Origin of the sequence: Streptomyces sp. NBC_00247 (assembly GCF_036188265.1) — a bacterium.
Classification (GTDB): Bacteria; Actinomycetota; Actinomycetes; order Streptomycetales; family Streptomycetaceae; genus Streptomyces.
In genome coordinates this window covers 3,740,001-3,964,904 of the sequence record NZ_CP108093.1, presented here as the reverse complement: position 1 = coordinate 3,964,904, position 224,904 = coordinate 3,740,001, and the positions used below count along the sequence as shown (strand labels likewise).

220 protein-coding genes, 1 tRNA gene, 2 rRNA genes, 5 pseudogenes and 1 riboswitch (2 of these 229 running past the window's edge) are annotated in these 224,904 nt (G+C 71.5%); of the genes and pseudogenes, 110 read left to right on the top strand and 118 right to left on the bottom strand.

Annotation, left to right across the window (positions count from 1 at the left end):
• Positions 1–157, bottom strand: the beginning of a protein-coding gene (locus OHT52_RS17020; protein WP_328721068.1) for a DUF3027 domain-containing protein. Its footprint begins 773 nt before the window's first position; 157 of the gene's 930 nt are visible here — the first part of the coding sequence; the start codon lies at positions 155–157; its stop codon lies off the left edge, out of view.
• 470 nt (positions 158–627) lie between these two features.
• Between OHT52_RS17020 and OHT52_RS17015 the strand changes: the two genes are divergently transcribed.
• The 4 genes from OHT52_RS17015 to OHT52_RS17000 are packed head-to-tail and all read left to right on the top strand — an operon-like array spanning position 628 to position 4,222.
• Positions 628–2,097: an MFS transporter gene (locus tag OHT52_RS17015; RefSeq protein WP_328721067.1), complete on the top strand. Its 1,470-nt coding sequence runs from the start codon at positions 628–630 to the stop codon at positions 2,095–2,097.
• A gap of 27 nt (positions 2,098–2,124) precedes the next feature.
• A complete protein-coding gene (locus OHT52_RS17010; RefSeq protein WP_328721066.1) occupies positions 2,125–2,604 on the top strand; it encodes a DUF2771 domain-containing protein in 480 nt (159 codons plus the stop codon).
• A gap of 48 nt (positions 2,605–2,652) precedes the next feature.
• Positions 2,653–3,348: a futalosine hydrolase gene (locus OHT52_RS17005; protein ID WP_328721065.1), complete on the top strand. Its 696-nt coding sequence runs from the start codon at positions 2,653–2,655 to the stop codon at positions 3,346–3,348.
• Positions 3,332–4,222, top strand: a complete 891-nt coding sequence (locus OHT52_RS17000) for a 1,4-dihydroxy-6-naphthoate synthase (protein ID WP_328721064.1) — start codon at positions 3,332–3,334, stop codon at positions 4,220–4,222. Before OHT52_RS17005 ends, OHT52_RS17000 begins: the two co-directional genes overlap by 17 nt.
• 104 nt (positions 4,223–4,326) lie before the next feature.
• Here OHT52_RS17000 and OHT52_RS16995 read toward each other — a convergent pair whose 3' ends face one another.
• Positions 4,327–4,710 (bottom strand): cold-shock protein, encoded by a 384-nt coding sequence (locus tag OHT52_RS16995; protein WP_328721063.1) that lies wholly within the window; start codon positions 4,708–4,710, stop codon positions 4,327–4,329.
• 169 nt (positions 4,711–4,879) lie between these two features.
• Between OHT52_RS16995 and OHT52_RS16990 the strand changes: the two genes are divergently transcribed.
• Positions 4,880–5,119 carry a hypothetical protein gene (locus OHT52_RS16990; RefSeq protein WP_328721062.1) on the top strand — a complete coding sequence of 80 codons (240 nt, stop codon included), beginning with the start codon at positions 4,880–4,882 and terminating at the stop codon, positions 5,117–5,119.
• Positions 5,120–5,357: 238 nt separating this feature from the next.
• Here the strand turns inward: OHT52_RS16990 and OHT52_RS16985 are convergent, their stop codons facing one another.
• Both OHT52_RS16985 and OHT52_RS16980 read right to left on the bottom strand, forming a co-directional pair.
• Complete coding sequence (locus OHT52_RS16985) at positions 5,358–6,005, bottom strand: HAD family hydrolase (RefSeq protein ID WP_443046596.1); 648 nt, start codon at positions 6,003–6,005, stop codon at positions 5,358–5,360.
• A 66-nt stretch (positions 6,006–6,071) separates the two neighbouring features.
• Positions 6,072–7,370, bottom strand: coding sequence for a hypothetical protein (locus OHT52_RS16980; protein ID WP_328721060.1), 1,299 nt, complete (start codon positions 7,368–7,370; stop codon positions 6,072–6,074).
• Positions 7,371–7,442: 72 nt separating this feature from the next.
• Between OHT52_RS16980 and OHT52_RS16975 the strand changes: the two genes are divergently transcribed.
• The 5 genes and pseudogenes from OHT52_RS16975 to OHT52_RS16955 all read left to right on the top strand — a co-directional run bounded on the left by OHT52_RS16975 (position 7,443) and on the right by OHT52_RS16955 (position 13,200).
• On the top strand, positions 7,443–9,959 hold the full coding sequence (locus tag OHT52_RS16975) for a helicase C-terminal domain-containing protein (RefSeq protein WP_328721059.1): 2,517 nt from the start codon (positions 7,443–7,445) through the stop codon (positions 9,957–9,959).
• A 42-nt stretch (positions 9,960–10,001) separates the two neighbouring features.
• Positions 10,002–10,088 (top strand): annotated as a pseudogene (locus OHT52_RS16970) (DNA-binding protein); the annotation flags it as partial.
• A 227-nt stretch (positions 10,089–10,315) separates the two neighbouring features.
• A complete protein-coding gene (locus OHT52_RS16965) occupies positions 10,316–11,173 on the top strand; it encodes a hypothetical protein (RefSeq protein WP_328721058.1) in 858 nt (285 codons plus the stop codon).
• Positions 11,174–11,213: 40 nt separating this feature from the next.
• A pseudogene (locus tag OHT52_RS16960) lies at positions 11,214–11,387 on the top strand (XRE family transcriptional regulator); the annotation flags it as partial.
• A gap of 136 nt (positions 11,388–11,523) precedes the next feature.
• Positions 11,524–13,200, top strand: coding sequence for a DNA repair helicase XPB (locus OHT52_RS16955; RefSeq protein ID WP_328721057.1), 1,677 nt, complete (start codon positions 11,524–11,526; stop codon positions 13,198–13,200).
• A 195-nt stretch (positions 13,201–13,395) separates the two neighbouring features.
• On the opposite strand, the gene OHT52_RS16950 is transcribed toward OHT52_RS16955, so the two are convergent.
• The 3 genes from OHT52_RS16950 to OHT52_RS16940 all read right to left on the bottom strand — a co-directional run bounded on the left by OHT52_RS16950 (position 13,396) and on the right by OHT52_RS16940 (position 14,532).
• Positions 13,396–13,794, bottom strand: coding sequence for a hypothetical protein (locus OHT52_RS16950; protein WP_328721056.1), 399 nt, complete (start codon positions 13,792–13,794; stop codon positions 13,396–13,398).
• Positions 13,791–14,273 carry a hypothetical protein gene (locus OHT52_RS16945; protein ID WP_328721055.1) on the bottom strand — a complete coding sequence of 161 codons (483 nt, stop codon included), beginning with the start codon at positions 14,271–14,273 and terminating at the stop codon, positions 13,791–13,793. Before OHT52_RS16945 ends, OHT52_RS16950 begins: the two co-directional genes overlap by 4 nt.
• A 70-nt stretch (positions 14,274–14,343) precedes the next feature.
• On the bottom strand, positions 14,344–14,532 hold the full coding sequence (locus OHT52_RS16940; RefSeq protein WP_328721054.1) for a hypothetical protein: 189 nt from the start codon (positions 14,530–14,532) through the stop codon (positions 14,344–14,346).
• A gap of 395 nt (positions 14,533–14,927) precedes the next feature.
• Here OHT52_RS16940 and OHT52_RS16935 point away from each other — a divergent pair, with 395 nt between their 5' ends.
• A complete protein-coding gene (locus OHT52_RS16935) occupies positions 14,928–17,033 on the top strand; it encodes a HelD family protein (RefSeq protein ID WP_328721053.1) in 2,106 nt (701 codons plus the stop codon).
• A 60-nt stretch (positions 17,034–17,093) separates the two neighbouring features.
• On the opposite strand, the gene OHT52_RS16930 is transcribed toward OHT52_RS16935, so the two are convergent.
• The 5 genes from OHT52_RS16930 to OHT52_RS16910 form a co-directional block, all read right to left on the bottom strand.
• Positions 17,094–17,783 carry a copper homeostasis protein CutC gene (locus tag OHT52_RS16930; RefSeq protein ID WP_328721052.1) on the bottom strand — a complete coding sequence of 230 codons (690 nt, stop codon included), beginning with the start codon at positions 17,781–17,783 and terminating at the stop codon, positions 17,094–17,096.
• A gap of 155 nt (positions 17,784–17,938) precedes the next feature.
• Complete coding sequence (locus OHT52_RS16925) at positions 17,939–18,826, bottom strand: biotin-dependent carboxyltransferase family protein (protein ID WP_328721051.1); 888 nt, start codon at positions 18,824–18,826, stop codon at positions 17,939–17,941.
• Positions 18,823–19,539 carry a 5-oxoprolinase subunit B family protein gene (locus tag OHT52_RS16920; protein ID WP_328721050.1) on the bottom strand — a complete coding sequence of 239 codons (717 nt, stop codon included), beginning with the start codon at positions 19,537–19,539 and terminating at the stop codon, positions 18,823–18,825. Before OHT52_RS16920 ends, OHT52_RS16925 begins: the two co-directional genes overlap by 4 nt.
• On the bottom strand, positions 19,536–20,285 hold the full coding sequence (locus OHT52_RS16915; protein WP_328723773.1) for a LamB/YcsF family protein: 750 nt from the start codon (positions 20,283–20,285) through the stop codon (positions 19,536–19,538). Before OHT52_RS16915 ends, OHT52_RS16920 begins: the two co-directional genes overlap by 4 nt.
• Before the next feature lie 243 nt (positions 20,286–20,528).
• Complete coding sequence (locus OHT52_RS16910) at positions 20,529–21,785, bottom strand: S8 family peptidase (RefSeq protein WP_328721049.1); 1,257 nt, start codon at positions 21,783–21,785, stop codon at positions 20,529–20,531.
• Between the two features lie 190 nt (positions 21,786–21,975).
• On the opposite strand from OHT52_RS16910, the gene OHT52_RS16905 reads away from it, so the two are divergent.
• Positions 21,976–22,641 (top strand): HD domain-containing protein, encoded by a 666-nt coding sequence (locus OHT52_RS16905; RefSeq protein ID WP_328721048.1) that lies wholly within the window; start codon positions 21,976–21,978, stop codon positions 22,639–22,641.
• 82 nt (positions 22,642–22,723) lie between these two features.
• On the opposite strand, the gene OHT52_RS16900 is transcribed toward OHT52_RS16905, so the two are convergent.
• Positions 22,724–24,256, bottom strand: a complete 1,533-nt coding sequence (locus OHT52_RS16900; protein ID WP_443046797.1) for an MDR family MFS transporter — start codon at positions 24,254–24,256, stop codon at positions 22,724–22,726.
• A gap of 324 nt (positions 24,257–24,580) precedes the next feature.
• On the opposite strand from OHT52_RS16900, the gene OHT52_RS16895 reads away from it, so the two are divergent.
• Complete coding sequence (locus OHT52_RS16895; protein ID WP_328721046.1) at positions 24,581–25,174, top strand: TetR/AcrR family transcriptional regulator; 594 nt, start codon at positions 24,581–24,583, stop codon at positions 25,172–25,174.
• 286 nt (positions 25,175–25,460) lie between these two features.
• Positions 25,461–26,333, top strand: coding sequence for a scabin-related ADP-ribosyltransferase (locus tag OHT52_RS16890; RefSeq protein ID WP_328721045.1), 873 nt, complete (start codon positions 25,461–25,463; stop codon positions 26,331–26,333).
• 117 nt (positions 26,334–26,450) lie between these two features.
• On the opposite strand, the gene OHT52_RS16885 is transcribed toward OHT52_RS16890, so the two are convergent.
• The 6 genes and pseudogenes from OHT52_RS16885 to OHT52_RS16860 form a co-directional block, all read right to left on the bottom strand.
• The gene (locus OHT52_RS16885; RefSeq protein ID WP_328723772.1) at positions 26,451–26,624 is read right to left on the bottom strand and encodes a CsbD family protein; all 174 of its coding nucleotides are present in this window, start codon (positions 26,622–26,624) and stop codon (positions 26,451–26,453) included.
• A gap of 426 nt (positions 26,625–27,050) precedes the next feature.
• Positions 27,051–27,455, bottom strand: a pseudogene (locus tag OHT52_RS16880) (glycosyltransferase); the annotation flags it as partial.
• 20 nt (positions 27,456–27,475) lie between these two features.
• Positions 27,476–28,063, bottom strand: coding sequence for a class I SAM-dependent methyltransferase (locus OHT52_RS16875; RefSeq protein WP_328723771.1), 588 nt, complete (start codon positions 28,061–28,063; stop codon positions 27,476–27,478).
• Positions 28,064–28,128: 65 nt separating this feature from the next.
• Positions 28,129–28,998, bottom strand: a complete 870-nt coding sequence (locus OHT52_RS16870; protein ID WP_328721044.1) for a PIG-L deacetylase family protein — start codon at positions 28,996–28,998, stop codon at positions 28,129–28,131.
• The gene (locus tag OHT52_RS16865; RefSeq protein ID WP_328721043.1) at positions 28,995–30,059 is read right to left on the bottom strand and encodes an acyl-CoA dehydrogenase; all 1,065 of its coding nucleotides are present in this window, start codon (positions 30,057–30,059) and stop codon (positions 28,995–28,997) included. Before OHT52_RS16865 ends, OHT52_RS16870 begins: the two co-directional genes overlap by 4 nt.
• 310 nt (positions 30,060–30,369) lie before the next feature.
• Entirely contained in the window at positions 30,370–30,543 is a 174-nt protein-coding gene (locus OHT52_RS16860; RefSeq protein ID WP_328721042.1) for a CsbD family protein, read from the bottom strand.
• Between the two features lie 238 nt (positions 30,544–30,781).
• Here OHT52_RS16860 and OHT52_RS16855 point away from each other — a divergent pair, with 238 nt between their 5' ends.
• On the top strand, positions 30,782–32,041 hold the full coding sequence (locus OHT52_RS16855; protein ID WP_328721041.1) for a Cmx/CmrA family chloramphenicol efflux MFS transporter: 1,260 nt from the start codon (positions 30,782–30,784) through the stop codon (positions 32,039–32,041).
• A gap of 199 nt (positions 32,042–32,240) precedes the next feature.
• On the opposite strand, the gene OHT52_RS16850 is transcribed toward OHT52_RS16855, so the two are convergent.
• Positions 32,241–32,528 (bottom strand): DUF4031 domain-containing protein, encoded by a 288-nt coding sequence (locus OHT52_RS16850; RefSeq protein ID WP_328721040.1) that lies wholly within the window; start codon positions 32,526–32,528, stop codon positions 32,241–32,243.
• The gene (locus tag OHT52_RS16845) at positions 32,525–32,893 is read right to left on the bottom strand and encodes a hypothetical protein (protein WP_327176439.1); all 369 of its coding nucleotides are present in this window, start codon (positions 32,891–32,893) and stop codon (positions 32,525–32,527) included. The genes OHT52_RS16850 and OHT52_RS16845 overlap by 4 nt, the downstream gene beginning before the upstream one ends.
• A 249-nt stretch (positions 32,894–33,142) precedes the next feature.
• On the opposite strand from OHT52_RS16845, the gene OHT52_RS16840 reads away from it, so the two are divergent.
• From OHT52_RS16840 to OHT52_RS16820, 5 genes are all read left to right on the top strand, one after another.
• Complete coding sequence (locus OHT52_RS16840; protein WP_328721039.1) at positions 33,143–33,346, top strand: cold-shock protein; 204 nt, start codon at positions 33,143–33,145, stop codon at positions 33,344–33,346.
• 225 nt (positions 33,347–33,571) lie between these two features.
• On the top strand, positions 33,572–33,850 hold the full coding sequence (locus OHT52_RS16835; protein ID WP_328721038.1) for a GlsB/YeaQ/YmgE family stress response membrane protein: 279 nt from the start codon (positions 33,572–33,574) through the stop codon (positions 33,848–33,850).
• Positions 33,851–34,010: 160 nt separating this feature from the next.
• Positions 34,011–34,928: a MurR/RpiR family transcriptional regulator gene (locus OHT52_RS16830; protein ID WP_328721037.1), complete on the top strand. Its 918-nt coding sequence runs from the start codon at positions 34,011–34,013 to the stop codon at positions 34,926–34,928.
• 110 nt (positions 34,929–35,038) lie between these two features.
• On the top strand, positions 35,039–35,974 hold the full coding sequence (gene murQ / locus OHT52_RS16825) for an N-acetylmuramic acid 6-phosphate etherase (protein ID WP_328721036.1): 936 nt from the start codon (positions 35,039–35,041) through the stop codon (positions 35,972–35,974).
• A gap of 179 nt (positions 35,975–36,153) precedes the next feature.
• Positions 36,154–37,752, top strand: coding sequence for a PTS transporter subunit EIIC (locus OHT52_RS16820; RefSeq protein ID WP_328721035.1), 1,599 nt, complete (start codon positions 36,154–36,156; stop codon positions 37,750–37,752).
• Positions 37,753–37,859: 107 nt separating this feature from the next.
• Here the strand turns inward: OHT52_RS16820 and OHT52_RS16815 are convergent, their stop codons facing one another.
• Positions 37,860–38,315, bottom strand: a complete 456-nt coding sequence (locus tag OHT52_RS16815) for a DUF5707 domain-containing protein (RefSeq protein ID WP_328721034.1) — start codon at positions 38,313–38,315, stop codon at positions 37,860–37,862.
• 146 nt (positions 38,316–38,461) lie between these two features.
• A complete protein-coding gene (locus OHT52_RS16810) occupies positions 38,462–38,929 on the bottom strand; it encodes a GNAT family N-acetyltransferase (protein ID WP_328721033.1) in 468 nt (155 codons plus the stop codon).
• Positions 38,930–39,230: 301 nt separating this feature from the next.
• Between OHT52_RS16810 and OHT52_RS16805 the strand changes: the two genes are divergently transcribed.
• Together OHT52_RS16805 and OHT52_RS16800 are read left to right on the top strand one after the other, a co-directional pair.
• Positions 39,231–39,584: a PRC-barrel domain containing protein gene (locus tag OHT52_RS16805; protein ID WP_328721032.1), complete on the top strand. Its 354-nt coding sequence runs from the start codon at positions 39,231–39,233 to the stop codon at positions 39,582–39,584.
• A 335-nt stretch (positions 39,585–39,919) separates the two neighbouring features.
• Complete coding sequence (locus tag OHT52_RS16800; RefSeq protein WP_328721031.1) at positions 39,920–41,494, top strand: hypothetical protein; 1,575 nt, start codon at positions 39,920–39,922, stop codon at positions 41,492–41,494.
• Between the two features lie 161 nt (positions 41,495–41,655).
• On the opposite strand, the gene OHT52_RS16795 is transcribed toward OHT52_RS16800, so the two are convergent.
• Complete coding sequence (locus OHT52_RS16795) at positions 41,656–41,892, bottom strand: hypothetical protein (RefSeq protein WP_328721030.1); 237 nt, start codon at positions 41,890–41,892, stop codon at positions 41,656–41,658.
• 471 nt (positions 41,893–42,363) lie between these two features.
• On the opposite strand from OHT52_RS16795, the gene hemC reads away from it, so the two are divergent.
• Together hemC and aac(6') are read left to right on the top strand one after the other, a co-directional pair.
• The gene (gene hemC, locus OHT52_RS16790) at positions 42,364–43,299 is read left to right on the top strand and encodes a hydroxymethylbilane synthase (RefSeq protein WP_328721029.1); all 936 of its coding nucleotides are present in this window, start codon (positions 42,364–42,366) and stop codon (positions 43,297–43,299) included.
• 31 nt (positions 43,300–43,330) lie between these two features.
• Positions 43,331–43,807 carry an aminoglycoside 6'-N-acetyltransferase gene (gene aac(6') / locus OHT52_RS16785; RefSeq protein ID WP_328721028.1) on the top strand — a complete coding sequence of 159 codons (477 nt, stop codon included), beginning with the start codon at positions 43,331–43,333 and terminating at the stop codon, positions 43,805–43,807.
• A 27-nt stretch (positions 43,808–43,834) separates the two neighbouring features.
• Here the strand turns inward: aac(6') and OHT52_RS16780 are convergent, their stop codons facing one another.
• Entirely contained in the window at positions 43,835–44,413 is a 579-nt protein-coding gene (locus OHT52_RS16780; RefSeq protein ID WP_328721027.1) for a GNAT family N-acetyltransferase, read from the bottom strand.
• A 431-nt stretch (positions 44,414–44,844) separates the two neighbouring features.
• Between OHT52_RS16780 and OHT52_RS16775 the strand changes: the two genes are divergently transcribed.
• Entirely contained in the window at positions 44,845–45,591 is a 747-nt protein-coding gene (locus OHT52_RS16775; RefSeq protein WP_328721026.1) for an SDR family oxidoreductase, read from the top strand.
• A 1,275-nt stretch (positions 45,592–46,866) separates the two neighbouring features.
• On the top strand, positions 46,867–47,610 hold the full coding sequence (locus OHT52_RS16770; protein WP_328721025.1) for a hypothetical protein: 744 nt from the start codon (positions 46,867–46,869) through the stop codon (positions 47,608–47,610).
• Between the two features lie 95 nt (positions 47,611–47,705).
• Here the strand turns inward: OHT52_RS16770 and OHT52_RS16765 are convergent, their stop codons facing one another.
• Positions 47,706–48,389, bottom strand: coding sequence for a GNAT family N-acetyltransferase (locus tag OHT52_RS16765; RefSeq protein WP_328721024.1), 684 nt, complete (start codon positions 48,387–48,389; stop codon positions 47,706–47,708).
• 350 nt (positions 48,390–48,739) lie between these two features.
• Between OHT52_RS16765 and OHT52_RS16760 the strand changes: the two genes are divergently transcribed.
• Positions 48,740–49,123 (top strand): DUF6281 family protein, encoded by a 384-nt coding sequence (locus OHT52_RS16760; RefSeq protein WP_328721023.1) that lies wholly within the window; start codon positions 48,740–48,742, stop codon positions 49,121–49,123.
• Positions 49,124–49,714: 591 nt separating this feature from the next.
• Positions 49,715–50,605, top strand: coding sequence for a hypothetical protein (locus tag OHT52_RS16755; protein ID WP_328721022.1), 891 nt, complete (start codon positions 49,715–49,717; stop codon positions 50,603–50,605).
• Positions 50,606–50,619: 14 nt separating this feature from the next.
• Here OHT52_RS16755 and OHT52_RS16750 read toward each other — a convergent pair whose 3' ends face one another.
• The 3 genes from OHT52_RS16750 to OHT52_RS16740 all read right to left on the bottom strand — a co-directional run bounded on the left by OHT52_RS16750 (position 50,620) and on the right by OHT52_RS16740 (position 53,042).
• Complete coding sequence (locus tag OHT52_RS16750; RefSeq protein WP_328723770.1) at positions 50,620–51,777, bottom strand: RNA polymerase sigma factor; 1,158 nt, start codon at positions 51,775–51,777, stop codon at positions 50,620–50,622.
• Positions 51,778–51,785: 8 nt separating this feature from the next.
• Complete coding sequence (locus OHT52_RS16745) at positions 51,786–52,196, bottom strand: YciI family protein (protein WP_328721021.1); 411 nt, start codon at positions 52,194–52,196, stop codon at positions 51,786–51,788.
• Positions 52,197–52,442: 246 nt separating this feature from the next.
• Positions 52,443–53,042, bottom strand: coding sequence for a TetR/AcrR family transcriptional regulator (locus OHT52_RS16740; RefSeq protein ID WP_328721020.1), 600 nt, complete (start codon positions 53,040–53,042; stop codon positions 52,443–52,445).
• Positions 53,043–53,168: 126 nt separating this feature from the next.
• Between OHT52_RS16740 and OHT52_RS16735 the strand changes: the two genes are divergently transcribed.
• On the top strand, positions 53,169–54,119 hold the full coding sequence (locus tag OHT52_RS16735; RefSeq protein ID WP_328721019.1) for a beta-ketoacyl-ACP synthase III: 951 nt from the start codon (positions 53,169–53,171) through the stop codon (positions 54,117–54,119).
• A 266-nt stretch (positions 54,120–54,385) separates the two neighbouring features.
• On the opposite strand, the gene groL is transcribed toward OHT52_RS16735, so the two are convergent.
• From groL to thrC, 4 genes are all read right to left on the bottom strand, one after another.
• Positions 54,386–56,008, bottom strand: coding sequence for a chaperonin GroEL (groL, locus tag OHT52_RS16730; protein WP_328721018.1), 1,623 nt, complete (start codon positions 56,006–56,008; stop codon positions 54,386–54,388).
• A gap of 349 nt (positions 56,009–56,357) precedes the next feature.
• Positions 56,358–56,564 (bottom strand): cold-shock protein, encoded by a 207-nt coding sequence (locus tag OHT52_RS16725; protein WP_003967346.1) that lies wholly within the window; start codon positions 56,562–56,564, stop codon positions 56,358–56,360.
• A 428-nt stretch (positions 56,565–56,992) separates the two neighbouring features.
• The gene (locus tag OHT52_RS16720; protein WP_266705881.1) at positions 56,993–57,271 is read right to left on the bottom strand and encodes a MoaD/ThiS family protein; all 279 of its coding nucleotides are present in this window, start codon (positions 57,269–57,271) and stop codon (positions 56,993–56,995) included.
• A 29-nt stretch (positions 57,272–57,300) separates the two neighbouring features.
• Entirely contained in the window at positions 57,301–58,590 is a 1,290-nt protein-coding gene (thrC, locus tag OHT52_RS16715; RefSeq protein ID WP_328721017.1) for a threonine synthase, read from the bottom strand.
• Between the two features lie 18 nt (positions 58,591–58,608).
• Positions 58,609–58,736, bottom strand: a riboswitch (SAM riboswitch).
• A gap of 154 nt (positions 58,737–58,890) precedes the next feature.
• Here thrC and OHT52_RS16710 point away from each other — a divergent pair.
• Together OHT52_RS16710 and OHT52_RS16705 are read left to right on the top strand one after the other, a co-directional pair.
• Positions 58,891–59,859 carry a glucosyl-3-phosphoglycerate synthase gene (locus OHT52_RS16710; protein ID WP_328721016.1) on the top strand — a complete coding sequence of 323 codons (969 nt, stop codon included), beginning with the start codon at positions 58,891–58,893 and terminating at the stop codon, positions 59,857–59,859.
• A 48-nt stretch (positions 59,860–59,907) separates the two neighbouring features.
• On the top strand, positions 59,908–61,293 hold the full coding sequence (locus tag OHT52_RS16705) for an alpha,alpha-trehalose-phosphate synthase (UDP-forming) (protein WP_328721015.1): 1,386 nt from the start codon (positions 59,908–59,910) through the stop codon (positions 61,291–61,293).
• A 34-nt stretch (positions 61,294–61,327) separates the two neighbouring features.
• Here OHT52_RS16705 and otsB read toward each other — a convergent pair whose 3' ends face one another.
• Positions 61,328–62,179, bottom strand: a complete 852-nt coding sequence (otsB, locus tag OHT52_RS16700) for a trehalose-phosphatase (RefSeq protein WP_328721013.1) — start codon at positions 62,177–62,179, stop codon at positions 61,328–61,330.
• A gap of 127 nt (positions 62,180–62,306) precedes the next feature.
• On the opposite strand from otsB, the gene OHT52_RS16695 reads away from it, so the two are divergent.
• On the top strand, positions 62,307–62,762 hold the full coding sequence (locus tag OHT52_RS16695; RefSeq protein ID WP_328721011.1) for a MarR family winged helix-turn-helix transcriptional regulator: 456 nt from the start codon (positions 62,307–62,309) through the stop codon (positions 62,760–62,762).
• A 75-nt stretch (positions 62,763–62,837) separates the two neighbouring features.
• On the opposite strand, the gene OHT52_RS16690 is transcribed toward OHT52_RS16695, so the two are convergent.
• Entirely contained in the window at positions 62,838–63,095 is a 258-nt protein-coding gene (locus OHT52_RS16690; RefSeq protein WP_328723769.1) for a DUF3263 domain-containing protein, read from the bottom strand.
• A 299-nt stretch (positions 63,096–63,394) separates the two neighbouring features.
• Here OHT52_RS16690 and OHT52_RS16685 point away from each other — a divergent pair, with 299 nt between their 5' ends.
• The 4 genes from OHT52_RS16685 (at position 63,395) to OHT52_RS31500 (ending at position 66,337) form a co-directional block, all read left to right on the top strand.
• Entirely contained in the window at positions 63,395–64,327 is a 933-nt protein-coding gene (locus OHT52_RS16685; RefSeq protein ID WP_328721010.1) for an ROK family protein, read from the top strand.
• The gene (gene nagA, locus OHT52_RS16680; protein ID WP_328721008.1) at positions 64,327–65,481 is read left to right on the top strand and encodes an N-acetylglucosamine-6-phosphate deacetylase; all 1,155 of its coding nucleotides are present in this window, start codon (positions 64,327–64,329) and stop codon (positions 65,479–65,481) included. Before OHT52_RS16685 ends, nagA begins: the two co-directional genes overlap by 1 nt.
• Before the next feature lie 96 nt (positions 65,482–65,577).
• On the top strand, positions 65,578–66,066 hold the full coding sequence (locus tag OHT52_RS16675) for a GNAT family N-acetyltransferase (RefSeq protein WP_328721006.1): 489 nt from the start codon (positions 65,578–65,580) through the stop codon (positions 66,064–66,066).
• Positions 66,067–66,088: 22 nt separating this feature from the next.
• Positions 66,089–66,337 (top strand): hypothetical protein, encoded by a 249-nt coding sequence (locus tag OHT52_RS31500; protein ID WP_443046595.1) that lies wholly within the window; start codon positions 66,089–66,091, stop codon positions 66,335–66,337.
• A 75-nt stretch (positions 66,338–66,412) separates the two neighbouring features.
• On the opposite strand, the gene OHT52_RS16665 is transcribed toward OHT52_RS31500, so the two are convergent.
• Together OHT52_RS16665 and cdgB are read right to left on the bottom strand one after the other, a co-directional pair.
• Positions 66,413–67,444: a carbohydrate-binding protein gene (locus OHT52_RS16665; RefSeq protein ID WP_328721004.1), complete on the bottom strand. Its 1,032-nt coding sequence runs from the start codon at positions 67,442–67,444 to the stop codon at positions 66,413–66,415.
• A 142-nt stretch (positions 67,445–67,586) separates the two neighbouring features.
• The gene (gene cdgB / locus OHT52_RS16660) at positions 67,587–69,242 is read right to left on the bottom strand and encodes a diguanylate cyclase CdgB (RefSeq protein ID WP_328721002.1); all 1,656 of its coding nucleotides are present in this window, start codon (positions 69,240–69,242) and stop codon (positions 67,587–67,589) included.
• A gap of 534 nt (positions 69,243–69,776) precedes the next feature.
• Here cdgB and OHT52_RS16655 point away from each other — a divergent pair.
• The gene (locus tag OHT52_RS16655) at positions 69,777–70,286 is read left to right on the top strand and encodes a flavin reductase family protein (RefSeq protein WP_328721000.1); all 510 of its coding nucleotides are present in this window, start codon (positions 69,777–69,779) and stop codon (positions 70,284–70,286) included.
• Positions 70,287–70,373: 87 nt separating this feature from the next.
• On the opposite strand, the gene arfB is transcribed toward OHT52_RS16655, so the two are convergent.
• On the bottom strand, positions 70,374–70,799 hold the full coding sequence (gene arfB / locus OHT52_RS16650) for an alternative ribosome rescue aminoacyl-tRNA hydrolase ArfB (RefSeq protein ID WP_328720998.1): 426 nt from the start codon (positions 70,797–70,799) through the stop codon (positions 70,374–70,376).
• 242 nt (positions 70,800–71,041) lie between these two features.
• Here arfB and OHT52_RS16645 point away from each other — a divergent pair, with 242 nt between their 5' ends.
• Entirely contained in the window at positions 71,042–71,617 is a 576-nt protein-coding gene (locus tag OHT52_RS16645) for a TerD family protein (RefSeq protein ID WP_328720996.1), read from the top strand.
• A 134-nt stretch (positions 71,618–71,751) separates the two neighbouring features.
• On the opposite strand, the gene OHT52_RS16640 is transcribed toward OHT52_RS16645, so the two are convergent.
• Both OHT52_RS16640 and OHT52_RS16635 read right to left on the bottom strand, forming a co-directional pair.
• Positions 71,752–73,155 (bottom strand): M1 family metallopeptidase, encoded by a 1,404-nt coding sequence (locus tag OHT52_RS16640; RefSeq protein ID WP_328723768.1) that lies wholly within the window; start codon positions 73,153–73,155, stop codon positions 71,752–71,754.
• Positions 73,156–73,391: 236 nt separating this feature from the next.
• Entirely contained in the window at positions 73,392–73,991 is a 600-nt protein-coding gene (locus tag OHT52_RS16635) for a GlcG/HbpS family heme-binding protein (RefSeq protein ID WP_328720994.1), read from the bottom strand.
• 260 nt (positions 73,992–74,251) lie between these two features.
• Here OHT52_RS16635 and OHT52_RS16630 point away from each other — a divergent pair, with 260 nt between their 5' ends.
• The 3 genes from OHT52_RS16630 to OHT52_RS16620 all read left to right on the top strand — a co-directional run bounded on the left by OHT52_RS16630 (position 74,252) and on the right by OHT52_RS16620 (position 76,926).
• The gene (locus OHT52_RS16630; protein WP_443046594.1) at positions 74,252–75,640 is read left to right on the top strand and encodes a sensor histidine kinase; all 1,389 of its coding nucleotides are present in this window, start codon (positions 74,252–74,254) and stop codon (positions 75,638–75,640) included.
• Positions 75,637–76,299: a response regulator transcription factor gene (locus tag OHT52_RS16625; protein ID WP_328720990.1), complete on the top strand. Its 663-nt coding sequence runs from the start codon at positions 75,637–75,639 to the stop codon at positions 76,297–76,299. The genes OHT52_RS16630 and OHT52_RS16625 overlap by 4 nt, the downstream gene beginning before the upstream one ends.
• A 129-nt stretch (positions 76,300–76,428) precedes the next feature.
• Positions 76,429–76,926, top strand: a complete 498-nt coding sequence (locus tag OHT52_RS16620) for a hypothetical protein (protein WP_328720988.1) — start codon at positions 76,429–76,431, stop codon at positions 76,924–76,926.
• Between the two features lie 19 nt (positions 76,927–76,945).
• Here OHT52_RS16620 and OHT52_RS16615 read toward each other — a convergent pair whose 3' ends face one another.
• From OHT52_RS16615 to OHT52_RS16600, 4 genes are all read right to left on the bottom strand, one after another.
• Positions 76,946–77,593, bottom strand: coding sequence for a pentapeptide repeat-containing protein (locus OHT52_RS16615; protein WP_328723767.1), 648 nt, complete (start codon positions 77,591–77,593; stop codon positions 76,946–76,948).
• A 231-nt stretch (positions 77,594–77,824) separates the two neighbouring features.
• The gene (locus OHT52_RS16610) at positions 77,825–78,304 is read right to left on the bottom strand and encodes a GNAT family N-acetyltransferase (RefSeq protein WP_328720986.1); all 480 of its coding nucleotides are present in this window, start codon (positions 78,302–78,304) and stop codon (positions 77,825–77,827) included.
• 231 nt (positions 78,305–78,535) lie between these two features.
• Complete coding sequence (locus OHT52_RS16605; protein ID WP_443046796.1) at positions 78,536–81,793, bottom strand: TIM-barrel domain-containing protein; 3,258 nt, start codon at positions 81,791–81,793, stop codon at positions 78,536–78,538.
• 294 nt (positions 81,794–82,087) lie between these two features.
• Positions 82,088–83,131 carry an aminoglycoside phosphotransferase family protein gene (locus OHT52_RS16600; RefSeq protein ID WP_328720984.1) on the bottom strand — a complete coding sequence of 348 codons (1,044 nt, stop codon included), beginning with the start codon at positions 83,129–83,131 and terminating at the stop codon, positions 82,088–82,090.
• A 35-nt stretch (positions 83,132–83,166) separates the two neighbouring features.
• Between OHT52_RS16600 and OHT52_RS16595 the strand changes: the two genes are divergently transcribed.
• From OHT52_RS16595 to OHT52_RS16585, 3 genes are all read left to right on the top strand, one after another.
• Positions 83,167–83,862, top strand: coding sequence for a rhomboid-like protein (locus tag OHT52_RS16595; RefSeq protein WP_328720983.1), 696 nt, complete (start codon positions 83,167–83,169; stop codon positions 83,860–83,862).
• A gap of 168 nt (positions 83,863–84,030) precedes the next feature.
• Positions 84,031–85,452, top strand: coding sequence for an NAD(P)/FAD-dependent oxidoreductase (locus OHT52_RS16590; protein WP_328720981.1), 1,422 nt, complete (start codon positions 84,031–84,033; stop codon positions 85,450–85,452).
• A 73-nt stretch (positions 85,453–85,525) separates the two neighbouring features.
• On the top strand, positions 85,526–86,188 hold the full coding sequence (locus OHT52_RS16585) for an HAD-IA family hydrolase (protein ID WP_328720979.1): 663 nt from the start codon (positions 85,526–85,528) through the stop codon (positions 86,186–86,188).
• 38 nt (positions 86,189–86,226) lie between these two features.
• Here OHT52_RS16585 and OHT52_RS16580 read toward each other — a convergent pair whose 3' ends face one another.
• On the bottom strand, positions 86,227–86,955 hold the full coding sequence (locus OHT52_RS16580) for a chloramphenicol phosphotransferase CPT family protein (protein WP_328720977.1): 729 nt from the start codon (positions 86,953–86,955) through the stop codon (positions 86,227–86,229).
• 281 nt (positions 86,956–87,236) lie between these two features.
• Between OHT52_RS16580 and OHT52_RS16575 the strand changes: the two genes are divergently transcribed.
• The gene (locus OHT52_RS16575; protein ID WP_328720975.1) at positions 87,237–88,460 is read left to right on the top strand and encodes a cysteine desulfurase-like protein; all 1,224 of its coding nucleotides are present in this window, start codon (positions 87,237–87,239) and stop codon (positions 88,458–88,460) included.
• A gap of 46 nt (positions 88,461–88,506) precedes the next feature.
• Here OHT52_RS16575 and OHT52_RS16570 read toward each other — a convergent pair whose 3' ends face one another.
• The gene (locus OHT52_RS16570) at positions 88,507–88,914 is read right to left on the bottom strand and encodes a RidA family protein (RefSeq protein ID WP_328720973.1); all 408 of its coding nucleotides are present in this window, start codon (positions 88,912–88,914) and stop codon (positions 88,507–88,509) included.
• Between the two features lie 121 nt (positions 88,915–89,035).
• On the opposite strand from OHT52_RS16570, the gene OHT52_RS16565 reads away from it, so the two are divergent.
• The 3 genes from OHT52_RS16565 (at position 89,036) to OHT52_RS16555 (ending at position 91,775) form a co-directional block, all read left to right on the top strand.
• Positions 89,036–90,169: a hypothetical protein gene (locus OHT52_RS16565; protein ID WP_328720971.1), complete on the top strand. Its 1,134-nt coding sequence runs from the start codon at positions 89,036–89,038 to the stop codon at positions 90,167–90,169.
• 160 nt (positions 90,170–90,329) lie between these two features.
• A complete protein-coding gene (locus tag OHT52_RS16560; RefSeq protein ID WP_328720969.1) occupies positions 90,330–91,073 on the top strand; it encodes a class I SAM-dependent methyltransferase in 744 nt (247 codons plus the stop codon).
• A gap of 174 nt (positions 91,074–91,247) precedes the next feature.
• Positions 91,248–91,775, top strand: coding sequence for a hypothetical protein (locus OHT52_RS16555; protein ID WP_328720967.1), 528 nt, complete (start codon positions 91,248–91,250; stop codon positions 91,773–91,775).
• A 130-nt stretch (positions 91,776–91,905) separates the two neighbouring features.
• On the opposite strand, the gene OHT52_RS16550 is transcribed toward OHT52_RS16555, so the two are convergent.
• Positions 91,906–91,980: transfer RNA gene (locus OHT52_RS16550), tRNA-Thr, on the bottom strand.
• A 190-nt stretch (positions 91,981–92,170) separates the two neighbouring features.
• Here OHT52_RS16550 and OHT52_RS16545 point away from each other — a divergent pair.
• The 3 genes from OHT52_RS16545 (at position 92,171) to OHT52_RS16535 (ending at position 94,823) form a co-directional block, all read left to right on the top strand.
• On the top strand, positions 92,171–93,307 hold the full coding sequence (locus OHT52_RS16545) for an ABC transporter ATP-binding protein (protein ID WP_328720965.1): 1,137 nt from the start codon (positions 92,171–92,173) through the stop codon (positions 93,305–93,307).
• Between the two features lie 335 nt (positions 93,308–93,642).
• Positions 93,643–94,056 (top strand): hypothetical protein, encoded by a 414-nt coding sequence (locus OHT52_RS16540; protein ID WP_328720963.1) that lies wholly within the window; start codon positions 93,643–93,645, stop codon positions 94,054–94,056.
• Between the two features lie 50 nt (positions 94,057–94,106).
• A complete protein-coding gene (locus OHT52_RS16535; RefSeq protein WP_328723765.1) occupies positions 94,107–94,823 on the top strand; it encodes a nucleotidyltransferase family protein in 717 nt (238 codons plus the stop codon).
• A 200-nt stretch (positions 94,824–95,023) separates the two neighbouring features.
• Here the strand turns inward: OHT52_RS16535 and OHT52_RS16530 are convergent, their stop codons facing one another.
• Both OHT52_RS16530 and OHT52_RS16525 read right to left on the bottom strand, forming a co-directional pair.
• Entirely contained in the window at positions 95,024–96,676 is a 1,653-nt protein-coding gene (locus tag OHT52_RS16530) for a DoxX family membrane protein (RefSeq protein WP_328720961.1), read from the bottom strand.
• A 205-nt stretch (positions 96,677–96,881) separates the two neighbouring features.
• Positions 96,882–97,976, bottom strand: coding sequence for a dTDP-glucose 4,6-dehydratase (locus tag OHT52_RS16525; RefSeq protein ID WP_328720959.1), 1,095 nt, complete (start codon positions 97,974–97,976; stop codon positions 96,882–96,884).
• Between the two features lie 227 nt (positions 97,977–98,203).
• On the opposite strand from OHT52_RS16525, the gene OHT52_RS16520 reads away from it, so the two are divergent.
• From OHT52_RS16520 to OHT52_RS16490, 7 genes are all read left to right on the top strand, one after another.
• A complete protein-coding gene (locus OHT52_RS16520) occupies positions 98,204–98,980 on the top strand; it encodes a sulfotransferase family protein (protein ID WP_328720957.1) in 777 nt (258 codons plus the stop codon).
• Positions 98,974–99,567: an adenylyl-sulfate kinase gene (cysC, locus tag OHT52_RS16515; RefSeq protein ID WP_328720955.1), complete on the top strand. Its 594-nt coding sequence runs from the start codon at positions 98,974–98,976 to the stop codon at positions 99,565–99,567. Before OHT52_RS16520 ends, cysC begins: the two co-directional genes overlap by 7 nt.
• The gene (cysD, locus tag OHT52_RS16510) at positions 99,564–100,526 is read left to right on the top strand and encodes a sulfate adenylyltransferase subunit CysD (protein ID WP_328720953.1); all 963 of its coding nucleotides are present in this window, start codon (positions 99,564–99,566) and stop codon (positions 100,524–100,526) included. Before cysC ends, cysD begins: the two co-directional genes overlap by 4 nt.
• A complete protein-coding gene (locus tag OHT52_RS16505) occupies positions 100,527–101,768 on the top strand; it encodes a sulfate adenylyltransferase subunit 1 (RefSeq protein ID WP_328720951.1) in 1,242 nt (413 codons plus the stop codon). It abuts the gene before it with no gap.
• A 4-nt stretch (positions 101,769–101,772) separates the two neighbouring features.
• A complete protein-coding gene (locus tag OHT52_RS16500; RefSeq protein WP_443046591.1) occupies positions 101,773–102,510 on the top strand; it encodes an ABC transporter ATP-binding protein in 738 nt (245 codons plus the stop codon).
• Positions 102,494–103,399 carry an ABC transporter permease gene (locus OHT52_RS16495; RefSeq protein WP_328720949.1) on the top strand — a complete coding sequence of 302 codons (906 nt, stop codon included), beginning with the start codon at positions 102,494–102,496 and terminating at the stop codon, positions 103,397–103,399. The genes OHT52_RS16500 and OHT52_RS16495 overlap by 17 nt, the downstream gene beginning before the upstream one ends.
• A 97-nt stretch (positions 103,400–103,496) precedes the next feature.
• A complete protein-coding gene (locus OHT52_RS16490; RefSeq protein WP_328720947.1) occupies positions 103,497–105,044 on the top strand; it encodes a glycosyltransferase family 2 protein in 1,548 nt (515 codons plus the stop codon).
• A 221-nt stretch (positions 105,045–105,265) separates the two neighbouring features.
• Here the strand turns inward: OHT52_RS16490 and rlmB are convergent, their stop codons facing one another.
• The 6 genes from rlmB to OHT52_RS16460 all read right to left on the bottom strand — a co-directional run bounded on the left by rlmB (position 105,266) and on the right by OHT52_RS16460 (position 111,169).
• Positions 105,266–106,222, bottom strand: a complete 957-nt coding sequence (gene rlmB / locus OHT52_RS16485) for a 23S rRNA (guanosine(2251)-2'-O)-methyltransferase RlmB (protein ID WP_328720945.1) — start codon at positions 106,220–106,222, stop codon at positions 105,266–105,268.
• A 119-nt stretch (positions 106,223–106,341) separates the two neighbouring features.
• Complete coding sequence (cysS, locus tag OHT52_RS16480) at positions 106,342–107,742, bottom strand: cysteine--tRNA ligase (protein ID WP_328720943.1); 1,401 nt, start codon at positions 107,740–107,742, stop codon at positions 106,342–106,344.
• Positions 107,743–108,201: 459 nt separating this feature from the next.
• Positions 108,202–108,606: a PPOX class F420-dependent oxidoreductase gene (locus OHT52_RS16475; RefSeq protein ID WP_328720941.1), complete on the bottom strand. Its 405-nt coding sequence runs from the start codon at positions 108,604–108,606 to the stop codon at positions 108,202–108,204.
• Positions 108,607–108,811: 205 nt separating this feature from the next.
• A complete protein-coding gene (gene ispF, locus OHT52_RS16470) occupies positions 108,812–109,321 on the bottom strand; it encodes a 2-C-methyl-D-erythritol 2,4-cyclodiphosphate synthase (RefSeq protein WP_328720939.1) in 510 nt (169 codons plus the stop codon).
• Positions 109,311–110,120, bottom strand: a complete 810-nt coding sequence (ispD, locus tag OHT52_RS16465; protein ID WP_328720937.1) for a 2-C-methyl-D-erythritol 4-phosphate cytidylyltransferase — start codon at positions 110,118–110,120, stop codon at positions 109,311–109,313. The genes ispF and ispD overlap by 11 nt, the downstream gene beginning before the upstream one ends.
• 566 nt (positions 110,121–110,686) lie before the next feature.
• Positions 110,687–111,169 carry a CarD family transcriptional regulator gene (locus OHT52_RS16460; RefSeq protein WP_003953493.1) on the bottom strand — a complete coding sequence of 161 codons (483 nt, stop codon included), beginning with the start codon at positions 111,167–111,169 and terminating at the stop codon, positions 110,687–110,689.
• A gap of 719 nt (positions 111,170–111,888) precedes the next feature.
• Here OHT52_RS16460 and OHT52_RS16455 point away from each other — a divergent pair.
• Positions 111,889–112,530 carry a DUF461 domain-containing protein gene (locus OHT52_RS16455; protein WP_328720935.1) on the top strand — a complete coding sequence of 214 codons (642 nt, stop codon included), beginning with the start codon at positions 111,889–111,891 and terminating at the stop codon, positions 112,528–112,530.
• A gap of 99 nt (positions 112,531–112,629) precedes the next feature.
• Here OHT52_RS16455 and OHT52_RS16450 read toward each other — a convergent pair whose 3' ends face one another.
• Both OHT52_RS16450 and OHT52_RS16445 read right to left on the bottom strand, forming a co-directional pair.
• On the bottom strand, positions 112,630–113,310 hold the full coding sequence (locus tag OHT52_RS16450; RefSeq protein ID WP_275493488.1) for a response regulator transcription factor: 681 nt from the start codon (positions 113,308–113,310) through the stop codon (positions 112,630–112,632).
• Positions 113,307–114,566 carry a sensor histidine kinase gene (locus OHT52_RS16445; RefSeq protein ID WP_328720933.1) on the bottom strand — a complete coding sequence of 420 codons (1,260 nt, stop codon included), beginning with the start codon at positions 114,564–114,566 and terminating at the stop codon, positions 113,307–113,309. The genes OHT52_RS16450 and OHT52_RS16445 overlap by 4 nt, the downstream gene beginning before the upstream one ends.
• A gap of 196 nt (positions 114,567–114,762) precedes the next feature.
• On the opposite strand from OHT52_RS16445, the gene phoU reads away from it, so the two are divergent.
• Entirely contained in the window at positions 114,763–115,440 is a 678-nt protein-coding gene (gene phoU / locus OHT52_RS16440; protein ID WP_328720932.1) for a phosphate signaling complex protein PhoU, read from the top strand.
• A 500-nt stretch (positions 115,441–115,940) separates the two neighbouring features.
• On the opposite strand, the gene OHT52_RS16435 is transcribed toward phoU, so the two are convergent.
• Positions 115,941–116,312 (bottom strand): hypothetical protein, encoded by a 372-nt coding sequence (locus OHT52_RS16435; RefSeq protein WP_328720930.1) that lies wholly within the window; start codon positions 116,310–116,312, stop codon positions 115,941–115,943.
• Positions 116,313–116,350: 38 nt separating this feature from the next.
• The gene (locus OHT52_RS16430; protein ID WP_328720929.1) at positions 116,351–117,694 is read right to left on the bottom strand and encodes an MDR family MFS transporter; all 1,344 of its coding nucleotides are present in this window, start codon (positions 117,692–117,694) and stop codon (positions 116,351–116,353) included.
• 310 nt (positions 117,695–118,004) lie between these two features.
• Here OHT52_RS16430 and OHT52_RS16425 point away from each other — a divergent pair, with 310 nt between their 5' ends.
• From OHT52_RS16425 to OHT52_RS16400, 6 genes are all read left to right on the top strand, one after another.
• Positions 118,005–118,766: a phosphoglyceromutase gene (locus tag OHT52_RS16425; RefSeq protein WP_328720928.1), complete on the top strand. Its 762-nt coding sequence runs from the start codon at positions 118,005–118,007 to the stop codon at positions 118,764–118,766.
• 169 nt (positions 118,767–118,935) lie between these two features.
• Positions 118,936–119,280, top strand: coding sequence for a hypothetical protein (locus OHT52_RS16420; protein WP_328720926.1), 345 nt, complete (start codon positions 118,936–118,938; stop codon positions 119,278–119,280).
• A 132-nt stretch (positions 119,281–119,412) separates the two neighbouring features.
• Positions 119,413–120,678: a glycosyltransferase gene (locus tag OHT52_RS16415; protein ID WP_328720924.1), complete on the top strand. Its 1,266-nt coding sequence runs from the start codon at positions 119,413–119,415 to the stop codon at positions 120,676–120,678.
• Positions 120,675–121,580 carry a hypothetical protein gene (locus OHT52_RS16410; RefSeq protein WP_328720922.1) on the top strand — a complete coding sequence of 302 codons (906 nt, stop codon included), beginning with the start codon at positions 120,675–120,677 and terminating at the stop codon, positions 121,578–121,580. Before OHT52_RS16415 ends, OHT52_RS16410 begins: the two co-directional genes overlap by 4 nt.
• A gap of 179 nt (positions 121,581–121,759) precedes the next feature.
• Positions 121,760–122,008, top strand: a complete 249-nt coding sequence (locus OHT52_RS16405; RefSeq protein ID WP_328720920.1) for a hypothetical protein — start codon at positions 121,760–121,762, stop codon at positions 122,006–122,008.
• Positions 122,005–122,247, top strand: a complete 243-nt coding sequence (locus OHT52_RS16400; RefSeq protein WP_328720919.1) for a hypothetical protein — start codon at positions 122,005–122,007, stop codon at positions 122,245–122,247. Before OHT52_RS16405 ends, OHT52_RS16400 begins: the two co-directional genes overlap by 4 nt.
• Before the next feature lie 100 nt (positions 122,248–122,347).
• Here OHT52_RS16400 and OHT52_RS16395 read toward each other — a convergent pair whose 3' ends face one another.
• The 4 genes from OHT52_RS16395 to mshA form a co-directional block, all read right to left on the bottom strand.
• Positions 122,348–123,157 (bottom strand): hypothetical protein, encoded by an 810-nt coding sequence (locus OHT52_RS16395; RefSeq protein ID WP_328720918.1) that lies wholly within the window; start codon positions 123,155–123,157, stop codon positions 122,348–122,350.
• A 477-nt stretch (positions 123,158–123,634) separates the two neighbouring features.
• Complete coding sequence (locus OHT52_RS16390; protein WP_328720917.1) at positions 123,635–125,212, bottom strand: hypothetical protein; 1,578 nt, start codon at positions 125,210–125,212, stop codon at positions 123,635–123,637.
• 194 nt (positions 125,213–125,406) lie between these two features.
• Positions 125,407–125,919, bottom strand: coding sequence for a YbjN domain-containing protein (locus OHT52_RS16385; protein WP_328720915.1), 513 nt, complete (start codon positions 125,917–125,919; stop codon positions 125,407–125,409).
• A 94-nt stretch (positions 125,920–126,013) separates the two neighbouring features.
• On the bottom strand, positions 126,014–127,390 hold the full coding sequence (gene mshA / locus OHT52_RS16380) for a D-inositol-3-phosphate glycosyltransferase (RefSeq protein WP_328720913.1): 1,377 nt from the start codon (positions 127,388–127,390) through the stop codon (positions 126,014–126,016).
• 389 nt (positions 127,391–127,779) lie between these two features.
• Between mshA and OHT52_RS16375 the strand changes: the two genes are divergently transcribed.
• From OHT52_RS16375 to OHT52_RS16365, 3 genes are all read left to right on the top strand, one after another.
• Entirely contained in the window at positions 127,780–128,562 is a 783-nt protein-coding gene (locus OHT52_RS16375; protein WP_328720911.1) for a class I SAM-dependent methyltransferase, read from the top strand.
• Between the two features lie 297 nt (positions 128,563–128,859).
• A complete protein-coding gene (locus OHT52_RS16370; protein WP_328720909.1) occupies positions 128,860–129,918 on the top strand; it encodes a C40 family peptidase in 1,059 nt (352 codons plus the stop codon).
• A 343-nt stretch (positions 129,919–130,261) separates the two neighbouring features.
• Entirely contained in the window at positions 130,262–131,746 is a 1,485-nt protein-coding gene (locus OHT52_RS16365; RefSeq protein WP_328720907.1) for a PP2C family protein-serine/threonine phosphatase, read from the top strand.
• Here OHT52_RS16365 and OHT52_RS16360 read toward each other — a convergent pair.
• The 3 genes from OHT52_RS16360 to OHT52_RS16350 all read right to left on the bottom strand — a co-directional run bounded on the left by OHT52_RS16360 (position 131,728) and on the right by OHT52_RS16350 (position 133,393).
• Positions 131,728–132,063, bottom strand: a complete 336-nt coding sequence (locus OHT52_RS16360; RefSeq protein ID WP_328720905.1) for a DUF2516 family protein — start codon at positions 132,061–132,063, stop codon at positions 131,728–131,730. The genes OHT52_RS16365 and OHT52_RS16360 overlap by 19 nt on opposite strands.
• Positions 132,064–132,223: 160 nt before the next feature.
• Complete coding sequence (locus tag OHT52_RS16355) at positions 132,224–132,886, bottom strand: hypothetical protein (protein ID WP_328720903.1); 663 nt, start codon at positions 132,884–132,886, stop codon at positions 132,224–132,226.
• 18 nt (positions 132,887–132,904) lie between these two features.
• Positions 132,905–133,393, bottom strand: coding sequence for a helix-turn-helix domain-containing protein (locus tag OHT52_RS16350; protein ID WP_328720901.1), 489 nt, complete (start codon positions 133,391–133,393; stop codon positions 132,905–132,907).
• Between the two features lie 562 nt (positions 133,394–133,955).
• On the opposite strand from OHT52_RS16350, the gene OHT52_RS16345 reads away from it, so the two are divergent.
• The 3 genes from OHT52_RS16345 (at position 133,956) to OHT52_RS16335 (ending at position 136,414) form a co-directional block, all read left to right on the top strand.
• Positions 133,956–134,747 (top strand): hypothetical protein, encoded by a 792-nt coding sequence (locus tag OHT52_RS16345; protein WP_328720899.1) that lies wholly within the window; start codon positions 133,956–133,958, stop codon positions 134,745–134,747.
• A 149-nt stretch (positions 134,748–134,896) separates the two neighbouring features.
• On the top strand, positions 134,897–135,160 hold the full coding sequence (locus OHT52_RS16340; protein ID WP_328720897.1) for a hypothetical protein: 264 nt from the start codon (positions 134,897–134,899) through the stop codon (positions 135,158–135,160).
• Positions 135,161–135,334: 174 nt separating this feature from the next.
• Positions 135,335–136,414, top strand: a complete 1,080-nt coding sequence (locus tag OHT52_RS16335; protein ID WP_328720895.1) for a MerR family transcriptional regulator — start codon at positions 135,335–135,337, stop codon at positions 136,412–136,414.
• Between the two features lie 146 nt (positions 136,415–136,560).
• On the opposite strand, the gene rox is transcribed toward OHT52_RS16335, so the two are convergent.
• From rox to OHT52_RS16320, 3 genes are all read right to left on the bottom strand, one after another.
• Positions 136,561–137,988, bottom strand: a complete 1,428-nt coding sequence (rox, locus tag OHT52_RS16330) for a rifampin monooxygenase (RefSeq protein ID WP_328723763.1) — start codon at positions 137,986–137,988, stop codon at positions 136,561–136,563.
• A gap of 361 nt (positions 137,989–138,349) precedes the next feature.
• Positions 138,350–138,898: a hypothetical protein gene (locus OHT52_RS16325; protein ID WP_328720893.1), complete on the bottom strand. Its 549-nt coding sequence runs from the start codon at positions 138,896–138,898 to the stop codon at positions 138,350–138,352.
• 183 nt (positions 138,899–139,081) lie between these two features.
• A complete protein-coding gene (locus OHT52_RS16320) occupies positions 139,082–139,576 on the bottom strand; it encodes a MarR family winged helix-turn-helix transcriptional regulator (RefSeq protein WP_328720891.1) in 495 nt (164 codons plus the stop codon).
• 303 nt (positions 139,577–139,879) lie between these two features.
• Between OHT52_RS16320 and OHT52_RS16315 the strand changes: the two genes are divergently transcribed.
• Positions 139,880–141,406, top strand: coding sequence for an MFS transporter (locus OHT52_RS16315; RefSeq protein ID WP_328720889.1), 1,527 nt, complete (start codon positions 139,880–139,882; stop codon positions 141,404–141,406).
• 18 nt (positions 141,407–141,424) lie between these two features.
• On the opposite strand, the gene OHT52_RS16310 is transcribed toward OHT52_RS16315, so the two are convergent.
• Positions 141,425–142,681, bottom strand: a complete 1,257-nt coding sequence (locus OHT52_RS16310; RefSeq protein ID WP_328720888.1) for a GNAT family N-acetyltransferase — start codon at positions 142,679–142,681, stop codon at positions 141,425–141,427.
• A 166-nt stretch (positions 142,682–142,847) separates the two neighbouring features.
• Here OHT52_RS16310 and OHT52_RS16305 point away from each other — a divergent pair, with 166 nt between their 5' ends.
• Together OHT52_RS16305 and OHT52_RS16300 are read left to right on the top strand one after the other, a co-directional pair.
• Positions 142,848–143,354 (top strand): TetR/AcrR family transcriptional regulator, encoded by a 507-nt coding sequence (locus OHT52_RS16305; RefSeq protein ID WP_328720886.1) that lies wholly within the window; start codon positions 142,848–142,850, stop codon positions 143,352–143,354.
• A gap of 2 nt (positions 143,355–143,356) precedes the next feature.
• A complete protein-coding gene (locus OHT52_RS16300) occupies positions 143,357–143,722 on the top strand; it encodes a hypothetical protein (RefSeq protein ID WP_328720884.1) in 366 nt (121 codons plus the stop codon).
• Between the two features lie 88 nt (positions 143,723–143,810).
• Here OHT52_RS16300 and OHT52_RS16295 read toward each other — a convergent pair whose 3' ends face one another.
• Positions 143,811–144,800, bottom strand: a complete 990-nt coding sequence (locus tag OHT52_RS16295) for an asparaginase (protein WP_328720882.1) — start codon at positions 144,798–144,800, stop codon at positions 143,811–143,813.
• A gap of 42 nt (positions 144,801–144,842) precedes the next feature.
• Positions 144,843–145,541 (bottom strand): RsiG family protein, encoded by a 699-nt coding sequence (locus OHT52_RS16290; RefSeq protein WP_328720880.1) that lies wholly within the window; start codon positions 145,539–145,541, stop codon positions 144,843–144,845.
• Positions 145,542–145,656: 115 nt separating this feature from the next.
• Here OHT52_RS16290 and OHT52_RS16285 point away from each other — a divergent pair.
• Positions 145,657–145,914: pseudogene (locus OHT52_RS16285) on the top strand (D-aminoacyl-tRNA deacylase); the annotation flags it as partial.
• On the opposite strand, the gene OHT52_RS16280 reads toward OHT52_RS16285, so the two are convergent.
• Together OHT52_RS16280 and OHT52_RS16275 are read right to left on the bottom strand one after the other, a co-directional pair.
• Entirely contained in the window at positions 145,904–146,728 is an 825-nt protein-coding gene (locus tag OHT52_RS16280; RefSeq protein WP_328723762.1) for a tyrosine-type recombinase/integrase, read from the bottom strand. The pseudogene OHT52_RS16285 and the gene OHT52_RS16280 overlap by 11 nt on opposite strands.
• Before the next feature lie 442 nt (positions 146,729–147,170).
• A complete protein-coding gene (locus OHT52_RS16275) occupies positions 147,171–147,749 on the bottom strand; it encodes a hypothetical protein (RefSeq protein ID WP_328720878.1) in 579 nt (192 codons plus the stop codon).
• A gap of 156 nt (positions 147,750–147,905) precedes the next feature.
• On the opposite strand from OHT52_RS16275, the gene OHT52_RS16270 reads away from it, so the two are divergent.
• The 3 genes from OHT52_RS16270 to OHT52_RS16260 all read left to right on the top strand — a co-directional run bounded on the left by OHT52_RS16270 (position 147,906) and on the right by OHT52_RS16260 (position 150,933).
• Positions 147,906–148,085, top strand: coding sequence for a helix-turn-helix domain-containing protein (locus OHT52_RS16270; RefSeq protein ID WP_328720875.1), 180 nt, complete (start codon positions 147,906–147,908; stop codon positions 148,083–148,085).
• A gap of 1 nt (position 148,086) precedes the next feature.
• Positions 148,087–148,503 carry a hypothetical protein gene (locus OHT52_RS16265; RefSeq protein ID WP_328720873.1) on the top strand — a complete coding sequence of 139 codons (417 nt, stop codon included), beginning with the start codon at positions 148,087–148,089 and terminating at the stop codon, positions 148,501–148,503.
• Between the two features lie 1,197 nt (positions 148,504–149,700).
• The gene (locus tag OHT52_RS16260) at positions 149,701–150,933 is read left to right on the top strand and encodes a phage major capsid protein (protein ID WP_328720871.1); all 1,233 of its coding nucleotides are present in this window, start codon (positions 149,701–149,703) and stop codon (positions 150,931–150,933) included.
• A gap of 92 nt (positions 150,934–151,025) precedes the next feature.
• On the opposite strand, the gene OHT52_RS16255 is transcribed toward OHT52_RS16260, so the two are convergent.
• From OHT52_RS16255 to OHT52_RS16230, 6 genes are all read right to left on the bottom strand, one after another.
• Positions 151,026–151,442, bottom strand: a complete 417-nt coding sequence (locus tag OHT52_RS16255; protein WP_328720869.1) for a hypothetical protein — start codon at positions 151,440–151,442, stop codon at positions 151,026–151,028.
• Positions 151,443–151,689: 247 nt separating this feature from the next.
• Entirely contained in the window at positions 151,690–151,908 is a 219-nt protein-coding gene (locus OHT52_RS16250) for a DUF7848 domain-containing protein (RefSeq protein ID WP_328720868.1), read from the bottom strand.
• On the bottom strand, positions 151,908–152,150 hold the full coding sequence (locus tag OHT52_RS16245) for a hypothetical protein (RefSeq protein WP_328720866.1): 243 nt from the start codon (positions 152,148–152,150) through the stop codon (positions 151,908–151,910). Before OHT52_RS16245 ends, OHT52_RS16250 begins: the two co-directional genes overlap by 1 nt.
• Positions 152,151–152,530: 380 nt before the next feature.
• A complete protein-coding gene (locus tag OHT52_RS16240) occupies positions 152,531–153,364 on the bottom strand; it encodes a Scr1 family TA system antitoxin-like transcriptional regulator (RefSeq protein ID WP_328720864.1) in 834 nt (277 codons plus the stop codon).
• On the bottom strand, positions 153,361–153,873 hold the full coding sequence (locus OHT52_RS16235; protein ID WP_328720862.1) for a DUF6879 family protein: 513 nt from the start codon (positions 153,871–153,873) through the stop codon (positions 153,361–153,363). The genes OHT52_RS16240 and OHT52_RS16235 overlap by 4 nt, the downstream gene beginning before the upstream one ends.
• Positions 153,857–154,066, bottom strand: a complete 210-nt coding sequence (locus OHT52_RS16230) for a hypothetical protein (RefSeq protein WP_328720860.1) — start codon at positions 154,064–154,066, stop codon at positions 153,857–153,859. Before OHT52_RS16230 ends, OHT52_RS16235 begins: the two co-directional genes overlap by 17 nt.
• Positions 154,067–154,474: 408 nt before the next feature.
• Between OHT52_RS16230 and OHT52_RS16225 the strand changes: the two are divergent.
• A pseudogene (locus OHT52_RS16225) lies at positions 154,475–154,684 on the top strand (D-aminoacyl-tRNA deacylase); the annotation flags it as partial.
• Positions 154,685–154,727: 43 nt separating this feature from the next.
• On the opposite strand, the gene ygfZ reads toward OHT52_RS16225, so the two are convergent.
• From ygfZ to OHT52_RS16195, 6 genes are all read right to left on the bottom strand, one after another.
• On the bottom strand, positions 154,728–155,693 hold the full coding sequence (ygfZ, locus tag OHT52_RS16220; protein ID WP_328720858.1) for a CAF17-like 4Fe-4S cluster assembly/insertion protein YgfZ: 966 nt from the start codon (positions 155,691–155,693) through the stop codon (positions 154,728–154,730).
• A 124-nt stretch (positions 155,694–155,817) separates the two neighbouring features.
• Complete coding sequence (locus OHT52_RS16215) at positions 155,818–156,264, bottom strand: Fur family transcriptional regulator (protein ID WP_328720856.1); 447 nt, start codon at positions 156,262–156,264, stop codon at positions 155,818–155,820.
• A 170-nt stretch (positions 156,265–156,434) separates the two neighbouring features.
• Positions 156,435–157,007 carry an FABP family protein gene (locus OHT52_RS16210; protein WP_328720854.1) on the bottom strand — a complete coding sequence of 191 codons (573 nt, stop codon included), beginning with the start codon at positions 157,005–157,007 and terminating at the stop codon, positions 156,435–156,437.
• A gap of 280 nt (positions 157,008–157,287) precedes the next feature.
• On the bottom strand, positions 157,288–158,328 hold the full coding sequence (locus OHT52_RS16205) for a hypothetical protein (protein WP_328720853.1): 1,041 nt from the start codon (positions 158,326–158,328) through the stop codon (positions 157,288–157,290).
• A complete protein-coding gene (locus OHT52_RS16200) occupies positions 158,325–159,203 on the bottom strand; it encodes a hypothetical protein (RefSeq protein WP_328720851.1) in 879 nt (292 codons plus the stop codon). The genes OHT52_RS16205 and OHT52_RS16200 overlap by 4 nt, the downstream gene beginning before the upstream one ends.
• A complete protein-coding gene (locus tag OHT52_RS16195; RefSeq protein ID WP_328720850.1) occupies positions 159,200–160,009 on the bottom strand; it encodes a hypothetical protein in 810 nt (269 codons plus the stop codon). The genes OHT52_RS16200 and OHT52_RS16195 overlap by 4 nt, the downstream gene beginning before the upstream one ends.
• Before the next feature lie 257 nt (positions 160,010–160,266).
• Between OHT52_RS16195 and OHT52_RS16190 the strand changes: the two genes are divergently transcribed.
• Positions 160,267–160,629 (top strand): DsrE family protein, encoded by a 363-nt coding sequence (locus OHT52_RS16190; protein ID WP_327176566.1) that lies wholly within the window; start codon positions 160,267–160,269, stop codon positions 160,627–160,629.
• Positions 160,630–160,673: 44 nt separating this feature from the next.
• Here the strand turns inward: OHT52_RS16190 and OHT52_RS16185 are convergent, their stop codons facing one another.
• The 8 genes from OHT52_RS16185 to OHT52_RS16155 form a co-directional block, all read right to left on the bottom strand.
• The gene (locus OHT52_RS16185) at positions 160,674–160,937 is read right to left on the bottom strand and encodes a DUF3099 domain-containing protein (RefSeq protein ID WP_328720847.1); all 264 of its coding nucleotides are present in this window, start codon (positions 160,935–160,937) and stop codon (positions 160,674–160,676) included.
• Positions 160,938–161,083: 146 nt separating this feature from the next.
• Entirely contained in the window at positions 161,084–161,371 is a 288-nt protein-coding gene (locus tag OHT52_RS16180; protein ID WP_030590573.1) for a DUF1416 domain-containing protein, read from the bottom strand.
• Positions 161,372–161,407: 36 nt separating this feature from the next.
• A complete protein-coding gene (locus OHT52_RS16175) occupies positions 161,408–162,247 on the bottom strand; it encodes a sulfurtransferase (RefSeq protein WP_328720844.1) in 840 nt (279 codons plus the stop codon).
• A 163-nt stretch (positions 162,248–162,410) separates the two neighbouring features.
• Positions 162,411–162,491: a putative leader peptide gene (locus OHT52_RS31495; RefSeq protein ID WP_350310325.1), complete on the bottom strand. Its 81-nt coding sequence runs from the start codon at positions 162,489–162,491 to the stop codon at positions 162,411–162,413.
• A 247-nt stretch (positions 162,492–162,738) separates the two neighbouring features.
• On the bottom strand, positions 162,739–163,431 hold the full coding sequence (locus OHT52_RS16170) for an LmeA family phospholipid-binding protein (protein ID WP_328720843.1): 693 nt from the start codon (positions 163,429–163,431) through the stop codon (positions 162,739–162,741).
• Between the two features lie 115 nt (positions 163,432–163,546).
• Positions 163,547–165,004, bottom strand: coding sequence for a hypothetical protein (locus OHT52_RS16165; RefSeq protein ID WP_328723761.1), 1,458 nt, complete (start codon positions 165,002–165,004; stop codon positions 163,547–163,549).
• Positions 165,005–165,317: 313 nt separating this feature from the next.
• Positions 165,318–165,572: a MoaD/ThiS family protein gene (locus OHT52_RS16160; protein WP_328720841.1), complete on the bottom strand. Its 255-nt coding sequence runs from the start codon at positions 165,570–165,572 to the stop codon at positions 165,318–165,320.
• Positions 165,573–165,694: 122 nt separating this feature from the next.
• The gene (locus OHT52_RS16155; protein ID WP_328720839.1) at positions 165,695–166,657 is read right to left on the bottom strand and encodes an alpha/beta hydrolase; all 963 of its coding nucleotides are present in this window, start codon (positions 166,655–166,657) and stop codon (positions 165,695–165,697) included.
• A gap of 310 nt (positions 166,658–166,967) precedes the next feature.
• On the opposite strand from OHT52_RS16155, the gene OHT52_RS16150 reads away from it, so the two are divergent.
• Positions 166,968–167,780, top strand: coding sequence for a response regulator transcription factor (locus OHT52_RS16150; protein WP_328720837.1), 813 nt, complete (start codon positions 166,968–166,970; stop codon positions 167,778–167,780).
• Positions 167,781–167,804: 24 nt separating this feature from the next.
• The gene (locus tag OHT52_RS16145) at positions 167,805–168,848 is read left to right on the top strand and encodes a LacI family DNA-binding transcriptional regulator (RefSeq protein ID WP_328720836.1); all 1,044 of its coding nucleotides are present in this window, start codon (positions 167,805–167,807) and stop codon (positions 168,846–168,848) included.
• A 198-nt stretch (positions 168,849–169,046) separates the two neighbouring features.
• Here OHT52_RS16145 and OHT52_RS16140 read toward each other — a convergent pair whose 3' ends face one another.
• Positions 169,047–170,678: a serine/threonine-protein kinase gene (locus OHT52_RS16140; protein ID WP_328720835.1), complete on the bottom strand. Its 1,632-nt coding sequence runs from the start codon at positions 170,676–170,678 to the stop codon at positions 169,047–169,049.
• A 312-nt stretch (positions 170,679–170,990) separates the two neighbouring features.
• Between OHT52_RS16140 and OHT52_RS16135 the strand changes: the two genes are divergently transcribed.
• From OHT52_RS16135 to OHT52_RS16125, 3 genes are all read left to right on the top strand, one after another.
• A complete protein-coding gene (locus OHT52_RS16135) occupies positions 170,991–172,199 on the top strand; it encodes a S1C family serine protease (RefSeq protein ID WP_328720833.1) in 1,209 nt (402 codons plus the stop codon).
• 96 nt (positions 172,200–172,295) lie between these two features.
• A complete protein-coding gene (locus OHT52_RS16130) occupies positions 172,296–173,024 on the top strand; it encodes a response regulator transcription factor (protein ID WP_328720832.1) in 729 nt (242 codons plus the stop codon).
• A complete protein-coding gene (locus tag OHT52_RS16125; protein WP_328720831.1) occupies positions 173,021–174,430 on the top strand; it encodes a sensor histidine kinase in 1,410 nt (469 codons plus the stop codon). The genes OHT52_RS16130 and OHT52_RS16125 overlap by 4 nt, the downstream gene beginning before the upstream one ends.
• Before the next feature lie 142 nt (positions 174,431–174,572).
• On the opposite strand, the gene OHT52_RS16120 is transcribed toward OHT52_RS16125, so the two are convergent.
• The gene (locus OHT52_RS16120) at positions 174,573–175,445 is read right to left on the bottom strand and encodes a hypothetical protein (RefSeq protein ID WP_328720830.1); all 873 of its coding nucleotides are present in this window, start codon (positions 175,443–175,445) and stop codon (positions 174,573–174,575) included.
• Between the two features lie 356 nt (positions 175,446–175,801).
• Complete coding sequence (locus OHT52_RS16115) at positions 175,802–176,233, bottom strand: hypothetical protein (protein ID WP_328720829.1); 432 nt, start codon at positions 176,231–176,233, stop codon at positions 175,802–175,804.
• Between OHT52_RS16115 and OHT52_RS16110 the strand changes: the two genes are divergently transcribed.
• Positions 176,228–176,395: a hypothetical protein gene (locus tag OHT52_RS16110; protein ID WP_328720828.1), complete on the top strand. Its 168-nt coding sequence runs from the start codon at positions 176,228–176,230 to the stop codon at positions 176,393–176,395. The genes OHT52_RS16115 and OHT52_RS16110 overlap by 6 nt on opposite strands.
• A 138-nt stretch (positions 176,396–176,533) precedes the next feature.
• Here the strand turns inward: OHT52_RS16110 and OHT52_RS16105 are convergent, their stop codons facing one another.
• Positions 176,534–176,728: a DUF397 domain-containing protein gene (locus tag OHT52_RS16105; protein WP_328720827.1), complete on the bottom strand. Its 195-nt coding sequence runs from the start codon at positions 176,726–176,728 to the stop codon at positions 176,534–176,536.
• A gap of 13 nt (positions 176,729–176,741) precedes the next feature.
• Entirely contained in the window at positions 176,742–177,593 is an 852-nt protein-coding gene (locus tag OHT52_RS16100) for a DUF5753 domain-containing protein (RefSeq protein WP_328723760.1), read from the bottom strand.
• A 250-nt stretch (positions 177,594–177,843) separates the two neighbouring features.
• Here OHT52_RS16100 and OHT52_RS16095 point away from each other — a divergent pair, with 250 nt between their 5' ends.
• The gene (locus OHT52_RS16095) at positions 177,844–178,320 is read left to right on the top strand and encodes an ATP-binding protein (protein ID WP_328720826.1); all 477 of its coding nucleotides are present in this window, start codon (positions 177,844–177,846) and stop codon (positions 178,318–178,320) included.
• 146 nt (positions 178,321–178,466) lie between these two features.
• Here OHT52_RS16095 and OHT52_RS16090 read toward each other — a convergent pair whose 3' ends face one another.
• Positions 178,467–178,868 carry a hypothetical protein gene (locus tag OHT52_RS16090; protein WP_328720825.1) on the bottom strand — a complete coding sequence of 134 codons (402 nt, stop codon included), beginning with the start codon at positions 178,866–178,868 and terminating at the stop codon, positions 178,467–178,469.
• Positions 178,869–179,013: 145 nt separating this feature from the next.
• Between OHT52_RS16090 and OHT52_RS16085 the strand changes: the two genes are divergently transcribed.
• Positions 179,014–180,375 carry a CoA transferase gene (locus OHT52_RS16085; protein ID WP_328720824.1) on the top strand — a complete coding sequence of 454 codons (1,362 nt, stop codon included), beginning with the start codon at positions 179,014–179,016 and terminating at the stop codon, positions 180,373–180,375.
• Positions 180,376–180,562: 187 nt separating this feature from the next.
• On the opposite strand, the gene OHT52_RS16080 is transcribed toward OHT52_RS16085, so the two are convergent.
• Together OHT52_RS16080 and OHT52_RS16075 are read right to left on the bottom strand one after the other, a co-directional pair.
• Positions 180,563–182,395: a bifunctional metallophosphatase/5'-nucleotidase gene (locus OHT52_RS16080; RefSeq protein ID WP_328720823.1), complete on the bottom strand. Its 1,833-nt coding sequence runs from the start codon at positions 182,393–182,395 to the stop codon at positions 180,563–180,565.
• A gap of 127 nt (positions 182,396–182,522) precedes the next feature.
• Entirely contained in the window at positions 182,523–183,086 is a 564-nt protein-coding gene (locus OHT52_RS16075; protein WP_328720822.1) for a GNAT family N-acetyltransferase, read from the bottom strand.
• A 132-nt stretch (positions 183,087–183,218) separates the two neighbouring features.
• Between OHT52_RS16075 and mshD the strand changes: the two genes are divergently transcribed.
• Positions 183,219–184,142, top strand: coding sequence for a mycothiol synthase (mshD, locus tag OHT52_RS16070; protein WP_328720821.1), 924 nt, complete (start codon positions 183,219–183,221; stop codon positions 184,140–184,142).
• A 241-nt stretch (positions 184,143–184,383) separates the two neighbouring features.
• Here the strand turns inward: mshD and OHT52_RS16065 are convergent, their stop codons facing one another.
• On the bottom strand, positions 184,384–185,622 hold the full coding sequence (locus OHT52_RS16065; protein WP_328720820.1) for an IS4 family transposase: 1,239 nt from the start codon (positions 185,620–185,622) through the stop codon (positions 184,384–184,386).
• 336 nt (positions 185,623–185,958) lie between these two features.
• On the opposite strand from OHT52_RS16065, the gene OHT52_RS16060 reads away from it, so the two are divergent.
• From OHT52_RS16060 to pstB, 10 genes are all read left to right on the top strand, one after another.
• Positions 185,959–186,444 carry a GntR family transcriptional regulator gene (locus OHT52_RS16060; protein ID WP_328720819.1) on the top strand — a complete coding sequence of 162 codons (486 nt, stop codon included), beginning with the start codon at positions 185,959–185,961 and terminating at the stop codon, positions 186,442–186,444.
• The gene (locus OHT52_RS16055) at positions 186,441–187,358 is read left to right on the top strand and encodes an ABC transporter ATP-binding protein (protein ID WP_328720818.1); all 918 of its coding nucleotides are present in this window, start codon (positions 186,441–186,443) and stop codon (positions 187,356–187,358) included. Before OHT52_RS16060 ends, OHT52_RS16055 begins: the two co-directional genes overlap by 4 nt.
• Positions 187,355–188,374 (top strand): hypothetical protein, encoded by a 1,020-nt coding sequence (locus OHT52_RS16050; RefSeq protein WP_328720817.1) that lies wholly within the window; start codon positions 187,355–187,357, stop codon positions 188,372–188,374. Before OHT52_RS16055 ends, OHT52_RS16050 begins: the two co-directional genes overlap by 4 nt.
• Before the next feature lie 393 nt (positions 188,375–188,767).
• Positions 188,768–191,041 carry an RNA degradosome polyphosphate kinase gene (locus OHT52_RS16045; RefSeq protein ID WP_328720816.1) on the top strand — a complete coding sequence of 758 codons (2,274 nt, stop codon included), beginning with the start codon at positions 188,768–188,770 and terminating at the stop codon, positions 191,039–191,041.
• Positions 191,028–192,038: a CHAD domain-containing protein gene (locus OHT52_RS16040; RefSeq protein WP_443046589.1), complete on the top strand. Its 1,011-nt coding sequence runs from the start codon at positions 191,028–191,030 to the stop codon at positions 192,036–192,038. Before OHT52_RS16045 ends, OHT52_RS16040 begins: the two co-directional genes overlap by 14 nt.
• Positions 192,035–192,451 (top strand): NUDIX hydrolase, encoded by a 417-nt coding sequence (locus tag OHT52_RS16035; RefSeq protein ID WP_328720814.1) that lies wholly within the window; start codon positions 192,035–192,037, stop codon positions 192,449–192,451. Before OHT52_RS16040 ends, OHT52_RS16035 begins: the two co-directional genes overlap by 4 nt.
• A 327-nt stretch (positions 192,452–192,778) precedes the next feature.
• Positions 192,779–193,924, top strand: coding sequence for a phosphate ABC transporter substrate-binding protein PstS (pstS, locus tag OHT52_RS16030; protein ID WP_328720813.1), 1,146 nt, complete (start codon positions 192,779–192,781; stop codon positions 193,922–193,924).
• 300 nt (positions 193,925–194,224) lie between these two features.
• Positions 194,225–195,220: a phosphate ABC transporter permease subunit PstC gene (gene pstC, locus OHT52_RS16025; RefSeq protein WP_328720812.1), complete on the top strand. Its 996-nt coding sequence runs from the start codon at positions 194,225–194,227 to the stop codon at positions 195,218–195,220.
• Positions 195,217–196,287 (top strand): phosphate ABC transporter permease PstA, encoded by a 1,071-nt coding sequence (gene pstA, locus OHT52_RS16020; RefSeq protein WP_328720811.1) that lies wholly within the window; start codon positions 195,217–195,219, stop codon positions 196,285–196,287. Before pstC ends, pstA begins: the two co-directional genes overlap by 4 nt.
• A gap of 29 nt (positions 196,288–196,316) precedes the next feature.
• Entirely contained in the window at positions 196,317–197,093 is a 777-nt protein-coding gene (gene pstB / locus OHT52_RS16015; RefSeq protein WP_328720810.1) for a phosphate ABC transporter ATP-binding protein PstB, read from the top strand.
• Between the two features lie 256 nt (positions 197,094–197,349).
• On the opposite strand, the gene OHT52_RS16010 is transcribed toward pstB, so the two are convergent.
• Positions 197,350–198,348, bottom strand: a complete 999-nt coding sequence (locus tag OHT52_RS16010; RefSeq protein WP_328720809.1) for an inorganic phosphate transporter — start codon at positions 198,346–198,348, stop codon at positions 197,350–197,352.
• A gap of 5 nt (positions 198,349–198,353) precedes the next feature.
• Positions 198,354–198,974: a DUF47 domain-containing protein gene (locus OHT52_RS16005; protein ID WP_266706158.1), complete on the bottom strand. Its 621-nt coding sequence runs from the start codon at positions 198,972–198,974 to the stop codon at positions 198,354–198,356.
• 284 nt (positions 198,975–199,258) lie between these two features.
• Between OHT52_RS16005 and OHT52_RS16000 the strand changes: the two genes are divergently transcribed.
• Positions 199,259–199,633 (top strand): metal-sensitive transcriptional regulator, encoded by a 375-nt coding sequence (locus OHT52_RS16000; RefSeq protein WP_328720808.1) that lies wholly within the window; start codon positions 199,259–199,261, stop codon positions 199,631–199,633.
• A gap of 156 nt (positions 199,634–199,789) precedes the next feature.
• Here OHT52_RS16000 and OHT52_RS15995 read toward each other — a convergent pair whose 3' ends face one another.
• Positions 199,790–199,993 (bottom strand): hypothetical protein, encoded by a 204-nt coding sequence (locus tag OHT52_RS15995; RefSeq protein ID WP_328720807.1) that lies wholly within the window; start codon positions 199,991–199,993, stop codon positions 199,790–199,792.
• 309 nt (positions 199,994–200,302) lie between these two features.
• Positions 200,303–201,145, bottom strand: a complete 843-nt coding sequence (locus tag OHT52_RS15990; protein WP_328720806.1) for a hypothetical protein — start codon at positions 201,143–201,145, stop codon at positions 200,303–200,305.
• A 156-nt stretch (positions 201,146–201,301) separates the two neighbouring features.
• Between OHT52_RS15990 and OHT52_RS15985 the strand changes: the two genes are divergently transcribed.
• On the top strand, positions 201,302–201,532 hold the full coding sequence (locus tag OHT52_RS15985) for a hypothetical protein (RefSeq protein WP_328720805.1): 231 nt from the start codon (positions 201,302–201,304) through the stop codon (positions 201,530–201,532).
• 167 nt (positions 201,533–201,699) lie between these two features.
• The gene (locus OHT52_RS15980; protein WP_328720804.1) at positions 201,700–203,370 is read left to right on the top strand and encodes an FAD-binding oxidoreductase; all 1,671 of its coding nucleotides are present in this window, start codon (positions 201,700–201,702) and stop codon (positions 203,368–203,370) included.
• Between the two features lie 105 nt (positions 203,371–203,475).
• Here OHT52_RS15980 and OHT52_RS15975 read toward each other — a convergent pair whose 3' ends face one another.
• The 8 genes from OHT52_RS15975 to OHT52_RS15940 all read right to left on the bottom strand — a co-directional run bounded on the left by OHT52_RS15975 (position 203,476) and on the right by OHT52_RS15940 (position 212,566).
• On the bottom strand, positions 203,476–204,201 hold the full coding sequence (locus OHT52_RS15975) for a phosphatase PAP2 family protein (RefSeq protein ID WP_328720803.1): 726 nt from the start codon (positions 204,199–204,201) through the stop codon (positions 203,476–203,478).
• A 346-nt stretch (positions 204,202–204,547) separates the two neighbouring features.
• Positions 204,548–205,537, bottom strand: coding sequence for a C40 family peptidase (locus OHT52_RS15970; protein ID WP_387369235.1), 990 nt, complete (start codon positions 205,535–205,537; stop codon positions 204,548–204,550).
• A 105-nt stretch (positions 205,538–205,642) separates the two neighbouring features.
• Positions 205,643–206,302 carry a hypothetical protein gene (locus OHT52_RS15965; RefSeq protein WP_328720801.1) on the bottom strand — a complete coding sequence of 220 codons (660 nt, stop codon included), beginning with the start codon at positions 206,300–206,302 and terminating at the stop codon, positions 205,643–205,645.
• Positions 206,299–208,173: an alpha/beta hydrolase gene (locus tag OHT52_RS15960; protein WP_443046795.1), complete on the bottom strand. Its 1,875-nt coding sequence runs from the start codon at positions 208,171–208,173 to the stop codon at positions 206,299–206,301. Before OHT52_RS15960 ends, OHT52_RS15965 begins: the two co-directional genes overlap by 4 nt.
• Before the next feature lie 787 nt (positions 208,174–208,960).
• Positions 208,961–209,335: a hypothetical protein gene (locus OHT52_RS15955; RefSeq protein WP_328720799.1), complete on the bottom strand. Its 375-nt coding sequence runs from the start codon at positions 209,333–209,335 to the stop codon at positions 208,961–208,963.
• A 215-nt stretch (positions 209,336–209,550) separates the two neighbouring features.
• Complete coding sequence (locus OHT52_RS15950; protein ID WP_328720798.1) at positions 209,551–211,347, bottom strand: alpha/beta hydrolase; 1,797 nt, start codon at positions 211,345–211,347, stop codon at positions 209,551–209,553.
• A complete protein-coding gene (locus OHT52_RS15945; protein ID WP_328720797.1) occupies positions 211,344–211,766 on the bottom strand; it encodes a hypothetical protein in 423 nt (140 codons plus the stop codon). Before OHT52_RS15945 ends, OHT52_RS15950 begins: the two co-directional genes overlap by 4 nt.
• Before the next feature lie 332 nt (positions 211,767–212,098).
• On the bottom strand, positions 212,099–212,566 hold the full coding sequence (locus tag OHT52_RS15940) for an ATP-binding protein (protein ID WP_328720796.1): 468 nt from the start codon (positions 212,564–212,566) through the stop codon (positions 212,099–212,101).
• 191 nt (positions 212,567–212,757) lie between these two features.
• Between OHT52_RS15940 and OHT52_RS15935 the strand changes: the two genes are divergently transcribed.
• The 7 genes from OHT52_RS15935 (at position 212,758) to OHT52_RS15905 (ending at position 221,315) form a co-directional block, all read left to right on the top strand.
• Positions 212,758–213,612 carry a helix-turn-helix domain-containing protein gene (locus OHT52_RS15935; protein ID WP_328720795.1) on the top strand — a complete coding sequence of 285 codons (855 nt, stop codon included), beginning with the start codon at positions 212,758–212,760 and terminating at the stop codon, positions 213,610–213,612.
• 349 nt (positions 213,613–213,961) lie between these two features.
• Positions 213,962–214,270: a hypothetical protein gene (locus tag OHT52_RS15930; RefSeq protein ID WP_266706183.1), complete on the top strand. Its 309-nt coding sequence runs from the start codon at positions 213,962–213,964 to the stop codon at positions 214,268–214,270.
• 177 nt (positions 214,271–214,447) lie between these two features.
• A complete protein-coding gene (locus tag OHT52_RS15925) occupies positions 214,448–215,335 on the top strand; it encodes a hypothetical protein (protein WP_328720794.1) in 888 nt (295 codons plus the stop codon).
• Positions 215,325–216,647, top strand: a complete 1,323-nt coding sequence (locus OHT52_RS15920; RefSeq protein ID WP_328720793.1) for a hypothetical protein — start codon at positions 215,325–215,327, stop codon at positions 216,645–216,647. Before OHT52_RS15925 ends, OHT52_RS15920 begins: the two co-directional genes overlap by 11 nt.
• On the top strand, positions 216,644–218,194 hold the full coding sequence (locus OHT52_RS15915; RefSeq protein ID WP_328720792.1) for an SCO6880 family protein: 1,551 nt from the start codon (positions 216,644–216,646) through the stop codon (positions 218,192–218,194). The genes OHT52_RS15920 and OHT52_RS15915 overlap by 4 nt, the downstream gene beginning before the upstream one ends.
• 99 nt (positions 218,195–218,293) lie before the next feature.
• A complete protein-coding gene (locus OHT52_RS15910) occupies positions 218,294–219,730 on the top strand; it encodes an ATP-binding protein (RefSeq protein WP_328720791.1) in 1,437 nt (478 codons plus the stop codon).
• Position 219,731: 1 nt separating this feature from the next.
• Positions 219,732–221,315, top strand: a complete 1,584-nt coding sequence (locus OHT52_RS15905) for a type IV secretory system conjugative DNA transfer family protein (protein ID WP_328720790.1) — start codon at positions 219,732–219,734, stop codon at positions 221,313–221,315.
• A gap of 29 nt (positions 221,316–221,344) precedes the next feature.
• Here the strand turns inward: OHT52_RS15905 and OHT52_RS15900 are convergent, their stop codons facing one another.
• From OHT52_RS15900 to OHT52_RS15890, 3 genes are all read right to left on the bottom strand, one after another.
• Complete coding sequence (locus OHT52_RS15900; RefSeq protein WP_328720789.1) at positions 221,345–221,902, bottom strand: GNAT family N-acetyltransferase; 558 nt, start codon at positions 221,900–221,902, stop codon at positions 221,345–221,347.
• A 137-nt stretch (positions 221,903–222,039) separates the two neighbouring features.
• A 5S ribosomal RNA gene (gene rrf / locus OHT52_RS15895) occupies positions 222,040–222,156 on the bottom strand.
• A gap of 76 nt (positions 222,157–222,232) precedes the next feature.
• Positions 222,233–224,904 (bottom strand): 23S ribosomal RNA (locus OHT52_RS15890) (it continues 454 nt past the right edge of the window).

Below are 224,904 nucleotides of genomic sequence, written 5' to 3'. Positions count from 1 at the left end.
CCCGGTCCCCTTCGGCCACGACGGCCACGTGCTCGCCGACCTCGCCGGGTGCGGCGGCCTCCTCGGCCGCGGCGCGCGCGAGGTCTACCGCTTCGGCACAGAGCCGGTCGGGAACAGGGGTACGGGCCGTACGGCTTCGCGTCGTCGCAGCACTCACAGGTCTCGCTTCTCTCCTACGCAGTCTCACGAGCGCGCCGATGGCTCCATCGATGTCCGATTTCAGCCATGACGGCTGTGGGCGGAGCGGACCAGAGGACCGCGTCGACGTCCACACCCGTTGTTGCCTGCCTCGGGCGTGCTTCTCAGAACCCATTCTGCGGGATCGCGGAGAGGCGCGCGGCCAAGAACAACCGCCGGTGGCGCGTAACGCACGCTACCCTCTCCGCCGCCCCTCGCCCACCTGCCCGCCCCAAACGCGACCTTTCCGATGCGTGACGCGACGGATTCCACCGGCCCGACGCCGGGGAAATTCCCGCCGCCGCGTTCCTCGCGCCCCGGGGCGCGTTTCGAAAACGGCGCCGTCCACCCCGTACCGCCGTCCTCCCCGTACCGCCGTCCGCACCCTCGTGGGCCGATGCCCCGCGCTGTCGTCGGTTCGCCGGAGAAAGGTTGGGGCAGTATGACGAAGTGGCTTCCGTCCGGTCGCACGACGTCTCCGGCCCCTTCCGCAGAGCGGGCCGGTCGATGAGACGTGCGCTGCACTCGGGCTTCTTCGGCACCGGGCGGTCCATCCGCAAGGTGACGCACGCCCACGGCGCCGGTGAGTCCGGGCTCGGCAAGCTGATCGAGCTGCACGCCGTCAACGGAGCCGGCGACGTGATGATCACGGTGGCGCTGGCCTCCACGGTGTTCTTCTCCGTCCCGACCGACGAGGCCCGGGGCCGTGTCGCGCTCTACCTGGCGATCACCATGGCGCCGTTCACCCTGCTCGCCCCGGTGATCGGTCCGCTGCTCGACCGGCTGCCGCACGGTCGCCGGGCGGCGATGGCGGCCGCGATGCTGACCCGCGCGCTGCTCGCGATCGCCATGTCCGGCGCGGTCGCCACCGGCGGCCTGGAGCTGTACCCGGCGGCGCTCGGGGTGCTCGTCTGCTCGAAGGCGTACGGAGTGGTGCGCAGCGCTGTCGTGCCGCGGTTGCTGCCACCGAAATTCTCCTTGGTGAAGGCCAATTCGCGGGTCACCCTGGCGGGGCTGCTGGCGACCGGGATCGCCGCCCCGATCGGCGCGGGGCTCCAGATGGTCGGGTCGGCATGGCCGCTCTTCGGCGCCTGCGTGATCTTCCTGGGCGGCACCTTCCTCGCCTTCACCCTGCCGCCCACCGTGGACTCGGCCAAGGGCGAGCGCCGGGCCCGTCTCGCGGAGGAGCCGGGCGTGCCCGCCGTGCCCGCGCCCACCGCCCGTACTCACGGCTCCCGGACCGGCTCGACCCTGCTCTCCGTCAGGCGCGCCGGACGCCGGGAGGCGGCGGGGCGCCGCAAGGGGGAGAAGCGGGAACGTCCGCCGGGGCTGCGGTCGGTCGGCGGTTCGGTGCTGCACGGCCTCCAGGCCAACGCGGCGCACCGCGCGCTCTCCGGCTTCCTCATCTTCTTCCTGGCGTTCCTGCTGCGGAACGAGCCGCTGTCCGGGCAGAGCGCGGCCGTCTCGCTCGGCATCGTCGGTGTCGCGGCGGGCGTGGGGAACGCCTGCGGCACGGCGGTGGGCTCGCTGCTGCGGGCGCGCGGGCCGGAGGTGATCGTCGCGACGGTGCTGGGGATCGCGCTGGGCGCCGCGGTGCTGGCCGCGCTGTTCTTCTCGACGGTCTTCGTCGCCGTGCTCGGCGCGGTCGCCGGCTTCACCCAGGCGCTGTCGAAGCTCTCGCTGGACGCGATGATCCAGCGCGACGTGCCGGAGGAGGTGCGGACCTCCGCCTTCGCCCGCTCGGAGACGGTCCTTCAGATGGCGTGGGTGGTCGGCGGCGGCATCGGGATCGCGCTGCCGCTCAATGGAGTACTGGGCATGTCGGTCGCCGCCGGAATCCTCGCGCTGGGTGCCGCAACGTCCGTACGGGGTCTCCTGACCTCCGCGCGGCGCGGCTCACCGCACCCCCGCGTGGCGTGAAGCGGAGCGACCGATAGCCTTCGGCCCATGACCGTTGCGTTCTTCTCAGGTAAGAGCCGTCGAATCGGCGTCGCTCTTGGTGCCGTGTCCGCGGGACTCCTCGTCCTGTCCGCCTGCGACAAGCCGACGCCGCTCGCCACCGTGACGGTCGGTACGACCTCGGTGTCGACCGAGGCCGCCTGCTACAACGACGGCGATCCCATCAAGGAGTCGTTGATCCAGGGCTGCCTGAACAAGAAGGCCGACAAGTCGATCGACGTCGCCATGGACGACCGGGTCCGCTTCGGCGTCGACCCGGAGGTCGCCGACAACGGCTGGACGCTCTTCATCGACGGTCAGCAGGCCGAGCAGGAGCCGTACAAGCGGACCTACCGTTCGATCACCGGCAGCGCGTTCTTCTCCAGCCAGACCGGCGAGACGAGCAACGAAACCCAGGTCAGCGTGGTCGAGACCGACGGTTCGAAGCTCATCGGCATCTGGCACTTCAAGCTCAAGAAGAGCGACTGATCCGCGTTCCGTCCCCTTCCTCGTAGCTCGTCGGAGGAATCCTTTCCCGTGCGTGTGCTCGTCGTGACCGCTGTTCCCGCCGAACGGGACGCGGTCACACGCGCGTCCGGGGAGGCTCCCGAGGTGCGTACGGTGCCCGGTGCCGAGGTGCACCGCACCGGCCCGCTGGACGTGCTGGCGGGCGGGGTCGGCCCGGCCGCCGCCGCCGCGGCCACCGCGTTCGCCCTGGCCTCCGGCCCGTACGACCTCGTCGTGTCGGCCGGGATCGGCGGCGGGTTCGCGCCCGCCGCACCCGTCGGCTCCCTCGTCGTGGCGAGCGGCATCGTCGCCGCCGACCTGGGCGCCGACACGCCCGAGGGCTTCGTCCCCGTCACCGGACTCGGCTTCGGCCGGGTACTCCATGTGCCGCCCCGCTCCCTGGTGCGGGAGGCCGCCGCCGCGACCGGCGCGGCGACCGGCACCGTGCTGACCGTGTCCACCGTGACCGGCGGTGCGGAGCGCGCCGCCGCCCTGCTGGCCGCCCACCCCGGCGCCCTCGCCGAGGCGATGGAGGGGTTCGGGGTCGCCGAGGCGGCCGGCTCGCTCGGTCTGCCGGTGCTGGAGATCCGGGCCGTGTCGAACCCGGTCGGCCCGCGCGACCGGGACGCCTGGCGCATCGGCGACGCCCTGGCCGCGCTCACCGGAGCCTTCGGGAAGCTCATCCCCGTACTGGAAGGTTGGACCCACCATGACCGCAACGACTGACGGCGCCGCCGCTACCGGCACGGACGCCGCGCTGAAGATCTCCTTCTCCCCCTGCCCCAACGACACCTTCGTCTTCGAGGCGCTGGCGCACGGCCGGGTCCCCGGCGCCACCCCGATCGACGTCACCTTCGCGGACATCGACATCACCAACGGCCTCGCCGAGCGCGGCGAGGGCGACGTGCTGAAGGTCAGTTACGCGGTGCTGCCGTGGGTCTTGGAGGAGTACGCGCTGCTGCCGTGCGGCGGCGCGCTGGGGCGTGGCTGCGGCCCGCTCGTCCTGACCCGCGAGCCGGGCACCGACCTGACCGGCAAGACGGTCGCCGTACCGAGCGAGCGCTCCACCGCCTATCTGCTCTTCCGCCTCTGGGCCGCACAGACCCTGCCGGGCGGGGTCGGCGAGATCGTCGTCATGCCGTTCGACGAGATCATGCCCGCGGTGCGTGACGGGAAGGTGGACGGCGGACTCGTCATCCACGAGGCCCGTTTCACGTACCAGAACTACGGCCTGCACAACCTCGCCGACATGGGGCAGCACTGGGAGTCCACCACCGGGCTGCCGATCCCGCTGGGCGCGATCATCGCGAAGCGCTCGCTGGGCGCGGAGAAGCTGCACGCGCTCGCCGACGCCATCCGCACCTCGGTCCGCATGGCCTGGGACGACCCCGAGGTCTCCCGCGGTTACGTCCTCGCGCACGCCCAGGAGATGGACCCGGCCGTCGCCGACCAGCACATCGGGCTGTACGTCAACGAGTTCACCGCCGACCTCGGCGAGGACGGCTACGCGGCGATCCGGGGGCTGCTCACGCGCGCCGCGGCGGAAGGGCTGGTCCCGGCCCTCGCGCCGGACGCGCTGGCCTTCCCCGCGCAGCCGTAGCGGTTTTTGGCCAGACACGCGCCGACGGCGGCCCCGGGAAGGGGCCGCCGTCGGCGTGTCTGCGGGGGTACGGGCGGTGGGCCGCCGTACCGGATGGCGTTCGCTCACACGTCGAGCTGATCGGCGACCGCGCGCAGCAGGCCGGCGATCTTCGCGCCGGACGCCTTGTCCGGGTAGCGGCCCCGCTCCAGCAGCGGCGTGATGTTCTCCAGGACCGTCGTCAGGTCCTGGACGATCGACGCCAGCTCGTCCGGCTTGCGGCGCTGGGCCGCCGCGACGGACGGCGTCGGATCGAGGATCGTGACGGAAAGCGCCTGGTCACCGCGCTGTCCGGCCACCACACCGAACTCGACCCGCTGGCCCGGCTTGAGCCCCTCGACCCCGGCGGGCAGGACCGACGAGTGGACGAACACGTCCGCGCCGTCGTCACGGGAGAGGAAGCCGAAGCCCTTCTCGTTGTTGAACCACTTGACTTTGCCGGTGGGCACTTCGTCCTCGTCCTCGTCGCTCGTCGATGCGCGGGAAGCCGCCGGGAAACGGCTCCGTACAGCAGGAGAGCGGGTCGCGAGGACCCGCCGATCTTCAGGCTAGTGGCCCCTGGGCCCGGGACAAGACGTCGCCGGGCCAATGTCTCGCAGCGGGAACTACCCTTGCGGGGTGAGCACTACTCCTTCAGGCGCGGGCGACCAGCTGGTCCGGATCGGCGCGGTCGTCTTCTTCGTCGGCGCACTCGCCACGCTGGTCACGGTGGCCCCACTGTTCCTCGGAACCGACCCCTTCCCGTCGATCGCGTACGCGGTCTGCATGCTCATGGGGGTGGGTTTCCTGATCGCCGCCGCGGGCGTGGTCCGCTCGGTGTGGTCGAACTCGCCGAAGCGGGCCGCGAGCCGCTCGTAGCCGGGTCCCGACGGCCCTGGCCGTGGTGTGAACGGAGCGCTGTCCGCCCGGAGGGCGGGTCCGGCGGCGTCCGGTGCGTGCGATCGCGAGGCGGAGGGTCGCCCCGATACCGGATGCGTCGGGGCGACCCCGACCACGCGGCGAGCGTGCGTGCCGGGCGTCGCCGGACGGGCGGGACCTTCACGACACGGCCCAGCGGTCCCTGGGGTCCCGGGCGTGGAGCCCCGTACCCGGAACGTCAGGCCGTGCGCCGGGCCTCGTACTCCCGCAGCCAGGCCGGGAAGGACGTGAGGTCGGTCAGCACCACGTCGGCGCCCGCGGCGCGCAGCTCCTCGGCGTCGCACGGGCCCGTGGCCACGCCGACCGACACGGCCCCGGCGACCCGCGCCCCGCGTACGTCCCCGACGTGGTCGCCGACGTAGACCTGCGCGCCCTCGGCGAGCAGCGCCTTGCCCTTCTGCTCCGCCCAGAGGTCGCCGATGACCAGGTCCGGGGTGAGGCCGAGGTGGGTGCAGTGGAGTTCGGCGTTGGGCTGGAACTTCGCGGTGACGACGATCGCCCGGCCGCCCAGCGCCTGCACCGCTTCGATGGCCGCGCGGGCCCCGGGCATGGCGGTGGTCGGGACGATCGCGTGGCGCGGATAGGTCTCCCTGTACCGGTCGGCGACCACGGCCACCCGGTCGGCGCGGAACCAGTTCGTGAGCTCCTCGTCCACGGGCGGCCCCAGCCTGCTGACCACGAGATCGGCGTCGATGGGCACACCGGTCTCCGCCGAGAGGGCCAGGTAGTTGGCCTTGATGCCGGCCCGGGAGTCGATGAGCGTCATGTCGAGGTCGAATCCGACCGTCAGCGTGTGCGAAGAGATGTGCGAAGCCATGTCTGCCATTGTGCCGACCCGTCCGGACCCCGTGCCGGGGCGGGCGGGCGGCGGGCGGGCCCGGGCCCGCCGTGCTCAGCCGCGGGCCCGGCGCGCCCGCCACACCAGGTACACGGCGGAGGCCACCGCCGCCGTGCGGAGCGCCACCGGCCACAGACCCGTCAGGACGTCGCCCATCGCGCCCTCGGCGATCGGCTCGCCCCAGCGCCCGCGCATCCTGCCCCAGACCCACACCACGGCCCCCGCGGCGACCACCCCGGGCAGCCCCAGGGCGGCCCACTTCGCCTCGGCCCGGGAGAGCGTGCGGGAGCTGTAGGCGAGCAGCCAGCCACCGGCGAGGGCCAGCCACGAGCCGATCACCGCTCCGGCGACCAGCAGCGCGGCGGCGATCAGGAGCACCGGGCTCCCGAGCCGGCGCCCGGCCGGGGCGGCGGCGGGCGCGGCGGGCGCGGGCGCGGGCGCCGGGGCACGGCGGCGCAGTCGGGGCAGCGGAAGGCGCCGGCGTACGGGCTCCGGGGCGGCGGCCGGGGCACCACCCGGCGCGCCTTCGGCACCGTCCGCCTCATCCGTTCCGTCCGCCGTGTCCGGATCGCCTCCCGCGCCGTCCTCGCGAGGGCGGGGCGGCGGCTTCAGCAGGGCGGGGATCTCCACCCCGCCGGTGAACCCCGGTACCCGCACGCCGTCGCCGAACTCGCCGAACGGGCCCGGCTCGACCCGCCACCACTCGCGTTCGCCCACGGTGTCGCCGAGCCGGTCCAGGCCGATCACGTGCGGGGCGGACGGATCGGGCCAGTAGCCGGAGTCCCCGGTCTCCGCCGCCCAGTCGATCCCGCTCGGCCCGGCCGTCCCGCCCGGCCCGTGCGCCGCTTCCGCCGACTCCGCCGACTCCGTATCCCGGCCTCCGCCCCGGCCCTTGCGGAACGGCGACGCGCCCCACCGTGATCCCGCCTCGCCGCGCTCCGCGTCCGTGCCGCCCGCCCCGGAGAGCTCCTCGGCGGCGGGCCGGGGCCGGAACACCCCGCGCCGGGGCGCCGCCACGGGTCCTGCCGGGGCGTCGTCGGAGTCGTACGCCGTTTCCCTCGTGGGGGTTGCCGAACGCGGCGGCGGCAGCGGTGCCGAGGGCGGTACGGGTTCCCCGCCCTCCGCCGACTCGACGGCGGCGGCCACCAGTTCGCCCGGATCTCCGAGGCGTCCGATGATGCGCCGCACGGCGGCGGGCGAGTTCGCCCCGGTCTTCCCGCGCTGCTTCTCGATATCGTCGCGCACCTGCGCGACGAGCCTCATCCGGGCTCCTGAGGACAGCTGTTGTCGCTGCGCCAGGTCCCCGACACGGCTCAAGAACTCGTAGACGAGCTGGTCGCTCTCGATCCCCACGTGGCCCGTCCCCTCGGTTCCCTCCGGCTGACCTGCTCCGACCGTAGCGTTCCAGGGGCTACCGTGGGACGGATGGGGACGACCACACCACCGCGCACGCTCGCCGAAGCTCTGCGTGTCCGCGGCGACGAAGCGCTTGCCGGGCTGCTGCGCGCCCGTCCCGACCTGCTCACGCCGGTGCCGGGCGACATCACCCAGCTCGCCACCCGGGCGGGCACCCGGGCTTCCGTGGTGCGCGCGCTCGAACACCTCGACCGGTTCGCGCTGCAGACCGCCGAGGCCCTCGCGGTGGCCCCCGACCCGGCCCCGTACGACACACTGCTGCGGCTGCTGACCGGCGACGGTCAGGACGACGGCGCCCACCACGACAGCACCGGGGCCGCGATCACGGCGGCACTGCCGGGCGCCCTGGCGACCCTGCGCGAACAGGCCCTGGTCTGGGGCGAGGACGAGCGGCTGCACCTGGTGCGCACCGCCCGGGAGCTGCTCGCGCCGTCGCCGCAGCACCCCTCCCCCACCGGACTCGGGCCGACCGTCGCCGAGGCCACCGCCGGGATGTCGCCGGGCCGGCTCCAGGAGATCCTGACGGCCGCCGGACTCCACGCGACCCACGACCCGGTCTCCGCCGTCGCCGCGCTCACCGCCCTCTTCACCGACCGCACGCGCATGGCGGACCTGCTGGACTCCGCGCCCGTGGAGGCGCTGTCGGTGCTGGACCGGCTGGTGTGGGGGCCGCCGTACGGCGAGATCACGCCGAACCCGACCCCGCCCGTCCGCTGGCTGCGCGACCGCGGTCTGCTGCTCCCGGTGTCGGCGCGCACCGTCGTGCTGCCGCGCGAGGCGGCCCTGCATCTGCGGGCCGGGCGCGCCCACCGGGTACCGGAGCCGCTGCCACCGGTCGTCCAGTCGGTCGCCGACCGCGATCCACAGGCTGTGGACAGAGCCGCGGCCGGACAGGCGTTCCTCGCCCTGTCCACCGTCGAGGACCTGCTGAAGCTGTGGAACGGCGGCGGGCCCACCGTGCTGCGTTCCGGTGGGCTGAGCGTGCGCGAGCTCAAGCGGGTCGCGAGCGCCCTCGACACGACGGAGCCGGTCGCCGCGTTCTGGGTCGAACTCGCCTACGCCACCGGTCTGCTGGCCGCGGACGGCGAGAGCGACGAGCACTACGGCGCCACGCCCGCGTACGACGACTGGCTCGAACTCCCCGCCGCCCAGCGGTGGACACGTCTCGCGCTCGCCTGGCTGGCGGCCACCCGCACCGCCGGTCTGGTCGGCGGCCAGGACGCCAAGGGCCGTGCCCTGTCCGCGCTCGGCCCCGAACTCGACCGCTCCACCGCCCCCGACGTGCGCCGCCGGGTGCTCGCCCTCTTCGCCGCGCTGCCGCCGGGCACCGCTCCCGACCCCGCGACCCTGCTCACCCGGCTGCGCTGGGAGCGCCCGTTGCGCGGCGGCTCGCGCGGCGAGGTCCACCCCGCGCAGGAGAGCGCGAGCAACACCGCCGACCTGCGGTCGCGTATCGCGCTGTGGACGGTCAACGAGGCCGAACTCCTCGGCATCACCGGCCGCGGCGCCCTCTCCTCCCAGGCCCGCGCGCTGCTCCCGCCCGTGCCCGGGAGCACGGGCACCCCGGCGGACCGATCGGCGACCCCGGCCGAGGCCGCTGCCGCGCTGCTCGCCCCGCTGCTGCCGGAACCCCTCGACCACGTACTCCTCCAGGCCGACCTGACGGCCGTCGCCCCCGGGCCGCTGGAACGCCCGCTCGCCGACGTCCTGCACGTCCTCGCCGACGTCGAGTCGAAGGGCGGCGCGACGGTCTACCGCTTCACCCCCGGCTCGGTGCGCCGCGCGCTGGACGCCGGCCAGAGCGCCTCCGACCTGCACGCCTTCCTCGCCCGGCACAGCCGCACCCCGGTGCCGCAGCCGCTGACCTACCTGATCGACGACGTGGCCCGGCGCCACGGCCACCTCCGGATCGGCGCCGCGTCCTCGTACGTACGCTGCGACGACGAGTCCGTACTCAACGAGATCCTGGCCGACAAGCGCTCGGCCGTACTGCGGCTGCGCCGCCTCGCCCCGACCGTCCTCGCCTCGCAGACCGACCCCGCCTCGCTCCTCGACGGGCTGCGCGACCTCGGTTACGCGCCGGCCGCCGAGTCCGCCGAAGGCGACGTCCTGATCACCCGGGCCGGTGCCCGCCGCACCCCGCCGCGTACCGCCCCCGTGCCCGTACCCGAGGGCCCGCCGGTACCGGACGACACTCTGCTCGGCGCGGCGGTACGGGCCATCCGGGCCGGTGACACGGCCGCCACGGTGGTCCGCAAGGAGCCCGCCGCCGAGTCCGGCGCCCCGTCCGGCACTCTGCCGCGCACCTCCGCGGCGGACACCCTCGCGACCGTCCAGGCCGCAGCCATGACGGGGTCCACGCTCTGGATCGGCTACGTCAACGCGGAAGGCGCCGCCAGCCAGCGCGTGATCGCCCCGGTGCGGGTGGAGGGCGGCTTCGTCACCGCGTACGACCACACCGCCGACGAGGTCCGCACCTATCCGCTGCACCGGATCACGGGGGTCGCGGAGCTGGCGGAGGACTAGTTGGAGCCCTGCCGTGGCGTGCCCGCATCGCGTACGCGGTGCTCCCCCAGCCCCGCGATCGTGCTGACCTCCGACCGCGACGACTGGTCGAAGCTCTGCGGTGAGCGCGTCCTCATCAGAGGCGTGTGACGGCCTGCACCGCGACCTCGGCACCGGTGAATCCACGTGGGTGACGAAGGCGGCGGAGGATCAGGGGGCACTCGGGGTGGCCGGTTTCCTCACCGCCCTGTTCCCAGGGGGCCGCTTCCGGCGTTGACTCGCCCGGAAGGATGCCGGGTCCGCACCGGTCCCGGCGCCCGTGCGACCGCGCCGGAGGACGGCGCGGGGCCGCAGGGACGCTCGGGAAGGGACGCCTGATGAGTTCTGCACAGCCGGCCGACGCCATGACCCCGTTCGACGACACCTATGACCAGCCCGACCCGCGTGCGTTCTTCCGGGGGCTGGGGCCCTGGGGCTACCAGACGCCGCACCACGCCCAGAGCGTCTTCCGCCGCCTGCTCACCGCCCTCGGCCCCGGAGCACCTGCGGCGTCCGCCCCCACCGTGCTGGACCTCTGTTGCTCGTACGGCGTCAACGCCGCGCTGCTCAACCACCACCTCACCCTGAGCGACCTCTACACCCACTACACGTCCGAGGAGGCCGCCGCGCTGACCACCGCCGAGCTCGTCGAGCGGGACAGGGAGTTCTACGCCGCCCACCGGCGCCCCGACGCGGTCCGCGTCCTCGGCCTCGACGCCGCCCCGAGCGCCATCGCGTACGCCCGCGCCGTGGGCCTGCTGGACGACGGGTTCGCGGAGAACCTGGAGACCGCGCCGCCGAGCCCCGCCCTGCTGCGGGCCGCGCGGGACGTACGCCTGATCACCGTCACCGGCGGCGTCAGCTTCCTCTCCCCGCGCACCTTCGGACCGCTGCTGGCCGGGGCGGACGCCCCGGTGTGGGTCGCCGCGTTCGTCCTGCGTACCGGCAGCTACCGGCCGATCGCCGACTGCCTGGGCGTCCACGGCCTGACCACCGAGAAGCACACCGCGCAGACCTACCCGCAACGGCGCTTCACCGACGAACAGGAACAGCGGTACGCCGTCGCCGCCACCCTCGCCGCGGGCGCGGACCCGCAGGGCAAGGAGAGCGAGGGCTCCTTCCACACCGCGCTGTACGTCTCCCGCCCGGCAGCGGAGGTGGCCGGGAGCCCGCTGGGGACAGTGCTGCATCCGTAAGGTGATCCGGGGCATGGTCGGCACCATTCGACCAGGCCCCCGGTTCGACCACGACGCCCTCGTCACGCCCCACCTGGCGCGCCTCGTCGGGCACGACTCGCCGCTGCTGCATCTGCGCCGGCAGGGCGAAAGCGGGATGTTCGACCGGTTCGCGGAGCACGGCGAGGAGCTGTGGGAGCGGGGGACGGTGCGGGCCCCGGAATCCCGCGGCTGACCGGTGCCGTCCGCCTCCGGCGTCCGGGCCCACGCCCCACCTCACACCCACCGCCACCCCCACAAGGCGCGGTAATGCGGCACACTGGACGTTTGGCCGCATGCGCGGCCGTACCCCGGAGAAAGGGCCGCAGCGAGTGACCGGACCCCTCATCGTCCAGAGCGACAAGACGCTTCTGCTGGAAGTCGACCACGAGCTGGCGGACGCGTGCCGCAGGGTGATCGCGCCCTTCGCCGAGCTGGAGCGCGCACCCGAGCACATCCACACCTACCGCGTGACGCCGCTCGGGCTGTGGAACGCCCGCGCCGCCGGGCACGACGCCGAGCAGGTCGTCGACGCGCTGGTGGAGTACTCCCGCTACCCCGTGCCGCACGCGCTGCTGGTCGACATCGCCGAGACGATGGCGCGGTACGGCCGTCTCACCCTGTCCAAGCACCCGGTGCACGGTCTCGTACTGACCAGCACCGACCGGCCGGTCCTCGAAGAGGTGCTGCGGTCGAAGAAGATCACCCCGCTGGTCGGGGCGCGCCTCGACCCGGACACGGTCGCCGTGCACCCCTCGGAGCGCGGGCAGATCAAGCAGACGCTGCTGAAGCTCGGCTGGCCGGCGGAGGACCTCGCCGGGTACGTCGACGGCGAGGCGCACCCGATCGAGCTGGCCCAGGACGGCTGGTCGCTGCGGCCGTACCAGCGGCAGGCCGTCGACGGGTTCTGGCACGGCGGCTCCGGTGTCGTGGTGCTCCCCTGTGGTGCCGGAAAGACGCTGGTCGGAGCAGGTGCGATGGCGGAGGCGAAGGCCACCACGCTGATCCTGGTGACCAACACGGTCTCGGCCCGGCAGTGGAAGCACGAGCTGATCAAGCGCACCTCGCTCACCGAGGAGGAGATCGGCGAGTACAGCGGTACGCGCAAGGAGATCCGCCCGGTCACCATCGCCACGTACCAGGTGCTCACCACGCGCCGTAAGGGCGTGTACGCGCACCTGGAGCTCTTCGACTCCCGTGACTGGGGTCTGGTGATCTACGACGAGGTGCACCTGCTGCCCGCGCCGGTCTTCAAGTTCACCGCCGACCTCCAGGCCCGCCGCCGACTCGGTCTCACCGCCACGCTGGTCCGCGAGGACGGGCGGGAGTCGGACGTGTTCTCGCTCATCGGCCCGAAGCGGTTCGACGCCCCGTGGAAGGAGATCGAGGCGCAGGGCTACATCGCGCCCGCCGACTGCGTGGAGGTACGGGTCAACCTGACCGACCACGAGCGGCTCGCGTACGCCACGGCCGAGCCCGAGGAGAAGTACCGGTTCTGCGCGACCACCGTGACCAAGCGGAAGGTCACGGAGGCGCTGGTGCGCAAGCACGCGGGCGAGCAGACGCTCGTCATCGGGCAGTACATCGACCAGCTGGACGAGCTGGGCGAGCACCTGAACGCACCCGTCATCAAGGGTGAGACGCCGAACTCGCAGCGCGAGAAGCTCTTCGAGTCGTTCCGCCAGGGCGAGATCAGCGTGCTGGTCGTCTCGAAGGTCGCGAACTTCTCCATCGACCTGCCGGAAGCCACCGTCGCCATCCAGGTGTCGGGTACGTTCGGCTCCCGCCAGGAGGAGGCGCAGCGGCTCGGCCGGGTGCTGCGTCCGAAGGCGGACGGGCACGAGGCCCGCTTCTACTCGGTGGTCGCCCGCGACACCATCGACCAGGACTTCGCCGCACACCGGCAGCGGTTCCTGGCCGAGCAGGGGTACGCGTACCGGATCGTCGACGCGGACGAGCTGCTGACGGAGAACCCGGGCACGGAGAACGCCGGGACCACGGAGAACTGAGGACCGCGACGGGCGCCCGGAACGGGTGGCGCGGGCCCGGCCCGGGGAAGCCGGGACCGCCCCACGGATGCGCGGCGGCGACGCGCCCTGCCGCTTCCCCCCGCGGGGAAGAGGCAGGGCCCTCCTCGTCGAAAGCCGTGAAGGCCGCACAGCCCGTCGAAGGGCGCACGGCTCGCTGCACCGCCGTCGACGGAATCACGCGGGCCCGTCGCCTTCAGCGCTTCTCCCTGCTTCCTGCGCTTCGGCCCGCTTCAGGTCGCGCAGTGCCCGCTCGGCCCCTTCCCGTTGCCCGCCGAAGAGAGCCTCACTGAATTGGGCCAGTTCTCGGAGGAGGCGAACCTTCTCCTCGGCCGTGGATATCACCTGCGCGAGCGGCCCCTTTTTCGCTTGATGCGTCCACAGAGCGCTGAGCGCCGTGTTCAGCAGAGGGGCGTAGAAACCGAAATTCCGCACCGCCTGAACCCTCCGGATGGCCACCGCTTCCTGCAGACACGTCAGCGTTCGTGGGCGAGTTTCAGGTCCTTCGTTTTCAGACGGGCCCACGAGGTCGGTGAAGATATTGACTGCTCCGCGCGAGGCCGTGAGCGCGGTCAAGGCCGCGGCACGAACAGCAGCATGACGCCCAGGGTGATCATCGCCGGTGGTACGTACGCGAGCCCGGCGGCGATCCAGCGGGCCGCGGACCACGAGCGGCGGATCGCCAGCAGCCAGCAGAGGGCGAGCGCGGCCGGCGTCACGGTGAAGCTGAGGGAGTAGCCGAGGGTCACCACGTTCAGCGGGCCGCGCACGGCGGGCTCGCACGCCTCCCCGCAGTCGGCACCGGCGAGCAGGGCGACCCACATCAGGCCCGTCACCACGGGTACCAGGTGCGGGAGCAGGGCGGTGGCGACGGCGGGCACGGCCCAGCGCGGTGCGGGACCGGAACCGGTCAGGGCCGACCCGAGCCGGCGGACGGCGGGGACGCGGCGCGGGGCGCACGGGGCACCCCGGCCGGGCCGGAGCGCGACGGATCCAGGGGCGGCGGCGACGGCGGTACGGACAGCGGTACGGGGACGGCTGCGGCGGTAGGGCATACGCCCAGCCCACCGCAGAACCGGAGCCGATAACTCCGGGTCCGTACTCATCCCGGGGGCGCGCCCGTACTCACCGTGCGCGGCGGATGCCGGAGCCGACGGCGTACTCCCCCCGGACGGCGACGTCCAGGGCGGTGGTGACGTACACGCGGACGGCGCGCAGGGCGTCGCCGAGGGGGTGGGGCCGGAGGTGACCGGTGGCCGCGGTCGCGCCGTGCGCGGGGCCGGTCCTGCGGGGGTTCAGGATCGCGGTGCTCATGTCTTCCAGGGTGCTCCTGCCACCCGCGTACGGGCCAGGAGGCCGTCCGGGCCGCCCCCGGCCCGCAGCACCGCCTCCGTGCGGGCCCGAAAACGACCGACGCCTCCGTGCCGGCCCCGGAGAACCCATCCGGTTCGTCCGGGCCCCGGAGCGTGGATACAATCGCCGGTCTGCCCCGCCCTCCCGCACCGTGGTACCGGCCTCGACCGCCGGCAGCCGGGGGAGTGCCGCCGACCGGACGGAAACCGGCCGACTGCCGTGCGCGCCACCGCGTGCGCGGCCGGTACGCGCGCCACCGCGCGTACCGCTCGTGATCCGCCCACCGGGACCCGGCCGTGCGCCCCTCAGCGCCGTGCGGCCGTCGCCCTGCGTCGAACTGCCGGAGGCCATACCCCGTGTCCGCGCCGCACACCGCAGAAAGTGACTCCCCCACCGATCCCCCCGCCGATCCGCTGGCCCGCGAGCGGGGACACCTCGCCGCGTCCCGGACGGCCCTGCGCGTCATGCGCGAGGACGTCCAGGCCCTCGACATCCGCGACGTCACCGCCAACTGGGTGAACGCCGCCGTGCTCCAGGCGCAGATCGACGAGCGCATCAAGGCGCTCGCCGACCTCTCGCACACCCCGCTCTTCTTCGGCCGCCTCGACTTCGAGCACCCCGTCGGCGGCGAGCTCGCCGAGGGCGCGGAGGGCGAGCGGTTCTACATCGGCCGGCGGCACGTCCACGACGCCCACGGCGACCCGATGGTCATCGACTGGCGTGCGCCGGTCTCGCAGGCGTTCTACCAGGCGTCCCGCCTGGACCCGCAGGACGTGGGGCTGCGCCGCCGCTTCGGCTACACCGGCGGCGAACTGACCGCGTACGAGGACGAGGACCTGACCACGCCCGCCGAGGCGGCGGGCGCCGGGTCCGGCACCACCAGCAAGCTGCTCCAGGCCGAGATCGAACGGCCGCGCGTCGGTCCGATGCGGGACATCGTCGCGACGATCCAGCCGGAGCAGGACGAGATCGTCCGTAGTGAGCTGGGCGGCACGATCTGTGTGCAGGGTGGCCCCGGCACCGGAAAGACGGCGGTGGGCCTGCACCGTGTCGCGTACCTGCTGTACGCGCACCGGGACCGGCTGGCGCGCACCGGCACGCTCGTCATCGGGCCCAACCGGTCGTTCCTCCACTACATCGAGCAGGTGCTGCCCGCCCTCGGTGAGATGGAGGTGCAGCAGGCGACCGTGGAGGACCTGGTCACCAGGGACGTCGAGGTGCGCGGCACCGACGAGGCGTCCGCCGCCCTCGTGAAGGGCGACGCGCGGATGGCCGAGGTGCTGCGGCGGGCGATCCGCTCGCACGTCACCCCGCCCACCGAGGAGGTCGTGGTGGTGCGCGGTTCGCGCCGCTGGCGGGTCCCGGCGTACGAGGTGGAGGAGCTGGTCGATGAGCTGCTCGCCCGCGACATGCGGTACGGCGCCGCGCACGAGGCGCTGCCGCAGCGGATCGCGCACCGGGTGCTGGTCCGGATGGAGGAGGCAGGGGAGGCGCCGGACGACCGGGTGCAGAACGCGGTGGCCCGTACGCCCGCCGTGAAGGCGGCGGTCAAGGCGGTCTGGCCCGCCGTCGATCCGGCGAAGCTGGTGCTGCGGCTGCTCTCCGACCCGGAGTTCCTGGCCGCGCACGCGGAGGGGCTGCTCACCGAGGACGAGCGGAAGGCGGTGCTCTGGACGAAGCCGGCCCGCAGCGTGAAGTCGGCGAAGTGGTCGACGGCGGACGCGGTGCTGATCGACGAGGCCCGTGACCTGGTGGAGCGTACGCACTCGCTCGGCCATGTGGTGCTCGACGAGGCGCAGGACCTCTCCCCGATGCAGTACCGGGCGGTGGGGCGCCGCTGTTCGACGGGTTCGGCGACCGTCCTGGGCGACCTCGCGCAGGGCACCACGCCCTGGTCGACGCGGAGCTGGGCGGACGCGCTCGGTCACCTGGGCAAGCGGGACGCGCACGTGGAGGAGCTGACGGCGGGGTTCCGTGTGCCGCGCGAGGTGATCGCGTACGCCTCCCGGCTGCTGCCCTCGATCGCCCCCGGCCTCGCGCCGGTCGAGTCGGTGCGGGAGTCGCCCGGTTCGCTGGCGGTTCGTCCGGTGGGCGACGCCGGGGCACTGGTCGCGGCGGCGGTCGCCGCCTGCGAGGAGGCGCTGGAGCAGGAGGGTTCGATCGGGCTGATCGCCGCCGACGCCCGGGTCCCCGCGCTGGCCGAGGCGCTGGCGGCGGCCGGGCACGCCGTGCTGTCGCCGGGCGAGGAGACGAGCGCCGCGTCCCGGCTGACGCTGGTCCCGGCTTCGCTGGCGAAGGGCCTGGAGTACGACTACGTGGTGCTGGACGAACCGGCGGCCGTGGTCGACGGCGAGCCCGACGAGCGCACCGGACTGCGCCGGCTGTACGTGGCACTGACCCGCGCGGTGTCCGGCCTCACCGTCGTGCACGCGGCCCCGCTGCCCGGGGCGCTGGCCGCCTGAGGGACCGCGGGCGGTGTCCGCGCCGGGTCGCCCCCTCGCAGACACCGCCTGCCCGGGTGCCTACGCGTCGACGGCCTCGCGCCAGGTGCGTACGGCAGCCTCGTCCACCGGGCCGGTCCAGCCGTGCGGGCGGGCGGCGCCACCGATGTGGAAGGCGTCGAGTCCGGCGGCCCGCAGGCTCGGCAGGTGGTCGAGGCGGAGGCCGCCGCCGACGAGGATCTGCGGCTCGTAGCCGGGTTCGTCCGAGCGGGCGGCCTCGTCGAGCAGGGTCGGCACGCCGTCGTCGACACCGGTCGCCGCGCCCGCCGTCAGGTACGTGTCGAGGCCGGGCAGGTCCGCGAGCTGCTTACGCAGCGAACCCCGGTCGGTGGCCCGGTCGATCGCGCGGTGGAACGTCCACGGGCAGCCGTCCAGCTCGGCCACGATCCGTTCCACGGCGACGAGGTCGGCGTGGCCCTCCCGGTCCAGGAACCCGAAGACGAACTGGTCGGCGCCCGCTTCCCGCAGCTCGCCGAGCCGCCCGAGGAGGCGGTCGATGTCACCGGTGGCGAACCCGTCCTCCTGCCGGAGCATCACGCGCAGCGGGATGTCGACGGCCGCCCTGATGGCGGCGAAGGTCTCCCGGGCCGGGGTCAGGCCGTCGGCGGCCATGTCGGTGACCAGTTCGAGCCGGTCGGCTCCACCGGCCTGGGCCGCGACCGCGTCCTGGGCGTCGAGCGCGATCACCTCCAGGACTGCGCGGTTGCTCATGTGTCCCCACTTCTCGGGATGACGCCCGTCGGACCGGATCGGACCGGTCCGGATCGGCGTCAAGAGGTCTAGGCCAATATCCAAGCCTACGATCGATCGCGCGGGCGCGCAGCCCTCCGGGGTCCTTGCGGGTGACCGGGTCGCGCCTGGTCACCTCATACGCGTACGAACCGGATCGGGGTCCCCGGGACCGCCTGGGCCGCCGCCGCGAGGGCGTGGACCGGGACGACCCCGACGACCGGGTAGCCGCCGGTCGTCGGGTGGTCGTGCAGGAACACCACCGGCCGGCCGTCCGGCGGGACCTGGACCGCGCCGAGCACCATGCCCTCGCTGGGGAGTTCGCCGCCGGTGCCCCCACCGACGCCGGCGGCCCGTTCCAGCGCGGGGCCCTCGGTGCGCAGCCCGACGCGGTTGCTCGCGGAGGAGACGCGGTACGCGGCCGTGGTCAGGGTACGCAGGGCGCCTTCGGTGAACCAGTCGTGCCGGGGCCCCTGGCGGACCGGCAGCACGAGACCGCCGGGCGCGGCGGGTGCCGCCGCCCAGGGCGCGGCGTCCGGGAGCGCCGGGCCGCCGGCGGGCGGTTCGCCGAGCGGAAGGGTGTCCCCGTCGCGCAGCGGGGGCGGGCCGAGCCCGGAGAGCAGGTCGGCCGAACGGCTGCCGAGGACCGCGTCCGGCTCCAGGCCGCCCGCGAACGCCAGGTAGCCGCGGAGACCGCTGAGCGCGGGGCCCGCCTCCAGTACCGCCCCCGCCGGGACCCGCACGGGGGCGCCCCAGGCGGCCGGGCGTCCGTCGACCGTGACCCGGCAGACCGCGCCGCCGACCACCGCGACCACGGTCCGGTCGGGGCGGACGGCGCAGCCGGTGGCGGTGGTCTCCAGTACGGCGGCGGCGGGATCGTTGCCCACCAGCCGGTTGGCGAGCCGGTGCGCGGGCGCGTCGAGCGCCCCGGCCCTGGGGACGCCGAGGTGCGCCCAGCCGGTGCGCCCGGCGTCCTGGACGGTGGTCAGCGCCCCGGCCCGTACCACCCGCAACAGCCCGCTCACGCCCGCTCCTCCACGCTCGTGGGGGCGCTCGTGGGGTCCACCGGCACGAACCGCACCCACGCCCCCGGGACCAGCAGCGCGGCCGGGTCGCGGGCGGGGTCCCAGAGCCGGTCCGGGTCAGGCATCCGCCCGATGAGCCGCCAGCCGCCGGGCGAGGCGCGCGGGTAGACCCCGGTGTACGGACCGGCCAGCGCGAGCGCCCCGGCCGGGACCCGGGTGCGCGGGGTAGCCCGCCGGGGTACGTGCAGGTGCTCGGGGAGTCCGGTGAGGTAGCCGAAGCCGGGGGCGAACCCGCAGAACGCGACGCGGAACGCCGTACCGGAGTGGACGGCGGCCACCTCCCCGGGCGGTACGCCCCAGAGCGCGGCGACCTCGGCCAGGTCCGGGCCGTCGTAGACGACCGGGATCTGCACGGCGGGTCCGTCCGCGCGGCGCAGCGGCTGCACGGTCCAGCCGGCCAGCTCGCGCGCGAAGTGGTCGACTCCGGCTGTCCCGGCGGCCCGTCCGCCCGGTTCGCCGATCCCGTCGAGCAGGACCGTGCGCGCGCCGGGGACGATCTCGCGCACCGGCGGCAGTTCGCCCCGGTCGCGGCGGCGCAGCACCTCGGCGTGGAACGCCTCGGCGGCCTCCCCGGAGCCGAGTTCGACCAGCAGCGCGTCCCGCCCGACCGGCAGCACCCGCGGGGCGCCGACCCCGGGGGCGACGCCGCTCACGCGAACGCCCGGACGTCGACGCCCGCCTCCTCCAGCGCGGCCCGCACCCGCCGGGCGAGCGCCGCCGCGCCGGGGGTGTCGCCGTGCAGGCAGAGGGAGCGGGCGGCGACGGGGACGGTGCTGCCGTCGGCGGCGACGACCGTCCGGTCCACCGTCATCCGGACCGCGCGGCGCACCACCTCGTCCGGGTCCTCCACGACCGCGCCCGGCTCACCGCGCGGCACCAGGGTGCCCGCAGGGGTGTACGCGCGGTCGGCGAACGCCTCCTCCACGGCGGGTAGTCCGGCCTCGCGGGCGTGGGCGAGCAGCCGGGAACCGGGCAGCCCGAGGACCGGGAGGTCCCCGCCGGCCAGCAGTACCCCCTGGACCACCGCGTGCGCCTGCGCACCGTCGTGGACCGCCCGGTTGTAGAGCGCGCCGTGCGGTTTGACGTATGCGACGCGGGAGCCCGCCGCCTCGGCGAAGACCCGCAACGCGCCGATCTGGTAGGCGATCTCGGCGGTGAGTTCGGCCGCCGGGACGTCCATCGAGCGGCGTCCGAAGCCCGCCAGGTCGCGGTAGGACACCTGCGCGCCGATCGTCACGCCCCGGGCCGCCGCGCCCTCGCAGACGCGGCGCATCACCGCCGGGTCGCCCGCGTGGAAGCCGCAGGCCACGTTGGCGCTGGTCACGCAGGAGAGCAACGCGTCGTCGTCGGTGAGCGTCCAACGGCCGAAGCCTTCGCCGAGATCGGCGTTGAGGTCCATGGTCACGGGATCACGTTAAGGGCTGTCCGCGATGCGTGGTGATCCGTGCGGGGCGTCGGACGCGGTGCACCGCAAGGCGGAGGAGCGTCCGCACACCGGATGGGGCGGGACGTTCCGACAACGCGGCGGGGTGCCGTAGTTGTCGTCGCGCACCCGCCAGGAAGTGCGGGACAGTCCTCGGCGCGCCGCCGCCCCGGCACCGGGGTCTCGGGGCCGGGGCGGTCGGGACGCGGTTCCGGCGGTCTACAGGCCGTCGGTGAAGAGGAGGTGGTTGGGGGTGCCCGGGCTGACGTTCGTCAGGACGTCCCTGGTGGACACCTCGTCGATCCAGGCGGCGACGTCGGCGGAGGCCGCGTCGGGGTGGGCCTGCTTGTAGAGGGCGGCGAGGCCGGTGGCGTGGGGGGCCGCCATCGAGGTGCCGCTCATGGTGACCGAGCCGCCGCCGATCCGGGCCGAGAGGATGTCCTGGCCGGGGGCGTAGAGCTCGACGCACTCGCCCCGATTGGAGAAGGACGCCTGCTCGTCGTCCTCGGTGGAGGCCGCGACGGTCAGAGCTCCGTCGGCGGAGGCGGGCGAGACGTCGCAGGCGTTCCTGGAGTCGTTGCCCGCCGCGACGACGGACAGGATTCCTGCGGTGGACAGCGCGGTCGTGGCGCGGTTGACCGCCTGGGACTTGCCGCCGCCCAGCGAGCCGTTGAGGACCGCGGGCCGCACGGCGTTCTGGGCGACCCAGTCCAGGCCGGCGATCAGCCCGGAGCTGGAGCCCTGCCCGTTGCAGTTCAGGACGCGGACGCTGACCAGGCTCGCCGCGGGGGCGACACCGTACGTGCTGCCCCCCACGGTGCCCGCGACGTGCGTGCCGTGGCCGTAGCAGTCCGCGCCGCGACGGCCGTCGCCCACGGCGTCGAAGCCGAAGGAGGCACGGGTGCCGCCGGCCCCGCCGAACTCGGTGTGCTGGTAGTCGATGCCCGAGTCGAGGATGTAGGCGGTCACTCCGGCACCGTCGCCGCCGGTGGTGAACTCGCCGTCGAGCGGCAGGTTCCGCTGGTCGATGCGGTCGAGGCCCCAGGTGGAGGCCGGTGCGAGGCGGGCGGAGGCGGTCCTCGGCGTGGGGGCCGCCTTCCGGGCGGGGACCGGCTGGTACGCGGGGACCGATTCGGAGGAGGGCACGGAGTTGGTCGCGTCCTCCTCCACCGAGGTCACGCCGGGGGTGTTGCGGAGGGTCGTCAGCTGGGCCGGGGTGAGGGGGACGGCGAAGCCGTTGAGCGCCTTGCTGTACGTGAAGGTCGGTGCGAGGCCCAGCTTCTGCGCGGTCTTGGCCGCGTCCACGAGCGGGTCGAGGGTGACGACGTACCGGCCGGGGATGGGGTCCCCCGCACGGATCAGCGGCGCGGGTTCCGGGTCGGGCGGCGTGGGCGCGGAAGCCGCGCTGGTGGCGAGGGGGCCCACGAGGGCCAGGGCGAATGCGGACGCGAGTACGAGCGCGTGGCGAGTGTGCACGCGCCGAGACGATCATGTGAGAAGTCCCCGGCCAACGACCCCTCACGGAGGTTCGCCGCATACCGGAAGCACTTGCGCAGTGCGCTCCCCCGTTCGGACCCCGGACCGAAGGCATCCGGGAACGGCTCGAGGGCGTGTCCGACGGATCTCGACCGGTTCCGCGACGCCCGGCACACCTTAGAGTTCCCGCATGTCCGACGACACCGCGCACACCCCCGACCTCCGCATCCGCTGGCGGGAGGCGCTCGTGGCCGCCCGGGGCGGCGAGGCGGGCCCCGATCCGCTCCCGTACGCCGAGAACCTGCTGGAGCGGTGGGCCGAACCGCAGCGGAAGTACCACACCACCGCCCATCTGACGGCGGTCCTGGACGGGATCGACGTCCTCGCGGCGCACGCCGGGGCGCCGGAGCTCGTCCGGCTGGCCGCCTGGTTCCACGACGCGGTCTACCGGCCCGACCGCTCCGAGAACGAGGAGCGCTCCGCCGCCCTCGCCGAACGGGCGCTGCCCGAGGCGGGGGTTCCGGAAAGGGCGACCGCCGAGGTGGCGAGGCTGGTCCGGCTCACCGTGACGCACGACCCGGCGGAGGGCGACCGGGACGGCGAGGTGCTGTGCGACGCCGACCTGGCGATCCTGGCGGCGGGCCCCGAGGAGTACGCGCGCTACGCCGCCCAGGTCCGCGAGGAGTACGGCTTCGTGCCGGACGACCTCTTCCGCGAGGGCCGGTCCGGGGTGCTGCGGCAACTGCTGGGGCTGCCGGTGCTCTTCCGTACGCCGTACGGGGCGAAGGAATGGGAGGCCAGGGCGCGGCAGAACCTGACGACGGAGCTGAGGCTGCTGGAGGCCACGCTGCCGTGAGGGCCCCGGCTCGTGAAGGTGCCCTGTACGGAACGTCCGTACAGGGCACCTTCACGAGCCGGTGGGCTTGTGGGTCAGCAGGTCACTCGGCGACCGCCGGGACGGGTGCCGCCACCGCTTCCGCCTTCTTCTCCTCGCCGCCGGTGAAGCCGCGCAGCGGCACCTGGCGGACGAAGAGGGCGACGACGATGCCGATGGCCGCAGCGCCGGCGGCCCAGGCGAAAGCGGTGTCGACGCCGTCGCTGACCGCCTGGGCGAAGGCGTGCTGGACGGCGGCGGGCAGGGACCGCAGCGCTTCGGGGGTCATGCTGGAGACCGAGGAACCGGCGTCGGCGCCTCCCGCGGCCTGCGCACCGGCCGCGGTGAAGGAGTCGGTGAGCTTGCCGGCGTAGAGGGTGCCGAGCAGGGAGACGCCGAGCGAGCCGCCCATGTTGCGCAGGAAGGTGGCCGCGCCGGTGGCGGCGCCGATGTCGCGCAGCGGGGCGCTGTTCTGGGCGATGAGCATGGTGGTCTGCATCAGGCCGCCCATGCCGAGGCCGAGCACCACCATGTACAGCCCGGTGGTGAAGCGGGAGGTGTCGGGCCCCATGGTGGCGAAGAGGACGAGCCCGGCGGTCAGGAAGACCGTGCCCACGATGGGCAGCGGACGGTACTTGCCGGTCTTGCTGATGTAGGTGCCGCCGACGAGCGAGAGCACCATCGCGGCGAGCATCATCGGCATGAGGAGCAGACCGCTGTTGGTGGCGGAGGAGCCCTGGACGTACTGCTGGAACTGCGGCAGCAGGGTGATCCCGCCGAACATGGCGAAGCCGACGATGAAGCTGAGGGCACCGGCGAGGCTGAAGTTGCGGTCGGCGAAGACCGACAGCGGCATGATCGGCTCCACCGCCCGGCGCTCGACGAGGACGAACGCGACGAAGGCGATCACGGTGACCGCGATGAGGCCGAGGATCATGCCCGAGGCCCAGTCGTACTCGCTGCCGCCCCAGCTGGTGATCAGGACCAGGGTGGTGATCCAGACGCTCAGCAGCGCGGTGCCGGTCCAGTCGATGCGGACCTTGGCGGCGGACTTGCGCGGGAGCTTGGCGAGGACGAACCAGCAGACGAACAGGGCGATGACGCCCAGCGGCAGGTTGACGTAGAAGGCCCAGCGCCAGTTCAGGTTGTCGGTGATGAAGCCACCGGCGAGCGGGCCGCCGATCATGGCGACGGGCATGACCGCCATCATCACGCCCTGGTACTTGCTGCGGTCGCGGGGCGGCACGATCTCGGCCAGCACCGCCATCACGCCGACCATGAGGCCACCGGCGCCGAGGCCCTGGAGGGCGCGGAAGCCGATGAGTTCACCCATGTTCTGGGAGAGACCGCAGAGCGCGGAGCCGGCGAGGAAGATCACGATGGAGGTGATGAAGGTGCTCCGGCGGCCCAGCAGGTCACCGAGCTTGCCCCAGATCGGGGTGGCGACGGTGGAGGCGAGGATGTAACCGGTGGTCACCCAGGCGAGGTGCTTGAGGCCGCCGAGGTCTCCGACGATCGTGGGCAGCGCGGGCGCCACGATCATGTTGTCCAGCATCGCGAGCAGCATCGCGATGACCAGACCGCTCATCGTGACCATGATCTCGCGGTGGGTGAAGCGTGGTGGTTCCGGGGTCGCCCCGGCGTCGGCCGGTGCGGGGGAGGTCTGCGTCACGGCGCATGCCTTTCGGTCAAGGAAGGTGGGTCGCTCGACGGACCCGAAACTCTGGCGGCAGGGCCCCGGCGCGGGACGACAGCGGTGTCATCGGCTCGGCGGTAGGGCAAACTGATCCCGGAATCCACTTACCGGTCGGTCAGTAGATTACTTGCCGTACGGTAAGTTGGCAAAGAGGGACGCGGGGACCACGATCGACGCAGGGCGCTCCCGCGCGGAGACGCCCGGGGCGAAAGGAACCGCACAGCCATGACAGCCGCAGGACGCCGACGGGGCGTCGACACGCGGGCCGAGATCCGCAAGGTGGCCCTGGAACTCTTCACCGCGCAGGGATACGACGCGACCTCACTGCGGGAGATCGCCGAACGGCTGAACATCACCAAGGCTGCCCTTTACTACCACTTCAAGAGCAAGGAGGACATCGTCCTCTCGCTCTTCACCACCTACCTGGAGGCGGTCGACGCCCTGGTGGAGTGGGCCAGGGAACAGCCCGCAGGCCCGGATCTCGCCACCCGGATCGTGGACCGGATGGTCGACGTCTTCATCGCCGAGGGCATGCCCGCCATCCGGTTCGCCACCGCCAACCACCGCGTGATCCACGATCTGCGCCCCGACAAGGGCGGCGCCATCGAGAAGTTCGCCGAGCTGAGCGAGGTCATGGGCGGCCCCGACGCCACGGTGGAGGAGAAGCTGCGGCTGCGGTCCGCCCTCCTCAGCGTGAACCTCGCCCTGCTCGCCTCGCGGGGGCTGGAGGTCTCCGACGAGGAGATCGCCCGGGTGGCCCGCGATATCGCCCACCGGCTCGTGCCGCGACCCGACGCGGCGGAGGTCCGGAGCGCGTAAGGGACCCCGCGAGCCGGGGAGACCCCGGACGCGGCGGCCCGGGCGTCCGTCGCCCTCCCCCTCAAAAATCTCGCGCCGGCCTGCGCCGGGCGGGTGAACCCTGTGGTGCCGACGGGTGGCCGGCGCGGTCGCCCCGCGACCCACCGGTGCGTACGGGCTAGGCCGTTTCGGACAGGACCTGCGCCACGTCCTACACGACCTGCGCCACGTCCGACACGACCTGCGCCGCGTCTGACGGGCCCGGGGAACGTGGGCCGTACACACCGACCGAGGGGCTGCCCCGACCATGTTCAAGACCGCGCTGCGGATCGCCTCCGCCGCCACCTTCGTCGTCACCTCGCTGACCTTCGCCACCTCGGCGAGCGCCGACACCGACCCGTGGCCGGGGACCCCGGAACAGATCCGGGACACCGGCCCCTGCGGACCCACCGGCGGTTACCGGTCCTCGGACTGGGAGCGGACGACGACGAACCGCGCGCTGCGGGCCGACGTGGACACGGCCGCGATCAGCGAGGGCTGGTACTGGCGCCACGACGACAACACGCTCTGGCGCGGGGACACCCGCCCGGACCCCCGCGCGATCTTCCGGAGCGGCTTCACTCCGCTGGGAGCCGTACTGACCCCGCTCTCGCAGTGGATCATCGGCGGTGGCGGCCAGAACTCCGCGCACGTGAGCACCAGTTGCGACCGCTGGGTGGCGCAGGGCTTCGCCACCGGAGGCGGCAAGGACGGCTGGGTGTACGCCATCCAGGCGCCGGGCGGGATCGACGTCAACGCCACCGCGCGGATGACCGGCATCCAGTCGCAGTACCTGTGGAACAAGGAGATCGACTTCCCCGGCGGCATCCGGGGCAGGTTCGTCGAGGGAGCCTGCCAGTACCACTGGGCCGGCAAGAACCCGCAGACCAACGTGGACATCTACGAGAACCTGGGCTGCGTCACCAACCCGGACTTCCGTCCGGCCGACCGCACCCGGGAGCTCCCGGCGAACGCCGACGCCCCGGCGGCCTCCACCCCCGCGTCCACGAGCCCGGCGTCCACGGCCCCGGCGACCTCGACCGCACCCGCCCCCGCGACCTCCACGCCCGGCACCTCGCCGGTCCCGGCGGGCGCCGTCTCCCTGACGCCCACGGGCGCGCTGTCGCTGAGCGCTCGGTAGCGTCCGAGGCCCTCGACGGCACGGAAGAGGCCCGGGCCCCGGTGACAGCGAGGTGCTGTCACCGGGGCCCGGGCCTGTCCGCGAAGAGGACAGCCCTGAGGGTGTGTCCGGGGCCGCTCAGTGCTTGAAGGCGTCCTTCGTCTTCTCCTTGGCCTGACGGGCGTCGCCCTTGGCCTGGTCCGCGCGGCCCTCGGCGGTCATCCGCTCGTTGCCCACGGCGCGGCCGGCCGTCTCCTTGACCTTGCCCTTGGTCTGCTCCACCTTGGCCTGGGTCTTCTCATCGGCAGCCATGATCACTCCCACCTTGCTGTGCTCGACTTCAGGGTCATGGGTTCGTGTGACCGCGAAGTGCTCCTGCAAACCTCCCTCGCCCCTCGCGGCACTCGCGCCCCCGGTGGTCGCCCCGGCGCGGAGCGTGCGCAGGAACGCGCCGAACCCGTACGGGGCGCGGGGCGTCAGCCGGCCCGAGGTCTCGACGGCGCAGGCGTTGGTCCGCAGCACCCGCGCACCGCCGTCACCGAGGGCGCGGGCCAGCGCCCGGTCCTCGCCGAGCGGTACGGGCGGGAAGCCCCCGGCGCGCGCGTAGGCGTCCGCCCGGACGCCGAAGTTGGCGCCGTGGACGTGCGGATGAACCCAGTCGGGCCCGGTCCCGTCAGGCCCGGTCCCGTCCGGTCGCCCGGCGAAGTAGTACGTCCGGTGCAGGTCCCGTACGACCGCTTCCTCCAGCGAGCGGGCCGGGGCGAGGCGGACCGTGCCCAGCACGCAGTCCCAGCCGGCGCGGGCACAGGTCAGCTGGTGGGCGATCCAGTCGACGGGGACCCGGCTGTCGGCGTCGGTCGAGGCGATCCAGGTGTGCGCGGCGGGGGTGGCCGCACTCCGAAGGCCGTGCGCGACGGCCTCCGCCCGGGCCGCTCCGGCCGACCGGTGGCCGGTCCGCACCACCTCGGCGCCTGCCGTGCGGGCCACCGCCTCGGTCGCGTCGGTGCAGGCGTCGGCGGTGACCACCAGGGTCAGCGGCGGTACGTCCCGCAGCCGGGCGCGCGCGTGCCGCTCGGCGGCCCGGACGGCTCTCAGCGCGTGAGGCAGGGTGTCGGCCTCGTCGTGCGCCGGGACGGCGACCACCAGACCGTCGATGCGCCGCTTCACACCAGGCCCTCCGCGCGGGCCGGCGAGGGCGGCGGTGAGCCGTCGGCCAGGGGGCGGTGGTGGAGGCTGAGGACGAAGTCGGGGTCGTGGAACTCCGTCCCGGCCACCAGGCCGGGCATCTCCCGCAGCAGCGGCGCCAGTTGTGTTCCGGTCAGCCGGTGCTCGGGCACCGGGTGGTCCCAGTGCGTGGTCACCAGGGTGCCGCCGGGTTCCAGACTGCCGACCGTGCGGGCCATGATCTCGTGGAACGTCGTCTCGTCGAAGTAGTAGAGCAGCTCCGACAGGACGATCAGGTCGAAGGTGCCCTCCGGCCACTCCTCGGGGACGGTGAGTACGCGCGTCTCCACCTGCGGCAGGTCGCGGTTGCGCGCGGCGGCCCCGGCGACCGCGGCGGGGACCCGGTCGGTGGCGAGCACCGTGTCGCACCGCTCGGCGAGCAGCCGGGTCAGGACACCCGCCGAGCAGCCCGGTTCGAAGGCCCTGCGGTAGCGGCGGCGGGGCAGCGCGGCGAGGGTGAGCGCGTACTTGCGCTGTTCGTACCACCGTCCGGCGAGGTCCCAGGGGTCCGCCGTGCCGGAGTACATCCGGGAGAAGTACGAAGCCGGGGTGGAGGCCCCCCGCCCCCCGGCCGTCCCGGTCAGGTCGGAGCTCACAGCAGGATCACCTCGAAGGCGCGTCGGTGGTGGAGCAGTTCGGCCGGAGGAAGGATGACGGTGGGGTCGCCCGGGTCGTCCGCGAGGGGAGCGATCTGGGTACGGAAGCGGTTGACGGCGGCTCCCTTGCGGGCCTGCTCGGCCTCGGTGAGCGGCAGCCGCCGTACGGTCCCCCAGGGCACCCGGGGGTCGCCCGGCACGGCCCAGTGCCACATCCACACCGGGTAGTACCAGAGCGGCGTCCCGGTCACCCGCGCCGCCGTGCGCGCGGCCCGTCCCGCCGCCTCGTGGTCGGCGTGCAGATCGCCGGTCCACGGCGCCAGGCAGAGCCGTGCGCCGCTGCTCCGCACCACCTCCGCGAGGTGCCCGGCCACCTCGCTCTCGTACGCGTCCACCCGGGTGTCCGGCACCCCGAGGCGGGTCCGCCGACGGCGGTCGACCCCCAGGTCGTCCAGGGCGGCGGTCAGTTCGTCGGCGCGCAGCCGGGCGAGGGCGGCCGGGGACACCCGGCGGCTGCCCGGGTGGGACGCCTCCCCGTCGGTGACGGTGACCACGTGCACGTCGGTGCCCGACGCGGTGAGCCGGGCGAGGGTGCCGCCGACGCCCAGCACCTCGTCGTCGGGGTGGGCTGCGACCACGACCACCGGCCCGTCGATCCGGGGAGCGGCCCGTACCGCGTCCCAGCCCTCCCAGCGCGCCCACTCGGCCTCCGGGGTGCCGTCCGCCCGGATCGCGGCGGCGGCCCGCTCGCGGTCGGCCGCCGGGCCGGACCCGGGGTCCGCGGCTCCGGTGGCTCCGGGATTCGGTCCCGCGCCGGCCCCGGTGCTCAGCACTCTCCCGGTGTTCAGCACTCTCCCGGTGTTCATCGGCCGGCTCCCTCGGGCGGAGCCACCAGGGTGGTGCCGAGGGCCGCCAGATCGCGGTCCGCGTGGTGCTGACGGATGTAGACGGTGAGGTCGGCGACGAGACGGGCGTGCCGGGCGTCGTGGCAGAGCGGTCCGGCGCCCAGCGCGCGGCCGACGTGGTCCAGCACCAGCGTGGCGACCCGCTCCACGGCCGCGCGGGCCCGCATCGCCCGCAGCGCGGCGTCGCCGGTCAGGTCCTGCGGGTCGGCGTCGATCTCCGTGGCGGCGACCCGCAGCACGCACTCCGCACCGTGCAGCGCGACGTCCACCGCACCCAGGTGGGCGGCGGCGAGCTGGTCGGGGGCGCGGCGGGACGCGGAGGCGAACAGGGTGTCGGCGATCCCGCGCGCCCCGCCCAGCCAGCAGGCGGCCACCCCGATGCCCCCGTGCGCGAATCCGGGCCTGCGGACGTACGCGTCGACTCCGCCCACCGGCACGGCCGGCACCCCGGTGAACCGCACGTCCGGGGTGTCGCTGCCCGCCATGCCGATCGCTTGCCAGGTGCCGGGCACCGGGGCGTATCCGGGGACGTCCGTGGAGAGGGCGAACAGCCGTCGCCCCTCCTCCGTGTCGGCGGTGACCAGCGCGTGCGTACAGCTGTGGGCGCCCGAGCAGTACGGCTTCACCCCGTCCAGGAGCCAGCGGCCGTCCGCGCCGGGCCGCGCGGTGAGCCTGGCGCCGGGGGGCTGTGCGGCCCACACGCCCCAGCGCTCGCCCGCGGCGGGGGCGGGCGAGCCCAGCTCGGCGAGGATGGCCACCGCGTCCGCGTGCCCCTCGGCGAGCCGGGCCAGGGCCAGATCGTCCCGGCCCAGCCCGTGCAGCGCCTGGAACCTCTCCCAGGTGCGCCCGCCTCCCGGCAGCGGTACGTGCGGCGCGCCGTCGCGCACCCAGGACGCGAAACGGCCGGCCGCGACGGCGCGCAGCGCGGTGCCGTCCGGCGGCGCCGAGGGGTCCGGCGTCCCGGCTGCCGGCTCCTGACGTGTGGTGGCGGTGGTACCCACACCTGCTCCTTCGCTCGACATGCACGTCTCCTTCCCCCATGCCAGCACCCGCGGGGGGACCTCGCCCGGCGAGCACGCGTGTGGCCCGGCCGCATCGGCCGGGCCACACGGTGCGCCGCTCCTGAGGGGGAAGGCGGGCGGCACGGGAGGGCACTCGTATCGCTCTGTCTCCGCCGGACGCCCCCACGGCGTCCGGTCTCCGCCGGGCCGACGCGTCCACCCGGCGCCCGAGGGCACTCGGCGGGCGGGGGGCGCGACTCCCGGGGTCACTCTCCGTGCGTGAAGGCGTCCTTCAGCACGCGAAGGCATCCCTCGTGCGGGACAGCGTCCCTCAGTGCTTGAAGACGTCCTTCGTCTTCTCCTTGGCCTGACGGGCGTCGCCCTTGGCCTTCTCGGCGCGGCCCTCGGCGGTGAGGCGCTCGTTGCCGACGGTGCGGCCGGCCGCCTCCTTGACCTTGCCCTTGGCCTGCTCCGTCTTGGCCTGGCTCTTCTCATCGGCAGCCATGATCGCTCCCACCTCACTGTGCTCGACTTCAGGAACAGTGGTTCGTGTGACCGCAGTGCGCCGGCTCAAACCCCACGAGAACCCCACGAGCGTGGGACGGCACCTCGCGGCACACACTCCAGGGTCCGCCGTGAACGGCGTGATAACAAACGGGGATCAATCGCCGCGACCGGGAATGGGCGGATCTCCCGGCCGGTTGGGCACAGTCATGCCTGATACCGACACCGGTCGACTCCGTATGCCCTTGGCCGTGTACATCCTGGGCCTCTCGGTCTTCGCTCTCGGCACCAGCGAGTTCATGCTCTCCGGTCTGCTGCCGCCGATCGCCGACGACATGGGCGTATCGATTCCGCGCGCCGGACTGCTCATATCCGCGTTCGCGATCGGCATGGTCGTCGGCGCCCCACTGCTCGCGGTGGCCACGCTGCGGCTGCCGCGCCGCACCACGCTCATCGCGCTGATCTCGGTGTTCGGGCTCGGCCAGGTCGCGGGAGCGCTGGCGCCGACGTACGAGGTCCTCTTCGTCTCCCGGGTGGTGAGCGCGCTCGCCTGCGCCGGGTTCTGGGCGGTGGGGGCGGCGGTCGCCATCGCGATGGTGCCCCGGAACGCGCGGGCGCGGGCGATGGCCGTGATGATCGGCGGGCTGTCGATCGCCAACGTGATGGGCGTGCCGCTCGGCGCGTTCCTCGGCGAGAGCCTGGGCTGGCGGTCGGCGTTCTGGGCGGTGGGCGCCGCCTCCGCCGTGGCGCTGGTCGGGGTCTGCACCAAGATCCCCCGCATCCCGGTGCCGGAGCAGCGCCCGCAGCTGCGCGAGGAGCTTTCCATCTACCGCGACCGCCAGGTGTGGCTGGCGATCGTGATCACCGCGCTGGCGGCGGGCGGCGTGTTCTGCGCGTTCAGCTACCTCGCCCCGCTGCTGACCGATGTCGCCGGGCTGAGCTCGGGTTGGGTGCCGTGGGTGCTGGCGCTCTTCGGCGCGGGCGCGCTGGCCGGTACGACGATCGGCGGCCGGATCGCCGACGCGCACCTCTTCGGCGTGCTGCTCAGCGGCATCGCCGCGTCCACGGTCTTCCTGGTGGCGCTCGCGCTGTTCGCGTCGAGCCCGGTCGCCGTGGTGCTCGTCGCCTTCCTGCTGGGCTTCTCGGCGTTCTACACCGCCCCCGCGCTCAACGCCCGCATGTTCAACGTGGCCGGTGCCGCGCCGACCCTCGCCGGGGCGACCACGACCGCCGCGTTCAACATGGGCAACACCGCCGGCCCCTGGCTCGGCGGCGCGGTGATCGACGCCGACCTCGGTTACGCCTCCCCCGCGTGGGCGGGCGCCGCGATGCTGGTCGTGGGCCTGGCGGCGGTGACCCTGGCGCTCCGGGTCCAACGCGGCGCCACGTCCCGGTCCCGGCTGGTCGCGGGGGCGGACGCCGCGCCCGTGGAGGGCGCGGTGGTCGTACGCCCCCGGGCCGCGCTCGCGGACGAGCGGGCGGACCTGCCCTCGGCCTGAGGCGTTCCCGTCGTACGCACACGAAACCGCCCCCGGAGCCCTGGTGACCAGGTTCTCCGGGGGCGGTCGTACGTTCGGCGCACGCGGTCGTACGTTCGGCACACGCAGGTCCGGCGCGAAGTCGTTCCGCGCACGTACGTCGGTTCGGACGTCGGTTCACCGCGAGTCGCCCGGCGCACGTACGTTCCGCGCGAGTCGTTCAGCGCGAGGTCGTACCGCCCGGTGCGGGGCGCCCCTTCGGGCGGCGCAGTCCGGCTTCGGTCAGCCGGCGGACCAGTTCCTTGGAGCCGATCTCGCGCGCCCCGGCGCGCACCGCGTCCGGGTACCTCGCCTGCGGCAGGTCGTAGTGGTCCCGCTCGAACGCGCGCGGCGGGCAGCCGATCGCGGCGGCGAAGGCGTGCAGTTCGTCGAAGGACTCGTCGCTGACCAGGTGCGACCAGAGGCGGCCGTGGCCCGGCCAGGTCGGCGGGTCTATGTAGACGGTCACCGCCGCAGCACTCCGGCGAGCGCCCCGACCGGGGCCACCGACACGGTGGCGCGGGTGCAGACCCAGTGCGGGTCGGCGCCGAGTTCGGGTTCGACGTCGAGCGCGTGCGGGCCGCCCTCGTCGCAGACCGGGCAGAGCGGCCAGCGCCCGTACCGTTCGAGCAGGGCGTCCTGGACGTCCTGGGCGACCAGCCCGACGAGGAACTCCAGGCCGTCCGGCCACTGCTCCACCCACCACCGCCGCTGGGTCACCGCGTCCTCGACGAGGGACACGATGTCGGCGTCCGCGACGTCGCCCGCCGCCAGGTCGGCGACGACGAGGGCACGGGCGGTGTGCAGTGCCTGCTCCAAGGGGTTCAGCTCCATGGCTCCATTGTCACCCCGCGCGTCCGGCCACTCCCCCGGCGCCCGCGCGTCCCGCCGCGACTCCGCGCGCGGGGCGGCGGAACCGTCCTGCCGGCGTCCGGCCGCTGTCCGGTGCGGGTCCGGGAGCGCGGGGCCCGTCACTCGTACGTGTGTGGTGCGTGCCGATCCGTTTCTCCTCCGGACGACCGGGAGAGGATCGCCGCATCGTCGGCACGATCATGTGTACGGCGCCCACCGGAAAGGCATGGCATGGCTCAGGGCACTGTGAAGTGGTTCAACTCGGAGAAGGGGTTCGGGTTCATCGCGCCGGACGACGGCACTCCGGACGTCTTCGTGCACTTCTCCGCGATCGACTCCTCGGGATACCGGTCGCTGGAGGAGAACCAGCGGGTGGAATTCACCACCTCCCAGGGACCCAAGGGCCCGCAGGCGGAGCAGGTACACCCGCTCTGACCGCTCCGACCCCCGCGAGCCGTCCATGACGCGACCCGCACGCCCGCCCGGGTGTGCGGGTCGCTCCGTATGCCCCGCCACCCCGCCCGCACACCCCCCGGACCCCTTCCGCGCGGTGTTCGCGGAACATCCGAAGTCTCCTCGTCATCACCACGTTTGGACCGCGACAACCGGTAAAGACGAAGCCTTGACAACGACTTAGCACGACGAGGTAGGAGACGCATCATGGGCATCATCGCTTGGATTCTCATCGGGTTGCTCGCCGGCCTCATCGCCAAGGCGCTCATGCCGGGCAAGGACCCGGGCGGCATCATCATCACGATGCTCATCGGTATCGCGGGCGGTCTCCTCGGCGGTTGGCTCGGCAAGGTTCTGTTCGGCGTCGACTCGATCGACGGTTTCTTCGACGTCTCGACGTGGATAGCGGCGATCGTCGGTTCGGTGATCCTGCTGGCCGTCTACCGCGTGTTCACCGGCGGCCGTCACTCGCACCGTCACGCCTGATCCGACGGCCCCCGGGGCCACGGATCGCCCACGCACCGCAGAACGGCTTCCCCTCCGCACGGAGGGGGAGCCGTTCTCGCGTTCCGGCCCTGCGCGGGCAGCGCGCAAGCGGGACCAATGGGGGGTTGACGGGCGAGTGTGATGAAAATACCTTTCAGGAGTGACCAGTGAACTGAAGGAAAGTTTCAGGGGCGACTCGCCGCCGGCCCCGGCGGCCCTCGCAGCCAAGGTCCGTACGCTCGCCCCCTCCATGACCCGCTCCATGCAGCGCGTCGCCGAAGCGGTCGCCGGGGACCCCGCCGGGTGCGCCGCCCTCACCGTCACCGGTCTCGCCGAGCGCACCGGTACGAGCGAGGCCACCGTGGTCCGCACCGCGCGGCTCCTCGGCTACCCGGGCTACCGCGACCTGCGCCTCGCCCTCGCCGGACTCGCCGCCCACCAGCAGTCGGGGCGGGCTCCCGCGGTCACCGCCGACATAGCGGTGGACGACCCGATCGCCGACGTCGTCGCCAAGCTCGCCCAGGACGAGCAGCAGACCCTCGCGGACACCGCCGCCGGTCTCGACACCGGGCAGCTCTCCGCCGTCGTGACCGCCGCCGCCACCGCCCGCCGGATCGACATCTACGGTGCGGGCGCCTCCTCGCTCGTCGGCCAGGACCTGGCCCAGAAGCTGCTCCGGATCGGCCTCATCGCGCACGCCCACGCCGATCCGCACCTCGCGGTCACCAACGCCGTACAGCTGCGCCCCGGGGATCTCGCCATCGCGATCACCCACTCCGGCTCGACCAGCGACGTGATCGAGCCGCTGCGGGCCGCCTTCGACCGGGGCGCCACCACCGTCGCCATCACCGGCCGCCCGGGCGGTGCCGTCACCCAGTACGCGGATCACGTGCTGACCACGTCCACCTCCCGGGAGAGCGAGCTGCGACCGGCAGCCATGTCCAGCCGGACCAGCCAACTGCTCGTCGTCGACTGCCTGTTCATAGGCGTCGCGCAGCGCACCTACGAGACGGCGGCCCCCGCGCTCTCCGCCTCGTACGAGGCGCTCGCGCACCGCCACCCGCACCGCCGCCGCTGACCGGCACACCCCCGGGGGCCCGCCCCGCCACCTCACCCGCACCCCGCACTCCCAGCGGCCCCGCACCCCGCACCCCGTACGAGCACCACGAGAAAGCAGAGCCACGCCTCATGTCCTCCTTCGCGACCGGCCGCGACGGCGACCTCCTCGCCCAGCTCGCCACCCTCACCACCGAGCAGTTCCGCCCCGAGCTGGCCGAAATCGACCGGCTGCCCACTTCGGAGATCGCCCGGATCATGAACGGCGAGGACCGGTCCGTGCCCGACGCCGTCGCCGCGCAGCTGCCGCGGATCTCCGCCGCGATCGACGCCGTGGCGGAGCGCATGGCGCGCGGCGGCCGGCTGATCTACCTGGGCGCGGGTACCGCCGGGCGCCTCGGGGTGCTGGACGCCAGCGAGTGCCCGCCGACCTTCAACACCTCTCCGTCCGAGGTCGTCGGGCTGATCGCGGGCGGCCCGTCCGCCATGGTGACGGCGGTGGAGGGCGCGGAGGACAGCCGGGAGCTGGCCGCCGCCGACCTGGACGGGCTGGGCCTCACCGCCGAGGACACCGTCGTCGGGATCTCCGCCTCCGGCCGCACCCCGTACGCGATCGGCGCGGTCGAGCACGCCCGCGCCCGGGGCGCGCTCACCGTGGGGCTCTCCTGCAACGCGGGCTCGGCGCTGGCCGCCGCCGCCGAACACGGCATCGAGGTCGTCACCGGCCCGGAGCTGCTGACCGGCTCGACCCGGCTGAAGGCGGGCACGGCGCAGAAGCTGGTACTCAACATGATCTCGACCATCACGATGATCCGGCTCGGCAAGACGTACGGGAATCTGATGGTCGACGTGCGGGCCTCCAACGAGAAGCTGCACGCCCGTTCGCGCCGGATCGTCGCCCTGGCGACCGGGGCCTCCGACCAGGAGATCGAAGCCGCCCTCGCCGCCACCGACGGTGAGGTGAAGCCCGCGATCCTCACCATCCTCGGCCAGGTGGACGGCCCCACCGCCGCCGGCCTGCTCGCCGCCTCGGGCGGCCATCTGCGCGCCGCGCTCGGCCGTGTCTGACCATGCCCGTCGAATCGGCGGGCGCCGCCCGCTCGACGCGCATGATCGGACACGGCCCAGCGGTCGTACCCGCTCCCTGACACCCGTATCGACCCGCGCCCCGGTCCCCCGCCTCCGACCCGAACCGACCTGCCCCGGGCGCCACCCCCCACCCCCCGCACAGCAAGGCACCACGCACCATGGCAACAGATGACAAGCACCGCGCCACCGCCGCCGCGATCCTTCCGCTCGTCGGTGGCGCCTCCAACGTCCGTACCGTCGCCCACTGCATGACCCGGCTCCGGCTGGGTCTGCTCGACCCGTCCCTCGTGGACGACGAGGCGCTGAAGGCGCTGCCCGCCGTGCTGGGCGTGGTCGAGGACGACACGTACCAGATCGTCCTCGGCCCGGGCACCGTCGCCCGGGTCACCCCGGAGTTCGAGGCGCTGGTGGAGGCGTCCCGCGCCACGGCCCCCGCCGCTGCCCCTGCTCCTGCTCCTGCCCCTGCCCCTGCCCCTGCCCCTGCCCCTGCCTCAGCCTCAGCCTCAGCCGGTGAACTCGCCGCACAGGGCGCCGAGCTGCGGGCCGCGCGGAAGGCGAGGAACGCCACGCCGTTCAAGCTCTTCCTGCGGAAGATCGCGAACATCTTCGTCCCCCTGATCCCCGCTCTCATCGGCTGCGGCATCATCGCCGGACTCAACGGCCTGCTGGTCAACCTGGGTTGGCTGCCCGGCGTGACGCCCGCGCTGGCTGCGGTCGCCTCCGGGTTCATGGCGCTGATCGCGGTGTTCGTCGGCTACAACACGGCGAAGGAGTTCGGCGGTACCCCGATCCTCGGCGGTGCGGTCGCCGCGATCATCGTGTTCCCCGGGGTCGCCAACGTCGAGGCGTTCGGGCAGAAGCTCTCGCCCGGCCAGGGCGGTGTGCTCGGCGCGCTGGGCGCCGCGGTCCTCGCGGTGTACGTGGAGAAGTGGTGCCGCCGCTGGGTGCCCGAGGCGCTGGACGTGCTGGTCACGCCGACGCTCACGGTGCTGATCTCCGGGCTGGTCACGATCTTCGGTCTGATGTACGTGGCCGGCGAGGTCTCCTCCGCCATCGGCACGGCCGCCGACTGGCTGCTCTCGCACGGCGGCGCGGGCGCGGGCCTGCTGCTCGGCGGGTTCTTCCTGCCGCTGGTGATGCTCGGTCTGCACCAGGCGCTGATCCCGATCCACACCACCCTGATCGAGCAGCAGGGCTACACCGTGCTGCTGCCGATCCTCGCCATGGCGGGCGCCGGACAGGTCGGCGCGGCGATGGCCGTGTACGTACGACTCCCCCGCAACGAGTCGATCCGCCGCACCATCCGGTCGGCCCTGCCCGCCGGTCTGCTGGGCGTCGGCGAACCGCTGATCTACGGCGTCTCGCTGCCGCTGGGCCGCCCGTTCGTCACGGCGTGCGTCGGCGGCGCGTTCGGCGGCGCCTTCGTCGGGCTCTTCAACCAGCTCGGCACCTCGGTCGGCTCGACCGCGATCGGCCCCTCCGGCTGGGCCCTCTTCCCGCTCCTGGACGGCGACCACGGCCTCGGCGGCACCATCGCGATCTACGCGGGCGGGCTGCTCGTCGGCTACGTAGCCGGGTTCGTCGCCACGTACTGCTTCGGCTTCAGCAAGGAGCTGCTGGCCGAGTTCAACGTGTCCCAGGAGACGGCGGGTGCCGGTACGACCACGGTGGTCGCCGGCTCGCCGGGCGCCCCGGAAGCCCCGGAAGCCCCGGAAGCCCCGGAACCGGGTCAGCGACCCACGCCCGCGAAGGCCTGAGGACCCACGGCCCCGGTTCGCACCACGAGCCGCCCCTCTCCGCGAGGGGCGGCTCGTGCCGTGCGGGAAGCGCGTGCGGGCAGTACACGGTGGGAGTACGTACGGACTCACCCGATCGTGAAGTCGGCGGCCTCGGTCTCCAGCGTCGTGGTGCCGTCCGCGGCGGTGGCCAGCACGGCGGCGTGCCAGAGGCCGCGCGGCGCCTCGTCGGCGTCCTCACGGGTGAAGGCGACCCGGTAGGTGCAGTGCGCGGTGTCCGCGCCGGACGGTTCGCAGACGGCCTTCTCGACGGAGGCCATGTCCTTCTCGGTCAGGTGCGTGTCGGAGAGGGACGAGTCCGCCGGCCAGGCCAGCACGTTCACGCGCTTCACGCCCCCGGCCGCCGTGACGTCCGTGGTGAAGGTCAACGAGCCGTCCCGGTCGCCGTCCGGGGCGACGTAGCGAGCGGTGCTGTGCGCGAGGGTGGGCTGCTGCGGCTCACCGGCGTACGCGAGGGCGAAAGCCCCGGCGCCTCCGAGGGCTACCACACCGGCGGCCACGGACAGGGCGATACGTCGGGACATGAGGGTTCTCCAGAATCGTCGTCCCTGGCGGGAACGGCGCGCTCGGCTGCGCCCCGTGGCACCGATACTCGTCGCGCCGCACCCGTCGGACATGAGTGCCGGGACTCATCCAGGAGTGGGTATCCACGCCTGCCCTCCTGGGGACTTCAGGACGCGGGTCCCCCGGCCGGAGACTCGGCCAGCCGGAGATCGACGAAGGGGATGGTGTCCCCCGGGAGCAGATACGTCTCCACTTCCACGAACCCTCGCGCCCGCGCGAACTCCAGCCCCTCCGTGTTGCTTCCCAGCACCACGGTCTCGATGGTCCTCGCGCCCGACTCCCGCGCCAGCGCGAGCCCGTGTGCGTAAAGGGCCGTACCGAAGCCCCGCTTCCGGCACTCCGGGAGGATGCGCGCGATCACCGTGGCCACCCCCTCGCCGACGGTCGGCGGACGCACCGTGGAGCAGCCGGCCACCACGCCCGCCGCCCGCGCGACGAACAGCAGGTTGCGGGTACGCCGTTCCCGTACCTCGTCGGCGGTGAGGGGCGCGGTCGGGACGATCAGGTTGTGGACGCTCCGCCACTCCTCGGCGAGGAGGTCGTCGGACACGGCGTGGACGTGGAGTTCGCTCATGGCGGCATGAGAACCGTGCGGGGGACAGGACGTCAACGGAGTTGTCGGCCCCGGTCCCCGAGTCCACAGTCCCTCAGCCCCTCAGCTCCTCAGCTCCTCAGCCCCACGGGTGTTCGCAGAACGCGTGTGTGAAGGCCGTGTTCGCGGGCACGCGAACCCATGAGCGCATCCCGCCGGCCGTACGCATCGCGGTACGCACCGCCGTACGCATCCGCAACGTCGCACGCGGCGCGGCTCGCACCGCGGTTCGCACAGCCGGGCGGGGAGCGCGACCGAAGGACCGCCGAGGAAGGAGCGACCCATGAGTACCGACCCGTGGGGTTACCACCCTGCCAGCGGCCACATCTCCGGAATCGACCTGACCGGATTCGCGGTCGAAGCCGTCGACGGGCACGTCGGCAAGGTCGACAGTCACTCCGACGAGGTGGGTTCGGCCCACCTCCTGGTGGACACCGGTGTGTGGATCTTCGGACGGGAGATCCTGTTGCCCGCAGGCACGGTCTCCCGGATCGACACGGAGGAACGTGAGGTCCACGTGGACCTCACGAAGGAACAGATCAAGGACGCCCCGGAGTTCGAGCGTCCGACGCACGCGGGCGATCCGGCCTACTACACGGACCTGGCCGCCCATTACGGCATGCACCGTCTGATCTGACGCCTCGCGTCTTCCGTCTTCCTCCGGCCGTACGCACCACGCGCGCAGCGGTTCGCGCCCCGGCACGTCCACCTGACGTCCACGCGCCGAGCCACTCACGCGGAACACCTGGAACACGGACACCTGGAACACGGCACCACGCACGTCGCACAGAGCGGGGCGGGCCCGAAGAGGGTTCGCCCCGCGACGTGTGCCCGGGGTGGGTCCGCCGCGATGACCCGGCGCCGGGCGACACCCCGAGGTCCCACCCCCAGGAGTTTCCCCGCCGTTCCTCCTCCGCACGCCTTGCCTGGCTACGCTCCCCCCGCCCGGTCCTGCCCAGGAGAGGTACGTCCATGAGCGCCTCGGTCCACCGCACCTCGCCCCGGCCCCGGGCCGTCCCGCCGCCGGGCAGGCGGCAGCAGGACCGGAGCCGGGGCGCGAGCCCGTACGGCGACCCGACGCAGCGCGCTCTCCTCTCGATCCAGTCCAGCGCCGGCAACCGGGCCGCGACCGCGATGGTGCAGCGCGCCAGGGAAGCGACGGCGGAGCGCCGGAGCCCGGCGACCTCGAACGTCAACACCACCTCCCGATGGGCGAGATACCGGAACCGGGCCGCCGCGGGTCTCGACAAGCTCAAGAAGAACTTCGAGTTCACGGACACCTTCGTCAAGGGCATCCAGGTCCCCACCAACGCGGGCTTCACCCAGCACGCCTCCGCCACGGCCGACGCGGGTCTCAAGCACTCCGCCGCCGGCTCGGGGGCCGGCGCGGCCGGGGAGGGCGTCCTCGCGGAGGCCTTCGGCGCGGCGACCAGTGGCATGGAAGCGCGCACGGCCCGGCAGAACATGAAGAAGCACGAGGACGGGGCCGCCCATCACGGGGCGAGGAAGAAGTTCATCTCCAAGACGTCCGACGCTTTCGTCAGCGCCGCCAGCTCGATCAACAACTCCCTCGCCCTCACCAAGGAGATGACCAAGGTCACGAAGGCGACGGGCGCCTTGGCGGCATCCGAGGTCAGTGGTGTCAGCTCCAGCGTCGTCGGCGGGGTGAAGGGCACGCGCGCCGCGGCCCGCACCGCGCTGACGCTCCGCAAGCACCATGCCCTGAAGGCCATCGAGAAGCCCGACCGCGTCGACGACGCGGACCTGAACCGGCTGGTACAGGCGCGGAACGAGGCCGACATGGCCCTGGCCAGGGCGATCGCCGCGCTGAATTCCCTGTGGGACGACGAGAACGGGCTGGAGGGCCTGCCCACCGCCATCGACACGGCCCTGTCGGCGATGGACGGCGCCCGCGGAGCCGCCGTCCAGTTCCAGCAGGCGGAGGACAAGAACACGTTCAACACGGCGGTCGACTACGCCATCGGCAAGCAGAAGAACAAGATGGCCAAGCAGGCCGTCACGGCGGTGGGCGAGGGCGCCAAGGCCGCGGGCGGTGTCGTGACGGCGGTCGCCGCCACGGCGGGAGCGGCCGGGCTCGCGAGCAATCCGGTCGGCTGGGGCATCGCCGCGGGTGCGGCCGGCCTCATCCTCGGCGTCGCCGCCTACAAGGGGGTCCGCGCGGGCACGAAGCGCTACGACGGAGCCCGACACCCCGAAAAGTGGGCCGCGGACGGGGAGACCTCGAAGAAGCCCGCCACCCGCGAGGACGCGTTGAAGGAGGCCCTGAAGTTCTGGAAGAAGGTGGGGAACGGCGAACGCCAGGCCATGGCGCGCAAAATCTACGCCCTGGCGGCGGGGCCGGACATCAAGGGGAGCGACACCACGACGGCGGAGATGAGGGAATCGGCCAGATCCCTCCTCAAGGTCCTCAAGGCAGGCCCCGAGAGCCAGAGGCTGTCCCCCGAGGAATGGGCCGACTCGCTCGACGACCCGGGCAGGTCCGGCGAGTGGATCAAGGAGATAGCCGAACAGCTGTCCTCCGCGTGACAATCCGAGGCCGGGCCGGTCGACCGCCGAAGAGGGGGCGCCCTGCGGCGTGTGCCCGGCCCCCCGGACCGCGAACGGCGCCCCGCCCGGCCGCCCGGTCACCTGTGGTGACGGACGCCCGGTGAGGTGCCGATGGCGCGGGGCCGCCGCCGGGCGGTCCCTCAGCGGGGCAACTGTCCCTCCCGGTTGATCTCCGTCACCCGCGCGCGGAGCACCACGCCGGGTGGTGCCGGCTGCACCGCTTCGGGCGGACAGTCCCACTCCGTACCGCCACCGGGCGGACGCAGCTGAACGTTCGGCCCCACTCGGCCCATCACCCGCCCGACCTTGCCCGTCCGCGCGTCGACCGCGAACGATCCACGCTCCGGCACACACGGCTCAAGCCCTTCGACCGACATGTTCCACGCCCTCCTTCACCTGGGCGTTCTCCCCTTCGAGCTGCCTCTTCATGCGTTCCGGCGCCTCAGGTCGGTCCGCGGCGACGGCGACGCGATCCCGACACCCGCGGGGTCGGTTCCCCCACCTGCCACGGCCTCCCCGCCGGCCGCACGTCCTCCTGGGCCGAAGTGCGTTGCTCGGTCGCCTTCATGGGCTCTTCCTTCCCCACCGGGTAAGGACGACGCGTCCCCGGAGTGTCCGACGCGCGACCGGCCCGCAAGAGGCGCCATCCCGGCAACCGCGCTCGCGTTCACGAAGAGTTGCCGCCCCCGGCGCCCAAGGCACCGTCCCGGGCGCGCCGGCGCCCCGGGGCTCCCACGCGGACGGCTGCGGACGTCCACGCGCACATTTCCGCACACGTTCACGCACGCCCTGGGACTCCCCTACGCGTCGTGCCCCGGAGCCCCCTCCCCCGGGTCTATCGTGAACGTATGGCCACTCCCGAACTCATCCGTATCGTCTCCCGCGACTCCCCGATGGCCCTGGCCCAGGTGGAGCGGGTACGGGCCGAACTCGCGGTGCTGCACCCCGGTATCGGCACCGAGGTCGTCCCCGTGAAGACGACCGGGGACAAGTGGCTGGGGGACCTCTCCCAGGTGGAAGGGAAGGGGGCGTTCACCAAGGAGGTGGACGCGGCGCTGCTCGCCGGTGAGGCCGACCTCGCGGTGCACTGCGTGAAGGACGTACCGGCGGACCGGCCGCTGCCGGCCGGCACGGTGTTCGCGGCGTTCCTGAAGCGGGACGACGTACGGGACGCCCTCGTGCACCCCGGTGGGCTCACGCTCGACGAGCTGCCGGAGGGGACGCGTATCGGGACCTCGTCGGTGCGCCGGATCGCGCAGCTGGCGGCCTCGCACCCTCACCTGGAGTGCGTACCGTTCCGGGGCAACGCCAACCGGCGGCTGGAGAAGCTGGCGGCGGGCGAGGCGGACGCGCTGTTGCTGGCGGCGTCCGGGCTGGCCCGTATCGGGCGTACCGACACCATCTCCGAGGTGCTGTCCACGGAGGCGATGTGCCCGCCGATCGGAGCCGGGGTGCTCGCGCTCCAGTGCCGCGAGGACGACCGGGCGACGATCGAGACGGTCAGCGGCCTCAACCACGCTCCCACGTACCGCGAGATGACCGCCGAGCGGATGTTCCTGCACGTGCTCCAGGGGCACTGCAACAGCCCGATCGCCGGTTACGCCACCTCCCGGGGCAATGGCGAACTCTCCCTGCGTGCCTGCGTGTTCACCCCGGACGGGAAGACGGTCCTGAACGCCCACGAGTGGGCCGGTCCGCTCGACCCAGCCACCCTCGGCACCTCCGTCGCGGTCACCCTTCTCCGCCAGGGCGCCCGCGAGCTGATCGACTCCATCGCGCACTGAAGGCGGCGGCCCGTGCGGGAGGGGTGACGGCATGGAACTGACCGGGGACAGGGTCCTGTTGCGGCCGACGGCCGACGGTGATGCCGAGATCCTGGACAGGGTGGTCCGCGAGCCCGAGGTCGCGGCGTGGTGGTCGCCGCCCCCGACCGGCTATCAGGACAAGCTGGCCATCGTCTTCGACGGCGAGGTCATCGGCGCCATCCAGTACGGCGAGGAGACCGACCCGCAGTTCCGCCGGGCCGGTATCGACATCTTCCTGACGACCAGGCTCCGCGGCAGAGGGCTCGGCGCCGACGCCGTGCGCACGCTGGCCCGGTGGCTGGTGCGCGAACGCGGCCATCACCGGCTGACCATCGACCCGGCGGCGGCCAACACCTCGGCGATCCGCTGCTACGGCAAGGTCGGCTTCAAGCCGGTGGGCGTCATGCGGGCGTACTGGCACAACGCACACTCGGGTGCCTGGGAGGACGGTCTGCTGATGGACCTCCTCGCGCACGAGCTGACCTGAGCGGCGTCCGGGCGGCGTCCGGGCCGATCACTCCGGGAGCGTCCCCGCGCCCTTACGGTCGAACAGCATCACATGATGGAGCTCCGCCCCGGCGCCCCCGGGACGCGCTTCGCCGACCTTCCGGTAGCCCCACTTCCGGTAGACGGCCGAGGCTGTCCCGCTCGCCGGGTTGACGTTCAGGAGCACTCGCTCGACCCGTAGGCCGTCGAGCAGCGCCGTGTGCAGCCTCCGCGCGACGCCCCGTCCGCGCCACGGCCCCCGCACGGCGAGTTCCAGGAGCCCGAAGGTGCGGTGCCCGTCCTCGCGCCGCATGTCGCCGGGGACGGGTTCGGTCAGCTCGTCCCACCACACGGCGTCGGGCCCGAGCACGTGCCCGTACGCCATGCCGATCGGTACACCGCTCCCGGCGCGGGCCAGGACGGCGCGGAAGCCGGGCTTACGGGTCAGTACGGGGAAGCGGCGGAATGCGGCGTCGACATCGTCCTCGGTCTCGTCGTAGGGCGGCTCGGTGAACGCCTCGGCGTAGATCAGCCTGAACTCCCTCGCCGCCCGCAGCGCGCCCGGACCGTCCAGGCGCTCGGTGATGATGGTCTCCCGCAGCGTCATTCCATGCCCTCTCACGGGAGGAGGCGGAGACCCTGCACGGGTGGCCGGTACTCGTGCCGTTCTCCCTGGATGAGGAGATCTGGTCGAACCGAAGCGAAATCCCCTTCGAGACATGACACTAAAGAGTGAATTTCACCCGTCGCCCGGCTTCTCGTACCGCCGGGAGCAAGCCATAACCGGGCCTCTACGCGGGCCACTTCGCCGCTGGCCGCAGCCTCTTCCGTCTCTGCGGCCTTGCTCTGCCCCACCCGCATGCGTGCCGGCGCCCTTCCGGGGCCCGAGGTTCCGCATGTCGGGTACGCAACACGATCCAAGGGCTCCGCGCACGGCATTTCGCTGTCGGCGAGAGCCGGATCCCGGAGGGCGGGGCGTCCGTACCTTCGGAGCGCTGAACCGAAGTGTCCGGAGTGTGCGGAAGACAGGGGAGCACCATGGGAACGCTGGAAGGCAGAACCGCCGTCGTGACGGGCGGATCCCGGGGGATCGGCCGAGGCATCGTGGAAAGGCTCGCGCGGGAGGGCGCCGAGGTCGTCTTCAACTACGCGCAGAACACCGAGGCGGCCGAGGAGGTCGTCCGTACCGTCGAGGAAGCCGGCGGCCAGGCACGCGCGTTGAAGCTTGACCTGGCCGAGTCCGGGGCGGCCGAGAAGCTGATGGAGGCGGCCGAGGAGCAGTCTTCGGGCGGCGTCGGCATCCTGGTGAACAACGCGGCGCTGAGCTTCGTGCCGACGCCGCTCGCCGCGATCGAGGAAGACGTCTTCGAGCAGGCGTTCGCGGTGAACACCAAGGCCGCGTTCCTCACCCTGCGGTACGCGGCACGGCACATGCCGGACGGCGGCCGGGTCATCAACATCTCCACCCTCAACACCCTGCGCCCGGCCCCGGGCATCGTGCCCTACCTGGCCAGCAAGGGCGCCCTGGAACAGCTCACCGTCGGGGCGGCGATCGAACTGGGCGCGCGCGGGATCACCGTCAACACCGTCTCCCCCGGCGCCACCGACACCGACCTGCTGCGGGGCACCAACCCGGCCGAAGCCCTGGCCACCATCCCGACCATGACCCCGCTCGGACGCCTCGGATCGCCCGCCGACATCGCCGCCGTGGTCGTCTTCCTCTCGGGCGACGAGGGCCGCTGGATCACCGGCCAGAACATCCGGGCCACCGGCGGACTGGGCTGACCCAGCACCGGCCCCGGGTCGACGTACGCACATGCCTCCGGCGGTCACGGGGGCAGGGCCCGGCGGGAGTGCGCCCGGGTGCTCGGTGCCTTCCGTGCCGGGCGCCCGCACCCCCGCCGGGTCATCGGCCCCCTCGAACGGGACGAGGCGACACGCCCCGCGCCTACGGCCGACACACCGGCGCGATCGCTCAGCACGGCGACGGTCGCCGTGGCGGCTTCGAGTAGCGCCGGTCATGACGCGGCCCTTTCGGCGGTCCTGCGGAAGTGGGCGGGCGTACGCGTCCCGAGGGCCGCCGACGGCAGAATCGAGCGCGGTCGTTCAGCTCCGGCGAGTCGGAGCGGGGCGAGTCGGGGCGGGGCGGGCACGGTGCAGCCTCACCGTCGCTGAGCCGGAGACGTACTCGGTCGACCTCCACCTGCTCCGGTTCGACGTCCCCTCACACCGAGAACCGCAGCGGGACGCGGTCCGGTGAGCCATGGGGTGTACGCACAGGCGGGAAACGCTTGCCTTGACCCCGTCGAACCGGGCGGGAACATCCCCGCACGCGCGGGGAGCACTCCAGCACGGTCCAGACCGCCGGCCTGTACCCGGGACCATCCCCCGCACGCGCGGGAAGCACGCTTCCTGACCTGGGGACGTGACGACGCCGGAAGCCCGAAGGAGGCCAACGTCACCGAGTCCGGCATAAGAAGGGGCATCGGCCCCGCCGCGCGTTCCCCGAGCGTACCCAGCAACTCCCGGCCGCCCCGCCGCCGTTGCGGACGAACCCTTCCGAACTCCGGACACGCTGCCCCCGGCGCGACGCGCATGGCCTCGCCGAGAGTGGTCCGGGCGCGCTCGGTGCGCACCAGGACCGTCTTCCGTACCGCCGCCAGTTCGATCGCAGTCGGCGCAGGGCCGGGCGGTACCGCCCGTACCCTGGGCATCGTGCCTTCCACCGATCTGTCTGCCGCCGTGCGGGTCCGGCCGCCCCTCGGGGCCGCTGCACCTTCCAGGTCAGTCCGCCCCCGGGACTCGGCTTCGCCGCCGCCACCCTCCCGGTGATGATGCTCGTCATCTCGAACCGCCGCCGCGACGAAGCCCGCGCGAGATGACGACGCCCACCGTGACCGTGCGGCCCGAACCGCACACTGTGCAGGTCAGCTCACACACGGCACCCGGGATTCGTCCCGCACCGCCCGCGCCCCAGGGCGGAACACGTCACAGGGCGGTGCCACCGGCCCTCCCGTACCACCGGTCAAGCCCCACCGCCCCTCCCGAGAAGAGATTCCGATGCCCCAAGCGCCCGCCCTCATAGGCAAACTCGCGGAATCCGCCATGGGGCGCCGAGCGCGGGTACTCGATGTGCAGCACCCCGCACCCGGCTTCGTCGAACTCACCTTGCACGCCTCGGCCCCGCCCGGCGGCTGGCGGCCCGGACACGAGATCCAGTTCCGGGTCGCCCCCACCCTGAGCCGCCGCTACACGGTACGGACCGTGGGCGAGGCGAAGGGGCAGACCGGCGGGGAGCCCGGCGGCAGCGGCCCCGAGGCCGAGCGCATAGGCGTCCTCGCCGGCACCGAGTCCCAGGGTCCCGGCGCCACTTGGGTGAGCCGCCTGCGGGCCGGTACCGAGACCGTGATTCTGGCCGCCCGGCACCGGCCCTTGCGCGAGACCGGGGCCCGGCGCCTCTACCTCGGTGACGGCTCCACCCTCGGCACCATCGACGCCTACGCCCGGGTGGACGAACAATCGCTCGTCGCCATCGAGGTGCCGGAGCCCGCAGTCGATGCCCTGGCGGCCCGCTGGCCCCGGTACCACTTCCTGCCCATCACCAAGGGTCCGGGCGACGCCTTGTTCTTCTGGCTCGAACGAGCGGCCGGTGAGGGCGAGTTCGCGCGGCTCGACGGGGCGATGCTGCTGGGGCACGCCCAGTCCATCCAGCGCCAGCGCGCGGCCCTGGTCGACAGCCGGATACTGCCGCGCCGCGCGGTCACCACCAAGCCGTACTGGTCCACCGGCAAGGCCGGGCTCTGACAACTCGCGCCCCGGCACCCGAGACCCGAGACCCGAGACCCGGAGCCAACGACCCGAGACCCGAGACCCGGTGGCCCGCCTCCGACGCGTACGTCCTACCCGGCGGCGGGAGCCACCGGCGCCCGGGCGATCAGGACGTCGGCGCTGTAGTGCCAGCCCAGGGAGGAGTAGAGGCGCTGGCCCTCCTCGCTGGCGATGAGAAGGCCGGTACGGGCCCCCTGCGCCACCGCGACCTCCACGAGGGCGCTCATCACGGCCCGGCCCAGGCCGCGTCGGCGGTGCCCGAGGCTCGTCTCGATGCGATCGGCGACGGCGTCCTCGCCGACCACGGCGATGGTGCCGCGCGCCGCCACCTCGCCCGAGGGGTCGTGGAGGGTGACGACCGTGACGGGGCCCTCCGAGCGGACCTCGCACCGGTACGGCTCGGCGACCGCGTGCTTCGGGTGTTCGCTCAGATCGGTCGCCATGAGCCACTCGGGCCGGTGGAGCAGCTCCAGCCCGGCCGCCTCGACGATGGTTTCGATCGCGGCGGTGCGCAGGGTGGGCACGGTGAGCCAGGTGATCTTCCGTGCGGCGGCGACGGTCGCGGCCAGCCGTGCCACGGACTCGGGTTCGTCGTCCGCGCGCAGGGCGAACACCTCGACCTCGCGGCCGGGTTGGTCGCACTCCGATCGCAGGGCGTCCCCGGCCGGCCCGGCCGGCTCGGCTTCGGGCAGGCCGCGTGCGGTGGTCCAGCCGTGCAGCCAGCGTCGCACCAGCCCTGATTCGATTTCCGTCATCCTGCAACCTGATTCGATCTCCGTCATCCTGCAATGAGAACACGGGGCGCCGCCGGGGGCGGCGGGATTTTCTCGCCCTCCACCCGCGCCCACCTGCACTCTTCACGAGGTGGCTGCGACGACCGAGGTGGCTGCGACGACCGAACGCCACCGCCCCGGGCGGCGAGATCCCACCTCGATCCACAAGAAGCGCGCGAAAAGGGAACCTGATCCGAGGTGCCGACGTCGAAGGGCGGAATCACGAGAGCCTCACCGCGTGCACGACCTGATTTCCGTGCTGTGCGTCGGCGAGGCCACTCGGCAGAGGGGGAGGCACTTCTCTTCTCTGTCATCCACCGAGGGGGACACACATGAACTGGACCAGGCGATCCGCCGGCTTGATCATCGCGGGGGCCATGGTGATACCGGTAGCCGCGTGCACGACCGTTGACACGGCGATCGACTGCGCCGCCCCCGCCTACACCTTCCAGGACACCTCGTACCGGGAGGTGCCGGACGCGGTATTCACATCCGGGAAGAAGCTCGGCGTCGCCACCTCGCCGACGTGCGACGACACCGGCGCACAGGACAAGAGCGATACGGCGGTCACGAAGGAGACCGCCTACAGAGTGGACGGCGTCTCTCCCGAGGTCGCCATCGCCGTCGGGGACACTCCGGAGACGGCCAGGCTCGTCGCCATCGACTCCGACTCAGGGCTCCCGCCCGAGGTACGGAAACTGATCGACGGCTCCTGATCCGACACGCGGGGGCTCGGTGTGGTGCGAGCGCTGACGCCACACCGAGCCCCGCGTGCCGGTCACCTCGGGAACAGAGACTCCGCCCGGACCCTCACTTGATCACCATTCGCTACCCGCCCCTTGGTACCTCGGCACCGGCCCGGAGCTCAAGCGGCCAGATCCGAGCGCTCTTTCATAGGAATGGGTGGAGGGACTCTTTCCCCACCCACCCACCCTGGCCGTGAGAGCCGTCCGACGTTGGCGAAAGGCCGGCGGCAGTCGGCAGCAGTCATCGGCACTACGCCAAGGCCGTCGGCTCCCCGCCGAGCGAGTGATCCCGCCCGCACGTCCGGCCCGCCTCCGCGTCACCCTCGGGCGTTCTTTTAACTCCCCGGGGTTGACCATCCGTTACCGACTTGCCACGCAGGGTGCCGACGATCTAGCGTTCGCCTCGACTCAGACCACACATGAGTCGACCCCTGCAGGTGCTGGTAACACCAGACAGGGGCCTGACCAAAAAGATCGAAAGAAGCGATCCCCATGGCTGCCAGCCAGCTTAGTGCTGCCCCCTGTCCCCCGCACGGCTCCCTGCCCCGCACCCCGCATCCGATGTCCAATCCGGGGTACGGCAAGCGTTCCGCCCCGAACCAGAAGCCGTCCACCGCACGCGATTTCGACCAGCTGCCGCCGCGCGAGGCGGCCGTCGCCGCGTACATCGACCAACTGCCGGACGGCGCGGACATCTCGGTGAAGACCCTCGCCAAGGTCCTCCCCTACGGCCAGTGCGCGGTGGGCACGGTGCTCCGGAGGCTCCAGGCCGCCGGGCACCTGCACCGGGACGGCATCGTCGTCGCCAACGAGACCCAGCTGCTCTGGGTGACCCGTACGCACTTCTCCCGTACCGCCCGCGACGCCGACTGGTGGGAGGCGTTCGTGCGGGGAGACGTACCGCCGGAGACCCGACGCCCCACGCGCTCCCGGGCGTTCATCCTGCTCGCGGCGCTCGGCCGGGCCAACCCGGCGCTGTCGCTGTCGGCCGCCGACTGCGCGATGCTCGAACCGCAGGTCACCGAGTGGTTCGAACGCGGCGCCGACGAGAACGAGTTGCTCCACGCGCTCACCTCCGGCCTGCCGACCGCCGTCCACCACGCGGCCTCCCTCGTCCGCCGCCGCCTGACGGACAAGATGCCCCCGGTCCGCACCACCGCGCCGCCGCCCCCGCCCGCGCCGTCCGGCCGGTACGCCGCCGAGTGCCGCGAGTGCAAGGCGCCCGGCCCTGGAGACGCCATGCCCGACGGCCTCTGCCGCCCCTGCCGGGGCGACCTCATGCCCCTCGTGGGCCCGCCCGGCACGGTCCCGCACGACGACGTGAGCAGCCGCGTGTCCCAGGTCCGCGCGAACATGGTCCCCCGCCAGGACCGCCCCCGGGGCCGGGCCGGGGTGACCGTCCGACGACGGGGCGCCCAAGGCCGTACGACCCCGCCGACCGGAGCGAGTTGAGCACGCCGCCCCTTTCATCGATCCGGTCGTCGTTCCCGGAGCGCGTTGAGGCGGGCGGCCTGGCGGGTCAGGTGGTCGCGTTCGGCGAGGTCGGTCGCCCGGTGCGCGGCCTCGGCGTACAGCCGTGCGGCCGTCACCGGGTCGCCGTCGCGTTCGTGGAGGTACGCCGCCACGGCGGTATGGCGCGGTAGCGAGGCGTCCAGCGCCGCGAGCGCCGCCAGACCCGCGCGCGGGCCGTCCGCCTCCCCGACCGCGACCGCGCGGTTCAGCCGTACGACCGGGCTGTCGGTCAGCCGCGCCAACTCGTCGTACCACTCCACGATCTGCGGCCAGTCGGTCTCCCCGGCGGTCTGCGCGTCGGCGTGCAGCGCCGCGACGGCGGCCTGTGCCTGGTACTCGCCCAGCCGGTCGCGGGCGAGCGCCACTGTCAGCATCCCGATGCCCTCGGCGATCGACGCGGTGTCCCACCGGCCGCGATCCTGCTCGGCGAGCGGCACCAGGCTGCCGTCCGGCGCGGTCCGGGCGGCCCGCCGGGCGTGGTGAAGCAGCATGAGGGCGAGCAGCCCGGACACCTCGGGGTGGTCGATACGGACCGCGAGCTGCCGGGTGAGCCGGATCGCCTCGGCGGCGAGGTCCACATCGCCGGAGTACCCCTCGTTGAAGACCAGATAGAGGACGCGCAGCACCGTTGCGACGTCGCCGGGCCGGTCGAACCGCACCCCGGAGACGGTGCGCTTCGCCCGGCTGACGCGCTGCGCCATCGTCGCCTCTGGCACCAGGTAGGCCTGGGCGATCTGGCGCGTGGTGAGCCCCCCGACCGCGCGCAGGGTCAGCGCGACCGCCGACGCCGGGGTCAGCGAGGGGTGGGCGCAGAGGAAGTAGAGCTGGAGGGTGTCGTCCACCGCGCGGGCGGGCCCGGCGGCCGGTTCCTCGTCCACCCGGACCTCGCGGTGACGGCGGGCGCGGTCCGCCCGGGTCGCGTCGAGGAACCTGCGCCAGGCCACGGTGACCAGCCAGCCCTTCGCGTCCTGCGGAGGGTCGGCCGGCCAGACGCGTACCGCCTGGATCAGGGCTTCCTGCACGGCGTCCTCGGCCGCCGCGAAATCGGCTCCGCGGCGGACGAGGACGGCGATGACACCCGGGGTGAGGCTCCGGATCAGGGCCTCGTCCATGGGTGAGGTCACTCCGTGACAGTGGGGTGGTGGGCGCCCAGGAACGGGCGCAGTTCCAGCCACTCGTGGATCGGTTCGCCGCCCTTTCCGGGTGCGGCCGACAGCTCCCCGGCCAGCTCCACCGCACGCTCATGGCTGTCGACGTCGATCACCATCCAGCCCGCGATCAGGTCCTTGGTCTCCGCGAACGGGCCGTCGGTGACCGGCGGGCGCCCCTCCCCGTCGTACCGGACCCACTCGCCCTGCGGGGCGAGCGCCTGCCCGTCGACGAACTCTCCGGTCTTCTCCAGCCGGGCCGCGAAGTCGTTCATGTACTGGACGTGGGCCGAGATCTCCTCCGGGGTCCACTGGTCCATCGGCACGTCGTTGGCCGGGGCCGGGGCACCGCGGTAGTGCTTGAGCATCAGGTACTTCGCCATGGTGTCTCTCCTCGCTGCGGCGGCCGTGTGAACGGTCGCGTCCGTGGTCGCGTTCCTCGCGTCCGTGTCCGTGTTCCCCGCGTCCGTGTCCGTGGGCGCGTTCACTACGGGGACGGAGCCGGTCACGGGTTCTCGACATCACCGGACGAGAAATCTTTCCGGACTTCCGACCGGAACAGTCGGCTCGACGAACGGTCCCTGAGACCATCCCGGCCGACAGGGCCGGAGGGAAGCACGACGCGCCGGTCAGTCGCCCAGGACCCGCCCCAGGGCGCGACGGGCACGGGCCGGAGCGGCCGGATCGCGAGTGAGCTGGAGGAAGTGGTTGAGAGAGAGCATGACGCCCACGAGTTCGAAGACCATCTGCTCGGCGTCCGTGTCCTCCGGCAGCTCTCCCGCCCTGACCGCCCACTGGACGTGAAGGCGCAGGTCGCGGCGCCACAGATCGCTCAGGCCCGCGACGGAGTCGCGCACCGGGCCCTCGCGCCCGTCGAACTCGGTGGCCGCCGCGGCGAAGAAACAGCCGCCGGGCAGTACGTTCCGCTCCAGCATCGACACCCACGCCTCGCACAGCGCCCGCAGTCGCGCCAGGCCGACGGCCACGTCCCGTACCTTCTCCGGCACCTCCCGGGCGAACAACTCGGCCGCGGCGTCCAGGACCTCGAGTTGCAGGCGCTCCTTCGTGCCGAAGTGGCCGAGCACTCCGGCCTTGCTCATCGCCAGTTCAGTGGCCAGGCGCCCGATGGTGAGCCCTCCGAGCCCGTCCGCCGAGGCGATCACCAGACCGCGCTCCAGAATGCGCTGCCGGGTGCGGCGGGTCTCCACGACCGAGTTCCGAGGGCTCATGGGAGCCGATCATAGTCCCGCACGAACCCTTTAGCTTCCGACCGGTCGGTTGCTATATTCCGGAGGAGTCGCCACCCGGCCACCCACCCGGCCGGTGCCGCACGGCCTGACCGAAGGAGCACAGCCTTGTCCGGGTCCCGCATCACCGCCCTGGGGCACTACCAGCCCTCCCGCGTGCTGACCAACACCGAGCTGGAAGGCATGGTCGACACCAACGACGCCTGGATACGGCAGCGCACGGGAATCGCCACCCGGCGGATCGCCGGGGACGGCGAGTCCGTCACCGACCTGGCCTCGGCAGCGGCCGGAAAGGCACTGGCCGCCTCCGGTCTGGAGCCCGCCGACATCGGCCTGGTCACCGTGGCGACCTGCTCCGCCGTCGACCGCTGCCCCTCCACCGCCGCCCAGGTCGCCGCGCACCTCGGCATTCCCTCGGCGGTCTGCTTCGATCTCAACAACGGCTGCGCCGGTTTCTGCACCGCGCTCGCCTGCGCCGACCACACCGTGCGCGCCGGAGCCGCCCGGCACGCGCTCGTCATCGGTGCCGAGAAGATGTCGGACGTCACCGACTGGATGGACCGTTCCTCCTGCATCCTGCTGGGCGACGGCGCGGGCGCCGCCGTGATCAGCGCCGCCGAACAGGGTGACGCCGGAATCGGACCGGTGACCTGGGGCTCCGATCCCACGCGCGCGCAGGCGGTCCGACTGGCGGGCGCGTGGCAGCCGCGGTTCGCGCAGGAGGGCCAGGCCGTCTTCCGCTGGGCCACCACCGAACTGCCCGCCGTGGCCCGGGAAGCCTGCCTCCGTGCCGGAATCACCCCCGCCGACCTGGGCGGGGTCGTCACCCACCAGGCCAACCTGCGGATCATCGAGTCCCTGACCCGGCAACTCGGCCTGCGCGACGACGTCGTCATCGCCCGCGACGTCGTCGAATCCGGCAACACCTCCGCCGCCTCGGTGCCCCTCGCCCTGTCCAAGCTGTCCGAACGCGGCGAACTGCCCTCCGGCACACCGGTACTGATCTTCGCCTTCGGTGGCGGACTCTCCTGGGCCGGCCAGGTCGTCACCTGCCCCTGACCGCCCCGGGCCGTTCCAGGCCGGACCGGGCCTTCCTGACCGCGCCGACCGCCCCGGTCCAGGCGCTCGGCGGAGCGCCGGCCGACTGGTCCGACCGGGACCGCCGGGAGCTGGGGCGGCGCGTTGACGACTTCACCCGCCATCTGTCGGCGCTGGGCGCGGAGCAGACCCGCCCCCGGAAAACACTTCGGCCCCCAGGACGAATCCTGGGGGCCGAAGCTACAGCTGGACGCTGCGGGGGTGGAACCACCGATCCCGGAAGGGGATCAGAAGTCCATGTCACCGCCCGGCATGCCACCCGGGGCGGCCGCGCCGGCCTTCTCGGGCTTGTCGGCGATGACGGCCTCGGTGGTGAGGAAGAGCGCGGCGATGGACGCGGCGTTCTGCAGGGCGGAGCGCGTGACCTTCGCCGGGTCGATGATGCCCTCGGCGATCATGTCGACGTACTCGCCAGTCGCGGCGTTGAGGCCGTGACCGATCGGCAGGTTGCGGACCTTCTCCACGACGACGCCACCCTCAAGACCACCGTTCACGGCGATCTGCTTGAGCGGGGCCTCCAGCGCGAGCTTGACGGCGTTGGCGCCAGTGGCCTCGTCGCCCGTCAGGTCGAGCTTCTCGAAGACGGCGGACGCCTGGAGCAGAGCCACGCCACCACCGGCGACGATGCCCTCCTCGACGGCGGCCTTGGCGTTGCGCACCGCGTCTTCGATGCGGTGCTTGCGCTCCTTGAGCTCGACCTCGGTGGCGGCACCGGCCTTGATGACGGCCACGCCGCCGGCCAGCTTCGCCAGCCGCTCCTGGAGCTTCTCGCGGTCGTAGTCCGAGTCGGAGTTCTCGATCTCGGCACGGATCTGCTTGACGCGACCCTGAACCTGCTCGCTCTCGCCGGCACCGTCGACGATCGTGGTCTCGTCCTTGGTGATGACGACCTTGCGCGCAGAGCCCAGCAGGTCGAGACCCGCGTTCTCCAGCTTGAGGCCGACCTCCTCGGAGATGACCGTGCCACCGGTGAGGATGGCGATGTCACCGAGCATGGCCTTGCGGCGGTCACCGAAGCCCGGAGCCTTGACGGCGACGGACTTGAAGGTGCCACGGATCTTGTTGACGACCAGGGTCGACAGGGCCTCGCCCTCGACGTCCTCGGCGATGATCAGCAGGGGCTTGCCCGACTGCATGACCTTCTCCAGCAGCGGAAGGAGGTCCTTCACGTTGGAGATCTTCGAGTTGACGATGAGGATGTACGGGTCGTCGAAGGACGTCTCCATACGCTCCATGTCGGTCGCGAAGTACGCCGAGATGTAGCCCTTGTCGAAGCGCATGCCCTCGGTGAGTTCCAGCTCCAGACCGAAGGTCTGGGACTCCTCGACGGTGATGACGCCTTCCTTGCCGACCTTGTCCATCGCCTCGGCGATCTTGGCGCCGATCTCGGTGTCGGCGGCGGAGATGGAGGCGGTCGAAGCGATCTGCTCCTTGGTCTCCACGTCCTTGGCCTGCTCCAGCAGAGCGGCGGAGACGGCCTCGACGGCCTTCTCGATGCCCCGCTTGAGGGCCATCGGGTTGGCACCGGCGGCGACGTTGCGCAGACCCTCGCGGACGAGCGCCTGGGCCAGAACGGTGGCGGTGGTCGTACCGTCGCCGGCGACGTCGTCCGTCTTCTTGGCGACCTCCTTGACCAGCTCCGCACCGATCTTCTCGTACGGGTCCTCGAGCTCGATCTCCTTGGCGATGGAAACACCATCGTTGGTGATCGTGGGCGCGCCCCACTTCTTCTCGAGGACGACGTTACGGCCCTTGGGGCCGAGGGTGACCTTGACGGCGTCGGCGAGCTGGTTCATCCCGCGCTCGAGACCGCGCCGTGCCTCCTCGTCGAACGCGATGATCTTGGCCATGTGAAGTGGTCCTCCCGGACGGGGTGGATTGCTCCGGACCGAGTGGCGCCCGCGACGGACGGCCTGCGTGCCCGGCGGTTCCTTGCCCCGCCGCGCCTGCGGGCCTCACCGGCCCGGTCCAAGTTTCTGTCACTCTCACCTGGAGAGTGCTAACGCCAATGATTAGCACTCGACCCCTGCGAGTGCAAGCGTCCCCCTCGTCCTGGGGACAAGCCCGAGGCAGCCTCCGGACGCCCTCCGGACCCGCGGAACGCCTTCCTTGCACGGAAAACGCGAAACCACGCAGGGCCCGCCCCCTGGGGGACGGGCCCTGCGTGGTGAAGAAATATCGTTGCCGACCGCGTCCAACTCAGCCCACGGCGAGCTTGACCATGTCCGCCTGCGGCCCCTTCTGGCCCTGCGAGATCTCGAATTCAACTCGCTGACCCTCTTCGAGGGTGCGGTACCCGTCCATCTGGATCGCGCTGTAGTGGACGAAAACATCCGCACCACCGTCGACCGCGATGAAGCCGTACCCCTTCTCCGCGTTGAACCACTTGACGGTGCCCTGAGCCATGCCTAACTCCCCTATTTCTGGCCCCTGCACAGGACCGCACTTCGCGGACCCGGGTCAGAACTCACCCTCCGACAGGAGAGGGTGCGTGCGCCGGAACGCCTCGACCGCGGCCGAATGTATCTGTCCAACTGCCCTCTGCAACAGGTCAATCGGACGGGAATTCTGAGCGCGCCGGAACACCCGAACGTGAGGATTTGCTGAGAATCTTGGGCAAGTCGGGCCAGACAAAGGCCACTTAAGGCACAGAGGGCATCCGGACTTTGGCTGTTTCTTGTCGCGCCGCGGCGCGATCTCGCACATGCTCGACACGAGCGGCGGAGGGGGCTTCCCCAACTGTACCGCGCTCAACCCTACGGAATTGCCCCCTCCGCGTCGTACGCGAAGGGGGCAATGTCCTCGGTGTGGCGCGCCGTCGAGCGGCCGTACGGTCAGCAGCCGCCGGCGACGGCGGGGATGATCGAGACGCCGGCGCCGTCCGGCGTGGCCGCCTGGAGGCCGCCCTCGAAGCGGACGTCGTCGTCGTTGACGTACACGTTGACGAAGCGGCGCAGCTTGCCCTGGTCGTCCAGCACGCGCGCGGCGATGCCCGGGTGGTCCTTCTCCAGGGACTCGATGACCTCGGAGAGGACGGTGCCCTCGGCCGAGACCTCGGCCTGGCCGCCGGTGTACGTGCGCAGGATGGTGGGGATGCGGACCTTGACGCTCATGGGGATTGCCTTCCTCGGTTCTGGGGTGGTCAGTGCGCCGCGAGGCCCGCGTCGCGGAACGCGTCCAGGCTCGGGCGGATGGTCGCCGTCAGACCGGTGGTCGGGGAGACCGCGTCCAGGGTCTTGAGGCCGTCACCGGTGTTCAGGACGACGGTGGTCAGCGTCGGGTCGAGCAGACCGGCCTCGATCAGCTTCCGCGTCACGCCGACGGTCACGCCGCCCGCGGTCTCCGCGAAGATGCCCTCGGTGCGGGCGAGGAGCTTGATGGCGTCCACGACCTGCTCGTCGTCGACGTCCTCCACCGCACCACCGGTGCGGCGGGCGATGTCCAGGACGTACGGGCCGTCGGCCGGGTTGCCGATCGCGAGCGACTTGGCGATCGTGTTCGGCTTCTGCGGGCGGACCACGTCGTGACCGGCCTTGAAGGCGGTGGAGACCGGGGAGCAGCCCTCGGCCTGGGCGCCGAAGATCTTGTACGGCTTGTCCTCGACGAGGCCGAGCTTGATCAGCTCCTGGAGGCCCTTGTCGATCTTGGTGAGCTGGGAGCCGGACGCGATCGGGATGACCAGCTGGTCGGGCAGCTGCCAGCCGAGCTGCTCGCAGATCTCGTACGCGAGCGTCTTCGAGCCCTCGCCGTAGTACGGGCGGAGGTTGACGTTGACGAAGCCCCAGCCCTCGCCGAGCGGGTCGCCGATCAGTTCGGAGCAGAAGCGGTTGACGTCGTCGTAGTTGCCGTCGATGCCGATCAGCTCGCCGCCGTACACGGCGGCCATGACGACCTTGCCCTCTTCCAGGTCGTGCGGGATGAACACGCAGGAGCGGAAGCCGGCCCGCGCGGCGGCGGCACCGACCGCGCCGGCGAGGTTGCCGGTGGAGGAGCAGGAGAGGGTGGTGAAGCCGAAGGCGCGGGCGGCCTCGACGGCGATGGCGACGACGCGGTCCTTGAAGGAGTGCGTCGGGTTGCCGGAGTCGTCCTTGACGTACAGGGCGCCGGTGACGCCCAGTTCGCGGGCGAGGTTGTCGGCCTTGACCAGCTTGGTGAAGCCGGGGTTGATGTTGGGCTTGTCGGCGACATCGGCGGGGACCGGCAGCAGCGGCGCGTAGCGCCAGATGTTGTTCGGGCCGGCTTCGATGCGCTTCTTCAGCTCGTCGGGGGAGCCGCTCGGCAGGTCGTACGCCACTTCGAGCGGCCCGAAACAGGACGCGCAGGCGAAAATGGGGCCGAGGGGGAAGCGTTCGCCGCACTCGCGGCAGGAAAGCGCGTCGGCGGGACCGAGATCCACGGTTCCGGACGTCGCTTCGGCGATCTGTTCAGCCATGATGGCGGAGGCCCTTTCTCCTCATCTTCCTTGCGACGCGTTTCGCCGCAAGACGGAATTGGCACCTTCCCCACCGTGGCCTCGCGGCCGGCGGGAGGGTTGCCGGGACTTCAACGGGCCGTTCCCTCAGTCCCTCTGGATGAGCGCTATGGCACTGGACCGTTCGATCCAGGCGTTTGTCCGCCCTCCGACCCCGACATGCGAAGGCGGTGAGCTGTGTTCAAGACTGTAACCGAAGCACCCGACGGTTGAGGTAGTCGTCCGAACCGCGAGATGGATCACAAACAGGGAGTAGCGCCCGTGCTGGAAGAGGTCGACAGCTGGCTGACCCGCCGTTCCTGGGCCGCCTCCGACCGCCCCCTGGACCGTCTCCTGGCCGCCCGGGACCGGGACCCGCGGGGCTCCTCGGTGAGCGTCGTACTGCCCGCGCTCAACGAGGAGGCGACGGTCGGCGAGATCGTGCGCGTCATCCGCCGCGAGCTGATGGAGAAGGTCCCGCTGGTGGACGAGCTGGTGGTGATCGACTCCGGCTCCACCGACGCCACTTCCGCCGTCGCCCGCGCGGCCGGAGCCCGGGTGGTGCACCGCGACGCGATCCTCCCCCGGCTGCCCGCCGTCCCCGGCAAGGGCGAGGTGCTCTGGCGGTCGCTCTTCGTGACCAGCGGCGAGATCGTCTGCTTCGTGGACGCCGACCTCAAGGACTTCTCCGCCGATTTCGTCTCCGGCATCATCGGCCCGCTGCTGACCGACCCGGGCATCCAGTTCGTCAAGGCGATGTACGACCGGCCGCTGGAGGACGGGCACGCCCCCGCCGGAACTCCCGCGCAGGGCGGCCGCGTCACCGAACTGGTCGCACGCCCGCTGCTCAATCTGCACTGGCCGAAACTCGCCGGCTTCGTCCAGCCGCTGGGCGGCGAGTACGCGGTCCGGCGCCGGCTCCTGGAGCAGCTGGCGTTCCCGGTCGGGTACGGCGTGGAGCTGGGGCTCCTGGTGGACGCGCTGCACACGGTGGGGCTCGACGCGCTGGCCCAGGTGGACGTCGGCGTCCGCCGCCACCGCCACCAGGACGGGCAGGCGCTGGGACGGATGGCCGCCACCATCTACCGGACCGCGCAGCTGCGGCTCTCCCGGGGGCATCTGGTCCGTCCGATGCTGACCCAGTTCGAGCGGGACGAGGACGGTTTCCGGCCGCACACCTACGTGGTGGACACCGAGGAACGGCCGCCGGTCCGGGAGATCGCCGAGTACACGACCCGCCGCGCCGCTTGAGAGCCCGAACACGTTTGGGGGGTTACGTATCGGGCTAGGTTCCGCTACATGGTCTCCGAGCACGCAGCCCAGGTCCTCGTCGCGTCCAACCGCGGCCCCGTGTCGTACACGCTGAACGAGGACGGTTCCCTCGACGCACGCCGGGGCGGGGGCGGCCTCGTCTCCGGGCTGAGCGCCGTCGACGACAAGGTGTGGGTCTGCGCCGCGCTGAGCGAAGGCGACCGCGAGGCGGTCCGGCGCGGGGTCGGCGAAGAGGGCGTCCGGATGCTCGACATCGACGCCGGCGTGCACACCGACGCCTACAACGGCATCGCCAACTCCGTGCTCTGGTTCGTCCACCACCTCCTCTACCAGACCCCCGTCGAGCCGGTCTTCGACGACGAGTTCCGGCGCCAGTGGGCCGCGTACGAGACGTACAACCGGGCCTTCGCCGAGGCGCTGGCCGAGGAGGCGGGCGAGGGCGCCGCCGTGCTGGTGCAGGACTACCACCTCGCGCTGGTCCCCGGCATGCTCCGCGAACTCCGCGCCGACCTGCGCATCGGCCACTTCTCGCACACCCCGTGGGCGCCGGTCGACTACTTCCGGCTGCTCCCCGACGACATCGGCGAACAGCTGCTGCGCGGCATCCTCGGCGCCGACCGGGCCGCCTTCCTCACCCGCCGCTGGGCCGACGCGTTCATCGGCTGCTGCACCGAGATCCTCGGCGGCACCAGCGGGACGCGCATCGGCGTGCACGGGCTCGGCGCCGACGGCGACTTCCTGCTCGCCCGCTCGCACGAGCCGGACGTGGACGAGCGGATGGCCGCGCTGCGCGAGCAGATCGGCGGCGACGGCGACCGGAAGACGATCGTCCGGGTCGACCGGACCGAGCTGTCCAAGAACATCGTGCGCGGGCTGCACGCCTACCGCACCCTCCTCGACAACCACCCCGAGTGGCGCGAACGCGTCGTGCACGTCGCCTTCGCCTACCCCTCCCGCCAGGACCTCGCGGTCTACCGGGAGTACACGGCGGCGGTCCAGGAGCTGGCCGACGAGATCAACAAGGCGTACGGCTCCGACACCTGGACCCCGGTCGTCCTGCACGTGAAGGACGACTTCGCCCGTTCGCTCGCCGCCTACCGGCTGGCCGACGTGGCGCTGGTCAACCCCATCCGGGACGGCATGAACCTGGTCGCCAAGGAGGTCCCGGTCGTCTCCGACCACGGGGTCGCCCTGGTGCTGTCCCGCGAGGCCGGTGCGTACGAGGAGCTGGGCGCCGACGCGCTGGTGGTGAACCCGTACGACGTCAGCGCGACGGCCGAGGCCCTGCACGAGGCACTGGGCATGGACGAGCGGGAGCGGGCCGAGCGGTCGGCCCGGCTCGCGGAGGCAGCGACCGCGCTGCCCCCGCAGGCGTGGTTCCTCCAGCAGCTGGAGGCGCTGCGGGAGGGGTGAGACCCGCCCCGCTCGCGGCTCCTCCCAGCCACCCTCAGATGTTCGCGGCCACGGTCGCCAGCAGCGCCGCGACGTCCGCCGGGCCCGGCACGATCAGGTCGGCCCGGTCGGCCAGCTCCGGCACCTCGGTGCCGCCGCTGCACACCAGCAGCCCGGGCACCGGGTCCGGACCGCCGGAACGCAGCTTCTCCACCGCCGCGAAGGCCGCGACGTCACCGAGGTCGTCGCCCGCGTAGAGCACCGACCCCGCCCCCACCTCCGCCGCGTACCCGGTGAGCGCGACGCCCTTGTCGACCCCGGGCGGGCGCAGCTCCAGGACCTGGCGGCCCGGCTCGACGATCAGCCCGTGGCGCGCGGCGAGCCCGCCCAGCGGCTCCCGCAGCAGCTCGAACGCGGCCTGCGGATCGGTGGCGCGGCGGGTGTGGACGGCGACGGCCTGCCCCTTCTCCTCCACCCAGGTGCCGCGCAGCACCTCGGGCCCGTCGAGCAGCGCCGGCAGCTCCGCGCGGACGGCGGCGAGGCCGGGATGCGGCGGCGGGGCGGCCACCTCACCGGAGGCGGCGTCCCAGCGCTCGGCGCCGTAATGGCCGAGAACCACCAGGTGCTCCAGGCCGGGGACCCCCGCGAACCCGCCGTGCGCGACCGCGACGGCGGCCGGGCGGCCGGTGATCACGACGACGGACGCGATCTTCGGCGCGAGGGCGGCGAGCGCGGGCAGCACGTCGGCATGGGCCCGCGCCTGCTCGGGGTCGGCCACGATCTCGGCGAGGGTGCCGTCGAAGTCGAGCGCCACCACCGCCCGGTCCGGCCGGGCCAGGAGCGCGGCGAGCCCTTCGCGGCCCGCTTCGGTGGACGGAGTCGGCAGGTGGTCCAGGTGGGTGCCCATGCTCAGACATTAGCGAGGGAGGGGCGGACCTGCCGAGACCGCACCCCGTGCGCCGGGGCGGTGCCCCGCGCACGCCCCGTAACCTCGGGAGGGAGGGAGCGCGGGACAGCACCAAGGAGCGAGACGCATGGACGACCCCATCCAGCAGGTCGAGTACGAACAGATGCTGCTCAGCCGCCACATCTTCCTGCGCACCGCCAACGGACGGCGCAAGGACGACGTGCTGGAGCGGAGCGCGTACGTCCTGCTCAGCCGCATCCGCGTACAGGGGCCGATGTCCATCAAGGAACTGAGCGACGCCTTCGGGCTCGACTCGTCCACCCTCAACCGGCAGACCGCCGCCGCGATGCAGGCCGGACTGGTGGAACGCATCCCCGACCCGTCGGGGGGCATGGCCCGCAAGTTCCGGATCACGGAAGCGGGCGCGCGGCGGCTCGACGTGGAGCGCGAGAGGAACGCGAGCGGGCTCGGGCTGGTGCTGGAGAAGTGGTCGCCGGAGGACGTGGAGACCTTCGCCGGCTACCTCAAGCGGTTCAACACCGACATCGAGCGGCTGTCGGGACGGCCCTGGCCGCGGCCGTAGGGCGTGGCTCGGGTCGCGCGCGCCGACGCCGGACGCTCCAGGTACGCGGGTCGCCCGTGCTGCCGGGGGCCCCGCTCAGCGCCGGCTCCGCTTGGCGTCCCGTACGCGGCGCAGACGGTTGACCGTCACGGGGTCGGCCTCCAGCGCGCGACGGTCCTCGATCAGGGCGTTCACCAGCTGGTAGTACCGGACCGGGGAGAGGCCCAGCTCCTCGCGGATGGCGCGTTCCTTCGCGCCGGGGCTCGCCCAGGACCGCCGTTCCAGAGCCAGCAGCGCACGGTCCCGGGCGGAGAGGGCCCCGGTGCTCGCGCTCACGTCCGGGCCCACGGTCACTTCGGCGGTGGGTTCGGCGGTGGTCGGGTCGGCGGTCTCGTCGGCGCCGGTCTCCTCCGTGCTCGCGGCGCCGGTCTCCTCCGTGCTCGCGGCGCCGGTCTCCTCCGTGCTCGCGGCGCCGGTCTCCTCCGAGCCTGCGGTTCCGTTTCCGTTCTCGGGGGCGGTCATGCCGACCAACGTAACGCGCCCCCCGGACAGTGCCACCCGGGCGCCCCACCGCCCGCGATTTTTGTATGCACCCAATACAAAGCGGAATAGTGGACTAGACCTTTTGAGGTCGACGGGCGAAACTGTCCCCCGTGAGACATGTCATCGCCCTCGATGTGGGCGGCACGGGAATGAAGGCCGCGCTGGTCGGAGCCGACGGCACCCTCCTGCACGAGGAGCGACGGGCCACCGGACGGGAGCGCGGTCCCGACGCGGTGGTCGAGACCATCCTCGGGTTCGCCGCCGATCTGCGCGCGTACGGCGAGGAGCACTTCGGCGAGCCCGCCGTCGCCGCGGGGGTGGCCGTTCCGGGCATCGTCGACGCCGAGCGGGGCATCGCGGTCTACGCCGCCAACCTCGGCTGGCGCGACCTGCCGCTGCGCGACCTCCTCGGCGAACGGCTCGGCTCCGTCCCCGTCGCGCTCGGCCACGACGTCCGCACCGGAGGACTGGCCGAAGGCCGCGGCGGGGCCGGACACGGCACCGACCGCTTCCTCTTCGTCGCCCTCGGCACCGGCATCGCCGGCGCGATCGGCATCGACGGGGTCGTGGAGGCGGGCGCGCACGGCAGCGCCGGGGAGATAGGGCACATCGTGGTCCGGCCGGACGGCCCGGAGTGCGGCTGCGGTCAGCGCGGCTGTCTGGAGACGCTCGCCTCCGCCGCCGCCGTCACCCGTGCCTGGGCCGCCGCCTGCGGCGACCCCACCCAGGACGCGGCGGACTGCGCGCGGGCCGTCGATGCCGGCGATCCGGCCGCCCTGCGCGTCTGGGCGGACGCCGTCGACGCGCTGGCAGCCGGACTGATCACCGCGATCACCCTGCTGGACCCGCGCACACTCATCATCGGTGGCGGGCTCGCCGAGGCGGGGGAAACCTTGTTCACACCACTGCGTGCGGCCGTCGAGGAACGCGTCACGTTCCAGACACTGCCCCACATCGTCCCGGCGACCCTCGGGGACACCGCCGGATGCCTGGGCGCGGGGCTGCTCGCCTGGGATCTACTCGCCACGGAGGTATCCGTCTGATGGCCGGACGCGCAGACAGCACGGTTCTCACCGGTGCCCGGGTCGTACGGCCCGGGGGCACGGAGGTGAACGGCCGGTTGGCCGTCGAGGGCACACGGATCGTGGACGGGGCCCGCGAGGACGCCCGGACCATCGACCTGACCGGCCACTGGGTCGTCCCCGGGTTCGTGGACATGCACAACCACGGCGGCGGCGGCGCGTCCTTCACCGCGGGTTCGGTGGACCAGGTGCTGACGGGCGTACGGACACACCGCGAACACGGCACGACCACCGTCGTCGCCTCCACCGTCACCGACACCCTGGACTTCCTCGGCCAGTGGGCCGGGGTCCTCTCCGAGCTGACCGAACAGGGCGACATCGCGGGCATCCACTTCGAGGGCCCCTTCATCTCGCCCTGCCGCAAGGGCGCGCACAGCGAGGCGCTGCTGCGCGACCCCGACCCGGCCGCCGTCCAGACCCTGCTGAAGGCCGCACGCGGTACCGCGAAGATGGTGACGCTCGCCACCGAACTCCCCGGCGGGCTCGACTCGGTGCGGCTCCTCGCCGAGCAGGGCGTCATCGCGGCGATCGGCCACACCGACGCCACCTACGAGCAGACCGTCGAGGCGATCGACGCGGGCGCCACCGTCGCGACCCACCTCTTCAACGCGATGCCCACCCTCGGCCACCGCGCCCCCGGCCCGATCGCGGCGCTGCTGGAGGACGAGCGGATCACCGTCGAGCTGATCAACGACGGTACGCACCTGCACCCGGCGGCCCTGGAGGTGGCCTACCACCACGCGGGCGCCGCCCGGGTCGCGCTGATCACCGACGCCATGGACGCGGCCGGCTTCGGCGACGGCGCGTACCAGCTCGGCCCGCTCGCGGTCGAGGTCAAGGACGGGGTCGCCCGGCTGGTGGAGGGCGGCTCGATCGCCGGGTCCACGCTCACCCTGGACACCGCGTTCCGGCGGGCCGTGACGATCGACCGCATCCCGGTCGAAGACGTCGTCCGGTCCATCTCCGTCAACCCCGCCCGGCTGCTCGGCCTCTACGACCGGATCGGCTCGCTGGAGACCGGCAAGGACGCCGACCTGGTGGTACTCGACGAGGCGTTCGCCCTCAAGGGTGTCATGCGCAAGGGCGAGTGGGTCGTCGAGCCGAAGGGCGCCTGAAACCTCTTGACCCTCTGAATCACCCTGACGGGGACGGTACATCGCCACCCGCGAAACGGCGTTGTCACCACCGTCCCCGCAGGACAGGCTGTTCCCATGCTGATCAGGGAAGCCACCACGGAGGACTGGCCGGCCATCTGGCCTTTCTTCCACACGATCGTCGCCGCAGGCGAGACCTTCACCTACCCCACCGACCTCGACGAAGAACAGGGCGGAGGCTGGTGGCTGCTGCCGCACCCGAACCGCACGGTCGTCGCCGTGGACGGTGCGGGGACCGTCCTCGGCACCGCGAAGATGAACCGCAACCACCAGGGCAACGGCTCGCACATCGCGAGCGCCAGCTACATGGTCGACCCGGCCCACTCCGGGCAGGGCGTGGGCCGGGCGCTGTGCGCGTACACCGTGGACTGGGCACGAGAACAGGGATACCGCGCCATGCAGTTCAACGCGGTGGTGGAGACGAACGTCCACGCAGTGAAGCTTTACGCATCACTCGGATTCGAGGTCATAGGCACCCTGCCCGAGGGCTTCCTGCACCCGGAGGCCGGGTACGTCGGACTGCACATCATGCACCTGCGGCTCTGAACGCCTCCCGGCCGGCCGCACGGTGGCCGAGGAGCGTCCGCGGCCGGCCGTCCGCGGACGCCGCGGGCACGCACCTCGGACGCTCGGTGCCCGCCCTCCGGACACCCTCTGGGCCCATGGCCGTCTCTTCGGCACGATCCCGGGAACCGCCCGCGCGGTCGCCCTGTCCGCCGCGACCGTACTGACCCCGGCGGCCGGGGAGTTCGACGCGGACGCCTGCACGGACCTGCTGCCCCGCGTCACCGTGGAACCTCTCGCACCGGTGCTCTGAACCGTCCGGACCACTCGTCCGTGCTCCGGGCCACCGGCACCTCGCGCCTCGCACCGCACGGCCCACGGCCCACCGTTACTGCTGCTGCCCGGCCTTCAGCGAGAGCTGGTCCAGGTTGGCGTCGCACAGGTCGCCGACCTCGCACGAGAGCTTCAGGGTGTTGGAACCCTTGGTGAGGTTGACGTAGGCGTACGTGTTCGTCCAGCCCTTCGCCGCGTCGCCCTCGGCCGCCTGCGCGTAGTTCTTCATGTTGATGGAGCGGGGCGCCTCGGCGTTGACCGTCAGGGTCGTCTTGGCGTCCTTGCCGGGCACGCCGTACGTCACGTACAGGGTGTACGCCCCGGCCTCCGGCACCTCGACCGTCCAGGTGGCCGACCGGCCGACCTCGTTGAGGCTGATGTAGCGCCCGCTGGCGCTCTTGGCGCCCGGAATCGTGTTCTCCAGGGAGGCCGTGCCGCCGAGGCTGAGCGCTGCGGCGTCCTGCTTCGGCAGTTCGGCCGGCTCGTCCGAGGCGGTGGGCTCGGGCGACTCGGACTTCTGGGTGTCGTCGCTGGGGGCCGCCGAGGCCGAGGCGTCGTTCTTCTGGTCGTCCTTGTCACCGTCGCCCGTGGTCAGGGCGGCGGCGATACCGATCAGCACGACCGCGACGACCGCGATGGCGCCACCGAGGATGGCCTTGGTGTTGGGGCCGCCACGGCCGCCGTTCCCGCTCCGCCCGGCGCCGCCGCCACCGTGCCCGACCGAACCGGACGTCGTCACGGCACCGCCGGGGTAGGTCTCCGGGGCCGCGTACTGGGCGGCGGGCTGACCGTAGGGCTGCTGACCGTACTGCGGCGGCTGCTGACCGTAGGGCTGCTGGGGCTGGCCGTACTGCTGCTGGGGCTGACCATAGGCCTGCTGCGGCGGGACCTGCCCGTACTGCCGCTCTCCGACGGCCCGCACCTGGTTGTAGGAGGTCCGGGGGATACCCGGCTGAGCAGCCGGTCCGGGGTAGCCGTAGCCGCCACCGCCGGGGGGCTGGGCGCCCGCCGCCTGCCCGTCCTCGTACAGATAGCCGAACGGGTCGTCGTCCTCGGGCTTGCTCTCGCCGTTGTTTCCGGCCGTCATCCCTGGGTCACTCCTCCACATGTCGTCAGCCGTCGCCGACCGGGCGAGCCTACCTCGTACGGAGCATCCGCCGAATGTGTCCCGGACCCGGCTGCCCGCCCCGCCCCGGTACGGGGCCGGGCGGCGAACCATCCAGTAAACGTCATCCGGCTCTGCGGTGAACCTTCGCCCGCGACCGCTTCTCCACGTACATCCGCTGGTCCGCCGAGGCCAGGACCTCTTCCACGCTCATCCCGCACTCGGCCCAGCCGATGCCGAAGCTCGCTCCGACCCGGACCGCCCTGCCGTCCACCCTGATGGGCGGGATGATCGCGTTCCGCAGGCGTACCGCGAGGTCGGCTGCGTCCGCCGCGCCGAGCCCGTCCGCGAGCACGACGAACTCGTCACCTCCGAGACGGGCGACGGTGTCCCCGTCCCGCACGCATGTGCTGAGGCGGCGGGCCACCTCGATCAGTACCGCGTCACCCGTCGTGTGACCGAACCGGTCGTTGATGGACTTGAAGCCGTCGAGATCGCAGAAGAGGACCGCGAGCCCCTTGGCCCCGTCGTCGCGCGCCGGGTCCGGCGCCACCGTGTGGACGTGGTGGTCGTAGGGGATGCCGGCGGCGCCCGGATCGACGTCGTACCCGTGGCCCCTGGCCTCCACGTCCCCGTACGCCGCGTCCAGCGCCTCGATCGCGGTGGCCGCGGTGGCGTGCGGGCGCTCGCAGAGCCGTTCGCTGAGCCGGGAACGCAGCTCCGCGCTGTTGGGCAGTCCGGTGAGGGCGTCGTGCGAGGCGCGGTGCGCGAGGTTCAGCTCGTGCCGCTTGCGCTCCTCTATGTCCTCCACGTGCGTGAGGAGGAAGCGCGGCCCGTCCGTGGTGTCCGCGACCACCGAGTTGCGGAGCGAGACCCAGAGGTACGTGCTGTCACGCCGGCCGAGCCGCAGCTCGGCCCGCCCGCCCTCGGCGGACGTACGGAGCAGGGTGCCGAGGTCCTCGGGATGGACCAGATCGGCGAAGGAGTGGCGGCGCAGCACCGAGGCCGGGCGCCCGAGGAGCCGGCAGAGGGCGTCGTTGGTACGGAGCAGCCGCCCGTGCTGTTCACCGCCCACCTCCGCGATGGCCATGCCGCTGGGGGCGTACTCGAAGGCCTGGCGGAAGGACTCCTCGCTGGCCCGCAGCGCCTGCTGCTCGCGTTCGAGACGGACCAGCGCGCGCTGCATGTTGGCGCGGAGCCGGGCGTTGCCTATCGCTATCGCGGCCTGCGAGGCGTACATCTGGAGCGCTTCGCGGCCCCAGGCGCCGGGCCGGCGGCCGTTGCGCGGGCGGTCCACGGAGAGCACGCCGAGCAGGTCCCGGAGGTCACCGCGGTCCCGACCGCCGGTGCTCGTGTACATAGGGGCGTAGAGGCGGTCCAGCGGGTGCCATTCGTCCTCGAAGCGGGGCTCGGGGCCCTCGGTGTGCCACTGCGGCACGTCGTCGTCGAGGAGTACCCAGCCCTCGGTGTGCGGTATGAACCGCAGATCCTCCCAGGCCTCCCCCATGTTCAGCCGGCGCTCCCAGGCGGTGCGGGAACCGGTGCGGCCGGTGATCAGCGCCTCGGCCGCGTTGTTGCCCGCGAACGCGGCCACGACGAGTTCACCGTCCGGCTGGACGAGATTGACGCAGCCCAGCTCGTAGCCGAGACCGGTGACGATCCCGTCCGCCACGGTCTGCAGCGTGTCGGCAAGGCTGCGCGCCGAATTGAGATCAGCGACGGCCTGGTGCAGCTGCCGCATGGTCGCAAGACGGACGTAGGGCTCCGACTCGGCCTCCATTGCTCGCTCTCCCCGAGACCTCGACAGCAACTCCAGATGTCATATCGACGTACTTATCGCAGTGTCCTCGCCACTGAATCACAGCGAGCTGTGCAGCCGGTACACAGGGTCAACTAAATATCGCTCTCTGTGAGCCATGTCACAACAGAACGTAAAGGCGCGTCAGCTTGTTCCTCATGTGGCCATTCGCTCCGGCGCACTCCGGGCGCATTCCTTCACGTCGGCGGTGCGCGGCGGCTGTCCACGCTACCGGCGTGCGCCATCCACGAGTCCACCGGCTTCCCGCCGGCAGGCGTGCGCGAACATCCCGGCGGGAATGCGCGAACATATCGGCGGGCGTGCGTGCGTATATCGGCGGGAATGCGCGCACGCGCCCCGCGGCGGGTGCGTCAGGCGCCTTCCTGGCCCGGAGACCTAGGTCCTGGCTGGTCCCCTGGCCCGATGCGGGCCCCTATCGGGCCCGACTAGCGTGCGAGTGTGCCGCATACGAAGACCCTCCCCCCGCACCCCGATGCCGTCCCCCATGCTGAGGGGGTGAGCAACGACGAGTTCCGGGCCGCTCTCGCACGGCTGGCCGCAGGCGTGGTGCTGGTCACCGCCGAGGAGCCGGCCGCCGACGAGGGCGAGCGCGGCGAAGAGGCCGGGATGACCGCGACGGCTTTCCTGTCGGTATCGCTGGACCCGCCACTGGTGCTGGTCAGCCTGCGCAACGACTCCCGCATGGACGACCTGCTGGCCGAACAGCCGCTCTGGGCGGTCTCCGTCCTGGCCGCCGGACAGCGTCAGATCGCGTCCCGGTTCTCGATGAAGGGCCGGATCAGCGACCGGCTGCTCTTCGCGGACGTCCCGCACGCGCGCGGCGAGGTCTCCGGGGCGCCGCTGGTGAGCGGGGCGTTGGCGACCCTGGAGTGCCGGACCGAGCAGCGGATCCTGGCGGGCGACCACACCCTCGTGATCGGACGGGTGCTCACGGCGACGGTGCCGGCGGCCGCGGACGGCGAGCCGCTGCTCTACTTCAAGGGGAACTACCGGACGCTGGGCTGAGGAGCCCGGGGCTCGGAACCCGGAGCTCGGAACCCGGAGAACCCTGAGAACCCTGAGAACCCTGAGAACCCTGGGAACACGGCGCTGTCACCAGTCGCGGCCGGAGCGGCCCCGCTTGGTGTCGCCGCGCTGCTTCTTCTCCCGCAGGCGGCGCTCGTTGATCCCGCGCGGGATCTTGCGCTTCCGCCGGGGCGCGGGCGGCGGCGCCGTCGCCTCCGCCAGCAGCGCGGCGAGCCGCACGGCGGCCGTCTCGCGGTTCCGCCACTGGGAGCGGTGCTCGGAGGCGCGTACGGACACGACCCCGTCGACGAGCCGGCCGGCCAGCCGCTCCAGCGCGCGCTCCTTCCAGACCTCGGGCAGCACCTCGGTGGCGGCCAGGTCGAAGCGCAGCTCCACCTGGGTGTCGCTGGTGTTGACGTGCTGTCCCCCGGGCCCGGAGGACCGCGAGAAACGCCACATGAGCTCGGCCTCCGGCAGGGAGACCGCACCGCGGATGACATAGGGCCCGGACATGACACCCAGTGTCCCCGGCGGCCGGGCGGTCCGTCACCTTCTTTTGACGGCACCACGCCTTCCGGACGGCGCCACGCCCTGCCGGGCCCACCGGCGCGATGCGGTAGGGACGTACCGGACGAAAGTTCGGCAAAGAAAGTAAAGGGACCTGGAACCTCGTGGCCTCCCCTCCGCGTTAGGACGGGTGACGGTAGCTTTCGTGATGGCACGAAGCCCGCACACGACGAGGAAAGGGACTTCCCATGGCAGTAAGCCTGTCCAAGGGCGGCAACGTCTCGCTCACCAAGGAGGCACCGGGCCTGACCGCCGTCACGGTCGGCCTCGGCTGGGACGTCCGCACCACCACCGGCACCGACTTCGACCTCGACGCCTCGGCGATCGCGGTGAACCCGACGGGCAAGGTCGTCTCCGACGGCCACTTCGTCTTCTTCAACAACAAGTCGACGCCGGACCAGACCATCGTCCACACCGGTGACAACGTCACGGGCCAGGGCGAGGGCGACGACGAGCAGATCAACGTCAACCTGGCGGGCCTGCCGGCCGACGTGGACAAGATCGTCTTCCCGGTCTCCATCTACGACGCCGAGAACCGCAGCCAGAACTTCGGCCAGGTGCGGAACGCCTTCATCCGCATCATCAACCAGGCCGGTGGCACCGAGATCGCCCGCTACGACCTCAGCGAGGACGCCGCCACCGAGACCGCCATGGTCTTCGGCGAGCTCTACCGCAACGGCGCCGAGTGGAAGTTCCGCGCGGTCGGCCAGGGTTACGCCTCGGGTCTGCGCGGCATCGCGCAGGACTTCGGCGTCAACCTCTGACGCGACCCGCACCCACTCGCGCGGTAAGCGCACCGCACTCAGGGCCTCCCCCGCGCACGCGGCGGAGGCCCTGAGCGGTTCGGCCAGCGCCGGGCCGTGTCCGACCACCGACCGGCAGGACCGTTCAGACACGCTCAGGGCAGATCCGGAGCCGTCCCGTCCGCCGGGCGCTCGTCGCCGTACAGCCAGACCGACCAGAGCCGGGACAGGTCCAGGCCCGTCGCCTTCTCCGCGTACGCCGTGAAGTCGGCCGTCGAGGCGTTGCCGTGCCGGTGCGCCCCGGTCCAGCCCTTGAGCAGCGCGAAGAACCTCCCGTCGTCGTCCACCGCGAGCCGTAGCCGGTGCACGACCATGGCGCCGCGCCCGTACACCGGCGGCTGCGAGACGTCGGCGGCGGTCGGCGGCTCGGCCGGCGGGAAGGCCCAGTTCGCGTCGTCGGCGAAGGCCCTCTCGAAGTTCTCCCGTACCGGGGTGTCCTCGTGGTCCTCGCTCCAGAGCCACTCCGCGTACGTCGCGAACCCCTCGTTGAGCCACATGTCCCGCCAGGTGGCCGGGGTGACCGAGTCGCCGAACCACTGGTGCGCCAGTTCGTGGACGAGGAGGCCGGTGGTCGGTGGGCCCGGGTAGTACGGGCGGTTCTGCGTCTCCAGCGCGTACTCGGAGTCCTCGGGCCGGTCCACGATCGCGCCCGCCGAACGGAACGGATACGGCCCGAACCGCTCCGCCTCCCACGCCAGGATCTGCCCGATCCGCGCGAGTTCCGGCTCCGCCTCCGCCGCCACCTCGGGGTCCACGGCGGTGAACACCGTGAGGCCGTCACCGGTGCGGGTCTCCTCCGTGCGGAAACGACCGATCGCGACCGTCGCCAGGTAGCTCGCCATGGGTTCGCCGGTGTGCCAGGTGTACGTGGTGGTCCCGGCGCCGCCGCTCGTGCGACGGGAGACGAGTTCGCCGTTGGACACGGCCGCGAGCCCTTCGGGGACGGTGACCGCGACGGTGTAGGTGGCCTTGTCGCTCGGGTGGTGGTTGCCGGGGAACCAGGTCGGCCCGCCCGCCGGTTCGCCGAGGGCGACGGCCCCGTCCGCCGTCCGCAGCCAGCCCTCGTGGGTCCCGTCCGCGTCCGTCAGGGTGCGGGGCGCGCCGGAGTACCGGACGACCGTCTCGAAGGTACGGCCCTTCCGCAGGCGGCCGGCCACCTGCGTGGCGGGGCGGAGGACCAGCTCGCCGCCCGCCCGGTTCACGGCGGCGGGCCGCCCCTCGACGGTCGCCCCCGTGACGTCGAGCCCCACGAGGTCGAGGTGGAAGGCGCTCAGGTCCTGGGTGGCGCGGGCGGTGATCGTCGCCGTGCCCGTCAGGTGGGCGGCGCTCCGGTCGACGGTGAGCCTGAGGTCGTAGTGGGTGACGTCGTAGCCGCCGTTCCCGAGCTTCGGGAAGTACGGATCGCGCGCCCCGGCCGCCCCCGGCGTCCCCGCCACCCCGGCCCCCGCGCCCGTACAGGACGAGGCGGTGCCGCCGAGGACGGCGCAGGCGAGCAGCAGAGCGACGGCGCCGACCCGGCTCCGACCCGCGCGGCCACGCCGCGGTACGGGACCGCTCCGGCCGGCGGGACCGACCTGGCGCACGGCACCGCTCCGACGTGCGGGGATACGGGGCTTCACGGCGCGATCCTATGTACCCGGCACGCACCGCGCCCCGCCCCCGCGCGGGGGCGGGGGCGGGGAGGTGCGGGCACGGGACGGGAGCCGGGTGCGGGAGCCGGGTGCGGGAGCCGGGGTCAGCGGCCGAGTGCGGCGACTCCCGCGCGGGCGAACTTCTCGTCGAGGTCACCGCTCAAAGCTCCGGCGACGCCGACCGCCGCGACGGGAGCGCCCTTGACCTGGACCGGGGCGCCCCCCGCGAGGAAGAGGGTGCCCGGAATGTCCTTCAGCGTCGGCGCCTGGTCCAGGCGCTCGACCAGCTCGGAGGTGGGGGCGTTCCAGGAGACGGCGGTGTACGCCTTCTTCTCGGCGGACTCGGGGGACTGCGGCCCGGCACCGTCGCCGCGCAGGCTGACGATGGTGGTGCCGTCCCGGTCCACGACGGCGACCGAGACCCGCTGGTTCTCCTTCTGCGCGGCGTCGAGCACGGCCTGCGCCGCCTTCGTGGCGGCGGCGACGGTGAGGTGGGTCGTCTGCTGGAGGTTCCGGTTCGCTGTGTCGGCCGAGACGGCGGCGGAGGCGGACGAGGGGGCCGAGGCGCTGGCGGAGACCGCGCCGAACGTGCCCGCGCCCAGGGCGGCGACGGCCACCGCACCGGTCAGGACCCGGGCCCGCAGCGAGAACCTGCGGCCGGTGGGAGCGGGGGACGAGGGGGCGGCGGGGGACGTGACGTTCATGGCGGTTCCTCCGGGTTCGGTGCGGCGCCCGGCCGGTCGGCGGTGGCGCTCCGGTATCGATGCTCCGGCCGGGACACGGCCCGTACCGTCCTCGTACCGGCTCGGCCTCCGGCGCGGTCCGGCGGACTCTTCCATCGGCCGATCGGTTGATGCGGGCCCCGCCCGGCCGGGTCACCATGGAGGAGGCACGGGCGCGTCCGCCCAGCTCACGGCAGAGGCGCCGGGAGCACCGACGACGACAAGCGTGAGGCGGGTACGAGGTGCGGCGGAGAACCGGTCCGGGGCGGGACGGACCGGCGGGCGGTGCTCCGGCGGACGGTGGACCGGCGGACAGTGGACCGGCGGGCGGCGGACCGGCGCGCCCGGGGTCGTCCGTGGTGCGCACACCCGATCCGGACGCCCGGTGGTTGGCGCTCCTGCTGCACGCCGCGTTCTTCCTGCTGCTGGGCGCCTCGCTCGCACGGTTCCTGACGCGCCATCCGGGCGAGGCCCGCACCCCCTGGGTCGTCGGACTGTCCGTCACCCTCGCCGTCGTCTACGCCCTCGGCCCGGTGCTCGGCTCGCGGCCCACCCCGCGCCGGTTCGCCTGGCTCACGGGGCTCGTCGCCGTCTGGATGGTGCTGGTCGTCCTCGCGCCGAGCTTCGCGTGGTGCGCCGTACCGCTCTTCTCCACCGGGCTGCGGCTCCTCCCGCCCCGCGCCGCGCTCGTCCTGGTCACCCTGCTCACGGCCTTCGTGGTGGCCGCTCAACTGCGGCTCGCCACCGGCTTCGACCCGAACCTCGTGCTGGCGCCGCCCGCCGTCGCCGCCGTGGCGACCGCCGTCCTCGTCCACGTCCGCCGCCAGGCCGACCGCCAGCAGGAACTCGCTCTGCGCCAGCGCGAACTCATCGACGACCTGGTCCGGACCCGACGCGAACTGGCCGCGACGGAACGCCGCGAGGGCACCCTCGCCGAGCGCCAGCGGCTCTCCATGGAGATCCACGACACCCTCGCGCAGGGCCTCTCCAGCCAGCGGATGCTGCTCCAGGCCGCGATGCGCACCTGGGACACCGAACCGGCCACCGCCCGCGCCCACGTCCGTACGGCGGCGGGCATCACCGCCCGGAACCTCGCCGAGGCCCGCCGCTTCGTCCACGACCTGGCACCGGCCGACCTCGCGGAGGGCGACGGTCTGGAGGCGGCCCTCCACGCGCTCGCCGCACGGGCCACCGCCACGGGCGGGCCCGCCGTGCGCTGCCACGTGGAGGGCACCGCCCGGCACCCGCTGCCGGACCGGGTGCAGTCGGCGCTGCTGCGCATCGCCCAGGGCGCGCTCGCCAACGTCGCCGAGCACGCCGGTGCCACCCACGCCGCGCTCACCCTGACCCACCTGGGCGACCGGGTGGTCCTCGACGTCGCGGACGACGGCCGAGGGTTCGCCACCGACGCGCCTGCGGGCGGCGGCGAACAGCGCGGCGCTCCGGCCGGCCGGGGCCACGGGCTGCCCGCGATGCGCGCCCGGGTACGGCAGCTCGGCGGACGGCTCGCCGTCGAATCGGCACCCGGCGAGGGCACCGTGCTCTCGGCGGAGATCCCGCTGCCGGACCCGGCGACCGCCCCGGCGCACGAACCCACCACGTCGGTCGCCGCCCCCGAGGAGCCCGTATGAACCGCCGTACCGTACGCGTCCTGGTCTGCGACGATCACGCCGTCGTCCGCGCCGGGCTGCTCGCCCTGCTCGGCAGCGAGCCGGACCTCGACGTCGTGGCCGAGGCCGGCAGCGGCGAGGAGGCCGTGGTCCTGGCCGCCCGGCTGACCCCGGACGTCGTCCTCATGGACCTCCAGCTCGGCCCCGGCATGGACGGCGTCGAGGCCACCCGCCGGATCACCGCCGCCGCCGGAGAGACCGGCGGCACGGGCGGCACCGGAACGGGCCCCCACGTGCTCGTCCTCACGACGTACGACACCGACGCCGACATCACCCGGGCGATCGGCGCGGGCGCCACCGGCTACCTGCTGAAGGCGGAGCGCCCGGAGGAACTGTTCGCCGCGATCCGGTCCGCCGCACAGGGCCGCACCACGCTGTCGCCGCCCGTCGCGGACCGGGTGATGGCCCGGCTGCGCACCCCGCCGCCCGCGCTCACCGACCGCGAGCGGGACATCCTCGGGCAGCTCGCCCGGGGGCTCGGCAACCGGGACATCGCCCGCGCGCTCTTCATCAGCGAAGCGACGGTCAAGACCCACCTGGGGCGCATCTACGACAAGCTGGGCGTCGAGACCCGCGCCGGTGCTGTCGCCAAGGCCAACGAGCAACGCCTGCTCCCGTGAGCCCGCCGACGTGAGCCCGCTCCCGCGAGCCCGCCGACCCGAGGGGTGTGGGAGGACCGGTGCCGCACGTCACTGCGGCCGGTCCCCCGGCCGTCCCGCCGCCCGCTCCCGGCATGACACCATCGAACCGTGCTCGACATCGGCTACTCCCTCTCGCGTCGCTTCCCCGACCCCCCGCAGACCGACTACCGCCGCGCGGACGTCCACGCGCTGCGGCACGACCTGTTCTCCGGGGACGTGTACCTCGCGGACACCAAGGCGGACCGCGAAGTGTCCACAGCCTGGGGATGGGTGCCGGTGCTCGACTTCGCGTGGGCGCTCTGCGACATCGTCGAGCAGATCGACCAGGACCCGCGCGGCAACCGCTCGCACCGGGAGCAGTTCGCCGAACTGGACTTCACCGAGTCCAGCGACCGCATGCTCTTCGCGCGCCGGTTCGGCTGGGTGGACGTCGAGGCCGACTGGATGCACGCCGACGAGCCGCCGCTCACCTTCAGCCACTCCCTGCTGCGCCGCGAGGCCCGCGACTTCCTCCAGGACCTGATCGCCGACCTCTCCGACATGCACGACGGTCTCGCGGACAACCCGGTGATCTGGGACCTCCAGGCGCGCTTCCCGCGCATCTGAGGACCAGGGGGACACCGGCTCACGGCTCCACCCGGACCCCGATCTGCGCCGCGAACGCCGGGGCCAGCTCCATCAGCTGCACCGGGCTGATCACCGCGCCCGCCAGCCGCTCCACACCCCGCGCGATGTCCAGCTCGGCGGCGGGCCGCAGGTCCACCGAGTCCATCGTGACGTTGCTGAAGTCGGCCCGCCGCAGCACGCAGTCGCGGAACTCGACCCGTACGAGACGGGCGTCCGCGAAGTCCGGCTCGAAGAGCACGCACCCCTCGAAGACGACGTCGGTGAGCTTGGCCCCGCGCAGGTTCAGGTAGTCGATCTTCCCGCCGCGCACCAGCACCCGTTCCAGCACTGCCCCGTGCATCTGCACCCCACCGAGGCGCGCGTCCACGATCTCCACGTCCCGCAGCGACGCCTCGGCGAGCTCGGTGGCCACGCCCCGTACGCCGGTCAGCACCGAGTCGAGGAACCGGGCCCGCACCAGCTCCGTACGGTCCAGGGCGCAGCCGTCCAGCGCGCAGTCCATGAACCGGGCGCCGCGCCCCGACTGGTCGGCGAGGTCCACGGAGGAGAACCGCAGCCCGTCGTAGTCGCCGTCCGCCTCCAGCTCGGCGTCCTCGTACGGGGCGAGCGGCGGCAACCGCACCTCCGGCCGCCGCGCCGCCGCGATCTCCTTGCGCCTGCCGGCGGTGCTCTTCCCGGTGGTGCCCCTGCTGCTGTTCCTGCCCGCGCTCGCTGCCATGGGCCCATCGTGGCGTACGGCTCGGACAGCCGAAGGCCCCGCCCTGCCCGACCGCTGCCGGGTCAGCCCGCGCGGCGCAGCCCCGGGGTGGACCAGCGCACGCCGGAGCGGCCGTGCAGATCCGCGCGCCCGCCTGCGGGCGGCACGTCGCGTACGGATCTACTCCGCCCCGCCCAGCCGCCCCAGCGCCTCGTCCGTCAGCCGGTACACGGTCCACTCGTCCTGCGGGCGGGCGCCCAGGGACTCGTAGAAGCCGATGGACGGGGTGTTCCAGTCGAGCACCGACCACTCCAGGCGGCCGTAGCCCCGGTCCACGCAGATCCGGGCGAGTTCGGTCAGCAGGGCCTTGCCGTGACCGCCGCCCCGGCGCTCGGGGCGCACGTAGAGGTCTTCCAGGTAGATGCCGTGGACGCCGCGCCAGGTCGAGAAGTTGAGGAACCACAGCGCGAAGCCGACCCTCTCGCCGTCCTCGTCGGAGACGGCGATGTGCGCGTACGCGGCGGGCCGTTCGCCGAAGAGAGCCTCGTGCAACTGCTCCTCGGTGGCCTGCGCCTCGTCGAGCGCCTTCTCGTAGTCGGCCAGCTCACGGATCATGGCGTGGATGGCGGGGACGTCTGCTGCGGTGGCGGTGCGAATCATGGAGGCAGCGTAGACGCGGCGGGTGGTGGGGTGGATGCCCGGCCGGGCGAGGGTGGGCGACCCCGCACGCGCGGGGAGCACTCTTGCGACCTGCGGGTTCATCGCCCCCGGACCGCGCCTCACCGGACCGCCCGCCGAACGCACGGCGGCCCCGCCGCACCGGGACGACGGGACGCCGAGGCGTTCGTCGTCCGGTGCGCGCGGGGCCGCCGTGCGTTCCGTCGCCGGACGCTACCGCACGGTCACCGTGACCGGCGCGTGCACGGACTGGTCGGGGAGGGTGACGGTGAGGGTGCCGGTCGCGCTGTCCCAGTGGTAGGCGTCGCGGGAGAGGCGCTTGCCGTGGGCGGTCACCTCGGTGGGGGCATGGGTGGTGCCCAGGAGGGAGAGGGTCCAGCGGCGGTTCTTGACCTGGCCCTGGTAGGAGCCCTTGGGCGCGCCGATCGACACGGTCCTGAGGGAGCTCTTCCCGGAGCCCTTCCCCGAAGCCTTCTCCTTGTAGGTGACGGTCGTCGTGGCGCTCCGGGCCTTCGTCGTCGCGGTGGTGCCGTCGTCCTCGTACAGCTGGTACGAGCCGTTGGCGCCGGAGGCGATGGAGAGGGTGACGTCGGTCAGGGGGTTGCGGTCGTTGTCGGTGACGTTCTCGGTGCGGGTGGGCATGATGCCGCCGGACTTGATGAAGACGGGCATCGTGTCGAGGGTGGTGGCCACGTCCTGCGTGGTGCCGCCCTGGTAGGTCTTGCCGGTGAACCAGTCGGTCCACTGGCTGCCCGCCGGGAACCACACCGAGGTGGTGGTGGACTCGCCGGGCGTGGTCACGGGGGCGACCAGGACGTCGGAGCCGTAGAAGTACTCGCTGTCGGCCGCCGCGTAGGCCGCCGCCTCCTCCGGGTACTCCAGGTAGGTCGGGCGCACGATCGGTACGCCGGTGCGGTTCGCTTCCTCGGCGAGGGTGTAGGTGTAAGGCACCAGGTTCTCGCGGAGGTTGAGGAACGCGTCGGCCGACTTACGGGCCGCCGGGCCGTACTGCCAGGGCAGCCGGTCGCTGTGGTTGCTGTGCAGACGGTCGACGGGCTGGAAGGTGCCGAGCTGGACCCAGCGGGCGTACAGGTCGTCGGGGAGCTTGTTGGTGCCCTTCTCCGAACCGGCGAGACCCGTCGTGTCGACGTGGCCGCCGATGTCGTGGGTGATGGAGGCCATGCCGGTCGCCGCGGACTCGCCCGGGGTGTAGCCGACCTCGAAGCGCAGCGTGCCCCAGGTGGAGAGGGTGTCACCGGTGAAGTGGAGGGTGGTGCGCTTGTCCGCCCACGGCCCGGTCGGCAGGGCCTGCTGGCCGCTGTACCCGCCGGCCTGGAGCGAGCCGTAGGCGCGGGACATGACGAAGCCGCGGCCGATGGCCGGGGCGGAGTCGTCGGCGTAACTCTGGTTGATCCACGCGTCGGGGGTCACGCCCCGCAGCGAGGACTGCGAGGAGTCGCAGCACCAGTCGAGCCACCAGAAGTCGACGCCCTGCTCGTCCATGGTCCGGTGCAGGTCCATGTAGGCCTTGAGCTGGTCCGCGTCGCCGAAGTCGAAGGTGTAGCAGTCGCTCCCGCAGGCGCCCTTGGCGAGCTTGCCCTTGGCGGTGGCCTGCGCCTGGGCGAACTGGGGGTCGGAACCCTGGATGCTCGGGTGCGTGTTGAGCGTGTTGTGCAGTCCCTGGGTGTCCGACCAGTCGAAGAAGCCCTCGGCGTCGGGGAACTTGTTCTCGTCGATCTCCCAACCGCGCCAGGTGTCACCGGCCTTGAAGTCGGTGTCGGTCACCAGGACGTCGAGCGGCACGCCCTCCGCGCGGAACGCCGGCAGGATCGTGTCCTGGTAGTCGGCGGCCGTACGGTCGAAGTACTCCGAGTACCAGACCCCGTAGGCCCAGGTGGGCAGCAGGGCGGGCGGCCCGGTCAGGGTGGCGAGGTCCGCGAGGCCCTGCTTGTAGTCGTGGCCGTACCCGAAGACGTAACCGTCCTGGTAGGGGGCGCCGCCGTGCGCGGGGCGGGGGCGGACCTTCTTCGACGTGAGGTCGTACAGGGCCGACGGGGAGTCGTCGAGGAGGTACCAGCCGTCCTGGCTGAGCAGGCCCGGCGTGGTGGTGACGGGGGCCGGGTTGTCGCCGTTCACCCCGTCCAGGCCGCGGCGGTACCCGCCGAGCGCGAGGTGCGGCTGCGGTGCGGGCGACTTCGGGGAGGCCACCGAGAGGGTGTCCGCGTTGATGTGGCAGCTGCCGCCGTCGGGGCAGCCGAGGGTGAGGTCGTCGGCGCCCGCCTTGAGGGTGACGGGGACGGAGGCCGTCTGCCAGTCGTCCCAGTCCTTGGTGGCGGGGAGTTGGAGGGTCGCGGTCGACGACACGGCCCCCTTGGCCGTGGTCGACGCGGTCGATCCGGCCGACGACCCGGTGCTCACCACGGATGCGGTGCGCGTCTGGTGGAGGCCGTCGCCGCCCTGGCCGTTGGCGTACCGCACCCGGAGCGTGTAGACGCCGTCGGCGGGTACGCCGACCAGGTGGGTGGTGAGGCTGGACCCCTGGTTGAGTTCGGCGACGAAGCCGTTGCCCGCGTACCCCTGGTGGTCCAGGGCGCCGGTGGCCGTACCGGCCGTCCGGGCGGACTCCGCCTCGCAACTCGTGCCGTAGAGACAGCTCTTGATGGCGGTGGTGTCGGCGGAGGGGTACGAGTCGCCGTCGGCCGGGAGCAGGGCGACGCTGTCGAGGTTCACCGAGCCGGAGTCCGAGGCGGTCCGGGTCAGCGCGACCGTGTGCTGCCCCTTGGTCAGCTTCAGCTGTGCGGTGGCCTTGGCCCAGGTGTTCCAATTCGCGGTGGCGGGCAGCTCGACCTTCTGCGGGGTGCCGCCGTCCACGGAGAGCGAGAGGGTGCGGGTCTCCGTCTTGCCGTCGCCGCCCTGGGCATTGGCGTAACGCAGAGCGAACCGGTAGGCACCGTCGGCGGTGACATCGATGTCAGTGGAGACCGAACTGCCGGTCGCCTCGAAGCCCGCGGCGAAGGCGGCTCCGCTGTGGCCGGTGTGGTCGGACGCCGTGCCGAGACCTTCGAGCCGGAGGCCCTCCGCCTCGCAGAGCGCGCCGAGCTCGCAGACGAGCCGCTGCCAGGGAGCGGCGGTCACGGGCTGCTCGCCCGCGTCGAGCCGGACGGAGAGGTTCTCGGCGTCGAACGCACCCGAGCCGACCCGGTAGCGCAGGGTCATCGCGCTCGTCCGGACGGTCAGCCAGCCGTCCTTCGTCCGCGCGGTGTAGGCGGTCGGCGTGAATCCGTCCCGCCCGATCGCGTTGAACGTCGGATCGTCGGTGAACTTGCCGTCACCCGCGTACTCGGTGCGCACGAGGGTCGGCGAGAGGATCTCGAAGCGGGCACCCCCGGAGGTGACGGTCGGTATCCGGACTGCGTGACTCCCGCCGGCGACGGCGGTTCCCGCGCCGGTCAGGGTCGTCGAGGCGGCCACCGCCAGAGCGGCGAGCGCACCCACTCTCCGGCGTACCCGTGGGCTTCCGCCACGGCTCTTCGATGCGGACTTCACGTGCGACTCCGTTCATCCGTACGCCGGTCCACGGCTCGTCCCCACCGCCCCGGCCGCTTTCTCACGTTGCAAAATCAACCACTCGGCATGCAGGAGAACACGCGCTCTCTCACGGTGTCCATAACGGTGCGACGTATTCCGCAAGTTGACGAGGGCGGCGGGCGAGCGTCCGACGATCTCCCGGTGGGCCGGGCGAGTTGGCGCTACGGTGACCCGATGTCACCGGCCCAGCAGCCGCCGGGCGATCTCGGCGTGGTCCGGGGCGAGGGTGTGCGTGCCCGGCCTGCTGTGCCAGAGGACGTTCTGGAGGACCCGGCCCAGGGTCCAGGCGCGCGCCCGCTCCCGGTCGTAGCCGGGGCCGAGCGCCTCGCTGAGGGCGTCGAAGCGCCAGAGGATCTCTTCGGGTTCGAAGCGGTTGTCGAGGGCGGGGAAGAGCTCGAAGCCGGGATCGCCCGCCAGGGGCTTCGGGTCCAGCGCGACCCACTCGTGCTCGCGCTCCGTGCCGGGCCGGCCGGCCAGGACGTTGTCGTAGTGCAGGTCCCAGTGGAGCAGCCGGTCTCCCGGTTCGCCGGCCACCTCGCGCAGCGCCGCCGCGCAGTCCGCGACCAGCCGCCGCTCCTCGTCGTCGGCGAGCACGGCCAGCACGCGGGGCACCTCCGTCAGCATCCGTGCCGCCATGTCCGCGAGGGTGCGCAGCCCTTGCGGCGCGGGGACCGCCACCAGCCGGGCCAGCACCTCCCCGAGGACGCCCACCGCTTCCCGGGTGTCGGGGACCGCCGACAAGGGGCGGTTCTCGTCCAGGCGCTCCAGCAGCATCGCGCCGGTCTCCGGGTCGTGGGCGAGCAGCGCGACCGTCCCGGACCCCGCCCGGCCCCACGCCCGCAGCGCGAGCGCCTCGCCCTCCGACTCCTCGTCCAGCAGCTGGAGTTTCAGCGCGCCCGGGAGGCCGGCGGGAAGCGGGGCCGGGAGGCCGTCTTGGAGGCCGGAGGGGAGCACGGCCGGCGGACCGCCCGGGAGGCCGGCGGGAAGCGGGGCCGGGAGGCCGCCCGGCCCACCTCCCCGGGAGCCTTCCGGGCCCCCGGAGGCCCGGACGACCGGCAGGACCAGCGCGCACATCCCGTACATCGGCGGGCCGTCGACGCGCAGCCCCCACTCCCGCAGGTATCGCCCGGCCAGCTCCGGCAGGGCGTCGGTGAAGGCCCGTCCGGCCGCCCCGTTGAACATGGTCTGGGTGGCGATCATTTCTTCCGGGATGTCGCTCACGCCTCCGATCGTAGGACCGTGCGTCAATCGGTTCCATGGAGCGAAACCGCCCGGCCGAAGCCGTCGCCTCCACGATCGGCGGCTGGATGGCCCGAGCCCCGGGCACGTACGTCTGGTTGACGGTCCTCCTCGTCACCTCCCACCTGCTGGGTCCGCTGCTGCCCGCGGCCGAGGAGTTCGTCCGGCTGCCCGCGACCACCGACCCGCACGCCCTCGGGGACCGGCCGTTCCGCGTGCTCCTCGCCGGTCTGCTGTGGTTGCCGCAGGGCGGGCACTGGGCGCTCTGCGCGGTGCTCTTCACCCTCTTCCACGCGCCCGCCGAACACTGGCTGGGGACACTGCGGTGGTGCGCGGTGGTCGCCGTCGCGTACCTGCCGGCCGGGCTGCTCGCCCAGGCCGTACTGCTGTGGGCGGTACGGCACGGGCACGCACCGGCCTCCACGGCCAACTCCCTGGTGTACGCCACCGATCAGGGACTCGCGGGGATCGCGGCGGTGCTCACGTACCGGCTGCCGCGGGTCTGGCGGTACGTGTACGCCTTCGCCGTCCTCGTCTTCTGCGGGGTCCCGCTGTGCGCCTGGCCCGACGTGACCGATCTCGGCCGCTTCACGGCGGCCCTCGCCGGACTGGCCTGCTACCCGCTGACCCGGAGGCCGCGTCACCCCGCACGCCTCGTACGTCCGCCGGGTGGGCGCCGCCCCCGCGAGACGGGACGGGCCGCGGCCCAGTAATCTCCCGCATCGAGCGGCACTTCCGGTGCGTACCGTCCCCCGACGCACCGGACCTCCCCCGACAAGGCACCGCACCTTCCCCACGACGCACCGCGTCTTTCCGACGGCGCACCGCGTCTCCCCGACGACGCACCGGACCTCCCCGGCGCACCGGACAGCAGAGGCAGCATGAGCAGCGACAGAACCGCCGAGCCCCGCCGGGAGACCACCGACGGCGGCATATCGTTCTGGTTCGCGCAGGCGGGCATCCCCGCGCCTCGCGAGCCCCTGCCCGGCGACACCCGGACCGACGTATGCATCGTCGGCGGCGGTTACACCGGGCTCTGGACGGCGTACTACCTGAAGAAGGCCGTCCCCTTCCTCCACATCACCGTGCTGGAAGCCAAGTTCTGCGGATACGGCGCCTCCGGCCGCAACGGCGGGCGGCTCCACAACGGCTTCGCCGGCCGCGACCGCTACGCGAAGCTGCACGGCCACGAGGCCGCCGTACGGCTCCAACGGGCCATGAACGACTCGGTCGGTGAGGTCGTACGGGTCGCCGCCGAGGAGAAGATCGACGCCGGCATCCACCGGGGCGGCCTCCTCGAAGTCGCCCGCACCCCGGCCCAACTCGCCCGGCTCAAGGACTACCACTCCGTCGAGATCGCCTTCGGCGAGCGGGACCGGGTGCTGCGCGGTGCCCGCGAGACCGCCGAACGGATCAAGGTCAACGGCGCGGTCGGCTCCACCTGGACCCCGCACGGCGCCCGCCTCCACCCGGTACGACTGGTCAACGGGCTCGCGGCGGCCGTCGAGGCGCTCGGCGTCACCGTCCACGAGTCCACCCCGGTCACCGAGATCCGGCCCAAGCACGCCGTCACTCCGTACGGCACCGTCCGCGCGCCCTACGTCCTGCGCTGCACCGAGGGGTACACCGCCGGCGTCAAGGGCCACCGGCGCACCTGGCTCCCGATGAACTCCTCGATGATCGTCACCGAACCCCTGCCGGCCGCCCTCTGGGAGACCCTCGGCTGGGAGGGCCGGGAGACCCTCGGGGACATGGCGCACTCCTCCACGTACGCCCAGCGCACCCCCGACGACCGGATCGCGCTCGGCGGTCGCGGCGTCCCGTACCGCTTCGGCTCGAAGACCGACGACGACGGGCGCACCGCCCCCGCGACGGTCGAGGCGCTGCGCCGGGTCCTCGTCCGTTTCTTCCCCGCCGCCGCCGGCGTCGCCGTCGACCACGCCTGGTCGGGGGTGCTCGGCGTCCCGCGCGACCGGTGCGCGACGGTCACCCTGGACCGCTCCACCGGCCTCGGCTGGGCGGGCGGCTACGCCGGCTCGGGCGTCGCCACCGCCAACCTCGCCGCCCGCACCCTGCGCGACCTGATCCGGCAGGACTCCGGGCAGGCGGGCCCGACGGAGCTGACCGCGCTGCCGTGGGTCGACCACCGGGTGCGCCGCTGGGAACCCGAACCGCTGCGCTGGCTCGGCGTCCACGGCGCGTACGCGGCCCATCGGGCCGCCGACCGCCGGGAGACCGCGTCCTCGCGTGCGGACTCCGACCCGCTGGCCCGGGTGGCGGACCGGATCACCGGCAGGGGCTGAGGGCGGCGGCGCGGGTGCGGCGCCGGGTTCCCCACGGCTACCGCCCGCCGCCCCCGCGCCCTACGCTGCCGTCATGACAGCGAACCCCTCCGACGCCTTCGACCTGGTGATCTTCGACTGCGACGGTGTTCTGGTCGACAGCGAGCGCATCTACGTCACGGTGGACGCGCTCGTCATGGCGGAGCTGGGCGCGCCGTTCACCGAGGCCGAGATCATCGAACGGTTCGTGGGCTCCTCCGTGGAGGTGCTGCGGGCCGCGGTGGAGGAACGCATCGGCAGGCCGCTGGCCGACGACTGGGACGAGCCCTACACCCACCTGTACCGCGCCGCGCTCGCCGACCTGACCCCCGTGGACGGCATCCCCGAGGTGCTCGCCGCGCTCACCACCCCGTACTGCCTCGCCTCCAACGGCTCCCACCGCTCCATCCACCGCAGCCTGACCACGACCGCCCTGAGCCACCACTTCGAGGGCCGCGTCTTCAGCGCCTCCGACGTCGCCCTGGGCAAGCCCGCCCCCGACCTCTTCCTGCACGCGGCCCGGACCCTGGGCGCGGACCCGGCGCGGTGCGCGGTGATCGAGGACAGCGCGTACGGGGTCGCCGCCGCCCGTGCCGCCGGCATGCGGGCCTTCGGCTACAGCGGCGGCCTCACCCCGGCGACCCGCCTCGAAGGCCCCGGCACCGTCGTCTTCGACGACATGCGCGCCCTGCCGGCACTACTGGCCGCCGCCCGCTGAGGCAGCGGGCCGGAACCGGCCGGGGCGCGCCCACGCGGTCAGGCTGAGGCCGGAACATACGTACGCCGGAGCGCTTCGAACGCCGTGGGGCGCGGGCGCACCGCCAGGAACTCACGGATGCGCCGGGCGCACTCCTCCGGGCCGGACTCCGCCGTGTCGACATCGAGGTCATGTGGACCGTGCGCGTGGACGACCGGGAACTGGAGCGCCGCCAACCCCGGCGTCCGGTCCCCACGCTCCGCCTCCCTGCGCTCCAGCTCCGGCAGCGGACAGCGGACCGCCACCAGCACGGTGTCCCGCGGCACCAGCAGCCCGAGCAGGTCGAGCAACCGCCAGCGACGGCTGAGGGGGCAGTCGACCACCACGTTGTTCCCCGCCGCGGCCATCCCGGCCACCGCGCGGTGAAACCCTTTGACCGTCCGGTCGATCTCGGCCTGAAGCCCCCCGTCCGGCAGGGCGCTCCCGCCCCGCATCGCGTGGAACGCGTCCACCGGCAGGTGGAACCAGCTCCCGTCGAGCGTCGCCATGAGCTCCCGGGCGATGCTCGACTTGCCCGAGCTGGACGTGCCGTTGAGCAGGACGACCGTGCCGCCCGCCGGTGTCGGCGGCACGACGGCATGCGCGGGATCGTCCCCGGGGGCGACGGCTGCGGCGCCGGAAAGCGGGGCCCCGGTCGAGGGCGTACGCGCGATGCCGGTGCTCACGGGGTCTCTGCCGGTGCTCACGGAGTCGCTGCCGGGGCTCACGGGGTCTCTGCCGGTGCTCATGGAGTTCCCCCTTCTTCTTCCCTCATGGGGTTCCGCCCTTTCCTCGGACCGCCGCGCGAGGGCGTGTGTCGAAAGCAGCGCCGTCCGTCCGGAGGACAGGCGGGACTTTCGACACACGACCTGGCCCGTCATCCTCCCAGCCACCCCGGTCCCGCCGGGAGCCCGCCCCCGCCCCCGGCCGCGCGCTCACCGCCCCCACCAGGCACCATCGGTGTCCGGGGCCGCATCCGTACGCCGCCTCCGGGCCCCGCGGGCCCGCCGCCCACCTCTCCGGAGCACGCATGTCCTACGACGTCCACGCGATCCGCGCGCAGATCCCCGCCCTGAAGTCCGGCTCGGCGCGCTTCGACGCCCCCGGGGGTACGCAGACCCCGCAGCCGGTGATCGACGCCATCGTCCACGCGCTGGCCCACCCCCTCGCCGTGCGGGGCGTCCAGAACGAGGGCGAGCGCAACGCCGAGGCGATCGTCTCCGGCGCCCGCTCCGCCCTCGCCGACCTGCTGGGCGCGGACCCGCGCGGCATCGTCTTCGGACGCAGCTCCACCCAGCTCACCTACGACCTCGCGCGGACCCTCGCCAAGAACTGGGGCCCGGGCGACGAGGTGGTCGTCAGCCGCCTCGACCACGACTCCAACATCCGCCCGTGGATCCAGGCTGCCGAGGCGGCGGGGGCGACGGTACGGTGGGCCGAATTCGACCCAGCCACCGCTGACCTGACACTCCATCACATCTCTGACGCGCTCAGCGACCGGACCCGGCTGGTCGCCGTCACCGGCGCGTCCAATCTCGTCGGCACCCGCCCCGACCTGCCCGCTGTCGCCGGCCTCGTACACCGCGCGGGCGCTCTGCTGCACGTGGACGCCGTACACCTCGCGGCACACGCCCCGGTCGATCTCACCGCCATCGGTGCGGACTTCCTGGTCTGCTCGCCGTACAAGTTCCTCGGCCCGCACCTCGGCGTACTCGCGAGCCGCCCCGAACTCCTGGAGACCCTGCACCCCGACAAGCTGCTCCCGTCCACCGACGCCGTCCCGGAACGCTTCGAACTGGGCACCCTGCCGTACGAGTCGCTGGCCGCGGCCCGAGCCGCCGTGGACTTCCTCGCGACCCTGGCGCCCACAGCGCCCGGCGGCTCCCGCCGGGAACGCCTGGCCGCCGCCTTCGAGGCGATCGAAACCCACGAGGACGCTCTGCGCGTACGCATCGAGACCGGGCTCGCGACACTCGACGGCGTCACCCTCCACTCCCGCGCCGCCCTGCGCACCCCGACGCTGCTGCTCACCTTCCCGGGCCGCTCGGCCGCTGACGCCTCACGCCACCTGGCCGCGCGCGGTGTAGACGCCCCCGCGGGCTCCTTCTACGCCCTGGAGGCTTCCCGCCACCTCGGCCTCGGCGACGGGGGCGGCCTGCGCGTCGGCCTGGCGCCGTACAGCAGCGAGGAGGACGTCGACCTCCTGCTGGCCGCCCTGGCCGACTACCTCACCACCACGCCCGCCCGCGCCTGAGCGGCCGGACGTCGGCTCCGGCGCCCGGGGCGCGTTCCGAAAGGCCCTACGGCCTGACCACCGCGAACGCCTCCACCTCCATGACCAGTTCGGGGCGGTACAGGGCGACCACCTGTACCGCCGAACTGGCGGGCCTGCGCTCCACATCGACGTACAGATCACGCACCGCGCGCACCGCCGGCAGGTACGCCACGTCGGTGACGAAGTAGCTCAGCTTCACGACGTCCGCGAACGTCGCGCCGGCCGCCGCGAGGCACCGGTTGAGGTTCTCGAAGACCTGCCGCGCCTGGACCTCGGGGTCGCCGGGCCCGACGACCTCCCCGTTCTCGTCCAGAGAGACCTGGCCGGAGATCGCGACCCACTGTCCGGGGCCCGTGACGACGTGCGTGTATCCGGTGGCGGGGGCGACTCCTGCCGGGGCGGCGATGTGCGTGAGGTGCGTGTCCGAGTTCATACCGGCATCCTCCCCCGGCCCTCGGCGCACCGTGCCACTGCCCGTGTCACCGCCCCGTGTGATGATGCGCTGAGATCGAAACGGCTGCAGGCGAACTGGCCGCGCACAAGGGGAGAACGGCGTGAACAAGGACGGGGCGTCCATACCGGACGAGGAGTGGGAGCGCTTCCTGCGGGATTCCGAGGCCGGGGTGCGCGACGCCCCCAAGGAACCGTCCGCGAGGGCACGGATGGTCACCCGGCGGCTGGCCGAAGCACCGGACCGGCCGGACGCCTGGCGTTCGTACCAACCCGCCCCGAAACGACGGCGCACGGGCTGGTACGCGGTCGGAATCCTGGTGTCCGTAGCCCTGTTGGTCGTGGCGGTCGCCCCGAACCGGGTTGCCGGCTGGTTCTCCGGGGACTTCTCCAAAGGCTCCTCGGCCGACGGGAGCGTGGCCGGCGTCACCACCCCGCTCGCCGATGAGACCGCACGGCCGACCGCACCGCCCGCGGCCGACGGGGCCGGTGAACTCCCCACGCTCGAAGAACCGTTCCGGGGCTCGCCCGCCGCCGCGTGGAAGGACGGAGTCGCGGGAATCCACCTGCCCGACGCGAAGGCGACCGGCTGGATGACCAAGGCCCAGGTCGCCGACGCACTGGCCCGGACGCGGGACTTCCTCGTCGCCACCAGCCTCGATCCGGCGACCCTGCGCGGCGAACGTCCCGAAGCCGCGATCGCACAGATCAACCCCCAGCAGAAGGACATGCGGGACTACTTGGCGACCGCCTTCCGGGCTCCCGACAAGGACCACGACCCGCTGATGCTGTTCAGCCGCTTCCGGCCCTCACAGGTGCGCCTCGCCGGCGACGTGGTGAAGACGCGGGGCCGGGTCACCATCGGGGAGGGGAAGCTCGGCGCTCTCGAAGTGACCGCGGACATCAGTTACGTCTACCCGCTCGTACGCGCCGCCGCCGGAAGCGACGAGGTCGCCCGTACGATCGTGCGCCGCGAGACCGTCGTGAGTTGGTCCGACCCGGCGAAGGTGCGGATCGACCCGGGAACCTTCTCCCTCGTCTCGTACACCGCGCACACCGCCAACGGCGGCTGTGACCCGCAACACGGCTACTTCGCGCCCGAGTTCGCCGACGATCGCGCCACCACGGACGAGGCGTCCGGCCCCGCGGTCGACCCGTACGACCGGAGCACGGCCATGGACGACCTCGTCCCCGAGCCGGGCGAGGACGCGGCCTGCGGACGGGCCACGCGTACGTGACGGGGGCGGCGCGGTGCGGTGCGGCGGCTCCGCAGGGCATCGAACCGCGCCGACCACGCCTCCGCCGGCACTCGCTTCTCCACGGCCCTCGTGACATGGGTCTTCGACCTCGACGCCGTCCTGCACACCCTCGCCCGGGCCCCGACCAAGGAAGCCGCCCATGCCGGAGATCACGTACGACGCGCAGACCGCCGCCGCCTACCGGACCGCCCGCGAGATCCCGCTCGACGGGCTCACCGCATGGCGCGAGGCGATCGCCGAAACGGTCCCGTTGCGGGCAGGCATGACCGTACTCGACGTCGGCGCCGGCACCGGCTCCTTCGCCACCGCCTTCCGCACCTGGTTCGGGGTACGAGTCCTCGCTGTCGAGCCCGCCGCCGCGATGCGCGCCGTCATCCCGGCGGACGACGCGATCGAGGTACTCGACGGACGTGCCGACGCCCTGCCCGTGCCCGACGCGAGCGCGGACGCCGCCTGGCTCGGTTCGGTCGTCCACCATCTGCCCGACCTGGCTGCGGCCGCCCGCGAACTGCGCCGCGCGCTCAAACCGGGTGCCCCCGTGCTGATCCGCAACGCCTTCCCCGGCCGCTACGACCGCGACCTGCGCGTCCGCTACTTCCCGGAGACCGCGTCCGGCATCGACGCCTACCCCAGCATCGACGAGGTCACCGCCGCGTTCACGGCAGCGGGCTTCGGCCGCACCCGTACGCTGCGCTCCCTGCCCCACGAGGCGGCACCGACCCTCACCGCGTTCGCCGAGCGTCTGGACCGCGACACCGATTCGAAGCTCAGGGCGCTGCCCGACCACGCCTACGCCCGCGGTCTGGCCCACCTGCGCCGCGCGGCGGCCGACCACCCCGACGAGCCCGCCGTCAGCTGGATGGACCTGCTCGTCCTCGCTTGACGTCGAGCTTGACGCTCCGGGAGCGCCCTCAGGAACGGATGACCCCCCGGACACGTGCGTACGAGCCGGAACACGTCGGCATGAGGGACAACCGGGACTGGCTACCAGGAACCCCCTTGAGCGGCTCGCGAGGCGCCCTCGACAGTGCGCCGCGCCTCACCGAGACTGATCGCCATGGGGGACAGTGCGATGTGGGTCGCCGCTTTGACCGGCGGTACCGCCGTCCTGGCCAGCTGGGTCACCAACCTGGGGAACGTACGGGCCGCCCGGGCCCAAGCCGAGGCGTCCATCCAGGCCCAGCATCGAGGGCGAGTTCGAGAGCTACGCCGGGCTGCCTACCTCGATCTGATGCAACGCTCCCACGAGACCGCGGAGTTGTACCGGAACGTCTCGGACGCCTTCCACGAGACACCCGACCCCCAACAGCAGTTGGCTCGCCTGGAGGAGCTGCGCGTCGAACTGCGCGGGGCCTACGCACGCCTCATGCAAAGCGTCCGAGTCGTCGCCCTGGAGGGTCCGGCCACGACCGCCGACGCCGCTCGGACCGTTCAGGACGCCGCACTGCGAGCCAACCAGTCCCTGTGGCACATCACCCGCGGGGACACGACCGCCCGCGCCCACTTCGACGCTGCGCAAACCGCCTACCGGCAATGCCAGGCACGATTCGTCGAGCGGGCGCGCGCAGCGACCGAGGCCTCCTGACGGCCGGGTCCGCCCGCATCCGCGGGTACGGCTGGACTGACGCGACCGGGCGGGCGCCGCACCCGTGCACGTCCGCGTCCACCGAACAGAAAACCCCAGGTCACGGGCTACGTGACCTGGGGTTTCACCGAGCCCCCTGTCGGATTCGAACCGACGACCTACGCATTACAAGTGCGTTGCTCTGGCCGGACTGAGCTAAGGAGGCGAGCGCGGGCGCGTGCCCGTGCAGTGTAACCAATGCGGCGTGTGTCCAGGACGTGAAATTCACGTGGCCTGAACTACAGACAGAACGGAAAACGCCAGGTAGCGTCGCATCGGGTTCACCCGAGTGGACCAAATCACTCCGTTACTCGGATCGTCCGGCACGTTCCTGCCGGTGAAGGAGAAGCATCCGCATGGCCAGTGTCACGTTCGACAAGGCGTCCCGCATCTACCCCGGCTCCACGAAGCCCGCGGTGGACCAGCTCGAGATCGACATCGCGGACGGCGAGTTCCTCGTCCTCGTCGGTCCCTCCGGTTGTGGCAAGTCGACCTCCCTGCGCATGCTCGCGGGTCTCGAGGACGTCAACGCCGGCGCCATCCGCATCGGTGACCGCGACGTCACGCACCTGCCGCCGAAGGACCGGGACATCGCCATGGTGTTCCAGAACTACGCGCTGTACCCGCACATGACCGTCGCGGACAACATGGGCTTCGCGCTCAAGATCGCCGGCGTCAACAAGACCGACATCCGGGCGAAGGTCGAAGAGGCCGCCAAGATGCTGGACCTCACCGAGTACCTGGACCGCAAGCCGAAGGCGCTCTCCGGTGGTCAGCGTCAGCGTGTCGCGATGGGCCGCGCCATCGTGCGTGAGCCGCAGGTCTTCCTCATGGACGAGCCGCTGTCGAACCTCGACGCCAAGCTCCGTGTCTCCACCCGTACGCAGATCGCCTCGCTGCAGCGCCGCCTCGGCATCACGACCGTGTACGTCACCCACGACCAGGTCGAGGCCCTCACCATGGGCGACCGCGTCGCGGTCCTCAAGGACGGTCTGCTCCAGCAGGTCGACTCGCCGCGCAACATGTACGACCGCCCGGCCAACCTCTTCGTCGCCGGCTTCATCGGCTCCCCCGCGATGAACCTGATCGAGGTCCCGATCACCGATGGTGGCGTGAAGTTCGGCAACAGCGTCGTCCCCGTCTCCCGCGAGGCGCTCACCGCCGCCGCCAACCGTGGTGACACCACCGTCACGGTCGGCATCCGCCCGGAGCACTTCGACATCGTCGAGCACGGTGGCGCCGCCGCGACCGGCCTCTCCAAGGCCTCCGCCGACGCCCCGGCCGGCCTCGCCGTCTCGGTCAACGTCGTCGAGGAGCTCGGCGCCGACGGCTTCGTCTACGGCGGCGCCGAGGTCGGCGGCCAGCACAAGGACCTCGTGGTCCGCGTCGGTGGCCGTGCCGTCCCGGAGAAGGGCACCAAGCTGCACGTCGTCCCGCGTCCGGACGAGCTGCACGTCTTCGCGACCTCGACGGGCGAGCGCCTCACCGCCTGATCGACCACGCTCCCGGGCTGGGGAGCACCACCGCGCGGGCGCCTGACCGCCCGGCAGCGGCTGAACGTACCGACGGCCCCGTCTCCTTCCCAGGAGGCGGGGCCGTCGTCGTGCACACCCCCGCACCCGTCAGTACGCACCCCCGCCACCGTCGGTACGCACCCCTGCGGTCCGGCAGGTTTGGCGCCCGGGACCGGCTTGAGCGGTGTATACCGGTCCCACTCGGGGCATTTTGCCCCTCTCCGTCAACCTCGGATTCGAAAAATGCGCTCGAACTCTCCCCCGCGAGAGTGACGGAAGGTCGTCGTACCATCACGGAACGCTACGCTCGTTGCGTGACCCACACCGCGCGCCGAATCGGCCGAACTCTCGCCTTCGTCCTGCCCGTCGTCATGGTCCTGTCCGGGACGCTCGCGGTCACCCGCGTGCCGTGGTCAGCACCGAACACGGACACACAGCTGCTGACCACGGCCTCGGCGACCGTGTCGCAGAAGGCCAAGCCGCTCGCGCCGCAGGACATCCTGCGCGAGAAGCTGCTCGTCGAACTCAAGGAGAAGGACCCGGGCGTCGCCCTGACGGACCTTCAGCGGGCCGTGGAGGAGAAGCCCTCGCTCGCCCGGCACTGCATGTCGATCGCCAAGGCGCTCGGCAAGGCGGCCGTCGAGCAGTACGGCCCGACGCGCGCGCACCGCTTCTCGCGGCCGGTCTGCGACACGTCGTTCGCCTCGGGCGTCGCACAGTTCAGCTGACCCGCTCTGCGGACCGTGACCGGCCGGCACGGCATATCGTGCCTGGCATGCTGCATACGTATCCGACGCAAGCCGTGGTCCTGGCCGGTGGCCAGGGGTCGCGGCTGCGGCCGTACACCGATGACCGCCCCAAGCCGATGGTCGAGATCCCGGGCACCGGGACCCCGATCATCGGCCATCAGCTTTCCTGGCTGGCCGCCGAGGGCGTCACCGACGTCGTGATCTCCTGCGGCCATCTTGCCGAAGTGCTCCAGGAGTGGCTGGATTCCGCCGTCCTCCCGCTGAACGTGATGACGGTCGTCGAGAACGAGCCCCTGGGGCGTGGCGGTGGGCTGAAGTACGCCGCCGCCCGGCTGCCCGATCCGGAGCAGCCCTGGTACGCCACGAACGGCGACATCTGGACCCGTTTCTCGCTGCGGGAGATGGCCGCGTTCCACGCGGAGCGCGACGCCACGGCCACGCTCGCCCTGGCCCGCCCGCGCATTCCGTGGGGTGCCGTGGAGACGGACGCGTTCGGGCACATCACCGACTTCATCGAGTCGCCGCCGTCCCCGTACCTGATCAACGCCGGCGTGTACGTGTTCTCGCCGGCCTTCACGGAGCTGCTGCCCGACCGGGGCGACCACGAGCGGACCACCTTCCCGCGGCTGGCGCGCGAGCGTCTGCTCGCCGGATACCCGCTGCCGCAGGGCGCCTACTGGCGGGCCATCGACACGGCCAAGGACCTCACCGAGGCCGCCAAGGAACTCGGCGCGCACTCCGGCTGACCCCCGCGGCCCACCCGGCCCGCCCGCCCGGCCGGGGCGACGGCGCTGTTCGCGTACGTACGCAGGCCCGGTGCCCGAGCCGTACCCGTACCCGTACCCGTACGCCCACGCGGTCCCGAACGGGGAAGAGGTCCCACCGGAACGTCCGGTGGGACCTCTTCCCCGTGCTATCCGGGGCCACGTACTACCCGGGTACGCCCTCAGCCGAGGAGGCCGCCGAGCGGGTTCCGGCCGCCGCCGGAGGTCGAGTCGGCACCGCTGTCGCCGTCGGACGGGTCCGAGGAGTCGCCGCCGGTGGCACCGCCCCCGTCGCCCCCACCGGTGGTGGAACCCGAGGAGGACGGGCCGGCGCTGGTGGACGGCGGCGCCTGCGGAGGCGTCTCCTGCCGCGAGGGCTGCTGGACGGTGCCCTGGGTCGCACTCGGCTCGGCGCCCGTACCGGTGGAGGTCTCTCCGGCGGTGGCCCCGCTGCTCGGGCTGGTGCGCTCGGCGGACGGAGTCACCGGGGCGACGGAGCGGGACGGCACGGGGGTGTTCTCCCGGACCGGCTTCTTCGGCGCCTTGGGCTTCTCGGGGGTCTCCTCCGGGAGCGGGACTCCGGGAAGCTGGTTGGTCGGCTTCTCGTTCGGGCCCGGCACGGTCACGACCTGGGTGGAACGGACCGCGCCACCCAGCACGGAGCCGACGAGCAGCGTGAGTCCGACGACCACGCTCGCCAGGACCGATCCGCGCCGCAGTACCCGGCTGCGCAGATCCCAGATCCCGGAGCGCGGGCCGAGCCGGCGCCACGCCTCGCCGGCGAGGCGGGCGTCCACCGAGTAGACCGGGGCGCCCGCGATGACGAGCGGGCTCCAGGCCGCGAGGAAGATGATGTCCGGGGCGTCGAACACGGCGACGGTGTGCCAGCTGACCGTCACCAGCAGCGCGGCGGAGAGCAGCGCGCCGAAGGCGGCGGCGACGCGCTGCCAGAGGCCGAGGACCGTGAGCACACCGACGACGACCTGCAGGAAGGCGACGGTGAGGCCGGCGCCGACCGGGTGCGTGAGGGCGGCTTCGCGCAGCGGTTCGGCCGTCTCCCACGGGTGGAGCGAGTTCAGCCACTTGACCATGGAGCCGCGTTCGCCGCCGTCGAAGAAGACGGGGTCGCTGAGCTTGCCCATGCCCGCGTAGATGGAGATGAAGCCGAGGAAGACGCGGAGCGGGAAGAGGACGACGCCGAGGTTCATGCGGCGGCCCGGGTAGTAGGCGTGCCGGACGGAGTCGCCGGCGGTCCGCCGGTCACGGACCTCGGGGTCCTCGTCCGGGTCGTCCTCGAACCGGTCGTCGCCGAACCGGTCGTCGCCGAACTTCTCGTCGTACCGGTCGAAACCGCCGTCGTATCCACTGCTCGCGCCGTCGTACGCGGGGCCGGACCCGTCGTACGCGCCGACCGCCTGCCGCATGGGCGGGAGGAGCGGGCCGCCCGTGCGCCGCGAGGACGGCAGTACCGGGTTGGGCTGCGTCTCGTCCAGGCGCGGGACGAGCCGGGTGGCACCGGTGGCCGTGCGGCCGTCCAGGTGGCCGGTGGAGGAGTTGCGTACGGCCTGGAGCAGGCCCGACGCCCCCGGGTCGCCCGGCTCCGACCTCCCGCTCCAGACGACCGGGGCCCTCCTGCGCCCCCCCGCTCCGCTCATCGCCGGGACGCGTGCGGCGCCGACCGGAGCCGCACCCCGCAGCCGTGCGCGCTGACCCGGGGGAAGCTGCACCCGGAAGCTGGCGTGGTTGACGATGACCTGCGCGGGGTCGCTGTCCACCTTGGTCATGCTCAGGGCGGGTTGATCGTCGAACCGAGGCGTTCTGGTGTCCACACTCATCTAACCGAGTGACGTGACGTTAGGACACTGCCTTGACCTCGTCTAAGTGTCCGAGAACCGTCAACAGGTCGAGTTGAGTGCTTCGTTCCGGTTCACTCCCGCCCGGAATGCCCCGTACGCACCCCCGCCGCGCCCGCCGCCCCCGCCGCGCCCCCGTCCGTACCCCCACGCGTCTCCCTGCGGGCCGGGCCGAGCCCGGGCCCGGTCAGGAGGTGAGGGGCTCCCACCAGGCACGGTTGTCCCGGTACCAGGCGGTGGTCTCGGCGAGCCCCTCGGTGAGCGCGCGGCGCGGCCGGTAGCCCAGTTCCGAACAGGCGCGCGACCGGGTGGCGCCGGGTCGCGGGGCGCCGTCCGTACCCGAGGAGGCCTCTGCGCGACGGTCCGCCGGGGGGCCGCCGCACAGCTCCGCGAGGAGCCCGGTCAGCTGCTCCTCGCTCAGCTCCGCGCCACCGCCGAGGTTGTACGTACCGCCGGGGCGCCCCCGGGTCCGGGCGAGTTCGATGCCCCGGCAGTGGTCCTCGACGTGCAGCCAGTCCCGCGCCCGCCCGCCTCCGCTTCCGCGCGGCACGTCGAGGCCGCCCATCAGACGGGTCACGAGGTACGGCACGGTGTGCTCGGGGAACTGGTGCGGCCCGTAGGTGCGGGCCGCCCGGACGACGCGGACGTCCAGTCCGTGGGTGTGGTGGTGGGCCAGCGCGATCAGGTCGGAGGACGCCTTCGACGCGGAGTACGGGGAGTCGGGGGCGAGCGGGGCGTCCTCGGCCCGCGGGCCCGCGCCCCCGTGGCCGTACACCTCGTCGGTGGAGATGTGGACGAACCTGCGGACCCCGCCGCGCAGGGCGGCCTCCGCGAGGGTCTGCGTACCGAGCACGTTGGTCGACACGAAGACGGCCGTACCGTCGACCGACCGGTCCACGTGCGTCTCGGCCGCGAAGTGCACGATCTCGTCGTGCCGGGCGGCCAGCCGGGCGACGACCGCCGGATCGCAGACGTCCCCGTGCACGAAGCCGAACCGGGGGTCGGCGAGCACGGTCGTGAGGTTGGTCAGGGTGCCCGCGTGGGTCAGCTTGTCCAGGACGGTGACGGTCACGTCGCCCGGCCCGTCGGGGCCCAGCACATGGCGTACGTACGCGGAACCGACGAAGCCCGCTCCGCCGGTGACGAGAAGACGGGTCGGACCGGCCGGGTCCCCACGGCCCTCCCCCGGGGCTCGCCCGCCCCGCGCCGTCCCGTCCGGCGACGGCGGCGATTCCTCCACCCCGTTCCGGAAATCGACTCCTGGAATTGTATCTTTCCGCACGCAGGCGACGGTAACACAACCCCCTTTCTCATCAATATCTCAGAAAGATCTCACGCGCCGCACAGTTTCGAATCACGGCCGTTTAATGAACCCGTAATAAAACTCGGGGTACGCAGTGCGGAATTCCGCATGTCCGAGGAGGTACGAACCGAATGCTCCAGCACGACCCACGGGTGAGGGCGGCCGTCCGCCGGGCCCGCCGGACGTTGCGCGCCCTGAGGAACCGCGTGGGCGCGACGACCACCCGACGACCGGCACCCGCGAGGCCCGCCCCCCGGGGCGCGCGGCTGGTTCCGGACCCCGTCTTCGTCATCTCCTCCGTACGTTCCGGCTCGACCCTGCTGCGGGTACTGCTCAACAGCCACCCGTCGGTGCGCGCCCCGCACGAGATGCACCTGCGCACCCTGGAGGTGCGCCTGCAGAAGGCGTACAGCGAGAAGGCGATGGACAAACTCGGCCTTGACCAGGAAGAACTGGAACATCTGCTCTGGGACCGGGTCCTCCACCGCGAGCTGGTGCACAGCGGCAAAGACGTCATCGTCGACAAGACGCCGGGCAACGCCCTCATCTGGCGGCGGCTCCACGAGGCCTGGCCCGACGCCCGGTTCGTCTTCCTCCTCCGCCACCCGGCCTCCATGGTCAGTTCGCTCATCAACGGCCGCCCCGACCGCGACCTCGACGCGACCGTGTCCGAGGTGAAGACGTACGTGGACGCCGTCCACGAGGCGCGCGCCGCCCTGCCCGGCCTCACCGTGCGGTACGAGGAATTGACGGAGGACCCCGCCGCCGTCACCAAGGAAATCTGCGAATTCATCGGCGTCGAATGGACGCCGGACATGCTGAATTACGGGAAGCAGGACCACGGCCCTTTCCAGGCATTCATCGGGGACTGGAGCGACAACATCAAATCCGGTCGAATCCAGCGGGCCCGCGCTCTGCCTTCCGCCGAAGAAGTACCCGCGCGCCTGCGCGAGATCTCCCGCGCCTGGGGGTACCCGTGCTGAATCCCTGCCGCATTCCGTCCGGCGGCGCCACCGTGTGGCTGACCGGCCTGCCCAGCTCCGGCAAGAGCACCGTGGCCCGCGCGGTCGAGGAGCGGCTGCGCGCCTCGGGCCGCCGGGTCGAGGTGCTGGACGGCGACGAGATCCGTACGTTCCTCTCGGCGGGGCTCGGCTTCTCCCGCGAGGACCGGTACACCAACGTCCAGCGCATCGGGCTGGTCGCCGAGGTCCTCGCCCGCAACGGTGTCGTCACCGTCGTCCCGGTCATCGCCCCGTACGCCGACAGCCGCGAGGCGGTCCGCGCCCGGCACGCGAAGAGCGGCACCCGCTATCTGGAGGTCCATGTCGCGACGCCGGTGGACGTCTGCTCGGTACGCGACGTGAAGGGGCTGTACGCCCAGCAGGCGGCGGGCCGGATCAGCGGCCTCACCGGCGTGGACGACCCGTACGAGGCACCCGAATCGCCGGATCTGCGGATCGAGGCCCACCGCCGGACGGTGGCCGAGTCGGCCGACGCCGTCCTGGAACTGCTCGACGGACCGGACCGCCACGGCGCACCGGTCCCGCACGACGGGGAGGACCCCGCATGAACGACACCCTCACGACCGGCACCCACGCGACGCCCCCGGAAACCACGGGCCCGGAAACCACGGGCCCCAGGCGCTCGCACCTGGACTCGCTGGAGTCGGAGGCGGTGCACATCTTCCGCGAGGTGGCGGGGGAGTTCGAGCGGCCGGTGATCCTCTTCTCCGGCGGCAAGGACTCCATCGTGATGCTCCACCTCGCGCTGAAGGCCTTCGCCCCCGCACCGATCCCCTTCACGCTCCTGCACGTCGACACCGGACACAACTTCCCAGAGGTCCTCGACTACCGCGACCGCACCGTCGCCGCCCACGGACTGCGCCTGCACATCGCCTCCGTCCAGGACTACATCGACGCCGGCACCCTGCGCGAACGCCCCGACGGCACCCGCAACCCCCTCCAGACCGTCCCCCTCACCGAAGCCATCCAGCACCACCGCTTCGACGCCGTCTTCGGCGGCGGACGCCGCGACGAGGAGAAGGCCCGCGCCAAAGAACGCGTCTTCTCCCTCCGCGACGAGTTCTCCCAGTGGGACCCCCGCCGCCAGCGCCCCGAACTCTGGCAGCTCTACAACGGCCGCCACGCCCCCGGCGAACACGTCCGCGTCTTCCCGATCTCCAACTGGACCGAACTCGACGTCTGGCAGTACATCCAGCGCGAACACATCCAGCTCCCCGAGATCTACTTCGCCCACCACCGCGAGGTCTTCGACCGCGGCGGCATGTGGCTCACCGCCGGCGACTGGGGCGGCCCCAAGGACACCGAACCCACCCAGACCCGCCTCGTGCGCTACCGCACGGTCGGCGACATGTCCTGCACCGGAGCCGTCGACTCCGACGCCACCACCCTCGACGCCGTCATCACCGAGATCGCCGCCTCCCGCCTCACCGAACGCGGCGCCACCCGCGCCGACGACAAGATGAGCGAAGCCGCGATGGAAGACCGCAAGCGCGAGGGGTACTTCTAAATGACCACCACCACACACCCGTTGAACGAAACACTGGCCGAGACCACACTGCTGCGCTTCGCCACCGCCGGCTCCGTCGACGACGGCAAGTCCACCCTCGTCGGCCGCCTGCTCCACGACTCCAAGTCGGTCCTCACCGACCAGCTGGAAGCCGTCGAGCACGCCTCCCGCAACCGCGGCCAGGACACCCCCGACCTCGCGCTCCTCACCGACGGCCTGCGCGCCGAGCGCGAGCAGGGCATCACCATCGACGTCGCCTACCGCTACTTCGCCACCCCCCGGCGCCGGTTCATCCTCGCCGACACCCCCGGCCACGTGCAGTACACCCGCAACATGGTCACCGGCGCCTCCACCGCCGAACTCGCCGTCGTCCTCGTCGACGCCCGCAACGGCGTCGTCGAACAGACCCGCCGCCACGCCGCCGTCGCCGCCCTCCTGCGCGTCCCCCACGTCGTCCTCGCCGTCAACAAGATGGACCTCGTCGACTGGTCCGAGAAGGAGTTCCTGCGGATCTCCGAGGACTTCGCCCGGTGCGCCGCCGAACTCGACCATCCGCTGGGCGGGTTCACCGCCATACCGGTCTCCGCGCTGACCGGTGACAACGTCGTGGACCGTTCCGCGCGCATGGACTGGTACACGGGCCCCACCCTCCTCGACCACCTGGAGACCGTCCGCACCGACGACGGCCAGGCGGACCGGCCCGCCCGGCTCCCCGTGAGCTGCGTCATCCGGCACGGCGACGACCGTTACTACGCGGGCCAGTTGACCTCCGGCGAGCTGCGTACCGGAGACGCGGTGGTCGTCCTCCCCTCCGGCGTCACCTCCACAGTCACCGCCGTCGACCGGCTCGGCAGCCGCGTCGACGCCGCGTACGCCCTGGACTCGGTCTCCGTACGCCTCGCCGGCGACCTCGACATCGGCCGGGGCGACCTCATCGCCCCGGTGGCCGAGGCGCCCGCGCTCACCCGGAGCGTCGACGCGGACGTCTGCCACCTGCACGACCGCACCCTGAGCGTCGGCGACCGGGTGCTGCTGAAGCACACCACCCGTACGGTCAAGGCGATCGTCCAGGACCTGCCCGGCCGGCCGGACGGTCTCACCACCAACGAGCTGGGCCGGATACGGCTCCGCACCGCGGAACCGCTCGCCGCCGACCCCTACGCCGCCTCGCGCCGCACGGGTTCCTTCCTCCTCATCGACCCCGCTGACGGCGCCACGCTGACCGCGGGCATGGTCCGGTGATCGCGTGCCGACCCCGGGCCGAACCCCCGCTCCCGCGCTCGCCCTGAACCAGGTCACGCACGCCTACCGGACCGACGGGCCACCGGTGCTCGAACGGATCGATCTCACCGTCGCGCAGGGGGAGTTCCTCTGCGTGCTGGGCGCGTCCGGCTCCGGGAAGTCCACCCTGCTGAGTCTCTTCGGCGGGCTGGAGCACCCCTCCTCGGGCACGGTGTCGCTGCCGTCGCCGCGGCCCGCCCTGATGTTCCAGGAGCACGCGCTCTTCCCCTGGCTCACCGCCGGCGGGAACGTCGAACTCGCCCTCCGCTTCGGCGGGTCACCGAAGGCGGACCGGGAAGCCGAAGCCCGGCGGCTGCTCGCCCTGGTACGGCTCCCGGACGCGTACGACCGGCCCGTCCACGAACTCTCCGGCGGCATGCGGCAACGCGTCGCGCTGGCCCGCGCGCTCGCACAGGGCAGCCGGGTCCTGCTGATGGACGAACCCTTCGCCGCGCTCGACACGATCACCCGCGACGTGCTGCACGAGGTCCTCCTCGGCATCTGGGAAGCGCGCGGGCTCACCGTCGTCTTCGTCACCCACCAGGTACCCGAGGCCGTACGGCTCGCCACCCGCGTCGTGCTGCTGTCCTCGCGCCCGGGCCGCATCGCCCACAGCTGGCGGGCCGGTGAAGCCGGGGCGGACAGCACGGCCATCACCGCCCGGCTGCGGGAGGAGATCCGGCGCCATGCCCCCGCCCACTGAACAGAAGGAACGGACGGCCGAAGCCGCCGTGCTCACCGAGGGCCTGGACCGGCTGGACACCACCCCGGTACGCCCTCCCGCGACCGGCGGGAAGGCGCGGCGCCGCGCCGCCCGCCTCCGCGATGCGGCGGGCGCCCCTGCCCTCTCCGCGCTCGTCCTGCTGCTGCTCTGGCAGGGCGCCCACAGGCTCGGCCTCTCCGCCACGCTCCCCTCCCCCGCCGCCGTCGCCACGTCCCTGGGCGACGCGCGGCGGGACGGCACGCTGTGGCCTGCGCTCGGCCACAGCCTGCTGCGTACGGCCTGGGGGTTCACGGTCTCCGCGGTGCTCGGCACCCTCCTCGGGCTGCTGATCCACCGGGTACGCGCCGCGCGCGGGGCGCTCGCCCCGGTCCTCTCGGCGCTCCAGTCGCTCCCCGCCGCCGGTCTCGTACCACTCGGGGTCATCGTCTTCGGCGAGTCCGAGAAGGCGGTGTACGCGGTGGTGCTGCTCGGAGCCGTACCGTCCGTGGCGCTCGGCGTGGCCGGGGCGCTCGGGCAGATTCCGCCGCTGCTGCTGCGGGCCGGGCGGTCGCTCGGCGCCACCGGGCCCGCCCTCGTCCGGCACATCCTGCTGCCGGCCGCGCTGCCCGGTCTGGTGGCCGCGCTACGGCAGGGCTGGACCTTCGGCTGGCGGGCGCTGATGACCGCCGAGCTGATCACCGCGACCCCGCTGCCGGGGGTGGGCCGGCTCCTCAACTCCGGCAAGGAGAACGACGACACCGCGCTCGTGCTCGCCGCCGTCCTCCTCGTGCTCGCCGTCGGCATCGTCATGGAGTCCGCCCTCTTCACCCCGGTGGAGCGCCGGGTACTGCGCGCCCGCGGCCTGCTCCCCGACACCGCCAGGCCCTGACCGCAGACCCTGCCCCCGGGCGGCGCCCCCCGGCCCTCCCTCAAGCCGCCCCCGCCCCACCCTCCGTGCGCCCGCGCACGCCCCGAAAGGCACACCCATGAGCCCGGCCGCCTCCTCATCTCCGCCGAAGGTCAGCGTCGTCGTCCCCGTGTACAACCCGGGTGCCCACATGGACGAGTTGATCGACTCCCTGCTCAACCAGACGATGGACCCGGGCGACTTCGAGGTGATCCTCGTGGACGACGGCTCGACGGACGGCACCGGAGCGCGGCTCGACCGGCTCGCCGCCGAACACGCGCACTTCCAGGTGGTGCACATCCCCAACTCCGGCTGGCCGTCCCGCCCCCGCAACCTGGGGATCGAGCGCGCCAGGGGAACCTACGTCCAATTCGCCGACAACGACGACTGGTTCGGCACCGAGGCGCTGCAACGGCTTTATGCCTACGCCGAGGAGAACGGTTCCGACATCGTGGTGGGCCGGATGGCCGGCCGGGGCCGGGGCGTCCCCCGGGAGCTGTTCCGCAGGAACCTCCCCGACGCCCGGCCCGAGAAGAGCGCGCTCGTCGACAGCCTCACCCCGCACAAGATGTTCCGGCGGTCCTTCCTGCTGGAGCACGGGCTGCGCTTCCCCGAGGGCAGACGCCGGCTGGAGGACCACGTCTTCGTGATGGCCGCCTACTTCGCCGCCCGGCGGATCTCGGTCCTCTCCGACTACGTCTGCTACTACCACGTGGCCCGCCCCGACCACTCCAACGCGGGCTTCCGCACCTTCGACCCCGCCGGCTACTTCGGCAACCTCCGCGAGGCGCTCGACATCGTCGACGCGAACACCGTGCCGGGCGCCGTCCGCGACCGGCTGCACCGGCGGTGGCTCCGGGTGGAGACCGTCGAACGGCTCAGCGGGAAGAGATTCCTGAACGCCCCCGAGGAGTGGCGCGAGGACTTCTTCCGCGAGGCCCGCGGGCTGGTCGCCGAGCGGTTCGCCCCGGGAGTCGCCGCCGGGCTGCCCGCCCGCCAGCGCGCGGCGGCCGAGCTCCTCGTCCAGGACCGGATCGACGCGGTGCGCGGGCTCGCCGCCTGGGAGGCGTCGGTCCGCGCCAGGGCCACCGTCTCCGCCCCGTCCGCCGAGGAGATCACCGCCACCGGCGAACTGCTCTCCGGCGGCTCCCCGCTCACCTTCACCCACCGCCCGGACGGGGCGGACACGTTGTCCGTCCCGGTGGACGGCATCCCGGCCGAGGTACTGGACGTCACCAGGGCGCTCAGGACCGCCAAGATGGACGTGCTGGCCCGGCGCAGGGGCGGCGCGGAGGAGTTCTTCGTACCGTCGAAGACCAGCGTCACCCGGGTCCCGGACCCGAACGCCCCCGGCGCCTTCCGGACCGTCCACACCACCGTCGCCCGGATCGCCCCGGACACCCTCAACTCGGGTCGCAACGCCGGGACATGGGACCTCAAGGTGCGCATCAGCAGCTGCGGCTGGCAGCGCGACGCCCCGCTGCCGCTCAGCCTCCTCATCAGTACGGACGGCGCCCCGCCCGTCCTCGCCACCCCGCCCGCACGCCCCGTCACGGTCCTCCGCCTGAAGCGGGCGGCCCGGCGCAGGACGGCGGCCCTGCTGGCCCGGCTGCGCGGCCTGGTCTGAAGGCCCTCCCGGCCGAACGCCATCATGGCGCCACGAGCGAGCGACGGCACCGCCGACCGGCGATGGCACGACGAGCCCTTCGGCCCCGACGACCCGTAGCCGCTTCCCCGAGCGTACGAAAGCGGCCCCGGGGCCACCCGCTCGTGCGGGCGGCCCCGGGGCCGTTCTCGTCATGCGTACCGGCCCGGGCGCGTGGTACCGGGCCGGTGGTCAGTGGGCGCTCACGCGCGGCGGCGGGCCACCTCGTAGAGCACGATGCCGGCCGCGACACCGGCGTTCAGCGACTCGGCGCCACCCGGCATCGAGATGCGGACGCGGTAGTCGCAGGTCTCGCCCACGAGGCGGCCGAGGCCCTTGCCCTCGCTGCCGATCACGATGACGACCGGACCGGCCAGCTGCTCCAGGTCCTCCACGGTGTGCTCACCGTCGGCGGCCAGACCGACGACCGTGAGGCCCGCCTTCTGGTAGCCCTCCAGCGCACGGGTCAGGTTGGTGACCCGGGAGACCGGGGTGCGCGCGGCCGTGCCGGCCGACGACTTCCAGGCGCCCGCCGTCATGCCGGCCGCACGCCGCTCGGGGACGACCACGCCGTGGCCGCCGAACGCCGACACGGACCGGACGATCGCGCCCAGGTTGCGCGGGTCGGTGACCCCGTCGAGCGCGACGATCAGCGGGTCCTCGCCGTTGTCGTACGCGGCGGCGGTCAGGTCCTCCGGGTGCGCGTACTCGTACGGCGGGACCTGGAGGACGAGGCCCTGGTGGTTCAGGCCGTTCGTCATCCGGTCCAGCTCGGGGCGCGGCGCCTCCATGAGGTTGATGTTGCCGCGGTCGGCGGCGAGCTTCAGCGCGTCACGCACCCGCTCGTCGTTCTCGATGTACTGCTGGACGTAGAGCGTCACCGCGGGGACGCCGTCGCGCAGCGCCTCGTAGACCGGGTTACGGCCGACGACCATCTCCGAGGTGCCCTTGACGCCGCCGCGCCGCGGGGCGGGGCGACGGGCCGCCGCCTGCTTGGCCGCGGCGTTCGCGACGCGGTTCTTCTTGTGTCCCTTGCGGGCGGAGGCGGGCGGCGTCGGGCCCTTTCCTTCGAGGCCACGGCGTCGCTGCCCACCGCTGCCGACCTGCGCGCCCTTCTTGTTGGACGTGCGGCGGTTCCTGCGCTGGCTGTTCCCGGCCATGACCTACCTGTTTCGTTGCTTCAGAAATTGCTTCAGAAATGCTTCTACAAGTGAAAGTGTGCCGCCCGGACGGCCGGGCGGCACATTCGCGCCGGTGGGCGCGGTGTGAGGAGCGGCGCTCAGCGCGGTCCCAGCGTCCACCGGGGCCCGCTCGCGCTGTCCTCGATGACCAGCCCGGACTGGTTCAGCTGGTCGCGGATCGCGTCCGCGGCGGCCCAGTCCTTGCGCTCGCGGGCCCCCTGCCGCTGGTCCAGCACGAGCCGCACCAGCGTGTCGACGACACCGTGCAGATCCTCACCCCGGTCGCCCTCGCCCGCCCAGTGCGGGTCGAGCGGGTCCAGGCCGAGGACGCCGAGCATGGCCCGGACCTCGGCGAGGCGGGCGACCGCGGCTTCCTTGTCGTCGGCGGCGAGCGCGGAGTTGCCCTGCCGGACGGTGGTGTGGACGATCGCGAGCGCCTGCGGGACCCCCAGATCGTCGTCCATCGCCTCGGCGAAGGCCGGCGGCACCTCGGTGGCGGGCGCGACCGTCTCGCCCGTCTTCTCGGTGACCCGCTGCGCGAAGCCCTCGATCCGCGCGAACGCGGACTCCGCGTCACGCAGCGACGCCTCGCTGTACTCGATCATCGAGCGGTAGTGCGCGGCGCCCAGGTAGTAGCGGAGCACGATCGGTCGCCACGCCTTGACCATCTCGCTGACCAGCACGGAGTTGCCCAGCGACTTCGACATCTTCTCGCCGGCCATGGTGACCCAGCCGTTGTGCACCCAGTACTTCGCGAAGGTGTCGCCGAACGCCTTGGACTGGGCGATCTCGTTCTCGTGGTGCGGGAAGATCAGGTCGATCCCGCCGCCGTGGATGTCGAACTCGGTACCGAGGTACTTGTGCGCCATCGCGGAGCACTCCAGGTGCCAGCCGGGACGGCCGCGGCCCCAGGGGGTCTCCCAGCTGGGCTCGCCCGCCTTCGCGGACTTCCACATGGCGAAGTCCCGCTGGTCGCGCTTGCCGGTCTCGCCCTCGCCGGACGGCTGGCGCAGGTCGTCGAGGTTCTGGTTGGAGAGCTCCAGGTACCCGGGGAACGAGCGCACGTCGAAGTAGACGTTGCCGTCCGCCGCGTAGGCGTGGCCGCGCTCGATGAGGCCGCGCATCATCTCGATCATCTCGGTGATGTGGCCGGTGGCGCGGGGCTCGTAGGTGGGCGGCAGGCAGCCGAGGGCGGCGTAGCCGTCGTTGAACGCGCGCTCGTTCTCGTATCCGATCGACCACCAGGGGCGGCCCTGCTCCTCGGACTTCCGGATGATCTTGTCGTCGATGTCCGTGACGTTCCGGATGAAGGTCACGTCGTAGCCGCGGTACGCGAACCAGCGGCGCATGATGTCGAAGTTCAGGCCGGAACGGATGTGCCCGATGTGCGGTGCGGCCTGGACGGTAGCGCCACAGAGGTAGATCGAGACGCAGCCCGCTGTGAGCGGGACGAAGTCACGGATCTGCCGGGCGCTGGTGTCGTACAGGCGAATAGTCACGCCACCAGGGTAGTAGGCCGACACCAGTGCCCCGCGACCTCTGGCGAGCCCCGGGGTAACTTTTCTGCTATACGGGCCTCCGGAGGGCACCCAGAAGGCGCCACCACGGGGCGCCGGGTGCAGGTGGGGCGCTCGGGACGGGTGTGGCGTGGCCCTTCCGCCCGCGCGGGAAACACTTTCCCGGCGCGGGCGGAAGGGCCACCGCCGGACGCCCCGGCGTCCCCCACCTCACGGGTCAGTACACCTAGCTAGGGCGTGTGTCGAAAGTGGCGCCGTCCGCCCGGAGGGCGTGTGTCGAAAGTGGCGCCGTCCGCCCGGAGGGCGGATCCGGCGGCGTCCGGTGCGTGCGACCGCAAGGCGGAGGGGTGCCCCGATACTGGATGTATCGGGGCGACCCCGACAACGCGGCGAGCGTGCGTGCCGGGCGTCGCCGGACAGGCGGGACTTTCGACACACGGCCTAGATGCGGCCGACCACCTTGCGCGGGGTGATCCGCACGACGACCCGCTCGGCGTCGTTCACGGAGTCCGGGTTGAAGTCCGCGTACCCCTTGCCCGTGTACTTCCGGGACAGCTGGTCGATCAGCTCCTGACCGCCCTCCGTCGACAGGGTCGCCTCGCCGCGGATCTCCGCGTACGAGTACGGCGCGTCGAACGGCTGGAGCAGCACGGTGACCCGGGGGTCGCGGCGCAGGTTCTTCTCTTTGCGGCGGCCGACCGTGGTGGAGATCAGTACGTCGTCCCCGTCCCGCGCCACCCACACGGGTGATACCTGCGGACTGCCGTCCGGCTGGATGGTGGCGACGTTGACGAACACGGGGGTGTCCAGCAGGTTCTTGAGCTCATCGGAAAGTGCGGCGGTCATGACCTACGTCCTCCTGCGAATGCCGTGACGGGCTGTGACGGTGAGTGATGCGCCTCACTCCTACCCGCTAACCCCGCGCCCGCTCGCTTCGTTCCCGCGCCACGCCCACCGCACGGGTGAAGACGTGGCGCGGTGGGCGTACGGCCTCCCGGGGCCCGCGCCCGTCCGGCGGCGGGCCCCGGAGCGGCCTCGGGAGGTCTCGGCCTCAGGAGGCGCGGTACACCAGCGCGGTGGCGATCCCCGCGACGCCCTCGCCCCGGCCGGTGAAGCCGAGGCCGTCCGAGGTGGCGGCGGAGAGGGAGACGGGCGCGCCGACGACGGCCGAGAGCACCTGCTGCGCCTCCTCGCGGCGCTTGCCGATCTTGGGCCGTACTCCGACGACCTGCACGGCGACGTTCCCGATCTCGAAGCCCGCCGCCCGCACGATGCGCGCCGCCTCGGTCAGCAGCGTGACCCCGGAGGCGCCGGACCATTCCGGGCGGCCGGTGCCGAAGTGCTGCCCCAGGTCGCCGAGGCCCGCGGCGGAGAAGAGGGCGTTGCAGGCGGCGTGCGCGACGACGTCCGCGTCGGAGTGGCCGGCCAGGCCGGGGCCCTCGCCCTCCCACTTGAGGCCCGCGCACCAGAGCTCGCGGCCCTCCTCGAAGGCGTGGATGTCGGTCCCGATCCCGACGAGCGGGATCACGGGACGCGGCTGGGGGGTCGGCTCAGAAACCATCGTTCGCCCTCCGGCGTGCGAGTACCGCTTCGGCCAGCACGAGATCGAGCGGCCGGGTCACCTTGAACGCCTCTTCGTGGCCGGGCACCACGACGACGGGCTCGCCGAGACGTTCCACCATGCCCGCGTCGTCGGTGGCGCCCTCGCCGTCGAACACCACGGTCGCGTGCGCCCGCACCAGCGTGTCCCGGTCGAAGCCCTGCGGGGTCTGCACCGCGCGCAGCCTGGCCCGTACCGGGGTCGAGAGCACCGGCTCGGGGGCACCCGGGACCGCCGGGGGCTCGACCTCCTTGACGGTGTCGGCGAGCGGCACGGCGGGCACCACGGCCGGGGCGCCGGCGCGCACCGCCTCGATGACGGCGTCCACGGTGTCGACCGGCACGAGCGGGCGGGCCGCGTCGTGCACCAGGACCGTGGCCACGTCCTCGGGCAGCACCTCCAGGCCGAGGCGGACGGACTCCTGGCGGGTCTCGCCGCCGGGCACCACCACGTAGTCGGTGCGCTCGGGCAGGGCGTGCGCGTCGAGCAGGTTCTTCACGGCGGGGGCGCCGTCCGGCGGGGCGACCACCACGACGAGCGAGACGGCGCGCGAGGCAGCCATCGCCCGCACGGCGTGGATCAGCATGGGTGTGCCGCTCAGGGTGCGCAGCGCCTTGGGCGCGCCGGGGCCGAGCCGGACCCCCCGGCCGGCCGCCGGGATGACGGCGGCGGTACGGGGCGGCCGGGGGGCACCGGCGGGCGCCTGCGCGTCCGTGGGAACCCGCTGTCCGGCGGGCGGTGGCAAGTCGGACGGTGACATCGGTGACATCGGTTGCACTCCGAAGCTTCGGCAGGTTTGTCGCCACGGCCGACGTGGGTAGGGCCCCAAGCGAGCCGCCGTACAACGGCCCGCCTCGGTCCGGACCCCTTCCGTGACCCGGTCGAGCGAGTCGTGGCGGCGGCGCGGGGCGGCCGGTGCGTTGACCGGCCGAGGGGGACGCTAGCCGTACAGGCGCCGGCGCGACCACCACCTGGTATCCGGCCGAATTCAGCCGCATCCGGGTGGCCGAAAAAGAATCTTGAAAAGTGCCGGGCACCTCGGTGTCCGGTCCCCCGCACGCGGTGAATCCGGTGCGGTGGGTTCCGCCGCATCGGAAACCCGCCGCACCGGGAACCGGAGTCGGCGGTGCGGGGGCATGAAAGGCCCTCGGCCAGGGATGACGCCGTCGGGTGTGGAGTGATCCGGCGCGGGCACGCGGTCAGAAGAAGCACGCCGACACGTGCGCCCGCCCGTAAAACGAACATGCCGCGGCACCCGGAGACTCACCGTTCAAGACGGCTGGTCGGCGGGGACCACGGCATATTCGACGACCGGTGCGATCCGGTTCAGGACGCGAGAACCTCGTCGAGCAGGGCTTCGGCCTTGTCCTCGTTCGTGTTTTCCGCGAGAGCCAGCTCACTCACCAGGATCTGGCGGGCCTTGGCGAGCATGCGCTTTTCTCCGGCGGAGAGTCCACGCTCGCGCTCACGACGCCACAGGTCGCGCACCACTTCGGCGACCTTGATGACATCGCCAGAGGCGAGCTTCTCCAGATTTGCCTTGTAACGACGGGACCAGTTCGTCGGCTCTTCCGCGTACGGTGCGCGCAGCACCTCGAAGACCCGGTCCAGCCCGTCCTGCCCGACCACGTCGCGCACGCCCACGAACTCCGCATTGTCCGCCGGCACACGAACCGTCAAGTCGCCCTGAGCGACCTTGAGCACCAAGTAGGTCTTGTCCACGCCTTTGATCTGGCGAGTTTCGATAGCCTCGATCAGCGCGGCCCCGTGATGGGGATAGACCACGGTGTCGCCAACCTTGAACGTCATGTGACAGGTACCCCTTCCGTGGCTATCCAGGGTAACACGAGAACCGCTACTGCTGAATGGCGTTTTCGCAGGTCAGGGCATATCTCGGGGCTTGACAACAGCATCCGGGACGTGCTGCGCGGGTCTCCGCGGAGACGGTATTCGCAGGTCGGAGCCGTTGTGCGACCGACCGGAAACGCGCGTCCCGCACGCCCGGGAACTCTGTCCGAACGGGTTAAAGATCCCGTTTTGCCGGATTCGGGGAGTCGTACTTTCTTCCACGCGTTCGGAGATCGATCACACGATCGACGGAAGTTTCGCCGATCCATTGGAATTGATCAAGCCGTTCGTGACAACCGCCGGGACAACCCCCGCGACAACGGTCCTCGTGCTTTCCGCCGACGAATGCGCCACCGCCGGGAGAATTGATCATTCGCGATTTGTGAACGGTGGATGTCGGACCGTGCACCGGGACACCGGGACCGGTCGGAGGACGGACGATCCCGGCGGGGCCGGGGCCCGGAGCCCGGACGGGCCACCCGGCTCCCGCGGAAGAGCCATGGGCCAAAGGGGCGGGTCGGGTGCGGGACGCGAGCGGCGGCTCGGTAGCCTAAGGCCGCTGACACACCCTTAGGGCGGCTTTACGTCACTCGGTCCGCCGCCCCGCACGGTCGTGCAGTGCACCTGCGCACCACGCCCGTAGTCCGCAGAAACCGATCGTTCAAGGAGTTGCCGCCGCCGTGAGCCGCAGCCTTCGACACGGCGCCCTCGCCGCCACTGCCCTCGTGATCTCGATCGCCTCGCTGTCCGCGTGCGCCGCGGGCAACAACGCGGCGACCCTCCAGGTCCGGCCGGACAACGCCGCCACCTCGGTCGGCGACATCAAGATCCAGAACGTGAACGTCGTCACGCAGCCCGAGCGCGACTCCGAGGGCCCCGCCGTGGTCACCGGTGCCGTCTTCAACCAGGGCGACGAGGACGAGACGCTGGAGGCCATCACGCTGCCCCGGTCCAGCACCCGGGTGACGCTGCACGCCGCCGAGGGCGACGGGCCGCTCGTGGTCCCGGCCGGCGGCAAGATCGTCCTCGGCGGCGAGGGCAACGCCTCCGCCGTCATCGAGAACGGCCGTCAGGCCACCCAGAACGGCAACGTCGAGCAGGTCGTCTTCCGCCTCAGCGAGAGCGGCGACATCGCCCTGGGCGCCACCGTCGTCCCGTCCCGTTCCTACTTCGAGGGCTTCGGCCCGAGCGCGCTGCCCACGGCCGCCGCTTCGCCCGACGCGACGGCCTCGGCGGACTCGTCGGCCTCGCCGGACGCCTCCGCGAGCCCCGACGCCTCCGCGACCCCGACCGACGGCGAGACGTCCCCCGCCGCCGAGTGAGTCGCGCGCCACGGCGCGGACGGTCGTACGAGTGAAGGGCGCCTTCCCCGAGGGGAGGCGCCCTTCACTCATCCGTGTGCCCGATGGCCGGCCACCGGTTTACGGCTCGAACTTGTAGCCCAGGCCGCGGACCGTCACCAGGTAGCGCGGCGCCCCCGGGTCGGGCTCGATCTTGGCGCGCAGCCGCTTCACGTGCACGTCGAGGGTCTTGGTGTCGCCCACGTAGTCGGCGCCCCAGACCCGGTCGATGAGCTGCATGCGGGTCAGCACGCGGCCCGCGTTGCGCAGCAGCATCTCCAGCAGGTCGAACTCCTTGAGCGGGAGGTCCACCTTTCCGCCGGAGACGGTGACCACGTGCCGGTCGACGTCCATGCGGACCGGACCGGCCTCCAGGGCGGCCGGCGTGATCTCCTCCGGCTCGCCGCGACGGCGCAGCACCGCACGGATGCGCGCCACCAGCTCGCGCGAGGAGAACGGCTTGGTGACGTAGTCGTCGGCTCCTATCTCCAGACCGACGACCTTGTCGATCTCGCTGTCCTTGGCGGTGACCATGATCACCGGGACGTTGGAACGGTTGCGCAGCTGCCGGCAGACCTCGGTACCGGGCAGGCCCGGCAGCATCAGGTCGAGCAGGACGAGGTCGGCGCCGTTGCGGTCGAACTCGTCGAGACCGTCGGGACCCGTCGCCGCCACGGCGACCTCGAAACCCTCCTTGCGCAGCATGTAGGACAGGACGTCGCTGAAGGATTCCTCATCCTCGACGACAAGCACTCGGGTCACGGAAGGGCCTCCGGGGCAGGAAAGGGTTCAAAAGCTGTTTCGAACGGTCCCTCGTCGTCACTGTTGACGAGTAGTGGTCCGCCGGTGGTGCGTTCCCGTACGGCGCCCGATTCGGGCAGCCGCAGGGTAAAGGTGGAGCCCTGTCCCTCGGAGCTCCAGACGGTGACCTCCCCGCCGTGCGAGGCGGCCACATGTTTGACGATGGCGAGGCCCAGGCCGGTGCCACCGGTGGCTCGTGAGCGGGCGGGGTCGACGCGGTAGAACCGCTCGAAGACCCGGTCCCGGTCCTTCTCGGAGATGCCGATGCCCTGGTCGGTCACGGAGAGCTCGATCAGGGGCCGCCCCTGTCCGGTCACGCGCCGGACGGCGATACCCACACGGGTACGGGCGGGGCTGTAGTTGACGGCGTTCTCGACCAGATTGCCGAGGGCTGCCGCGAGCTGGCCGCGGTTGCCCCAGACGGAGAGGTCGTTGGTCCCGCCGGAGGCCATGGTGATCTCCTTCGACCCGGCCGGCTGGCGGCAGCGGTCGATGGCCTCGGCGACGAGCTCGTCCACCCGGACGGACTCGGCGTCCTCCAGCGGGTCGTCGTTCTGGACGCGGGAGAGGTCGATCAGTTCCTGGACGAGGTTGGTGAGCCGGGTCGCCTCGATCTGCATCCGGCCCGCGAAACGCTCGACGGCCTCCCGGTCGTCGGACGCCTCCAGGACCGCCTCCGACAGCAGGGAGAGCGCACCGGTCGGGGTCTTCAGCTCGTGGCTGACGTTCGCGACGAAGTCGCGGCGTACCGCCTCTATCCGACGTGACTCGGTCAGGTCCTCCACCAGCAGCAGCACCAGCCGGGAGCCCAGCGGCGCGACCCGCGCGGAGACGGCGAGCGCGTCGCCCCGGCCCGTACCGCGGCGGGGCAGCTCCAGCTCGACCTGCCGTATCTCACCGTCCCGGCGGGTGTCCCGCGTCATCTGGAGCATCTGGTCGACGGCCAGCCGGCCGCCGCGCACCAGGCCCAGCGCGTACGCGGCGGAGCTGGCCTTGACCACGCCGTCGCTCTCGTCGAGGACGACCGCTGAGGAGCTGAGGACGGAGAGGACGGTGTCCACTCCGGGGGGCAGGGTGGCGCTGGTCTCGGGCCGCACGGATGCCCGTGTCGGCTTCTTCAGATCGCGTTCGCTCCAGCGAAACGCCAGCATCGCGATCACACCGGTGCACAACCCGGCGATCCCGGCTGCTGCGGCGACCGCCGCGTTCACGTCCATGTCGTCCAGGTTATGCGTCGATGCGCACGCTCCCACAGCCATACGAGTGCCTACTCGAACACTCGTCGCCCAGAGTTCACCGAGGGTATGGGGGTGGTTCACTTCGGCGGACCGATTCCGACGCGTTCCCCCCTCACGGTGGGAGCGTGGGGTTCGAGCCAGAGACCCCGGCCACGAGGACTGGAGAGGGACTTCCATGCGCGACGCCTACCACGAGGAACTCGACTCGATCGGCGAGGACCTGGTCGAGATGGCCCGGCTCGTCGGGTCGGCGATCGGACGGGCCACCACGGCCATGCTCGACGCCGACCTCAATCTCGCGGAGACGGTCATCGCCGCGGACCAGCGGGTCGACGACCTCCAGCACGAACTGGAGGCGCGCGCCATCGCCCTCCTCGCCCGGCAGCAGCCCGTGGCGACCGATCTGCGGATCGTGGTCACCTCGCTGCGCATGAGCGCCGACCTGGAGCGCTCGGGCGACCTCGCCCAGCACGTCGCCAAGCTGGCCCGGCTCCGCTTCCCGGACAAGGCCGTACCGCACGACCTGCACGCGACGATCCTGGAGATGGGGCAGCTGGCACAGCGGCTGATGGCGAAGGCAGCCGAGGTGATCATCACCAAGGACGTCGACCTGGCACTCCAGCTGGAGCAGGACGACGACGAGATGGACCTGCTGCACCGCGCGCTCTTCCAGCACCTGATGGACGACCGCTGGAAGCACGGCATCGAGACCGCGGTCGACGTGACCCTGCTCGGCCGTTACTACGAGCGCTTCGCCGACCACGCCGTCTCGGTCGCCAAGCGCGTCGTCTACCTGGTGACGGGCGAGCACGCCGACGATCTCCAGACCCCGACCTCGGTGGAGGGCGCGTAACCGGCGCGGGCGGGGCGGATGTACGGCCCGTACCGCCCGCGCGGCACGATCCGGCGCACCGCGGCGGCGCCGGATCGTGCCGCCGGTGCACCGGGGCACCCGGAATCTCTGCGCGTGTGCGCCGTTGATGCGCCCGCCCGGATGGGCATGCAATGGACGGGGGCCGGGTCAGATCCCGTACCCCCGTCGTGCGCACCGGGCGTACGACACCGGCGCGGCGGCCTTCACGCACCGGCCGGTGGTACGCGTTGAGGAGGACCTCATGGCACATGCGGCCGATTCCCCCCTGCCCGACCTCGAGCAGAAGACCCCGACCGAAGTGGTGCGCCTGACCGTACTCGGGGCCTGCGGCTGCGGCTCCGGCTGCGGCTGCGGCTGCCAGTCCGGTTCGCCCTGTCAGTGCGGCGGCTGACCGGCCCCGTCCGGAAGCGGAACGCCCACAGCGCGACGGCGGCCGCGCGGGGAGCCGCCGGGCTCCACCGGGCGGCCGCCGTCGTGCGTCAGGACACCGCCCTCGCGCGTCGGCCTCCGCGTGGCGGTCCCGCTGCCGGGAGGACGTCCCGGTGACTTCCGGTGCACACGTCCAGGTAGGTCACCCGCCAGGCCGCGCCCAGCTCCGCGGCCACCTGCCGGGCCAGCTCCTCACCGGTCCGGCAGAACGCCACCTCCGCTTCGACGGAAGGGAAGGCCGACGACGCGGGGTCGTCCATGACCAGAATCGCCTCGAACTCGTCGCTCCACGCCTCCAGCTTCCGCGCGAGCCCGGCCGTCAGGCCGAAGGCCGGGTCGTGCGGTGAGACGTTGTCGGGCACGTCCGGTATCCAGAGCGGGTGGCATCCGTAGTCGGCCATGACCCGCAGCAGCCGGGGCAAGGGCGCCGACCGTCGCGGCGAGGGCGCCGGGCCGCCGGTCACGAACGCTCCGGAGCGAACTCCGGGGCGCGCACCGGGGCCTGGGGAGCCTCTGCGGCCGTCGCCTCCACCAGCACGACCCGCTCTCCGCTCTCCACGACCCGCTCCCCCGGCCGCTCGTCCTCCGACAGGTTGCGCATCAGCAGCCAGTAGCCGAGGGCGGTCACCGTACCGAGCAGGGCGCAGGTCATCCACAGCCAGGACGCCCCCCACTGGTCGATCACGACGCCGGACATCAGCGGGGCGACCAGCGCCGCCACCGACCAGGACATCGAGTAGACCCCCTGGTAGCGACCCCGGCCGTGGGCGGGCGACAGCTTCACCACCAGTCCGGACTGGGTCGGGGCGTTGACGATCTCGCCCAGGGTCCAGACGCACACCGTCAGCGCGTACGCGGCGACCGAGCCGGCGAAGGCCGTCAGCCCGAAGCCGTATCCGGCGAAGAGGGTGGAGACGATGAGGAGTTGACGCGGGTCGCGCTGTTCGATGAACCGGGTGAGGGGGATCTGGAGGACGACGATCAGCAGGCCGTTCACGGCGATCGCGGTACCGAAGTCGGAGCTGGTGAGCCCGTCCGCGCCCATGGCCACCGGCAGGCCCACGTAACCCTGCTGGGTGATCAGGGCGACCAGGAACGACAGCCCGACCACCCCCATGAACCGCCCGTCCCGCAGCACGTCGATGAGCCGGACGCCCGCCGGCTTCGCGGTGCTGTGGCCCGGCGCGGACGCCCCCGGAGCATGTTCCGGCCGGGACTCCGGCACCTTGAGGAAGACGACGGCGGCACAGCACAGGGTCAGCGCCGCCTCCACGAGGAAGCCGATCCGGTAGCTGTACTCGGCGATGAACCCGGCACCGGTGGAGGAGACGGCGAAACCGAGGTTGATGGCCCAGTAGTTCAGCGAGAAGGCCCGTACCCGGTCCTTCGGCGCGACGATGTCCGCCATCATCGCCTGGACCGCCGGGCGCGAGGCGTTGCTCGCCATACCGACGACGAACGCGACGCCCGCGATGGCGACCGGGTTCTCCATGAACCCGAGCACCGCCACCGAGAGAGCCGTCGACACCTGCGCGATCAGCATGGTCGGCCGCCGCCCGAGCCGGTCGGCCATCACCCCGCCGGCGAGCGAGGAGATGACCCCGCCGAGGCCGTGCAGGGAGGCGACCAGACCCGCGTACGAGGCGGAATAGCCCCGGTCCAGGGTCAGGTAGAGCGCCATGAAGGTGGCGACGAACGCGCCGAGCCGGTTGACCAGCGTGCTGGTCCACAGCCACCAGAACTCCCGGGGCATCCCGGACACCGCGCCGCGCACGGCTCTTCGTGGACCGGCGACGGACGGCATGCGGGTACCCCCAGGGTGATGCGGACAGCGGACCGAACAACGACGAAGAGAGCTGCTGACCGGACGCGGGTCGGGTGTGCGGGACGAACGCCGCACGGACCGGCTCGGTAAGCGATAGGACGGCTGATCGAAACATTACGAAGGACCGCTTGACGGCCGCCACTCGTTTGACGGCTGCCGTCAATCGTCCGGCTCCGGCACCCCCACGACGGCGCCTCATGTGGGCTCCGCACCGCTCGCCTGTGTACCTGTTTGTCCGTCCAGTGGCCGGACGCGCGAAGGGGGTAGAGGTTCGATTACGCTCGGGCTCATGGCCGACGCGACGTACAAGCTGATCCTCCTCCGCCACGGCGAGAGCGAATGGAACGCGAAGAACCTGTTCACCGGTTGGGTGGACGTGAACCTCACCGAAAAGGGCGAGAAGGAAGCGGTGCGCGGCGGTGAGCTGCTCAAGGACGCCGGGTACCTCCCCGACGTCCTGCACACCTCCCTCCAGAAGCGCGCCATCCGCACGGCGCAGCTCGCGCTGGAGGCCGCCGACCGCCACTGGATCCCCGTCCACCGCTCCTGGCGGCTGAACGAGCGCCACTACGGTGCGCTCCAGGGCAAGGACAAGGCTCAGACCCTGGCCGAGTTCGGCGAGGAGCAGTTCATGCTGTGGCGCCGCTCCTACGACACCCCGCCGCCGGTCCTCGAGGACGGCACGGAGTTCTCGCAGAGCGACGACCCGCGTTACGCGACGATCCCCACCGAGCTGCGCCCGCGCACCGAGTGCCTCAAGGACGTCGTCGTCCGCATGCTGCCGTACTGGTACGACGGCATCGTCCCGGACCTGCTCGACGGCAAGACCGTCCTCGTGGCCGCCCACGGCAACAGCCTCCGCGGCCTGGTCAAGCACCTGGACGGCATCTCCGACGAGGAGATCTCGGGCCTCAACATCCCGACCGGCATCCCGCTCGTCTACGAGCTCGACGCCGACTTCAAGCCGGTCAAGCCGGGCGGCACGTACCTCGACCCGGACGCGGCCAAGGCCGCCATCGAGGCCGTGAAGAACCAGGGCAAGAAGAAGTAGATTCTGCGATCCGCCCCCGGTCCGCGCGTACGGCGCGGGGCGGGGGCGTTTTCGTGGCCGGGACCTGCCCCGCCGCACGCCACGGACGCAGGTCCGGGTACGCGGCAGGCCGCGATCGTCCCACCGGGTTCCGCCGGCCTCGCGGTGGGGCCGGGCGGGCGCCTCACGAGTGGAAGAGGTTCTCCCCCCTCGGGACCCGGCGAGGTCTCACCTCTTCTACGCACGACAGCGGGTCCGCAGGACCCGGACCCGGGACCAGTACGAGGCGCACGCGGCTCCCGGGAACTGTCGCACCACGCTCACCGCCGACGGGCCGACCACCACCGGCTCGTCCGGGGAGAGCGGCGGCACCACCGGCTGGAACATCTGTCCGTGGTGGTTCGAGACGCCCGACCTGTTCGTCCTCACGGGCAGCGCGGAGTACTGCTTCGTCGTGCCCGAGCGCGGCACGCATGCTCCCGAGGACCTGGTCCGGCCCCGCGCACTCTTCGCACCGCGCCTTCGGCGCGTCTGAGTTCCTGTCCGACGCCCTGAGGGCTGCCGGGGTCTTCCCGTGCCCGCGCGCGAAGGGCCACTCGGCGGCATTCGCCCCTCACGAAGGAGTAACGGCCGCAACTACCGGCCGCCCGGAGCTGTCTTGCCGTTCATGAAGATTTCGTTCCTCATCCACAACGCGTACGGGATCGGGGGGACCATCTCCACCACGTTCAACCTGGCCCACGCCCTGGCCGAACGGCACGAGGTGGAGATCGTCTCGGTCAACCGGCACCGGGACACGACCGCGTTCACGCTCGACCCGCGCATCCGGCTGCGCCCGCTGATCGACCTGCGGCAGGAGAAGGACCACCCGCTGTTCGGGCAGCCGTCGAAGGCGTTCCCGCGCGCGGAGTACCGGTACGGGCAGTACAACGCGCTGACGGACCAGCGGATCGCCGCGTTCCTGGCGGGGACGGACGCGGACGTCGCGATCGGTACGCGCGCCGGGCTCAACGTGCACCTCGCGCTCCAGGCCCCCGACCGCACCGTCCGGGTGGGGCAGGAGCACCTCACGGTGGAGAGCCACCCGCCCGCGCTGCGCCGCGTGCTGCGCCGGGCGTACCGGCGCCTGGACGGGCTGACCACCGTCACCGACGCGGACGCCGCCGCCTACCGGCGGACGATGCGGCTGCCGGGCGTACGCGTCGAGGCGCTGCCCAACAGCGTGCCGGACCCCTCGCTCCCTCCTGCGGACGGGAACGCGCGGGTGGTGGTCGCGGCGGGACGGCTGGTTCGGGTGAAGCGGTACGACCTGCTCATCGAGGCGTTCGCCAAGGTCGCCGCCGAGCGTCCCGACTGGCAGCTGCGCATCTACGGACGGGGCGAGGAACACGACCGGTTGCGGCGCCTGGTGGACGAACTCGCCCTGCACAACAACGTGTTCCTGATGGGCGCGGCCGCACCGATGGAGGCCGAGTGGGTCAAGGGCTCGATCGCCGCGGCGACTTCCAGCTTCGAGCCGTTCGGCATGACGATCGTCGAGGCGATGCGCTGCGGCCTCCCCGTGGTGAGCACCGACTGTCCGCACGGCCCCGCCGAGATCATCCGGCCCGGTGAGGACGGCCGACTGGTACCCGTCGGCGACCGGGACGCGCTGGCCGCCGCCCTGCTCGACCTCGTCCGCGACGACGGGCTCCGCCGCCGGATGGGCCGCACCGCGCTGGACAACTCCCGCCGGTACGCCCCGGGTCCGGTCGTCGCACGGGCCGAGGCCCTCTTCGAGGAGCTGACCGCGGCCCGGACCGCCGGGCGCCCCGCCGCGCCGGCCACGGGCGCGGCTCTCGCGCTGGGCCCGCGCGGGTACGCGGCCCGGGACACCCTGGACGCGGCGGCACGCACCCTGCTCAAGACCGTACGGAAGGCGAAGCGGCGATGACGAGGACGAAGGTTACGGAGGGCACCGTCCCGCCGCGGAACGCGCCCACCGCGCCCGGGGCCGGTGAACTCCCGCGCGCGGACTGCACGGTGGACCGGCACGGGCGGATGGAGGTGCGCTTCGGACTCCGTACGGCCGATGCGCCCCGGCTCCTGCTTCGGTTGCGCCCGCCGAAGGGGAAGCCGGAGTCGGTCACCCGGCTGTTCGACCTGAAGCCGGCGGGGCCGCCCGGCGAGCGGGACGACGCGGCAGGCCGGCGCTGGCGGGCCGTGCTCGAACCCGGACCGCCGCTGGCGGAAGGGCGGTGGGACCTCTTCGTGCTGCCCGCGCCGGACGCGGAGCGTACGCCCCTGCTGGCGGGCGTCCGCGACCTGCGGGCGCTGGTGGCCGGCCGCGATCCCGGGTCGACACCGCTGCCACTCGCGGTGCGGGTCCCGTTCGCCACGCCGGACGGGACCCTCGCCGTGCGGACCTGGCTGCGGACGGCGCACGCCGAGGCGGACCGCATCGAGGTGGGCGCCGACTCCACGACCGTACGGGCACGGCTGTTCGGCGTCGAACCGGGCGGGCGACCGGGCGCCGGTGCGGCCGCCCTGTTGCGCCTGCGGGGACGGGCCGGGGAGGTACGCGAGACCGAGCTGCACGCGGACGGGCCCGACGGCGTGCGTTTCACCTTCACCCAAGCCCAGTTGACGGACACACCCGAAGGCGGGCCGGGGGTCTGGGACGTACTGGTACGCACCCGTACGGGCGCGCGGCCGATCCGGGTGGGGCGGCTGCTGGACGATGTCGCCGACCGCAAGAAGGTGTTCGTGTATCCGTCCGTCACCCTCGGCGGATTGAAAGCCCTCACCTACTACACGCTGGACAACGAGCTGTCGGTGGAGGTCACGGCCGGCTGATCCGCCGCCCGCGCCCATGCCCCGTACCTCCGAAGGGGTGGACGCACCCGTGTACTTGGGTCCTCCAGCCACTACCGTGGGGGGGCGCCCGTCCTGGCGCCCCTCGCGCGGACGCGCGCCGGTTCCCGCCGACGGGACCGGCAACGCTCGTCGAGAGCAAGGAGATCGGGGAGAGCACCATGGGCGAGTCTCTGAAGACTTTGGTCGGTGGTACCGAGGTGGAGGTACCCAACAGCATCCCGGCCATCCGCGCCGCGCTCCCCGACGAGAGACGCGACGAGTTCGACCGTGCCGTCAACGAGGCGGGGGTGCACCAGATTCACGCGGTGATGCGGCACTGGATGCTGGAAGCCGTTCCCGATCCCGAGGCCGAACGCATCCTGGACCGGCTGGCCCGGGACGAGGCCGAGAGGCGGAGCGTGGCTTGAGTTTCCGTATCTCCTACGCCCCGCCGGCCGACGACACCCTGGCCAAGATGCGGGACCCGGACCCGTTCCGCGACGAGATGGCCCGCACCCTGGGACGGGCGCCGTACGGCCACGGCTCCACGGCCGTGAAGGACGAACGCGACCGCCGCGAGGCGACGGTGGCCGGTGCGATCGTCCTGTACTACGTATCCGGTTCGGTGCTCACCGTCACCGTCGTCCGACTGGTACCCCTGCCCTGACCCCGGCCGGAGGCGAGGACGACACCGCAAGCGCGGCCGGGCGGCCCGGTCGTGACGCCCGCGCGCGTCACGACCGGGCCGCCCCGTGTTCGACGTGACGTCAGGACAGCTTCTTGACCTGCGCGTCCACGACCGCGGTCGGCAGCTCCAGCTTGACGTCCGGGTCCATGATCGCGGCCATGTTGTAGGTGGTGAAGGTGGTCACCGTGGAGCCCTGACGGGCCACCACGAGGTTGAAGGGCATCTTCGTGCCGTCCTGCTCCGAGAGCATGGCCCACGCCACCGCCTCCTCGCCACCGGAGACCTTCGCCTCGGTGATCCCGGAGACCTTCTGCGCGTCGCCCTGCACGGTGGCGGTGAAGCCCGAGGCGCAGGCGGCAGCGGCCTTGCGAACGGCGGCGAGCACGTCGGCCGCGCCGCCGCCCTCGTACGAGGCCAGGTCGATCAGCGAGAAGTTCACGTCCATCGACGCGTCCAACGCCGCGTCGATGTCCTCGTCCGTCATGTCGCCGGAGGTGCCGGCGTCCGGCGCCTTCGACTCCGTCATCGCGGTGCGGGCGGTCGAGGCGACCGGCTTGCCCTGCGGCACCGCGAACAACGCGTGCGCGAACGGCAGGCACTCGGCCTTGTCGGAGGTGACGTCGGCGGCCTTGGTGATGTCCTCGGCGCCCGCCTTCGCGATCTTGTGGCCCGCGACATCGCCCTCCGCCAGCGCCACCTTCTCGAGCTCGGCAGCGGTCAGGGCCTCGACGTCGCTCTGGGCGGGCTCGGCGGACGCGGACTTCGACGTGTCCCCCGCCTTGCTCGTGCCGTCCGAGTCGTCGGAGGAACCGCCGCAGGCGGTGGCCAGCAGGACGAGGGAGGCTACGGAAGCGGCGAGGGCGGATCGGCGGACGAGGGCAGCGCGCATGGTTCATCTCTCCTATTTCGGGAGCAACAACCCTCGCTTTTACCGCTGGTGCCGCGACCGGCAATGTCTGCCACCAAAGGAGCGGTGTTCGGTGCGTGCGACCGCAGGGCCGCCGGACGTCCGTACAGCGGAGCTACCAGGGCCTTTGGCCAACACCGCGAGCGCGCGCGCCGAACACCGCGACGGGGCAGAACTTGCCGGTCGCGGCACCAGTACACACCGGTCACGGCAGGATCGTCGCAGTCGTCCACAGCCTATGGTCGAAAATTTGCTCGACCATGGTTTCCCTTCGCCGCCTCACGTGATTGTGATTCCACTGTGATCACTCCGTGAATTCACCGACCGTTTCGGGGCATTCATGCCGCACGCCCCCTCAGGGCCCGCGGGTCCCCCTCGTGGACGAGACCGGGGAAGTGCCCGCCGAGGGGGTCGCACCGCGGCCCGCCCCGGCAGCCGCCGGCCTCGTCTGCGAGCCGCTCAGAGGCCCGTGCCGTTCCCGGGCTCGGCCTCGTCCCCGCCACCGTGCTCCGGCTCGGGCTCCCGGGGCGTGACGTTGACGAAGGGGGCGAACCAGGCGGACGGCCGGAGGTCACCTATGCCCAGCCGCTGGTTGACCTCGTCCTCAGGGTCCTCCATGCCGTCCAGGCCGGCGTCGTAGAGCATCAGCACGTCGGTGTCCTGGAAGAACATCTCCGCGCACCCGTCGAAGTCGTGGTCGTCCCGGTGGGCCGGAGGGGCCGCGTCGCCGGGGAGACCGGTGGCCCCCCGTCCGTCCGGCACCACCCACGGTTCCGCGGCGGCCCGTGCGTCCTCGATCGCGAGGTGCAGGGCCAACTCCTCGGCGGTGCAGGTGGGCTCGGGCCACCAGCCGTTCTCCAGGTCGCTCGCGATGTCCTCGACCGCCCGCACGAACCGCCGTCGCCACGCCGCGCCAACACCGAAGGTCACCCTCGGCAGGCGGGTGAAGACCCCGCCTCCCTCGCCGAGACCTCCCGGCGCGAGCGGGCGGTCGCCGAGCGCCTCCGCATGGTCGAGAGCGTGGCCGGCCAGCAACCGCAGCGCCTCGTGGAGAGCCGCGGCGGTACGGGGCGTGAGCTGCCACTGACAACGCTCCTCACCGCACTCCGGGTCCGCGCAGTGCGGGGCGTCCACCTCGAACAGCGCGGCGAAGTCCGGCCGTTCCGCCTCCCGCGCGGGCTCCCCAACGCCCCCGAGCCGTCCGGGCGGTCCGGAGCCCCCGAGCCGTCCGGGCGGTCCGGCCCGCTGAGCCTCCGCACCCCGGAGCCACCCGGAGCCGAAGTCCGCCACCACCTCCTCCCGGCTCCAGCCCGCGACCTCGTCGCCCTCCTCCACGGCCAGCCGGTACGCCTGACTGCGGTCGGCGAGGGTGTCCGCTCCCGCCATCGCGCCCCCGCGCTCGGCGAGCCACAGGGCGGCGCCGATGAGGTCCTGCGGGTCGTGGGAGCCCAGCCGGTCGGCCGGCAGCGGTTCCCAGCCCTCGTCGGCGGCCGCGTCGAGCAGCGCCCCGGGGTCGTGGACGTGGAACTCCCGCAACAGCGCGATCCGGAAGACCGGGCCGGCGAGACCGGCGAGCCGGGCGCCCCTCGGGGCGCGCGGCGAGCGCCCGTCACCGTCCGCCTCCCGGCCGCGCGCTGACGGCGCACCCGGCGCCGAGGTCGCGGGCGGGGCCCCGGGCGGTGCCCCCGGTGGCACCTGCTCCCGCCGCTCCCACTCCGGCGCGCCGCCCTCGGACGACGGCCAGGCGCCCGCGAGGGCGCGGCCGGCCGCGGTGCGCAGCGCGTCCGCCGCGTCCTGCGGCAGCCGCTCGCACAGCTCTTCCAGCGGGCCGGTGTCCCACGCGTCGGCCGCGACGAACAGGGCCCGCTGGAGCAGGCGGGCGGCCCCGAGGGCGAGTTCGGGGCTGCGGCAGGCCAGGACGGCGTGCAGGGAGGAAGGACCCGCATCGTGGTCCACCAGCGCGAGGACCCGGCTCCCGCCCGGAGTGTGCTCGCAGTGGAAACCGCGCGGCGCGGCAGGGCGGGGCTGACTGTGCACGCGAGGCTCCGGGCAGGCGGGTTGCGGACGCACGAACATCTGCCCCATGGGCCGGAGATGACACGTCTTCCGCACCTGCGGATGGGCTCACCCGGGCCGCCCGGTCGGGTCGCGCCCGTACGCGGGTCGGCCCGTGCCCGACGCCGGGTCAGTCCCCGTCCGTACGCCGGGTCAGTCCGCGTCCGTACGCCGGGTCAGTCCGCGTCCGTACGCCGGGTCAGGTGCGCGAACGCGTCGAGGTTCCTGGTGGATTCGCCCCGCGAGACCCGCCAGGCGTACTCCTTGCGGATGGCGCTCGCGAAGCCCAGCTCCAGAAGGGTGTTGAACGCCCCGTCGGCCGCTTCGAGCACCGCGCCGAACAGCCGGTCCAGCTCGTCCGGGGTGACCACGCGGAGCGGCAGCTTGCCGACGAGGTAGATGTCGCCGAGCCGGTCCACCGCGTAGCTCACGCCGAAGAGGCGGAGGTTGCGTTCCAGCAGCCAGCGGTGGACGGCGGCGTCGTTCTCGTCGGGATGCCGGATGACGAAGGCGTTGAGGGAGAGGGAGTGCCTGCCCACCAGGAGCGAGCAGGTGGTGGAGAGCTTGCGGGTGCCGGGGAGCTTCACGACGTAGTTGCCGGGCTCCGGGCTCTCCCATTCCAGGCCGGCGTCGCCGAGGGTCTCCTCGATGATCCGCGCCACTGCCGCTTCGTCCGCTGCCTCAGCCATGCTGCGAGCGTACGACAGCGGGTACCCGCGCCCCCGTACCCCCTACCGGCCGGTACGCAACCGGCGTCCGGCCTCGGCTCCCGCGATGCGGCTCTCAGCCCTGGCGGGAACGGACCCGGCGGCGGTGGTCCTGGATCGCGCCGGTGTACACGTCGGCGGTCGCGGCGGCGGCGGTGCCCCAGCCGAAGGACTGCGCGTGCGCGGCTGCGGCGGCGCCCATCTGCCCGACGAGCTCCGGCGCGCGGACGAACCTTTCGAGCGCCAGCGCGTACGCCTCGGGTTCGTGCCCCGGGACCAGAAAGCCGCTGACGCCGTCCTGGACCGCCACCGGCAGGCCGCCCACGGCCGCCGCGACGACCGGCGTACCGACCGCCTGGGCCTCTATCGCGACCAGCCCGAAGGACTCGCTGTACGACGGCATGACCAGCACGGACGCGGCCCGGAACCAGTCGGCGAGCTGGTCCTGCCCGACCGGCGGCTGGAACCGGACGACGTCGGCGATGCCGAGCCGGGCCGCCAGCTTGTGCAGGACCTCCGGCTTGGCGAGGCCCGTACCGCTGGGGCCGCCCACCACCGGCACGAGGATGCGGGAGCGGAGCGACGGATCGCGCTCCAGGAGTACGGCCACGGCCCGCAGCAGCACGTCCGGCGCCTTCAAGGGCTGGATGCGCCCGGCGAAGAGCGGGATCAGCGCGTCCTGCGGCAGCCCGAGCCGGGCACGCGCGGCGGCCCGCCCGTCACCCGGGCGGAAACGTTCCAGGTTCACGCCGGGGTGCACGACGGCGACGCAGGCCGGGTCGGCGTCGTAGAAGCGGACGAGTTCGTCGGCCTCCTCGGCGGTGTTGGCGATGAGCCGGTCGGCCGCGTCGACGATCTGTGTCTCCCCGATGACCCGGGCGGCCGGTTCCGGGGTGTCGCCCTCCGCCAGAGCGGCGTTCTTGACCTTCGCCATGGTGTGCATGGCGTGGACCAGCGGGACGCCCCAGCGCTGCGCGGCCAGCCAGCCGACCTGGCCGGACAACCAGTAGTGGGAGTGCACGAGGTCGTAGTAACCGGGGCGGTGACCGGCCCACGCCTGCATCACACCGTGGGTGAAGGCGCAGAGCTGCGCGGGCAGGTCCTCCTTGCGGAGCCCTTCGTACGGCCCCGCGTCGACATGCCGGACCAGCACCCCGGGAGCCATCTCGACCACCGGGGGGAGGGAGCCGGTGGTGGCCCGGGTGAAGATCTCCACCTCGATGTTGATCGCGGCGAGACGCCTGGCCAGCTCCACGATGTAGACGTTCATGCCGCCGGCGTCACCTGTACCGGGCTGGTGGAGCGGCGAGGTGTGCACGGAGAGCATCGCGACTCTGCGCGGCCTGCGGTGCCCGCCGGTGAATCCGGCCGCCAGTCCGCTGCCACGCCCGCCCGGGAAACGCAGGCGCGGCGCCCCGCGACCGGTGCCGAAACGGGAGACGTCACGACTCACGTCGTCCGGACCTCCTCGCTCGGGGCACGCCGTGGAGGGGACGGTCATCCCCACGCAGACGCAACAGCGGTGCGCGCCCGATTCATTTCCCTCTTTGCCAAAACATTGCCTTGCCGTGTCAACCAATCGCCGTTCTCCGTTCCCCGTATGCCGCTCCACCGACTCCCGACGGCGATTTCCGGACCAAGAACGTGCGAGGACCCGGCGCGCCCCGGGGCCCGGGGTGCCCGTGCCGCCGACCAGTCGTCGCGCTCCGGCGCACACCTGCCCCGTACGCGCCCGCGCACGTCAGCCTCCACGCGCCCCACGCTCGGAGCCGCGCACACCCTCCGCGCCGGCCCCGCGGCCGCCCGTGCACCGCTCCCGCCGTGCCACGTACGCTCGACCGCATGCACCAGCGCCCCATCGGCACCGTGACCCGCGGGACCACCCACCCCAACCGTCTCCGTCGCATGGACCGCTGGATCGCCGCCACGCACGGCCCCGCGCTGCGGCGCGCGGGCTCCCCCGTCGCCGTGGACCTCGGTTACGGCGCGGCCCCCTGGACCGCCGTGGAACTCCTCGCCCGGCTGCGTACCGTCGCCCCGCACACCCGCGTGGTCGGCGTCGAGATCGACCCGGAGCGTGTCGCGGCGGCGCAGCCGTACGGCCGCGAGGGGCTCACCTTCCGGCACGGCGGCTTCGAGGTGCCGCTCGCCGAGCCGCCCGCCCTCATCAGGGCGGCGAACGTGCTGCGCCAGTACGACGAGGACCGGGTCGCCGCGGTCTGGGAGCGCCTGTGTGCGCGGCTCGCCCCGGACGGGCTGCTGGTCGAGGGCACCTGCGACGAGATCGGGCGCCGGCACGTGTGGGTGGCGCTCGGGCCGGAAGGTCCGCGCACGGTCACGTTCGCCGCGCGGCTCGGTTCGCTGGACCGGCCCTCGGACCTCGCCGAGCGCCTCCCCAAGGCGCTGATCCACCGGAACGTGCCCGGCGAGCCGGTGCACGCCTTCCTCCGCGACTTCGACCGCGCCTGGGCCACCGCCGCCCCGTACGCGCCCCTGGGCGCGCGCCAGCGCTGGATCGCCGCCGCGCGCGCGCTCGCGGCGGCCTGGCCGCTGCGCGACGACGTACGCCGCTGGCGCCAGGGCGAGCTCACGGTGTCCTGGGAGGCCCTGCGCCCGGGCGGCTGAGCCGGCGGACGGCCGCCACCGGACCGGGAGCGGACCGCCACCGGACCGGGAGCGGGCGCGGCGCGCGCGACCGGCGTGCCCCGCAGATGTGCGCGGGGCGTACGGAAGGGGACGCGCTCGGGATCAAGAGGGAAAGACGCGCCGACGCGCGTGGGTGTGACGCGCCCTTCCTCCCTTCCCCCTGTTGCTTTTCAGGACGCCATGGCACGATCGCGACGTTGCCAAAAAGTTACTGACAGTAAGTCATATGAGCGCTATCGGGCCTTTGCTCCAAGGTGCCGGAGGGGGAGTTCGTTCGTGAAACGACGTCACTGTGCCGCAGCCGCACTCACGGTGGTGTGCGCACTCGCCGTACTCTCCGCCCCCGTCCAGGCATGGGCCGCACCCGCGCCGATCCCCTCGGCCACCCCCTCCCCCGCCCCGAAGTCCCTTCCCGAGGTGCGCGCGGAGATCGACCTGCTCTACCGGAAGGCCGAGGCCGCGACCGACGCGTACAACCTCGCCGAGAAGCAGGTGACGAAGCAGACCGCCGAGCTGGACGACCTCGGGCGTGCCATCGACGAGGGCCGGCAGAAGATAGCCCGGCTGAAGAACCAGGCCGGCGCCCAGGCCCGGGAGCAGTACCGCAACGGCGGTCTGCCTCCGGGCACCCAGCTCGTCCTCAGCAGCGACCCCCGGCTCTTCCTGGACGGCCTCAACCAGCTGCGCCAGAGCCAGCAGGCCACCGACTCGGTACTGGCCGACCTGACCCGGGCCCAGGCGGACTTGGAGCTGTACACCGAGGACGCGCAGGTCAACTGGGACAAGCTGGAGGCCGGGCGCGTCGAGCAGGCCCGGGCGAAGAAGGAGATCAACGCCCGGATCGACGAGGCGGAGAAGCTCGAAGCGCGGCTGGAGAAGGAGGAGCGCACCCGCCTCCTCGAACTGGAGAAGCAGGCACAGGCCGCCGCCCAGTCCTCCTGGCTCAGCTCCGGCGCGCTCAAGGACATCAACCGCGAGGCGAGCCCCAGCGGCAAGGCCGCCGTGAAGTTCGCCCTCGCCCAGATCGGCAAGCCGTACGTCTGGGGAGCCGAGGGCCCCGGCTCGTACGACTGCTCCGGGCTGACGTCCCAGGCGTGGGCGGCGGCGAAGCGGCCGATACCCCGCACCTCGCAGGAGCAGTGGGCCCAGCTCACGCACATCGCCGTCGGGGACATGCGCCCCGGCGACCTGATCATCTACCACAGCGACGCCACCCACGTCGGGATGTACATCGGCGACGGCATGGTGGTCCACGCTCCGCGCCCCGGGCGAAACGTCACTCTGGCGGGGGCCGGCTCGATGGAGATCCTCGGCGTGGTGCGGCCGGACGCGTAGGGGGGCGCCGCCCCGATACGGAGCGCGCACCGCTGACGCGCGCCGGAGTCCGTACTACCGGTGCGCGCCGGGCGTGCGATCCGGCCCTTGCGCCGGTGTGTGACCCAGTCCCCACGCGCGTACGCGCCCGCGTGATGTTTGTCATGGCCCCCGCGCCCGCACCGGAGGGCGGCATCACGCCGGATCCGTGCAGGGACGCGGCTTATGACTGCGCATATGACTCCGGCGAGTCCCCGGGCGCCATTCCGCTCCCGGCCCACCGAACGCTATGGTCCCGGTCTGGCAGGTCGTCGATCGTCGTCCCGCCCGCGCCCTCGGGGGGAGGGAAGGAAACCCGGAACCGATGCCCGCACCCGTACCTCAGCAGCGTGCCGTACCCGCTGCGGAGACCACCAATGGAGCCGACCTCACCCTTTTGGTGATCCAGGACGACCCCACGGGCACCTTCTCCCTCCCGGACCTTCCCGCGGCGGCGGGCACCCGGGTCCGCGTCCGTACCGCCCGCAACCTCACCGAGGCCGGCCGGCTCCTCACCGACGACGTCGACTGCATCCTGCTCGACCTCTCGCTGCCCGGCGGCACCGGCGCACGCCCCACGGCGACCGGCGCCGCACCCACGACCACGCCCACGCCCGCCTCCCCGGCCGACGCGCCGACGGACGGCGGAGACGGCCCCGGGCGCGCCGACGAGCTGGCCGCGCTCCTGCACGTGCTGCGGATCGCGCCCCAGCACGCCGTACTCGCGCTCACCGCCGAGGACGACGCGGAGCTGGCGGCCGAGGCGGTACGCGTCGGGGCGCAGGACTACCTCTTCCGCGACGAGCTGGACGCCCGGCTGCTGAGCCGCGCCATCCGGTACGCCGTACAGCGCAAGCGCGCGGACATCGCCCAGCACCAGCTGACGGAGTCCCGGCTGCGCGCGCAGGAGAACGCCCGCCTGGAGCGCGGTCTGCTGCCCACCCCGCTGCTGGACGGTTCCGACCTCGGCTTCGCCGCGCGCTACCGCCCCGGCCGCAGCCGCGCGCTGCTGGGCGGCGACTTCTACGACACCGTCCGCACCCCGGACGGCACCGTCCACGCGATGATCGGCGACGTCTGCGGTCACGGCCCGGACGAAGCCGCCCTCGGTGTCGAGCTGCGCATAGCGTGGCGGGCCCTCACACTGGCCGGGCTCTGCGGGGACGAACTGCTCTCCACGCTCCAGCAGGTCCTGGAGCACGAGCGGGAGAGCGAGGAGATCTTCGCGACCCTCTGCACCGTGGACATCGCCCCGGACGGCCGTCGCGCCGGGCTCTGCCTCGCCGGGCACCCGGCACCGCTGATCTCCCGGGCGGGGCGCACCGCGCGCCTGCTGCCCTTCGACGACGGCGGTCCGGCGCTCGGCCTGCTGCCGCGCGCCCGGTGGCCGCGCCGCCAGGTCGAGCTGGGCGGCTCCTGGCAGCTGATGATGTACACGGACGGGCTCATCGAGGGCCGCATCGGGGAGGGCAACCAGCGCCTCGGCCAGGACGGCATGGTCGCCATGGTCGACGCGCACCTGACCGCGGGGCTCCGCGGCGAGGAACTGCTGGACGCCGCGGTCGCCCGGGTGCGGGAGCTGAACGGCGGCGAGCTCACCGACGACGTGGCCGTCCTGCTGCTCTCCCGCGACCGCGACAAGGACCGGGACCGTGCGCGCGACCGCGAGCGGGACCGGACACGCAAACGGGGCAGGCTCGCCGTGCGAACCCGCCCCGTGCCGTCGGCAGCCGTACCGGCTGCCTCCCCGTCCGTACCGCCCGTCGTACCGGCCGTACCTGTCGTGCCCGCTCAGCGCCCGCCGTTGTAGGGACCGTACGGCCCGTCGCTGCTGGACCCGCCGCGGCGGTTGCCGCCGCCGGAGACCGCCTTGATCGCGGGCCGCACGTCCACCAGGAAGACGATGGACGCGACCGTCGCCGCGAGGGTCAGGAAGAGCACCGGCACGAAGAGGTTCACGGCCACGGCCGCGGCGAGGAGGATCACCCAGAACTTCTTCGTCTTCTTGTCGGTCGCCCGGTAGGCGTCCTCACGCGCGACGGACGCGAAAACCAGCGCCAGCACGGCCAGGACGAGCATGAGCATGTAGAGCAGCCAGACGAATGTGTTGAATCCGCTGAGCAGCATGGAGGATGCACCGCCTCGTAGTGGGTGAGCGCCTTCCGGCACCTGTGGCCAACCGTACCGAAACGGCGTACGGGTCACGGGTCACGATGCCCGCTCCACGCCGGAGCACTCCCGGACCGGCGCCGGGAGGGCCCGGCGCGTTCCGGCCCGGCGCGATCCGCTACTTCGCGGGCGGCGTGGACTTCTTCGCCGTCGCCTTGCGCGGCGCGGGCGCCTGCTTCGCCGGTGCGGGCTTGGCGGCGGGAGCGGGCTTCACGGCGACCGGCTTCGTGGCGACCGGCGTGGTGGCGGCCGGGGCCGGCTTGGCCGCCGCCGGCTTCGCGGCGGACTTCGGCTCGGTGGCCTTCGCGGTGGTGGCCTTGGGGGTGGATTCCGACTCCACGACGGCGGCGATCTCGACGATCTCGTCGGCCGCCTCCCCGCGCCACGCCTTCACGCTCTGCTCGCCGCGCTCGGCGACCTTCTCGTACGCCTCACGGGCCCGGACCGCGTACTCGGCGGCCACGCCGATACCGCGCAGCGCCAGGTCCTGCGCCGTCTCGCCGAGCTTGCGCAGGTCCGTGTCGAACGAGCCGATCACCTCGGTGACCCTGGCCTGGACGCTGGCCTGCGCCTCCCGGGCCTGGGTGGACACCTTCTCCTGCACGGCCTTGGGGTCGGTGCTGCGGACCGCCTCGAACCGCTCGGGCGCCTCGGCCCGCAACTGCTCGATCAGCCCCGGCACCTTGCGCGCCTGCTCCACGGCGAACTCGGCCGTACCTGCGGCGAAGTAGAGGGGGGTGGGGTCGGTGAGGGTCTTGCGCAGGTCATCGGTGATGGCCATGACTGTGGTCCTCCCGGATCAGATTTCGTGGTGAGGGTCTGCGGCATCACTGCCACCGGACGTACGGGGTGCGCGGGCGTTCGTGGTGTCGTCGGTCTTGCCGGAGCCGTCGGCGTGACCGGTATCAGCATCGTTGTCAGCAGGAACGTCCGGATCGGGGACGAAACCGTTCTCCCGGCGGAACGAGTCGTAGATCTGGAGCAGCACGTTCTTCTGCCGCTCGTTGATCGACGGGTCGGCCGTGATGACCGCCCGCGTCTCCAGCTCGCCCCGCTCCCGCTCGTCCAGGATTCCGGCCCGTACGTACAGCGTCTCGGCCGAGATCCGCAGCGCCTTGGCGACCTGCTGGAGCACCTCCGCACTGGGCTTGCGCAGGCCGCGTTCGATCTGGCTGAGATACGGATTGGACACCCCGGCGGCATCCGCGAGCTGCCGCAGCGAGAGCTGCGCGCTACGGCGCTGCTCCCGGAGGTACTCGCCCAGGTTGCCGACGTTGAGTGATGCCATGGGTCGATGATGCGCCCACGCTGCTAACAATTGCAAGCGGTTGCTTGCAAAAGTGTGGCGCGTGTCGCGCGGCGGCGGGAGTGGCGGGACAACGACGCCGTGCTCCATCCCCCAACAACTAATCCACGTGACGTCGCACTGACACGGCGGCCCGGTGGGCCGGCCATGGCGCGATGCTCGTCCACGACCGAGGCACCGTATGCGGCCCGGATCTGGAGAACCGCCTGCCGTCGAGGGCGCGGTTCCGGCAACCGGCCCCGGACAACAGTCTCCTGGACGGGCCGGCGTTGACGGGCTACCACACGTCCTGTCCGTCGATGGACCAGGCGGGCACCACGGTGTTCTGGCGCGACGGCAGGCTCCTCGCCGTAGACGCGGACCCGACTCCGCACGACTTGTTCACGATGGATGACAGCCGCAACGTCCCAAGGCGCACCCTGCTGCTGAACGACGGCCGCGTCGTCACCTCGCTCGGCAGTGACGTGGTCGCCTTCCACACCCACCTGGAGCCTCTGGCCGAGGGGCCCTGGCCGTGCTTTCGAAACCGCCCTAACGTGCCTCCGTGCACATCCTCGACGACCCCGACCTGTCACCCCGCCTCCGGGCCCTGCTGACGCGGGCCGAGCGCGCCCCCGCGATGTCCGCCGAACAGATCCGAGACCTGGCCCGGACGCGAACTCCTTCGGGGAGCGAGGCGCCGGCGCCCAGCGCGGCCATCGAGGCCATGGTGCGGTTCGAGGAACGCTACGGGGGCCTGTGGTACCCGTTGCTCGGATCCAACGGAATGGAACACGGTCTGCGAGGCGAGCCCACCGTCCGCCCCGGCCCCCACGGCTGGTCCTTCGGCGGCATCCTCGACGGTGACGCGACATGGGCCCTGGACGTCCTCCTCGACGGTCGCACCGCCATGACGCTGGCCGGACGGCCCAGGCTCATCAACAGCGGCATCGCCCAGCGGCTGGAGGCCCACGCCCAGGTGGCCCGGGTCCGGTACTGGCCCCATGTGACCATGGGCTTCGCCGTCGGACCTGGCCGGACACCGACTGCGGCCGGGATCGGTTTCCCCCCTCTCGACGTCGAGGCGACAGGCCCGGCCGGCACCTGGTGGGGCGACGGGGAGAGCGCGGTCCACCTCGAACTCCACACGTGGTGGGGTTCGGAAGACCTCTGGATCGCGCGCTGCTTCGCCAGAGAGGCCGGACGCCTCGCGTCCATGGCCGAGTCGGTACGGCAGGGGGTGACCGGTGGCGCTTGGAGGGAGGAGCACTGGTGCATCTGGTGCTCCGACTCCCGGCGTTCGATGCAGCCTTGCCTCCCTGAATCGCCCACCGGGCTTCCGGCCGCCGACCACTGAATGCGCCCCCTCGCTAGACGCTCGTCGCGACTCTCGGTCTCAGCTGCCCTTCCTCGCGAGGGAAAGGCCCGTTCCGGCCGCCGGACGACGGCGCGGGCTCCCCGCGCAATCGCCTTGCCCACCCGCTACCGCCCCCGCATCATCTCCGGATGGACGACACACCGAGCCAACTCCCGGCATCCCCCGCCGCGTTGCGCGCCCCAGCAGACGAGGCGGGTTTCATCATGTCCAGCGAGGACCGCACCGGAAGCCTCCTGGCGACCCTCGCCGCCTCCCGTCCGGGCGGCCGAATCCTCGAACTCGGCACCGGGTTCGGGGAGGGAACCGCCTGGCTGCTCAGCGGCATGGACCGCGACGCCGGCCTGATCACCGTCGAGCTCGACCCCGGCCGTCCGGCCGTACGCACGGCCTGACGGCCGGGAGCCGGCGCTCGACCGGGCCGCCCGAGCCGGGGAGGCCGGGAAGCCGGACGGACCAGGAAGGCCGGGCGCGAGAGGCCCGGAACGGAACCTTGTTGACCTTCCCCCTGGGGCAGCCCACAGCATCGGTGGAGCCGGGCGACGGGCCCGGTACGAGGAGGAGCGAGCATGGGGTTGCTGACCATCGGGACGTTCGCGAAGGCGTCCCGGCTGTCGCCGAAGGCGTTGCGCCTCTACGACGAGCTGGGGCTGCTGCCCCCCGCCCGCGTCGATCCGGCATCCGGCTACCGGCTCTACGCGCCGGAGCAGCTGGAGCAGGCCCGGCTGGTCGCGTGGCTCCGGCGGCTGGGAATGCCCCTGGCCCGCATCCAGCGGGTGTGCGCGCTGGACGCGACCGCGGCGGCCCAGGAGATCCGCGCCTTCTGGGCGCAGGTCGAAGCGGACACGGCCGCGCGGCGGGACCTCGCCTCGTTCCTCGTCGATCACCTCTTGGGGAAGGACCCCGACATGCCCCCGATCGCCGAGCCCCTCACCATCCGTTACGCCGTCCTGTCCGACCGGGGCCAGGTCCGCGAAAGCAACCAGGACACCGCGTACGCCGGGCCCCGCCTGCTCGCCGTCGCCGACGGTTTCGGCAGCGAGGGAGCGCCCGCGAGCGCCGCCGCCGTCCAAGCGCTCAAGCTCCTGCGACCCGACGTCATCCCGGTCGGCGACCTCCTCAGCGTCCTGGGTGACGCCGTGGTACAGATCGGCAGGACCATCAACACTGGTGTGCAGCAGGGCGATTCGCCCGAAGAAGGAGGGACGACGCTCACCGCGATGCTCTGGACCGGCTCGCGACTGGCCCTCGTCCACATCGGCGACTCCCGCGTGTACCTCCTCCGGGACGGCGGGCTGTTCCAGATCACCCACGACCACACGGTGGTGCAGTCGATGCTCGACGAGGGAAGCATCAGCCCGGAGGAGGCCCTCTCCCACCCCCAACGATCCATGCTGGTACGCGCGTTGGGGGCGAGCGTCGACGCCTCCCCCGATGTGCGACTCCAGGACGTCCGTCGAGGAGACAGGTACCTGCTCTGCTCCGACGGGCTCTCCGCCGTGGTGGCGACCGAGGCGATCCACCAGGTGCTCTCGCACACCCGCCGCCCCGAGCAGGCGGTACGCGAACTCGTCGCCCTCGCCAACGGGTCGGGGGGTCCCGACAACGTCAGTTGCGTGGTCGCCGACATCGTCGAGTCCGGCCGGTAGGAGCCGGCGCGGCGGCGTGTCCTGCCACGTGCTGCTCGTCGCCGCCCTGCGCAACCCCACCATCCGACCCCGCCCCCGGCGCGCGGGCATCCTCTGAGCCCGCCCGCACCCGGCCCGTCCGCCCGCACCACGGCGCTCGCCCGCCCTCACCCCGTAGCGGCACCGAACCACCGGGCCAGTCGGCCGGCCAGCTCCCGCTGGTCCTCGCCGGCCCAGACCACGTGTCCGTCCGGGCGTACCAGCACGGCGGGCGCGTCCAGTTCGTCGCTGCCGTCGACGACGTGGTCCACGCGGTCCGCCCAGCCGTCCACGGAGACCCGGCCGGTCCGGTCGAGCAGCAGGCCGCGCCCTGCGTGCATCAGGCCGTATAGCCTTCCCTGCTTCAGGCCCACGTCACGCAGCCGCTTGCCGAGGAGGGGATGGCCCTCGCCGAGGTCGTAACGGACTCCGATCGCGGTGATCTTCTCGATGAGGCGGTGGTTCACCTCCTCGACGTCCATCAGCTCCGAGACCAGCCGACGCACCGCCCGGGGGCCCGGGTCGGTGGAGAGCAGCACCATCTGCGCGCGGGTGTTGTCGATCACCTCGGCGGCGACCGGGTGGCGTTCGGAGTGGTAGCTGTCCAACAGCCCCTCCGGCGCCCAGCCGTTGACCTCGGCGGCCAGCTTCCAGCCGAGGTTGAAGGCGTCCTGGATGCCGAGGTTGAGGCCCTGCCCGCCGGTCGGCGGGTGGATGTGCGCGGCGTCCCCGGCGAGCAGCACCCGCCCGGTCCGGTAGCGCTCGGCCAGGCGGGTCGCGTCGCCGAAGCGGGAGAGCCAACGCGGCGAGTGCGCACCGAAGTCGGTGCCCGCGAAGTGGCGCAGCCGCTGCCGGAACTCCTCCAGGGTCGGGCCCGCCGTACGGTCCTCGGCCACCCCCTCGGCGGGCACGATGGCGCGGAACACTCCACCGCCCAGTGGCATCAGCCCGAACCGGAGCTGCGTCTTGCGGACTTCGGCGACCACCCGGCCCACTTCTTCCGCCGACGCCTCCAACTCCATTTCGCCCAGCAGCGTTTCGACCCGGGCCGGCTCACCGGGGAAGCCGACTCCGAGCAGTCTGCGGACCGTGCTGCGGCCACCGTCGCAGCCGACGAGCCAACGCGAGCGCAGTCGGGTCCCGTCCGCGAGTTCCACGCCCACCCCCCGGTCGTCCTGGCTCAGCCCGACCACCTCGTGGCCCCGCCGGACGTCGGCTCCCAGCTCGTCGGCGTGCTCGAACAGCAGGCGTTCGGTGGTGGCCTGCGGAATGGCGAGTACGTACGAGTGAGCGGTGTCCAAGTGCTCGGGCCAGACCTTGCCGAGCCCGGCGAAGAACCCGCCGGACGTGACCTGCGTGCCGAGCCGGAGGAACCGTTCCAGCAGCCCGCGCTGGTCCATCACCTCGATGCTGCGCGCGTGCAGGCCCTGCGAGCGGGACTGCTGGGTGGGCTCGGTCTCCTTCTCCAGCACCACCACCCCGACGCCGTGCAGCCGCAGCTCGGCGGCCAGCATCAGTCCGGTCGGTCCACCGCCGACCACGATCACGTCCGCCACCATCACGTCCGCCTCGGTCACGTCCGCCTCGAACACGCCAGCTCCGATCTTGTCCGCCCCGATCACGTCCGCCATGAACTCGTCCGTCATGAACTCGTCCGTCATGAACACCCCGCTGAACGAAGAAAAACCACGCCGGTTCCCCGGCCGGACCACCGACGGACCGCGACGCGACGACGTGCGCCCCGAGCGGTGGAAGTGGCGATTCTGCGGTACACCGGGGGCCTTGCCGCAAGCCCCCCGGTGCGCTATATCTTGAGAGTGGCAGGGAGAGTCTTTTCTTCCTGCCTTCGCTGTTTCCGCAGGCGGGAAGCCGCACCCGATGCGTACACAGGCCGGAGGCTGAAGGGCCGAGCGGCCCTCAGCCGGCGGCGCCACCGCCGCGACCGACCCCGCGCACCCACGCCGCCAGCGCCGCGAAGTCCGCGTCCGTCAGGCCGAGTCGGGGGTCGACGCGGTACAGCAGCCCGAGCCCCTCGCAGCGATCGGCCGCCCAGCGCCGGTCGATGTCGGTGATCTCGTCGTCCACCCAGATGAAGGGGCGCCCGGTCGCCAGCTCCACGAGCGTGCGGGTCTTCCAGTGGAGACCGCCCCGCCCGTCCGCGTCGTCCACGTCCTCGGGCCAGTCCACGACCGGCAGCCGAGGCAGCCCGAGCCAGGGCGCGACGACGAGGTTCGCGTCCGCCATCCAGGTCGTCGCCCACACCAATTCGCAGCCCAGGGCCAGGAGTCGGGGCCCATACGCGGGGTTGATCCTGGCCAGCAGCGGGTTCCCGGCATCCTCCGTCCGCCCGGAGTGCGAGCAGTACGCCGGATACCCGCCAGGCAGCTGCTGCGGCGTCGCCCCGAAGGGGATGAGGGGGCCGTCCACGTCGAGGAAGAGCAGGGGGCGAAGCTCCGGAGCGTTCACGCCCGCACGATAACCGCCCGGGCCCTCCGACACGCGAAGGCGGGCACCCGGGCCCCTTGATGCGCGAGGGCCGAAACCCGCCGAGCGGCAGGACCGATACCGCCCGCCCGCGCCACCCGGCAGCGGGCGCCTTACGCCACCTTAAGCAGCCCTGAGCAACCCTTAAGCCGCCCTGAGCAACCCTTACGCAGCCTGACGGGCGCGGCGGGCCGGGCGAGGGCTGTCGACCGGCTCGGCCAGGGGCCCCTGTGCCAGCCGCTCCAGGGCCCGGACGAAGAGCGCCCGGTCCTCGTCGGCCAGCCCCTCCAGCGCCTCCGCGTGCACCCGGTCGACGATCCGACGGCTCCGGACGACCAGCTCCGCGCCCTTGTCCGTCACGGAGATGATCCGCGCCCGCCGGTCCAGCCGGGAGGGACGCCGCTCCGCGAGACCGGCGCTCTCCAGGGCGTCGACGGTCACCACCATGGTGGTCTTGTCCATGTCGCCGATCTCCGCGAGCTGCGCCTGGGTCCGCTCCTCCTCCAGGGCGTGCTCCAGGACGCAGTGCATGCGGGGGGTGAGACCCACCTCGTCGAGGGCCGCCGCCATCCGGGTCCGCAGGACGTGACTCGTGTGGTTGAGCAGGTACGAGAGGTCGAAGCCGGTGGGGGCGCTGGAGGCGGGCGGCGTTGAGGTCATGACTTCAGGCTAACAAGTCGATCCGTGACGGATGGTCCGAAAGAAGACGTTCTCCGCCCCGCCGGTCGGCGCCGCCGCCACCGCGGGCACCGATTCCTCGCGCCACCCGCCCCACCCGGGCGGCGCCACCCCCGCACCCCTCCCGACGCCACCACCCCACGGAAGAACCCCCGGAGCGAGAACTCCCGAAACATATAGTCCGCAACAAAACCTTCTGCTACGGTCAGTCCATCGCAGTCACCGAGGCGCATCCACCCGCCCGCACATGCCGAGCCAGCCGCTTCCCACCGCAGGAGCACGCCCATGTCCGCCACAGTCCGCCCCGCACCCTCCCCCGCAGATTCCGGCGCCGCGCCCGTGACGACGGCAGCCACCGCACCCCTCACCCCGTCGCCCCTCACCCCCCGGCAGAAGTGGCTCGCGCTCGGCGTGATCGCCTCCGGGATGCTGATGATCATTCTCGACGGGTCGATCGTCACCGTGGCGATGCCCGTGATCCAGCGCGACCTCGGGTTCACCCCCGTCGGGCTGAGCTGGGTCGTCAACGCCTACCTGATCGCGTTCGGCAGCCTGCTGCTGCTCGCCGGCCGACTCGGGGACCTCATCGGGCGCAAGCGGATGTTCGTCACCGGCACCGCCGTCTTCACCGTGGCCTCGCTCCTCGCGGGCGTGGCGACCTCGCCCGGGGTGCTCATCGCCGCGCGGGCCCTCCAGGGCGTCGGCAGCGCGGCGGCGTCCGCGGTCGGGCTCGGCATCCTGGTCACCCTCTTCGCCGAACCGCGCGAACGGGCCCGTGCCATCGGGGTGTTCTCGTTCACCTCGGCGGTCGGCGCCTCACTCGGTCAGGTGCTCGGCGGGGTGCTCACCGACGCGCTCGACTGGCACTGGATCTTCTTCATCAATCTGCCGATCGGTGTGGCCGCCCTCTTCCTCGCGGTGCGGGCGCTGCCCGGTGACCGGGGGCCCGGGCTCGGCTCCGGAGCGGACGTGACCGGCGCCCTTCTCGTCACCGCCGCCCTGGTGGTGGGCATCTGCTCCGTCGTCCAGGCCGAGCGGTACGGCTGGCTGTCCGGGCACACCCTGGGCCTGGGCGCCCTCGCGCTCGCCCTGCTCGCCGCCTTCGTCGTACGCCAGGCCACCTCCCGCACGCCGCTGATCCCGCCCCGCCTGCTGCGCTCGCGCACCACGGTCGGCGGCAACCTGATCCAGATGCTCATCATGGCCGCGATGTTCACCTTCCAGATCCTCGTCGCCCTGTATCTGCAGAAGGTCCTCGGTCACGAGGCGCTGGGCACCGGACTCGCCCTGCTGCCGGCCGCACTCGTCATCGGAGGCGTATCGCTGCTCGTCTCGGCCCGCCTGAACGCCCGGTTCGGCGAACGCGCCGTGCTGCTGACGGGAATCGCTCTGATGGCCACCCAGATGGGTCTGCTCGGACGGCTGCCCGACCACGCCGACTACGCCACCGATCTGCTGCCGTCCATGCTGCTGACGGCCGGTTTCGGCCTGGCGCTCCCCGCCCTCACCACCCTGGGCATGTCCGGGGCGGCCGATGAGGACGCCGGACTCGCCTCCGGCCTCTTCAACACCACGCAGCAGGTCGGCATGGCCCTCGGCGTGGCCGTCCTCTCCACCCTGGCGGCGGGACGCACCGGCGGACTGCTCGCCGCCGGGCACGGCTCGGCCCACGCGCTGACGGAGGGATACCGCCTCGCCTTCACGGTCGGCGCGGGCCTGCTCGTCACCGCCTTCGCCGCCACCCTGTTCCTGCTCCCCGGCCGCTCGTCCGCACCCGCCACCGAAGCCACCGAAGCCGTCGCGGCCGGGTGAGCCTCGGCGGCCACCCGCTCAGAACACGTCCGGGCACCACGGCCGGCGGGCGGTGCGGAAAGCACCGTCCGCCAGCGCCGCGGCCCCCGGGCGGTTCTCGTCGATCCGGCCCAGGGCCACCAGCCGCTGGACCGACTCGTCGCCGAGCTGCACCGCGGACAAGTCCCGGACGTCCAGCGTCAGATCAGGGCTCCGGGTGTCGGGCGCGCACACCGCGCCGTGCGGGGAGGCGTCCAGCCGGAAGACGCCGCCCGCGAGACCGGCGTCGTCGCGGACGTCGAGGACGAGCGTGGCGTCCCGCGCGTAGGTACGGGCCGCGAGCAGGCGGGCGGTGTCGAGCACCCGCGTCCACAGCCAGTCCGTGTGCGTGACCACCCGGGCCGCGCGCGGGTCGGGCAACAGCAGCGGAAGCAGGTCGTCCGGGGCGCGGTAACCGGAGCGGACCGTGGTGACCCAGTCGATGGAGCACACGAAGCGCCAGAGGGCCCGCTCGGCCGCCGGGGTCGTCGCGATCAGCTGACTCACGATCACGGTGTCGCGCGGCTGCTTGCCGTCGCTCCAGTCGTCCTTGGTGCGGTACGTCACCAGGCCCTCGGGCTCACCGGAAGCGGAGCGGTAGAGGGCGTAGAAGGGCTCGGTCCACTTGTCCACCGCCTGCACGCCGACACCGGTGTGCAGGCCCCACCAGGAGGCCGGGCGGTCGACCACACCGTGCTGCCGGGCGGCCAGCCCGGCATGGATCTCCGGGCCCAGCTTCGTCACGTCCTCGGCATCCACGAATTCGACCCGGCCGCCGTCCGGTGCGCCACCGGCGAGCGGGTCACCGCGGTCCAGGCCCGAGCGGAGGAGGTCCACCTCCCACTCGGTGAGCGAGGTGGACGGGCCGAAGCCGAAACGCCCGTAGATCGGGTACTCGGCCGCGATCAGGGTGGCGGCGACCTCGCCACGCTCCTTCGCCTCCGCGAGGTCGGCGGCCATCATCCGGCTGAGCAGGCCCCGCCTGCGGTGCGTCGGCGCGACCGTCACCCCGCTGATCGCGTCCACCGCGACCCGCGCGCCGCCGGGCACCGTCAGCTCCTGGGCGAACGAGCGGAAGGTCGCCACGCACCGCTCCCCGTCGAAGGCGCCCCGCACCCGGGAGAGGTCGGTGCGCGCCAGCCGTGCCGCGGCATCCTCCTGGAGGCCCTTCGCCGACGCCTCCAGGAACCCCCTGCGGACGGCGAGCAGCCAGGCGGGAAATTCGGTCGCGGTGATCACACGTATGTCCAGGCCCATTCCGCCACGCTAGGCCGCCCACCCCACCCTGTCGCCCGCATTTCCCCGCCACCGGCGCCGCGTCCGCACCGCACGGAGTCCTCGTACGGCACCCTTCGGCCGGATCCCCCACGTTGGAGAACGCCCGTTCTTGACCGATCGTTCTCTTACTCGTACGCTCCTGCCCATGGGACGACCCCGCGCCTTCGACACCGATCAGGCCGTCACCACGGCGGCAGCCCTCTTCGCCGCCAACGGATTCGAGGGCACCTCGGTCGACGACCTGGTCATGGCCACCGGCATCCACCGAGGCAGCCTCTACAAGGCCTTCGGCTCCAAGCGGAGCCTGCATCTGACCGCACTGCGCAACCACCTCGACCACGAGATCCACCCGGCCACCACGGCCCTCGCCACCCTCACGGACCCCGCGCGGGCACTGTCGACGGCGATCGCCTCGTTCGACAACGGCCCCGCCGCCGGACTCCTGCTCCTCGCCGCCGCCGAACGCGCCCCGCACGACCCCGAGGTCGCAGCCCTGGTCGCCGAAGGCATCGCCGCACTGGAGGAGGCCCTGCGCCCCTCCCACGGCGCGGACGCCCCGCACACCGCTTCCACCGTCCTCGGCGCCCGGCTGCGCCTGCGCGCCCGGCCCGTCACAGCCGGCGCCCAGCCCGCCGCCCCCAAGGAGCACTGAACATGGCCCTGATCTCCATCGACCGCGAACGTGGCCTGCTGATCGCCGAAATCGAGGGGCTCGACAAGCTCTGGAGCCTCAAGAGCCGCCTGGAGATCCCCCTCGCCCACGTGCGCGGCGCCACCCACGACCCCGGCATCGCCCGCGAGCCGAAGGGCATCCGGGTCGGCGGCACCTACCTCCCCGGTGTCATCACCGCCGGCCGGTTCCTCCGGCACGGCGAACGTCTCTTCTGGGACGTGAAGAACCCGAACAAAGCGGTCGTCATCGAACTCGCCGACGCCGAGACCTACGACCGCCTGGTCATCGAGGTGGCGGACCCCCGGGCCACCGTCGCGCTCGTCGAACAGTCCGTCACCCGCGACTGACCGGAGGACGGACCGCGACCGATCAAGGCCGGCCGGAGACGCGCGAGGAATCGTTTCCTCAGCCGCGCCCCCGGCCACCCCGCAACCGTCAGAACGCCGCCCGGACCTCGCCGACCTCCGCAGCGCCGCCCATCAGCGGCGCCCGGCCGACCCGGGCCACGACCGGGGCGTCCACCCCGAGGAGTTCGAGGGCGCGGGCCAGTACCGGGCCGAGCGCCCGGGTGGAGCCGTCCTCGACCTTGAAGGCCAGCGCGCGACCGTCCGCCAGCGCCAGCGCCTGCACGGCCTCGGCACCCATCTTCGACAGGGTCCCCGGCAGCTCGCGCATCAGCCAGGTGTCCGGCCGCCGGGTGCCCGCCACGTACTCCGGGTGGGCGCGCATCGCGTCCGCGACCCGCCGCTCCGCCGTCCCGGGCTCCGCCAGGACGAAGGAGCGGAACGCCCGCGCGAGCCCGGTCAGTCCGATCGCCATCAGCGGGGCGCCGCAGCCGTCCGTACCGACCGAGGCGACCGGTTCGCCCGCCGCGTCCTCGACCACCCGGTGCACCAGGCGCTGGAGCGGGTGCGCCGGGTCGAGGTAGGTCGCGGTGTCCCAGCCGTTGAGTACGCAGACGGCGAGCATCGCCGCGTGCTTGCCCGAACAGTTCATGGTGATCCGCTCCCGGAGCCGCCCGGACGCGAGGTACGCCTCGGCTTCCACCGGGTCCAGCGGCAGATCCGGCGGGGTCTGCAGGTCGGCCGGACTCAGCCCGTGCTCGGCCAGCATCGTGGCGACGAGCGCGAGGTGGAAGTCCTCCCCGGAGTGGCTCGCGGCGGCGAGGGCCAGCCGCTCGCCCGACAGGTCGAGACCGGCCCGCAGGATCGCGGCCGCCTGCATCGGCTTGTTCGACGAGCGGGGGAAGACGGGCGCCGCCGGATCGCCGAGCGCGAACTCCACGCTGCCGTCGGCCGCCAGCAGCACCAGCGAGCCCCGGTGCCGGCCCTCCAGGAACCCGGACCGCACTACCTCCGCGAGGACCGGGCTTACCGCCGGGGTACCGGGGCCGGAGGGGGAGGCGAGGGCGTCATTGCTGGTCATGAGGGCCTTCCGGGAGCTGGACCCGCTCCCGGAAGGGTCGCCTCAGGCGAGCAGATCGTCTACTTGTGCTTCCCCGTCACGGTACCTGCGGGCGATCTCCGCGCCGCATTCGTCCGCCGTGCGCTGGAGCTGGTGGCGGCGGCGCGAGACCTGCTTCTCACAGCCGACGAGCCTGCCCATCGCGGCGTGCAGCTCTTCGTCCGTACGGGCTTCCAGGTCGGACAGCTCCACCTCGGCGAACGTCTCCGCGGCCAGCCTGGCGTACTCGTCGCCGCGCGGCGTGCGGAGCGTGACGTGCCGGGCGGAGGTGCGGTGCAGCGACGGGGCGTCCGCGAGGATCTCCGGAAGCCGGTCCACCACCGGGGACTCCGGGGCCTGCCGGCGCGCCAGCTCCGCCCGCAGGATGTCGATGCGGCCCTGGACCAGCCGGCGTACGTAGCTGAGATCGGCCTCGTCCCGCTGGGCGTCCCGGCGCATCGTCCGCAGCGCCGGGAGCCGGAGCCCGCCGAACCCGGCCTGCGGGCGGACCGCTCCGAGCCCCTCGGAAACCGGGTGCGCGGCGCCCTGTTCGGGTACGGAACCGGCCGAAGCGGCAGGAAGTGCCGTGCGTCCGGGAGCGACGGCGGCCCCTGCCCCGGGACCGCCCTCCGGTCCCGGTACGCTCCGCTGCACGGGCGGCCGCATGGCGGCGGGCTTCGTCGGTACGGCACCGGGAGATTGTCCCGTTCCATAGGTACTCATACTCTTCCGTCCCCTCGGCCGGTGCGTCGGCACACCGACATCGTGCATCGTGCCACCCCGCCCGGGGCCGACGCCGGGGTTCTGTACCCGTTCAGCCCAAGATAGGTTGGTCTGTATGCGTGCAGTGGTACAGAGAGTGGATGGCGCGAGCGTCTCCGTGTCCGAGGGCACCGAAGCCGCCCCGGAGACCGGAGTCGTCGGCGAGATCATGGGCGAGGGCCTGTGCGTGCTGGTCGGAGTGACCCACGACGACACCCCGGAGAAGGCGGCCCAGCTCGCCCGGAAGCTCTGGTCGATGCGCGTCCTGGAGGGCGAGAAGTCCTGTTCCGACGTGAACGCACCGCTTCTGGTCATCTCGCAGTTCACCCTCTACTAGCGACTACGCGCCTCCCACCTGCAACGGAGTGCCGATGTGCGGGGAAAGTCAGCACCGCATCAGCACCGGTCAGCACGTCACCCGTTCGGAGGTCCACCACCAAGGTTCCGCCATCGGCCCCGCCTAGTGCCGCGTCCATGGCCGTCCTGGTGCGGTCCGGCGCATCGGGCATCAGGTGTGCGTACGTGTCCAACACGATCTGCGGGGACGAGTGCCCGAGCCAGTTGGCGAGATCCGTGATGGGGACACCAGCAGCCAGGCAGACGGACGCGAAGTAGTGCCGGAACCAGTGGCCACGGACCGTCCGGCTGATACCGGCTTCAGCGACAGCCTCACCAAGGATCACCCGCGACCATGCACTTCTGTCCAGATAATTGGTCCGGGTGATATTGGGAAAGAGGTAGCCGTCTTCTCCCCACGGCTTATGGTCCCGTAGATGCCTACGCAGTTCCGTTGAGACGAAATCCGGAAGAGGCAGGGTCCGCGCGAATTCCTCACCCTTGTGCTTGAGGTTCCGCACCCATAGCCGACCGCTCGCCCCATCCGGGATGCCGTCTTCCCTCTTGGTGGAATCTCTGGCTACCTGTCGGTTCACCCGAAGCGAGTGGTTAGCGAAATCGATACTGTCCACGGTCAGAGCGGACGCTTCCCCGATCCGGAGACCGCACCCGACCATTACCCATACCAGCGCCCGATATTGCGGGCGGATGGCGTCCGCGATCTCTCGAATCTCCAGGATCGTAGGAATCTGGATCTTAGCCTTAGACTCCCTTTGGGCTTTCGCCCTAGAGATTCCCTTGGCACCCTTCATCGGGTTGAACTGGATATACCGATTGTTGTACGCGTAGCCGAACATGGCCGACAGGACCGTGTACCTGTTGTACGCCGTCGAGACGGCGTACTTGAGATCCGTTCGCATCCAATCGCACCAGGCGTCAATGTCTTTCGGGAGAACGCCCCCTATCGTCTTCGTCCGCCAAAAGGGCTCGATGCACATCCGGTAAATGGATTCGTACCCTTCGAGGGTGACGTTCTCCCGGTCGCCCCCTGTGGACCACTCCTGAAAGACGTCGGTCACCAGGCGCTTACCGTGCTTGGGGTCGACGTAGCTCCCTAGGTCCTTTTCTCGCTCAACCTTCACGCCGAACGCTTCGGCATCCTTCTTGAGAGCAAAAGACTTCTCACGCTGATTACCGGCCCTGCCACCCGGTTCCCGATAGCGAACCGTCCACGGGTGCTCGCAGCGGGTCTTACTACGGCAGTCGCACTTCTTCAAAACCTTGGCCATTTTGAAAGCCCTCCAAAAGGCTTAGCGCCTTCTCGGTGAGCTGCCCCCCGGCTTTGCCTTCAACCTTGGTAAGGATCTGACGCTTTCGGGCCTCTCTGAGGTGGCCCTTCAAAGTCGCCTGATTCCTGCCCGTCCAGATGACCAGATCCTGAATGGGTGCACGTTTTCCCATGTTGACGCTATCGACGTAATACATGGAAAGCACAGCCAGATATTCGTCGGTGATCCCCTCTTTCAGGAGGTCCGAAAATACCTTCTGCGATTCTTCGATCGACTTTTTGGCCGTGCGTAGCTTACCAAGTAGCGGTTCGACTTCCGCCACCACCTCAGCAATGTTGATTTGCCGAAGAACCGTGGTAGAAACCCCCCGGGAAATTTCCTGCGGTTCCGCGTCTTCTGCCGCTTCGACATAGACGCTCCGAGGTCCCCCCGTGGTCGCATCGATCGGCCACCAAAAGGTCACCATCCATGCCCCGACTCGCTTTTGAACGCTAGTCCCTTCGCGCATCTCTGATTCGGTGCGCTGCTCATGTCCCTTTGCCATGAGCAGCAACTTACAGGGGCACATTGGCACGACACATCTGGCGGTGTCCAGTCCAGACCTGTCACATCCAGACTTGACCTCGCCAGGGGGGTCGTCTCCACACTCGAAAGGAGTCCGGCGGCGGATCGCCGGACGAGATGAGTGGAGGGATCAGGCTTGACGAACGGACGACTGATGAGCGTCGCCGACCTGGCGGTATACCTGGGTGTGACGGCGGCCTGGGTCTACAACAACCACCGAGCGTTGGGGCTCCCCGCCCGCAAGATCGGGGGGCACCTGCGCTTCCGGCTGGCCGACGTTGACCGGTGGATCGATCAGCAGGAAGTGAGCCGCTGAAGTGGCCTTCCTGGACCGGTACGCGGACGCCATAGAGGGGCGTCGGGTGAAGCTCCGAAAGCGCGGGTGCGCGCTCGCCGCCGAGACGGCTCCCCCTGGCGGTCAGGCGGCCCTCTGGTACGCCGACGCGGCTCTGTGCGTGCCGCGCAGCGGGCAGGCCGTGGCGAGGCAGCTAGCGCGCCTCTGTGGCGATGAGGCCGAAGTGACCATCCCTTGGCGGTCGCTCGCTGACGCTGTCGGCGTACGCGACCGGGCGGGGAACCTGCGCCGCTACACCGAACGCGGCGTGACAGCCCTAACTGACGCCGGATGGCTGGACGTTGAGACCGTGGGCAGCAAGCGCGGAGCCAAGACGACGTTCCGTCTCCTGCCGGGCGAACGCCCGCAAGGGGCACCGAGGCGGGCCGAGGCGGCTTGAACGACCCTCGGCGCAACTTATGGCCTTAAGAAAGGCCCCCTCAGGGGCCCTAGCTGCTTCGCTCCGCTCCGCAGTCATCCCCTGGCCGATCAAGGCCAGGCAGTAGCAACAACACGCCCTGGCGGTCGAGCCAGGGCTATAGCTCAGAAGCAGAGCCTTGCTCGCTCCGGCCGTAAGAGCCGGAGCAGTATTTCTCAGCCTTGGTCGAGGCTGATAGAGCCGAGGGATTCCATTATAGGCACCCCCTCGAAGGGGTGCCCTTTATTTATGCAGAGCTAAGAGGCGCCCCCGTGGGCGCCTTTAGTGGTCACTTTCAATGCGATCAAAAATGCTATCCGCAGCCGGCCGGAACGGCCAATTTTGATTGTTCGGGAGCCGAGGCGAACGAACAGTATTGAGAAACTTCTCCCGGCCTGCGGGCCGCGCAACTCCAGCAGAGGCAATAGAACGGCCTAGGCGGGCCGTTCGGACTACGCGCGGCCCTGTCCGGGCCGGAGCCTTTCCATCGGCGCCGACAGCGCCGTTCAGGGCTCTTACTCCGCCGAGGCATGCCCGCCCCATGGGGAGGGGGAGGTTCAAACGATCCGGGCGGCCCTTTCCGCACCCGCCGCTTTCCCTCGGCGTGCGCGTCCGCGAAATAGCCGGGATTGGTGGGACCGATATCCGGCCGAGGCTCGGTCCCCATAGTGACCGCCGTCACTCTCTTATCGGTGCGGCATACGCGCCGATAACAGGTCTTTGAGTTACGTAGCAACGGAAAACTTCGACTCCACCGGATCGGGGATCGAGGAAGCGCGGCACGGGCGGTGTTGCAGGGAACTGCTCGGCACTCATGGTTTGACTCCAAAGGTCATGAGTGCCGAGCGGGTTCACTCACGCTCGCACTCGCGACCGATGCGAGGAGACAGGAAAATGATTAAGGCAGTAACGCTGAAGTGTTGGACGTGCGCTGAACCGTTCGAAGTTGGAGCCGGTCCGGGACGACCCCGCCGGTACTGCAATGCGAATTGCAAGTACCTGGCCCGCGTAGCGGTCCGCCGCGTCCGCTACGTGGCCAAGCTCGAAGAGCAACGGATAGCGCATCTCGCCGACCAAAGATGCAAATAAACCCGCCCCAATTTGAACCGCCCCACTCATTGTGAGTGCTGGGCGGTTTTTTCATGGCCGCACTCGGCCTCAAGCTATGAAGGAACCTGCGTGAAGACTGAGCTTCGCAAGATTTTTGACTCTGCCGAATCCGAGGACCGGGGCCTTTCGGCCCGCGAGATTGCGGCCGTCATCAACTCCGTTCCGGCCGAGGAACGCATGGCGCGAACCGAGATTTTGGCAGCGGTCAACGGAGCCAACGGACCTGAATCCCCGGAAACTCGAATGGCGATTCAGGAAACCCTGAAGTACATGGAGATGCGCGCTGTCGATGCCCGGGAGGACCGGGCGCGAATTGATCGTGAGAATGAGGCTCGCACCCTGTCGGACAAGGCCGGGGCGCTTGTCATGCCTGTCGGTGTTCCGGGGCTGCCTGGGGAAGCTGACACCTGGCGGTCGATTCTTCCGTCAGCTGGGGAATACCGCGCCCTTATCGCGGAAAGCAGCCCCGGCGCTGGCGGATTCGCCGTTCCCGTTAACGTGGCGGATCGAGCCGTTGAGTTTCTGCGCGCGGCCAGCGTGTTTATGCGCGTTCCCGGTATCAACATTCACCGCTTCGAAGGCGGGTCGTTTGTTCTGCCGAGCCTCAACAGCACCACCTTGCCGGGCGTTGTTGCGGAAGGTGCCACGATTCCGGAAGCCACTCCCGTTTTCGGGGGCACGACCTTCACTCCCGTCAAGTACGCGGACCTGTATCGCGCTTCGAATGAGATCTTGGAGGACGCCGCTTTCTCGATGCGTGACCTGATCGCCGGTGTCATGCTCCGGAACATCGCCACTCAAGTGGACCGGGACGCATTCCAGGGCACGGGGACGGCCTCCCTTTACGGTCTTACGAAGGCTGGTATGGGGACTGCCGTAAACCTGGCCACTGGAAATACGGTGGTCAAGTGGGATGCGATTATCGATGGCTTCTCCGATATCGAGGCGGCCGGAGCTGTTCCGGGAGTCATCTGGGCTAGCCCTGACAGCGGGAAGGCGCTTAGGCGTGAGCGCGAAAACGGCGCTAATGGCGGATATCTGGCTGGTCACGTTACCGACCCGGTGACTAAGGCCGGTCTCGGTCTCCCGATCTACGTTTCCGCGAACCTCCCCGCTAGGACGGTAATTGTCGCCGACCCGACGCGAATTCACGTCGGCCTGCGCTCTGATGTTCGGCTTGCCATGTCCGAGGATTACGCTTTCGGCCAGGACGCCACAGGCTTCCGTGCGACTTATCGAATTGCTGGACTTGCGGTGGACAATCCTGCGGCCGTTCAGGTTATCAAGGCCGCCACTAGCTAGGCTTCTGCGCTTACCCCCGTACCCGAAAGGGTACGGGGGCCCTTTTTTTGTTCCTCGCTAATTCAAATTCCACGCCCCGGCCGGCCGGAAATTCACCCCTCGGGGGATTCGCGGCGCTCCATATCGTTGCGGCCGTTCACCAGGACGGGAGCCGTCAGGTTTCCCATGAGTCGGCTCACGATCGCATGGTTCATGTATCCGGGGTCGCCGTCCTTTGCAACGCTTGCCATGGTGATCCACTTCATGGGCAGTAGCGTGCCGATCGTGCGGGACAGGCGGTTGTGAATGCGGGTCTTCTCCGGGCCGAGGAAGCCCCCGTCGAGAACCGCCGTCAGGATCTCTTCGCCGTCCTCGGCCGTGGTCTGGTCGAACGCCAGCAGGCGGGCGAGGTACAGCTCTAACCCTGCCTGCAACTCCAGAAAGCGCGCGCCTACTTCCGGGATCGACTCTCCGGCCGGTATGTCACCGCCCGGCAACCCCCATTCGCCCGTCACCAGGTTTTTCACCATGAGGAACCGGGGGCCTCTCGGCCCTCTGCTCTCCACCAGGACGAACACACGCAGTCGCACCGCTGAAAGCCTCTCTGCGCCCCTGTGGGGCTCGAACATGGGTCTCACGATGCCGACCCCTGCCGACCGCGCAAGAAGTCGGCAGGGGCCAGCACAGGGGCACGTTCACGCTTAGGCCGTGCCCCTTCCGGTGCACCGATGGGCAGAGGGTTTCTCGCCGTCCTCACAGTGCGCCGGGGGTCTTGGGTCACTCGTCGCGGACGACCGCCGCGAACGAGGTACAGATTCGGCGGAAGCCCCGATGGTTGCTCCGCCCCGTGTGGCTCATGCATTCGATGTCGACGGCCGCACTGTCCGTCGACGGCATCGCCTTCCACTTGCAGCCGAGGCATTCGGCCTCGAACGTCACATCGGTGTCCGGGTGTTGGGTGATCCGGTGTTTCACGAACCGGGTGAGCGAACGCATTAGCGCACCCGCCTTCCTCTGTGGAGAAGGGGCCTGGTCACCGTCTCGGCGTCGCGCCCCGCCCCCGGCTTCTCCGCCGTCGCGGCGTTGCTGCCGTGCGTCCTGTGCTCACGGATGAACCGTGCCAGCTCGAACCGCTCCGTCTGCCTGCCCGCCTTCTCCGCAAGGTCGAGCTTCCGCGCGGCCGTGGTGCAGTCCCGGCAGCCCGGAACGGGGTTCGCCTCGTACAACCAGTGGTCCAAGTCACCTAGTTCTACGGCCGGTTGTGAGTACGTGATGGGAGCGCTCTCGGTCATGCCGACACCCCCCGCACCGGTCCCCCCGCACGGATGGCCGCGTGTGGGTGGCTCCGGATGTAGACATCGGCGTCGGTCGCCGCCGACAGGTCGCCCCTGTCCCTGGCCGCCAGCCGCTGGACGGCAAGCCCCTCACAGACCCCGCAGCCGTCGGCCGGTTTCGGGGGTGGCAGAGGTAGGGCCAGGTGTACCGGTCCGCTCATGGATGTCCGCGCCAGTTCGGTCATACCGTGCGCCTTCCTGTTCCTCTGCCTGTTCGCGTGTAACTGCGATGGTCTCCCGAATCACGGGCACATCCCCGCGTCAGTCCTGTCTTGGGTTAAAGATCAAGAGCGGCAAGCGGTAGACCAATCAGCAAGTTTCTCTCTTGCGGCCTCGCCGAACAATGCGATTCCTTCGTATGCCGCGAACTCCTCCAAGTGCATTCGAATGTCGCGCGGGTCTCGGAAAACCATCACACCGGCTGTCGTCTCTACCGTAGCCAAACGTCCGTTGTAGACCGTGAAGGTATTCAAGGGGCAGCCGGGCATTCGAGTACCCAAAGGCACGACTCCGATTTGAATGTTTGGCAGATGCGAAAGAGAGGCCAATCGGTCGATCTGCATGGCCATGGCGTAATCCGGAAGAAAGGGTGATCGGATTGCTTGCTCCGTCAGGATAAACGTAAACCGCTTGGCACGGTCGTACAGGATTTCCTGTCTTTCCAGCTTCTTGGCCACCGCCTTGCTGTGGTCGCCAGGAATATGGGCCAGGCTAGCCCTGATGTATTCAGGCGTTGAGAGCAAAGTCGTAAGCATGGAAAGAAGAAAGAATCGAAACTCCGTAGACGCGGCTTCGAGGGCGGCTAGCTCAAGCTGTTTCTTGTCCAGCCCTTTTCTGCGCATGCCTCGCGCATCCTGCCACTCGGTCGCGGCGATGCGCGCCAATGCCGATGCCTCTGCCATTAGGGGCGCAGGGGCGTCTAGGGCGGTGAGAATGCGTTCTAGGTCCACCAGGGAAGGGCGGACTCTCCCATTCTCAATCCGGCTCACCTTGGACTGTGACATGTTGCAACGCGCGGCAAGCCGGTCTCCAGAGAGACCGGCTTGTTTCCGCAGGTTCCGCAGCATCGCGGCCAGTTCCCGAGAGGACTGTCCAAGCTGCTCGGGGTCGATCGTCACGCAGCCACGTACTCCATGAACGGGATCGACTCCGAAACGGCGATGCGCTGGTATTCGAGGAACGGCGAGACGTCGCCCTCATAGAGTTCTCGCTCCACCTGAGTTCCATCCTTCTCGTACTTCATGAGAACGACAGTGGAGCGATCGAACATCCAGAAGTCATCTACCTCCGGCAAAGGATTCTCTCGGTCCGTCACGTCGAGAATCCGGATGTCCTCTCCGATGGGGGCTTGATGGCGGTAGTAGCGCTCGAACTCGAAACGCAAGTAATCGGAAAGGGGGCGCGTCACGATGTGCACGCGCCCAATCGATCCGCCCGTCTCCCTGTGCTTGCGGATCAGCGCCGTCCAGTCATCCTCATACGGCCCGGGAAAGCGCGCCCCGGACAGGAAGCGTGCCAACTCTTCAGCCTCCTGCGGAACGCGGTATGCAGGACGCGTCTCCAGTCGCCATGCTTCCTTTCGGAAAGTCTGGAACTGCGCTTGCCATGCTTTACCAGCCAAGAGCACGAATGGCCTCCTTCAGGATTGCTTCGGGGATCTCAACGAGCCCTTCGCCGTCCGGCGGCGTGAAGGCGTGGGAGATGTCTCCCTGGACGATGAACGATCCGGACTCGGTCAAATAAACGTGAGGGCAGTCCCCCTGCCCGCATTCGCCGTTCCCGTTCCCCGTGAGCCGTGTAAGCCTTGCACGCTCCGACATGCCCAACCCCCTGCATTGCGGCCCCGGTTGGGCCGACCTGAGTAACCGTATGAGGGGTGGCGGAGGTACGTCTATGCGCACTGGCGACTATGCCCGTCTTTGCATAGACCGGCACGCTCTCCGCCCTGTCCTCGTAGCGGGCCCTGGCGGCTCACTGGCCCATGAACCCCACTCGGCCACCACCCCGGTTAGAGCAGAGCCCGAGAAGCCGTCTCACGGCCGCTGAACGGCGCGAGGTCACCAGCAGGGCGGAGCCCCGTGGCTGGTCAGCACTGAGTCAGCACAGGGGCCGGAAACGGCCTGAACCAGCCGGAGAAATGAGGAAGGGGCCAGACCTTACGGTCTGGCCCCTGAGCTGGGGTTTCTCCCTCTCACCAGGTGTGAGCTACTGCCCCCCACCTGCGCCACATGCAAAACACCCTCTACGGGGACGCCCGGAAGGGGCGCCGCCCCACCTGGAACGCCGCCGCGCCCGGCGAGGTCGCCGAGCCGCTGGTGGACGAGGTCGTGGCGCGACTGCGGGCGCTCGGGGCACGGGTGGAGACGGGCCGGTTCGGGGCGGACATGCGCGTCACGCTCACCAACCACGGCCCGTTCACCGTGCTCATCGAGGTCTGAGAGGCCGGTCGAGGTCCGGGCACCACCAGCCCGGAGACGGCCACTAAGGCTCGACGATCGTCTCCTGCGCGGCGGCGGTGTCCCCGGCGAGCAGTTCGGCGTCCACCGCGACGTTCCGCTTGACCAGCGCGAGAGCGATCGGGCCGAGCTCGTGGTGCCGGGCCGAGGTGGTGATGAAGCCGAGCTGACGGCCTTCCGCGCCGTCCGAGGCGAGGCGGACCGGGGTGCCGTGGCCGGGCAGGTGCACCTCGCTGCCGTCCAGGTGGAGGAAGACGAGCCTGCGCGGCGGCTTCCCCAGGTTGTGGACGCGCGCGACGGTCTCCTGCCCCCGGTAGCAGCCCTTCTGCAGGTGGACCGCCGTGCCGATCCAGCCCAGCTCGTGCGGGATGGTCCGGTGGTCGGTCTCGAAGCCCAGGCGCGGGCGGTGCGCCTCCACGCGCAGCGCCTCGTACGCCAGGATGCCCGCGGCCGGACCGGCCCCGGCGGTGTACGTCTCCAGGTCGGCGCGCGGCAGGAACACGTCCCGGCCGTGCGGCTCCTCACGTACGGCGAGGCCCTCGGGCACCTCGGTGATGGAGCCGGCCGGGAGGTGCACGACGGCGAAGTCCTCGGTGCGGTCGGCGACCTCCACCCGGTAGAAGAACTTCATCGACTCCAGGTACGCCACCAGCTCCGCGCGCGTCTCCGGCTCGACGTGCGCCCACGTCGTGGTGCCGTCGTCCACGAGGTAGAGGGCGTGCTCGATGTGGCCGTTGGCGGAGAGGATCAGCGCCTCGGTGGCCCGGTTCGGCGCGAGGTCCGTGACGTGCTGGGTGAGCAGCAGGTGGAGCCAGCTGAGGCGGTCGTCGCCGGTGACGGTGACGACACCCCGGTGCGACAGGTCGACGAACCCGTCGCCTTCGGTGAGGGCGCGTTGCTCGCGGAACAGGTCGCCGTAGTGCGCGGCGACACCTTCGTCGCGGCCTTCGGCGGGGACGGCGCCGGGCAGGGACAGCAGGGGGCTCTTCATGCGACCAGCGTACGGCGCGCGCCCCGCGGCCGTGGGGCCGGGCGGGACCGGGCGCTCAGGGCCCGTACCGAGTTCCGCGTCGCGAGCCCGAGCCCGGCCCGGTACTCGATGTTCGACACACGCCCTAACGCTGCCCGGCGTCCGCGGGCTCCGCCCCGGCGGAGCAGGCGCGGCACCGGCCGAAGATCGCGAAGTGCTTCAGATCGGTCTCGAAGCCGAACGTCTCGCGCAGCTTGGCCGTGAACTCGGCCGCCACCTCGGTGTCCGCCTCGATGACGCCCGAGCAGTCCCGGCAGACCAGGTGGATGTGGTGGTGGCGGTCGGCCAGGTGGTAGGTGGGCGCGCCGTGGCCGAGGTGGGCGTGGCTCACCAGCCCGAGCTCCTCCAGGAGCTCCAGGGTCCGGTAGACCGTGGAGATGTTCACCCCCGACGCGGTCCGGCGCACCTCGCAGAGGATGTCGTCGGGCGTCGCGTGCTCCAGCGCGTCGACCGCCTCCAGCACCAGCTGGCGCTGCGGCGTGAGCCGGTAACCGCGCTGCCGGAGATCGGTCTTCCAGTCGGTGCTGACCACGGGGCCAGTGTACGGCTCCCCGCACGGCATTCCCTGGGCCGTGTTTCGAAAGTGACATGGGCGAAAGCGGCACCCGCCCCGCCGGGCGGGCGGACGGCGCTACTTTCGCGACACGCTTGAGGGGGATGCCGGCGTCCCGTGGCGCGAGGGCCGTCCGGAGCGGGCGCGGCCTACTTGAAGAAGGCGATGCCGTCGTCCGGGAGGTCGCCGAGGCTCTTCGCCATCTCCTGGACCTCTTCCGCCGTGACGACCTTCTTGAGGTGCGCCGACATGTAGGGGCGCAGCTCGACGTCGGGGGTGGCCTTCTCGCCGACCCACATGAGGTCGCTGTTCACGTAGCCGTAGAGGCGCTTGCCACCGCTGTACGGGCCGGAGGCCGCGGTGCGGGCGACCGCGTCGGTGACGACGTCGATCTGCGGCTTCTTCTCGGCCAGATCGCCGTACCAGACCTCGACCACGCCCTGGTCGCGGACCATGACGATCTCGACCTTGCGGTTCTCGTCGATCCGCCAGTAGCCGGACTCGGACTCCAGCGGCCGGACCTTGTTGCCCTCGGCGTCGAGCACCCAGGAGTGCGAGACGTATTCGAGGAAGTCACGGCCGTCGTGGCTGAAGGAGACTTCCTGGCCGAAGTTGCACTTCTCGTCGCCGGGGAAGTCGGCGACGCCCGCGCCGGCCCAGTTGCCCAGCAGGAATGCCAGGGGAACGAGGTCCCGGTGAAGGTCGGACGGAATCGAGATCATGAGCGGCTCAGGCGATCTGTGAGGGAGTGGCGGAGGGTCGGACGAGGGTCAGCGCTGGCCCTGGTACAGCTTCTTCACGGTCACCGCTGCGAAGGCGAGGACGCCGACGCAGACCAGGACCAGCAGGGTGGAGAAGAAAACCTCAAGCACGGGAGCTCCTCGTAGCGAGCGAATGGCTGCAATGGCGCCAATACAGGGCCGGGCCCCAGCCTAGTCGGTAGGGGCCCGGCTCTCTCGTTCAGGTCCGCGCGGTGCCTCGGCGGTGGGGCACCGGCCGGGATCAGCCCAGCAGCTGGTTCTGGAGGATCACCGTCTGCTGGAACGGCACCTTCGCCGCCTTCCCGCCGCCCCCTCGGGACTGCTCGATCATCGCGACGGTGTCCCCCGCGATGACGTACGCGACCCGGGTGTGCTCCTTGTCGTACGGCTTCTCCTCGTCGAAGACGTACGGCTGGACGTCGGCCGAGATCGTGTCGTCCGGCCAGGAATCGTCCAGGACCAGACCCGTCACGCCGGCGGGCAGCGGCTGCTCCCCGTTGCGCATGGACAGCTCGTCGCCCAGGTCGGTGGCGAACGCGACCGAGTTGAACTGGAGCAGGTAGATCTTGGTCGAGGTGCCGTCCGGCATCGTCCAGCCGCGCCCCGCCGTGTGGCGCAGTGCGGAGTCCGTCAGGACCTGTCCGAGGTGGGACCGGTCGTCCCCGGCGAACTCCGAGAGGAACTGCGCCGAGGGGACCCAGTCGCCGGTGAGCTTCTTGTCCGGCACCGACCCGGCCGGGGCGGGCAGCAGCAGCTTCCGCACGTCGGCGTAGTGGATCTCCGCGTCGTTGGAGGCGTCGAAGGGGCGGGCCTTGCCGGGAGGCAGCGCGGGCAGCGCGAGCTCGGGGTAGTCCCACCGGCCGTCGCTCACGGTGGAGAGGCCGGGCACGTCGGTCCGCTCCATCGAGGTGATCCCGTAGGCGGTCCCGGCCGAGGCGGCACCGAAGACCAGCACGGCGGCGGTCCAGCGCGCGACGGCACGCAGCGCGCGCCGGGGCTTCCGCGGACCCGCGGGGGGCTCCTGCCACCCCGTGCTCACCAGCGGTACGGCCGCGTCCCCCACCGGCACGGCCGCGTCCCCGGCGGGCGGGGGAGGCAGAGGCGCTGGTCCCCCGGGGAGCGGCGGCGGTGCGGGCGCCGGGACCGGCGGTGCGGGCGCCGGGACCGGCGGTACCTCCGCCGGGGCGGGGGCGGACGCGGGTGCGGGCTCCGCCGGGTCCGGTACCGGGGCGGGCGCGGGCGTGTCGGCCCGCGGCTGCGGGGCCACCGTCTGCTCGGTCATATGTACTCCCCCGGGGACTTGATGTGGTCGAGCTGGTCCTTCACCAGATCGGCGACGTCGGACATGCTCATGGGCTCCGTCCCCTCGGCGTCGACGCTGATGAGGAGTTCGCCCTCGTACGCCGTGCACGTCACGCCGTCGAGCCCGTCCTCGTTCTTGGGGTACCGGAAGCAGAGGGCCTTCTTGTAGCCCTTGATCTTCGGACCGTCGCGGAAGACGTCGAGCCCGTCCATGAACCCGGTGTCGGCGGACCACAGGTCGTACAGCGTCTTGGTGTCCTTCATCTTCACGACCCCGATGACGGCCGTCATCCCGGACTGCGGCGACACGTAGGACCGCTGGGCCAGCCCCTGGACCTTCATCCGGTCGATGCGCTTCTCGTACGCGCGGCGGTCCTTGCCCGCCAGACCGTGTGCCGACTCCTTGAAGACGGCCGTGGCTTCCTTGCCGCTGATCACGCTGTCGTTGCTCAGCTCCCCGACGTCCATGCCGAGCTGCCAGTCCTTCGTCGCCGGGAGGAGCAGCTTGCTGAGTTCGGAGTCGGACCGGCCCGCCAGAGCGGCCGTTCCGAGATCCTTCTCCTTGTCCTTCGCCTTTCCGTACTCCTTCGGCGCGCCCTTGGGCCAGAGGACGGTGGGCGAGGTGCGGTCCGCCGAGTCGACGGTGTTCTTCGTGTACACGCCGGCCCCGGCGATCACGCCGAGGACGACCACGGCCGGCACGACGTACCGCGCCACCCGCATCACCCGGCCGGTACCGGCCTTCGCCGCCGGGGCGGCCGCCGCGTCCGGGACCGGCGCGGCGTCGGGCGCGGCATCGACGGGCGTGCCGGGTACGGCGTCCGGGGTCACGGCCTCGTTCTTCTCGTCGTTCACAGCCGCTCCAACTGGCGCTCGGCCAGGCTCCGGATGGTCTTCTTGCCGATCGGCTCGGAGTCGAAAACGAAGATGTCCATCACGATGTCCCCGCGCACCGCGATGGCCCTGGCCTGGTACATCGGCAGGTATCCGGCCTCGCGCTGGACCGGGTAGATGAAGTAGCGGCCGTCGAGGCTGCCCTTGATGGGGTCGCCTTCGCTGTCCGCCCCCTCCTCGTACGGCAGGTAGTTCATCTGCGCGGCGAAGTGGTCCGCGGCGCCGAGGGAGTCACCGGAGCGGTACTGCACGAGGTTGATCTTCGTTTCGCGGTGCTCGCCCTCCGCCCAGGACGCCTCCGCGAGGCGCCGGACGCCGCTGCCCAGCAGGTCGTCGAACATGTAGTCGGGTCTCTCGTAATTCGAGGCGTAGTCGGAGAGGGTCATCCAGCCCGTGCCGTATCCCTCGCCCACGTCGGCGTTCTTGGGGGCGCTCAGCAGCAGCTCGGTCAGGTCGCCGTCCGTCTTCACCTGGCGGTCCTGGGCCACCGGCAGCGGGTCGGAGGCCTTGCCCGGCTTCGCCGGGTAGGCGAGCCGCGCGTGCGCGAGCGTGCCCAGCGGGGTCGGGTCGCGGTCGGCCTGCACGCCGAACCCCACGGCCCCACCGATGGCCACGCCGAGCACGGCGGCGGCCAGCACGATCAACGAGGTACGGCCGCGCGGACGACGGCGGACGGCATCCGGGGCCGGTTCGGCGGCGGGGTCCTGCGCGGCGGCCGGGGGCACGGGCACGAACGGCGCGGGCGGCACGGCGCCGGCGGGCGCCACGGCATCGGCGGGCGCGGGAGGTGCGGCGGGCGGGGGCGGTGCAGCGGGCGCGGAAGGCGCGGGCGGGTTCAGGTTCTCACCAGTGTTCGCGGCCTGCGGCCCGTCCGGCGACGGGACGACATCGCCGGAATTGGTGTCTTTCGGTTCCAAAAGGGTCCCCCCATAAGAGACCTGAGGCGCGGGTTCCATTACCTGCGCACACAACAGACCCACAGGCCACAGGAGGGGTTGCACGGTGGACGGTTACAGTTCGGCATATGCCGAAGAAGCTCGTGATCAAGGTGACCGCAGGGGCCGACTCCGCCGAGCGGTGCTCGCAGGCGTTCACGGTGGCGGCGGTCGCCGTCGCCAGCGGGGTGGAGGTCTCGCTCTGGCTGACCGGGGAGTCCGCCTGGTTCGCCCTGCCCGGCCGTGCGGCCGATTTCGAACTCCCGCACGCCGCGCCGCTGCCCGACCTCATCGAGTCGATCATGGCGGGCGGCCGGATCACCCTCTGCACCCAGTGCGCGGCGCGACGCGACATCACGGAGCGGGACGTCCTGGAGGGTGTACGCATCGCCGGGGCGCAGGTCTTCGTCCAAGAGGCGATGGCGGACGGCACCCAAGCGCTCGTCTACTGACGGACACTGACGGCCCGTCAGGCGCCAAACGGGCCTCGACAGCCCTACCGGCGCCGCTTCCTGCCGTCCAGCTCGTCCCACCACTCGTCGGACTTCGGGTCCCCCGACGGGTACTCGTCCCACCAACGGTCCTCGGGTCCGCGGCGGTTGGCGACCATCGCGGCGATCGGCGGGATGACCATGGCGACCACGCACATACAGACGGCGGCCGGCACGGACCAGAGGCGCACGACGGCCCAGGCGGACACGAAGAGGACGACGCATCCGCCCATCAGCAGGAAATAACCGCGCCGGCGCCGGGCGTACATGCTTCCAGCGTACGGGCAGCACGAAGGGCCGCACCCCTTCTGTCACAGGTGGCGTCCAACCCCCTGGGGTACGGCCCTCCGGCCCTGCCTCACCGGTGCGGCACCCGGCTCCCGCCGGGGCCGCCCCGATCAGCGGCTCATGTCGGTCAGACGGCGATGGCCACCTCGGAGAGGCCACCGGTCTGCGCGACGACAGTGCGGTCGGCACTGCCGCCCGGAACCAGCGCGCGGACCGTCCAGGTCCCCTCGGCCGCGTAGAAGCGGAACTGCCCGGTCGCAGAGGTCGGAACCTCGGCGGTGAACTCGCCGGTCGAGTCCAGCAGACGGACGTAACCGGTGACGGGCTCGCCGTCGCGGGTCACGCTGCCCTGGATCGTCGTCTCACCGGGCTTGATGGTCGAAGCGTCGGGGCCGCCGGCCTGTGCTCCACACATGGTGTTCAGTCCTTCTGGGTCGAGGGGTCCTGCGAATTACTTGTTGGCGCCGAGCTCGATCGGCACGCCCACCAGGGAGCCGTACTCGGTCCACGAACCGTCGTAGTTCTTGACGTTCTCCTGGCCGAGCAGCTCGTGCAGGACGAACCAGGTCAGCGCGGAGCGCTCACCGATGCGGCAGTAGGCGATGGTGTCCTTCGCCAGGTCGACCTGCTCGTCCTCGTAGAGGGCCTTGAGCTCGTCGTCCGACTTGAAGGTGCCGTCGTCGTTGGCGTTCTTCGACCACGGGATGTTGCGGGCGCCGGGCACGTGGCCGGGACGCTGCGACTGCTCCTGCGGAAGGTGCGCCGGGGCGAGCAGCTTGCCGCTGAACTCGTCGGGCGACCGCACGTCGACCAGGTTCAGGGTGCCGATGGCCGCCACGACGTCGTCGCGGTAGGCGCGGATCGACTCGTCCTGGGCCTTGGCCTTGTACTCGGTGGCCGGGCGCGACGGGACGGCGTCGGTCAGGTCGCGGGAGTCCAGCTCCCACTTCTTGCGGCCACCGTCGAGGAGCTTGACGTTCTCGTGGCCGTAGAGCTTGAAGTACCAGTACGCGTACGAGGCGAACCAGTTGTTGTTGCCGCCGTAGAGGACCACCAGGGTGTCGTTGGCGATGCCCTTCTCCGACAGGAGCTTCTCGAAGCCGGCCTGGTCGACGAAGTCACGGCGGACCGGGTCCTGGAGGTCCTTCGTCCAGTCGATCCGGATGGCGTTCTTGATGTGGTTCTTCTCGTACGCCGAGGTGTCCTCGTCGACCTCGACAATGGCGACCTGCGCGTCGTCGATGTGGGCCTCGACCCAGTCTGCGTCGACCAGTACGTCGCTGCGGCTCATGCTGTTCTCCTCCGGGGCAGTCTGCGGCGGTGTCGTGCGGAGTGAAGAGTGCTGCGGGTACACGCGGACGCCGGGCGTGGGCGTGTACCGGGGCACGGACCGGCCCCGACGGTTCAACGGTCGAGGGGCCGGAGGGAAGCGGGACGGAACGGAAACGTCCTGCTCAGAAGGTGCGACAGAGCATGGCGGCGACGCGGCACAGGTCTACTGCCCGCCGCTTCGTGAGATCCGCCTGTCGTTTCATGTGTCCGATCGTAGGGAGCCGGGGGCGGGGCTGTCACCGGCATACCGGATGATGAGACGGTATGGTCCGAGATGCGAGACACGGGAGGGCGATCCGGCCTTCGCCCTCCCCCTCCGGGGGACCGGACCGGCGTCACATCTGCGGTACGGACACCCCCGTCTCACCATCCGGGCGCCGGTCCCGCGCCCTCGCCACGGACGGCGAACCCGGCGCCGCCCCGCCCGGACGCCCGGACGCCCGCCCGGTCTCAGCCCGCGAGGGCGATGTCGGTGGCCTCCACCGAGACCTCCAGCCCCTCCGGAAGCGCCTCGATCTTCTTCAGCACCACACCGTCGGGCAGTCCGCCGAGGTTCCGCTCGAAGTCGGTGCGGGACCGCACCAGTCCCTCCAGGCCGGGGATGTCCTCACCCGGCACCACGTCGGCCCGGACCCGGACGGTACGGCCGTCGGCCAGGGTGACCGAGGAGACGACACTGCGGGAGACGCTGCCGAGGCCCGGTACGTCCACGCTGCCGGTGACCTTGACCTTCCCGTTGTCGGCGTACTGCACGGTGATGCCGTCCTCGGCGGCGGCCGTCAGGTCCGCGTAGCTGACCAGCGCGGTGCCCTTGACCAGTCCGGCCCGGGCACTGGAGTACCCCTCGCCGATGACGACCCGGTCGAGCTCGGCCCGCAGCTCGTTGATCCGGATGGTGTTGCCGTCGCTGCCCGCCCGGATGCCCTTGAGCGTGACGTCGACCCGGTCGAGGTTCCGGCCCGCGATCTGGGTGAGGAAGGGGAAGCCGTGGATCGAGACGTCGGTCGAGGCTGCCGTGGCACCGGTGAACTCGACCCGGTCCGCCGCCTCGTTCTCGGCGAAGTGGAGAGCCAGGCGGTCGACGGCCACGAAGAGGCCCCCCAGCACCACCACGACGATCAGCAGTATTCGCAGTGCGCGCATGCCTGTTCTTCTCCCACTCGCGTCGACGGACTCCGGGCTTCCCATGTGCCTGACACGGCCACGGAAAGCCCGGAGTGAGCGACGAAGCGGGGTACCCGGTCGGTTCCCGGAAAGATCAGCCGATCATCCGGCCGACGAGGTAGACGGCCGGCGCCGCGGCGGTCAGCGGCAGCGCCACACCGGCCGTCATGTGGACGAACCGGGACGGGTAGTCGTAGCTGGCCGCCCGGAGCCCGACGAGGGCGCAGACGCCCGCCGCGAGGCCGGCCGACACCGCACCCGGCAGACCGATTCCGGCGAGCTCGCCGCCCACCGCACCCGCCGCGACGGCGACGGCCAGAGCCCCGGCCACGGAGACCGGCTCGGGCAGCGGCAGCGCGCGCACCAGCGCGGCGGCGGCGACGGCGAGCGCACCCGCGACCACCACGTCCGGATCCGCCGCGAGGTACCCGCCCGCCAGCACCGCGAGGGCCGCCGACACGACGGTGGCCATCAGCCCGTGCATCCGCTCGTCGGCCCCCGCGTGGCTCCGCAGCTGGAGCACGAGCGTGAGCAGCACCCACACCCCGAGCGTGCCGAGGAGAGCGGCCGGGCCGTGCTCACGACCGGCTGCGAGCAGCGCGATGTCCGCGACGAACCCGCCGAGGAAGGCCAGCGCGATGCCCTGCCGGGCCGGCCACATGCCGTTGAGCCGGAACCACCCGGCCGCGGTGACGGCCTGGAGCAGCACCAGTGGCACCGCCAGCGCGTACTGACCGAGCGCGGCGCCGACCGCCACCAGCAGGCCGAGCACGGCGGTCAGCGCGGCGGGCTGCATGCCCGGCGCGATGATCGGCGAACGGCCTTCGGCGCGGGCGCGCTGGGCGTCGGTGATCCGCGTGTTGCCGAGCGTGGTGGGAGCGCTGTACCCCTCCGCACCGGGCCGCTCCGGAGCGGCAGCGGTCGTGGCCGCCCCCACGGGCGCGCCGAACCGCTCCGCCGTCGGCGGCTGGCCCGCCGGTGCCACCGGGACTTCGGCGGGCAGCGGGTAGGAGGCCGGCGCGGGAGCCTGCGGACCGGCGACCGGCGGCAGAAAGGCCGTCTGCGCCGCGTCGGGCGCGGCCTGTTGCGGCTGGTGCTGTGTCTGCCCCCACGCCTGCTGGGGGCCTTGCTGCGGGCCCTGCTGGGGGCCCTGCTGGGGACCCTGCTGCGGGGCGTACCCCTGCTGCGCCTGCGCGTACGGCGACCCGGGCTGCCCGTACTCCTGCGGGGCCTGCCCGTACTCCTGCGAGGGCTGCTGCCCGTACTCCTGCTGGGGCTGTCCGTACTCCTGCTGGGGCTGCCCGTACGGCTGCGAGGGCTGCTGTTGCCCGTACCCCTGCTGCCCGTACGCGTGCGGCGGGTACTGCGCCTGGGCCCGGCCGGGCTGCCCGTACTCCTGGGGCTGCCCGTGGACCGGCTGCTGCTGGTGCTGCGGCTGCGGGGCCCGGGGCTGCTGGTACTGCGGGGCCTGCGGCTGCTGCTGCTGCGGCTGGACCGTGGGCTGGTACTGGGTGTCCCAGGTCTGCCCCTGCCAGGTCTGCGTGGAGCCCATGTCCGCACCGCCGGAGCCGTACCCCGACCCCTGCGCCGCGTGCCCGTGCTGCGCCGGCTGCCCGTACTGGCCCGGCTGCCCGTACTGGCCCGGCTGCCCGTACTGGCCCGGCTGCCCGTACTGCTCCGGCTGCCCGCCGTGGCCCTGCTGCTGCTCGTACGCCGGTGCGGCGGCGGGGCCGCCGGGGTACTGCTGCCGGCCCGGGTGGGCGTGCTCGGGGTACGCCTCGCCGTCGCCGTACGTGTACGGCTCCCGGCCCTGCGGCCGGGCGCCGCTCTGGTCCCTGTTCTGTGCGCTGCTCATCGTCTCCGGTTCACCCTCCTGCGAACGGCGGGAGCACCTCGACCGTGCCGCCCTCGGCAAGGCGTACCGTCTCATGCCGCCGCGCTCCGACCGGAGCCCCGTCGACCAGGAACGAGCACCTCATGAGCACCCGCACCAGCTCTCCGGGGTGACGTCCGCGCGCGGCGTCCAGCGCCTCCGCCAGTGTCGTCGCCGCGTACGGCTCCTCCGCGGTGCCCGCGGCGGCCTTGGCCGCGGCCCAGTAACGGATCGTGCCCGCCGCCATGGCGGCACCTCCTTCGTCGTCCGTCCGTCGTTGCGATCACACACGTCACACACATCACATGGGCCACATGCGTCACGCGGAAACTCGCGCCCGGCCGTGCCGCGCGCGCTGTCCATGATGGGTCACGCGCCGACGGCCCAGTCGGCCATCCGGCCGAGCAGTGCCTCGTCCGCCGCGTTCTCGGCGTGTCCCATGCCCCGCTCCAGCCACAGTTCGGCGGCACCCCGGGCCGCCGCGTCCGCCAGCATCCGGGGGTGGTCCAGCGGGAAGTACGGGTCGCGGTCGCCGTGCACCACCAGCAGCGGGGCGGGCGCGATCAGCGGGACCGCCTCCACCGGGGAGAGCGGCACGGGGTCCCAGTCCTCGTCGTGGATGCGGGTGCCCAGCCCGTACCGGCCGACCAGCCGCCCCGTGGGGCGGGTGACCACCCAGTGCAGCCGGCGCATCGACGCGGTGCCCCGGTAGTACCAGCGGGCCGGGGAGCTGACGGAGATCACTCCGTCGACGTGGGCGGAGCCGGCGGCGAGGACGGCGGCAGAGCCGGAGCCGGCGGCGAGGGCGGGGGCAGAGCCGGGAGCGAGGGCGGGGGCGGGGCCCGACGATTCCGCCACCCCCCGAACGGCCCCCTCTTTCCCTACGGTTTTCTTCGTATACAGAGCGGCCTGCCGGAGTACCACGGAACCGCCCATGGAGAACCCGACCGTAACGATTCTGCGGTGTCCCAGAGACCTCGCCCAGGCCACCGCTGCGGCCAGGTCGAGGACCTCGCGATCCCCCACCGTGGACTTTCCGCCGGAGTTTCCGTGACCCCGAAAGGAGAACGTCACCACGGCCGCACGCTGCGAGAACGCCCTCGCGGCGCGCCGGACGGCGGGCCGGTCGAGTGAGCCGGTGAAGCCGTGCGCGACCACGATGGCCGTCTGCTCCGCGACCCCTGCGGCGCCCGGCCCGGCACCTGCCGTACACGGCTCGTACACCGCCTCCACCGGCACCCCGTCATCGGTGAGCAATGTGGCGTACTGCGGGGTTCGCGTGATCAAGGGAACAGAAGAACTCACGAATCGACCCTCGGAGAGTGAACTCATGTGGGCTATTCTGCTGCGAAGAGGATCCGGGCAGAGCAGCCCCCGGATCCTTTTGTGCTTTCCGCGCGTTGTTACGGAGACGTTTCAACAAGCTCAGCGACCCCAGGGCGCGGGGCCGCACCCGTAAAACCTGTATGACGAATGCCGCAAGGCTCAGCCGTACAGCCGTTCAGCAGTACGAAGTGATGTGCCGCATCTCCCCCGGGTCCGACCCGGGAGTGCCCCTCTCGCAGGGAACGAGGAGGACCGACGTAATGGGCGAGCGAAACGTGCACCACGATCGACCGACGACCGAGGCAGGTGAGCGGCGATGAGCTCACTGCTGCTCCTGACGAATGCCCTTCAACCGTCGACGGAGGTGCTCCCCGCCCTCGGTCTTCTGCTCCACAGCGTGCGGGTGGCCCCCGCCGAGGGACCCGCTCTCGTCGACACCCCCGGTGCCGACGTCATCCTGGTCGACGGGAGGCGTGACCTTCCGCAGGTCCGCTCCCTCTGCCAGCTGCTCCGCTCCACCGGGCCGGGCTGTCCGCTGATCCTCGTCGTCACCGAGGGCGGCCTCGCGGCTGTCACCGCCGACTGGGGCATCGACGACGTCCTGCTGGACACCGCGGGCCCGGCCGAGGTCGAGGCCCGGCTCCGGCTCGCCACCGGCCGGCAGCAGATCACCGCCGACGACTCCCCCATGGAGATCCGCAACGGCGATCTCTCCGTGGACGAGGCGACGTACAGCGCGAAGCTCAAGGGCCGGGTCCTCGACCTGACCTTCAAGGAGTTCGAGCTGCTCAAGTACCTCGCGCAGCACCCGGGCCGGGTCTTCACCCGCGCCCAGCTGCTCCAAGAGGTGTGGGGTTACGACTACTTCGGCGGTACGCGCACGGTCGACGTCCACGTCCGGCGGCTGCGCGCCAAGCTCGGCCCCGAGCACGAGTCGCTCATCGGCACCGTCCGCAACGTCGGTTACCGGTTCGTCGCGCCGGAGAAGGGCGACCGGAAACCGGCGGCCCAGGAATCGGCGTCCCGGGGCGGCACTCCGGCGGACCGTCCGGCGGAGCGTCCGGCGGAGCGTTCCGAGCCGGCGGAGGCCACCGAAGAGGAACCCGTGGTCACACCTGTGAAGAGGTAGTTCCATCCGCGTAGACTGCCGCGCGTGGCCAAGGTGACGCGGGACGATGTGGCAAGACTGGCGGGTACGTCGACCGCGGTCGTCAGCTACGTCATCAACAACGGACCCAGGCCGGTCGCCCCGGCCACGCGCGAGCGGGTACTCGCCGCCATCAAGGAGCTGGGCTACCGGCCCGACCGGGTTGCCCAGGCGATGGCGTCGAGGCGGACCGACCTCATAGGGATGATCGTGCCGGACGCCCGGCAGGCGTTCTTCGCGGAGATGGCGCACGCCGTCGAACAGGCCGCCGCCGAGCGCGGAAAGATGGTCCTCGTCGGCAACTCCGACTACCGCGACGAACGCGAGGTCCACTACCTCCGGGCCTTCCTCGGCATGCGGGTCTCCGGTCTGATCCTGGTCAGCCAGGGCCCCAGCGAACGGGCCGCCGCCGAGATAGAGGCGTGGGACGCCCGGGTGGTGCTGCTGCACGAGCGCCCCGAGGCGATCGACGACGTCGCGGTGGTCACCGACGACGTCGGCGGCGCCCAGCTCGCCACCCGCCACCTGCTGGAACACGGCTACGAGTACGTCGCCTGCCTCGGCGGCATGGAGTCCACCCCGTCCGTCGGCGACCCGGTCGCCGACCACGTCGAGGGCTGGCGCCGGGCGATGCACGAGTCCGGCCGCTCCACCGAGGGCCGGCTCTTCCAGGCCCCGTACAACCGTTACGACGCCTACCAGGTGGCCCTCGGCCTCCTCGCAGGGCCGGACAGGCCGCCGGCCATCTTCTGCTCCACCGACGACCAGGCCATCGGCGTCCTGCGGGCCGCCCGCGAGCTGCGCATCGACGTGCCGGGCGAGCTGGCCGTCGCGGGCTTTGACGACGTCAAGGAAGCCGGGCTCACCGACCCGCCGCTGACCACGGTCTTCTCGGACCGCCCGGCGATGGCGCGCGCCGCCGTGGACCTGGTCCTCGACGACTCGCTGCGCGTCTCCGGCTCCCGGCGGGAGCGGCTCAAGCAGTTCCCCTCCGCGCTGGTGGTGCGGCGCTCCTGCGGCTGCGGAGAGCCCTCGCCGCACACGCCGTAGCGGGCCGCAGGAACGCGGACCGACGCGGTCGCCCCGGCCGCCCGCCGCGTCCCGTCAGCCCGTTGCCGTGAGCTCCGCCAGGAGCCGGACGGCGGCCCTGTCCGAGGCGGGTGCAGTGGTCGACGCTCACCCCGCCGGCAGGGCCGGCTCCTTCCGTCGCGGGCCGGGAAGAGCGGCCCAGCCCGCCGGCACGACGGCCTACGCCGCTCCTCGCCAGATCGTCATGTCGGCCTGGACGAAGCCGGCCTCCGGCACCGCGGTCGCCTTGATCCCGATCACGAGCAGCCCGATGTCCCCCGAGGCGCTCTTGACGCAGATCTCGCTCCCGTCCGCCGTGCCGGCGAGGAAGAGGCGGTGATCCTTCCGGCCCTTCACGGCCGAACGGCAGTCGTCGAGGGTGATGTCCCGGAAGTTGACCATCTGCCGGAACACGAGCGTGTCGCTCTCCAGTTCACAACCGGCCGTCTCGCATCCGAAACGGAGTTCCCCGGTGCCGTCCACCACCTTGACGGTCGGGTCGTCGAGGTTGGCCGAGGTCTTCGCGTCCAGGTAGACCGCGGGGTACGGCTGGGGTTTCGGGTTCCGGGACGAGGCGGAGGACGACGGAGAGCCGGCCGCGCCTTCGCCGGCGCCCAGGACCTCCGTGCCGGTGGAGTCCGACGAGCGGGCGGCGACCTGGTGGACGCTCTGGCGCACCAGGTCCATGAACGGCGGGGCGACCAGCGCGAGCAGCGCCGCGATCCCCGCCAGGGCCACGGCCGATATCAGAGCGGTGCGCCGGCCGCGCTTCGCCGTCGTCGTGGGTTCCGCCCCGGCCGGGGGGACCGGCAGGCCGAACGGGAACCGCGGCGGCTGCGCCTGTGGCACCGGCTGCGCTCGTGTCCATGGCTGTGGCTGCAGTCGCGTCCCCACCGGAGTGGGATCGGGCAGCGGCGGCGGAAGTTCGACGTCCTGCTCGCTGAACCGCCGCCACACGGCCGGCGCCCCGCCCCCGTCCGCGTCCGGCCCCAGCCGCCCCCGGCACCAGTCCAGGACCTCGTCCGGGGTGGCCCGGTCCGCCGGGTCCGCGGACAGGCACCGGGCGAAGAGCGGGCGCAGGGACTCGGGCAGCGACGAGAGGTCGGGCTCGGAGTGCACGATCCTGTACAGCACGTCGACGCCCTGGCCCTCGCCGTAGAGCGGCTCGCCCAACGCCGCGAACGCGGCGGTCTGCGCGAGGGAGAAGACGTCGGCCGCTCCGGTGACCTCTCCCCCGGAGGCCTGCTCGGGAGCCATGTACGCGGGCGTCCCCACCGCCTGCCCGGTGACCGTGTACGCGGTCGCGTCGGCCGCCGTCGCGATGCCGAAATCGATGACGCGCGGCCCGTCGACGGACAGCAGCACGTTCGACGGCTTCAGGTCCCGGTGCACGATGCCCTCGGCGTGGATGGCCCGCAGCGCCTCCGCCATCCCCGCCATCAGCCACAGCACGGCGGGAACCGACAGCGGACCGTGCCGGGCCACGGCCTGTGACAAGGACGGCCCGGGTACGTACGACGTGGCCAGCCACGGCGGTTCACCGTGCACGTCGGCGTCGATCACCTCGGCGGTGTACACCCCGCGGACCCGCTGGGCCGCCTTGATCTCCCGGGCGAACCGCCGCTGGAAACCGGGGTCGTCCGCCAGCTCCGGCCGTACGACCTTGACCGCCACCGGCCGCCCGCCCCGGGTGTACGCGAGGTAGACCCGGCCCATGCCACCGGCACCCAGCCGGGCGACGAGCCGGTAACCACCGACGACCTGCGGATCCAGCGCCCGAAGGGGCTGGAACACATCCCTCGTACCGCTCATCGGCCCGCTCCCCCACTCCCCCGCGTCGGCCGGACGGCAGCAGCCTACGTGGCACGGGCACGGACCCGGCTCGCGGGGGACGCCGACGAACGCCCCTTCCCGACGCCGTCCGTACCCGGTCACGCACACGAAATCGCCGGGCGGGTGAGCGCCACGGCCCTCCCCGGCGCCAGCGGTCCGACGCCCCTCCGGCCGGGCCCGTGAACCGGCGGGGGGACCGCGACCGCCCGCGGGAACGGGCGCCGCGAGGTTCTGCCCGGCTTCTCAGCGGGGGCTCAGGCTCTTCTCATGTTCCGCGGACACGCTTTCCTCATGACTGAGAGCCCCCGCCCGAGCGGCGAGTACCCGACGTATCCCACGTACGGCAACGACTCGTACGGCACCGAGTCGCACCCCGCACCGCAGCAGCCGGCCCCCGCCGGCGCGTACCCGCCGCCCCCGGCGTACGAGCCGGCCCAGCCGGTCGCCGTTGACCCGCAGACCACGGTGTGGCCGGGCGGCGCGGGCGGCGGCGGCTTCTCGGACTTCCCCGAGTACGCCGGGTACCCCGCCCCCGCGCCGCTCCCCCAGGAGCCCGCGCGGAAGGTGAAGCGGCCCTACGCGCTGCTCGCGGCGGTCGCCATCGCTGCGGCGGCGATCGGCGGCGGCACCGCCGCCCTGGTCGGCGACCTCTCGGACAACGGCTCCGGCGGCACCAGCGCGAGCAGCGTCGTCAGCGGCACCACCGTCTCGGCCGGCAGCGCGGGCACCGTCGCCGGGGTCGCGGCGGCCGTCTCCCCCGCGATCGTCGAGATCGGCGCCACCTCCACCGCGGGCGACTCCACCGGCTCCGGCGTGGTCATCACCTCGGACGGCGAGATCGTCACCAACAACCACGTGATCACCGGCGCCTCCCAGATCAAGGTGACTCTCTCCACCGGCAAGACCTACACCGCGGACGTGGTCGGCACCGACGCGGACAAGGACCTGGCCCTCATCAAGCTGGAGAACGCGAGCGGCCTGAAGACGGCCACCCTCGGCGACTCCTCGAACATCGCGGTCGGCGACCAGGTCGTGGCGATCGGCTCCCCGGAGGGCCTCACCGGAACCGTCACCAGCGGCATCATCTCCGCGCTGGACCGGGACGTCACGGTCGCGAAGGAGGAGAGCGACTCCAGCGGTTCGAGCAGCACCGACGGGTCCGGCGGCTTCGGCGGCTACGGCAGCGAGGGCCAGGGCGGCAGCGGCGAGCAGCAGTGGCCGTTCGAGTTCGGCGGCCAGCAGTTCAACGGCGACACCGGCTCCTCCACCACCACCTACAAGGCCCTGCAGACCGACGCCTCGCTCAACCCGGGCAACTCCGGCGGCGCGCTGATCAACATGAGCGGCCAGATCATCGGCATCAACTCCGCGATGTACTCACCCAGCTCCTCCAGCAGCACCAGCAGCTCCAGCGCCGGAAGCGTCGGCCTCGGCTTCGCCATCCCCGTCAACACGGTCAAGGCGGACCTGGAGACCCTGCGCTCCGGCGACGGCTCCTGACCACCCGCTGAATCGCCGTTCGGCCCGCCCGGCGTGCGAGGCTGAGACCATCCGCAGCTGTTTCACGCAGCCGAGACGAGAAGAGGACGCCGAGCGATGAGCCCCGCCGAAGACGATCCGCAGCGCATCCTGATCGTCGACGACGAACCCGCCGTACGCGAGGCGCTCCAGCGGAGCCTCGCGTTCGAGGGGTACGCCACCGAGGTCGCGGTCGACGGCTACGACGCCCTGACCAAGGCCGAGGCGTACCACCCCGACCTCATCGTGCTGGACATCCAGATGCCCCGGATGGACGGCCTCACCGCCGCACGCCGCATCCGGGCCACCGGGACCACCACGCCCATCCTCATGCTCACCGCCCGCGACACCGTGGGGGACAGGGTCACCGGCCTCGACGCGGGCGCCGACGACTACCTCGTCAAGCCCTTCGAGCTGGACGAGCTGTTCGCCCGCATCCGCGCCCTGCTGCGCCGCAGCTCCTACGCGGCGGCGGCGAGCGCCGACATCACCGACGACGACGTGCTCTCCTTCGCCGACCTGCGCATGGACCTCGCCACCCGCGAGGTCACCCGGGGCAGCCGCCCCGTCGAGCTGACCCGTACCGAGTTCACCCTGCTGGAGATGTTCCTCGCGCACCCGCGCCAGGTCCTCACCCGCGAACAGATCCTCAAGGCCGTCTGGGGCTTCGACTTCGAACCGAGCTCCAACTCCCTGGACGTGTACGTGATGTACCTGCGCCGCAAGACCGAGGCCGGCGGCGAACCCCGCCTCGTGCACACGGTGCGCGGGGTGGGGTACGCCCTGCGTTCCGGCGGTGAGGGGTGAGGCGCCTGGTGCGCCGGCTCCGCACCCTGCCCCTCCGCTCCCGCCTCGCGCTGCTGGTCGCCCTCGCGGTGGCCGTCGCGGTGGCGGCGGTCGCCTTGGCCTGCTGGTTCGTGACCAAGCAGCAGCTGGAACACCGCATGGACGACTCGCTGCGCAGCTCCCGGCTGAGCGACGTGCGCCCCCTGCTCGACTCCTGCGCCGGCGGCAAGCAGCAGCAGCAGATGACGCCCGCTGTGGGAGGGATCGCCTTCCAGGTCATCGATTCGAGCGGCACCGTCTGCTCCATCGACGAGGACTCCGAGATCCCGGTGACCGAAGCCGACATCGCGGTGGCCGAAGGCCGGGAGCGCTACGCCCTGCACACCGAGACCGCCGAGAACGGCGTACGGATGCGGGTCTACACCTACCACCTGCTCACCCAGCCCCCCACCGACACCGCCGTCACCATCGGCCGCCCGATGAGCGAGGTGACGGACCCGCTCTCCGCCCTCGCCTGGCTGCTCCTCGCCGTCTCCGGGATCGGCGTCGTCGCCGCCGGGGCGGCCGGCATGTGGATCGCGCGATCCGGGCTGCGCCCGGTGGACGAACTGACCCTGGCCGTCGAGCACGTCGCCCGCACCGAGGACCTGACCGTCCGCATCCCGGTGGAGGGCGAGGACGAGATCGCCCGGCTGTCGCGCTCCTTCAACTCGATGACCGCATCGCTCGCGACCTCCCGCGACCGCCAGTCCCAGCTGATCGCCGACGCCGGGCACGAGCTGCGCACCCCGCTGACCTCGCTCCGCACCAACATCGAGCTGCTGGCCCGCAGCGAGGAGACCGGCCGGGCCATCCCGCCGGCCGACCGGAAGGCCCTGATGGCGTCGGTCACCGCGCAGATGACGGAGCTGGCCGCGCTCATCGGCGACCTCCAGGAACTCGCCCGCCCGGACGCCGCCCAGCCCGGCCCGCTGGAGGTGGTGGGCCTGCACGACATCACCCGTACCGCCCTGCAACGCGCCCGGCTGCGCGGCCCCGAGCTGACCATCACCGCCGAACTGGCCCCCTGGTACGTACGCGGCGAACCGGCCGCGCTCCAGCGGGCGATCGTCAACATCCTGGACAACGCGGTGAAGTTCAGCCCGGCGCGCGGCACCATCGAAGTCACCCTGAGTCGGGGCGAGTTGAAGGTACGCGACCACGGCCCCGGCATCCCCGCCGACGACCTCCCGCACGTCTTCGACCGCTTCTGGCGCTCCCCCTCCGCGCGCCAACTCCCCGGCTCCGGACTCGGGTTGTCGATCGTCGCCCGCTCCGTCCAGCAGTCCGGCGGCGAGGTGTCCCTGCGTCCGGCGGCGGACGGCGACGGCACGGAGGCGGTCGTCCGGCTGCCGGGGGCGCCCACGCCGCCGCCGGAGATCGGCTGAGGGGCGGGGGACGGCGGGGCGGCCGTGCGGCACGCGGAAGCGATTGCCCCCAGGGGGCCCGGTTCTTCCTGGGGCTCCAGGCCCTCTCCGGCGCTCACGCGTGAGTGGGTTCCCGCCGGATCAGCGGACGGCCCCGAGTGCGTCAGCCGAGGCCGAGGCCGGGCTCCCCGAAGTCCGGCATCGGAAGCTGCGGAGCCACGGAGGGGCGCGGGGGCGTGGCGGAGGAAGGGACCCTTCTCCGGCGTGGCACGTTCTGCCCCGAATGCGAGGAGACGGCCGAGGAGATGCCAACCGCTTCCTCCGCCCTGGACCGCTCGAGTTTCACGGCGTCCTCCACGACGATGTGCGTGTGGGTCACGATGATGCCGACGTAGGACAGGCCCTGCACGATGGCACCCGTCGCGGAGGCGATGGTCTTCGCTTCCTTTCCGAGGAGCTGGCTGACTCCGTACGTGGCCGCACTGCCCAGGTTCAGCAAGCCGAACACGACGCGAAGCATGCTGGGAACGTGCCGCCGGTCCTGTCGGAGGCGGAGGCCCGCTCTGACGATCTCGCTCAGCCCTACGGCGCCGTTCAGCGCGACCCCGCTCGCATAGACCTTGGTGCCCTGGTCCCCCATCGCGTTGCCGATCCCCTGGACGATGAGCGGAACGGACTCGGGAATCACGTTGGCGGCCAGTTCGTACAGGCGTTTCATCGACTCGTTCTCGCCTGTTCGCGCTCCCCCGCCCTCCTCGTCGCGCGCGGGAACCCGCTGGACCGGGGTGCCGGGTGTCCGGAGCACGTCGAGCACCGACGACCGCTGCACCGGTGTGCCGTGGTGGCATCCGGCGCCGTGCTCGTGTCCCCCTCCCAGCATCCGGGTCACCGCGGCGTTGCCCGCCAGTCGCTGGAGGTCGAGTACCGACGCGGCGGTCGTGGCGGTGAGTGCGGTACCCGGCCCGGCGCGGTGGCGCGGCGGGCGCGGCGATGGGGTCCGATCGGATTTCTCGGAGGGTGTCTCGTACGAATGCACCAGGGTCCCTGACTCTCGTCTGGTCGCGGGCGACGGCGCGTTCGGCCGTCGCTGTCCCGGGAGGGGAGGCGACGGGCCCGCACCGGCACCGGTCGGCCCGGGTGGACGAGCCGGGCGACCGCGCGGCACCACGCGTCCTGGACACGTCCCGGGTCGCGCGCACCACCCCGCCCCGTGGAGAGCCGCGCCGTGGCCACGTCGGCTCCGTGCCATCGGTTCGCTCCCGGCTCTCCCGGGTCGACGTTAGGGACGCCCGACTCCCTGGACGTGCGGCCTTGACGCACCTCTGACGGGTCGGACCGTTACGTTGACGCGCCCCTGACTCGCCCCGGGGCGGCGAACCGCAGCCCGGTGGTTCAGGGTTGGCCGGGGAGGCCGAAGTCGTCGGGCATCCGGAGGAACAACTCCATGCCCTGGCACCGCGACCCGAGACCCTCGGCCCGGTCGGAGAACACGTCCGCTTCACCCGAGGGGCGTAAGTTCCACTCGCTCCAGAAGTCCCCGTGCCGGAGGGCGAACCCGCACGCCTCGCCCCGGTGGAGCGCGGCGAGCGCCCCGATGCAGCCGCCACCCTCGTCCCAGCGCCGGGCCTGCGCCGCTTCACCGCGAGGGAGTTGCGCGACGAAGGCACGCACCTGCCCCTGGACCCAACGAATCGCTTCCAGAGGCGTGTCGGTGGTGCAGTGCGCCGCGTCCACGATCCGATCGGCTTCGACCGAGTGGTAGGTGACCCGTTCGCAGCGGAAGAGGTTCGGGGGCGTCGCGGTCGGCGGGAGCGAGTCGTGCACGGGGTGGCCTCCTGGTTCAGCGCCGAGAACGCCCCCGCCCGCAGCCGGCGTGACGAGCCGCAGAGCGAGGGCGCACGGGCCCATCTCCCCCAACAGGCGCAGTTGCTGCGGGAGTTGACCTCCGCACGGGCGGCGGTCGAGCGTGACGAAGCTAGCGCCTGACGCACTCCCGTATCAAGAGTTTGACGTCTAACGAGTGAACCCAACGACTCCATACATGTAGTACTAAAATCGAAAGCGGCCCTCACCTGCGCCGGTGAGGGCCGCCCGAAGCGCGTACCGCTGTGAGACCGGAGACGCTCACGCCAGGTCGTCGAACTCGCCTTCCTTGACGCCACCCAGGAAGGCCCGGAGTTTCACGCGCGTCGTCCGGACGACCACGTCCGGGTTGTCGCTCTCACGCAGCAGGATCTCACCGTCGTACTCGGCCAGCTCCAGGCAGTTGTTGCCCTCGGGGGCAGACGACTTGGAGGACTTGCGCCACTGAATTTCCATGGTTCTCACGCCTTCACACTTGTTGTGCGACCTTTCGAATGAAGTCCCTGGACTCCCCTCGGCCGAGCGACAGCTCCTCCACCCGGTCCAGTGCGGCCCGATAGTTGACGAGGCGGGTCTCGGCATCCAGGAATGCAGGTCCGGTCGCCGTATCCATCTGCACGGTATCCAGCTGTGGGACCGGGCCGTAGACATATTGCGTCGCGCTGCCGGTCTCCGGGAAGCCGCCCGCAGCGAAGGGAACCACCTTGACCACGACGTTCTCCCGCTCCGACTCCCTGAGCAGATGATCGAGCTGCCCGCGAGCCACCCGGGAGTTACCGAACACCATCCGGAGCGCGGTTTCGTGGATCAGGAACGTACACACGGGCGCGTCGACCCGATCGAGGACGTCTCGGCGCCTCAATCGATGCGAAATCAGCCGACGCCGACGAGCCGGGATCAGCTGCGGCACCGCCTGATCGAACACGGCGTTGGCGTAGTCCTCGTTCTGCAGCAGTCCCGGCTGGTAAATCACCTGCATGGACCGAATACCGACCGCGTGATGCTCCAGTTCCGCCAGATCCAACGCTCCACTGGTGAACTCACCCCGGTACTCCTCCCACCAGCCCTTGACCCGCTCCTCCGCCATGGCGGCCAAGGCCTCCACGTAGGCCGAGTCGGGGCACCCGTAGCCGCCGGCCCACGTTCGCACCCGATCCGCACTCACCCCGAAGCGCCCGGATTCCGTGTTGCTGATGGCGGTGCGGTCCGTACCGAGCAAGGTCGCAGCCTCGGCCAGGGCGAGTCCCGCATGCTGACGCATCTTGCGCAGCTCGATCCCCACGCGGCACTGCCGGGCCGTGGGCGCCTTTCTCGGTGGCATCACGCTCTCCTCTGGTCGACTCACAGTCTGGTTGGCGGCCTCACCGTAATCCATTCGGTCACTTAATGAGCCGATGCGGGTGCACAAGTGAGACCGCGCGCTAGTGTCTCCTCACAGCACCGGCAATCAGGTCGAAGAGCCCGAAGTGCAGCCGTACACACACGCCTTGAGGGCGCTCCAGATTACGGCCATCGCCACGGCCTCCTCCCGGTGCAGGCGCCATCCACCCGACCGCTACGGGAGCACGCACATGACCACCGCCACCCCGATCCCCGCACCGCCCGACCCGCTCGGCGGCGAGCGCTACCGGCTCACGCTGCCGAACACCGCGTCGGCCGCCCGCATCGCGAGGGAGTTCGTCGCGTCGCTGCTGGGGCGGGAGCAGCGCGTCGGACTCGTGGACGACGCGAGGCTCTGCGTCACGGAGTTGGTCACCAACGCGTACCGGCACACCAGTTCGTCACTGGTTCGAGTACATGTGGCGGTGAACCGGAAGCGGGTCACCGTCTCCGTCGCGGACTACGACCCCCTCGCCGTCCAGGCCCTCACCGCCCGGCACCCCGGGCCCGACCGACCAAGTGGGCGCGGCCTGTTGATCGTGGAGAGCCTGGCGCTCGCCTGGGGCACCACGTCGCTGGACGACCGGCTGCCCGGCCACAAGGCGGTGTGGTTCACCCTCGGGCGAGCCGAGAAGGCGCGCGTACCGGAACCGACCGGGCGGGCGTGATTCCCGGGCGGCCGAAGGCGTACCGGAATCGGCGAACGGGCGCGCACCTGCCAGACCTGCCCGCACCGGCGCCCCCACCGCCGCTGTCCGCAGCCGTTCTCGGCACCGTACTCCCGCCCGGGACGGCGGGGAAACCGACCCGGGCGTCACACACCCGGCCCGTCGCCCGGGTTCGCCCGGTGCTCGGGCGTCCACCACTCCAGGAGCCCTCCGACTCCTAGCGCGAGGGCGGCCACCGCGACGAGGACGGGGGCCCAGGGCCGGCGCGTCCACCGCCGGGTCAGCGCCCAGGCCACAGCGGGTACGAGACCGCCGCCGAGCACGATGAGCGGGAGGTCGACGTAGAGCACGCTCAGATCGCGGGCATGGCCCTCCAGCCCGCCTTCGACGCTGATGAACGCCTTCGGCGCCCACGCGAGCGGCGCGACCGCAGCGCCGAGGCCGGCGAGCAGGCAGCCGAGGCCCTCCTTGCCCTGCGGCTCGGCAGGTTCGCGGGCCTCCGGCTCTCGGGGGTCCGCCAGTTGCTCCTCGTGTCCCATGTCCCTCACGGACGCGAACCGTGTGACCTGCGGTTCCTGGGGCGTTTCTGAGGCAACGAGTCCGGCGGGAGCCGACATCCCCCGCCCAGCGGCCTCGGCCGTTGATCGCTTTCCACCTCTTGGGATCGCCTGCCCCCTCTCACATAATGATCCGATGACGCACTCCGAGGACGCCGCGACCGCATACGCCTGGACCGCCCTGGGAGGCCGGAGCGATCTGCTGGAAGGGGTGTCCTACGTCGGCGCCGGTGCCGTCCTGCCGTCCCGTCTGCCGGTACGGGAGCTCGCCCGCGCCAGTGTGGGAGCCGCCTCGCTCGCGGCGGCGGAACTCCTCGCGCTCCGCAACGGCGCTCCGGTCCCGGCGGTACGGGTGGACGAGGGCGCGGTGGCCACCGCGTTCATCAGCGAACGCCACCTCACGGTCGGCGGCGAGACGCCCACCTCCTTCGCCCCGTTGTCCCGGTTCTGGCCGACGGCCGACGGGTGGATACGCACCCACGCCAACTACCCGCACCACCGCACCCGTCTGCTCCACGCGCTCGGCCTTACGGACACCGGGAACGACGAGGACCTCGTGGAGACGGTCGCGAAGGAACTGGCCTCACGCACGGCGGTGGAGATCCAGGAGACCGTCTACGCGGCGGACGGCCTCGCCGTGGCCGTGGCCTCCGAACCCGCCCCGGCCGGGCTGCCGTTGACCGAGTCGGCGCGCATCGGCGAGGGCGGCCCCCGACCCCTGGGGCCCGCGTCCCTCCCGGCCGAGGGGGTACGGGTCCTGGACCTCACCCGTACCATCTCCGGCCCCGTCGCCACCCGCACCCTGGCCCTGCTCGGCGCCGACGTGCTGCGGGTGGACGCCCCCTGGCTCCGGGAGGACCCGGACGCGCACGCCGACACCGGTCCGGGCAAGCGCTCCACACTGCTGGACCTCGCGGCCCCCGCCGACGCGCGGGCCTTCGAGGAACTCCTCGCGGAGGCGGACGTCGTCGTCACCGGCTACCGCCCCGGCTCGCTGGACCGGCTCGGTCTCGGCCCCGACGCGCTCCTCGCCCGGCGCCCCGGCCTGATCGTCGCCCAGCTCTCCGCCTGGGGCTGGTCCGGCCCCTGGGCCGGGCGGCGTGGCTTCGACAGCCTGGTCCAGGCCGGTACGGGTATCGCCACCATCGAGGCGGCGGACGACGGCCGGCCCGGCGTGCTGCCCGCACAGGCGCTGGACCACGCCACCGGCTACCTGCTCGCCGCCGCCGTCCTGCGCGCGCTGGGCGACCGCCGGACCGAGGGCGGCGGACGGCATCTCCGCTTCTCCCTCGCGGGTACGGCGTCCTGGCTGTTGCACGGCATCGACGCCGTCCCCGCCGAAGGCCACGGCTACGACCCCGCCCGCTGGCTCACCGAGACCCCGTCCTCCTTCGGACTGCTGTCCCACGCCCTGCCCCCGGTCCACTACGACGGCGCCCCGGGGAACTGGACGCAGGCCCCGACCCCGTGGGGCAGCGACCTGCCGCGGTGGGCCTGAGGGCAGACCGGCCGGCCCCCGGTCCGGACGCCACACCGGCCACCGCAGGTGGGCTCCGGCACAAGGCTGTCACGCGGTGTCGCGGGGCCCCACGAGCCTCCCGAGCACGATGAGCGGGAGCACGTCGTGGAACACGAAGGGGCGGTGAGCCGTTTCCGGCCCACCGCCCCCACACCGTCCGCGAGGACTACTGCACGATCGTGATGCGGTCCGTGGCCGGCGGGGCCAGCGGGGCGGCGGCCGTGGAGTGGGCCGCCAGGTAGGCGTTGAACAGGTCCAGGTCGGACGGGCCGACCAGCTTGTTCGTACCGAGGGCGAGGGCCGGGAAGCCGTCGCCGCCGCCCGCGAGGAACTCGTTCATCGCGACGCGGTAGGTCTTCGCCGGGTCGATCGCCTCACCGTTCAGCTTGATGCTGGCCGCGGAGACGCGGGCTGCGCCGGTCTTCGTCAGGTCGAGCGTGTAGGTGAGGCCCTTCGAGACCTGGAGGATCTTCGGGCTGGCCTCGTTGAGGCCGCTGACCTGCTGCTGGAGCGCGGCGATCAGGTTGGCGCCGGACAGGTCGACCACGTTCATCATGTTGGTGAACGGCTGCACGGTGAAGGACTCGCCGTACGTCACCACCCCGTCGCCCTCGCCGCCGGAGTCGGCGTACACGAGGTCGGCGCGGATGCCGCCCGGGTTCATGAAGGCGACCTGTGCACCGCCCTGGTCGGCGGGGGCCAGGCCCTCCGCCTGCGCGTCGGCGATCAGGTTGCCGAGCGGCTTCTCCAGGGCGGTGGAGCCGCGTCCGTTGATGTCGGCGGAGATGTACCCCTGCGGGCGGCTCGCGATCGGGGCGGCCAGCGCGTTCCAGCGGGCGATGAGCGCGGTCATGTCCGAGGCCTTGGCCTGGTCACGGGTGACGACGTGGTTCGCCGACTTCACCGACGTACGCACGATGTCGTCGGTCCGGCGGTCGTAGGTGAGGGTCGTGTCCGTGTAGAGCTTGCCGAAGGACGCGGCCGAGGTGACCATGCGCGGCTTGCCCGCCGGGTCCGGGATGGTGCAGACGTACGCCGTGTGGGTGTGGCCGGTGACCAGGGCGTCGACCTTCGGGGAGATGCCCTTGGCGATGTCCACGATCGGACCGGAGACGCCCGCGCCGGCACCCGGGCTGTCGCAGTCGTAGTTGTACGCGCCGGAGGCCGGGGCCCCGCCCTCGTGGATCAGCGCGACGATCGACTTGACGCCCTGGCGGTCCAGCTCCTTGGCGTACTTGTTGACCGTCTCGATCTCGTCGTGGAACTGGAGTCCCTTGACGCCGTTGGCCGTGACGATGTTCGGCGTGCCCTCCAGGGTCACCCCGATGAAGCCGATCTTGACGCCGTTCTTCTTCCACACCCAGTACGGCTTGAGGACCGGCTTGCCGGTCTTCTCGCTGGTGACGTTGGCGGAGAGGTAGGGGAAGTTGGCGCCCTGGAACTTCTTGCCCTTCTCGTAGCAGCCGTCGACCGGGTGGCAGCCGCCCTTCTGGAGGCGGGTCAGCTCGTCGATGCCCTCGTCGAACTCGTGGTTGCCGACCGTCGTGACGTCCAGGTCCAGGCCGTTGAGCGCCTCGATCGTGGGCTCGTCGTGGAAGAGCCCGGAGAGCAGCGGGCTCGCGCCCACCATGTCGCCGCCGGCCGCCGTGACGGAGTACGGGTGCCCCTGGCGCGCGGTGCGCAGCGAGGAGGCGAGGTACTCGACGCCACCGGCGGACACCGACTTCGTGGTGCCGTCCGCCTGGATCTCGGAGACCGTGCCGGACGAGCCCGTCGGCGGCTCCAGGTTGCCGTGCAGGTCGTTGAAGGAGAGCAGCTGCACGTCGACCGTGCTGGGCTGCTTGCCGTGGCCGTGGCCGGAGCTGCTGCCCTGTCCGTGGCTGCCCCCGCGGTCGTGGGCGCCGGCCGGGAGCGCGGCGAGCGCGCTCACCGTGGCCACACCGACCGCCAGGGCGAGCAGCCGCCGGGTGGCTCGGTTCTTCTTGGGAGTCGCTGACATCGGTCCCCTTGTGAGTGTTCAGCGTGAGGTACGTGGTGTTGACATGTCTGAGTCGTGCGTGCGGAAGCCTAGGGTCAACGCGCGTAGCGCGACAGTCTTTCGGGGTTACGAGCTGGTTGCCTTCCCGTCAGAAACGCTCCCCGGCGGACGAATTCCGCGCTTCCGGCTTCCACTCCTCGGCGAGGAGACCGAGCAGCACCTCGTCGACGCACTCGCCCAGCACCCAGGCCGACGCGCGCAGCACACCCTCGCGGACGAAGCCGTTGCGCTCGGCGGCGCGCACCATCGCGAGGTTGTCCGCCAGCGTCTCGATCTGGAGCCTCCGCAGACCGCGCACGACGAAGCCGTAGTGGCAGAGCGTCCCGACGACGTCGGTGCCGAACCCCTTGCCGCGGGCGGAGGGCAGCAGGCGCAGCCCCACGTGCGCGGTCCGGTTGTGCGTGTCGATGCCCCAGAGCGTCGCCGCCCCGAGCAGCGCGCCGCCGTCCAGTCCGACCACGGAGAACGGGACCTGCGCCTGGTCACCGTCGTCCAGCACGAGCCGCGGGTCCGCCGAACCGGCCACGACCGGCCGCCACGGCGCGCCGCTCGACCGCGAGGACTCGGCCACGTCGTCGTAGAGTCCGGCCCGCAGGATCGGAATGTCGTCCTCGTGCCGGCCCCGGAGACCGACCTCGTCACCCCTCAGCATGCGAGCTTCCTACCCGACCCCGTCGGGCAGGGCAATCGGAATACCCGGAGCACCGCGACACGGGCCCCGGCGCTCTCTCCGCCGCCCGGCCGTACCGCCACCCGGCGGGCCGCCCGCCGTACGCTCGTCCGTATGACGACTGACGTACCCCTCCCCGCGCCCGGCCGCGAGATCCAGACACTGGACGTGCTCGCACCCGTTCAGGCCGACGCCGTACTCGATCTGCTCGCCGAAGCCGCCCGGGCGGACGGCCGGCAGGCGGTCTCCGAACAGGGGCGGCTCTACCTCCGGGGCGGCCACCGGACCGGCGTACGCCACCTGCTGCTGACCAGCGGCGGCGTGCTGGCCGGGTACGCGCAGCTGGAGGACACCGACCCCGTGGAGGCCCCGGCCGCCGAACTCGTCGTCCTCCCCGAACAGCGCGGCCACGGCCACGGCCGGGCCCTGGGCGCCGCATTGCTCGCCGCCAGCGGCAAGCGTCTGCGGGTGTGGGCGCACGGCGGCGGCCCGGCCGCCCGCCACCTCTCGCAGGTGCTCGGGCTCAGCCTCTTCCGCGAGCTGCGCCAGCTCCGCCGCCCGCTGGTCCCGCTCGACATCCCGGAACCGGTGCTGCCGAAGGGCGTCACCGTACGCACCTTCGTGCCCGGCCAGGACGACGCCGCCTGGCTCGCCGTGAACAGCGCCGCCTTCGCCCACCACCCGGAACAGGGCGCCCTCACCCAACGGGACCTGGACGACCGCCTGGCCGAGTCCTGGTTCGACCCGAAGGGCTTCTTCCTGGCCGAGCGCGACGGCGAGCTCGTCGGCTTCCACTGGACCAAGGTGCACGCCGAGGAGCACCTCGGCGAGGTGTACGTGGTCGGCATCCGGCCCGACGCCCAGGGCGGCGGCCTCGGCAAGGCGCTCACCGCCATCGGCCTGCGCCACCTCGCCGCCGAGGGGCTGCCCGACGCGATGCTCTACGTGGACGCGGACAACGTGGCGGCCGTGACGGTGTACGAGCGGATGGGCTTCACCACCCACGAGGTGGACCTGATGTACCGCACGGAGTCCTGACACCCCCACCGTCGACCGACGTGTGGTCACCTTCGGCCCCCTAGGCCCAATACCGGTGATTTAGGTTGGTTTCCGGCTGGTTGGGGTGGCTCTGGTTGGCCTGACCAGCCGGACCGTCGGGATGTCTGGCAGTGGTGGGCTGTGGTGCTCGGTTCGTTTGAGGGCCCAGTTGGACATCTTGCGTTTGATCACGCGGGGGTTGGAGCGTAACCGCCGTGCGGGCAGCGGTCGTTCGGTGATCTCACGCAGGCTCTGGGTGAGGGACCGGGTCAGTCGTGAGGGGGGAAAGCGCCGCCTGCCCGGTGACGTGGCGGCGGACGACGCGCAGGGTGCGGGTGAAGGAGATCCGGTCGGGATCATGGCCGGTTTTGAGGGCGGCCTGGTGCATCAGGTCCCGCAGCGCGTGGTGGACCAGCAGGAACGCGAAGATCTCCTGTTCGACGCCGCGTGGGTAGCGGGAACGCAGCACCAGCCCTGGGACGCCTTGGTGGTTCTTGATCTCGTCCAGGGTGTTCTCGATCTCCCACCGCTGGGCATAGACGGCGGCGAGTTCCTCGGCCGGTGCCTGGTCGGGGTCGAGGAGGGTGGTGATCAGCCGGTAGACGGTGCCGCCGTCGCGTGGGCCGAGGACGTACTCGATCACCCGCACCCGCTCGGGGTCCGCGCGCCGATAATTGTCCCGCGCGGCGACGATCTCCGACACGTAGGAGCCGTCGGCGAGGGTTTCCAGGACCGGCAGCACCACGACGCTGCGGACCCGCCACAGCAGGTCCGCACCGCCCGCCTTCGCAGCCCGCCACAGGTCGAGGCCGCAAAAGCCCCGGTCGGCGAGCAGGAGCATCCCCTTCGTCAGCGCGGGGAACAACTGCCGGGCCAGCCCTGTCTCGTGGACCGTGAGCGGTCCGACCTCGGCCGCGAACACGGCATGGGTCCCGCACTCGGCCAGCGCCGCCACCCTCGCCTGCGGATACGCACTGCGGCCCTGCCCGCGACTGGTACCGGGACGCCCGAAGAACTGGGCGTTCGCCGCGGTGTCCGGAACATCGAAAACGGTGCCGTCCACCGCGACCAGCCGCCACTGCCGGTACCAGGCACCCTGCGTCCGCGCGACCGCCACCGGCCGGCACACCCGGGCGAACAGGACCCGCAACGGCTCCGGCCCCAGCCGCAACCGGGCCCGACCGATCGCCGCCGTCGTGGGCACCCGCCAGACCGCCGCCCACCGGCCCTCCCGCTCCAGCCCCTGAACCAGAAGCCGAGCCACCTCTTCATAGCCCTGCCCGAAGAACAGACACATCGCCAGAACGAAATAGACCACCACCCGCGCCGGCAGCAGACGCGTCCGCTGCTCCACCCTGCCGCACTCGGCGACCACCTCATCGACCAGCTCCGGCGGAAACGCCCGCGTCAGCACCCCCAACGCGATCCGGTCCGAAAACCGATCAACACCTGACGACTTCACCTGACCCGGCCTTGGCACAACCCACCCAACGACCAGAAACCACCAAAGTCACCGGTATTGCCCCTAGGCCGTGTGTCGAAAGTCCCGCCTGTCCGGCGACGCCCGGCACGCACGCTCGCCGCGTTGTCGGGGTCGCCCCGATACATCCAGTATCGGGGCGCCCCTCCGCCTTGCGGTCGCACGCACCGGACGCCGCCGGACCCGCCCTCCGGGCGGACGGCGCCACTTTCGACACACGCCCTAGCACCGCATAAGTGCCGGATACTCGAACTGCCCCAGGGGCGGCGTCACTTGACGCCGCCCCTTCTTTGCCCCACCCTTTCACTACTCAACTAGTGAAAGGGTGTTGACCGCATGGCAGAGTCCGCAGCGGTCGAGTTCCGCATCGACCGGCGCAGCGGTGTCGCCACCTACATGCAGATCGTCCAGCAGACGAAACAGGCGCTGCGCCTGGGAGTTCTGCGTCCCGGCGACCGGCTGCCCACCGCGCGCGAGGTCGTCGAGGCCACCGCGATCAACCCGAACACCGTGCTCAAGGCCTACCGCGAGCTGGAGCGCGAGGGACTGGCCGAAGGCCGCCGCGGCCTCGGCACCTTCGTCCGGCGCACCCTCGGCGGCGCGGCCCACGAGAACCCGGACTCCTCGCTCCGCGCCGAACTCGCCGACTGGGTCGGCCGGGCGCGCGCCGCAGGCCTGGAACGGGACGACATGACAGCCCTCTTCACGGCGGTACTGGACGGTGCGCCCACAGGGGGCGGCACGTCGGAGGTGAGCGGCGGACCGGCGCCGCACGGCACGGCACAGACGAACAGCGCGAACGAGGGGGAAACGAACGCATGACAGTCGCCGCGATCGAGGCCGACGGCCTCGGCACGACGTACCGGCGCGGGAAGGACGCATGGGCCCTGCGCCACTGCTCCTTCCGGCTGCCCGCCGGGCGGATAGCCGCCCTCGTCGGCCCCAACGGGGCCGGCAAGTCCACCCTGCTCGCCCTCGCCGCCGGGGTGCTCCGCCCCGCCGAGGGGACCCTCCGGGTGCTCGGCACCTCACCGGCCGAAGCCCGCGCCCGCATCGGGTACGTGGCCCAGGAGAAGCCGCTCTACGGGCAGCTGACCGTGGCACAGACCCTGCTGACCGGCGCGGAACTCAACCCGGGCAGCTGGGACGCGGAGACCGCCGAGCGGTTCGTCGGGGACCTGCCGCGCACCGCGCGGGTCCGTACCCTCTCCGGCGGCTCCCGCACCCGGCTCGCCCTGGCCCTCGCCCTCGGCAAGCGGCCCGAACTCCTGCTGCTGGACGAGCCGATGGCCGATCTCGACCCGCTGGTCCGCCACCGCCTGATGGGCCTGCTGATGGCCGAGGCCGCCGAGCACGGCACCACCATCGTCATGTCCTCGCACATCCTCACCGAGCTGGAGGGCGCCTGCGACCACCTCCTGCTCGTCGACGGAGGCCGGGTCCGGCTCGCCGGGGACACCGAGGAGATCCTCGCCACACACGCCGTACTCACCGGGCAGGCCGCCGACCTCGCCCCGCACACGGTGGTCGAGTCCCGCGCCACGGGCCGCCAACTCACCGCGCTGGTACGGCCGAAGGGCCCGGTGGACCAGAACGCCTGGCAAATCACCACCCCGTCCCTGGAGGAACTGCTGCTCGCCCACCTCCGGTCCCCCGACGCCCCGCCGCTGACGATCGCCGACCCCGGCCAGGACAGTGCCCGCCACGAGGAATCCCGGACGGTGACCGCGCCATGAGCACCCTCGCCCCGCCCCGCCCCGCCCCGCCCGGCCGCGCCACCGCCTCCACCGGTCTGCGCGGCCCCGCCCGGCTCGTCGTCCGCCAGCACCTGCGCGCGTTCCAGCTGCTGATCCTCCTCACCGTGCTCGCGGTCGCCGGGCTGGTGGCCGTCGCCCTCTGGGTCGGACACGACGCCGCCGCCTTCGCCCGCACCGGCTGCCAGGTGGGCAGCAACACCCCGACCCACGCCTGTGCGCAGTCCGTAGGCGATTACCTGGGCAGCCAGCAGCACCTCCGCACCGCCCGGAGCTGGGTCGAGCTGCTCCTGGTCCTCCTGCCCGCCGTGTACGGGGCGTTCATGGCGGGCCCGGCGATCGGCCGCGAACTGGAGAGCGGCACCCACCGCCTCGCCTGGACCCAGTCCGTGTCGCCCGCCCGCTGGCTCACCGCGAAGCTGGCCGTGCCCACCGCGGCGGCCGTGGCGGCCACCCTCGTACTGACGGGCATCACCGCCTGGGCCGCGGGACAGTCCGAGGAGTACAACGAAGGGTGGTACTTCGACGGGGTGCGCTCCGCGAGCGGAGTGCTCCCCCTCGCCTACGCCCTCTTCGGCCTGGCCGTCGGCACCTTCACCGGCCTGCTGCTGCGGCGCACCCTCGCGTCCATCGCCGTCACCGTGGTCGCCCACGGCATCGTGGCCTACGGGCTCAGCCGGGGACGGGCCCGCCTCTGGCCGACGGTGACGGCCACCTACGGGACGTCCGAGAACTCCGACTTCCACGCGGACCGCTGGGTGACCGGCTGGGGCTACCTCACGAGCACCGGTGAACGCCTGAGTGGCGACACCTGCGCCGGCCCCGCCAGGGAGAGCGACCCGTGCATGGACGCCCTCGGCGTCACCCAACGCTACGTGGACTACCACCCGGAGTCCCACCGGTGGCCGCTCCAGCTCGTGGAGAGCGGCATCCTGCTCGCCGCCGCGGCCCTGGCCGTGTACCTCGCCTACCGGCTGCTGCGCCGCCTGCACGCCTGACCCGGCCCCGCAACCCCCGCACCAGCAGGCCGCGCCGTCCGGGCTCCACGAGGGGGGAGCCCGGACGGCGCGGCCGTATACGCTCGGCGCCCCGCCGGTACGGTCGTACACCTTCCCGGCGTCCGGACAACCCGGGAGATACGCCCTACCGTCCCCCACAGGGGGCGCGTACCAGCAGGTGGGCGCCCCCTCGGGGCACCACCCCGCGTCCACACCGCTTCCTGCATGTCATGTCGCCGTTACCGTCCATTCAGACTCGCTTGCGACTCTCTCGGAATGCAGCCAGCTGTGCCCGCCCCCCGCAACGGAAAGCCCCAGCGCCCTCCCGGACCTTCCGCGATCTTTCCCCGCTCCGACGCGCCCATAGGGCCATTCAGCGGGAAGAATGGGTCCATGAGCCAGCAGCCCAGCGCCGATGCACCGGTCCAGCCCGCCGCCTCGTCAGCCTCTCCGGCCCAGCCGTCGGCCGGGTCCCCCGTCGCACACCGCCCGCCGGCGGTGTCCAAGGGTTCGCCGCGCTCGGCGGGGTTCTCCACCACCGCAGACCTGGACCATGGCCTCGACGCCGACGCCGGCTCCTACGAGCCGCGCCGCGACGGCGGCAGCCTTCCCGGGGACCGCTTCCTCGACCGGGAACGCAGCTGGCTCGCCTTCAACGAACGCGTTCTCGAACTGGCCGAGGACCCCGCGACGCCCCTCCTCGAACGGGCCAACTTCCTCGCCATCTTCGCGTCCAACCTGGACGAGTTCTTCATGGTCCGGGTCGCCGGCCTCAAGCGCCGCATCGCCACCGGCGTGGCCACCCGCTCCGCGTCCGGGCTCCAGCCCCGCGAGGTGCTGGAACAGATCTGGACCCGCTCCCGCGAACTCATGGCCCGGCACGCCGCCTGCTACCAGCAGGACATCGCCCCGGCCCTCTCCGACGAAGGCATCCAGCTGATCCGCTGGCCCGACCTCACGGAGAAGGAGCAGGCCCGCCTCTTCACCTTCTTCCGCCAGCGCGTCTTCCCCGTCCTCACCCCGCTCGCGGTGGACCCGGCGCACCCCTTCCCGTACATCTCCGGCCTCTCGCTCAACCTCGCCGTCGTCGTACGCAACCCGGTCAGCGGCCACCGCCACTTCGCCCGGGTCAAGGTGCCGCCGCTGCTCACCCGCTTCCTGGAGGCGTCCCCGCAGCGGTACGTCCCCATCGAGGACGTCATCGCCGCCCACCTCGAAGAGCTCTTCCCGGGCATGGAGGTGCTCGCCCACCACATGTTCCGGGTCACCCGGAACGAGGACCTGGAAGTCGAGGAGGACGACGCCGAGAACCTCCTCCAGGCCCTGGAGAAGGAGCTCATGCGGCGCCGCTTCGGGCCGCCGGTCCGCCTGGAGGTCGAGGAGTCCATCGACCCCTACGTCCTCGACCTGCTCGTCCGCGAGCTGAAGGTCACCGACGCCGAGGTCTACCCGCTGCCCGGCCCGCTCGACCTCACCGGACTCTTCGGCATAGCGTCCCTGGACCGGCAGGAGCTGAAATACCCCAAGTTCGTCGCCGGCACCCACCGCGACCTCGCCGAGGTCGAGTCCGCGTCCGCGCCGGACATCTTCGCCGCGCTCCGCGAACGGGACGTGCTGCTCCACCACCCGTACGACTCCTTCTCCACCTCCGTCCAGGCGTTCCTGGAACAGGCGGCGGGCGACCCGGACGTGCTGGCGATCAAGCAGACGCTCTACCGCACCTCCGGCGACTCCCCGATAGTGGACGCCCTCATCGACGCCGCCGAGTCCGGCAAGCAGGTCCTCGTCCTCGTCGAGATCAAGGCCCGCTTCGACGAACAGGCCAACATCAAGTGGGCCCGCAAGCTGGAAGAGGCCGGCTGCCACGTCGTCTACGGCCTCGTCGGGCTCAAGACCCACTGCAAGCTGTCGCTCGTCGTCCGCCAGGAGGGCGACACCCTGCGCCGCTACTCCCACGTCGGCACCGGCAACTACCACCCCAAGACGGCCCGGCTCTACGAGGACATCGGCCTGCTCACCGCCGACCCGCAGGTCGGCGCCGACCTCTCCGACCTCTTCAACCGGCTCTCCGGCTACTCCCGCCGCGAGACCTACCGCCGACTGCTCGTCGCCCCCAAGTCGCTCCGCGACGGGCTCGTCGCCCGCATCAACAAGGAGATCGCCCACCACCGCGCCGGGCGCCCCTCCTACGTCCGCTTCAAGGTCAACTCCATGGTCGACGAAGCGATCATCGACGCCTGCTACCGGGCGTCGCAGGCCGGAGTCCCCGTGGACATCTGGGTACGCGGCATCTGCGCGATACGCCCCGGAGTCGCCGGCCTCTCGGAGAACATCCGGGTCCGCTCCATACTCGGCCGCTTCCTCGAACACTCGCGGCTCTTCTCCTTCGGCAACGGAGGCGAGCCCGAGGTCTGGTTCGGCAGCGCCGACATGATGCACCGCAACCTCGACCGCCGGATCGAAGCCCTGGTCCGGGTCACCGACCCCGCCCACCGCGCCGCACTCAGCCGGCTCCTGGAGACCGGCATGGCCGACACGACCTCGTCGTGGCACCTGGGTCCCGACGGCGAATGGACCCGCCACTCCACCGACGCGGACGGCCAGCCCCTGCGGCACGTACAGGAAATGCTCATTGATGCACGGAGGCGCAGGCGTGCGACGCCCTGACCAGCAGACGCCCGGTACCGCCACGGCACTGACCGCCGAGGCGGTACTGGCGCCCTACCTCCGCGCCCAGGCGGCCGACTTCCTGCGAAGTCTGCGCCTGCACCGCGAACAGAGCGCCCCCACGGATTCCGGCGGCCGCGGCACCGAAGAGGCCGCCCGCGCGCTGCGCCGGTCCGCCCGCCGCATCAGCGGGACCCTGCACACCTTCAAGGGGCTCCTCGACCCCGGCTGGGCCGACCAGCTCCGCGCCGAACTGGCCTGGCTCTCCGGCACCCTCGCCCGCGAGCACGACTGCTCCACCCGGCTCCTGCGGCTCCTCGAAGCCCTCCACCACCTGTCCGGCGCCCACCTCCCGGCCGCCCGCAGTGGCAAGGCCCCCGCCGGCGCCGGCGGGGGCGCCGGTACCGACCGGGCGGCCATGGACGTCGGCGCGGCCCGCGCCGGAGCCCTGCTGGAACGCCAGCTCACCCTGGCCCGCACCCGTGCCCACTCCGCAGCCCTCCAGGCACTCGGCTCCTCCCGCTTCCACGCGGTCGCCGACTCCGTCGCGCTACTGGCCTCCGAGGTGCCGCTGACCGCCCGAGCCGGCGCACCCGCCGCCGAAACCCTCCTCGACCCCGCCGAACACGCCCGGCAGCAGCTGCTCGGAGCCGTCGCGGCCCTGCCGCCCGGCGACGGGGCGGACGTCTACAACGAGGCGCACGACGCGCACTGGCACCAGATCCGGCTGCTGCTCCGCCTGCACCGGTACGCCCACGAGGTCGTGGCCGGCACCCCCGACCCGGTCCTCACCGGTCCGGAGCGCGCCCTCGACCTGCACCGGGAGGCCTCCGAGGCCGCCTCGGCCGCCTCCGCGGCGGCCCGCACCCCCCGCATCGCCCCGGCCACCGCGTACGCCCTCGGCGTGCTCCACGCCGACCAGCGCCACGAGGTCGACGCCGCGCGCTGCGTGTTCCGCGAGACCTGGCCGTACGCGGCGGCCGTGGCGGCGCCATGAGCCCGCCCGGACCGGTGGTCGCCGCCGGCTGCGTGCTCTGGCGCCGCTCCCCGTACGACGGCGGGCTCGAGGTCTGCCTCGTGCACCGGCCCCGGTACGACGACTGGTCGCACCCCAAGGGGAAGCTGAAGCGTGGCGAGGAACCGCGGGACGCGGCGGTCCGCGAGGTGCTGGAGGAGACCGGCCACCACTGCGAGCCCGGCGCCGCGCTGCCGATGCTGCGGTACGAGGTGAACGGGCACCCCAAGGAGGTCTTCTACTGGGAGGCCCCCGCCACGGGCGGAGCCTTCGTACCCAACGACGAGGTGGACCGCGTCGCCTGGCTCTCCCCCGCCGCCGCCCGCGACCGGCTGACCCGCCCCGCCGACCGGGTGCCGCTCGACGCGATGATCGCCGCCCGGCCGGACGCCTGACGGTCCGGGCGACCTGAGCGGCCCGGGCGGCCCTGCGGGTCAGCGGGGGTCTCCCCGCCGTGCCACCCCGTACGCCTCACGCCTACGGGGTGGCACCCGTGCGCCGGAGCGGGGCCGGACCGCGCCCAGGAACACCCCGGGGGGCCGCGACCCCGCACCGTCCCGCACGGTTCACCTTCCGTTCACTCCTCCCCGTAGGCCGCTTCACCTGTTCTGCCTAATTTCGGACTTACACGGTGCGAGGCGCTCAGCCAACGCACCACTCCTCATCGCACGCCGTCGTAGAACGTATCGACCACGGCGGCTCCTGGAAGGAAACACCCGAAAGTGAAGCTTCAGCGCAAGAACCGGCTTCGTGCCACCGCGCTCGGTGCCCTCGCCGTCTCCGGCGCCCTGGTCCTCACGGCGTGCGGTTCGGACGACAACACCAGCAGCGACGCGACGAGCGGTGGCTCCAGCCAGTCCGCCTCCGCCGCCGCCTCGGACATCTCCTGCGACGGTGCCACCGGCCAGCTGCTGGCCTCCGGTTCCAGCGCGCAGAAGAACGCCGTGGACCTCTGGGTGAAGAACTACATGGCCGCCTGCTCCGGCGTCGAGGTCAACTACAAGTCCTCCTCCTCCGGTGAAGGCATCATCGCCTTCAACCAGGGCACCGTCGGCTTCGCCGGCTCCGACTCCGCGCTGAAGCCGGAAGAGGTCGCCGACTCGAAGAAGATCTGCAAGACCGGCCAGGGCATCAACCTCCCGATGGTCGGCGGCCCGATCGCGATCGGCTTCCACCTCGAAGGTGTCGACAGCCTGACGCTGGACGCCCCCACCCTCGCGAAGATCTTCGACACGAAGATCAAGAAGTGGAACGACGCGGCCATCGCCAAGCTCAACCCGGGCGTCGACCTGCCGGACAAGGCGATCCAGCCCTTCCACCGCTCCGAGGACTCCGGCACCACGCAGAACCTCGGCAAGTACCTCGCCGCCACCGCCGCGGACGACTGGAAGTACGAGCCCGAGAAGAAGTGGCCGGCCCCCGGTGGCCAGGCCGCGACCGGCTCCGCCGGCGTCGCCGCCCAGGTGAAGCAGGTCGACGGAGCGATCGGCTACTTCGAGCTCTCGTACGCCTCCTCGCAGTCGATCTCCACCGTCGACATCAACACCGGTGCCGCCGCCCCGGTCAAGGCCTCCCCGGAGACCGCCTCCGCCGCCATCGCCGCCGCCAAGATCAAGGGCACCGGCAAGGACCTGGCGCTCGACCTCGACTACACCACCAAGGCCGAGGGCGCCTACCCGATCGTCCTGGTCACGTACGAGGTCGTCTGCGACACCGGCAACAAGGCCGAGACCCTTCCGACGGTCAAGTCCTTCCTGACCTACACCGCCTCCGACGCGGGCCAGAAGCTCCTCACCGAGGCCGGCTACGCGCCGATCCCGGCCGAGATCAACGCGAAGGTCCGCGAGACCATCTCGGCCCTCTCCTAGTCACACAGCTCCACGTGACACCGGCTCCACGTCACACCAGCTCCTCGTGACACCGGCTCCACGTCACACCAGCTCCTCGTGACACCGGCTCCACGTCACACCAGCGACACCTCCGCCTCCGGGCGGAACCCCGTGCGGCCCGGCCCCTCGTCCGGACCGGGCCGCACGGCCACGAACGACCGGCGGCAGGTCGGGCAGGGGCCCCGAAAGGGGCGTCGGCCACCGGCCGGCCGCCGCGCTTTCCCATCCGGTGCACCGCCGCCAGGGGAGCCCCGCTCCCTCACACAGACCGGAAAGACCATGGCCTCCACCACACCGATAGACATCCCACCGGCACCGCCGGCCCGCCAGAGCCGCCCCGCCACGTCCGGCGGGCGCGCGGGCGACAAGATCTTCCTGGGCCTCTCCCGGGGCTCCGGCATCCTGCTTCTCGTGATCATGGCGTCCATCGCCGTGTTCCTCACCTACCGCGCCGTACTCGCCGTCTCGAAGGACGAGGGCAACTTCCTCACCACCTTCGACTGGAACCCGGCGGGCGACCCTCCGGTCTTCGGCATCGCGGTCCTGCTCTTCGGCACCGTCGTCAGCTCGATCGTCGCGATGGTCATCGCGGTCCCGGTCGCTGTCGGCATCGCCCTCTTCATCTCGCACTACGCACCGCGCAAGCTGGCCGCGCCGCTCTCCTACGCGGTCGACCTGCTCGCCGCGGTCCCCTCGATCGTGTACGGCATCTGGGGCGCCCTCGTCCTGGTCCCGCACCTGGAGGGCCTCAACCTCTGGCTCGACCAGTTCTTCGGCTGGACGTACCTCTTCGAGAAGACCGAAGTCGGCGTCGCCCGCTCGCTCTTCACCGTCGGCATCCTGCTCGCGATCATGATCCTGCCGATCGTGACCAGCGTCAGCCGCGAGGTCTTCCTCCAGGTCCCGCGGATGAACGAGGAAGCCGCCCTGGCGCTGGGCGCCACCCGCTGGGAGGTCATCCGCCTCTCGGTGCTGCCCTTCGGCCGTTCCGGCGTGATCTCCGCCTCGATGCTCGGCCTGGGACGCGCACTCGGCGAGACGATGGCCGTCGCCACGGTCCTCTCGCCCAGCTTCCTCATCTCGTTCCACCTGCTCAACCCGGGCGGCGGCACCTTCGCCCAGAACATCGCCGCGAAGTTCGACGAGTCCACCCAGTTCGGGCGTGACGCCCTGATCGCCTCCGGTCTCGTCCTCTTCGTGCTCACCCTGCTGGTCAACGGCGCGGCCCGGCTCATCATCGCCCGCCGCAAGGAGTACTCGGGGGCCAACGCATGAGCCACGCATCGACCGGCGTCCAGGACCGTCCGACGCCGTCCAAGGGCTCCCTCAGCAGTCGCGCCCTCCCGCGCTGGGCCCCGCTCGGTTTCGCCGTCGTCGCGATCCTCCTCGCCGTCGGCATCGGCTCGGCGGCAGGCCTGGACAGCCGTGTCCAGTGGGGCCTGATCGCCGCGCTGCTCTTCCTGGCGATCTCGTACGTGACCACCACGGTGGTCGAGAACCAGCGCCAGGCGAAGGACCGCCTCGCGACCAGCGTCGTCTGGGTCTGCTTCGTCCTCGCGATCATCCCGCTGGCCTCCCTGCTCTGGACCACGGCGGCCCGGGGAGCGAAGGTCCTCGACGGCTACTTCCTCACCCACTCGATGGCCGGAGTGCTCTCCGCCGAGCCGGGCGGCGGCGTCTACCACGCACTGGTCGGCACCCTGGAGCAGGTCGGCATCGCCACCGTCATCTCCGCGCCGATCGGCCTGCTCACCGCCGTCTACCTGGTGGAGTACGGCAAGGGCACCCTCGCCAAGGCGGTCACCTTCTTCGTCGACGTGATGACGGGCATCCCCTCCATCGTCGCCGGCCTCTTCATCCTCTCGATCATGCTCATGGCCGACCTCGGGCCGTCCGGCCTGATGGGCTCGCTCGCCCTGTCGATCCTGATGATCCCGGTCGTGGTCCGCTCCACCGAGGAGATGCTCAAGCTCGTCCCGAACGAGCTGCGCGAGGCGTCGTTCGCCCTCGGCATCCCGAAGTGGCGCACCATCTTGAAGGTGGTCCTCCCGACCGCGATCGGCGGCATCACCACGGGTGTCATGCTCGCCATCGCGCGTGTCGCCGGTGAGACCGCGCCGATCATCCTGCTCGTCTTCGGCAGCCAGCTGATCAACACCAACCCCTTCGACGGCCCCCAGTCCTCGCTCCCCTTCTACATCTGGGACCAGTACAAGGTCGGTTCCGAGGCGTCGTACGACCGCGCCTGGGGCGCGGCACTGGTGCTGATCGCCTTCGTCATGATCCTCAACTTGGTGGCCCGCGGCATCGCCCGCTGGAAGGCCCCGAAGACCAGCCGCTGACCGCGGCCACGAAAGAAGCAGTGATTCAGATGGCGAAGCGCATCGACGTCAGCGGCCTCACCGCCTACTACGGCAGCCACAAGGCCATCGAGGACATCTCGATGACCGTCGAACCCCGCTCCGTGACGGCCTTCATCGGCCCCTCCGGCTGCGGCAAGTCCACCTTCCTGCGCACCCTGAACCGGATGCACGAGGTCACCCCCGGTGGCCGCGTCGAGGGCAAGGTGCTGCTGGACGACGAGAACCTGTACGGATCGAACGTCGACCCGGTCACCGTGCGCCGCACGGTCGGCATGGTCTTCCAGCGCCCCAACCCCTTCCCGACCATGTCGATCTTCGACAACGTCGCGGCGGGCCTGAAGCTCAACGGCAAGTACCGCAAGAGCGAGCTGAACGACGTCGTCGAGAAGTCGCTCCAGGGCGCCAACCTCTGGAACGAGGTCAAGGACCGCCTGAACAAGCCGGGCTCCGGCCTCTCCGGCGGTCAGCAGCAGCGACTCTGCATCGCCCGCGCCATCGCGGTCGAGCCCGAGGTCCTGCTGATGGACGAGCCGTGCTCCGCGCTCGACCCGATCTCGACCCTCGCGGTCGAGGACCTGATCAGCGAGCTGAAGGAACGCTTCACGATCGTCATCGTGACGCACAACATGCAGCAGGCGGCGCGCGTCTCCGACCGCACGGCCTTCTTCAACCTCGCCGCGGTCGGCAAGCCGGGCCGTCTCATCGAGATAGACGAGACGGAGCGGATCTTCTCCAACCCGTCGGTCCAGGCGACCGAGGACTACATCTCGGGCCGCTTCGGCTGAGCCGGCCCCACCCCTCGCCCGCCCGGACACCCTCCGGGCCGGCGGACCCCGATCGGCCTCGCGGTGCTGCATGGCGGTGCCACCGCAAGGCACAAGGGGCCGCCCCCGTTCTCTTCGCGGAGAACGGGGGCGGCCCCTTCATTCACACACCGTCCGGTACGCGCCCCGGCGGATCGGGCGGTTCGGACGCTTCAGGCGCTTCAGGCGCACCGGACGGTCAGACGCTTCGGACGGTCAGGCGCTTCGGGCCCGGGTGTCAGCCGAAGAGCAGGTACACGATCCCGTAGCTCGCCGCGGCGACGAGCGCCGCCGCCGGCATGGTGATGAACCAGCCCAGGATGATGTTCTTGGCGACACCCCAGCGGACCGCGTTGACCCGCTTGGTCGCGCCGACACCCATGATCGCGGAGGTGATGACGTGCGTGGTGGAGATCGGGGCGTGGAAGAGGAACGACGAACCGAACATGATCGACGCGCCGGTCATCTCGGCCGCGAAACCCTGCGGCGGGTCCAGCTCGATGATCTTCCGGCCGAGCGTCCGCATGATGCGCCAGCCGCCCGCGTACGTACCGAGCGAGAGCATCAGCGCGCAGACGATCTTGACCCAGATCGGGATCTCGTCGTCCGGACCCTCGACGTCGGCGATGACCAGGGCCATCACGACGATACCCATCGTCTTCTGGGCGTCCTGGAGACCGTGGCCCAGCGCCATGGCCGCCGCCGAGACCGTCTGCGCGATCCGGAAACCACGCTTGGCCTTGTGCGGGTTGGACTTCCGGAACATCCACATGATCGCGACCATGAAGAGGTAGCCGACCACCAGGCCGATGACCGGGGAGAGGAACATCGGGATGACGATCTTCTCCAGCACCCCGTCCCAGTGCACCAGCGTCCCGCCGGCCAGCGCCGCCCCGACCATGCCGCCGAACAGCGCGTGCGAGGAGGAGGACGGCAGACCGAAGTACCAGGTCACGAGGTTCCAGACGACCGCGCCGACCAGCGCCGCGAAGAGGATGCCCATCCCCTTCGAGCCCTCGGGCGTGGCGATGAGCCCCTCACTGACCGTCTTGGCGACGCCCTGTCCGAGGAACGCGCCGGCCAGGTTCATCACCGCGGCCATCGCCAGAGCCGCCCGCGGGGTAAGAGCCCGGGTGGAGACCGAGGTGGCGATGGCGTTCGCGGAGTCGTGGAAGCCGTTCGTATACGTGAAGCCGAGCGCGACGCCAACGGTCACGATCAGCGCAAAGGTGTCCACTGGAGTCAGGACTCCTTGACCGCGATGGTCTCCACCGTGTTGGCGACGTGTTCGAACGCGTCGGCCGCCTCTTCCAGCACGTCGACGATCTGCTTGAGCTTCAGCACCTCGATGGCGTCGTACTTGCCGTTGAAGAGGTGGGCGAGCAGCTTGCGGTGGATCTGGTCCGCCTGGTTCTCCAGCCGGTTGACCTCGATCCAGTACTCGGTGAGGTTGTCCATGGTCCGCAGCCCCGGCATGGCCTCGGCGGTCAGCTCCGCCGCCCTGGCCAGCACCTCGATCTGCTGCTCGACACCCTTCGGGAGCTCCTCGACCTGGTACAGAACGACCAGGTCGACGGCCTCCTCCATGAAGTCCATGATGTCGTCGAGCGACGACGCGAGGTTGTAGATGTCCTCGCGGTCGAACGGCGTGATGAAGGAGGAGTTCAGCTGGTGGAAGATCGCGTGGGTGGCATCGTCCCCCGCGTGCTCCGCCGCCCGCATGCGCTCCGCGATCTCGGCTCGGGAGGAAGAATCCGCTCCGAGCAGTTCCATCAGGAGTTTCGAGCCCGTGACGATGTTGTCCGCGGATGCGGAAAACATGTCGTAGAAGCTCGTCTCCCTGGGGGTCAGACGAAAGCGCACGTGGGGTCCTCGGGATGCTTTGGATTCGGTCAGGCTGATGCTAGGCGCATCATCCGGCCACGGCTAACCGGCATTCTTCAGTGTCGCCCATCGATCAGCGTGATCAGCACGGCCCCCGGGTCACGTTTCGGCTCGATTCGTTACCATATACCCACCCGGGGTATACAGCCCGGGGAAAGTCCGGGCGGCGTCCGGCGACAGGCACGCCCCGGAACGGGTACCTCTCGGTACTCCCGCCTTCACGGCTGTCGGCGCGCACGGGTACGAGACAACGGGAGGACCGCATGACCACCACCGAGGCCACCGGGGAGAACGGCCCCACCCCGCCGGAACCCGTCGACCGGCCGGCCGGGACCGTCACCGACCACGACCGGGGCATCCACGGCTACCACTACCAGAAGGACGAGCACCTCAAGCGCCTGCGCCGGATCGAGGGGCAGATCCGCGGTCTCCAGCGGATGGTGGACGAGGACACCTACTGCATCGACATACTCACCCAGGTCTCGGCGTCCACCAAGGCGCTGCAGTCCTTCGCGCTCCAGCTGCTGGAGGAACACCTCCGCCACTGCGTCGCCGACGCCGCCGTCAAGGGCGGGGACGAGATCGACGCGAAGGTCGACGAGGCCACCAAGGCCATCGCGCGCCTCCTTCGCACCTGACGCCCGTCCGTTCCCGTCGCCGGCCGGCCCGCCGCCCGGTCCGCGCCCCCTCCGGTCGTGGCGCCACCGGTCGGGATGCCGCCACCGGTCGTGATGCTCGCGTGGGCGCCCGGACGTGACGCGTGACACGTGCCACGTGATCCCGGTCGGGTCCGGTCAGAGCCTGCGTTCGGCCCGGCGGGGAAAGCTGGACGCTCCGGCGGCCTCGCCCGCGTTGAGCACCTCGTCGATACGGTCCGGACTGAGCCGGTCCTCGGTGCTGGCCGATGCGGCGATCATCAACTCGCCGCAGAGTTCGATCTCGGCGAGAGCCACGTACTCCTGCGCGTTCGGAGCGCTGAGCGTCACCACCTGCGTCACCTCTCTCTACCGTCGCCGGCCCTTGGCGCAGACTCCCAGCGTAGGGATCGCCAAGCGCCGCGCGCATGACACGGACGGGCCATTTCGGCCCCTCCCAAGAGGGCTGCCCTCCCCCGTCGAACACCCGCACGCCCGGCCGGCGCCTCCGGCGAACGGCCCGTCCGCACGGGCACGACCATCGAATTCCAGCCACTCGCTCCGGCTCCGGCTCCGGGGGCGACCGCCACCATGGGTACGCGCGCTGTCGCCACCGCGGGTGCCCCCACCGCCGCCCCCGTCACCGCCACGCCCGCCACCGCCGCCGTCGCCTCAGCTCTGCCGGATCTCGCCCGTGTAGAGGTCCGCACCGTCCGGCAGGTCCACGGTGACCGGCACGCCGAACCCGTACAGCAGCATCGTCGAGACCACCGTCACCGCCGGCCCCTCGGCCGCGAAGGTGAAACGGTGGCGGACCTTCCGCAGCCGGCCCTCGTCGTCCAGGTAGGCGTCGAAGGGGACCGCGTGGGTGCGGAACCCGCCCGCCGCGGCCGTCAGCGCCGCCCGCGACAGGGGCGAGGCGGCCCCCGCCGCACTGCCGATGTCCGCGGTCCCCCGGTAGTGGCGGACCCCGATGCCCGCCAGCTCGGTCCGCCCCACGTACGTCACGCCCCGGGCCTCGCGCAGCAGCTCGGCCGCGGCCATCGGGTCGGTGACCCCTCCGGTGACGAGGTTGCCGTCCGCCAGCACCGTGGTGTCGATCCGCACCCACTTGTCTTCCGGGACTCCGGCCCCCCGGTTCTTCATGTAGAGCGCGCCCGGCGTCAGCAGCTCGGTGATCGGGCGGTGCTCCTGCGACCCGGCCGCGTCCTTCGGCAGCACCACCTTGATGCGGCCGAGCTGCTTGCGGAAGTCGTACGCGCCCTGGCCCCGGATCGTCACACGGGTGCCCCCGGCCGAGGTCTCCATCGAGGTGTTCGTCTCCGCCCCGCCGGATTCGGCGAGCACGTCCGCCGCCCGGTCGAGCACCAGCCCGGGCGGCTCCTCCGCCGGAGCACCCGCGACGGCCCCGCTCCCGCCGCCGGAACAACCGGCCAGCACGGCGAGCACCGCCGCCGCGGCCAGCGCGCGGACAGCCAGTGCCGCGCCTTCGCACCCGTGCTGCCGCACCACCATCGCCTGCCAACCCCCAACGACGTCACGCCGGAACCGGGCCCTCGCCCGTTCCGCATAACGACGACCGCCTCCCCCCGTCACGCCGGTCCACCCCGATCGGCGGCGGAGAGACCTGGACCCCTCCCGTCCGGGCCGCCCCGCCAGTACCGTGGGCACGTGCATCAGGAAGCTGTCCACCCTGCCCGGCGCACCCCGGCGTGCGCCGCCCCTCCCCCGGGCCCCCGCCTCCCGCCCGAGCCCGTTACCGCAGCTCAGGACCACGCCACGACCACCACCGAACGCGGCTCGTTCTGTCTCGCCCGCTGCTCCTGCGGCTGGTCCGGCCCCGCCCGCCGCTCCCGCGACCTGGCCCGCACCGACGCCGAACGCCACCGAACCACGGCCTGACCCCGCCCACCGGCACGCCGGTGACCGGACGAGGGCCCGAACCGCTCCCGGCCGCCCCGGCCACCGGACGAGGTCCCGAACCGCCCGCCCGCCGGTGCACACCGCGACCCGGACGCCCGGCGTCCTGCCCGGTCCTGTCACCGCCCGCACCGGGCCCCGGAGGTCCCATGAACCAGCAGCACCCCGCGGACCCGGCGATCCCCCCGGCCCGGCGCGCGAGCCCCGCCCCGGTCCCGTCGCTCGCCCGGCGCGCCGTCCTGGCCGCCGGGGCGTCCGCCGCGCTCACCGCCTGCTCCTCCCCGGACGCCCCCGCCGCAGGTCCCTCCGCGGCTTCCCCGTCGGGCGTGCCGCGCCCCGCCACCGGGTCCCCGGGGCCGCCCACGAACACCCCGGCCGCGTCCGCGGACAGCGCCCCGGCGGACTGGCCCGCACTCGGCCGTAGCCTCGACGGGACCCTCGTACGGCCCGGGGACTCCGCGTACGACACCGCCCGGCGGCTCTACAACACCCGCTTCGACACCCAGCGGCCCGCGGCCGTCGCCTACGTACGGCACGAGGACGACATACGCGAGTGCCTCGCCTTCGCCCGTGCGACCGGCACCCCCGTCGCGATCCGGAGCGGCGGCCACTCCTACGCGGGCCTGTCCGCCGGCACCGGGCGTCTGGTCGTCGACGTCTCCGCGATCGAAAGCGTCGACCGGGACGGCACCATCGGCGCGGGCGCCCGGCTCGGCGACATCTACCGGAGCCTCGGCGCCCACGGCCTCACCATCCCCGGCGGTTCCTGCGCCACGGTCGGCATATCCGGCCTCACCCTCGGCGGCGGCCACGGCGTGGCCTCTCGCGCGTACGGCCTGACCTGCGACAACCTCACCTCAGCCACCCTGGTCACCGCCGACGGCCGCACCCTGACCGCCGACGCCACCCGTCACAAGGACCTCTTCTGGGCGCTCCGCGGCGGGGGCAACGGCTCCTTCGGCGTCGTCACCCGCCTCCGCTTCCGTACCTCGCCCGCCCCGCGGACCGTCGTCTGCAACCTAGGCTGGCCGTGGTCCCGGGCCGGCGCGGTGCTCGCCGCCTGGCAGGAGTGGGGGCCCGACCAGCCGGACGAGATCTGGTCCTCCCTCCACTTCGAAGCGGGCACGGACGGCGCCGACCCGACCGTGTCGCTCGCGGCGTTCAGCCTCGGCACCTACGGCGACCTGCAGAACGCGGTGGACCGGCTCGCCGACCGCGCGGGGGCCTCCGCCTCCACCGTCTCCCTGCGCCGACGCGGCTACGAGGAAGCGATGCTGGCCTACGCGGGCTGCTCGGGCCTCACCGCCGACCAGTGCCATCTGCCCGGTACGACCCCGGGGCGCACGGCCCGGGGCGCCCTCGGGCGCGAGACGTACGCGGCGGCCTCCGACTTCTTCACCCGCTCGCTGCCGCCCGAAGGACTGCGCACCCTCACCGGTCGCGTCGAGGCGTTCACCCGGCAGCCCGCCGGCGAGGGCGCGAAGGGGTCGGTCATCCTCACGGCCCTCGGCGGAGCGGTCAACCGGGTCGCCCGGGACGCCACCGCCTTCGTGCACCGGGACTCCCGGATGCTCGCCCAGTACCTCGCCTCCTGGAGCCCGGACGCCTCCGGAACTTCGGCGACCGCCGCACAAGGGTGGCTGAAAAGCATCCATACGGCGATGGGTCCGCACGCCTCCGGAGAGGCGTACCAGAACTACACCGACCCCACGCTCACCGACTGGCGCCGCGCCTACTTCGGTCCGTCCGCCGACCGCCTCGGCAAGCTCCGCGACCAGTACGACCCCGAGCGGCTCTTCGCCGGACCGCAGACACCGTAGGACCGCCACGGTGACGGTCCTCTCCGTCTCCCACCCCGCGACGCGGCAGGGCGCCGGCTCCCCACCGGGGAACCGACGCCCTGCCGTACTCGGGCGAGGAGCGGGTCAGGCAGCGAGGTCCTTGTCTCCCGTCCCGCCGCCGCGGCCCGATCGCGGCTCGGGCACTTCGAGCGTGCCGCCGAGGCCGGCGGCGGCGACCCCCGCCCGCCTCGACCGTACGAGGAAGCCGGCCCGGCGAGACCGGGAGACGGCCGCCACCAGCGGGGTCAGCAGCGCCATGGCCAGCGGGGCGAGGAGGAGCGTGACGGCCGTGCCCAGAGCGAGGCCGCCGATCACGTCGGTCGGATAGTGCACGCCCATCCAGACGCGGCAGAACCCCTCGGCGAACGCGAGGCCCAGTGCGACGAACCCGAACTTCCGGCCGGCCACGAAGATGCCGACCGCCAGCGCCATCGCCATCGTGGCGTGGTCGCTGACGAACGAGAAGTCGTTCTTGCCGTCGACGAGGACCTCGAGCCCCTCATGGTCCTTGAACGGACGCGGGCGCTCCACGAACCCCCTGATGGGGATGTTGACGAGGAGGGCGATGCCCATGGCGAGCGGTGCCCAGACGAGTGCGGCGACCGCCGTCACCGAGTCCTCGGCCGTGCCGTGCCGGCGAACGCTCCACCAGCACCACAGGGCGACCAGGACCATGCCGAGCATGATCCCGTACTCGCCGACGAACTCGACGACGCTGTCGAGCCAGGCGGGAGAGGACTTGGCCAGCCCGTTGATGTCGTAGAGCAGGCTGACGTCGGGGTTCGACCCATCGAGTGCGAGTCCAGCCATCTGCTGCGGCCCCTTGCCTTGTCTGCTGCCGCGACGCGCGTCCATGCGCGCCGCCCGTGGTCGAACCCCCCGTGTTCGGTGCGATCCGGTACCGCGTACCTGTCGACGCGTCCTGCGACACGACGGTGGTCGGGCCATCGCGCGTGGTCAGTGCGCGGGTCGTCCCATTCCAGGGAACGGCCTCCCGGTAGCGACGGTTCCGCCCTCCACCGAATGATCACCATGACGTTATCGAAGAGTGACTCATCGTCGCAGCCCAGGGCCCAGGCTTTACAGAGAGTTCCTGCTTCCGCCATCACCGCAGTCACCTTCCGTCACCCCACCCTTGCCTTGCCCCGTCCCCGCCTCAGGCCTGCGGGAGAGCAGTGGGAAGCGCCGCCGCACCGTCCTTGGTGACCCGCGTCGCACCGAAGTAGTCGGGACTGTCGATCTTGTCGAAACGGATCACCGCTCCGGTGTACGGCGCGTTGATCATGTACCCGCCCCCGACGTAGATCCCCACGTGGTGGATGGCCCGCGAGTTGTTCAGATCGTCGGAGAAGAACACCAGGTCACCGGGGAGCAGCTCGTCCCGGGACGGATGCGCCCCGGCGTTGTACTGGTCGTTGGCGACCCGCGGCAGCTCGATGTCCACACTCCGGTACGCGGCCTGCGTCAGCCCGGAGCAGTCGAACCGGCCGTTCTGCTCGGCCGTACCGTTACCGCCCCAGAGATACGGAGTGCCCAGCTTCTGCTGCGCGTAATAGATCGCCCCGGCCGCCTGCTGGGAGGGCGCCACCCGGCCGACCGGCTTGGCGAAGCTCTTCTCCAGGGACCGGATGATCTTGACGTAGTTCTGTGTCTCGGCGATGGCAGGAACCCCGCCGGCCCGGATGACCCGGTAGGCACCCGCGTTGTAGGAGGCGAGCATGTTGTCGGTCGGATCGCCCGGCACGTCCTTCACGTACCCGGCGAGCTCGCAGTCGTACGAAGCTGCCGAGGGGATGGCGTCGGCCGGGTCCCACACGTCCCGGTCGCCGTCGCCGTCGCCGTCGACACCGTGCGTGGCCCAGGTGCCCGGGATGAACTGCGCGATGCCCTGGGCCGCCGCCGCGCTCTGCGCCCGAGGGTTCCAGCCGCTCTCCTGGTAGAGCTGCGCGGCGAGCAGCGCCGGGTTGATCGCGGCGCAGAGCGTGCCCCACTTCTCCACGAGCGGCTGATAGCGCGCGGGAACCGCCCCCTTGGCGAGCCCGACCGACCCGCTCGCCCCGGCGATGCCCGCGGCGGCGGAGTACGTCCCGACGACGAGCAGCCCCACGAAGCAGAGACACAGCCCGATCCCACCGCCGACGAACACCCAGTATTTCCGCACCCCTCAACCATCCCCTACCGAGCCACGGTTCAAGGGTCGTTTCGAGGGTGTGTACGAATCGTTCGGAGCACGCACGTCACTGACGCCCCCTCAGGATGCGCCCACCGACCAGTAAGGGGACTTTACATCGGGGCGCGGCAGAGGGTAGACCCCCTCGTACGCGGGGCCGTTCGGCTTCGACGCGGAGTCGGCCACCTTCGACTTCCGCACGCACGGGCTGTCCACCTCGAAGAACACCTGCCCTCCGCCCCGGACACTCACGCTGATGCCGAACCCCTCCGCCTGCGCGTACACCGCGGGGAATTCCTCGTCCTTGTTGACGGCCTTGATCCGGTACCCGCCCTCGCGCCAGAACTCCGTCACCCGGTCCAGGAACTCCTGGCGCCGCTCGGGTGCGACGACCGTCATCACCGTGCGCCTGCGCGTCACGTCGCAACTGCCCGTCGTGGTGGGACCGTGGGCCCACTGGACCGCGGGTTCGATCGCCTTCAGGGTCAGGTCGAGCATCGAGTCCGCCCGCTCGGCGGCACCCTGCATGTCCATCGCACCCATGGGGCTCCCTGTACTCCCGCTCGTACTTCCGCTCGTGCTGGTGGACGCACTGTCGCCGGTGCCGGAGGTCGCGCCGTCGCCGGTGGCGGTGGTCGAGCCCGTGGCCGGGCCGTCCGATCCCACCTGCTGCCCGCCGCAGCCGGCCAGTACGAGACCGAGCGCCAGAGTGGCGACCGCCGTCCGGAGCCTTCGCCTCATCGCTGTTCCTCAATCTTCAGATTGCTGGAGTGTCCCGACACGATCAGGGCGATGGCGTCGGCCGACATGGCGTCCCGCACCGGGTCGAAGTACTGCGAGTGCGCCTCGGCGCTGATGCCGTGCCCGCTGATCACCGGCGGCCCGGGGTCGACCGGGAAGCGGACGGCACCGAACGCCTTGCTCGCCGGGTCCTTCCCGAACCAGAGGTCGTCGTCACCCGGATCCGCGAGATCCCCCGCGAAGTACGCACCGGCCGGACCGAGAGCCAGCAGCCCGAGCGAGCCCACGACGGCCTGCGTCTTCGACGGCAGCTTGGTCACCGGGTCGTTCGCGGCGGCCCCGACGAAGACGTGCCGGGCGCCGACCCCGAGGTCCACCGCCTGGTCCACACCCACCCCCGGGCTGCCGACCAGGATGATGTCGTCCACCCCCGGAATCCCGCCCTCCCGCTGCGTCGCGGCCCCGACCGTGCGGGAGCCGTAGGAGTGCCCGATCGCGGTGAAGTGCGGGTCCTTGGTGGTGTTGGTCGCCGTCAGGCCGTCCCAGAAGTCGCCGTAGGCCACCCCGCCCTTCTCCGCCCGGTCGGTACCCATGATGGCGAAGTACCCGGCCACGCCGTCGCTGTCCGGCAACTGCGGAGCGTCGTACCCGAGCCAGACGATCGAGGCGCTGGACCGCTCGTACCCCTGCGCACCGATCGCGGTGTCCCGCGCCCGCTTCAGGTCGTTCTCCGCGAACTCCTTGTCCAGCGAGGTGTTCAGCCCCGGCACGTACGCCGACACGTGCTGCGACAGGTCGGGGTTCCCGTACGACACGATCGCCCGGCCGTTGCCCTCCGACCCGATCCCCAGCAGGAACATCGGCGGCTGCGAGCCCTCCTTCAGCTGCCGGTCGATCTCCCTCATCCCTTCGAGGATCTTCTTCGACTTCTTGTCGTCCTTGCCCGCCAGCTCGGCGATCAGGCTCTGGAGGTTCCTCCTGTTCGCCTGGTCCCGTACGGCAGCCGGTATCCCGTCCAGATTCCCGATCCGCTCCGGGAACAGCTCCAGGTACCGCCCGCGCTCGGCCGGGCTCAGCCCGTCCCACCACGCCTTGCGCCCCTTCGCCGAGGCACTCACCGGTATCCGGTCGCTCAGGTACTGCCGCTCGTCCTCACGGACGGCCGCCGCGACCCGTGCCCCGGAGCCGGGTAACCCCATGCCCCCGACACCCACACCCCCGGACGCGTCGGCCCACGCCCCCACCGCCGCCGCGTAGTCCCCCGCGGTCCACTTGGCCCGGGCGCCGTCCTCGGTCCCACGACCCGCCGCACCTGCCGCCCCGGACCACCGGTCGACGAGGCCCGCGACGCTCTCCCGCGGGTTCAACACGGTCCGGGCCGCGCCCCGGAGGTCACCTCCGAGCCCGTCCACCACCAAGCCCTCGAAGAACCCCGCGTCGGAGCCACCGCCGTTGCCGGAAACGGCGCGGGGGGCGGAGCCGGGGCGGGCGGCCTGGGCGCGCTGCGGAGCGGTGGTGCCGGTGGAGCCTGCGGTGCCGGTGGAGCCTGCGGTGTCTCCGGCGGCGCCGGCAGTGTTTCCGCCAGTGCCTGCGGTGCCTCCAGTGCCTCCAGCGCCTGCGGTACCGGCGGTACCGGCGGTGGTTCCTGCACTGGTGGTGCTCCCGGACCTGTCCGAACCGTCGTCGCCGGACACGGCTCCGGTGCCGCCGGCGGCAGCGCCGTCCACGCCGCCCTCCGTGGAGCCTCGCGTGCCGCCGGCTGCTCCGCCGGCGGAGCCTTCCTGCCCGTTCTGACGCTCCCCTCCGGCGACCACATCGCCGCCGGGCGAAGAGCACGCACCGCCGGTCAACTGGCAGATGGCGTTGCGCATCTCCCCGGTGAGTTGAGTCCCGACGGTCGTCGCCATGATCGCCCCGACCAGCGCGGCAACGATCAGGACAAGGCCGAGGTACTCCATCGCGCTCTGCCCGGCGTCACGGCGTGCCACGTACCACCGGACCGCGCCGAAGCCCGGCTCCACACACCGTTCCGCCCGAGGCACGCGGAACCACCCCCGCGCCGCAGGCCGTAACAGCAGCACCACCACACCCACAGGCATCACCAGTTGGGGAAGCCCGGACATCTCGGCGGCCTCGGTGTCATACGTCGCCAACGACCCGAGAACCAACCAGACATGCGCGACCAACAGCCCGAACCACACTCCGCGCCCACGGATACGCGCGTAGAACGACAACACGAAGCCAACGGTCCCCGGCAGAGCCGCGTACAGCAGCATCCCCAGCAGTTGTCCGTCCACCGCATCGACCGAGGACGCCAACGCGAGAACGTTGGTCACGCCCACGACCGTGCTCACGAACACCAGGCGCACAAGAACAAGGGCTGCCTGTAACGCCCTTGGCACGCCCCTCCCGCCCTGCGCTGTCCGGCTGAGGTTCGTTGCGTCACCCCCGGAGACCGCAAGCTCTCGTATGCCAGACACGTGGGGACCCCCGGCTCGTCAGTGGGCGCGGTGGCTGGCCTGCCACCGCACGTAGGGGACCACACCCACCCCACCACCGGCATGGGCCCCAGGACCCAAACCAGGACTCAAACAGCCGCCAACGGAACGCAGTTGGCGCGCAGATGCTCGCGCAGGACGACCCCGTCCAAGCAGTCCCTCACCCGCCCGACGCACCCGACGCGCCCGACGCGCCCGAGGGGAGCGTGGCACCAGCGACACCCGTGGCCGACCAGAAGTCGGACTGGATGTTGGGGCGCGGAATGTTCTCCATGCCTTCGTAGCTGGGGGTGTTGGGCTGACTCCTTGATTCTGCAACTGCGGAACTTTCAACGCACGGGCTATCCACGCGGAAGAACGCTTGGCCCGATCCACCAAAACTCAGGCTGACGTCAAATCCTTCATCAGTCTTCGCGTAAATCGCCGGATAGATCTCATCGTCATTAATCGCCGCGATACGATATCCACTCTTTCGCCAAAAGCGATCCACAACACCAAGGAAACTCCCACGTCGCTCTTCCGAGATGACCGTCATGACAGTCCTCCGGCGCGAAACAACACAGCTCCCAGCCGTTGTAGGTCCATGCGTCCAATGAACCTCAGGTCGAATCTCACGAAATACGACATCGAGAACCCCATCCGCCACTTGCGCCGCGTCTTGCATGTTCATTTCAGTCCGCCCCTCATCCGCACAGGCTCCGCATGCCAAGATTGCAGCCACACACAAAAATACGCCACCATTACTCCGATTCATCGAAATTCCTCGACCTTGACTCGCTTCGATTGACCTGCAGCAATTAGCGCGATGCTGCCCGCGCTCGCAGGGTCCAGCTCCGGATCAAAATACTGAGAATGCGCACCAAACGACCAATCCTGCACAAGTGTTGGGCCATCTGCGACGGGGAAACGTCTCGCGCCGAAGGCCTCACTTGCCGGGTCCTTGCCGAACCAGACATCATCACCTCCAGGATCTGCAATATCCCCCATGACGCGCGAAAGTTCAGGCCCCCCAAGGACGAACCCCACAGCGTTAGCGGCAGCTTGCACTTTCGATGGGGACTTGGTCACCACATCATTCTTGGCCGCCCCTACAAACACATGCCCTGCTTCCACGCCTAGATCTTGAGCATGATCAACTCCGATCCCTGGGCTACCCACGATTACGATATCGTCGACTCCTGGAATTCCACCTCTCTGTTGAGCTGCAGACCCAACAGCCACAGACCCATAGGAGTGTCCGATCGCCGTAATATGGGGATCCTCACCCCCACTAGTCACAGACATGCCCTCCATGAAATCGCCGAACGAGCGGCCCCCTTCATTCGCCCGTCCCGACCCGGCCACGTCAAACGAGGCCAGCATGTCTGGTGCCTGCGGTGCGTCGTAACCTAGCCACGCAATAGCCGAACTCGATTTGTCGATATTTCGAACAGCAATCGCCATATCGCGCGCCCGCTTTAGGTCGTTGCTGATAAATTCAGCATCCAAAGACGTATTCAACCCCGGCACGTAAGCCGCGACATTCTTCGAAGCATCCGGGTTTCCGTAGGCCACAATCGCGCGCCCGTTCCCCTCGTCGCCGATCCCGAGGAGGTACATCGGCGGGTCTCCAGGCTTGAGCGGTGCCTGAAGCTGCTGATCGATCAGCCGTAGCGCTTCGAGCTTCTCCGCCGCCTCGCCACCGTCCAATACCGCCAACTTGCCGATCAACAACTGGAGGCTGTCCCTGTTGGCTGCATCGCGTACCAGAGCGGGGATGCCGTCGAGGTTACCGATGATGTCCGGATAGGTCGCGAGGTACTCGTCGCGCAGTTCCTGCGAAAGACCGGCCCACCACTTCTTACGCTCGGCGGCCGATGCCTGGTACGGAATGTGGTCGTTCAGATAGGCCCGTGCCGCTTCGCGCACGGATGCCATGTCGGCCGCCGCATCGGTCCACGTGGAATCCGGGACATCCAGGCTGTCTTCGGCCTTCAACTCGCGGAGAATGCTCGCGTACCTCACGTCCGCGTCAGCGGCCAAGGCCACCGCCCTGGCAATCCGGTCCGCGATGTCCTGGGCTGCGGCCGCGTGAGGATTGGGAGGTGTCAGGGTGCCCGAGGGTGACATCAGGTCGGGGAATCCGCCGGCGTCAACTGTCTTCCCACCCGGCAGAGGATTGTCGGCGATCAACCCCTCCCTCGCGGGGTACGACACCGACCCGTTGGCGTGCACGGTGAACTTCAGGCTCTCGGCTTCCCCCAACGCCTCTCGGACCGACTTCTGATGCGTGCGTACCTCGTGGGCAAGGCTATTCAGTGCCGTACGTACGAGTCCGGTTTCCGTGTAGGCGTACTGGAAGTTCCGGGCCAGCCGTCGCAGACGGGCGAGGGCGGCGTCCACCGCCTCGCCTTCCTGAGTCTCGCGGAGGCCGGTGAGAATCTGCTGGTCGATCCGGTCCCGAGCCGCGTCGGCCCGGTGGCTGAGACGACCCCAGCCGTCTGCGGCGCAGTCCAACTCCCCACACGGCACCGCAAGCAGAGCGGACCATGTCAGTACGCCCTTCACTTGTCGCTCCCGCCGAGCAGATACAACGAGGACGGTGGCCGGGTCAGAGACAGCGGTGGAGTCGACTGCACCGGGAGATCCACCAACGGGCCGAAACCCTCACCTACCGCTTCGTCCGTCGTCCGTTGTTCCCTGGCGACCGTCCGCAGTTTTCCGGCGAGGCTTCCGCACTCGCCTTGTGCCGTCGACATACGACGTACCCACGACGCACGAACCGCTGCGAGCTCGCCCAGAACTGCGAAGTCGCCGGCGTTCTCGCTCGTCAGCAGGCCCTCGTGGGACTTCTCCAGTTCGAACCTCGCCGTGCCGAGGTTCGTGTGCAACGCTTCGGCACCCCCTGCGGCCTTGATCCACGGCTCATCGTGGTGCCGCAGCCGGTCGTAACCGGAGGCCGGATCCGACGCCGCCCTCTTCCCCACGTCCTCGCTCGGCCCTTGCCCCGGCCCCTCCTCGGGCCCACCGACATCCCGGCTGTTGATCAACTGACTTTCCGTCGGGTCAACCGACGTCTGCCACGCTTGCGGCTGTCCGACGGACATACCACCACCCCGTTCCTTGATCCTCGATCCTCGATCGTGGAGCGGCAGAACTGTGCCTGATCCAGGAGGGGCGACGCGCCGCCCTTCCACGGCTCTACGCGGCACGGGCCCGGTATTTCCGGGGCGGTCAGGGGTACGCCGAGCCACGGTTTCACCCGAATGATGGGCAGCCCGTCAGCTCGTACCGCCCGAGCGGTGACATCGGGACGCGTTCATTCCGGCTTCTCCCCGCACACCACCCACAGCAGCTTGCCGCCCTCGCCGGTCGGTCCGGCGGGCAGGGCACGACCACCCCAGCTCTCCGCACACATCTGAACGAGGGCCAGTCCCCGCCCGCGTTCCGTGAGCGTCGTCTGCTGGGCCGGTACGCACACCCCGCTGCTCCCACCGTCCCCGGGTCCCCGGAAGGGGGGCGGGATCTCCGGATTGCTGTCCCAGACACTGAGCCGGATACGTCGATGCCCCGCGCCGCACATCCGGAGCGAGTACGCCCCCCAGGAGTGCTGGTACGCGTTGGTGGTCAGCTCACTCACCAGCAGCTCTGCGGTGTCGCCCAGTGCGGTCATGCCATGTGCGCGCAGCACCACCCGCAGGACCGAGCGGGCCACGCCGGGCGAGCGCGGATCGTGCGGCAGTTGAAGGGTGTACGTCCACGGCGGCGATACGGTGGGTGCATGCATGGAAATCCCCGTTCGGAAGGTGTGGTTGGCGGGCCCCGTCCGGCACCCGGCGTCCGAACCGGCCGATCGGCGGGCTCGTCGCGGGCACCTGTCCCACGATCACGGTAGAGGCGCCATGTAATACATTCCCCGCAATCGGGGTAATGCATGCCCTAAGACACCCGAACGAGTGACTGGGCGAACGGAGGCCGATGGCGACCAACTCGACCCCGACGGCACGTCGGCGACGGCTCGGCGCGGAACTGCGCAAGCTGCGCGAACGCGCCGGGATCACCGCCACGGAGGCCGCGGTCCTGCTCGGCGGCAACCAGGCGCGCATCAGCAACATCGAGGCCGGACGGTACGGAGTGAGCGCCGACCGGGTCCGCGCCCTCTCCCGCCACTACGCGTGCACCGACCGCGGACTCGTGGAGGCGTTGGCCGCCATGACGGGCGAGCGCCGAGGCGGCTGGTGGGAGGAGTACCGGGGCGACCTTCCGGGCAACCTGTTGGACCTGGCCGAGCTCGAACACCACGGCACCGCGCTCCGCGCAGCCACCATCTGCACCGTCCCGGACCTCCTCCAGACCGTGGACCACGCCCGCGAGGTCCACACCCGGGGAGTGCCCGAACTGACGCCGCCCGAGGCGGAGCGGCGGCTCTCCTTCCGCATCAGGCGGCAGGACCTCGTCTTCCGCGCGGAGGCGGTCCCGTACCGGGCGATCGTCCACGAAGCCGCCCTGCACATGGGGCTCGGCGGCTCTCGGGTCGCCGGCCCCCAACTGCGCCATCTCCTGGCGATGAGCGAGCGGGAGACCGTCTCCCTCCGCGTCATCCCCTTCGCGTCCGGCGGGCACCCGGGAGCCGGGCAGCCGATCACGTACGTACAGGGTTCGGTCGCACAACTGGACACCGTGCACCTGGAACAGGCGCACGGCCTGACCCAGCTGGACGCCGAACCTCTGCTCCGGACGTACCGCCAGTTGCTGGACAGGCTCGAATCGCTCGCCCTTGACGTGCGGGCGACACGCGACCTCCTGCACACCCTCGCGAAGACAGGCGTTTAGGGGCACGCAACCTGACGGAGCATCGGCCTGACGCAGGCGGCGCACGACCGGCTCTCGAACAGCGCATGCGAACACGGGCGCCCCGGCGGGCGCTCCCGTCGCGACGGAAACCATGACCCTCGTCATTGCTCCTCGTCACGGAGCGTGATACACAGAGTAACCAGCCAGTGGTCCAACCGCCCCGGCCACACCGCAGCTCAGGACGGCCACCCCGGTCATTTGTGCGAGATCCGGGTAAAGAGACCCGGGAAGGCGTCGTGCTGGCGGGGTTTCATCAGCGAAGATAAGAAGACACGACCCGCACCGGACGGCGCGGGCGGCGAACTACACAGCAGGGGCGGTGACTTACATGATCCTGGCAGCTGAGAAGGGCGACATCACCACCATCATCGGCGGAATCGCTCCGAACTGGGGCCCGTTCGGGACGCTGGGCAACGAGGCACGCATCATGGTCGAGGTGGTGATGGCGGTAGCCATCCTGCTCTGTCTCGGTATCGCGATCTGGGGTGCGGCCAAGCAGCGCATCGGCGCGACAGCCCTGCGCGACACCTTCAGCGCCGAACAGGGCAAGGGCCTGATCGTCGCCGGGCTCACCGGCGTCTTCATCATCGGATCCCTCGGCACCCTGTTCACCATCGTGTACGGCATGGCTGTCTGACGCGCGATCAGCGAAATTTTCTGCTGTCGCATCCCGTCTCCCCATCATCCGCCCGTCGCGTCACCGGCTGAGGTCGAGTCATCCCATGTCGAGTCACCACACCGCCCCCGCGCGGCGCCCAGCAGAGCTACCGTCGTACGACGGAGGACCGCACACGGCTGAGGGGACGTACGCGGCATGAGCTACGACGATGAGCAGGGCTACGGAAGCAGGGACTCCGGCAGCCGGGGCGACGACGCGTACAGCACGTTGGGCGGAACCCGCCAAACGCGCACCCGCCTCCCCGAGGGAAACCCCGGCACCCTCCATGGCCGCCGGCCCGCCCGCAACACCCGCTCGCTGGTCATGGCTGTCGGCGTGGTCGTGCTGCTCGTCGCGGCCATCGCGTTCGCGAACCTCGGCGGTGGCGACAAGAGTGACAACGTGGACCCGGCCGTCCCTGGCAGCAGCCGCGCGGACACCGCCGAAGGCACGGCCCCGACCGCCCCCACCGGCACCGACCCCGTCACGGGCAAGAACGGCAGCATCGCCTCGGGGTTCGCTCACGACGAGCAGGGTGCCCAGAGCGCGGCGGCGAACTACACGGTCGTGCTCGGGTCGGACCAGATGTTCAACAGCGACGGCCGCCACAAGATCACTGAGGCCGTATACGCCCCGGATGTCGCTGCGTCCCGTCAGGCCCGCATCGACGAGGCTTACTCCGGCACAGCATTTCTTTCCAGCATCGGGCTCAATCCCGACGGCACCCCCCCGGACGCCTTGACCTTCATCTCTCGATCTAATCCGGTGGGAGCCAAGATCGAGAGGTACAGCGGAGACCAAGCAACCGTCGCCGTCTGGTACTCAGCTCTATTCGGCCTTGCGGGAGAGGGCTCCAAGAACCCTGTATCCGAGGGCTGGTACACCACCACGTACGAACTGGAGTGGGTCAACGGCGACTGGAAAGTAACCGACTTCGCGCAAAAGGATGGGCCTGTACCCGTCGGACGTGACCAGGCGGCTTCACCGGCTGATCAAATGGCCGATGCGGTTACGGAATTCGGAGGGTTCACCTATGCGCGATAGAAGGTACCGTCGGATCTCGGCGGCGACTGTCGTTGGATCCGTCCAGGTCGGCGCATTCGCCTTTGCCGCCCGTGCTAGCGCCGCGCCGTCCCCTAGCCCTTCTCCTTCTGCCAGTAACAACGCATGTGATCTGATCCGAGGCCCCGCCAAGGACTACTGCGAAGGCGACGCAGGCACCCGCACCACACCCCCCAAAACCACCGACGACCCCCTGGACCCCCTCACCTCCCTGGCCCACGGCTGTGCCGACGCCGCGTCGTACCTCATCGGCCAGCTCAGCAAGGCCGTCGAGGGCACCGCCAGTGTCGACTTCACCAACGAGTCCTTCCGCAAGCAGTACGCGATCGTCTTCGCCGCCTCCACAATCCTGACCCTGGTCCTCTGGCTGTTCGCCGTGGCCAAGAGGGCGATCCGGGGAGTCCCGTTCACCACCGCGATCTCCGAGGCCGTCGGCTACCTGTGGCTCACGGTGCTGGCCTCCGCTTTCACGCCGCTCATCCTGTACGTCGTCGTCTCCGCCACCGACGGGGTCACGGAGGTCATCTCGTCCGCCACCGGCGGCCAGTCCGACGTCTTCTTCGGCTCGTTCGCCGAGGCGCTCGAAAAGGGCGACGGCATGGGCGGCGGGCCGATCATGCTGATCGTCGTCTCCCTGGTATCCCTTCTCGCCGCGGGCATTCTCTGGCTGGAACTGGTCATCCGGGCGGCGCTGCTCTACGTCGGCGCCCTGCTGGGCGTGGTGGTGTACGCCGGACTCGTCGACAAGAACATGTGGGGCCACGTACGCCGCTGGGCGGGCATCATGATCGCGGTGATCATGGTCAAGCCGGTGATCGTGATCGTCCTCGGCCTCGCGGGAGCCCTCTCCTCCGACGACGGGCCGGACGCGCTCTCCGCCGTCGTCTCCGGGCTCTCGATCATTCTGCTCGCCATCTTCGCCTCAGCGATGATCTACCGCTTCGTCCCCGGGTTCGGCGACGAGATCCAGGGCGCGCGTACCAACCGCAAGCAGGCCACCGATGGCTCCCAGGCCGCCGCGCTGGTCAGTTCGCCCGCTGCCCTCGTCTCCCAGGGCATCAAGACGCACAGCGGGCGCAACGACCAGAACAGCGGAGGCGGCGGAGGCGGCGGCCGGTCGGCCAACCCCCTGGGCGGCGGTGTCGCGGCGCACGGCTCCCGGGGCGGCGGAGGAGCCGCACCCGCCCCCCGAAGCGGTTCCGGTCCCACCTCCGGGACCCCCCACAGCAGCCGCTCCCCGCGGGGCGGTTCCGGCAGCACAGGTAATCCGAGCACAGGAGGTGGAGGGCGGTGACGATCCAGTCCCACCCGATCACGCCCCGCCGCACGTATCTCATCGGCCGTGCCCGGCCGAACGCGATCGTCGGCAAGAACCGCGAGACCGGCGAGATCGCCCTCATCATCGTCGGCGCGTTCCTCGGAATGATGAGCGGACTCGTCGTACCGGTCCTCTCCCTGCGCATCGCGCTGCTCACCGGCTTCCCGATGCTGGCCCTGGCCGTCGTGTACGTCCCGTACAAGCACCGGACCTTCTACAAGTGGTTCGAGATCAACCGCAGTTACAAGCGCTCCCTGCGTCGCGGCACCGCCTACCGCTCCTCCGCGATGGAGGCCGGGGTACGGGGTGACGGCCGCGAGGTCGAGGTCGGGCCGCCCCCCGGGATCGGGCGGATCAGCTGGCTCTCCGCCCCGTTCGGGCCGGACGAGATGGCGGTGCTGCTGCACGCCGACCGCCGCACGGTGACCGCCGCGATCGAGATCGAGGGCCCCGGCGTCGGGCTGCGCGACAGCGAGGACCAAGAGGCGCTGGTCGACCGGTTCGGCACCCTGCTCAAGCACGTGGCCAACGGCGACGGTTTCGTCACCCGCATCCAGATGCTGGCCCGTACCCTCCCCGCCGACCCCGACGCGCACGCGAAGGACGTCGCCCAGCGGGGCGACAACCACGCGCCGCGCTGGCTCCAGGACTCGTACGACCAACTGCAGTCCATGGTCTCGACCTCCAGCGAGCAGCACCGCGCCTACCTCGTCGCCTGCATGCACCACAGCCGCGAGCTCAGCGCCGAGGCCTCCGCGATGGCCCGCGCGGCACGCCCGCAGGGTGGCCGGAAGCTGGACCGCGACGCCGGACTGGCCGTCGTCATGGCCCGCGAGCTCACCGACATCTGCGCCCGCCTCGCCGAGGCCGACATCCGGGTGCGTCAGCCGCTCGGGCAGAGCCGGCTCGCCTCGCTGGTGCACTCGATGTACGACCCCGACCACCCGATCGACCACATCCAGGCGATGACCAAGCGGAATGCCTGGCCGGCCGAGCTGGACGCGATGGAGCCGACGTACCTCCAGGCCAAGACCCGGGAGTCGACCACCCGCGCTCCCTGGTGCCACGCCACGGCCTGGGTGAAGGAGTGGCCGATGACGCCGGTGGGCGTCAACTTCCTGGCCCCGCTGCTCGTCCACACCCCCGACGTCATCCGTACGGTCGCCGTCACGATGGATCTCGAACCCACCGAGGTGGCCATCGAGCGGATGCTGACCGAGAAGACCAACGACGACGCCGAGGCCAGCCGCCAGGCCAAGATGAACCGCACCGTCGACCCCCGCGACATCGCCGCCCACGGCCGTCTCGACCAGCGCGGCGAGGACCTCGCGAGCGGTGCGGCAGGGGTGAACCTGGTGGGGTACATCACCGTCTCCTCGCGTTCCCCCGAGGCGCTCGCCCGTGACAAGCGGACGATCCGGGCGTCGGCCGGAAAGTCGTACCTGAAGCTGGAGTGGTGCGACCGCGAGCACCACCGCGCCTTCGTGAACACCCTGCCGTTCGCGACCGGCATCCGCCGCTAGAAAGCCGCTGGAAGACGCGGCCCCGGGGAACAACCCCGCACCACTGCACCACCCCACCTCCGGGCGACCGGAAGCAGTCGAGAGAGAGGGCAACCACTCGTGCGAGACCCACTGTCCGCATTGTCGGAAGCCTTCACCGCGTTCCTCTTCGGCAAGGTGGAGACGACCCGCCTGCCCGTGCGTACCTCCACGGGCCAGGCGCAGGCCGTCTATCTGCCCACCGCCGCGCCCGGTCTCGGAGACTCCGGGGTGATCATCGGGCGCGAGGTCTACTCCGGCAAGGGCTACATCTACGACCCGTTCCAGCTGTACGGGCAGCAGCTGCCCGCACCGCACTGGCTGGTGCTCGGCGAGTCCGGCAACGGCAAGTCCGCGCTGGAGAAGACGTACGTGCTCCGCCAGCTCCGCTTCCGCGACCGGCAGGTCGTGGTGCTCGACGCCCAGGGCGAGGACGGGCACGGCGAGTGGAACCTCATCGCCGAGGAGCTGGGGATCACCCCCGTCCGGCTCGACCCCACCGCTGCCCTGAACGGCGGCATCCGGCTCAACCCGCTCGATCCCGCGATCACGACGACCGGTCAGCTCGCCCTGCTCCGTACGATCATCGAGGTGGCCATGGGCCACGGTCTCGACGAGCGTTCCGGCTTCGCGCTGAAGGTCGCCCACGCGTACGTCAATCTGACGATCACCCAGCGCCAGCCCGTTCTGATGGACATCGTCGAGCAGCTGCGCCACCCGGAGCCCGAGTCCGCCGAGGCGATGAACGTCGACATAGACGACGTAAGGGCCTGGGGCCTCGACGTCGCCCTGGTGCTGGACCGACTGGTCGACGGTGACCTGCGCGGCATGTTCGACGGCCCGACGACCGACGGCATCGACCTGGACTCCCCGCTGATCGTCTTCGACCTCTCGCACATCGACCGCAACTCGATCGCCACGCCGATCCTGATGGCGATCGTCGGCGTCTGGCTGGAGCACACCTGGATCAGGCCGGACCGGAAGAAACGCATCTTCCTGGTCGAGGAGGCCTGGCACATCATCAACTCGCCTTTCGTCGCCCAGCTCTTCCAGCGGCTGCTGAAGTTCGGCCGTCGGCTCGGGCTCTCGTTCGTCGCCGTCGTGCACCACCTCAGCGACGTCGTGGACGGGGCCGCGGCACGCGAGGCGGCGGCGATCCTCAAGATGGCCTCCACCCGGACGATCTATGCCCAGAAGGCCGACGAGGCCCGGGCGACCGGGCGGGTGATCGGGCTGCCCCGCTGGGCCGTCGAGATCATCCCGACCCTGACCCCGGGCATCGCGGTGTGGGACGTCAACGGCAACGTCCAGGTCGTCAAGCACCTGATCACCGAGGCGGAACGCCCACTCGTCTTCACCGACCGCGCCATGACGGAGTCCTCCTCCGACGGCGCGAACGACCTGGACGACCTGCTCCCCGAGTACGCGCGCGAGGCGGAGCGCGACACGGAACGACGGGCGGCCCGCATCGAGCGCCGGCAACGGCTCGACGAGTCGTCCGAGTCCACGGTGGCCTGAGGTGGCACGCACCTCGACGGGTTCCGGCCCCGGGCACCCTCCGGTCGGTCGCGAGGAGCGGGGCGGCGGCGTCCCGGACGGACTGCTGATCGGAGGACTCGCCTTCCTCCTCGGGGTGACGGTCCTCCTGTGGACGGCCACCGGGCTCGCCGGTCTGTTCGCCCACGGAGCATGGCCCGCCGACGTGTCCCTGCCGCGGACCCCCTCGGCCCTGCGCCGGCTCGCGAGCTCGCCCACGGACCTCGCCGGCGCCTGGCCGAGCACCCCACCCGGCGAGCTCTCCGGCTACGGCCTCTTCTGGGGGCTGCTCATCAGCGAGCTGCTGGTGCTGGTGGTCCTCGGTGTGTTCGTCCTCGGCGTCGTCACCCGTGGCCGCGAGGTACGCCGCCGCGCCCGCGAGGAACGCCGGGACCGCGGAGAACTCCAGGCACAGCAGGCACAGCAGGCACAGCAGGAAGGCCGGCCACGGCAGACACGGCGGGAGGACGGGGAGCGCGACGAACGCCCGGCCGCCCCTCCCATGGCCACCGCCCCCCTCCGGAGCCAGCCGACCCCACCCCCGGCCGCCGCCCCCGTCCCGGGTCCCGTAACGGCTTCGCTTCCGGTGGAAGCGAAGGAGGACGGGCGCGGTGTCCCCGCCGCCAGGACTCCCGGTACGCCCGTTCTCCTCTACGCGACCGCGGCCGAGCGACGGCCCACCGCCGTCCAGGCCGTGCTGGACGCTCCCGGCCCGGTCCTGGTGGTCACCTCGGACCCCACGGTCTGGGCGGAGACGAAAGACGCCCGTGCCAAGCTCGGGCCGGTGCTCGTCCACGACCCGGGGCATCTCTGCGACACCCCGGCCCGCCTCCACTGGTCGCCGACCGAGGGCTGCGAGCAGCCCGACGTGGCGGCGGCCCGGGCCGCCGCGCTCCTCGCGCCGGTACGCCCACAGGCCCGCATCGACGAGGCGACCGCAGACACCGCGCAGACCCTGCTGCAGTGCTGGCTGCACGCGGCGGCCGTCGACGGGCGCCCGTTCCGCCAGGTCCACCGCTGGGCGATGGGCGGCGGCGCCCAGGAGGCGGTACGGCTCCTCCGCACCCACCCGAAGGCGGCCTCCGGGCTCGCCGGTCTGCTGGAGTCCGCCCTCACGGCCCACCCCGAACGCCGCCGGGCGGCCCAGGAACTGACGGGACGGGCGCTGAGCGCACTGGCCACGGTTCACGTCCGCGAGGCCTGCACACCCCATCGATCCGATACCGCCGCACTGGGTTCCTTCGCCCTCGAAGGGGGAACCCTGTATGTGGTCGGCGAGTCCGTCGAGGATCCTCGCCACCAGCCGGGCGCGATGCCACTGCTCACCGCGCTCGCCTCGCACGTGGTCGAGCACGGCCGCCGCATGGCCGCACGGTCAACCGACGGTCGGCTCGACCCACCAATCACGCTGGTCCTCGACGACATCGCCGCCGTCGCCCCGCTGCCCCGTCTGCCCGAGCTGCTGGCGACCGGCCAACGTCAGGGCCTCGTCACGCTGGCCCTGCTCCGCTCCCCCGAACAGGCCCGTGCCCGCTGGCGTACCCCGCTGACGCCGCCGGCCGTGTGACCCCCGGCCCCCAGGCGCACTGCTCCGGTTCAGCCACGCTCCCGTACGTACTCCACCTCGTGCTCACCCGGAACGCCCGGCACCGGCACGGTGTCGCCGGTGGGCACGAAGCCGTACCGCCGGTAGAACGCGGCTGCCCGCGGGTTGTTCTCGTGGACGAAGAGCCGCAGACGTCCGAGGTACGGATCGTCGAGCCCGAAGGCCCACTCCTCGGCGGCCCGGAAGAGCGCGTCGGTCACCCCGGTCCCCCGGACCTCCGGACGCACGAAGACCCCGACCAGGTGCCCCTGCGCGGCCTCCGCCTTTCCCCCGAAGATGTCCTCCCCACCGGAACGCTCGACGAGAACCGTGACCGATCCCATCCAGCGTCCGTCGGCCGCCTCGGCGACGAACTGGGCCACGTCACTTCCTTCGGCCCCGCCGGCAGTCCGCTGCTGCCAGAACGAGTCGGGTTCCCCGGCCGCGTTCTCGTACGTCTCCAAGAAGGCCACCGGCGCTGCCGGGTCCTGGAGGGCCAGCAGCCGCAGTTCCTTGACCGACGGCCACTCCTCGGGACGCACACGCCGCAGCACATGATCGGTATTCATTCGGTCATACTCTCTCCGGGCTCGGAGAGCAGTCAAACCGTTTCGCGCACGAAAGGACACGACCGAAGCTCCGGAGAAAGGCTCGTGAACGCAGAAGACCCCCGTGCCCAAAGGCACGGGGGTCTCCCGGAAAAATTGTTCGGCGGCGTCCTACTCTCCCACAGGGTCCCCCCTGCAGTACCATCGGCGCTGAAAGGCTTAGCTTCCGGGTTCGAAATGTAACCGGGCGTTTCCCTAACGCAATGACCACCGAAACACTATGAAATTAACCAACCGGATGAAAACACGGCGGTTGTTATTTCAGAACCAACACAGTGGACGCGAGCAACTGAGGACAAGCCCTCGGCCTATTAGTACCAGTCAGCTCCACCCGTTACCGGGCTTCCACATCTGGCCTATCAACCCAGTCGTCTACTGGGAGCCTTAACCCCTCAAAGGGGGTGGGAATACTCATCTCGAAGCAGGCTTCCCGCTTAGATGCTTTCAGCGGTTATCCTTTCCGAACGTAGCCAACCAGCCATGCCCTTGGCAGGACAACTGGCACACCAGAGGTTCGTCCGTCCCGGTCCTCTCGTACTAGGGACAGCCCTTCTCAATATTCCTACGCGCACAGCGGATAGGGACCGAACTGTCTCACGACGTTCTAAACCCAGCTCGCGTACCGCTTTAATGGGCGAACAGCCCAACCCTTGGGACCGACTCCAGCCCCAGGATGCGACGAGCCGACATCGAGGTGCCAAACCATCCCGTCGATATGGACTCTTGGGGAAGATCAGCCTGTTATCCCCGGGGTACCTTTTATCCGTTGAGCGACAGCGCTTCCACAAGCCACTGCCGGATCACTAGTCCCGACTTTCGTCCCTGCTCGACCCGTCGGTCTCACAGTCAAGCTCCCTTGTGCACTTACACTCAACACCTGATTGCCAACCAGGCTGAGGGAACCTTTGGGCGCCTCCGTTACTCTTTAGGAGGCAACCGCCCCAGTTAAACTACCCATCAGACACTGTCCCTGATCCGGATCACGGACCGAGGTTAGACATCCAGCACGACCAGAGTGGTATTTCAACGGCGACTCCACAACCACTGGCGTGGCCGCTTCAAAGTCTCCCACCTATCCTACACAAGCCGAACCGAACACCAATATCAAACTGTAGTAAAGGTCCCGGGGTCTTTCCGTCCTGCTGCGCGAAACGAGCATCTTTACTCGTAGTGCAATTTCACCGGGCCTATGGTTGAGACAGTCGAGAAGTCGTTACGCCATTCGTGCAGGTCGGAACTTACCCGACAAGGAATTTCGCTACCTTAGGATGGTTATAGTTACCACCGCCGTTTACTGGCGCTTAAGTTCTCAGCTTCGCCGACCCGAAAGTCAGCTAACCGGTCCCCTTAACGTTCCAGCACCGGGCAGGCGTCAGTCCGTATACATCGCCTTACGGCTTCGCACGGACCTGTGTTTTTAGTAAACAGTCGCTTCTCGCTGGTCTCTGCGGCCACCCCCAGCTCACCGAGTAAATCGGATCACCAGTGATGGCCCCCCTTCTCCCGAAGTTACGGGGGCATTTTGCCGAGTTCCTTAACCATAGTTCACCCGAACGCCTCGGTATTCTCTACCTGACTACCTGAGTCGGTTTAGGGTACGGGCCGCCATGAAACTCGCTAGAGGCTTTTCTCGACAGCATAGGATCATCCACTTCGCCACAATCGGCTCGGCATCAGGTCTCAGCCTTAACGTGTGACGGATTTGCCTACCACACGGCCTACACCCTTACCCCGGGACAACCACCGCCCGGGCTGGACTACCTTCCTGCGTCACCCCATCGCTTACCTACTACAAGTCTGGTTCATCGGCTCCACCACTACCCTCAACTCCGAAGAGATCGGGCCGGCTTCACGGACTTAGCATCGCCTGATTCAGTACTGGGCGTTTCAAAGCGGGTACCGGAATATCAACCGGTTGTCCATCGACTACGCCTGTCGGCCTCGCCTTAGGTCCCGACTTACCCTGGGCAGATCAGCTTGACCCAGGAACCCTTAGTCAATCGGCGCACACGTTTCTCACGTGTGTATCGCTACTCATGCCTGCATTCTCACTCGTGAACCGTCCACAACTCGCTTCCGCGGCTGCTTCACCCGGCACACGACGCTCCCCTACCCATCCCAGCCCCCGTTGGGGGTATGTGCTGGAATGACACGACTTCGGCGGTACGCTTGAGCCCCGCTACATTGTCGGCGCGGAATCACTTGACCAGTGAGCTATTACGCACTCTTTCAAGGGTGGCTGCTTCTAAGCCAACCTCCTGGTTGTCTCTGCGACTCCACATCCTTTCCCACTTAGCGTACGCTTAGGGGCCTTAGTCGATGCTCTGGGCTGTTTCCCTCTCGACCATGGAGCTTATCCCCCACAGTCTCACTGCCGCGCTCTCACTTACCGGCATTCGGAGTTTGGCTAAGGTCAGTAACCCGTTGGGGCCCATCGCCTATCCAGTGCTCTACCTCCGGCAAGAAACACACGACGCTGCACCTAAATGCATTTCGGGGAGAACCAGCTATCACGGAGTTTGATTGGCCTTTCACCCCTAACCACAGGTCATCCCCCAGGTTTTCAACCCTGGTGGGTTCGGTCCTCCACGAAGTCTTACCTCCGCTTCAACCTGCCCATGGCTAGATCACTCCGCTTCGGGTCTAGAGCGTGCAACTCAATCGCCCTATTCGGACTCGCTTTCGCTACGGCTTCCCCACACGGGTTAACCTCGCTACACACCGCTAACTCGCAGGCTCATTCTTCAAAAGGCACGCAGTCACGACTGCATGTGCAAGCACATACAGCGACGCTCCCACGGCTTGTAGGCACACGGTTTCAGGTACTATTTCACTCCGCTCCCGCGGTACTTTTCACCATTCCCTCACGGTACTATCCGCTATCGGTCACCAGGGAATATTTAGGCTTAGCGGGTGGTCCCGCCAGATTCACACGGGATTTCTCGGGCCCCGTGCTACTTGGG

Bases quoted from the DNA above. Each gene is read 5' to 3' on its own strand.
- pstC (WP_328720812.1), top strand. From the start codon at position 194,225: ATGGCCTCCACCACACCGATAGACATCCCACCGGCACCGCCGGCCCGC.
- OHT52_RS17010 (WP_328721066.1), top strand. From the start codon at position 2,125: ATGACCGTTGCGTTCTTCTCAGGTAAGAGCCGTCGAATCGGCGTCGCT.
- OHT52_RS16745 (WP_328721021.1), bottom strand. From the start codon at position 52,196: ATGGCGAAGTACCTGATGCTCAAGCACTACCGCGGTGCCCCGGCCCCG.
- OHT52_RS31495 (WP_350310325.1), bottom strand. From the start codon at position 162,491: ATGAAACGACAGGCGGATCTCACGAAGCGGCGGGCAGTAGACCTGTGC.
- OHT52_RS16080 (WP_328720823.1), bottom strand. From the start codon at position 182,395: ATGTCAGCGACTCCCAAGAAGAACCGAGCCACCCGGCGGCTGCTCGCC.
- OHT52_RS16835 (WP_328721038.1), top strand. From the start codon at position 33,572: ATGGGCATCATCGCTTGGATTCTCATCGGGTTGCTCGCCGGCCTCATC.
- OHT52_RS16180 (WP_030590573.1), bottom strand. From the start codon at position 161,371: ATGTGTGGAGCACAGGCCGGCGGCCCCGACGCTTCGACCATCAAGCCC.
- OHT52_RS16855 (WP_328721041.1), top strand. From the start codon at position 30,782: ATGCCCTTGGCCGTGTACATCCTGGGCCTCTCGGTCTTCGCTCTCGGC.
- OHT52_RS16000 (WP_328720808.1), top strand. From the start codon at position 199,259: ATGACCACCACCGAGGCCACCGGGGAGAACGGCCCCACCCCGCCGGAA.
- OHT52_RS16840 (WP_328721039.1), top strand. From the start codon at position 33,143: ATGGCTCAGGGCACTGTGAAGTGGTTCAACTCGGAGAAGGGGTTCGGG.
- OHT52_RS16610 (WP_328720986.1), bottom strand. From the start codon at position 78,304: ATGATTCGCACCGCCACCGCAGCAGACGTCCCCGCCATCCACGCCATG.
- OHT52_RS16750 (WP_328723770.1), bottom strand. From the start codon at position 51,777: ATGGACGAGGCCCTGATCCGGAGCCTCACCCCGGGTGTCATCGCCGTC.
- hemC (WP_328721029.1), top strand. From the start codon at position 42,364: ATGGCCACTCCCGAACTCATCCGTATCGTCTCCCGCGACTCCCCGATG.
- OHT52_RS15960 (WP_443046795.1), bottom strand. From the start codon at position 208,173: ATGCGCAACGCCATCTGCCAGTTGACCGGCGGTGCGTGCTCTTCGCCC.
- OHT52_RS16355 (WP_328720903.1), bottom strand. From the start codon at position 132,886: ATGGCCATCACCGATGACCTGCGCAAGACCCTCACCGACCCCACCCCC.
- OHT52_RS16075 (WP_328720822.1), bottom strand. From the start codon at position 183,086: ATGCTGAGGGGTGACGAGGTCGGTCTCCGGGGCCGGCACGAGGACGAC.
- OHT52_RS16885 (WP_328723772.1), bottom strand. From the start codon at position 26,624: ATGGCTGCCGATGAGAAGACCCAGGCCAAGGTGGAGCAGACCAAGGGC.
- OHT52_RS16295 (WP_328720882.1), bottom strand. From the start codon at position 144,800: ATGACCAGCAATGACGCCCTCGCCTCCCCCTCCGGCCCCGGTACCCCG.
- OHT52_RS16625 (WP_328720990.1), top strand. From the start codon at position 75,637: ATGAACCGCCGTACCGTACGCGTCCTGGTCTGCGACGATCACGCCGTC.
- OHT52_RS15980 (WP_328720804.1), top strand. From the start codon at position 201,700: ATGAACCAGCAGCACCCCGCGGACCCGGCGATCCCCCCGGCCCGGCGC.
- ygfZ (WP_328720858.1), bottom strand. From the start codon at position 155,693: ATGAAGAGCCCCCTGCTGTCCCTGCCCGGCGCCGTCCCCGCCGAAGGC.
- arfB (WP_328720998.1), bottom strand. From the start codon at position 70,799: ATGTCCGGGCCCTATGTCATCCGCGGTGCGGTCTCCCTGCCGGAGGCC.
- OHT52_RS16100 (WP_328723760.1), bottom strand. From the start codon at position 177,593: ATGCCACCGAGAAAGGCGCCCACGGCCCGGCAGTGCCGCGTGGGGATC.
- OHT52_RS16170 (WP_328720843.1), bottom strand. From the start codon at position 163,431: ATGCGCGCACTGCGAATACTGCTGATCGTCGTGGTGGTGCTGGGGGGC.
- OHT52_RS16585 (WP_328720979.1), top strand. From the start codon at position 85,526: ATGACAGCGAACCCCTCCGACGCCTTCGACCTGGTGATCTTCGACTGC.
- OHT52_RS16780 (WP_328721027.1), bottom strand. From the start codon at position 44,413: ATGACGCTGCGGGAGACCATCATCACCGAGCGCCTGGACGGTCCGGGC.
- OHT52_RS16060 (WP_328720819.1), top strand. From the start codon at position 185,959: ATGGCAGAGTCCGCAGCGGTCGAGTTCCGCATCGACCGGCGCAGCGGT.
- OHT52_RS15990 (WP_328720806.1), bottom strand. From the start codon at position 201,145: ATGGTGGTGCGGCAGCACGGGTGCGAAGGCGCGGCACTGGCTGTCCGC.
- OHT52_RS16760 (WP_328721023.1), top strand. From the start codon at position 48,740: ATGAACTGGACCAGGCGATCCGCCGGCTTGATCATCGCGGGGGCCATG.
- OHT52_RS16675 (WP_328721006.1), top strand. From the start codon at position 65,578: ATGCTGATCAGGGAAGCCACCACGGAGGACTGGCCGGCCATCTGGCCT.
- OHT52_RS16810 (WP_328721033.1), bottom strand. From the start codon at position 38,929: ATGAGCGAACTCCACGTCCACGCCGTGTCCGACGACCTCCTCGCCGAG.
- ispD (WP_328720937.1), bottom strand. From the start codon at position 110,120: ATGTCACCGTCCGACTTGCCACCGCCCGCCGGACAGCGGGTTCCCACG.
- OHT52_RS17000 (WP_328721064.1), top strand. From the start codon at position 3,332: ATGACCGCAACGACTGACGGCGCCGCCGCTACCGGCACGGACGCCGCG.
- OHT52_RS16875 (WP_328723771.1), bottom strand. From the start codon at position 28,063: ATGTACTCCGGCACGGCGGACCCCTGGGACCTCGCCGGACGGTGGTAC.
- OHT52_RS16035 (WP_328720814.1), top strand. From the start codon at position 192,035: ATGAGCCCGCCCGGACCGGTGGTCGCCGCCGGCTGCGTGCTCTGGCGC.
- OHT52_RS15925 (WP_328720794.1), top strand. From the start codon at position 214,448: ATGAGCTACGACGATGAGCAGGGCTACGGAAGCAGGGACTCCGGCAGC.
- OHT52_RS15965 (WP_328720801.1), bottom strand. From the start codon at position 206,302: ATGAGGCGAAGGCTCCGGACGGCGGTCGCCACTCTGGCGCTCGGTCTC.
- OHT52_RS16360 (WP_328720905.1), bottom strand. From the start codon at position 132,063: ATGCTGCTCAGCGGATTCAACACATTCGTCTGGCTGCTCTACATGCTC.
- OHT52_RS16770 (WP_328721025.1), top strand. From the start codon at position 46,867: ATGCCCCAAGCGCCCGCCCTCATAGGCAAACTCGCGGAATCCGCCATG.
- OHT52_RS16490 (WP_328720947.1), top strand. From the start codon at position 103,497: ATGAGCCCGGCCGCCTCCTCATCTCCGCCGAAGGTCAGCGTCGTCGTC.
- OHT52_RS16395 (WP_328720918.1), bottom strand. From the start codon at position 123,157: ATGCGCGCTGCCCTCGTCCGCCGATCCGCCCTCGCCGCTTCCGTAGCC.
- rlmB (WP_328720945.1), bottom strand. From the start codon at position 106,222: ATGGCCGGGAACAGCCAGCGCAGGAACCGCCGCACGTCCAACAAGAAG.
- OHT52_RS16845 (WP_327176439.1), bottom strand. From the start codon at position 32,893: ATGGAGCTGAACCCCTTGGAGCAGGCACTGCACACCGCCCGTGCCCTC.
- OHT52_RS15955 (WP_328720799.1), bottom strand. From the start codon at position 209,335: ATGACGGTCATCTCGGAAGAGCGACGTGGGAGTTTCCTTGGTGTTGTG.
- OHT52_RS16545 (WP_328720965.1), top strand. From the start codon at position 92,171: ATGGCCAGTGTCACGTTCGACAAGGCGTCCCGCATCTACCCCGGCTCC.
- OHT52_RS16290 (WP_328720880.1), bottom strand. From the start codon at position 145,541: ATGAGTACCTATGGAACGGGACAATCTCCCGGTGCCGTACCGACGAAG.
- OHT52_RS16930 (WP_328721052.1), bottom strand. From the start codon at position 17,783: ATGAGCAACCGCGCAGTCCTGGAGGTGATCGCGCTCGACGCCCAGGAC.
- OHT52_RS16765 (WP_328721024.1), bottom strand. From the start codon at position 48,389: ATGACGGAAATCGAATCAGGGCTGGTGCGACGCTGGCTGCACGGCTGG.
- OHT52_RS16815 (WP_328721034.1), bottom strand. From the start codon at position 38,315: ATGTCCCGACGTATCGCCCTGTCCGTGGCCGCCGGTGTGGTAGCCCTC.
- OHT52_RS16095 (WP_328720826.1), top strand. From the start codon at position 177,844: ATGACCACCGCCACCCCGATCCCCGCACCGCCCGACCCGCTCGGCGGC.
- OHT52_RS15940 (WP_328720796.1), bottom strand. From the start codon at position 212,566: ATGCATGCACCCACCGTATCGCCGCCGTGGACGTACACCCTTCAACTG.
- OHT52_RS16945 (WP_328721055.1), bottom strand. From the start codon at position 14,273: ATGCCCTACCGCCGCAGCCGTCCCCGTACCGCTGTCCGTACCGCCGTC.
- OHT52_RS16320 (WP_328720891.1), bottom strand. From the start codon at position 139,576: ATGACCTCAACGCCGCCCGCCTCCAGCGCCCCCACCGGCTTCGACCTC.
- OHT52_RS16530 (WP_328720961.1), bottom strand. From the start codon at position 96,676: ATGAGTGTGGACACCAGAACGCCTCGGTTCGACGATCAACCCGCCCTG.
- OHT52_RS16590 (WP_328720981.1), top strand. From the start codon at position 84,031: ATGAGCAGCGACAGAACCGCCGAGCCCCGCCGGGAGACCACCGACGGC.
- pstB (WP_328720810.1), top strand. From the start codon at position 196,317: ATGGCGAAGCGCATCGACGTCAGCGGCCTCACCGCCTACTACGGCAGC.
- OHT52_RS16570 (WP_328720973.1), bottom strand. From the start codon at position 88,914: ATGAACTCGGACACGCACCTCACGCACATCGCCGCCCCGGCAGGAGTC.
- cysD (WP_328720953.1), top strand. From the start codon at position 99,564: ATGAACGACACCCTCACGACCGGCACCCACGCGACGCCCCCGGAAACC.
- OHT52_RS16415 (WP_328720924.1), top strand. From the start codon at position 119,413: ATGAAGATTTCGTTCCTCATCCACAACGCGTACGGGATCGGGGGGACC.
- murQ (WP_328721036.1), top strand. From the start codon at position 35,039: ATGTCCTCCTTCGCGACCGGCCGCGACGGCGACCTCCTCGCCCAGCTC.
- OHT52_RS16695 (WP_328721011.1), top strand. From the start codon at position 62,307: ATGGACGACCCCATCCAGCAGGTCGAGTACGAACAGATGCTGCTCAGC.
- OHT52_RS16870 (WP_328721044.1), bottom strand. From the start codon at position 28,998: ATGAACACCGGGAGAGTGCTGAACACCGGGAGAGTGCTGAGCACCGGG.
- OHT52_RS16665 (WP_328721004.1), bottom strand. From the start codon at position 67,444: ATGACGGCCGGAAACAACGGCGAGAGCAAGCCCGAGGACGACGACCCG.
- OHT52_RS16425 (WP_328720928.1), top strand. From the start codon at position 118,005: ATGGCCGACGCGACGTACAAGCTGATCCTCCTCCGCCACGGCGAGAGC.
- cdgB (WP_328721002.1), bottom strand. From the start codon at position 69,242: ATGGAGGCCGAGTCGGAGCCCTACGTCCGTCTTGCGACCATGCGGCAG.
- OHT52_RS16190 (WP_327176566.1), top strand. From the start codon at position 160,267: ATGCCGAAGAAGCTCGTGATCAAGGTGACCGCAGGGGCCGACTCCGCC.
- phoU (WP_328720932.1), top strand. From the start codon at position 114,763: ATGCGCGACGCCTACCACGAGGAACTCGACTCGATCGGCGAGGACCTG.
- OHT52_RS16160 (WP_328720841.1), bottom strand. From the start codon at position 165,572: ATGGCGGCGGGCACGATCCGTTACTGGGCCGCGGCCAAGGCCGCCGCG.
- OHT52_RS16975 (WP_328721059.1), top strand. From the start codon at position 7,443: ATGGGGACGACCACACCACCGCGCACGCTCGCCGAAGCTCTGCGTGTC.
- OHT52_RS16895 (WP_328721046.1), top strand. From the start codon at position 24,581: ATGACAGCCGCAGGACGCCGACGGGGCGTCGACACGCGGGCCGAGATC.
- OHT52_RS16130 (WP_328720832.1), top strand. From the start codon at position 172,296: ATGAGCCCCGCCGAAGACGATCCGCAGCGCATCCTGATCGTCGACGAC.
- OHT52_RS16475 (WP_328720941.1), bottom strand. From the start codon at position 108,606: ATGACCGCCGCACTTTCCGATGAGCTCAAGAACCTGCTGGACACCCCC.
- OHT52_RS16595 (WP_328720983.1), top strand. From the start codon at position 83,167: ATGGAGCGAAACCGCCCGGCCGAAGCCGTCGCCTCCACGATCGGCGGC.
- OHT52_RS16255 (WP_328720869.1), bottom strand. From the start codon at position 151,442: ATGGTGAAAAACCTGGTGACGGGCGAATGGGGGTTGCCGGGCGGTGAC.
- thrC (WP_328721017.1), bottom strand. From the start codon at position 58,590: ATGGCTGAACAGATCGCCGAAGCGACGTCCGGAACCGTGGATCTCGGT.
- OHT52_RS15935 (WP_328720795.1), top strand. From the start codon at position 212,758: ATGGCGACCAACTCGACCCCGACGGCACGTCGGCGACGGCTCGGCGCG.
- OHT52_RS16460 (WP_003953493.1), bottom strand. From the start codon at position 111,169: ATGACGTTCAAGGTTGGCGACACCGTGGTCTATCCCCATCACGGGGCC.
- OHT52_RS16555 (WP_328720967.1), top strand. From the start codon at position 91,248: ATGGGGGACAGTGCGATGTGGGTCGCCGCTTTGACCGGCGGTACCGCC.
- OHT52_RS16340 (WP_328720897.1), top strand. From the start codon at position 134,897: ATGGACGACACACCGAGCCAACTCCCGGCATCCCCCGCCGCGTTGCGC.
- OHT52_RS16300 (WP_328720884.1), top strand. From the start codon at position 143,357: ATGGCCCTGATCTCCATCGACCGCGAACGTGGCCTGCTGATCGCCGAA.
- OHT52_RS16165 (WP_328723761.1), bottom strand. From the start codon at position 165,004: ATGGGCTCCACGCAGACCTGGCAGGGGCAGACCTGGGACACCCAGTAC.
- OHT52_RS16315 (WP_328720889.1), top strand. From the start codon at position 139,880: ATGTCCGCCACAGTCCGCCCCGCACCCTCCCCCGCAGATTCCGGCGCC.
- nagA (WP_328721008.1), top strand. From the start codon at position 64,327: ATGGCCGGACGCGCAGACAGCACGGTTCTCACCGGTGCCCGGGTCGTA.
- OHT52_RS15975 (WP_328720803.1), bottom strand. From the start codon at position 204,201: ATGGCTGGACTCGCACTCGATGGGTCGAACCCCGACGTCAGCCTGCTC.
- OHT52_RS16860 (WP_328721042.1), bottom strand. From the start codon at position 30,543: ATGGCTGCCGATGAGAAGAGCCAGGCCAAGACGGAGCAGGCCAAGGGC.
- OHT52_RS16185 (WP_328720847.1), bottom strand. From the start codon at position 160,937: ATGTACGCCCGGCGCCGGCGCGGTTATTTCCTGCTGATGGGCGGATGC.
- OHT52_RS16645 (WP_328720996.1), top strand. From the start codon at position 71,042: ATGGCAGTAAGCCTGTCCAAGGGCGGCAACGTCTCGCTCACCAAGGAG.
- otsB (WP_328721013.1), bottom strand. From the start codon at position 62,179: ATGGGCACCCACCTGGACCACCTGCCGACTCCGTCCACCGAAGCGGGC.
- OHT52_RS16915 (WP_328723773.1), bottom strand. From the start codon at position 20,285: ATGGACCTCAACGCCGATCTCGGCGAAGGCTTCGGCCGTTGGACGCTC.
- OHT52_RS16820 (WP_328721035.1), top strand. From the start codon at position 36,154: ATGGCAACAGATGACAAGCACCGCGCCACCGCCGCCGCGATCCTTCCG.
- OHT52_RS16085 (WP_328720824.1), top strand. From the start codon at position 179,014: ATGACGCACTCCGAGGACGCCGCGACCGCATACGCCTGGACCGCCCTG.
- mshD (WP_328720821.1), top strand. From the start codon at position 183,219: ATGACGACTGACGTACCCCTCCCCGCGCCCGGCCGCGAGATCCAGACA.
- OHT52_RS16560 (WP_328720969.1), top strand. From the start codon at position 90,330: ATGCCGGAGATCACGTACGACGCGCAGACCGCCGCCGCCTACCGGACC.
- OHT52_RS16725 (WP_003967346.1), bottom strand. From the start codon at position 56,564: ATGGCTCAGGGCACCGTCAAGTGGTTCAACGCGGAGAAGGGGTACGGC.
- OHT52_RS16740 (WP_328721020.1), bottom strand. From the start codon at position 53,042: ATGAGCCCTCGGAACTCGGTCGTGGAGACCCGCCGCACCCGGCAGCGC.
- OHT52_RS16445 (WP_328720933.1), bottom strand. From the start codon at position 114,566: ATGGACGTGAACGCGGCGGTCGCCGCAGCAGCCGGGATCGCCGGGTTG.
- OHT52_RS16210 (WP_328720854.1), bottom strand. From the start codon at position 157,007: ATGATCTCGATTCCGTCCGACCTTCACCGGGACCTCGTTCCCCTGGCA.
- OHT52_RS16205 (WP_328720853.1), bottom strand. From the start codon at position 158,328: ATGACCGAGCAGACGGTGGCCCCGCAGCCGCGGGCCGACACGCCCGCG.
- OHT52_RS16805 (WP_328721032.1), top strand. From the start codon at position 39,231: ATGAGTACCGACCCGTGGGGTTACCACCCTGCCAGCGGCCACATCTCC.
- OHT52_RS16375 (WP_328720911.1), top strand. From the start codon at position 127,780: ATGCACCAGCGCCCCATCGGCACCGTGACCCGCGGGACCACCCACCCC.
- OHT52_RS16280 (WP_328723762.1), bottom strand. From the start codon at position 146,728: ATGAAGGGTGCCAAGGGAATCTCTAGGGCGAAAGCCCAAAGGGAGTCT.
- OHT52_RS16230 (WP_328720860.1), bottom strand. From the start codon at position 154,066: ATGTCGGAGCGTGCAAGGCTTACACGGCTCACGGGGAACGGGAACGGC.
- OHT52_RS16250 (WP_328720868.1), bottom strand. From the start codon at position 151,908: ATGCGTTCGCTCACCCGGTTCGTGAAACACCGGATCACCCAACACCCG.
- OHT52_RS16045 (WP_328720816.1), top strand. From the start codon at position 188,768: ATGAGCCAGCAGCCCAGCGCCGATGCACCGGTCCAGCCCGCCGCCTCG.
- OHT52_RS16405 (WP_328720920.1), top strand. From the start codon at position 121,760: ATGGGCGAGTCTCTGAAGACTTTGGTCGGTGGTACCGAGGTGGAGGTA.
- OHT52_RS16755 (WP_328721022.1), top strand. From the start codon at position 49,715: ATGTCCAATCCGGGGTACGGCAAGCGTTCCGCCCCGAACCAGAAGCCG.
- OHT52_RS16635 (WP_328720994.1), bottom strand. From the start codon at position 73,991: ATGAACGTCACGTCCCCCGCCGCCCCCTCGTCCCCCGCTCCCACCGGC.
- OHT52_RS16335 (WP_328720895.1), top strand. From the start codon at position 135,335: ATGGGGTTGCTGACCATCGGGACGTTCGCGAAGGCGTCCCGGCTGTCG.
- OHT52_RS16105 (WP_328720827.1), bottom strand. From the start codon at position 176,728: ATGGAAATTCAGTGGCGCAAGTCCTCCAAGTCGTCTGCCCCCGAGGGC.
- OHT52_RS16365 (WP_328720907.1), top strand. From the start codon at position 130,262: ATGCCCGCACCCGTACCTCAGCAGCGTGCCGTACCCGCTGCGGAGACC.
- OHT52_RS16965 (WP_328721058.1), top strand. From the start codon at position 10,316: ATGAGTTCTGCACAGCCGGCCGACGCCATGACCCCGTTCGACGACACC.
- OHT52_RS16580 (WP_328720977.1), bottom strand. From the start codon at position 86,955: ATGAGCACCGGCAGAGACCCCGTGAGCCCCGGCAGCGACTCCGTGAGC.
- OHT52_RS15900 (WP_328720789.1), bottom strand. From the start codon at position 221,902: ATGAATACCGATCATGTGCTGCGGCGTGTGCGTCCCGAGGAGTGGCCG.
- OHT52_RS16705 (WP_328721015.1), top strand. From the start codon at position 59,908: ATGGTCTCCGAGCACGCAGCCCAGGTCCTCGTCGCGTCCAACCGCGGC.
- OHT52_RS16940 (WP_328721054.1), bottom strand. From the start codon at position 14,532: ATGAGCACCGCGATCCTGAACCCCCGCAGGACCGGCCCCGCGCACGGC.
- OHT52_RS16720 (WP_266705881.1), bottom strand. From the start codon at position 57,271: ATGAGCGTCAAGGTCCGCATCCCCACCATCCTGCGCACGTACACCGGC.
- OHT52_RS16795 (WP_328721030.1), bottom strand. From the start codon at position 41,892: ATGTCGGTCGAAGGGCTTGAGCCGTGTGTGCCGGAGCGTGGATCGTTC.
- OHT52_RS16575 (WP_328720975.1), top strand. From the start codon at position 87,237: ATGTCCTACGACGTCCACGCGATCCGCGCGCAGATCCCCGCCCTGAAG.
- OHT52_RS16800 (WP_328721031.1), top strand. From the start codon at position 39,920: ATGAGCGCCTCGGTCCACCGCACCTCGCCCCGGCCCCGGGCCGTCCCG.
- OHT52_RS16305 (WP_328720886.1), top strand. From the start codon at position 142,848: ATGGGACGACCCCGCGCCTTCGACACCGATCAGGCCGTCACCACGGCG.
- OHT52_RS16135 (WP_328720833.1), top strand. From the start codon at position 170,991: ATGACTGAGAGCCCCCGCCCGAGCGGCGAGTACCCGACGTATCCCACG.
- OHT52_RS16905 (WP_328721048.1), top strand. From the start codon at position 21,976: ATGTCCGACGACACCGCGCACACCCCCGACCTCCGCATCCGCTGGCGG.
- OHT52_RS16865 (WP_328721043.1), bottom strand. From the start codon at position 30,059: ATGTCGAGCGAAGGAGCAGGTGTGGGTACCACCGCCACCACACGTCAG.
- OHT52_RS16155 (WP_328720839.1), bottom strand. From the start codon at position 166,657: ATGAGTTCACTCTCCGAGGGTCGATTCGTGAGTTCTTCTGTTCCCTTG.
- OHT52_RS16495 (WP_328720949.1), top strand. From the start codon at position 102,494: ATGCCCCCGCCCACTGAACAGAAGGAACGGACGGCCGAAGCCGCCGTG.
- OHT52_RS16985 (WP_443046596.1), bottom strand. From the start codon at position 6,005: ATGGCAGACATGGCTTCGCACATCTCTTCGCACACGCTGACGGTCGGA.
- OHT52_RS15930 (WP_266706183.1), top strand. From the start codon at position 213,962: ATGATCCTGGCAGCTGAGAAGGGCGACATCACCACCATCATCGGCGGA.
- OHT52_RS16430 (WP_328720929.1), bottom strand. From the start codon at position 117,694: ATGCCGTCCGTCGCCGGTCCACGAAGAGCCGTGCGCGGCGCGGTGTCC.
- OHT52_RS16505 (WP_328720951.1), top strand. From the start codon at position 100,527: ATGACCACCACCACACACCCGTTGAACGAAACACTGGCCGAGACCACA.
- OHT52_RS16175 (WP_328720844.1), bottom strand. From the start codon at position 162,247: ATGAGCCGCAGCGACGTACTGGTCGACGCAGACTGGGTCGAGGCCCAC.
- groL (WP_328721018.1), bottom strand. From the start codon at position 56,008: ATGGCCAAGATCATCGCGTTCGACGAGGAGGCACGGCGCGGTCTCGAG.
- OHT52_RS16275 (WP_328720878.1), bottom strand. From the start codon at position 147,749: ATGGCAAAGGGACATGAGCAGCGCACCGAATCAGAGATGCGCGAAGGG.
- OHT52_RS16055 (WP_328720818.1), top strand. From the start codon at position 186,441: ATGACAGTCGCCGCGATCGAGGCCGACGGCCTCGGCACGACGTACCGG.
- OHT52_RS16350 (WP_328720901.1), bottom strand. From the start codon at position 133,393: ATGGCATCACTCAACGTCGGCAACCTGGGCGAGTACCTCCGGGAGCAG.
- OHT52_RS16050 (WP_328720817.1), top strand. From the start codon at position 187,355: ATGAGCACCCTCGCCCCGCCCCGCCCCGCCCCGCCCGGCCGCGCCACC.
- OHT52_RS16890 (WP_328721045.1), top strand. From the start codon at position 25,461: ATGTTCAAGACCGCGCTGCGGATCGCCTCCGCCGCCACCTTCGTCGTC.
- ispF (WP_328720939.1), bottom strand. From the start codon at position 109,321: ATGGTTTCTGAGCCGACCCCCCAGCCGCGTCCCGTGATCCCGCTCGTC.
- pstA (WP_328720811.1), top strand. From the start codon at position 195,217: ATGAGCCACGCATCGACCGGCGTCCAGGACCGTCCGACGCCGTCCAAG.
- OHT52_RS16140 (WP_328720835.1), bottom strand. From the start codon at position 170,678: ATGAGCGGTACGAGGGATGTGTTCCAGCCCCTTCGGGCGCTGGATCCG.
- OHT52_RS16900 (WP_443046797.1), bottom strand. From the start codon at position 24,256: ATGGTCACGATGAGCGGTCTGGTCATCGCGATGCTGCTCGCGATGCTG.
- OHT52_RS16310 (WP_328720888.1), bottom strand. From the start codon at position 142,681: ATGGGCCTGGACATACGTGTGATCACCGCGACCGAATTTCCCGCCTGG.
- OHT52_RS16385 (WP_328720915.1), bottom strand. From the start codon at position 125,919: ATGGCTGAGGCAGCGGACGAAGCGGCAGTGGCGCGGATCATCGAGGAG.
- OHT52_RS16410 (WP_328720922.1), top strand. From the start codon at position 120,675: ATGACGAGGACGAAGGTTACGGAGGGCACCGTCCCGCCGCGGAACGCG.
- OHT52_RS15920 (WP_328720793.1), top strand. From the start codon at position 215,325: ATGCGCGATAGAAGGTACCGTCGGATCTCGGCGGCGACTGTCGTTGGA.
- OHT52_RS16150 (WP_328720837.1), top strand. From the start codon at position 166,968: ATGAGCTCACTGCTGCTCCTGACGAATGCCCTTCAACCGTCGACGGAG.
- OHT52_RS16775 (WP_328721026.1), top strand. From the start codon at position 44,845: ATGGGAACGCTGGAAGGCAGAACCGCCGTCGTGACGGGCGGATCCCGG.